Origin of the sequence: Streptomyces sp. NBC_01089 (assembly GCF_045162975.1) — a bacterium.
GTDB lineage: Bacteria > Actinomycetota > Actinomycetes > Streptomycetales > Streptomycetaceae > Streptomyces.
This window is the reverse complement of sequence record NZ_CP108660.1, coordinates 1,663,829-1,894,514: the sequence shown is the minus strand read 5'-3', so window position 1 is coordinate 1,894,514 and position 230,686 is coordinate 1,663,829. Positions and strand designations below refer to the sequence as shown.

At 69.4% G+C, this 230,686-nt stretch carries 195 protein-coding genes and 4 pseudogenes (2 of these 199 cut by a window edge); 110 read left to right on the top strand and 89 right to left on the bottom strand.

The genetic code is table 11. The features are described 5' to 3' along the window. From OG510_RS08360 to OG510_RS08295, 14 genes are all read left to right on the top strand, one after another. On the top strand, positions 1–315 hold the 3' end of the coding sequence (locus tag OG510_RS08360; RefSeq protein WP_406136140.1) for an HpcH/HpaI aldolase/citrate lyase family protein. 552 nt of this gene lie to the left of the window's left edge; the window shows 315 of its 867 coding nt (coding positions 553–867); its start codon lies beyond the left edge, outside the window; the stop codon is at positions 313–315. Between the two features lie 69 nt (positions 316–384). Then, complete coding sequence (locus OG510_RS08355; protein ID WP_406136139.1) at positions 385–1,455, top strand: amidohydrolase family protein; 1,071 nt, start codon at positions 385–387, stop codon at positions 1,453–1,455. Next, a complete protein-coding gene (locus OG510_RS08350) occupies positions 1,452–3,107 on the top strand; it encodes a thiamine pyrophosphate-binding protein (RefSeq protein WP_406136138.1) in 1,656 nt (551 codons plus the stop codon). The genes OG510_RS08355 and OG510_RS08350 overlap by 4 nt, the downstream gene beginning before the upstream one ends. Before the next feature lie 5 nt (positions 3,108–3,112). Beyond that, the gene (locus OG510_RS08345) at positions 3,113–4,030 is read left to right on the top strand and encodes an ABC transporter substrate-binding protein (RefSeq protein WP_406136137.1); all 918 of its coding nucleotides are present in this window, start codon (positions 3,113–3,115) and stop codon (positions 4,028–4,030) included. Continuing rightward, entirely contained in the window at positions 4,030–5,208 is a 1,179-nt protein-coding gene (locus tag OG510_RS08340; protein WP_406136136.1) for a DUF3500 domain-containing protein, read from the top strand. Before OG510_RS08345 ends, OG510_RS08340 begins: the two co-directional genes overlap by 1 nt. Before the next feature lie 70 nt (positions 5,209–5,278). Beyond that, on the top strand, positions 5,279–6,157 hold the full coding sequence (locus tag OG510_RS08335) for a hypothetical protein (RefSeq protein ID WP_406136135.1): 879 nt from the start codon (positions 5,279–5,281) through the stop codon (positions 6,155–6,157). A 52-nt stretch (positions 6,158–6,209) separates the two neighbouring features. Then, a complete protein-coding gene (locus OG510_RS08330; protein WP_406136134.1) occupies positions 6,210–7,193 on the top strand; it encodes an ABC transporter substrate-binding protein in 984 nt (327 codons plus the stop codon). A 43-nt stretch (positions 7,194–7,236) separates the two neighbouring features. Beyond that, on the top strand, positions 7,237–8,097 hold the full coding sequence (locus tag OG510_RS08325; protein ID WP_406136133.1) for an amidohydrolase family protein: 861 nt from the start codon (positions 7,237–7,239) through the stop codon (positions 8,095–8,097). A 67-nt stretch (positions 8,098–8,164) separates the two neighbouring features. Beyond that, positions 8,165–8,857 (top strand): GntR family transcriptional regulator, encoded by a 693-nt coding sequence (locus OG510_RS08320; RefSeq protein ID WP_406136132.1) that lies wholly within the window; start codon positions 8,165–8,167, stop codon positions 8,855–8,857. A 26-nt stretch (positions 8,858–8,883) separates the two neighbouring features. Beyond that, positions 8,884–10,473 (top strand): carboxylesterase/lipase family protein, encoded by a 1,590-nt coding sequence (locus tag OG510_RS08315; RefSeq protein ID WP_406136131.1) that lies wholly within the window; start codon positions 8,884–8,886, stop codon positions 10,471–10,473. Positions 10,474–10,487: 14 nt separating this feature from the next. Beyond that, positions 10,488–11,525: an ABC transporter substrate-binding protein gene (locus OG510_RS08310; protein ID WP_406136130.1), complete on the top strand. Its 1,038-nt coding sequence runs from the start codon at positions 10,488–10,490 to the stop codon at positions 11,523–11,525. Between the two features lie 32 nt (positions 11,526–11,557). Beyond that, a complete protein-coding gene (locus tag OG510_RS08305; RefSeq protein ID WP_406136129.1) occupies positions 11,558–12,424 on the top strand; it encodes an ABC transporter permease in 867 nt (288 codons plus the stop codon). Positions 12,425–12,483: 59 nt separating this feature from the next. Continuing rightward, on the top strand, positions 12,484–13,743 hold the full coding sequence (locus OG510_RS08300; protein WP_406136128.1) for a lactonase family protein: 1,260 nt from the start codon (positions 12,484–12,486) through the stop codon (positions 13,741–13,743). Between the two features lie 385 nt (positions 13,744–14,128). Further along, positions 14,129–16,021 (top strand): hypothetical protein, encoded by a 1,893-nt coding sequence (locus OG510_RS08295; protein ID WP_406136127.1) that lies wholly within the window; start codon positions 14,129–14,131, stop codon positions 16,019–16,021. 277 nt (positions 16,022–16,298) lie between these two features. On the opposite strand, the gene OG510_RS08290 is transcribed toward OG510_RS08295, so the two are convergent. After that, positions 16,299–17,456: a CobW family GTP-binding protein gene (locus OG510_RS08290; RefSeq protein ID WP_406136126.1), complete on the bottom strand. Its 1,158-nt coding sequence runs from the start codon at positions 17,454–17,456 to the stop codon at positions 16,299–16,301. 123 nt (positions 17,457–17,579) lie between these two features. Continuing rightward, positions 17,580–17,744 (bottom strand): 50S ribosomal protein L33, encoded by a 165-nt coding sequence (gene rpmG, locus OG510_RS08285; protein ID WP_406136124.1) that lies wholly within the window; start codon positions 17,742–17,744, stop codon positions 17,580–17,582. Positions 17,745–17,812: 68 nt separating this feature from the next. Here rpmG and rpmB point away from each other — a divergent pair, with 68 nt between their 5' ends. From rpmB to OG510_RS08265, 4 genes are all read left to right on the top strand, one after another. After that, a complete protein-coding gene (gene rpmB / locus OG510_RS08280) occupies positions 17,813–18,049 on the top strand; it encodes a 50S ribosomal protein L28 (protein ID WP_164259622.1) in 237 nt (78 codons plus the stop codon). Beyond that, a complete protein-coding gene (gene rpsN, locus OG510_RS08275) occupies positions 18,049–18,354 on the top strand; it encodes a 30S ribosomal protein S14 (RefSeq protein ID WP_406136123.1) in 306 nt (101 codons plus the stop codon). The genes rpmB and rpsN overlap by 1 nt, the downstream gene beginning before the upstream one ends. A 296-nt stretch (positions 18,355–18,650) precedes the next feature. After that, entirely contained in the window at positions 18,651–20,105 is a 1,455-nt protein-coding gene (locus tag OG510_RS08270) for a sulfatase-like hydrolase/transferase (RefSeq protein WP_406136122.1), read from the top strand. 159 nt (positions 20,106–20,264) lie between these two features. Continuing rightward, complete coding sequence (locus OG510_RS08265) at positions 20,265–21,719, top strand: glyceraldehyde-3-phosphate dehydrogenase (protein ID WP_406136121.1); 1,455 nt, start codon at positions 20,265–20,267, stop codon at positions 21,717–21,719. 123 nt (positions 21,720–21,842) lie between these two features. On the opposite strand, the gene OG510_RS08260 is transcribed toward OG510_RS08265, so the two are convergent. Beyond that, complete coding sequence (locus OG510_RS08260) at positions 21,843–22,487, bottom strand: YceI family protein (RefSeq protein ID WP_406136120.1); 645 nt, start codon at positions 22,485–22,487, stop codon at positions 21,843–21,845. Between the two features lie 90 nt (positions 22,488–22,577). Further along, entirely contained in the window at positions 22,578–22,949 is a 372-nt protein-coding gene (locus OG510_RS08255) for a DoxX family protein (protein WP_406136119.1), read from the bottom strand. Positions 22,950–23,197: 248 nt separating this feature from the next. On the opposite strand from OG510_RS08255, the gene OG510_RS08250 reads away from it, so the two are divergent. Further along, positions 23,198–25,318 (top strand): AAA family ATPase, encoded by a 2,121-nt coding sequence (locus OG510_RS08250; RefSeq protein WP_406136118.1) that lies wholly within the window; start codon positions 23,198–23,200, stop codon positions 25,316–25,318. A gap of 17 nt (positions 25,319–25,335) precedes the next feature. On the opposite strand, the pseudogene OG510_RS08245 reads toward OG510_RS08250, so the two are convergent. The 3 genes and pseudogenes from OG510_RS08245 to OG510_RS08235 form a co-directional block, all read right to left on the bottom strand. Continuing rightward, positions 25,336–25,461 (bottom strand): annotated as a pseudogene (locus OG510_RS08245) (IS481 family transposase); the annotation flags it as partial. Between the two features lie 7 nt (positions 25,462–25,468). Further along, positions 25,469–26,506, bottom strand: coding sequence for an NAD(P)-dependent alcohol dehydrogenase (locus OG510_RS08240; RefSeq protein ID WP_406136117.1), 1,038 nt, complete (start codon positions 26,504–26,506; stop codon positions 25,469–25,471). Positions 26,507–26,564: 58 nt separating this feature from the next. After that, positions 26,565–27,362, bottom strand: coding sequence for an SDR family NAD(P)-dependent oxidoreductase (locus OG510_RS08235; protein ID WP_406136116.1), 798 nt, complete (start codon positions 27,360–27,362; stop codon positions 26,565–26,567). A gap of 110 nt (positions 27,363–27,472) precedes the next feature. Between OG510_RS08235 and OG510_RS08230 the strand changes: the two genes are divergently transcribed. Beyond that, positions 27,473–28,387 carry an AraC family transcriptional regulator N-terminal domain-containing protein gene (locus OG510_RS08230; protein WP_406136115.1) on the top strand — a complete coding sequence of 305 codons (915 nt, stop codon included), beginning with the start codon at positions 27,473–27,475 and terminating at the stop codon, positions 28,385–28,387. Between the two features lie 66 nt (positions 28,388–28,453). On the opposite strand, the gene OG510_RS08225 is transcribed toward OG510_RS08230, so the two are convergent. The 3 genes from OG510_RS08225 to OG510_RS08215 all read right to left on the bottom strand — a co-directional run bounded on the left by OG510_RS08225 (position 28,454) and on the right by OG510_RS08215 (position 33,044). After that, positions 28,454–29,755, bottom strand: coding sequence for a hypothetical protein (locus tag OG510_RS08225; protein WP_406136114.1), 1,302 nt, complete (start codon positions 29,753–29,755; stop codon positions 28,454–28,456). A 671-nt stretch (positions 29,756–30,426) separates the two neighbouring features. Then, positions 30,427–31,668: a M20 family metallopeptidase gene (locus OG510_RS08220; protein WP_406136113.1), complete on the bottom strand. Its 1,242-nt coding sequence runs from the start codon at positions 31,666–31,668 to the stop codon at positions 30,427–30,429. After that, positions 31,665–33,044 (bottom strand): MFS transporter, encoded by a 1,380-nt coding sequence (locus OG510_RS08215; RefSeq protein ID WP_406136112.1) that lies wholly within the window; start codon positions 33,042–33,044, stop codon positions 31,665–31,667. The genes OG510_RS08220 and OG510_RS08215 overlap by 4 nt, the downstream gene beginning before the upstream one ends. 201 nt (positions 33,045–33,245) lie before the next feature. On the opposite strand from OG510_RS08215, the gene OG510_RS08210 reads away from it, so the two are divergent. Continuing rightward, entirely contained in the window at positions 33,246–34,265 is a 1,020-nt protein-coding gene (locus OG510_RS08210) for an Lrp/AsnC family transcriptional regulator (protein ID WP_406136111.1), read from the top strand. Between the two features lie 37 nt (positions 34,266–34,302). On the opposite strand, the gene OG510_RS08205 is transcribed toward OG510_RS08210, so the two are convergent. Together OG510_RS08205 and OG510_RS08200 are read right to left on the bottom strand one after the other, a co-directional pair. Next, entirely contained in the window at positions 34,303–35,499 is a 1,197-nt protein-coding gene (locus tag OG510_RS08205) for a serine hydrolase domain-containing protein (RefSeq protein WP_406136110.1), read from the bottom strand. Between the two features lie 96 nt (positions 35,500–35,595). Then, entirely contained in the window at positions 35,596–36,237 is a 642-nt protein-coding gene (locus OG510_RS08200; protein ID WP_406136109.1) for a TetR/AcrR family transcriptional regulator, read from the bottom strand. 130 nt (positions 36,238–36,367) lie between these two features. On the opposite strand from OG510_RS08200, the gene OG510_RS08195 reads away from it, so the two are divergent. From OG510_RS08195 to OG510_RS08185, 3 genes are all read left to right on the top strand, one after another. Beyond that, positions 36,368–37,924: an acyl-CoA synthetase gene (locus tag OG510_RS08195; protein WP_406136108.1), complete on the top strand. Its 1,557-nt coding sequence runs from the start codon at positions 36,368–36,370 to the stop codon at positions 37,922–37,924. Positions 37,925–37,968: 44 nt separating this feature from the next. Beyond that, positions 37,969–39,138 (top strand): acyl-CoA dehydrogenase family protein, encoded by a 1,170-nt coding sequence (locus tag OG510_RS08190; protein ID WP_406136107.1) that lies wholly within the window; start codon positions 37,969–37,971, stop codon positions 39,136–39,138. An 87-nt stretch (positions 39,139–39,225) separates the two neighbouring features. Further along, positions 39,226–40,638: an MFS transporter gene (locus OG510_RS08185; RefSeq protein ID WP_406136106.1), complete on the top strand. Its 1,413-nt coding sequence runs from the start codon at positions 39,226–39,228 to the stop codon at positions 40,636–40,638. Between the two features lie 70 nt (positions 40,639–40,708). Here OG510_RS08185 and OG510_RS08180 read toward each other — a convergent pair whose 3' ends face one another. Further along, entirely contained in the window at positions 40,709–41,302 is a 594-nt protein-coding gene (locus tag OG510_RS08180; RefSeq protein WP_406136105.1) for a TetR/AcrR family transcriptional regulator, read from the bottom strand. Between the two features lie 104 nt (positions 41,303–41,406). Here OG510_RS08180 and OG510_RS08175 point away from each other — a divergent pair, with 104 nt between their 5' ends. Next, a complete protein-coding gene (locus tag OG510_RS08175; protein ID WP_406136104.1) occupies positions 41,407–42,228 on the top strand; it encodes an NAD(P)H-binding protein in 822 nt (273 codons plus the stop codon). 52 nt (positions 42,229–42,280) lie between these two features. Here OG510_RS08175 and OG510_RS08170 read toward each other — a convergent pair whose 3' ends face one another. The 3 genes from OG510_RS08170 to OG510_RS08160 all read right to left on the bottom strand — a co-directional run bounded on the left by OG510_RS08170 (position 42,281) and on the right by OG510_RS08160 (position 44,260). Beyond that, the gene (locus tag OG510_RS08170) at positions 42,281–42,892 is read right to left on the bottom strand and encodes a helix-turn-helix transcriptional regulator (protein WP_406142333.1); all 612 of its coding nucleotides are present in this window, start codon (positions 42,890–42,892) and stop codon (positions 42,281–42,283) included. A gap of 170 nt (positions 42,893–43,062) precedes the next feature. Continuing rightward, positions 43,063–43,539 carry an RrF2 family transcriptional regulator gene (locus OG510_RS08165; protein WP_406136103.1) on the bottom strand — a complete coding sequence of 159 codons (477 nt, stop codon included), beginning with the start codon at positions 43,537–43,539 and terminating at the stop codon, positions 43,063–43,065. Between the two features lie 82 nt (positions 43,540–43,621). Continuing rightward, positions 43,622–44,260 (bottom strand): RNA polymerase sigma factor, encoded by a 639-nt coding sequence (locus OG510_RS08160; protein ID WP_164259595.1) that lies wholly within the window; start codon positions 44,258–44,260, stop codon positions 43,622–43,624. Between the two features lie 13 nt (positions 44,261–44,273). Here OG510_RS08160 and OG510_RS08155 point away from each other — a divergent pair, with 13 nt between their 5' ends. Next, positions 44,274–46,271: a protein kinase domain-containing protein gene (locus OG510_RS08155; RefSeq protein WP_406136102.1), complete on the top strand. Its 1,998-nt coding sequence runs from the start codon at positions 44,274–44,276 to the stop codon at positions 46,269–46,271. A gap of 65 nt (positions 46,272–46,336) precedes the next feature. Further along, entirely contained in the window at positions 46,337–47,158 is an 822-nt protein-coding gene (locus tag OG510_RS08150; RefSeq protein ID WP_406136100.1) for a DUF4232 domain-containing protein, read from the top strand. Between the two features lie 69 nt (positions 47,159–47,227). Here the strand turns inward: OG510_RS08150 and OG510_RS08145 are convergent, their stop codons facing one another. Both OG510_RS08145 and OG510_RS08140 read right to left on the bottom strand, forming a co-directional pair. Then, positions 47,228–47,803, bottom strand: a complete 576-nt coding sequence (locus OG510_RS08145) for a DUF4232 domain-containing protein (RefSeq protein ID WP_406136099.1) — start codon at positions 47,801–47,803, stop codon at positions 47,228–47,230. Between the two features lie 183 nt (positions 47,804–47,986). After that, positions 47,987–49,153, bottom strand: a complete 1,167-nt coding sequence (locus OG510_RS08140) for an FAD-dependent oxidoreductase (protein WP_406136098.1) — start codon at positions 49,151–49,153, stop codon at positions 47,987–47,989. A gap of 83 nt (positions 49,154–49,236) precedes the next feature. Here OG510_RS08140 and OG510_RS08135 point away from each other — a divergent pair, with 83 nt between their 5' ends. Next, a complete protein-coding gene (locus OG510_RS08135) occupies positions 49,237–49,932 on the top strand; it encodes a TetR/AcrR family transcriptional regulator (RefSeq protein WP_406136097.1) in 696 nt (231 codons plus the stop codon). Positions 49,933–50,025: 93 nt separating this feature from the next. On the opposite strand, the gene OG510_RS08130 is transcribed toward OG510_RS08135, so the two are convergent. Further along, entirely contained in the window at positions 50,026–51,333 is a 1,308-nt protein-coding gene (locus OG510_RS08130) for an MFS transporter (protein ID WP_406136096.1), read from the bottom strand. A 252-nt stretch (positions 51,334–51,585) separates the two neighbouring features. On the opposite strand from OG510_RS08130, the gene proP reads away from it, so the two are divergent. The 3 genes from proP to OG510_RS08115 all read left to right on the top strand — a co-directional run bounded on the left by proP (position 51,586) and on the right by OG510_RS08115 (position 56,649). Further along, positions 51,586–53,187, top strand: coding sequence for a glycine betaine/L-proline transporter ProP (gene proP / locus OG510_RS08125; RefSeq protein WP_406136095.1), 1,602 nt, complete (start codon positions 51,586–51,588; stop codon positions 53,185–53,187). Positions 53,188–53,290: 103 nt separating this feature from the next. Further along, the gene (locus OG510_RS08120) at positions 53,291–53,749 is read left to right on the top strand and encodes a MarR family winged helix-turn-helix transcriptional regulator (RefSeq protein ID WP_406136094.1); all 459 of its coding nucleotides are present in this window, start codon (positions 53,291–53,293) and stop codon (positions 53,747–53,749) included. Continuing rightward, entirely contained in the window at positions 53,746–56,649 is a 2,904-nt protein-coding gene (locus OG510_RS08115) for an FUSC family protein (protein WP_406136092.1), read from the top strand. Before OG510_RS08120 ends, OG510_RS08115 begins: the two co-directional genes overlap by 4 nt. A gap of 93 nt (positions 56,650–56,742) precedes the next feature. Here OG510_RS08115 and OG510_RS08110 read toward each other — a convergent pair whose 3' ends face one another. From OG510_RS08110 to OG510_RS08090, 5 genes are all read right to left on the bottom strand, one after another. Then, the gene (locus OG510_RS08110) at positions 56,743–58,245 is read right to left on the bottom strand and encodes an APC family permease (RefSeq protein WP_406136091.1); all 1,503 of its coding nucleotides are present in this window, start codon (positions 58,243–58,245) and stop codon (positions 56,743–56,745) included. A gap of 215 nt (positions 58,246–58,460) precedes the next feature. Then, positions 58,461–59,810 (bottom strand): aspartate aminotransferase family protein, encoded by a 1,350-nt coding sequence (locus tag OG510_RS08105; protein WP_406136090.1) that lies wholly within the window; start codon positions 59,808–59,810, stop codon positions 58,461–58,463. A gap of 74 nt (positions 59,811–59,884) precedes the next feature. After that, entirely contained in the window at positions 59,885–61,201 is a 1,317-nt protein-coding gene (locus OG510_RS08100; protein WP_406136089.1) for an ArgE/DapE family deacylase, read from the bottom strand. Continuing rightward, positions 61,198–62,670 carry an aldehyde dehydrogenase gene (locus OG510_RS08095; protein WP_406136088.1) on the bottom strand — a complete coding sequence of 491 codons (1,473 nt, stop codon included), beginning with the start codon at positions 62,668–62,670 and terminating at the stop codon, positions 61,198–61,200. The genes OG510_RS08100 and OG510_RS08095 overlap by 4 nt, the downstream gene beginning before the upstream one ends. Continuing rightward, positions 62,667–64,124 (bottom strand): purine-cytosine permease family protein, encoded by a 1,458-nt coding sequence (locus OG510_RS08090; protein WP_406136087.1) that lies wholly within the window; start codon positions 64,122–64,124, stop codon positions 62,667–62,669. The genes OG510_RS08095 and OG510_RS08090 overlap by 4 nt, the downstream gene beginning before the upstream one ends. A 142-nt stretch (positions 64,125–64,266) precedes the next feature. Between OG510_RS08090 and OG510_RS08085 the strand changes: the two genes are divergently transcribed. After that, positions 64,267–64,869, top strand: a complete 603-nt coding sequence (locus OG510_RS08085; RefSeq protein WP_406136086.1) for a TetR/AcrR family transcriptional regulator — start codon at positions 64,267–64,269, stop codon at positions 64,867–64,869. 69 nt (positions 64,870–64,938) lie between these two features. Here OG510_RS08085 and OG510_RS08080 read toward each other — a convergent pair whose 3' ends face one another. From OG510_RS08080 to OG510_RS08020, 13 genes are all read right to left on the bottom strand, one after another. Beyond that, positions 64,939–65,655, bottom strand: a complete 717-nt coding sequence (locus OG510_RS08080) for a DUF6390 family protein (protein WP_406136085.1) — start codon at positions 65,653–65,655, stop codon at positions 64,939–64,941. Further along, positions 65,656–66,723 carry a hydrogenase expression/formation protein HypE gene (hypE, locus tag OG510_RS08075; RefSeq protein ID WP_406142332.1) on the bottom strand — a complete coding sequence of 356 codons (1,068 nt, stop codon included), beginning with the start codon at positions 66,721–66,723 and terminating at the stop codon, positions 65,656–65,658. Between the two features lie 8 nt (positions 66,724–66,731). Next, the gene (gene hypD, locus OG510_RS08070) at positions 66,732–67,835 is read right to left on the bottom strand and encodes a hydrogenase formation protein HypD (protein WP_406136084.1); all 1,104 of its coding nucleotides are present in this window, start codon (positions 67,833–67,835) and stop codon (positions 66,732–66,734) included. Further along, on the bottom strand, positions 67,832–68,134 hold the full coding sequence (locus tag OG510_RS08065) for a HypC/HybG/HupF family hydrogenase formation chaperone (RefSeq protein ID WP_164266094.1): 303 nt from the start codon (positions 68,132–68,134) through the stop codon (positions 67,832–67,834). Before OG510_RS08065 ends, hypD begins: the two co-directional genes overlap by 4 nt. A 66-nt stretch (positions 68,135–68,200) precedes the next feature. Then, positions 68,201–70,855, bottom strand: a complete 2,655-nt coding sequence (gene hypF / locus OG510_RS08060; RefSeq protein WP_406136083.1) for a carbamoyltransferase HypF — start codon at positions 70,853–70,855, stop codon at positions 68,201–68,203. Positions 70,856–70,857: 2 nt separating this feature from the next. Then, entirely contained in the window at positions 70,858–71,382 is a 525-nt protein-coding gene (locus OG510_RS08055; protein WP_406136082.1) for a hydrogenase maturation protease, read from the bottom strand. Positions 71,383–71,434: 52 nt separating this feature from the next. Beyond that, complete coding sequence (locus OG510_RS08050; RefSeq protein ID WP_406136081.1) at positions 71,435–71,554, bottom strand: DUF6893 family small protein; 120 nt, start codon at positions 71,552–71,554, stop codon at positions 71,435–71,437. Continuing rightward, a complete protein-coding gene (locus OG510_RS08045; RefSeq protein ID WP_406136080.1) occupies positions 71,551–72,972 on the bottom strand; it encodes a hypothetical protein in 1,422 nt (473 codons plus the stop codon). Before OG510_RS08045 ends, OG510_RS08050 begins: the two co-directional genes overlap by 4 nt. Next, positions 72,969–73,625 (bottom strand): DUF6084 family protein, encoded by a 657-nt coding sequence (locus OG510_RS08040; RefSeq protein ID WP_406136079.1) that lies wholly within the window; start codon positions 73,623–73,625, stop codon positions 72,969–72,971. The genes OG510_RS08045 and OG510_RS08040 overlap by 4 nt, the downstream gene beginning before the upstream one ends. After that, positions 73,622–74,275 carry a DUF5947 family protein gene (locus tag OG510_RS08035; protein WP_406136078.1) on the bottom strand — a complete coding sequence of 218 codons (654 nt, stop codon included), beginning with the start codon at positions 74,273–74,275 and terminating at the stop codon, positions 73,622–73,624. Before OG510_RS08035 ends, OG510_RS08040 begins: the two co-directional genes overlap by 4 nt. Continuing rightward, entirely contained in the window at positions 74,272–75,222 is a 951-nt protein-coding gene (locus OG510_RS08030) for a NifU family protein (protein WP_406136076.1), read from the bottom strand. The genes OG510_RS08035 and OG510_RS08030 overlap by 4 nt, the downstream gene beginning before the upstream one ends. Further along, positions 75,222–77,015, bottom strand: coding sequence for a nickel-dependent hydrogenase large subunit (locus tag OG510_RS08025; protein ID WP_406136075.1), 1,794 nt, complete (start codon positions 77,013–77,015; stop codon positions 75,222–75,224). The genes OG510_RS08030 and OG510_RS08025 overlap by 1 nt, the downstream gene beginning before the upstream one ends. Positions 77,016–77,049: 34 nt before the next feature. Next, on the bottom strand, positions 77,050–78,105 hold the full coding sequence (locus OG510_RS08020; protein ID WP_164266393.1) for a hydrogenase expression protein HypE: 1,056 nt from the start codon (positions 78,103–78,105) through the stop codon (positions 77,050–77,052). Between the two features lie 352 nt (positions 78,106–78,457). Here OG510_RS08020 and OG510_RS08015 point away from each other — a divergent pair, with 352 nt between their 5' ends. Continuing rightward, complete coding sequence (locus tag OG510_RS08015) at positions 78,458–78,787, top strand: hydrogenase maturation nickel metallochaperone HypA (RefSeq protein WP_406136074.1); 330 nt, start codon at positions 78,458–78,460, stop codon at positions 78,785–78,787. Between the two features lie 3 nt (positions 78,788–78,790). Continuing rightward, positions 78,791–79,654 carry a hydrogenase nickel incorporation protein HypB gene (gene hypB, locus OG510_RS08010; protein WP_406136073.1) on the top strand — a complete coding sequence of 288 codons (864 nt, stop codon included), beginning with the start codon at positions 78,791–78,793 and terminating at the stop codon, positions 79,652–79,654. A 24-nt stretch (positions 79,655–79,678) separates the two neighbouring features. Here hypB and OG510_RS08005 read toward each other — a convergent pair whose 3' ends face one another. Continuing rightward, positions 79,679–80,458, bottom strand: a complete 780-nt coding sequence (locus OG510_RS08005) for an SDR family NAD(P)-dependent oxidoreductase (RefSeq protein ID WP_406142331.1) — start codon at positions 80,456–80,458, stop codon at positions 79,679–79,681. 162 nt (positions 80,459–80,620) lie between these two features. On the opposite strand from OG510_RS08005, the gene OG510_RS08000 reads away from it, so the two are divergent. After that, positions 80,621–81,148: a peptide deformylase gene (locus tag OG510_RS08000; protein ID WP_406136072.1), complete on the top strand. Its 528-nt coding sequence runs from the start codon at positions 80,621–80,623 to the stop codon at positions 81,146–81,148. Then, on the top strand, positions 81,145–81,837 hold the full coding sequence (locus tag OG510_RS07995) for a GntR family transcriptional regulator (RefSeq protein WP_406136071.1): 693 nt from the start codon (positions 81,145–81,147) through the stop codon (positions 81,835–81,837). The genes OG510_RS08000 and OG510_RS07995 overlap by 4 nt, the downstream gene beginning before the upstream one ends. A gap of 45 nt (positions 81,838–81,882) precedes the next feature. Here the strand turns inward: OG510_RS07995 and OG510_RS07990 are convergent, their stop codons facing one another. The 5 genes from OG510_RS07990 to OG510_RS07970 all read right to left on the bottom strand — a co-directional run bounded on the left by OG510_RS07990 (position 81,883) and on the right by OG510_RS07970 (position 84,635). After that, positions 81,883–82,254 carry a VOC family protein gene (locus OG510_RS07990; RefSeq protein WP_406136070.1) on the bottom strand — a complete coding sequence of 124 codons (372 nt, stop codon included), beginning with the start codon at positions 82,252–82,254 and terminating at the stop codon, positions 81,883–81,885. 32 nt (positions 82,255–82,286) lie between these two features. Beyond that, the gene (locus OG510_RS07985) at positions 82,287–82,709 is read right to left on the bottom strand and encodes a hypothetical protein (protein WP_406136069.1); all 423 of its coding nucleotides are present in this window, start codon (positions 82,707–82,709) and stop codon (positions 82,287–82,289) included. A 118-nt stretch (positions 82,710–82,827) separates the two neighbouring features. Then, positions 82,828–83,160: a cupin domain-containing protein gene (locus OG510_RS07980; protein WP_406136068.1), complete on the bottom strand. Its 333-nt coding sequence runs from the start codon at positions 83,158–83,160 to the stop codon at positions 82,828–82,830. 93 nt (positions 83,161–83,253) lie between these two features. Continuing rightward, a complete protein-coding gene (locus tag OG510_RS07975; RefSeq protein ID WP_406136067.1) occupies positions 83,254–83,595 on the bottom strand; it encodes an SCO4225 family membrane protein in 342 nt (113 codons plus the stop codon). Between the two features lie 212 nt (positions 83,596–83,807). Further along, positions 83,808–84,635 (bottom strand): class I SAM-dependent methyltransferase, encoded by an 828-nt coding sequence (locus OG510_RS07970; protein ID WP_406136066.1) that lies wholly within the window; start codon positions 84,633–84,635, stop codon positions 83,808–83,810. Between OG510_RS07970 and OG510_RS07965 the strand changes: the two genes are divergently transcribed. The 14 genes from OG510_RS07965 (at position 84,636) to OG510_RS07900 (ending at position 99,186) form a co-directional block, all read left to right on the top strand. Beyond that, complete coding sequence (locus OG510_RS07965; protein WP_406136064.1) at positions 84,636–84,794, top strand: hypothetical protein; 159 nt, start codon at positions 84,636–84,638, stop codon at positions 84,792–84,794. Then, positions 84,769–85,371, top strand: coding sequence for a TetR/AcrR family transcriptional regulator (locus OG510_RS07960; protein WP_406136063.1), 603 nt, complete (start codon positions 84,769–84,771; stop codon positions 85,369–85,371). Before OG510_RS07965 ends, OG510_RS07960 begins: the two co-directional genes overlap by 26 nt. Positions 85,372–85,481: 110 nt before the next feature. Continuing rightward, the gene (locus OG510_RS07955; protein WP_406136062.1) at positions 85,482–86,360 is read left to right on the top strand and encodes an ABC transporter substrate-binding protein; all 879 of its coding nucleotides are present in this window, start codon (positions 85,482–85,484) and stop codon (positions 86,358–86,360) included. Between the two features lie 114 nt (positions 86,361–86,474). Next, a complete protein-coding gene (locus tag OG510_RS07950; protein WP_164266402.1) occupies positions 86,475–86,870 on the top strand; it encodes a cell division protein SepF in 396 nt (131 codons plus the stop codon). Between the two features lie 56 nt (positions 86,871–86,926). Continuing rightward, positions 86,927–88,051 carry an AAA family ATPase gene (locus OG510_RS07945; RefSeq protein ID WP_406136061.1) on the top strand — a complete coding sequence of 375 codons (1,125 nt, stop codon included), beginning with the start codon at positions 86,927–86,929 and terminating at the stop codon, positions 88,049–88,051. Beyond that, entirely contained in the window at positions 88,048–88,398 is a 351-nt protein-coding gene (locus OG510_RS07940) for a nucleotide pyrophosphohydrolase (protein ID WP_406136060.1), read from the top strand. The genes OG510_RS07945 and OG510_RS07940 overlap by 4 nt, the downstream gene beginning before the upstream one ends. A gap of 122 nt (positions 88,399–88,520) precedes the next feature. After that, positions 88,521–88,982, top strand: coding sequence for a DUF6099 family protein (locus OG510_RS07935; RefSeq protein ID WP_164267788.1), 462 nt, complete (start codon positions 88,521–88,523; stop codon positions 88,980–88,982). A 101-nt stretch (positions 88,983–89,083) separates the two neighbouring features. Next, positions 89,084–90,004: an LLM class F420-dependent oxidoreductase gene (locus tag OG510_RS07930; protein WP_164267789.1), complete on the top strand. Its 921-nt coding sequence runs from the start codon at positions 89,084–89,086 to the stop codon at positions 90,002–90,004. Between the two features lie 42 nt (positions 90,005–90,046). Further along, entirely contained in the window at positions 90,047–90,961 is a 915-nt protein-coding gene (mmuM, locus tag OG510_RS07925; protein WP_406136059.1) for a homocysteine S-methyltransferase, read from the top strand. Between the two features lie 43 nt (positions 90,962–91,004). Further along, positions 91,005–92,486: a 3' terminal RNA ribose 2'-O-methyltransferase Hen1 gene (locus tag OG510_RS07920; protein ID WP_406136057.1), complete on the top strand. Its 1,482-nt coding sequence runs from the start codon at positions 91,005–91,007 to the stop codon at positions 92,484–92,486. After that, positions 92,483–95,101: a polynucleotide kinase-phosphatase gene (locus OG510_RS07915; protein WP_406136056.1), complete on the top strand. Its 2,619-nt coding sequence runs from the start codon at positions 92,483–92,485 to the stop codon at positions 95,099–95,101. The genes OG510_RS07920 and OG510_RS07915 overlap by 4 nt, the downstream gene beginning before the upstream one ends. A 117-nt stretch (positions 95,102–95,218) precedes the next feature. Further along, positions 95,219–96,445, top strand: a complete 1,227-nt coding sequence (locus tag OG510_RS07910; protein WP_406136055.1) for an arginine deiminase — start codon at positions 95,219–95,221, stop codon at positions 96,443–96,445. Positions 96,446–96,564: 119 nt separating this feature from the next. Further along, positions 96,565–97,572, top strand: a complete 1,008-nt coding sequence (gene argF, locus OG510_RS07905; protein ID WP_406136054.1) for an ornithine carbamoyltransferase — start codon at positions 96,565–96,567, stop codon at positions 97,570–97,572. 147 nt (positions 97,573–97,719) lie between these two features. Next, the gene (locus OG510_RS07900; RefSeq protein WP_406136053.1) at positions 97,720–99,186 is read left to right on the top strand and encodes an amino acid permease; all 1,467 of its coding nucleotides are present in this window, start codon (positions 97,720–97,722) and stop codon (positions 99,184–99,186) included. Here OG510_RS07900 and OG510_RS07895 read toward each other — a convergent pair. Next, entirely contained in the window at positions 99,158–99,589 is a 432-nt protein-coding gene (locus OG510_RS07895; protein ID WP_406136052.1) for an ATP-binding protein, read from the bottom strand. The genes OG510_RS07900 and OG510_RS07895 overlap by 29 nt on opposite strands. A 266-nt stretch (positions 99,590–99,855) precedes the next feature. Here OG510_RS07895 and OG510_RS07890 point away from each other — a divergent pair, with 266 nt between their 5' ends. Further along, positions 99,856–100,683 carry an enoyl-CoA hydratase family protein gene (locus OG510_RS07890; RefSeq protein ID WP_406136051.1) on the top strand — a complete coding sequence of 276 codons (828 nt, stop codon included), beginning with the start codon at positions 99,856–99,858 and terminating at the stop codon, positions 100,681–100,683. After that, positions 100,668–102,989 (top strand): bifunctional salicylyl-CoA 5-hydroxylase/oxidoreductase, encoded by a 2,322-nt coding sequence (locus tag OG510_RS07885; RefSeq protein ID WP_406136050.1) that lies wholly within the window; start codon positions 100,668–100,670, stop codon positions 102,987–102,989. Before OG510_RS07890 ends, OG510_RS07885 begins: the two co-directional genes overlap by 16 nt. On the opposite strand, the gene OG510_RS07880 is transcribed toward OG510_RS07885, so the two are convergent. Then, entirely contained in the window at positions 102,976–103,824 is an 849-nt protein-coding gene (locus tag OG510_RS07880; RefSeq protein ID WP_406136049.1) for a GNAT family N-acetyltransferase, read from the bottom strand. The genes OG510_RS07885 and OG510_RS07880 overlap by 14 nt on opposite strands. A gap of 120 nt (positions 103,825–103,944) precedes the next feature. After that, positions 103,945–105,543, bottom strand: a complete 1,599-nt coding sequence (locus tag OG510_RS07875) for an AMP-binding protein (protein ID WP_406136048.1) — start codon at positions 105,541–105,543, stop codon at positions 103,945–103,947. Positions 105,544–105,631: 88 nt separating this feature from the next. Here OG510_RS07875 and OG510_RS07870 point away from each other — a divergent pair, with 88 nt between their 5' ends. From OG510_RS07870 to OG510_RS07855, 4 genes are all read left to right on the top strand, one after another. Beyond that, positions 105,632–106,777: an acyl-CoA dehydrogenase family protein gene (locus OG510_RS07870; RefSeq protein ID WP_406136047.1), complete on the top strand. Its 1,146-nt coding sequence runs from the start codon at positions 105,632–105,634 to the stop codon at positions 106,775–106,777. Positions 106,778–106,833: 56 nt separating this feature from the next. Next, a complete protein-coding gene (locus OG510_RS07865) occupies positions 106,834–107,232 on the top strand; it encodes a RidA family protein (protein WP_406136046.1) in 399 nt (132 codons plus the stop codon). A 1-nt stretch (position 107,233) separates the two neighbouring features. Beyond that, on the top strand, positions 107,234–108,067 hold the full coding sequence (locus tag OG510_RS07860; RefSeq protein WP_406136045.1) for an alpha/beta fold hydrolase: 834 nt from the start codon (positions 107,234–107,236) through the stop codon (positions 108,065–108,067). Between the two features lie 475 nt (positions 108,068–108,542). Further along, positions 108,543–110,468, top strand: coding sequence for an acyl-CoA dehydrogenase (locus tag OG510_RS07855; protein WP_406142330.1), 1,926 nt, complete (start codon positions 108,543–108,545; stop codon positions 110,466–110,468). 8 nt (positions 110,469–110,476) lie between these two features. On the opposite strand, the gene OG510_RS07850 is transcribed toward OG510_RS07855, so the two are convergent. The 6 genes from OG510_RS07850 to OG510_RS07825 form a co-directional block, all read right to left on the bottom strand. After that, complete coding sequence (locus OG510_RS07850; RefSeq protein WP_406136044.1) at positions 110,477–111,841, bottom strand: cytochrome P450; 1,365 nt, start codon at positions 111,839–111,841, stop codon at positions 110,477–110,479. A gap of 12 nt (positions 111,842–111,853) precedes the next feature. Continuing rightward, positions 111,854–112,444, bottom strand: coding sequence for a GTP-binding protein (locus OG510_RS07845; protein WP_406136043.1), 591 nt, complete (start codon positions 112,442–112,444; stop codon positions 111,854–111,856). Next, the gene (locus OG510_RS07840) at positions 112,419–112,799 is read right to left on the bottom strand and encodes a DUF742 domain-containing protein (protein WP_406136041.1); all 381 of its coding nucleotides are present in this window, start codon (positions 112,797–112,799) and stop codon (positions 112,419–112,421) included. The genes OG510_RS07845 and OG510_RS07840 overlap by 26 nt, the downstream gene beginning before the upstream one ends. Then, positions 112,796–113,206, bottom strand: a complete 411-nt coding sequence (locus OG510_RS07835) for a roadblock/LC7 domain-containing protein (RefSeq protein WP_164259454.1) — start codon at positions 113,204–113,206, stop codon at positions 112,796–112,798. Before OG510_RS07835 ends, OG510_RS07840 begins: the two co-directional genes overlap by 4 nt. Then, on the bottom strand, positions 113,203–114,354 hold the full coding sequence (locus OG510_RS07830) for an ATP-binding protein (protein WP_406136040.1): 1,152 nt from the start codon (positions 114,352–114,354) through the stop codon (positions 113,203–113,205). The genes OG510_RS07835 and OG510_RS07830 overlap by 4 nt, the downstream gene beginning before the upstream one ends. Positions 114,355–114,761: 407 nt before the next feature. Further along, positions 114,762–115,943 carry a PP2C family protein-serine/threonine phosphatase gene (locus OG510_RS07825; protein ID WP_406136039.1) on the bottom strand — a complete coding sequence of 394 codons (1,182 nt, stop codon included), beginning with the start codon at positions 115,941–115,943 and terminating at the stop codon, positions 114,762–114,764. Between the two features lie 170 nt (positions 115,944–116,113). Here OG510_RS07825 and OG510_RS07820 point away from each other — a divergent pair, with 170 nt between their 5' ends. Continuing rightward, positions 116,114–117,037, top strand: coding sequence for an amidohydrolase family protein (locus tag OG510_RS07820; protein ID WP_406136037.1), 924 nt, complete (start codon positions 116,114–116,116; stop codon positions 117,035–117,037). 162 nt (positions 117,038–117,199) lie between these two features. Continuing rightward, on the top strand, positions 117,200–117,718 hold the full coding sequence (locus OG510_RS07815; RefSeq protein WP_406136036.1) for a hypothetical protein: 519 nt from the start codon (positions 117,200–117,202) through the stop codon (positions 117,716–117,718). A gap of 46 nt (positions 117,719–117,764) precedes the next feature. Here the strand turns inward: OG510_RS07815 and OG510_RS07810 are convergent, their stop codons facing one another. Further along, on the bottom strand, positions 117,765–118,928 hold the full coding sequence (locus tag OG510_RS07810; protein WP_406136035.1) for a PucR family transcriptional regulator: 1,164 nt from the start codon (positions 118,926–118,928) through the stop codon (positions 117,765–117,767). Positions 118,929–119,027: 99 nt separating this feature from the next. Further along, the gene (locus OG510_RS07805) at positions 119,028–120,191 is read right to left on the bottom strand and encodes an alpha-hydroxy-acid oxidizing protein (RefSeq protein WP_406142329.1); all 1,164 of its coding nucleotides are present in this window, start codon (positions 120,189–120,191) and stop codon (positions 119,028–119,030) included. A 255-nt stretch (positions 120,192–120,446) separates the two neighbouring features. On the opposite strand from OG510_RS07805, the gene OG510_RS07800 reads away from it, so the two are divergent. The 4 genes from OG510_RS07800 (at position 120,447) to OG510_RS07785 (ending at position 122,945) form a co-directional block, all read left to right on the top strand. Beyond that, positions 120,447–121,289, top strand: coding sequence for a class II aldolase/adducin family protein (locus OG510_RS07800; RefSeq protein ID WP_406136034.1), 843 nt, complete (start codon positions 120,447–120,449; stop codon positions 121,287–121,289). A 48-nt stretch (positions 121,290–121,337) separates the two neighbouring features. Then, complete coding sequence (locus tag OG510_RS07795) at positions 121,338–121,778, top strand: Lrp/AsnC ligand binding domain-containing protein (protein WP_406136033.1); 441 nt, start codon at positions 121,338–121,340, stop codon at positions 121,776–121,778. Positions 121,779–122,367: 589 nt separating this feature from the next. Then, positions 122,368–122,718: a trypco2 family protein gene (locus OG510_RS07790; protein ID WP_406136032.1), complete on the top strand. Its 351-nt coding sequence runs from the start codon at positions 122,368–122,370 to the stop codon at positions 122,716–122,718. Then, positions 122,715–122,945 (top strand): hypothetical protein, encoded by a 231-nt coding sequence (locus OG510_RS07785; protein WP_406136031.1) that lies wholly within the window; start codon positions 122,715–122,717, stop codon positions 122,943–122,945. The genes OG510_RS07790 and OG510_RS07785 overlap by 4 nt, the downstream gene beginning before the upstream one ends. A gap of 37 nt (positions 122,946–122,982) precedes the next feature. Here the strand turns inward: OG510_RS07785 and OG510_RS07780 are convergent, their stop codons facing one another. Continuing rightward, positions 122,983–123,855 carry an IS3 family transposase gene (locus OG510_RS07780; protein ID WP_406136011.1) on the bottom strand — a complete coding sequence of 291 codons (873 nt, stop codon included), beginning with the start codon at positions 123,853–123,855 and terminating at the stop codon, positions 122,983–122,985. Further along, a complete protein-coding gene (locus OG510_RS07775; RefSeq protein ID WP_406136012.1) occupies positions 123,852–124,163 on the bottom strand; it encodes a transposase in 312 nt (103 codons plus the stop codon). The genes OG510_RS07780 and OG510_RS07775 overlap by 4 nt, the downstream gene beginning before the upstream one ends. 115 nt (positions 124,164–124,278) lie before the next feature. Between OG510_RS07775 and OG510_RS07770 the strand changes: the two genes are divergently transcribed. The 9 genes from OG510_RS07770 to OG510_RS07730 all read left to right on the top strand — a co-directional run bounded on the left by OG510_RS07770 (position 124,279) and on the right by OG510_RS07730 (position 139,545). After that, positions 124,279–125,790 carry a tetratricopeptide repeat protein gene (locus tag OG510_RS07770; protein ID WP_406136030.1) on the top strand — a complete coding sequence of 504 codons (1,512 nt, stop codon included), beginning with the start codon at positions 124,279–124,281 and terminating at the stop codon, positions 125,788–125,790. A gap of 403 nt (positions 125,791–126,193) precedes the next feature. Further along, positions 126,194–132,478, top strand: a complete 6,285-nt coding sequence (locus OG510_RS07765) for a hypothetical protein (protein ID WP_406136029.1) — start codon at positions 126,194–126,196, stop codon at positions 132,476–132,478. Next, positions 132,450–133,160: a hypothetical protein gene (locus OG510_RS07760; protein ID WP_406136028.1), complete on the top strand. Its 711-nt coding sequence runs from the start codon at positions 132,450–132,452 to the stop codon at positions 133,158–133,160. The genes OG510_RS07765 and OG510_RS07760 overlap by 29 nt, the downstream gene beginning before the upstream one ends. A 77-nt stretch (positions 133,161–133,237) precedes the next feature. After that, entirely contained in the window at positions 133,238–134,404 is a 1,167-nt protein-coding gene (locus tag OG510_RS07755; RefSeq protein WP_406136027.1) for a DUF262 domain-containing protein, read from the top strand. Beyond that, positions 134,401–135,513 carry a DUF3696 domain-containing protein gene (locus tag OG510_RS07750; protein ID WP_406136026.1) on the top strand — a complete coding sequence of 371 codons (1,113 nt, stop codon included), beginning with the start codon at positions 134,401–134,403 and terminating at the stop codon, positions 135,511–135,513. The genes OG510_RS07755 and OG510_RS07750 overlap by 4 nt, the downstream gene beginning before the upstream one ends. Continuing rightward, positions 135,491–136,474, top strand: a complete 984-nt coding sequence (locus OG510_RS07745) for a hypothetical protein (protein WP_406136025.1) — start codon at positions 135,491–135,493, stop codon at positions 136,472–136,474. Before OG510_RS07750 ends, OG510_RS07745 begins: the two co-directional genes overlap by 23 nt. 100 nt (positions 136,475–136,574) lie before the next feature. Next, positions 136,575–136,802, top strand: a complete 228-nt coding sequence (locus OG510_RS07740) for a hypothetical protein (protein WP_406136024.1) — start codon at positions 136,575–136,577, stop codon at positions 136,800–136,802. Positions 136,803–137,932: 1,130 nt separating this feature from the next. Then, complete coding sequence (locus tag OG510_RS07735) at positions 137,933–138,688, top strand: alpha/beta fold hydrolase (RefSeq protein WP_406136023.1); 756 nt, start codon at positions 137,933–137,935, stop codon at positions 138,686–138,688. 5 nt (positions 138,689–138,693) lie between these two features. After that, a complete protein-coding gene (locus OG510_RS07730) occupies positions 138,694–139,545 on the top strand; it encodes a class I SAM-dependent methyltransferase (protein ID WP_406136022.1) in 852 nt (283 codons plus the stop codon). A gap of 771 nt (positions 139,546–140,316) precedes the next feature. On the opposite strand, the gene OG510_RS07725 is transcribed toward OG510_RS07730, so the two are convergent. Beyond that, positions 140,317–141,126: an alpha/beta fold hydrolase gene (locus OG510_RS07725; RefSeq protein ID WP_406136020.1), complete on the bottom strand. Its 810-nt coding sequence runs from the start codon at positions 141,124–141,126 to the stop codon at positions 140,317–140,319. A gap of 79 nt (positions 141,127–141,205) precedes the next feature. On the opposite strand from OG510_RS07725, the gene OG510_RS07720 reads away from it, so the two are divergent. Next, positions 141,206–141,610, top strand: a complete 405-nt coding sequence (locus tag OG510_RS07720) for a MerR family transcriptional regulator (protein ID WP_328379086.1) — start codon at positions 141,206–141,208, stop codon at positions 141,608–141,610. Between the two features lie 1,234 nt (positions 141,611–142,844). Here OG510_RS07720 and OG510_RS07715 read toward each other — a convergent pair. After that, positions 142,845–143,474, bottom strand: coding sequence for a hypothetical protein (locus OG510_RS07715; protein WP_406136019.1), 630 nt, complete (start codon positions 143,472–143,474; stop codon positions 142,845–142,847). Between the two features lie 37 nt (positions 143,475–143,511). Here OG510_RS07715 and OG510_RS07710 point away from each other — a divergent pair, with 37 nt between their 5' ends. Further along, entirely contained in the window at positions 143,512–143,823 is a 312-nt protein-coding gene (locus OG510_RS07710) for a transposase (RefSeq protein ID WP_406136012.1), read from the top strand. Further along, complete coding sequence (locus OG510_RS07705; protein ID WP_406136011.1) at positions 143,820–144,692, top strand: IS3 family transposase; 873 nt, start codon at positions 143,820–143,822, stop codon at positions 144,690–144,692. Before OG510_RS07710 ends, OG510_RS07705 begins: the two co-directional genes overlap by 4 nt. Before the next feature lie 37 nt (positions 144,693–144,729). Here the strand turns inward: OG510_RS07705 and OG510_RS07700 are convergent, their stop codons facing one another. Then, positions 144,730–145,446: a hypothetical protein gene (locus OG510_RS07700; protein WP_406136018.1), complete on the bottom strand. Its 717-nt coding sequence runs from the start codon at positions 145,444–145,446 to the stop codon at positions 144,730–144,732. A gap of 574 nt (positions 145,447–146,020) precedes the next feature. Then, complete coding sequence (locus OG510_RS07695) at positions 146,021–147,262, bottom strand: hypothetical protein (protein WP_405782706.1); 1,242 nt, start codon at positions 147,260–147,262, stop codon at positions 146,021–146,023. A 199-nt stretch (positions 147,263–147,461) separates the two neighbouring features. On the opposite strand from OG510_RS07695, the gene OG510_RS07690 reads away from it, so the two are divergent. The 3 genes and pseudogenes from OG510_RS07690 to OG510_RS07680 all read left to right on the top strand — a co-directional run bounded on the left by OG510_RS07690 (position 147,462) and on the right by OG510_RS07680 (position 148,610). Continuing rightward, the gene (locus tag OG510_RS07690) at positions 147,462–147,797 is read left to right on the top strand and encodes a hypothetical protein (protein WP_405782708.1); all 336 of its coding nucleotides are present in this window, start codon (positions 147,462–147,464) and stop codon (positions 147,795–147,797) included. A 46-nt stretch (positions 147,798–147,843) separates the two neighbouring features. Continuing rightward, complete coding sequence (locus OG510_RS07685; RefSeq protein WP_405782710.1) at positions 147,844–148,158, top strand: hypothetical protein; 315 nt, start codon at positions 147,844–147,846, stop codon at positions 148,156–148,158. Positions 148,159–148,197: 39 nt separating this feature from the next. After that, positions 148,198–148,610, top strand: a pseudogene (locus OG510_RS07680) (hypothetical protein). Positions 148,611–148,792: 182 nt separating this feature from the next. Here the strand turns inward: OG510_RS07680 and OG510_RS07675 are convergent. Beyond that, complete coding sequence (locus tag OG510_RS07675) at positions 148,793–149,458, bottom strand: restriction endonuclease (protein ID WP_406136017.1); 666 nt, start codon at positions 149,456–149,458, stop codon at positions 148,793–148,795. Positions 149,459–149,768: 310 nt separating this feature from the next. Between OG510_RS07675 and OG510_RS07670 the strand changes: the two genes are divergently transcribed. From OG510_RS07670 to OG510_RS07660, 3 genes are all read left to right on the top strand, one after another. After that, positions 149,769–150,083, top strand: a complete 315-nt coding sequence (locus OG510_RS07670) for a hypothetical protein (RefSeq protein WP_199583923.1) — start codon at positions 149,769–149,771, stop codon at positions 150,081–150,083. Between the two features lie 412 nt (positions 150,084–150,495). Beyond that, on the top strand, positions 150,496–151,017 hold the full coding sequence (locus OG510_RS07665; protein WP_329821482.1) for an endonuclease domain-containing protein: 522 nt from the start codon (positions 150,496–150,498) through the stop codon (positions 151,015–151,017). Between the two features lie 222 nt (positions 151,018–151,239). Further along, positions 151,240–151,839 carry a hypothetical protein gene (locus OG510_RS07660; RefSeq protein ID WP_329325011.1) on the top strand — a complete coding sequence of 200 codons (600 nt, stop codon included), beginning with the start codon at positions 151,240–151,242 and terminating at the stop codon, positions 151,837–151,839. A 419-nt stretch (positions 151,840–152,258) separates the two neighbouring features. Here OG510_RS07660 and OG510_RS07655 read toward each other — a convergent pair whose 3' ends face one another. From OG510_RS07655 to OG510_RS07630, 6 genes are all read right to left on the bottom strand, one after another. Continuing rightward, a complete protein-coding gene (locus OG510_RS07655; protein WP_406136016.1) occupies positions 152,259–153,518 on the bottom strand; it encodes a hypothetical protein in 1,260 nt (419 codons plus the stop codon). A gap of 86 nt (positions 153,519–153,604) precedes the next feature. Then, positions 153,605–154,525, bottom strand: a complete 921-nt coding sequence (locus OG510_RS07650; RefSeq protein WP_406136015.1) for a hypothetical protein — start codon at positions 154,523–154,525, stop codon at positions 153,605–153,607. A 477-nt stretch (positions 154,526–155,002) separates the two neighbouring features. Further along, positions 155,003–155,203, bottom strand: a complete 201-nt coding sequence (locus tag OG510_RS07645; RefSeq protein ID WP_405782718.1) for a hypothetical protein — start codon at positions 155,201–155,203, stop codon at positions 155,003–155,005. Between the two features lie 110 nt (positions 155,204–155,313). Then, a complete protein-coding gene (locus OG510_RS07640; protein ID WP_405782719.1) occupies positions 155,314–155,787 on the bottom strand; it encodes a hypothetical protein in 474 nt (157 codons plus the stop codon). Next, positions 155,784–156,506, bottom strand: a complete 723-nt coding sequence (locus OG510_RS07635) for a hypothetical protein (RefSeq protein WP_405782720.1) — start codon at positions 156,504–156,506, stop codon at positions 155,784–155,786. Before OG510_RS07635 ends, OG510_RS07640 begins: the two co-directional genes overlap by 4 nt. Positions 156,507–156,512: 6 nt before the next feature. After that, positions 156,513–157,418, bottom strand: a complete 906-nt coding sequence (locus OG510_RS07630; RefSeq protein WP_405782721.1) for a hypothetical protein — start codon at positions 157,416–157,418, stop codon at positions 156,513–156,515. Positions 157,419–157,615: 197 nt separating this feature from the next. On the opposite strand from OG510_RS07630, the gene OG510_RS07625 reads away from it, so the two are divergent. From OG510_RS07625 to OG510_RS07605, 5 genes and pseudogenes are all read left to right on the top strand, one after another. Continuing rightward, the gene (locus OG510_RS07625) at positions 157,616–159,508 is read left to right on the top strand and encodes a DUF4158 domain-containing protein (protein ID WP_406136013.1); all 1,893 of its coding nucleotides are present in this window, start codon (positions 157,616–157,618) and stop codon (positions 159,506–159,508) included. Positions 159,509–159,562: 54 nt separating this feature from the next. Next, positions 159,563–159,874, top strand: a complete 312-nt coding sequence (locus OG510_RS07620; RefSeq protein ID WP_406136012.1) for a transposase — start codon at positions 159,563–159,565, stop codon at positions 159,872–159,874. Beyond that, a complete protein-coding gene (locus tag OG510_RS07615; RefSeq protein WP_406136011.1) occupies positions 159,871–160,743 on the top strand; it encodes an IS3 family transposase in 873 nt (290 codons plus the stop codon). Before OG510_RS07620 ends, OG510_RS07615 begins: the two co-directional genes overlap by 4 nt. Further along, positions 160,652–161,992 (top strand): Tn3 family transposase, encoded by a 1,341-nt coding sequence (locus tag OG510_RS07610; protein ID WP_406142328.1) that lies wholly within the window; start codon positions 160,652–160,654, stop codon positions 161,990–161,992. Before OG510_RS07615 ends, OG510_RS07610 begins: the two co-directional genes overlap by 92 nt. Before the next feature lie 587 nt (positions 161,993–162,579). After that, positions 162,580–163,209, top strand: a pseudogene (locus OG510_RS07605) (DUF5134 domain-containing protein); the annotation flags it as partial. Between the two features lie 261 nt (positions 163,210–163,470). Here OG510_RS07605 and OG510_RS07600 read toward each other — a convergent pair. After that, positions 163,471–164,733, bottom strand: a complete 1,263-nt coding sequence (locus OG510_RS07600; RefSeq protein WP_406136010.1) for a hypothetical protein — start codon at positions 164,731–164,733, stop codon at positions 163,471–163,473. Positions 164,734–165,566: 833 nt separating this feature from the next. Here OG510_RS07600 and OG510_RS07595 point away from each other — a divergent pair. Beyond that, complete coding sequence (locus OG510_RS07595; protein ID WP_406136009.1) at positions 165,567–165,773, top strand: hypothetical protein; 207 nt, start codon at positions 165,567–165,569, stop codon at positions 165,771–165,773. A 45-nt stretch (positions 165,774–165,818) separates the two neighbouring features. Next, positions 165,819–166,262 (top strand): annotated as a pseudogene (locus tag OG510_RS07590) (site-specific integrase); the annotation flags it as partial. Between the two features lie 110 nt (positions 166,263–166,372). On the opposite strand, the gene OG510_RS07585 reads toward OG510_RS07590, so the two are convergent. Next, complete coding sequence (locus OG510_RS07585) at positions 166,373–168,796, bottom strand: glycoside hydrolase family 3 N-terminal domain-containing protein (RefSeq protein ID WP_406136008.1); 2,424 nt, start codon at positions 168,794–168,796, stop codon at positions 166,373–166,375. Positions 168,797–169,140: 344 nt separating this feature from the next. Between OG510_RS07585 and OG510_RS07580 the strand changes: the two genes are divergently transcribed. Continuing rightward, complete coding sequence (locus OG510_RS07580; RefSeq protein ID WP_365752803.1) at positions 169,141–170,115, top strand: LacI family DNA-binding transcriptional regulator; 975 nt, start codon at positions 169,141–169,143, stop codon at positions 170,113–170,115. A gap of 289 nt (positions 170,116–170,404) precedes the next feature. On the opposite strand, the gene OG510_RS07575 is transcribed toward OG510_RS07580, so the two are convergent. Beyond that, positions 170,405–171,097, bottom strand: a complete 693-nt coding sequence (locus OG510_RS07575) for a TetR/AcrR family transcriptional regulator C-terminal domain-containing protein (RefSeq protein WP_319712945.1) — start codon at positions 171,095–171,097, stop codon at positions 170,405–170,407. 299 nt (positions 171,098–171,396) lie between these two features. On the opposite strand from OG510_RS07575, the gene OG510_RS07570 reads away from it, so the two are divergent. The 6 genes from OG510_RS07570 to OG510_RS07545 all read left to right on the top strand — a co-directional run bounded on the left by OG510_RS07570 (position 171,397) and on the right by OG510_RS07545 (position 180,010). Further along, complete coding sequence (locus tag OG510_RS07570) at positions 171,397–173,907, top strand: glycoside hydrolase family 2 TIM barrel-domain containing protein (protein ID WP_406136006.1); 2,511 nt, start codon at positions 171,397–171,399, stop codon at positions 173,905–173,907. Positions 173,908–174,221: 314 nt separating this feature from the next. Continuing rightward, entirely contained in the window at positions 174,222–175,664 is a 1,443-nt protein-coding gene (locus tag OG510_RS07565) for an MFS transporter (RefSeq protein ID WP_365752807.1), read from the top strand. A gap of 33 nt (positions 175,665–175,697) precedes the next feature. Further along, positions 175,698–177,434, top strand: a complete 1,737-nt coding sequence (locus tag OG510_RS07560; RefSeq protein WP_406136005.1) for a glycoside hydrolase family 3 protein — start codon at positions 175,698–175,700, stop codon at positions 177,432–177,434. Positions 177,435–177,466: 32 nt separating this feature from the next. Beyond that, positions 177,467–178,192 carry a TetR/AcrR family transcriptional regulator C-terminal domain-containing protein gene (locus tag OG510_RS07555; RefSeq protein WP_406136004.1) on the top strand — a complete coding sequence of 242 codons (726 nt, stop codon included), beginning with the start codon at positions 177,467–177,469 and terminating at the stop codon, positions 178,190–178,192. Positions 178,193–178,257: 65 nt separating this feature from the next. Next, positions 178,258–179,106 (top strand): alpha/beta hydrolase, encoded by an 849-nt coding sequence (locus OG510_RS07550; RefSeq protein ID WP_365752813.1) that lies wholly within the window; start codon positions 178,258–178,260, stop codon positions 179,104–179,106. Between the two features lie 238 nt (positions 179,107–179,344). Continuing rightward, positions 179,345–180,010 (top strand): response regulator transcription factor, encoded by a 666-nt coding sequence (locus OG510_RS07545; RefSeq protein WP_319712953.1) that lies wholly within the window; start codon positions 179,345–179,347, stop codon positions 180,008–180,010. Positions 180,011–180,102: 92 nt separating this feature from the next. On the opposite strand, the gene OG510_RS07540 is transcribed toward OG510_RS07545, so the two are convergent. Beyond that, positions 180,103–181,290: a histidine kinase gene (locus OG510_RS07540; RefSeq protein ID WP_319712954.1), complete on the bottom strand. Its 1,188-nt coding sequence runs from the start codon at positions 181,288–181,290 to the stop codon at positions 180,103–180,105. A 607-nt stretch (positions 181,291–181,897) separates the two neighbouring features. On the opposite strand from OG510_RS07540, the gene OG510_RS07535 reads away from it, so the two are divergent. Continuing rightward, the gene (locus tag OG510_RS07535) at positions 181,898–184,111 is read left to right on the top strand and encodes an MMPL family transporter (RefSeq protein WP_406136003.1); all 2,214 of its coding nucleotides are present in this window, start codon (positions 181,898–181,900) and stop codon (positions 184,109–184,111) included. A gap of 310 nt (positions 184,112–184,421) precedes the next feature. After that, on the top strand, positions 184,422–185,102 hold the full coding sequence (locus tag OG510_RS07530) for a response regulator transcription factor (protein ID WP_406136002.1): 681 nt from the start codon (positions 184,422–184,424) through the stop codon (positions 185,100–185,102). A gap of 404 nt (positions 185,103–185,506) precedes the next feature. Here the strand turns inward: OG510_RS07530 and OG510_RS07525 are convergent, their stop codons facing one another. The 5 genes from OG510_RS07525 to OG510_RS07505 all read right to left on the bottom strand — a co-directional run bounded on the left by OG510_RS07525 (position 185,507) and on the right by OG510_RS07505 (position 190,964). After that, entirely contained in the window at positions 185,507–186,406 is a 900-nt protein-coding gene (locus tag OG510_RS07525) for an SDR family NAD(P)-dependent oxidoreductase (RefSeq protein WP_406136000.1), read from the bottom strand. Between the two features lie 95 nt (positions 186,407–186,501). Then, entirely contained in the window at positions 186,502–186,702 is a 201-nt protein-coding gene (locus OG510_RS07520; protein ID WP_406135999.1) for a ferredoxin, read from the bottom strand. 79 nt (positions 186,703–186,781) lie between these two features. Beyond that, a complete protein-coding gene (locus OG510_RS07515; RefSeq protein ID WP_319712960.1) occupies positions 186,782–187,999 on the bottom strand; it encodes a cytochrome P450 in 1,218 nt (405 codons plus the stop codon). Between the two features lie 132 nt (positions 188,000–188,131). Beyond that, the gene (locus OG510_RS07510; protein ID WP_365752826.1) at positions 188,132–189,340 is read right to left on the bottom strand and encodes an FAD-dependent oxidoreductase; all 1,209 of its coding nucleotides are present in this window, start codon (positions 189,338–189,340) and stop codon (positions 188,132–188,134) included. A 127-nt stretch (positions 189,341–189,467) separates the two neighbouring features. After that, on the bottom strand, positions 189,468–190,964 hold the full coding sequence (locus OG510_RS07505) for an MFS transporter (protein ID WP_319712963.1): 1,497 nt from the start codon (positions 190,962–190,964) through the stop codon (positions 189,468–189,470). Between the two features lie 122 nt (positions 190,965–191,086). Between OG510_RS07505 and OG510_RS07500 the strand changes: the two genes are divergently transcribed. Then, positions 191,087–191,545, top strand: a complete 459-nt coding sequence (locus OG510_RS07500) for a MarR family transcriptional regulator (RefSeq protein WP_319714351.1) — start codon at positions 191,087–191,089, stop codon at positions 191,543–191,545. A gap of 659 nt (positions 191,546–192,204) precedes the next feature. Here the strand turns inward: OG510_RS07500 and OG510_RS07495 are convergent. After that, positions 192,205–193,734: a helix-turn-helix domain-containing protein gene (locus tag OG510_RS07495; protein WP_406135998.1), complete on the bottom strand. Its 1,530-nt coding sequence runs from the start codon at positions 193,732–193,734 to the stop codon at positions 192,205–192,207. Positions 193,735–194,212: 478 nt separating this feature from the next. Between OG510_RS07495 and acnA the strand changes: the two genes are divergently transcribed. Continuing rightward, positions 194,213–196,927, top strand: coding sequence for an aconitate hydratase AcnA (gene acnA, locus OG510_RS07490; RefSeq protein WP_164259438.1), 2,715 nt, complete (start codon positions 194,213–194,215; stop codon positions 196,925–196,927). A 100-nt stretch (positions 196,928–197,027) separates the two neighbouring features. Here the strand turns inward: acnA and xylA are convergent, their stop codons facing one another. The 3 genes from xylA to OG510_RS07475 form a co-directional block, all read right to left on the bottom strand. Then, positions 197,028–198,203 carry a xylose isomerase gene (gene xylA / locus OG510_RS07485; protein ID WP_406135997.1) on the bottom strand — a complete coding sequence of 392 codons (1,176 nt, stop codon included), beginning with the start codon at positions 198,201–198,203 and terminating at the stop codon, positions 197,028–197,030. 178 nt (positions 198,204–198,381) lie between these two features. Continuing rightward, positions 198,382–199,371 (bottom strand): aldo/keto reductase, encoded by a 990-nt coding sequence (locus OG510_RS07480; RefSeq protein ID WP_406135996.1) that lies wholly within the window; start codon positions 199,369–199,371, stop codon positions 198,382–198,384. A 187-nt stretch (positions 199,372–199,558) separates the two neighbouring features. Further along, a complete protein-coding gene (locus OG510_RS07475) occupies positions 199,559–203,383 on the bottom strand; it encodes a GH92 family glycosyl hydrolase (protein ID WP_406135995.1) in 3,825 nt (1,274 codons plus the stop codon). Between the two features lie 471 nt (positions 203,384–203,854). Between OG510_RS07475 and ngcE the strand changes: the two genes are divergently transcribed. The 10 genes from ngcE (at position 203,855) to OG510_RS07425 (ending at position 217,055) form a co-directional block, all read left to right on the top strand. Then, positions 203,855–205,297, top strand: coding sequence for an N-acetylglucosamine/diacetylchitobiose ABC transporter substrate-binding protein (gene ngcE, locus OG510_RS07470; protein WP_406135994.1), 1,443 nt, complete (start codon positions 203,855–203,857; stop codon positions 205,295–205,297). A 49-nt stretch (positions 205,298–205,346) separates the two neighbouring features. After that, complete coding sequence (locus OG510_RS07465; RefSeq protein ID WP_164259430.1) at positions 205,347–206,270, top strand: carbohydrate ABC transporter permease; 924 nt, start codon at positions 205,347–205,349, stop codon at positions 206,268–206,270. After that, a complete protein-coding gene (locus tag OG510_RS07460; protein ID WP_406135993.1) occupies positions 206,270–207,187 on the top strand; it encodes a carbohydrate ABC transporter permease in 918 nt (305 codons plus the stop codon). The genes OG510_RS07465 and OG510_RS07460 overlap by 1 nt, the downstream gene beginning before the upstream one ends. 281 nt (positions 207,188–207,468) lie before the next feature. After that, positions 207,469–208,668 (top strand): ROK family transcriptional regulator, encoded by a 1,200-nt coding sequence (locus OG510_RS07455; RefSeq protein ID WP_164259427.1) that lies wholly within the window; start codon positions 207,469–207,471, stop codon positions 208,666–208,668. A gap of 132 nt (positions 208,669–208,800) precedes the next feature. Then, on the top strand, positions 208,801–209,907 hold the full coding sequence (locus OG510_RS07450; RefSeq protein ID WP_164259481.1) for a sugar ABC transporter substrate-binding protein: 1,107 nt from the start codon (positions 208,801–208,803) through the stop codon (positions 209,905–209,907). A gap of 158 nt (positions 209,908–210,065) precedes the next feature. Beyond that, positions 210,066–210,854, top strand: coding sequence for an ATP-binding cassette domain-containing protein (locus tag OG510_RS07445; RefSeq protein WP_164259425.1), 789 nt, complete (start codon positions 210,066–210,068; stop codon positions 210,852–210,854). Then, positions 210,851–212,146, top strand: coding sequence for a sugar ABC transporter permease (locus OG510_RS07440; protein ID WP_406135992.1), 1,296 nt, complete (start codon positions 210,851–210,853; stop codon positions 212,144–212,146). The genes OG510_RS07445 and OG510_RS07440 overlap by 4 nt, the downstream gene beginning before the upstream one ends. Positions 212,147–212,334: 188 nt before the next feature. Further along, a complete protein-coding gene (gene dxs / locus OG510_RS07435) occupies positions 212,335–214,257 on the top strand; it encodes a 1-deoxy-D-xylulose-5-phosphate synthase (RefSeq protein WP_406142327.1) in 1,923 nt (640 codons plus the stop codon). 163 nt (positions 214,258–214,420) lie between these two features. After that, complete coding sequence (locus OG510_RS07430; protein ID WP_406135991.1) at positions 214,421–215,896, top strand: amino acid permease; 1,476 nt, start codon at positions 214,421–214,423, stop codon at positions 215,894–215,896. Between the two features lie 112 nt (positions 215,897–216,008). After that, positions 216,009–217,055 (top strand): hypothetical protein, encoded by a 1,047-nt coding sequence (locus OG510_RS07425; protein ID WP_406135990.1) that lies wholly within the window; start codon positions 216,009–216,011, stop codon positions 217,053–217,055. A gap of 25 nt (positions 217,056–217,080) precedes the next feature. On the opposite strand, the gene OG510_RS07420 is transcribed toward OG510_RS07425, so the two are convergent. The 8 genes from OG510_RS07420 to OG510_RS07385 form a co-directional block, all read right to left on the bottom strand. Next, on the bottom strand, positions 217,081–218,139 hold the full coding sequence (locus OG510_RS07420; protein WP_406135989.1) for an LCP family protein: 1,059 nt from the start codon (positions 218,137–218,139) through the stop codon (positions 217,081–217,083). A 249-nt stretch (positions 218,140–218,388) separates the two neighbouring features. Next, entirely contained in the window at positions 218,389–218,832 is a 444-nt protein-coding gene (locus tag OG510_RS07415) for a hypothetical protein (RefSeq protein ID WP_406135987.1), read from the bottom strand. Positions 218,833–219,095: 263 nt separating this feature from the next. Beyond that, complete coding sequence (locus tag OG510_RS07410) at positions 219,096–219,731, bottom strand: hypothetical protein (protein ID WP_406135986.1); 636 nt, start codon at positions 219,729–219,731, stop codon at positions 219,096–219,098. 82 nt (positions 219,732–219,813) lie between these two features. Further along, a complete protein-coding gene (locus OG510_RS07405) occupies positions 219,814–221,946 on the bottom strand; it encodes a 3-hydroxyacyl-CoA dehydrogenase NAD-binding domain-containing protein (protein WP_406135984.1) in 2,133 nt (710 codons plus the stop codon). Next, positions 221,943–223,172, bottom strand: coding sequence for a thiolase family protein (locus tag OG510_RS07400; protein ID WP_406135983.1), 1,230 nt, complete (start codon positions 223,170–223,172; stop codon positions 221,943–221,945). Before OG510_RS07400 ends, OG510_RS07405 begins: the two co-directional genes overlap by 4 nt. Positions 223,173–223,593: 421 nt before the next feature. Continuing rightward, positions 223,594–224,877, bottom strand: a complete 1,284-nt coding sequence (locus tag OG510_RS07395; RefSeq protein WP_406135982.1) for an HRDC domain-containing protein — start codon at positions 224,875–224,877, stop codon at positions 223,594–223,596. Positions 224,878–224,995: 118 nt separating this feature from the next. Then, positions 224,996–225,652, bottom strand: coding sequence for a response regulator transcription factor (locus OG510_RS07390; protein WP_164259399.1), 657 nt, complete (start codon positions 225,650–225,652; stop codon positions 224,996–224,998). A 498-nt stretch (positions 225,653–226,150) separates the two neighbouring features. After that, positions 226,151–226,801 carry a DUF3000 domain-containing protein gene (locus tag OG510_RS07385; RefSeq protein ID WP_164259398.1) on the bottom strand — a complete coding sequence of 217 codons (651 nt, stop codon included), beginning with the start codon at positions 226,799–226,801 and terminating at the stop codon, positions 226,151–226,153. A gap of 92 nt (positions 226,802–226,893) precedes the next feature. Here OG510_RS07385 and hemE point away from each other — a divergent pair, with 92 nt between their 5' ends. Beyond that, positions 226,894–227,958: a uroporphyrinogen decarboxylase gene (hemE, locus tag OG510_RS07380; RefSeq protein ID WP_406135981.1), complete on the top strand. Its 1,065-nt coding sequence runs from the start codon at positions 226,894–226,896 to the stop codon at positions 227,956–227,958. 105 nt (positions 227,959–228,063) lie between these two features. On the opposite strand, the gene OG510_RS07375 is transcribed toward hemE, so the two are convergent. Continuing rightward, on the bottom strand, positions 228,064–229,443 hold the full coding sequence (locus tag OG510_RS07375; protein ID WP_406135979.1) for an FAD-dependent oxidoreductase: 1,380 nt from the start codon (positions 229,441–229,443) through the stop codon (positions 228,064–228,066). 155 nt (positions 229,444–229,598) lie between these two features. Here OG510_RS07375 and hemG point away from each other — a divergent pair, with 155 nt between their 5' ends. Continuing rightward, positions 229,599–230,686 carry the 5' portion of a protoporphyrinogen oxidase gene (gene hemG, locus OG510_RS07370; RefSeq protein ID WP_406135978.1) on the top strand. 334 nt of this gene lie beyond the right edge of the window, so only the first 1,088 of its 1,422 coding nucleotides appear in the window; it begins with the start codon at positions 229,599–229,601; its stop codon lies off the right edge, out of view.

The following is a 230,686-nucleotide window of genomic DNA, read 5'->3' as shown; positions in this document are numbered from 1 at the left end:
GAGGACCAGCTCGGTATCAAGAACCTGCCGGACATCCTCGACCAGGTGCCGGGCATCGGGCTGATCCTGATCGGCGAGGGCGACATGAGCCAGGAACTGGGCTTCCCCCGCCAGTACGAACACCCCCGCGTCCTGGAGTGCAAGCGGCAGATCCTCGACATCTGCGACGCACGCGGGATCGCCGTGGCCCACCCCCATGTGACCGCCGGCAACGTCAAGCAGGTGCTCGACGACGGCTACCGGTTCCTGATGTCGGCCCCGGTGCGCACCTACCCCGGCCTGAACAAGGCCCGGGAGCTGACCGGCCGTGCCTGACGGGGCCGGGGCCCCGCCGCCACGGCCGTACACCGCGCGACCACCGCACCGCGAGTTTCGGAGCAATTCATGATCATCGACAGCCATGGCCACTTCACCACGGCGCCACCCGCGCTGGGCAAGTGGCGGGACAAGCAGATACGGGCCTTCGAGGAGTCCGGCGCCCGGGTCCCGCCCGGCGAACTGCGCATCAGCGACGACGAGATCCGTACCGCCATCGAGAACGGGCAGCTGAAGCTGCAGACCGAGCGCGGCACCGATCTGACGGTCTTCTCGCCGGGTGCGGGCAAGATGGCCCACCACTACGGCGACGCGCGCACCAGCCTCGACTGGTCGCAGGTCAGCAACGACCTGATCGCCCGGGTGTGCGGTCTCTTCCCCGAGCGGTTCGTGGGCGTGTGCCAGCTCCCGCAGTCCCCCGGTGAGGAGCTGGCCGCGTCCGTACGCAACTCGGTCACCGAACTGGAGCGCTGCGTCGAGGAGTTGGGGTTCGTCGGCTGTCTGCTCAACCCGGACCCGTCGGACGGCTACTACCAGGCGCCGCCGCTGACGGACCGGGTGTACTACCCGCTCTACGAGAAGATGGCCGAGCTGGACGTACCCGCGATGATCCATGTCGCCATGTCGAGGAACCCGGCGATGCAGGGCACCTGCGCCCACTACCTCGCCGGTGACACCGCGGCGTTCATGCAGCTGTGCGAGTCGGACCTGTTCAAGGACTTCCCGACGCTGAAGCTGATCCTGCCGCACGGCGGCGGCGCCGTCCCGTACCACTGGGGCCGCTACCGCGGAATGATGCTGGACCGCGGCCGGCCGCCGCTGGAGGAGTCGGTCCTGCGCAATGTCTTCTTCGACACCTGCGTGTACCACAAGCGCGGCATGGAGTTGCTGCTCGACATCATTCCCGCCGGGAACGTCCTGTTCGCCTCGGAGATGATCGGCGCGGTCCGCAGCGTGGACCCGGAGACCGGGCGGCGGTTCGACGACACCAAGTACACCCTCGACTCCATCGGCAGCCTGAGCGAGACCGACCGGCAGGCGGTCTACGGAGGCAACGCCCTCCGGGTCTTCTCCCGGCTCGACGGCGTCCTGAAGGCGCGGGCGACAGCCGCGGCGAACGTGAAGGAGTCCCAGAAGTGAAGGTCTACGAAGCGCTGGCCGACGCGTTCGTCAAGGAAGGCACCAGCGATGTCTTCGGCATGATGGGTGACGCCAACATGCACTGGATGGCGGCACTCGCCGACCGCGGGGTGCGGTTGTACGAGGTGCGGCACGAGGGTTCCGGCCTCGGCATGGCGGACGGCTGGGCCCGCGGGTCGGGGCAGCCGGGCGTGGTCACCACGACCAGCGGCCCCGGTGTCTCGCAGCTGGCCACCTCGATGCTCTGCGCGAGCCGGGCGGGCACCCCGCTGGTCGCCTTCTGCGGGGAGACGCCCCTGGGGGACGAGGGGGCCACCCAGTACCTCGACCAGCGGCGCTTCGCCGCCGCGGTCGAGTGCGCGTTCATCCAGGTCACCCGGCCCGAGAACGCCCAGGAAGCCGTACGGAACGCCTTCTACCTGGCACGGACCGAGTCCAGGCCGGTCATGATCAGCGCGCCCTTCGACGTCCAGGTCGCCGATCTGGACGACTACGACGAGGACTACGTACCGTCCACCGCCCTGATCGAGAGGCCACGGCCGCTGCCGGACCCGGCGCGGATCGAGGCCGCCTGCGACCTGATCCAGGACGCCGAGCGCGTGGTGATCATCGCGGGGCGCGGTGCGCGCGGGGCGGACTCCGGCGAGGAGATCCTCGCCCTCCAGGAGCGGACCGGCGCCCTGCTGGCCACCACACTCCAGGCGAAGAACTGGCTGTGCGACCGCACCGAGTTCCACGTCGGTCTTTCGGGGCTGTTCGGCGACAAGACGTCGATGGAACTGCTCCAGGAGGCCGACTGCGTGATCGCGGTGGGCGCCAGCCTGAACCACTACACGATCGAGAGCGGCTACCTCTACCCCGAGGCCAAGTACGTCCAGATCGACACCGCCCCGCACCTGGTGATGGGCAACGGCCGGAGGGCGGACTGTTATCTGCAGGCCGACGCGGTCACCGCCCTCACCGAGCTGACGCGGGTGCTGGCGGAGCGGTCCGTCCGGCTGGAGGGCTTCCACACCGACCGGGTCCAGCAGCATCTGAGCGCCCGCGCCCAGCAGCCGGCCGACTACGTCCGCGAGCCGGGACGCGTCGACCCGCGCGAGGCGATCTGGATCCTCGACCACGAACTCCCGGGCGAGATGGGGCTGGTGCTGGGCAGCGGCCACCAGACCGACTTCGGCACCATGCTCTTCCAGCGCTCCCGTGACGTGCTCTCCAACTACGGCATGTTCGGCGCCATCGGCCAGGCCCCGCTGATCGCCATGGGCCAGATGGTCGCGCGGGGCAACAGGCCCGGCTTCGTGGTCGAGGGCGACGCGAGCTTCATCATGCACCTGTCGGAGTTCGAGACGGCGTGCCGGTACGACATCCCCCTGCTGGTCGTCGTGATGAACGACCAGGGCCTCGGCGCCGAGTACCACAAGGCGAAGGCGAAGGGACTCGACCCGGAGCTGGCGACCATCTCCACACCCGAACTGGGCACGGTCGCCCGGGCACTCGGCGGCGGCGGTGCCACCGTCCGCACCCCGCAGGAGCTGCGTGACGCCCTGGCGGAGTACGCACGGGCCCCCAGGCCCACCGTGATCGACGTCCGCATCACCCGTGCGGTGCTCAGTACCCCGTACCGCCGTATCCAGTACGGCGAGGACGTGTGAGCGGCGTGAGCGGGACCCGGCCGGCGACAGCGCTGAACGTACTGCTGGGCAACTACCCGCACACCCGGCCGCTGAAGGACGGGACCATCCCGGTGGACGGCGTGGACTGCCGGTACCCGGAGTCCGCCCCGCTGCCCCCGGCCTTCGCCCGGATGGTCCGCGAACTGGCCTACGACATCTGCGAGATGCCGATGGCCACCTACCTCCAGGCCCGGGACGCCGGCGTCCCGGTGACGCTGCTGCCCGTGGTGCTGGTGGGAGGCACCCACCACCGCTCCCTGACCCGGCTGCCGGACTCCCCGGAGACCACCCCCGGGGATCTCGCCGGCCGGCGCGTGGGCGTCCGCGCGTACGGCCAGACCACCGGGCTGTGGGTGCGGGGCTGGCTGCGGGAGGAGTACGGGGTCAGGTCGTCCGACGTCACCTGGGTGACCACCGAGGACGTCCATGTCGCCCAGTACGTCAACCCTCCGTACGTGGAACGGTCGCAGGCCGGGCGGGTCGTGGACCTGCTGCGCTCCCACGACGTCTCCGCCGCGGTGCTGGGCCCGAAGGCGATCGGCGGACAGGGCGCCGGCCTTGTCCCGCTCGTGGCGGACGCCGAGAACGCCGGCCTGGCATGGGCGCGGCGACACGGAACGATCCCGGCGAACCATCTGCTGGTGGTACGCGACGACGTCCTGCGCACCCGTCCCGACGCCGTGCTCGCCTTCTACCGGGCCCTGCGGAAGGCCATCGCCGACACCGCGGGCGAGCGTGACGACTCACCCGCGGGGCGTGCGGTCGCGGCCGGGTGGAGCACATCGCTGACCGCCTGTGTGGAGATCGCCGGACGGTACGCCCTGGAGCAGAGCCTCATCGGGGAACCGGTGGATGTCGCGGAGATCGAGCGGAAGACGGCCTTCCTCCAGGAGGAGCAGTGATGAGAGAGCCGGTAGGGCTGCGCAAGCGGGGCAACCCGCCCACGCGCGAGCCGGAGATCTGGACACCCGACCTGCTCGACAAGGTCGCCTGGCGGGTGAAGGCGGCCAACGAACCGTTCCGCGGGGTGGCCACGTCGGACGGCATCCGGCCCGGACTGTTCCCGCTGCGCGACACGGGCGCGGACGTCGCCAGGGTGCACCGGGCGGCGGAGGACTACCTGGCCGGTCTGACGGAGCGACAGCTCGCCGACGGCCGCTTCCCGATGGACGACGTGAGCTGGCGCCACTGGAACAACGGCGCCCGGTACTTCCTGCGCCACGGCATATTGCTGGAGGACCTCGACGACGCCGGACGTGAACGTGCCCTCGCCATCATCCGGGAGAGCCTCAGCGCGGACGGGTACCGCCAGACCGTCGACCTGATGCGTCTCAACCTCACCATCGGCGAGCTGAGCGACAACACACACGGGCTCAACGAGTGGCTGTACTGGTTCTCCCTCTACGGCGAGCCGGAGAACGGCGGCCCGTGGGGCTGGCAGCTGGACGGCCACCACGTCAACATCAACTGCGTCTTCGTCGGGGACCAGATGGTCCTCACCCCCTCCTTCCTCGGCGCGGAGCCGGTGATCGCCGGGTCCGGGAAGTACGCGGGGACCGTGGCCTTCCGGGGCGAGGAGGCGCTCGGCCACGAGCTGTTCACCCGGCTCGACGGACGACAGCGGGAGCGAGCCGTCATCGCGGACACGATGCCGCAGGAACTGCTCGTCGGAGCCTTCCGGGACAACTGGGAGCTCGACCACCAGGGGCTGCGGCTCGCCGAGATGTCCTCGGGCCAGCGGGAGACCGCGCTCCAGCTCCTCGGCCTGTACGTGAACCGGGCCGGTGACCAGCACGCTCGGACGCGTATGGCGGAGGTGCTGGCCCACGAGGGGGACACCCGCTTCGGCTGGGCCGGGGACCCGGACGGCACCTTCTACTACCGCCTGCACAGCCCGGTGATCCTCATCGAGTTCGAGCACATGGCCGGGGTGCTCTTCGACAACGACTACCCCTCACGCCGGCACATCCACACCATCGTCCGCACCCCCAACGGCAACGACTTCGGCGTCGACCTGCTGCGTCAGCACCACGAGCGGCACCACGGGCCGCGTACGGCACACCCCGGCCGGAAGCCCTGAGGCTCCGCCGGTTCCTGGGGCTTCCCCAGTCCCTGAGTTCTTGAGGTCCTGCGACACAGAGGAGAGAGAAATGAAGTTGGTGCTCGGCCGGGACGATCTCGCGGCAGCCGCGCTGGCGGCCGCCGGCGAAGCGGGTTCGGACCCTGAGCGGGTCGATGTCAAGCCGGTGCACAGGGCGTCCCGCGGTTTTGTGAACGAGTCGGACGTGGACCTGTGCGAACTGGCCATCGTGACCGTCCTGCAGGCCGTCGCCCACGGCAAGCCCGTGCTTCTGCTGCCCGTGACCACCCTCGGACGCCACCAGCACCAGACCCTGGTGACCCTCGGCAAGCTGTCGGTCGCCGATGTGGAGGGGCACAGCGTCGGAGTCCGCGCCTGGAGCCAGACGACCGGCGTGTGGGTGCGCGGGTTCCTCACCGAGCAGTACGGCGTCGACCTGCGCAAGGTGGCCTGGACCACGTACGAGGGCCACCACGTCAGGGGCGCCGACGACCCGTCCTGGGTGACGCGGGCACCGAAGGGGGCCAAGCTGCCCGCGGACTTCATGGAGGGCCGGGTCGACTTCGGGATCATGGGCAACGAACTGCCGTCCGACGACCGCATCCGCACCGCCGTCGACCACGCCCATGAGGTCGCCGAACAGTGGTCGCAGGCCCAGGGGTTCATCCCCGTCAACCATGTGGTCGGGGTGTCCGAGGCAGCCGCGGCGGAACACCCGGCCGCCGTCCTCGCCGCGTACGACGCGATGCGGGCGGTGCTCACCGCCACGGAGGAGAGCGGGCCGGTGGCCCGGCACCCGGTGGGGTTCGAAGGGCTGCGCGCCGCGTTCACCAAGGCGGCCGCCTACGCCCTGGAGCAGGACGTGATCCCGCGCGCCGTGGACTACGACGAACTCGTCGAGCGGACCTGCGCGGCGCTCGGCGTACCGGCGGCCCGCCTCGGCGGCTGAAGACCGCGGCACGGCCGGCCGGATCAGAATCAGACACAGCAAAGGACAGGGCATGGACAAGCTCACAGTGGTTCTCGGCGAGTTCCCGCACGCGCGGCCACTGCTGGACGGTGACGTCGAGCTGGACGGTTATCTGGTCGAGCCGGTGGAGGTCAAGCCGGTCATCGGCGCCTACCGGCGGATGATCAGGGACCTGGAGTTCGACGTGTGCGAACTGGCACCGGTCTCGTACCTGATGGCACGCCAGGAGGGCATTCCCCTCACCGCGGTCCCGGTGTTCCTCAACCGGCGCTTCCACCACGGCGATGTGCAGTGCGCCAAGGACTCGGGCATCCGTGTGCCGCGCGACCTGGAGGGACGCCGGGTCGGCGTGCGCGCCTACTCGGTGAGCACCGGCGTATGGGTGCGTGGCGTGCTGCGCGACGAGTACGGGGTGGACATCGACAAGATCACCTGGGTGGTGGACGACGACGACCACATCGAGGGCCGCGCCCCGGCCAATGTCGAGCGCGTCACCGACGGCCGCTCGCTGGGCGAGCTGCTGCACGCAGGAGAGATCGACGCCGCGCTGACCGGCAACGCCGGAACGGGGCGGGCGGGCGCGCCCAAGGACGGCTGGACGGCGGCCGCCGAGCCGGAGCCCGGGAGCGACGGCAGCCCCTACCCGCTCTTCCCCGAGGCCGGCACCCTCGCCGCCGACCATTACCTGCGGACCGGCGTCTACCCCCTGCACTCGCTGATCTCCGTCCGCTCCGAGCTGGTGGAGCGCGACCCGGGCCTGCCGGCCAAGCTGTACGCCGCGTTCGCGGAGAGCAAGCGCCGGCACCTCGCGGCCCGGCCCGGGTGGTCGGCGGTGCCCCGGCTGTCCCGTCAGGCGAGCGCCATCGGTGGCGACCCCGTCCCGTACGGCATCAAGGCCAACGAGCCCAGCCTCAACGCGATGGTGCGGTTCGCCAAGGACCAGGGCCTGCTCGACGCGGACTTCCCCGCCGGTCTGCGTTCGCTGTTCGCCGCTGGCGACTACCCGGACGCCTGAGCCGGCCCGTACAGAACACACCCGAGGCAAAGGAGCACCACACGTGGACATCGTCGACGCACACTGCCACATCATCTCCGAAGACCGGACCGGCTACCCCGAGGCCCCGCTCGGGGGCAAGCAGTCGAAGTGGGCCGCGACCCGGCCGGTGACCGCCGAAGGCATGGTCAGCCGCATGGACGAGACCGGCATCGGCCAGGCCGTCCTGGTCCAGGCCACCACGCACTACGGCTACGACAACTCGTACGTACTCGACAGCAGCCGGCACCGGCCGGAGCGCTTCGTCGCGGTCGGCACGGTCGACCCGCTGCGCCCGGAGGCTGCCGCCGAGCTCAGGGCCGCGGTCGGCGAGGGCGGCCTGGCCGGTGTGCGGCTGTTCACCAGCGGCAGTACCGTGCCCACACAGGGGGAGTGGTTCGTCGCCCCGGAGACCTTCCCCTTCTGGGAGCAGGCCGGGGAACTCGGTCTGCCGGTCTGCCTCCAGATGCGGCTCGGGCCGGCCACCGGGCAGCTGGTGGAACTCCTGGAGCGGTTCCCCGGCGTGCAGGTGCTCCTCGATCACATCGGCTACCCCGACATCGAAGCGTCGCCCGCCCGCGCGGGCGCCGAGGTCGCGGCACTCGCGGCCCACCCGGGCCTGCACCTCAAGCTCACCCACCGCAATCTCGAACGGCTGCTGGACGCCGGAGAGCGCGCCGGTGACTTCCTCGACCCGGTCGTCGGGGCGTTCGGGGCGGAGCGGATCGCCTGGGGGTCGAACTGCCCGGCGGCCGAGCAGACCCTGCCGGAACTCCTCGGCCTCGCCCGGAAGGTCCTCGCGGGGCTGCCGGAGCGGGACCGGCAGGAGATCTTCGCGGGAACGGCCCGGCGTCTGTACCCGTCTTTGGGCGGATACGGGAGCTGATGGAACATGCCGTCGGCTAGGGTTCCCGCCTCGGATCTCATCCCTACAGAAGGCAAAGGCGGCCAAGGTGGACAGCGACAGCATCGGTGCGGAGCCGGGGGCGAAGGCGCCGGGCACCCGCTACAGCCAGGCGTACGAGGGTCTTCGCGCACTGCTGCTGTCGGGGAGCATCGAACCCGGCACGCGGTTGACCGAGGCGGACCTGACCAGGATGTTCAACGTCTCGCGCAGTACCATGCGCAGCGCTCTGGTGCGGCTGACGCAGGAGGGCTACGTCACCAGCGAGGTCAATCGCGGGGTACGGACGAGGAGCTTCTCCCCGGAGGAGGCGGCGGACATCCTGGAGGCCCGCGAAACGCTGGAGTCGGCCCTCGCGGGCAAGGCGGCGGAGCGGGCCACCGAGGAGGAGATCGAGGACATGCGCCGAACCCTCCAGGAGATGGAGGAGGCGCGGTCCCGCGGGGACGAGGACTCCTACTCCCGGGGCAACCGCCGTTTCCACCAGCAGATCAAGCACGCCGCGCACCAGACGACACTCGCCCGCGCCTACGACACGCTGCTCTACCCCCTGGTGATGCGCCAGTACCGCAATCTCTCCGCACAGCACCCGCGCACCGGGTCGCTGGAGGAACACCAGGTCATCTTTCTCGCCATCGTCACCCGCAACCCCGACGCCGCCCTCGCGGCGATGCGCCATCACGTCGGCTCCGCCCGCAGGGCGCTGCTGTTGGACAAGTCCCCGGTGACGCCGGTCACCTGACACGGCGCCGGGGCCGGAAGGACCCCATGCGTCACACCGTGGACACGGAAGCAGGGCCCGTCGAGGGCATACCGTGCCGGAACCGTTCCGTCACCGTCTTCCGCGGCATCCCCTACGCGGCCCCGCCCGTCGGCGATCTGAGGTGGCGGCCGCCGCAGCCGCCGCCGCGCTGGGAGGGGGTCCGCAGGGCCGACCGGTTCGGCCCGATGTGCCCCCAGGCGCCGACGGAGGCGGCCGCGACCGGCGTCGACGTGCCGATGAGCGAGGACTGCCTGAGCCTCAACATCTGGACGGGCGCGCCCTCCTCCGCCGAACTCCGCCCGGTCCTGGTGTGGATCTACGGCGGCGGCTTCCGCGAGGGCACGGGGGCACATCCCCGTTACGACGGCGAGAAGCTGGCGGACCAGGGCCTCGTCGTCGTCACCTTCAACTACCGTCTCGGCGCCTTCGGTTTCCTCGCCACACCGGAGCTGAGCGAGGAGTCGGAACACGGCGCGTCCGGGAACTACGGGCTGCTCGACTGCGTCGCCGCCCTGCGCTGGGTGCGCGACAACATCACGCGCTTCGGCGGCGACGCGGGCCGGGTCACCGTCGCCGGCCAGTCGGCGGGCGCCGGCGCGGTCAACTTCCTCGCGCTGTCCCCGCAGGCGAAGGGGCTGTTCCGCCGTGCGATCGCGCAGAGCCATGCCAGATACGCACGCGATCCCGAACTCCGCTATCTGTCCACCTCCTACCGTCTGTCGGCCGACGCCGAGGCCGCGGGGGACCGGTACACCCGGGAACACGGCGCGCGCACCATCGGCGAGCTGCGGTCCCTGCACTGGCGCAAGCTGGTCGACGGGCACCATCCGCTGGACACGGCCGTCGAGACCGGCGGTGCGTCGGGGCCGCCGCTGTTCCGTCCCGTCGTCGACGGGTGGGCGATCCCCGCAGGCTACGACGAGACGTACACCAAGGGCCTGCAGAACGACGTCGACTACCTCACCGGGAACAACCTCGACGAGAGCGGGGCCGTCCCGCAGAGCATGGTTGCGGCCCTGCGCACCGGGCGGCGTACGGTCAGGCCCGGATCGCCTCCGGTGAACGTGACGCTCGACCAGCACATCGCGGCGGCCGGGCGGAAGTTCGGGCCTCTCGCCGAGGAATTCCTGCGGCTCTACCCGGCCCGCACGGACGACGAGGCGGCCCGCGCGAGCAGCAGTGCGGCACGCGACAACTCCCGTATCTCCACCTGGCTGTGGGGCACCGACTGGACACGCCGGGCCACCGGCAGGCTGCACACCTACTTCTGGACCCACCGCACGACGGCCGCCGACGCGGGCCCCCGGCGCGCATCCCACGGCTCCGAGATCGATTACGTCTTCGGCAACCCGGCGGGCGGCACCGGGGCGTGGACCGGGACGGACCACGAGATCGCGCGGACCCTCTCCGCCTACTGGGTCAACTTCGTCGCCACCGGTGACCCCAACGGCGCCGGTCTGCCCCACTGGCCCGCCTTCTCGGCGGACGCCGGCAGCGTCATGGAGATCGGCGCGGCCTTCGGACCCGTCCCGGTCGCGGACCGGGCGCACACCGACTTCTGGATCCGATTCTTCTCCACCCAACAGCCCTGGTGAACAAAGGAGTTCCCATGAAGTACCGCAGGAACCGCCCCTTCATCGCACTGTCCGCCTCCGCGGTGCTCGCCGCCCCGCTGATGACCGCCTGCGGCAACGACGGCTCGCCGTCGGTCGGTTCTGACGGCAAGACCACCGTCTCGGTGGGAGTGAGCGGCAATGTCTTCGACCTGTCCATACGCCTGGCGGAGGAGAACGGCTACTTCGCCAAGCAGAACATCAAGATCAAGTACGTGACGCTGACCGCCGCGACGGGCACATCGGCCCTGCAGTCGGGTTCGGTGCAGTTCCTCAACTCCAGCCCGACCAGCTATCTGGCAGGACTCTCCAAGGGGCTGCCGGAGCTGTCGGTCGCCACCAACGGAGGAGGCAACCCGCTCGGCGTGGTCGTCAGTACCAGGTTCGCGAAGAAACACGGCCTGACCGCGACCAGCCCGGCGGACAAGGTGGCCAAGGCGCTGGCCGGCTCGACGGCGGGCGCCAGCTCCGCCAACACCAAGGCCGAGGCAGGCATCTTCCTCAAGGCGCACGGCGTCGCCCCGGACGGCCTGAAGTGGGTCTCCCTGCCGAGCCCGGCAGCCGACAAGGCCGCCCTCACCAAGGGCGAGGTCGACTGGTTCATCACATCCGAGCCGATACCGCTGCAGGTCCAGCACGAGGGCGACGGCATTGTGGTGGCCGATCCGCTCAAGGTCCCCCAGTGGTCCTACGCGGACGCCGGATACGGCCAGGTCGTGGCCGTGAAGCAGAGCTACGCGAAGTCCGACCCCACCACGGTGAAGGGGTTCGCCACCGCCGTCCAGCAGGCCACCGCCTACCTCAGGACGCACCAAGCCGATGACAAGAACGTCCTGGGCGCGGCGCGCAAGACCCTGCCGGGTGTGCCCGACGACGTACTGAGCGCCGCGGTCAAGCAGGTGGACTGGCCCCGGAGCGCCGCGCAGGACGCCGCCGGATGGCAGAAGACCGTCGCCTTCGTGAAGAACGGCATCGGCGCCGTGCCGGACGCGAGCGTGTCGTCCGGCGACTGGACCAACAAGTACCTGCCGTGACACGTCCGAACTCAACCGGAAGGGAGCAGACCATGGCGATCGTCACCGACAAAGCAGTGACCAAGCCCGAGCCCGACACGTCCGGGCGGCCCGCGAAGAAGAAGTACGCGGGCTGGCAGAGCACGACCAGTGTCATCGCCCTGCGCGTCCTGGTGATCGTGGCCGCCCTCGTCCTGTGGCAGGTGATGAGCGGTCCCGTCGTACCCGAGTACGCGGTCAGCAAGCCCACCGACGTCTACGACGCGCTCATCAAGATGTTCGGTTCGGCCTCCGGGTGGACCGACATCAAGGTCACCGCAACCGAGGTGCTGGCGGGCTTCGGTCTCGGCGTCGTCGCGGGGACGGTGATGGGCCTGGTGCTGGGCTCCTTCCCGCTCCTGGGGCGGGTGCTCGAACCGCTCGTCGCGGCCGTCAACGGCATCCCGAAGATCGCACTCGCCCCGCTTTTCCTGCTGTTCTTCGGTATCGGCCCCTGGTCGAAGATCACCATCGCGATGACCGGTGTCGCCTTCGTGGTCTTCTACAACATCTATCTCGGGCTGCGGCTGCGTGAACGCGAACTCGTCGAAGTCGTCCAGGTGATGGGCGGGCGCAGGCACCACGTCCTGGGCTACGTGACGATTCCGACGCTCGCCGCCCCCTTCTTCGCCGCGCTCAAGACGGGCGGTCCGCTGGCCATCCTCGGTGTGATCGGCGGTGAGTTCATCGCCTCGTCCGAAGGCGTGGGGCACGAGCTGTTCACCGCGGCCCAGAACCTCGACGCGGCCGCCGAGTTCGCCGGTCTCATCGTCCTCGTCGTGCTGACGCTCGCCCTCAACGGTGTGCTGACCGCGCTGGACTCGTACGCCCTGAAACGGCTCGGCCTCGCGGCCCGCCGCCGCCCACAGCCCAAGGGCTGAGCCGCGCCGCCGCAGGACGGGCGCACAGGCCCCCACAACGGGAAAGGACAGTCCCACCGATGAACGAACTCCCGCGCACCTCACCGTCCGCCGGCCGGGGAGTGGGGTCGCCGCCGTCCGGGCGGCCCTCCCGCCGGGCGGTGCTCGCGGCGGCCACGGCGTCGGCCGCGACCGCCCTGCCACTGCTCTCCGCCGCCACCGCCGCCGCGTCCACCGCCCCGGACCGGCACGGTGACTTGCTCTACATCGGCACCTGGGGCCAGAACCAGGTGCATGCCGTCCGGTTCGACCCCGTCCACGGCACCATGGCCTCCCTCGGGGCCGTGGCGGAGGTCAGCTCGAACTGGGTCGCGGCGCACCCGGACCGCCCTGTCCTGTACGTCGCAGGCGGCGAACAGGGCGGGCTCGTCCGTACCTTCCGTATCGACGACGCGTCGGGTGCCCTCAGCCGGACCGGCGAGATCGCGACGGAGGCGGTCCCCGGCGGCAGCGGCGGCCTGTCGTACATCGGGCTGAACGCGGACGCGGACACCCTGCTGGTCGCCGACTTCGCGACCGGCTGCGCGGCGACCGTGCCGGCCGGGCGGGACGGCGGGCTCGGTGCCGTGGCCTCCAGCGTGCAGGACACCGGGTCAGGGCCGAATCCGCGTCAGGACGGGCCGCATACGCACCATGTGGTCATCGACCCGAGCCGCAGGTTCGCGCTGGTCGCGGACTTCGGCGCCGACCGGGTGTTCGTCCGCGACCACGACCGGGCCTCGCACCGGCTGTCCGCCCGAACGCCCGCGGGCCGCGGCTCCTGGGTGACGGCTCCGGGGTCGGGCCCGCGGCGTCTGGTGTTCCACCCGGGCGGGCGGACGGTCTATCTGCTCAATGAACTCACCGCCGACATCCAGATCCTGGGATGGGATGCCAGGACCGGCGTCCTGACGCCCCGCGGGCTCGTGACGACCAACGCGCCGGACCACACCGGCGCCACGAGCGGCGCCGAACTGGCGATCAGCCGGGACGGCCGTCATGTCTACACCTCCAACCGCGGTGACAACACCCTGGTCGTCTTCTCGGCCGACCCCGGCACCGGCCTGCTCACCGAGGCGCAGCGCCTGCCCTGCGGCGGCGTCACCCCGTGGAGCTTCTCGCTGCACCCCGGCGGGCGCTGGCTGTTCGTGGCGAACGAGGCGAGCAGCACGGTCGACCTCTTCCGGGTGGACCCGGGGTCCGGGCGCCTCACGGACACGGGCACCTCCGTGGCCGTCCCCCATCCCGACTGCGTCGCGGTCCGTGCCTCGCGGGGCGCGGCGGGCCCCACCCGCCTCTGACCATGTGACTCCGCCGGACCGAACAACCCTGTTTCACATCGGGAGTTGAGGAGCTACGGCCCTCAACTCCCGTTTGATTGTCGGACAACAAAATACCGGCCCGTGACTGTGTGTCGATGTGCGCACCGTGTTTGTGCGGGATCCCTTGTGGGGGGATTCCCCTGGTGTTACGGTCACGCCGAACTTGTTCGACAATCCATGCGACGGATGCATGTGACCCGCGAACCGAGGCACCTCCTGGGAACCGTGCTGAGCCGCAGCCGGTAGAGCCTCCTCCCCCACACAACTGCCCTTCACCCGGTGCGCGGTGGATCTCCCGGGCGGTGTCCTGGGCGGTCTCCCGGGCGGTCGTACGTCCGTCGCCGACGAAAGGACCCGAACAGCGATGTCACCTGACATGAAGCGTCGAGCGTTCCTCACCGCAGGGGCAGCCGTCGCCGGCGCAGCGCTGCTGCCCAGGCCGTTCGCCGTGGCGGCGGCCGCCGCCGGCAAGAAGGGGGTGATGCTGATGAACCGAATCGGTCCGTCCTCGTCCACCCTGTACCTCGCCGACGCCGACGGCTCCAACGAGCGCGTGCTGCTGCAGAACGCGGGGTTCGACTACCACGCGGCCTTCTCCGCCGACGGCGCTTCGGTGTTCTTCACGTCGGAGCGGACGGGCGACGGCAACTCCTGCCTCTACCGGGCCGGTACGGACGGCTCGGGCGTCAAGTCCCTGGTTTCCGGCCCGGCGATGAACGACTGGGCCGTGCCGTCGCCCGACGGCACCAAGGCGGCCTTCGTCTCCACGAGCGGGGACCACAGGACGCAGATCTGGCTGCTCGACCTCGCCACGGAGAAGCTGACCGACCTGACCGGCACGGCGGCACTCGCCGGTGACCCCGCGAGCCCGGACGGGCACTTCCGGCCCTCCTGGTCGCCGGACGGCCGGTGGATCGCCTTCTCCAGCGACCGCAACACCGCCTGGCGCGGGCACGGCAACGGCACCGGCTGGGAGCACACGCAGGAGCTGAGCATCTACGTGGTACGGCCGGACGGCACCGGCTTCCGCCAGGTCGCGACCCGGGACGGGTACTGCCTCGGCTCGCCGAAGTGGTCGCCGGACGGCTCCCGGATCGTCTTCTACGAGATCACCGTCGAAGGCACCTGGGGCGCCCACCGCCCGGAGGACATCGGGACCGTGGAATCCCAGATCGTCTCGGTCGACGTGGCGACCGGCGCCCGCGTCGAGCACACCTCGGGCCCCAACCTGAAGGTGGCGCCCCAGTACGTGACCGCGACGGAGATCGGTTACCTCGTCAAGGGCGGCGCCGACGAGGGTCTGGCCTATGTCTCCGATACGCGTCCGGCCGTCAAGCGGACGCTGCGCTCTCCGGTCTGGTCGCCGGACGGGACGTCGGTGATCTACGAGAAGCTCGACTACACGACGCGCGCCCTCGACGCGCCGCTCCACAGCTGGGACCCGGACTGGGACTACCGCTTCTGCGACGTCTTCCCCGCGCTGTCCAAGGACGGGCGCCTCGCGATCACGGACAAGCAGGTCGGCACGTCCTCGATCGTCACCATGCGCCCGGACGGTTCGGACCAGAAGGTCGTCTTCGACAGCTCCACGGCGGGCCTCGACCCGGTGATGGTGGCGCAGGGGCTGGCCGGTGCCTTCCGGCCCGCCTGGTCGCACGACGGCAAGTGGATCGTGTTCGGTGTGGGCGGCTGGTTCCAGACCCGTGCGACGAGTGGTGCCGTGCTCGTGCGGGTGCCCAGCGACGGCTCCTCGCACGAGGTGCTCACGGACGGCACGGTCAACTCCGGCTTCCCCAGCTGTTCGCAGGACGGCAAGCGGATCGTCTACCGCGTGTGGGGCCAGGAGATGGGCCTGCGCGTCCTCGACCTCGACACCGGCGCGACGACGGTCCTCACCACCGAGTCCGACAACCTGCCCGACTGGTCCTGGGACGGCAAGCTCATCCTCTTCACCCGCAAGACGAGCCCGACCAACTTCGACGTCTGCACCATCAAGCCCGACGGCAGCGGCCTGAAGATCCTCACGAGCAGCGGTGCCAACGACGGGCACGCCGTCTGGAACTACGACGGCCGCATTCTCTACAGCAGCGGTATGTACGGCTTCCAGGAGGAGGCCGCGCTGTACGACGACACCTTCCAGCCGTACGGCCAGATCTTCAGCATGAACGCGGACGGTTCCGACAAGAAGATGCTGACCGACAGCCAGTGGGAGGACTCGATGCCGCTCTTCCTCACCCAGGACGTCCTGTCCAAGTGACCTGACCGGCACTCGCAGGGGCGGCCGAAGCCGGTGACAGGGGATTCGGCCGCCCTTCGCGTGTCCGCCGGGGCCAGGGGGGAGGGCCGGGCCGGCGGCGGATCAACCTGATCGTGCTCAGCTCTTCAGCACGTTCAGCTCTTCAGTCGGGCCTCCTGTCCGTGGCGGTCAGTGCTTTGAACAGCCCGGCCCTGACGGTGGTGAGGAGCCGGGACGACATCGTGCGTTTGGGTACGGCCATGGGAGTTCCCTGAATGTGGTGGTCCGGACGGTCTGTTCAGTGGACGGGGTCGAGAAGGCCGTCGAAGGCCGCCGGGAAGTCCTTCCAGGCTTCGGCTCCGCCCTCCATCTCGTGGTCGGTCAGCAGGCACGACGCCAGGACGGAGGTCAGCCGGTCCCGGTCGAGGCCGGGTGAGGTGAAGACCAGGTGCTGGCAGCGGTCCCCGTGTTCGGGGTGCCAGTCGAGTGCGGCGGCCGCCCTGCGGACCGCCGGTACCAGGTCCCAGGCCGCGTCCGGCAGCGAGGCCAGCCAGGGCCCCGTTCCCTCCACGCAGAGGGCGCCGCCCGCCGCGTCCCAGGACAGGAGGGTGTCGGGCCGGTCGGCGAGCCAGAAGCGGCCGCGGCTGCGGGTCGCCGCGCAGCAGAGGTCCTCCAGGGCGTCGTACAGGCGCTCCGGGTGGAACGGGCGTCTGCTGTGCCAGACCAGCGTGGCGACTCCTGCCTCGTCCGCGTCCTGGGGGAGCAGGGCGCAGGCCGGGTGCTGCGCCGCGGCGGCGGCGCCCACGTCGAAGCCGGCGAACGCCAGGCGTGCGAGCTGCGGCGAGTCGAGCGCGACGCGGCGCGCCGTCGGGTGCAACTGCCGCAGCAGGGCGAGGTCGGCCGGGTCCGCGTCGTCGTGGTCGACCAGGACGTGCACGGCCGGGTATTCGAGCTGGCGGGCGAAGGTGTCGCCGACGGTCCGCCGGTCCGTCCCGGCTGCCGCCAGGCCCGCCTCCGCGAGGTCGTCCCCGTTGCCGAGGCAGGCGAGCAGCAGGGACGGGTCCACGGCCGCCATCACATTGGTCACCCGCAGGAAGCCCTCGCCGTGAGCGGCCACCAGTTCCGCCATGGCGCGTGGTTCGACGGAGTCCCAGAGTTCGACCACCGCGAGGCGGGTCGTTCCGTCCTCGGCCAGCCGTCGCAGCTCGGGGACCAGGTCCTCCCGCAGGGCGCAGCACGCACAGTCGTTGACCAGCGGCGTCTCGCCGCGTGACCAGGTGTCCGCGGTGTCGCGGACGCTGCGCAGCACGGTTCCGGAGGGGGCCGTGGACAGATCGTGATGGAGGGCGACGCTGCCGGGTACGTCGAACAGCAGCCGGTTCACGGTCCGCCGGCGTGCCTCGGCGTGCAGTCCGGCGACGATGACGACCGGCAGCTCGGCGGGGTGAGGGGCCATCACCGGGCTCCGTGGCGGTGGCGGGAATGCGGGTCGGATTTCACAGCGGTTCGTTCCTTGTCGGGGTGGTGTCGGGGGTGGCGCCGGCGTACGGCACGGGGGGTGCCGGGGAGGGCCGGGGGGTCACCGTTCTTCACGGAACTCGACGTGTCGGCGGACGACCGGGTCGTACTTCCGCAGGGTCAGGCGGTCGGGGTCGTTGCGGCGGTTCTTCCGGGTCACGTAGGTGCAGCCGGTGCCTGCTGTCGAGCGGAGTCTGACGATCGGGCGGATCTCGGTGCGTGCCATACGGGTAGCATACGACAACGATTTTCATTTCCGATAGGGGTTCGCCCCGGGGAAGGACAGACCTCCGTATGTCTGCGCACTGCCAACTGACCGGCGCCCGTCCGGGCTTCGGCAACAACATCTCCCATTCGCACCGCCGCACCCCGCGCCGGTTCGACCCGAACATCCAGCGCAAGCGGTACTGGCTCCCGAGCGAGGGCCGTCATGTCCGGCTCGTCCTCAGTGCCAGGGCGATCAGGACCGTCGACACCATCGGCATCGAGGCCGCCGTGGCACGTATCAGGGCACGAGGGGGGCGTGTCTGATGGCCCGCAAGAGCAAGATCGCGAAGAACGAACAGCGCAAGGAGACCGTCCTGCGCTACGCCGCCCGCCGGGCCGAACTCAAGGAGACCATCCGCAGGCCGGGCACCGGTGACGCCGAACGGGCCGCCGCTCTGGCCGAGTTGCGCCGCCAGCCGAGGGACGCCGGCGCGACCCGGGTCCGCAACCGCGACAGGGTGGACGGCCGACCGCGCGGGCACCTGCGCAAGTTCGGTCTCTCGCGGGTGCGGATGAGGGAGCAGGCGCATGCCGGATTCCTGCCCGGAGTGACCAAGTCCTCCTGGTGAGGTTCCCGGCGGGCGGGTCCGTGGCCGTACGGGCCCGCCCGCCGGGGCTCAGCGCCGTGCCCGTCCTCCGGGGCGGCGCTCCGGGGGGACGCCGTCGTGCGAGCCGGGCCTCCCCGGGTGCCTCTGGGTGATCTTGCAACTGGCCCCGATGACCGGCATCGTGCGTGGTTCGGTCGCGTTACCACCAGCACACCGCCGGGGCGTCCCGGACGGCCGAGGAACACGGCCGGCAAGGCACCCGCAGGGGTGTCCGAAGGCACCGGGCGGCGTGCACCCCGCGCACTCTGGAGGCCACCATGGCAAGCCGTGATCCGCTGCACCCGAATGTTCTCGTGATCCTCAGCGACGACCAGGCCCACTGGGCGCTGGGCTGTGCGGGCAACGAGGAGATCATCACCCCCCGGCTGGACGCGCTCGCCGCCGGAGGCACCCGCCTGGAGAACTTCTTCTGTACCTCCCCGGTCTGCTCGCCCGCCAGGGCCAGCCTGTTCACCGGGCAGATCCCGTCCCGCCACGGCGTGCACGACTGGCTCTCCGGCGGCCATGTGGGAGAAGGCGGTACCGACTTCCTGGCCGGACAGCGCCTGTTCACCGACGACTTCGCCGCGGCCGGATACCGTCTGGCGCTGTCCGGCAAGTGGCATCTCGGCGCGAACGACCGGCCCCGGCAGGGCTTCACCCACTGGTACTCCCACGAAAGCGGCGGCAGCCCGTACCACGACGCCCCCATGTACCGCGACGGTGTACGGGAGCCGGCCGACGGCTACCTCACCGACCTGCTCGCCGACGACGCCCTGGGCTGGATACGGGCCGAGGCCGGCAGCGACTCCCCCTTCTATCTCTCCCTGCACTTCACCGCCCCGCACAAGCCCTGGAAGGGCCAGCACCCGCCGCACATCGAGAGTCTGTACGCGGACTGCGCCTTCGACAGCTGTCCGCAGGAGGCGCCGCATCCCTGGCAGCCGCTGGCCGACGGGGTGCCCGTCGGGGGCGAACCCGATGTGCGGGCGGCCCTCGTCGGCTATTTCGCCTCGGTCACCGCCATGGACACCGGCATCGGCCGGGTGCTCGATACCCTGGCCGAAGAGGGGCTGACCGACAGCACCCTCGTCGTCTTCTCCAGCGACAACGGGTTCAACTGCGGCCACCACGGCATCTGGGGCAAGGGCAACGGCACCTTCCCGCAGAACATGTACGACAGCTCGGTCAAGGTCCCCGCGATCATCTCGCAGCCGGGCCGCATCACCGCGGGCCAGGTGCGCCAGGAACTGCTGTCGGCCTACGACTTCGCGGCCACGCTCATGGAGTGCGCGGGCCTGGACCCCGAGCCGTACGAACAGGGGCCAGGCAGTTCCTTCGCGGGGCTGCTTCTCGGCGACGAGCCGGAGGGGCGGCCCGCACCGTCCAGGCCCGTGGTGGTCTACGACGAGTACGGGCCGGTCCGCATGATCCGGACCACGGACTGGAAGTACGTCCACCGCTATCCGTACGGCCCGCACGAGCTGTACGACCTGGCCGCGGACCCGGGCGAGCGCGTCAACCTGGCCGGTGATCCGGCCCACTCCGGGCGGATCGGGGCTCTGCGGCAGCGGCTGGACACCTGGTTCCTCGAACACGGGGAACCCGAACGGGACGGGAGCCGGCTGCCGGTCACCGGGGCGGGGCAGTCGGCGCCACTGGACGGCGACCCGACAGGAGCGTTCGACGCCCCGGACTGGCCGCTGCGGTATCCGCCGCTCGGCCCGTCCTGACCAGGGCATCCTGACCGGGCCCTGCTGACCGGGACGCCTCGGCCGGCCCGTCCGGCCTGCCCTTGTGCGCTGCGCCCCGCGGGCCGGGCCGGGCCCCGTCGTCACCGTAGAACCGGCCCCGTTACCATATGAGCACTGCCTAGCTCGAAAGATGCACCTGTGACTGTCAATGACGACTCGTTCACCCATTGGAAGACCCGCGAGGAGATCGCGGAGTCGATGATCCCCGTCATCGGGAAGCTGCACAGGGAGCGGGACGTCACGGTCCTCCTCCACAGCCGCTCCCTGGTGAACAAGTCGGTGGTCAGCATCCTCAAGACCCACCGGTTCGCCCGGCAGATAGCCGGCGTGGAACTGTCGGTCACCGAGACACTGCCGTTCCTGCGGGCTCTCACCACGCTCGATCTCGGGCCTTCCCAGATCGACATCGGGCTGCTCGCCGAGGCGTACAAGACCGACGACCGCGGTCTGTCGGCCGAGGAGTTCACCGCCGAGGCCGTCGCCGGCGCCACGGGCGACAACAAGATCGAGCGCCGGGAGCCGCGGGACGTCGTCCTCTACGGCTTCGGCCGCATCGGCCGCCTCGTGGCCCGCCTGCTCATCGAGAAGGCCGGCTCCGGGAACGGGCTGCGGCTGCGCGCCATCGTCGTCCGCAAGGGCTCGGCCGATGACGCCAAGGACATCGTCAAGCGCGCCTCGCTGCTGCGCCGTGACTCCATTCACGGCCAGTTCCAGGGCACGATCACCGTTGACGAGGCGAATAACACGATCATCGCCAACGGCAACGAGATCAAGGTGATCTACTCCGACGCCCCGACCTCGGTGGACTACACCGAGTACGGCATCAAGAACGCCATCCTCATCGACAACACCGGTAAGTGGCGCGACCGCGAGGGGCTCTCGCAGCACCTGCGGCCCGGCATCGCCAAGGTCGTCCTGACCGCGCCGGGCAAGGGCGATGTCCCCAACGTCGTGCACGGTGTGAACCACGACATGATCAAGCCGGACGAGCAGATCCTGTCCTGCGCCTCCTGCACCACCAACGCGATCGTCCCGCCGCTGAAGGCCATGGCGGACGAGTACGGCGTCCTGCGCGGCCACGTGGAGACCATCCACTCGTTCACCAACGACCAGAACCTGCTGGACAACTACCACGTGGGTGACCGCCGCGGCCGCTCGGCGCCGCTCAACATGGTGATCACCGAGACCGGCGCCGCCTCCGCCGTCGCCAAGGCGCTGCCCGACCTCCAGGCCACGATCACCGGCAGCTCGGTCCGTGTCCCGGTGCCGGACGTCTCCATCGCGATCCTCAGTCTGCGGCTCGGGCGTGAGGCCACCCGCGACGAGGTCCTCGACTACCTCCGCAATGTGTCGCTGTCCTCGCCGCTCAAGCGCCAGATCGACTTCACGAGCGCCCCGGACGCCGTCTCCAGCGACTTCATCGGCTCGCGCCATGCGTCGATCGTCGACGCCGGAGCCACCAAGGTCGACGGCGACAACGCGATCCTCTACCTGTGGTACGACAACGAGTTCGGCTACTCGTGCCAGGTCATCCGCGTCGTCCAGTACGTCTCCGGGGTGGAGTACCCGACCTACCCGGCGCCCGCGGTCTGACCCGGCCCCGCGATCCGGCCCGGCCGCGCGATCCGGCCCGGCGGGCGATCCGGCCGCCGGGCCCGGGGCCGGGGAGCCCGCCTGTAGCGGTGGCCGCCTACAGGACCCGGCCCCGGCTCGTCCTCATCCGGCGGGGGTGGTGCGGATAGCGGCGATGTCGAACTGGAGGCGGACCTTCTCGCTCACCATGGCTCCGCCTTCGGCCAGCCTGGCGTTGTAGGTCAGCCCCCAGTCGGAGCGGTTGATGGTGGTGGTGCCGTCGAAGCCGACCCGCTCGTAACCGAACGGGTCGGTGACGTAACCGATGTAGGTGAGTTCCAGGACCACGGGGCGGGTGGTGTCCTTGATGGTGAGGTCACCGATCATGCGGAAGACGTCGTCGCCCGCCATCTGCACGGCGGTGCTGCGGAAGGTCATCCGCGGGTACTCCGCGGCGTTCAGGAAGTCCCGCCCCACCAGGTGGGCGTCGCGCTGCTCCACGCCGGTGTCGACACCGGCGGTGGACAGGACGATCTCGGCCTGGGAGCGGGCGGGGTTGCGGCCGTCGAAGTAGAGACGGCTCTCGTACTCGGTGAAGGCGCCGCGCACGGTCGTCACCATGGCGTGCCGCACGGAGAAGCCGATTCTGCTGTGTGCGGGATCGATGATCCACTCTCCGGTGAGACCCGCCATGGCGGGATCCGGCAGGGCCGGGCCGGCGGGAGCAGCCGGAGCGGCGTACTCCGCCGCCCCGCGTCGGGCTGAGGGGCTGCGGTTGAAAAGGTTCATGGCGCAGGTAGCTAATCCGGATCGGGTGACGCCCGCAAGGCATGGTCAGGAAACCCGCCACCCCCGGAGTGGATCTTCACAGTTTGGAGGTCACGGCCCCGCGGACCACCAGTGGCCGTGGTAGATCCGGCCCAGGGCCAGGACGGCCACCGCGGTGACGAGGAACATGATCCCGCCCACGATGTTGCGGGAGCCCACCCGCAGATGGGCGACGATCGCGCCGATGAAGTACAGCACCAGGCCGGCCGCGGCGAGGGTTCCCAGCAGCGGGACCGCGAGTCCGGCCAGCAGCCCGGCGGTGCCCGCTGCCAGCAGCAGGCCGAGGACCGGTACCCACTTCCGTGGCACCCCCTTCATGTCGGCCTGGGCCTTGGGGTATTCGTGGCCGATCAGATAGGTGACGGCGGCGGCGCCGTTGAAGACCGCGCCCAGGACGGTGACCGTGAGGTAGGCGGCGAACATGATGTCTCCCTTGCGTACGGGATGGCGTTGCCGGGCGCTCCCTCGGGGGATGCCGTTGTGGGGTGCCATCGCCAGGAAGACCGGCCGGCGGGCCCGATGTGTGACATCGGTGCCGTGGCCGCCTCATCGGCCGTTCCCGACGCCCTCCTCTTCAAGCGGAGTTGACGTGGCTTCAAATGTTTCCCGGAGCTCCGTTCGCGGCGTAAAGTCCGGCAAAGTCGGTTCGGTGACCAGGGGAGGGGCCCGACGTGCTGGAGGTTGTGGCGCTGAGCGCGCTGACCGCGTTTCTCAGCGCGGCGGGTAACGGGGCCGCGGGGGAGATGGGCAAGCAGCTCCTCCTGACGACCGGCGCACTGGCGAGGAGAACGCTCGGCAGGGAGGCGTCACTGCCGTCGGGGCCGGACGAGTGGCGGTCACTGGCGGGCCAGGTGCACGCACGGCTGAGCGGCGACCCGCAGCTGGCCGACGAGTGGGCGCGGCTCGTCCGCAGCCTCCCCGAACAGGCCACGGAACTGGCCCGCGCACGTGAACTGCCCTCCGCGACACGGTATTTCACCGACCGCCAGAAGGTGCTCAAGAAGCTGAAGCGGGAGGCGACCCGCCCCGCTGACGGGCGGCCGCGGGTCGCACTGCTCCATGGGCCGCCCGGGATCGGTACCACCGAGGTCGCCCTGCGCCTGGGCTCCGAGCTCGACACCCGGTTCCCCGACGGGCAGTTCTACGTCGACCTGCGGGACGCGTCCGGCGGTCATGGTCCGGATCCGGCCACTGTGCTGCTGCGTCTGCTCCGGCAGATGGGTGTCACGCCGGACCGGATGCCGACGACCGCGCCCGGACGCGAGCAGCTCTACCGGCAGCTCACCGCGGGCCGCAGAGCCCTGGTGGTGGTCGACCACGCGTCGTCCGTCGCCCAGGTCCGCACCCTCGTCCCGGCCACCCCCGATGTCTTCCTGCTGGTGGTGGTGTCCGGCCGGCCCTTCGCGCTGGAGGCCGAACGGATCGCCGTCCCCGCCCTGACCGACCGGTACGCGGTGCAGATGATGCGCAAGGTGGCCGGGCGGCAGGAGATCGCCCGGGCCAGGGCCCGGATGCCCGGGGTGCTGGAACACTGCGCGGGCAACGCCTACGCGCTGAAGGCCGAGGCGATGAGCCTGCTGGCCGAGGAGACCGGTGCGCGGCAGCGGGCCGCCGGGCCGTCGGCCCGCCATCCGGTGCGCGACGCCGCCCGGCGCGCCTGTGACCGCCTCGGGCCGGAGACGGCGCGGCTGGTCAGGCTGACGGCGCTGGGCGGCTGGCCCGCCATCGACGCGTCCCTCGCCGCGGCGGCCGCCGACGTCGGGCCCCAGGAGGCGGCCCGGATGCTCGAAGACGCGGTGGAGGTCCAGCTGCTGGACCTCGTGGCCGACGGCCGCTACCGCTTCCGCCCCGAAGTAGGGCGTTATCTGGCCGAAACGGCGGGCCCCGAGCACGGTGTCGCCGAATGCTCCGCCGCCGTGGAGCGCGCCCTCGACGCCCTGCTCAACCGCGCCCTGCACGCCGCCCATGCCGCTCTGCCGCAGAGCTGGCGCACCGAGCCCGCGCCGGATGCCGGGGAGACGTACCGCGACGAGGCACAGGGCGTGGCGGTGCTGGCCGTGGAGGTGGGCAATCTGGTCCGCGCGGTGTCCGTCGCGGAGGAGCACCAGCACATCACGACGGCGCTGCGGCTGGCCCGCGCCCTGTGGCCACTCCAGCTCAAGGCCGGCTACTGGGACGAGGTGCTGCCCGCGCTGCGTGCGGCCGCCCGGTGCGCCGACGAGCACCAGCCGCGTTCACGGACAGCGGCGGGGATCCACTTCCAGCTCGCCCACTGCCTGGGTGAGCTGAAGCAGGGGGAGGAAGCCGGGCGGTCGGCGCGTGCGGCCGTCGAGTGCGAGCGGGCGGCGGGGCACGTACGGGGCGAGGCGTCGTCCGTCGAGTTGCTGGGCCTGCTGAGCCTGTATCAGCTGCGGTGGGAGGCCGCGTACGAGCGGTTCACCGAGGCCGAGGGCATCTACCGGCGGATCACCCCGGGGCAGGAGGGCGAGCGGGATGTGGCACGCGCCCTCGCACTGGCCGAGCGGCATCAGGGCCGAGCGCTGCGGGGCCTGGGCCGCTTCGCGGAATCACAGCGCCTCCTGGAGTCCGCGGCCCGCTTCTTCGAGCAGCAGGGCGAGAACTACAACCGGGCACGTGCCCTCACCGACCTGGCCGACACCCTCCACGACGCGGGCGAGAACGCCGAGGCGCTGACGAAGGTCAGCGAGGCGGAGGCGCTGCTCACCCCGGCGGCCGCTCCGCATCTGCGGTATCTCGCGGGGCTGCGGCTGCGCTGCGAGGGTGGCCGGTAGGTGTGTATTGAGGTGTGTATTGACCTGGAGCGAGCGTTGTTGACGCGGCTGACGGGTGGCTGGCCATCAAGCGCGGTACGGCAGCGGTGGTAGTCGTAGAGGCGAAGGGAATCCGCCAGGGCGTCGGTGCGTTCAGCGTTGCTCGGGGCACTACTGGGTCATGTCGAGGACGAAGCGGTAGCGCACATCGTTGCGTTCCAGGCGGTCGAGTGCTGTGTTGATCCCGGTTGCGGGGAGCAGTTCGATGTCGGCGGTGATGTGGTGTGAGGCGCTGAAGGCGAGCATGTCCCGGACCATGCGGGTGCCGTTTCCCCCGCTGCCGGTCAGGACCTTTTCGCCGTAGCGGAGGCTGAAGGGATCGATCTGCCAGTCCTGTGACGGGGCGCCGACCGTGACCAGGGTGCCGTCGAGCTTGAGTGCTTGCAGGTACGGGTCCAGGCGATGGGGGACGCCGACGGTGTCCAGGATCAGGTCGAAGCGCCATTTCGCTGCTGCCATGGCCGCCGGGTCGGTGGTCACGATGGCCTCGGCCGCGCCGAGTTCGCGAGCCTCGTCGGCCTTACCCGGCGAGGTGGTCAGGGCGACCACATGGGCGCCCATGGCGTGGGCGTACTTGATGCCCAGGTGGCCGAGGCCGCCGATGCCGACGACGCCGACCGTTGTGCCGGGGCCCGCCGCCCAGCGCCGCAGCGGTGCGTAGACGGTGACGCCGGCGCAGAGCAAAGGTGCGGCCGCCGCCGGGTCCAGGCCGGCGGGCAGGGCGTGGACGAACCTGTCGCGGGCGACGTACTCGCCGGAGAATCCGCCCTGGGTGAGGGTGTGGTCGACGCGGTCCCGGCCGCCGTAGGTGACGGTCGGGAAGTCGAAGCACCAGTTCTCCCGGCCCTGGGTGCAGGCGGGGCAGGTTCCGCAGGAGTCGACCACATTGCCGATGGCGACCTGGTCGCCGGGCCTCAGGCGCGTGACGGCCGGCCCGACCGCGGCGACGGTGCCGGTCATCTCGTGGCCGGTGACCAGCGGGGTGCCCCGCGGGTCTGCGTGGCGTACGGCGTGCAGGTCCGAGCCGCACACACCGCAGTAGTGGATCCGCACGGCGACGTCGTCGTCGCGCAGGTCGCGGCGTGTGAAGGGCCAGGGGGCGAGGGGGCCGCCGGGCTTGTGAACGGCCCAGCCGGTGGTGGAACGCACGGGTGAGAACACCTTCCGTGAAGAAGAGTCGGGAAGCCGCATCCGGCTTCGGCTCCGGTCAGCGCAGGCGGGTGGCTGCGATACCGCCGTCGACATCGAGGGCCGCGCCGTGGACGAACGCCGCCTGGTCGGAGGCGAGGAAGCGGACCGCGTAGGCGATGTCGGCAGGACGTACGGGGGAGCCCGCAGGGGTGCCCTTCGTCAGCTCGGCCATCTGGTCCGCGCCGGCCGAGGTGCCGCGCGTGGCCGTGGCTCCCGGCGCGACGGTGTTCACGCGGACGCCACGAGGGCCGTACTCAGCCGCCCACGCCCGGGTCAGCTGTTCCACCGCCGCCTTGGTCGCCGGATACAGCGCCTTGTAGGGGACGCCCACCCGGGCCATCCACGATCCGATGTTCACAATGACGCCGAACCCACGCTCGGCCATGCGCGGGGCCAGCTCGGCGACCAGGACGTGCGGGGCGCGGATATTGGTCGCCCACAGCGCCTGCATCTCCTCGTCGGTGACCGTCTCGGTACGCCCGCCCGGGTACACGCCCGCGTTGTTGACGAGGATGTCGACGGCTCCACCGAGAGCGTCCTGCGCCTGATCGGCGAAAGCCCGGATGCCGGCCGGCTCGGCGCCGAGGTCCATGGTGAGCGGGTGGGCCCGCCCACCGGCCTTGACGATCGTGTCCACGACGCGCTGCGCTCGCCCGGCATCCCGGCCGCTGACGACGACCTCGGCGCCCGAGGCGGCAAGGACGCGGGCGATGGCCTCGCCGATGCCGCTCGACGACCCGGTGACCAGTGCAGTGCGCCCGGCAAGCGCGGTGTCGGCGGCCAGCGAGGTCAGAAGCTGTTCATTCGTATCCATGCCTCGATCGTCCGCCTTCGTGTCGCCTCGCACCTTGCCTGACACGATCAACCCCTTGCCGGATCGTGTCAGGCGCTGCGGCCGGCAGGGACGGGGTTTTGGATAGGGGTATGGATCCCGCGACTGCCCAGAGCCTCGATCGAGCGGCCGAGATCGTGTCGCGGCATGCCCCGGACCGGGCACGGGCGCAGCGGCTCGGTCTCCGGCTCAGCCACGTCACCGCTGCGACCGGACTCGGATACCAGCACTACACCCCGTCCCTGTCCACGGTTCTGGCGGGAGGCAAACGCACCATCGTCGGCGATGACGACCAGGTCTGGGGCCGGGAGAAGTTCATCATCACCCCGGTCGAGCTCCCGCTCGTCTCCAGCGTCGTCGAAACCGACCCGCGGCGAGGCTTCCTGGCGGCCCGGTGGCAGCTCGACTCGGCCCTCGTCGCGGAAGTCGCCGCCGTGATGCCACGCAAGGCTCACCCTGCGTCGCCGATGGACAGGCTCGGCGTGTGGTCACCCGCCCTGGCCGACGCCTTCACGCGGCTGCTCGCCCTGCTCGACGAGCCCGAACACATCCCCATCCTCGGCCCCATGATCTCCCGGGAGATCGTGCTGCGCCTGCTGCAGACCGACCAAGCGCCCCGCGTCCTCGCCGCACTCGACGACGGTGACCCCATCGTGCCCCGTGCCGTGAGCTTGCTGACCGACCGAATGGCCGAGCCGTGGTCGATGAGGGTGCTCGCCGCCGAGGTCCGCACCAGCCGGCCGACCCTGTACCGACGCTTCAAGGAAGCGACCTCCATGACGCCCCTGCAGTACCTCAAGCGGCTTCGCCTCGGCGAGGCCCGCCACCGCATGGTCGTCCTCGGGGAATCCGCAGCACAGGCGGCCCTCGCCGTCGGCTACCGAAGCGTCCCCCACTTCACCCGCGACTACCGCCACCTCTACGGAGCATCACCTGCAGCGGACGGCAACCACTTGCGGGAGCAGCTGCGTCAAGGAGGGAAGACCTTTCCGGCCCTTCTCCCGTAGATCGGCCGGCCTGGGCCTTCTCGCCTTCGCTCAGGGCCGCGCCCGACCCGGCGGTGTCCGGTCCTGTCAGGCTTCCGCGACGGTCACCGGGTGCACGCCTCCGGCCGTGTGGATCCGGAGCGTGATGCCGCCGGGCGGCACGCTCCGTCCGTCGGCCAGCCAGGCGTGCAGTGACGAGGCGTACGCCGCGGGGTCGGCGTCCGCGTCCGGGCCCGCGGACAGCCGGAACAGGCCGTGCCGACGGCTGCGTACGGTGCAGTCGTCCGGTCCGCCGACGTACGCGGCGACCGCACAGTGCGGATGCCGGCCGAGGACCTCGGCGGTCCACACCCCGGGCCCGCCCAGCCGCGGATCGTCCGCGGATCCGGCGCGCACGATCACGTCGGCCAGTGCCAGGTCGCCCGGGTCCCTGGTGTCCTCGTGCACCGCGAGGTGGACGTCGCCTTCCGCGTCGTAGGGAAGCTCGGTGGACCGCTCGACCACGATGTCCGTGCCGCTGACGCGGGTCAGCACCCGCAGCGGAGCCGTCCGGTGCGGTGGCTCGTACGGAGGCAGGGGCAGCGGTTCGAGGAGGGCCGGGGCGGCGGGCTCGGGAAGGTCCATCAGCGCGTAGAAATGGCGCCGCAGGAGCGCCGCGGACGCGCCGGGAGCCGAGGTGACGAACTCGGCGGGGTCGGCGGCCGGGCGGTGGCCGGACAGCAGTCGTTCGACCTGGGGGCGCAGTGGGCCGTGCGGATCGAGCCGTGGGGCGTCCCGGACGAACGCGGCGAGCGGTGTCTCGGGGTCCAGCCGCTCCTGCCCGGCGGCCGCCAGCAGCACCGGGACACCGAGAGCCGAGGCGTAGTAGGAGACGGCACCGAAGTCGCCGATCACGGCGTCGGCCGCGAGGAGTGCCTGCCGCCAGGCGTGTGCGGGGTCGATGAGGGTCAGCCCACTGCGGCGGGCCCGGTCCAGCCAGGCGCGGACCTGGCCGGGTCCGTGTCCGTACCAGATGTTGGGGTGCAGGACGGCGGCCAGCCGGTAGTCGTCGGCGGGCAACTCGGCGGTGAGCCGCGGGAGAAGACCCGGCAGGACGTCGTGACCGCCGCCGCTGTCATCGCTGTCGCCAGTGCCAGTGCCAGTGCCAGTGTCAGTGTCACTGCCGCCGTTGCCGAAGAAGCCTTCCGGGTTCCATGTGGAGTTCAGTACGACGAGCCGTTGGCCCCGCCGTACGCCCAGGGCCCGCCGGAAACGGTCGCGGTACGGGCGCGCGGCGAGCATGCGGTCGAAGCACGGGTCGCCGGCGAGCACGGAGATGTCCACGGCCTCGGGGCAGACACGGCACAGCCGCTCCAGCTGTTCCGGATGGGAGAGCACGAGGCCGTCCATGAACGGTTTGCCGTCCGCGAGCAGCCACTCGGGCGACAGACCGAACGTCGGCTCCCGGCTCCCGGCTCCCGGCTCCCGGCTCCCGGCTCCCGGCTCCCGGCTCCCGGCTCCCGGCTCCCGGCTCCCGGCTCCCGGCTCCCGGCTCCCGGCTCCCGGCTCCCGGCTCCCGGCTCCCGGCTCCCGGCTCCCGGCTCCGCGAGCTTCTTAGTGTATCCCACTCCATGGGAAATAATGGTCAATTTCCCCTGAATCAAAGCGAGTTGACCGCCGAAACTCGCCGAGACCGCGAGATCGACCGGCGTGGAGAGTGCCTGCTCCCACGGCAGCACGGGGAGAGCCAAGCCGTCGAAGAGCTCGTCGATTCCGCCCTGGAAGGCGGAGGATCCCGTCGAGGTGACGAGCAGCTGGACGCGGAAGTCGTCATGGAACAGTGCCAGTACATCCAGCAGACGCCCGGCGGATGTGGCGTTGTGGACCACCACCAGGACCCGGCGCTGCGCCGTGCGGCTGGTCCAGCGTCCGGACTCCCGCCCGACCGGTACACGTATCGGCAGGGGTTCAGCCCGCACTTGTGCTCCTCCCGGGCGTGTGTGGTCCCATCGGCCGATCACCCTAGCCGTACGCCGGTGCCGCCCGCGCGGCAGGGCACACGCCCCCTGCCGCGGCCCAGGTCACCTGCCGCGCCGCTCCCGTACCCCGTCGAGCAGCCGGCTCCGCTGTTCCGGTGCGGCCGCCAGCGCGGCGCCCGTCAGGGCCAGCGCGGTGGCACCGTCGAGGACCGCGCGGTCGGCGCCGCCGCTCTTGCCGTACGCGGTGAACTCGGGGGTGTGCTGCCTGGCGCCGCCCGTCTCGTAGCCGATGGTCGGGTGGATCGTGGGGACGTACTGCGAGACGTTGCCCATGTCGGTCGACGCCATCGACTCGCCGTGCAGCGGCGTCGCCGTGCGGCCCAGTTCGCCGAGCGCCTCCACATACGCCCGCGTCATGCCGGGGTCCTGGCGCAGGTCATGGAACTCCCGCCCGTGCGCCTCCAGTTCCAGCTCGGCCCCGGTGGCGAGCGCCCCGGCCTCGAAGCAGGCGCGTACCCGCTGGTGCGCGGCGCCGAGCTGTTCCACGGTCAGCGCCCTGACCTCGCAGCGTGCGCCGGTGCGGGCGGGGATGATGTTCACGGCCTGGCCGCCGTCGGTGACGATGCCGTGCACCACCACACCCGGAGGCAGTTGCTGGCGCAGCAGCCCTATGGCGGTGTGTGCGACGGTCATCGCGTCGAGTGCGTTGATCCCTTCCCAGGGGGCCATCGCGGCGTGCGAGGGCTTGCCGCGGTAGGTGACGTCCCAGGCCCCGACGGCCAGTGACGAGGCGCCGACCGTGTCGTCGGGTGCGGCGTGCACCATCATCGCCGCGGCCACGTCGTCGAAGACCCCGGCGTCGAGGAGGAGGACCTTCCCGCCGATGTCCTCCTCGGCCGGTGTGCCGATCAGCTTGACCGTGAGGCCGAGTTCGTCCGCCACGGCGGCGAGGCCGAGGGCGGCGCCGACGGCCGCCGCCCCGTTGACGTTGTGCCCGCAGGCGTGGCCGATGCCGGGCAGGGCGTCGTACTCGGCGCAGAACCCGATGACGAGTTCCCCGGTTCCATGGGTGGCGACGAGCGCCGTGGGGAGGTCCGCGACCCCCCGGGTGACGGTGAAGCCCGCCGTTTCGAGCAGGTCACCGATCCTGGCGGCCGCGCGGTGTTCCTGGAGGGCCGTCTCGGGTTCGTCGTGCAGGGCGTGGCTGAGGCCCACGAGCTGATCGCTCCAGGAGCCGACCGCATCGGCGACGGCCCTGCGGGTCTTCGGGGCGTCCGGGGCGTCCGGGGTCTTCGAGGTGTCCGGGGCCTCTGAGATGTCCGAGGCGTTCGGGGTGTCCGTCATGCGAGCTCTCCGCTCTGTGTCAGGTGCTGATCATGGGTGGCGTCCGTCCCGCGCGAACCGCGGTAGCGCAGCGCCAGGGCCGTACCGGCGACGGCCACCGCCGCGCACGCGCCCCAGCCCCACAGGTAGCCGGACTCGGCGACGTGCGAGGTGCCCGGTGTGACGTGGGCCTCGAAGAACGCGGCGATCACGGCGGCGCCGATGGCCGCGCCGAGGGACAGGGCCAGTTCGTTGAGGCCGACCGCGAGCGCCGTCTCCTGCTCCGCGACGGCCTCGGCCGACAGGGTCCGCGAGATCGACTCGAAGAGCCCGGTGGCGAGCCCCACCACCAGGGCGCAGACGACGTACTGGGGGAGGGTGCGGTGGAAGACGGCCATCCCCAGGAAGCCCAGGGCGATGAGGGCGCCGCCTGACGCGAGTACGGCGCGGTCTCCGAGCCTGCGGGTGAGGCGCGGGGTGAGGGCGGATCCGGCGAATCCGGCGGTCACCATGGCGAGCGAGATCGTGGCGATGGCCTGCGGCCCCAGGTCCATGCCGTAACCGGTCTCCGCCCGCGATGCGCCCAGGAAGAGGGCGTTGGCGCCGAGGAAGCCGATGGTGCCGAAGGAGGCGCAGAAGGTGAAGCCGCTGACCACCGCGAGGCGCGGGTTGCTCAGCATCCGTACGCTGACCAGCGGGTGCGCCGAGCGCCGCTCGACCGCCACCCAGACCGCCAGGACGACGACCGCCCCGACGGCGAGCGCGAGCGTACGCGGCGCCCCCCAGCCCCAGGTGCCGCCCTGCGCGAGCACCAGGACGAGCGCCACCAGGCCCGCGGTGAGCAGCACCGCGGCCCCGTAGTGGAAGCGGCCGCCGCGCGGTGCGTCGCTGGCGGGCAGGGCGATGGCCGCGACCACGGCGAGTACGGCGACCGGGACGGCCGTCCACAGCCCGGCCTCCGCGTGCCGCTCGCTGAGCGAGCCCGCCACCAGGCCGCCGACGCCGATCGACAGGAGCAGGACCCCGACGAGGAGGGAGATCCCGGTGCGGTTCCGCTCGGGCGCCCGGGAGCGCAGGATGCCCACGAGCAGCGGGAAGAAGCCGACGAGCGCGCCCTGCAGGACGACGCCGACGGCCAGCGTCAGGGCGGTCGGCCGCACGGCGATCAGCAGCGAGCCGCCCGCCACCATCGCGACGCACACCCGCAGGAGTCTGCGGTGCCCGTACAGGTCACCGAGGCGGGAGAGCAGCGGTGTCATCACCGCGAAGGCCACCTGGGACAGCAGATAGATGTTGTTCTGTCCCACGGTGCTGATGTGCAGACTGAGGCCGACCTCGGGCAGCAACGGGGTCAGATAGCCCTGGACGATGCCGCCCAGCAGGATCACGACCGCCATCGTCCCGAGCATGCCGGGTCCGGAACTGAGCGCTCCGGGTCCGCGTTCCGTTCCAGATATGCGTGTGTGCACAGCTTCACCTCTGGATCACTGGGGGCCCGGGGAACTTTGGTGGCCGGAACCGAATGTGGTGGCTACTGTGCGGGCGGGGACGCAAACGTCCTCGAATATTCATTGATTCGTCCGTGCGGAGGGCTTGTGATGCGAGAAACGGTCACCGCCAGCGAACTCGACCTCGCCCTGGCGAACGCCCTCCAGCTGCGCCCCAGGGCCTCGTGGTCGGAGCTTGCGCCGCTGCTCGGGGTGACCGCGGGCACGCTGGCGCGGCGCTGGGAGCGGCTGACGGGGGAGGGGCTGGCCTGGGTGTACGCGGCGCCCGGCCGGGAGTTCTCCCGTAACCGCTGCTCGGCCTTCGTCCTGCTGCGCTGCCTTCCCGGGGACCGGACCCGGCTGATGGCGGAGCTGAGCGCGCTCCCGGAGGCCGTGACGATCGAGCTGACCGGGCACGGCTCCGCCGACCTGCTCCTCGATGTGCTCGCCCCGGATCTGACGGCGCTCACCCGGTTCCTCGGCGAGAAGTTGGACCGGATGCCGGGCATCGTCTCGGTGACCTGCCTGTTCACCACGTCGCTCTACGTCGAGGGCAGCCGCTGGCGGCTGCGCTCGCTGGCCCCCGCGCAGCTGACGGCGCTCGGCAGTCCGTCGGCCGCGCGGGGGGAGCCCGCGGGTACGGTCCCGCTCGACGCCGTCGACCGGGCCCTGCTGCGCGAGCTGGTCCGGGACGGCCGGCTCGGGCTGGCCGAACTGGCCGAGCGCACGGCGACCAGCCCGGCCACCGTCCGCCGCAGGCTGCGCCGCCTCACGGATTCGTCGGTCCTGACCTTCCGCTGCGACATCGCCTCCGCGCTGGCCGGGCATCCGGTGCCGGTCTCGCTGCTCGGGCAGGTGCCCGCGCGGGACATCGGCACCACCCACCGCACCCTCGCGGCCCTGCCCGAATGCCGCCTGGTCGCGGCGGTGACCGGGCCGGCGAACATCTTCGTCACGCTCTGGGTGCACGACCTCGGTGACATCCAGCGGCGCGAGACCGCCCTGTGCGCCCGGCTGCCCACCCTCACGGTGACCGACCGCATCGTGGGCCTGCACACGGTCAAACGGATGGGTCATCTCCTCGACGACGAGGGCCGCCGGGTGGGGGTGCAGCCGATCTCGCCCTGGTAGCCGGGATGCCCGGTGCACCCCGGCTACGCGGCCGCTCTCAGCCGTTGAGGTGGGTGCCCACCAGCTGGAACGCCTCGATCAGCGGGACCTGCGGCACCGCCGGTGACATGACCTGGGAGCCGAAGTGCACGACGACGAGGTCGAGTCCGGGGGAGACGAACAGGCGCTGCCCGTGGATGCCGCTGGCCATGAAGGAGCCGTAGGGGTCGTTCGGGATCCACCACAGGTCGTGGTACGAGAGTGTGGCGGGCGTGCTCGCGGGCGCGGTGGGGAAACGGACGCGCCGGGCGTACTCGGGAGCGGGCGCGGTGATGGCGGCGGTCACCGATTCCGGCACCACCTGCCGGCCGCCGGCCGTACCGCCGCAGCGGATCATCTCGCCGAGCCTGGCCACGTCCCGTGCGGTCGCGCTGAAGCCGCCGCAGGCGGACTCGGCGCCCTCGGAGTCCAGGATGTAGTAGGCGTCCTCCTCCGCCCCGATGCGGGACCAGAGGAGTTCGGACAGCAGCGCCGATACGGTCGTCCCGGTGACACGGCGCAGGACGTGGGCGAGCGCCTCCACGTTGCCGTTCTCGTAACGGAATCCGGTGCCCGGGGCGGCGGTCGCCCGTGCGGTGGCGAGGTGTTCGCGGATGGTGGCCGGGCCGGTGTAGCCGTACGGGCGCAGTTGCGGGGCGAGGATGGCGGCGTAGCGCTGGGCCTCCAGGGCCTTGTCGTAGGGGCGGCCCGCGTAACTCATCTGCGTGCCCATGTGGAGCAGGTGGCCGACTTCGGCCTCGCCGAAGGCCGTTGGGGCCAGTTCGGGTACGTACGAGGAGACCCGGGCCGACCGGTCGAGCAGTCCCTGGTGTTCGAGTATCGCCGTCAGCAGGCCGATGTACGACTTCGCCGCCGACGCGTTGAAGTGCGGGACGTGGGACTCGTAGCCGTGCAGATAGGTCTCCTGGACGAGGGTTCCCCGGTGGAGGACGAGGAAGGCGTCCGTCTGCGCCGCGGCGAACACCTCGGGCAGCGGGACCGTGCGGCCGTCGCGGGTGGTGAGCCGGAGGCTGTCGATGCCCGAGTCCCGCTCCGCCAGCGGCAGTTCGCGTGGCCGGTCCTGGCCGCGCCACACGCGGCGGCTTGGCACCGTCTCGCGGCCCGCGGTGCTGTGCCGGCGCACCCACGCCGGATCCGTGAAACCCCGTGCCCAGACGAGGTCCGCCAACGAGGACATCTCCACCGGCTGCGTCATGCGCTCACTCCTGACTATCGGTTGAAGTACCGATAGATACCATACGGACTGTTCAGTAAGTGTGGAGTGTGGGCGGTGTGCGCGGGCGGGGTGTGATCAGGGTGTGGTGTCGACGGCCCCCGGTGCGTCCGAGGGGGCGAGGCCCGAGGCCCACACCCGCCCGTACACGGACAGGTCCCGCAGATGCCCGGTGATCTCGGCCGCGCTGTACCCGGTGTCGTTCTCCACCCACCAGGTCAGCAGACCGAGCAGCTCGCCCGTCCAGGCCCGCGCGATGACGTCGAACGGGATGCGCGGGGTGACGCCGAGCTCCTGGGCGCGCTCGCGGAACAGCCGCTCGACCCGGTCGCAGGTGATCTCGGTGAACTCCCGCAGCGCCCGGCCGTCGCCCTCGCCCCGCAGGATGACCCGGTAGACGGGCTTCTCCTGCTCCGCGTGCTGGAAGATGTAGAGCACGGGAAGGCCGGTGAAGCCCTGGGCCTGGGCCTGTTCGACGGCCGGCAGCAGCCGTTCCCTGTCCGCGGCGAGGTCCCGGACGACGTCCACGAGCAGGTCCTCCTTGTCGCGGTAGTGGGCGTAGAAGGTGGCGCGGGCGACATCGGCCCGCTCGGTGAGCTCCTCCACGGTGATCGCGTGGAATCCCTGCTCCAGGACCAGGCCGACGAGGGCCGAGCGCAGTGCGTGACGGGTGCGGCGGACGCGGCGGTCCTCGGCGGGCTTGGGGGCTGCGGGCTTCATGGCCGGATCATTTCCTCTTCGTGCGAACCGTTGACCTGACACTAACGCTGCATTTACGTTCTCGTACACCAAGATAGTTTCTGAACAACTTGTTCAGGAACTGATCGTTGAGAACTGTGCATGGAGCGCGATGAACCTCGGACGGTACGTACGCAGGACAGCCCGCCACCAGCCCGAAGCCGAAGCCCTGGTCTGCGGGGAGATCCGGCTCGGCTACGCGGCCCTCGACGAGCACAGCGACCGGCTCGCCACCGCGCTGCGCGACCTCGGCCTGCGCAAGGGCGACTGTGTGGCGACCCTCGCGGGAAACCGCGCGGAACTCGTCGTCACGGAGCTGGCCCTCTACAAGGCGGCGCTGGTGCGCGCCCCGGTCAACGCCCGGCTCGGCGAGCGTGAAGTGGCCCATCTGCTGCGCGAGTCGGGCGCGCGCGTCCTGCTCACCGACGCCGCGCACCTGGACGCGGCGCGGCACGCGGTGCCCGGCAGCGGCGTGCGGACGGTGATCGGCTACGACGGCCCGAGCGACCTCGGACCCGGTTACGCCGGGGTGCTCGCCGGCGCGGCCCCCGAACCCGTCGACACCGGCTGCGACGACGGCGACCCTGCCGTACTGCACTTCACCTCAGGCTCGACCGGCAAGCTCAAGGCCGCGATCCAGACGTACGGCAACCGCGCCGCGGTGATGCGCAAGATGGTGATGGGGCCCGACACTCGGGTCGGCCCCGGCGACCGGCAGATCCTGGCCGGGCCCGTGACCCACGCCTCCGGCATGCCACTGCTCGGCATCTTCTTCGCGGGCGGATGCGCGGTCGTACTGCCGAGCTGGGACGCCGAAGGTTTCCTCGCCACCGTCCAGCAGGAGCGCGCGACGCACGCGTTCGTCGTCCCCACCATGGTCAACGCCGTGCTCGCGCTGCCGGACGCCCGCTCCTACGACCTCTCCACGCTGCGCCAGCTGATCTACGGAGCCGCCCCCATGGCGCCGCAACGCATCCGTGAGGCATGGGAGTTGTTCGGCCCTGTGCTGTCCCAGGGGTACGGCTGCGGGGAGACCACGTCGGGTGTGCTGTTCCTGTCGACCGACGACCACCGGCGCGCCATCGAGGGCGAGGACGAGGAACTGCTGCTGTCCTGCGGCCGCCCGCGCGCCGAGGCGGAGGTCGCCGTCGTGGACGAGCACGGGGTGCCGGTGCCGGACGGCGAGATCGGCGAGATAGCCGTACGGGGACCCGACGTCGTCCCCGGGTACTTCAACGAACCCGCCCTCACCGCTGCCTCCTTCCGCGACGGCTGGTTCCTCACCGGCGACCTCGCGCGCCGCCGGGCTGACGGCTACGTCTTCATCGTCGACCGCAAGAAGGACATGATCATCTCCGGCGGTTTCAACATCTACGCCGTCGAGGTCGAGTCCGCTCTGCACCAGCACCCGGAGGTGTACGCGGCTGCCGTCGTCGGTGTCCCCGACGACCGGTGGGGCGAGGCGGTCAAGGCCGTCGTCGTACCGCGCGAGGGCTGCACGCCGACCGAGGCCGGACTCATCGCGTTCTGCGCCGAACGGCTGGCCCGTATGAAGAAGCCCCGCTCGGTCGACTTCGTCGCCGCGCTGCCGCACAACCCCAACGGCAAGGTCGACCGCCGCGCGATCCGCGACCCCTACTGGGCGGGCGCCGAGCGCCGCGTCCACTGAGGTCCGCCGCCGCGCCCCCGACCCCGCCGAACAGGAGCCACACCATGCCCTTCACCCTCGAACCCTCCTACGACGACAACCCGCGCCTGCACACCCTGGTCACCGACCTGCGCCGCTACCTCCACGAGGAGCTCATCCCCTACGAGCGCGAGCGGGGCCTCACCCCGGAGACCAGGCTGGACCGGCCGACCCTCGAACACGTCTGGAAACGCAGCCGCGAACTCGGCTTCTACGGCGTCAGCCTCCCCGCCGAGCTGGGCGGACAGGGCCTGAGCCTGACCGAACTCTGCGCACTCAAGGAGGAGTTGACCGCGTCCGGCGCCGTACTGTCCCACTCGGTCCTCGGCGACATGGGCGGACCGCTGCGCGCCGGCTCCATCGTCAGGTACGCCACCGACCACCAGATGGAGCGCTATCTGCTGCCCGTCATCAGGGGCGAACTCGCCTGCTGCTTCTCCCTCACCGAGCAGGACGCGGGCTCCGACGTACGGCGCATGACCACCACCGCCACACCCGACGGCGACGCGTACGTCCTCACCGGCCGGAAGGTGTTCAGTTCGGCGGCACCCTTCGCCGACTTCGCCGTCGTCGTCGCCCGCATGGCCGGTACGGAGGAGTCGTACAGCGCGTTCCTCGTCGACCTCGACAGCCCCGGCTGCCGGGTCCTGGACGGTGCTGTCCCCATGTCCGGGCAACAGATGGAGGGAGACCTGGACTTCGACGGCTGCCGGGTCCCCGCCGAGAACCTCCTGGGCGAGATCGGCCAGGGACTGCGCATCGGCATCGGCCGCATCACCCTCAACCGCCTCCTGCACTGCCCCTCGCTCATCGGGGCGGCACGGCGCGCCTGGGACCTGTCCGTCGCGTACTCCAGGAGCCGTGTCGCCTTCGGGCAGCCACTCATCGCCCTCCAGGCCATCCAGCACAAGCTCGCCGACATGGCCACCGACATCTACGCCGCCCGCTCCGCGGTCATGGCCACCGCCGCCCGCGCCGACCGGGGGGCGGGCATCGGCGTCGAGGCCAACATGTGCAAGCTGCTCACCGCCGAGTCCTGCTTCCGCGTCGCCGACCAGGCCGTACAGATCCACGGCAAGGCCGGGCTCACCCGCGGCCACGAGGTCGAGCAGATCTTCCGGACGCTGCGCATGTTCCGTGTCGTCACCGGCACCAGCGAGATCCACAAGAACGCGATCGCCAAGTCGCTGATGTGAGCGGCGGCGGCCGGCAGGGGCGCGCCGGGCGGGAGGCCGCCCGCCGCCCCGGCCGCCTGCTCCTCCCCGAACCCGCAGGAGTCACTCGTGGCACCCCGACCTCAGCCCCAGCTCTCCGCCGACGGGCACACCGAAGGCCGCAGCGCGCCACTCCCCGCCCACGACCGCCGCCGCGCCTGGCTCGTCACGGGCCTCATCGTGGCGTTCATGGTCGTCAACTTCGCCGACAAATCCGTCCTGGGCCTGGCCGCCGTACCGGTCATGGACGACCTGCACATCAGCAACGGCACCTACGGGCTCATCTCCAGCTCCTTCTCCCTGCTGTTCAGCCTCTCCGGTCTGGTCGTCGGTTTCTTCTCCTCGCGGCTGTCCAGCCGGCTGCTGCTGTTCGTCATGGGGCTGCTGTGGGCGGTGGCCCAGCTCCCGGTCCTCGTCGTGGCCACGGTCCCCACCCTGGTCGCCGGGCGGCTGCTGCTCGGCGCCGCCGAGGGCCCCGCGGCCTCCATGTCCATGCACGCCCTGTACAAGTGGTTCCCGCCCGAGCGGCGCGGGCTGCCGTCGGCGCTGCAGATCGGCGGTGCGGCGCTGGGCACCCTGATCGCGGCACCGGTGGTCACCTGGCTCATCAGCGCCTTCGGCTGGCGTTCGGCGTTCGCCGCGCTCGGCCTGGCCGGCGCGGTGTGGAGCCTGCTGTGGTGGAAGGGCGGACACGACGGCCCGTACGACGACGCCCGCCGGCCGGGCGTGGGGACCGCCGAGCCGGTTCAGGAGGGTGCCGTGCCGACTCAGGTGGGTGCCGTGCCGGTTCAGGAGGGTGCCGCGCCGCTCACCGCCGTCCGGCTGCCCTACCGCAGACTCCTGCTCACCGGCACGGTGCTGGGGAGCATATCCAGCGCCTTCGGCGCCTCCTGGGCGCTGTCCCTGAGCCAGGCGTGGCTGCCCGCCTATCTCCGGACGCAGCTCGGCATGGCGCCGGGGGCGGCGGCGACCACGGTCAGCGCCGTCGCGGCCTTCAGCCTGGTCCTCCTGCTGACGGTCTCGCCGTTCGTCGACCTGCTCAAGTCCCGTGGGGTGTCCAGCCGTTGGTCGTGCGGGGCGCTGCAGGGCGCGGTCGTGTGCGCCGCGGGCGCGGCCATGGCGGCTTTCCCGTTCGCCGGTGCCCCGGGGCCGCGCTTCCTGCTCATCGCCGTGGCCTTCGGCTGCGCCGGGGTCGCAGTGCCGCTGCACTACATGACTACGGCCGAGGCGGTCCCCACCGCGCAGCGGGGCGCGGTGTTCGGCATCGTCGCCGCGACCGGCACCCTGCCCGGCCTGATCGCTCCTGCGCTCACCGGGCATCTCATCGACGCCGGGGCCACACAACAGGGCGGATACACCGCCGCGTTCCTCGTCACCGCCGGCGTCATGCTCGCCGCCGGGGCGGTGGCCATCACGGTCATCAGGCCGGAACGCGACGCGCGGCGCCTGGGGCTGGGCTCGGGGACGGGAGGCGTCGGATGACTGGTTCCCACGGTTCAGCGGTCATGGGTGATCGGCGAACGCCGCACGCGCCACAGCGCAACAGCGGGGATCAGGCGCGCAACAGGCGCAGCAGGCGTCCCAGTTGCTCGGTGTAGTCGCGCTGGAAGCCCGGTTCCGCCGGGTCGCTGCCGAAGATGCGGCGCACTGTGTCCGGCATCAGGTGCGGCGCCATGACGAGCGCCTGGGACAGCAGCATGACCATGGCGGGGCTGATGGTGTCGCTCAGCTCGCCCTCGGCCTGCCGGCGCTCGATGTCGGCGAGGTCCTCCGTCCCTGGCTCCGGCGTGTCCGGGCGGCCCGTCAGCTCCGACCATGCCTCCAGGCGTACGCCGCGCGGGTCCGCGAAGTTGTTGCGCAGGTAACCGAGGACCAGCTCGTCGTAAGGGAGTTCGGGGTCCTGCAGCTTGGTCTCGCTCTTCAGCCACTGGCGGCCCAGCTCGGCGTAGATCCCGTTCTTGCCGCCGAAGTAGTAGTTGATCAGCTGCTTGTTCACACCCGCACGGTCAGCGATCTCCTGCACGCGGGCTCCGGCGTACCCCTTCTCGGCGAAGACGTCCTTCGCGGCTTCCAGGAGCCGGGTCCGGGAGTCGTCGGATGTGGTGGCTGCGGGGTTGGCGGCCCGGCGACGGGTGGGCGGATTCATGGGAGCAAGGATATTGGCGCCCGCCAAGCCGTCAATCATCTGGTTGGTTGACACATTCATCCAGGTGGTTGAAGCTGGGCTCGGTACTTCGAACGGAGAGAACCTTGATCCTCATCACCGGAGCCACCGGCACCGTCGGTCGCCCCCTTGTGGCGGGTCTCGCCGCCACCGGCCATCCCGTCCGCGCCCTCACCCGCGCCCCTCGCGCCGCCCACTTTCCCGCAGGTGTCGAGTCCTGCGACAGCGCACATCCCGACCTGGACGGTGTCACGGCGGTGTTCGTGAACCCGGCGGCCCTGTGGCGGGGCGAGCAGGCCCTGCTCGACGCTGTCGAAGCGGCGGGGGTGACCCGCGTGGTCACCCTGTCCTCCTCGTCCGTGCTCTCCGGCGACAGCCATCACGCTGTGGCCAACCGCCACCGCGAGCTGGAAGCCGCTGCGGAGTCCGTCGCGCCTGAGTTCGTCCATCTGCGGCCCGACGCCTTCGCCGCCAACGCCCGGCAGTGGATCGGCCAGGTCAAGGCCGGCGACACGGTCGTAGGTCCGTATGCCGGGGCCGTCACCGCACCCGTCCATGAGGACGACATAGCCGCCGTCGCCGTCCGTGCCTTGACGGGAGCGATTCCGTCCGGCGAGACGCCCGTGCTGACCGGGCCCCAGGCGCTGAGCTTCACGGAACAGGTCCGCATCCTCGGTGCGGCTCTCGGGCGCCCCCTGCGCTACGAAGAGATCTCGCACTCAGCTGCCCGTGCTGCCATGCTCTCCAGTCCCTGGATGACCGAGGAGATCGCTGACTCCCTGCTGCGCTACTTCGCTTCGTGTGTGGAGACCCCGACCGCTGTCTCCCCGGATCTGGAGCGCATCCTCGGCCGCCGCGGCCACGCCTTCGAGGACTGGGCGGCGGACCGCATCGCAGAGTTCCGCTGACTGATCGATCGCGAGGGATCGGCTGCGCCGCATGGGACGAGGTCATCCAGCGTCATGGTGCGAGGGCGAAGTCCGTTACGGTGCGCCGCAGTTCAGCGGTGATCTCGCCGAACCTGGGGTCCGCCGGATGCTCGTCGGCCGCCATCCGGAACTGGGCCGGCACACGCGTCGCCTGCTGCTCCCAGTCGGGCATCAGCGTCCGGGCGGGAGCCCACCCGAACAGGATCCAGAGCGTGTTCCGCCGGGCGTCGGGCAGTTGGGCGAAGTCGGTGAACAGACCGGCCTCCGCCCGGTTCCAGCCCAGGATGTCCCAGTGCTGGTCGAGCAGGAACGAGGGGTTGGGGTCGAGGGCGTCCAGTACGGCCTGCAGATGACCGGCCGCCACCGGGCACGCCCCGCCGGTACCGGCCCTGGGCGGAAGTTCCCCCGCGAGCCGGAAGAGGTGCTCCTCCTCCGTGGCGGAGAGCCGCAGGGCGCGGGCCGGCGAGCGGAGCACCTGGCGCGAGACCCTGATGTCATGCCCCTGCTCCAGCCACGTGTACCAGCTGACATTGACTCCGGAGATCACGGCCACTTCCTCGCGCCGCAGCCCCGGTGTCCGTCTGCGGGCCGTGTCCGCGATACCGGCGACCGCGGGCGAGAGCCGCTCCCTGCGCGACCTGATGAAAGCCCCGAGTGAGCTTCACCCGGCGCCGTCGGGGCCGGGAGGTGTGGCAGGTCTCTCACTCACAGCAGCCGCCCCGTTTTCCGATCGGTCGTGGTCCTGTCGGCGCGGCCGTACGCGCCACCCGACGTGTTCCGGTTGCCCGGTCCGCCGGCGAGCCGGGTGGGGTCTCAGCGGGCCGCCGGCCGGAGCGATTCCTCGTTCCGTGTGCGTACGGAACCCGGCAGCCGGTCGACGAGTCCGGCGACGCTGACCGCGCGCAGGGAGGCGCGCCAGGCTTCGTCGGCCTGGTCCATCACGGAGTTGACCATGCAGGTGCGCCGGCACTCCTCGGGGGACGAGGCCCCGGTTCCGCGCTGCCGGATCTCCTGGCACACGAAGGGCGCGGCGGTGCCCTCGATGGCCTCCACCACATCGAGGACGGAGATCGATTCGGCGGCGCGCGCCAGCCGGTAGCCGCCCTTCGGGCCGGAGTTGGCGAACAGCACACCCGCCCGGGTCATCGCCTGGAGGTGCTTGGACAGATACGCCTCGGGCAGACCGAAGTGACCGGCCAGCGCATCACGGCGCAGCAGCCCGCCGGGCGGCACCTGCGCGAGCAGCACGGCACAGTGCAGACCCCACTCCACGCCCTGGGACAGCTTCATGCGGCCAGTCTAGGCAAGGGGATACCAGGAGTTGACCGGGACAGCTGGGCCCGGCCCGAGACGGGCCGGTGGCGGGTCTCGCTCAGACCCCGGAGCCGCCCGGCGCCCCGCCGGTGTCTCCGCCGGTCATCAGCCAGGGCCTGACCTGCTGGCGGGCGCGGTGCAGACGGGACTTCACCGTGCCGACGGGCAGGTTCATCCGGTCGGCGATCTCCGCGTAGTCGAGTTCGCAGATGTCGCGGTAGACGAGCGGCGTCACCAGCTGCGGAGCCTCCCGCTCCAGCCGTTCGAGTGCTTCGAGCAGATCGACGCGCGAGCCCGCGATCACGCTGGTGGTGCGCGGGTCGGGGTGGGTCGTCTCCGCCGTCGTGAGCGGGGTCTCGGCGGCGCGCCGCTTGAGCTCGCGGTACTTCTGCCGCGAGCAGTTGGCGACCACCGTGTAGAGCCAGGTGCTGAACTTGCTGCGGCCCTCGAAACGGTGGATGTTGCGTGCCACCTGTACGAGCACGTCCTGGGCGGCTTCCTCGGCGTCCTCGCGGTACAGGAGGAACCGGGCGCAGCGGCGCAGCACATCGGGACTGATGTCCCGGAGCAGGGCGTCAAGGGCCTCCCGGTCGCCGCCGGACGCTCGGACGGCCAGGGCCTCTGTTCCATCGGCGGGCCGGGTCACGGGAGGGTTTCCGCGCGTCGGGCCGGCTGGACTCGCTGGGGGATCACCCATGCATGATAGCCACATGTCCGTACCAGAAGAGATTGGCCGGTACCGCGTTCTGCGCCGTCTCGGCACGGGGGCGTTCGCCGTGGTGTGGCTGGCCCACGACGAACGGCTGCACGCCGATGTCGCGGTGAAGGTGATGGCCGACAACTGGTCGTACCGTCTGGACATCCGGGAGCGCTTCGTCGCGGAGGCGCGGCTGCTGCGCCGGGCGAACTCGGGCGGCGTCGTCCAGGTCTTCGACATCGGTGATCTCCCCGACGGACGGCCCTACTTCGTCATGGAGTACGCGGACCACGGCACCCTGGACGACCTGTTGACCGCGGGTGAACTGGGTGTGGACGAGGCGCTGCGGCTGACCGCCGAGGCGGCGCGCGGGGCGGCCGCACTGCACGACGCGGACATCGTGCACCGGGACATCAAGCCGTCGAACATCCTGCTCAAGGGCAGGCCGGGCGGCCATGAGCGGGTCCTCATCGCCGATCTCGGACTGGCGAAGAACCTGGCGCAGGCGTCCGGTCTCACCGTGATCGCGGGCAGCAGCGGCTATATGGCGCCCGAGCAGGCGGAGCCGTACGACGGGATCGACGCGCGCGCCGACGTCTACAGCCTCGGCGCCGTCCTGCACCACCTGCTCACCGGTACGGTCCCCGGGCCGCCCGGCAAGGTGCTTCCGGCCGACGAGCTGCGGCCCGGCCTGCCGGCGCCGGTCGTGGCCGCGGTACAGCGGGCCATGGAGCCGGACCGGGAGAACCGCTGGGAGAGCGCGCGGGCGTTCACGGACGAGCTGGAGCGGCTGCGCACGCTGCCCCTGTCCGGGGCGGCGGGCCCGGTCGCGGACGCATCGCCCGTGCCGGGTGGCTCGGGCGCTTCGGGTGCCTCGGGCGGCTCGGTCGGCTCGGTCGGTTCCGGTGCCTCGCCCGCATCCGCGGCGTCGGGCGGGCTGCCCATACCTGACGTCCCGGGCAGTTCTTCTGCCTCTTCGGGCTCTTCTGCCTCTTCGGTCCTGGGCGGATCGCCCGTATCTCCTGCCTCAGGTGCCTCGCCCGTGCCTGACGTCTCCGGCGGCTCGCCGGTACCGGGTGCCCCGGGAGACTCACCGGTGCCGGACTTCCCGGGCAGCACCTCTGCCTCTTCTGTCTCTTCGGCTCCGGCTGCCTCACCTATGCCTGGTGCCCCGGGGGGCTCGCCCGTACCCGGTGCTCCGGACAGCTCGTCCGTATCGCGTGGCCCGGACGGCTCGCCCGTCCCCGGGTTCCCGGGTGACTCCGGCGTACGGCCGTTCTCCCCGGAGCCTGCCGGATACCCGGAGTTCCTCCCGTACCCCGGACCTGACGCGGCCTCGGAGCCCGCCTCCACCGTGTCCCCTGTACCGGCCGCATCCGCCGCACCCAGCGGCAGTGGCACCGCCAGTGCCGCGCCCCGGACCCGGCGCCCCAGGACCCGGCGGACCGTACTGACGGTGCTGACCGCCGTCGTGGTCGCCGCCGCCGCGGGGACGGCGCTGACCCTCTGGGAGCGCAAGCCGCCGAGCACGGAACGGGTCGGCGACGCGACCGGGAAGCTCAGCCTGGAAGTCCCGCATGCCTGGGCCACACAGCTCGCCGACGCCGGCTGGTCACCCCGTGTCCTCGGCCTCGACAGCCCGCACCGGCCGGGTCTGACGGTGGCCGGCTCCGTCGCCGGCTGGTCCGATCTGCGGACCGACGACGACGGGGTGTTCGCCGGTACGGCCGCCCCGGGCACGGCCGACTCCACGGCCCTGACCTCGGAGGTGAAGCAGAGCAAGCACCCCGGCTGCCGGGACGCGGGGACCGCGACGTACACCGACAGCAACTGGCACGGCACCGTCCACACGTGGGACTCCTGCGGAACCGGGGGCAGAAGTCTCAAGGAGATCGCGCTGGTCCCGGTCTCCAAGGGCAAACCCCCGGTGTACGTACAGATCCGGTGCGCCGAGACGTTCGGTACGGACGGCACCGACCGCATTCTGCGGAGCGTGCGGACGGCCGCGTGAACTTTTTGGCCCTTCCGGTCATCGGAGGTAGACAGAGAGACATCGGAGAAGGGACGGTCGGCACCATGCCGAATCCAGGACAGCGGGGCAGGGAAGACCACGTGACCGGTGCCGGCGAGAGGGCCGGTGCCGGCGCGAGGGCCGGTGCCGGCACGAGGACCGGATGGGCGGGCCGCCGGGGCCTGGTCGTCGGGGCCGCCGCGGCGGCGGCCGCGGGAGCGCTGCTGCTCAGCGGCTGCGGCAACGGCGACTCGGGTCCGCAGAAGGTGGCCAGTGTCGGCGGCCCGGTGACGAGCGGTGCCTCGGCCGCCGCGTCCGGCAGCAGCGACAAGCCGAGCCCGCCGCCGTCCCCACCGGGGAACGGGTCGCAGCCGCCCCCCGCCCCGTCAGGGTCGAAGGGCTCAGGCACCAGCGTGTCGTCTCCGGCGGGGAGCAGCACAGGCGGAGGCGGTAAGCCGTCCCCTGCGGGCCCGGCCCGCTGCCACACCTCCGAGCTCAAGCTCACGGTCGGCGACGACCACCCCGGCGCCGGGCAGGAGAACTTCGCGCTGGTCCTCACCAACACATCCGGCCACACCTGCACCGTCAGCGGCTTCCCGGGCCTCGCCTTCGTGGACAACGGCGGCAGCCAGGTCTCGGTGGATCCGGCGCGCACCGGCGCCTCCGGCGGAACGGTGAAGGTGGCACCCGGCGGGAGCGCCTGGGCGCCGCTGTCGTTCAGCAACCCGGAGGTGTCCGGTTCGGGCACCGTGACTCCGCCGACCGTACGGGTCACTCCGCCGGACGAGAAGGTGGCGCTGATCGTGCCGTGGAACGGCGGCGCGGTGCCGTCGGGCAGCAACTCGGGGCCCACCGTCGGGGCGTTCGTGGCCGGTTCGGGCGGCTGAGAGCAGGACACACGGAAGGGGCGGGCCGCATCCGCGGCCCGCCCCTTCCGTGTGTGCCTCGGTGCCTGATCAGCCGCTGACGCTGATGTGCGAGGCGAGCGCGGTGACGTCGAGGTCACCGTTGTCGACCCACTGCGGGAACTTCAGGGTCTTGTGCGTGGTCGACGCGGGCGGCGTGACCACCAGATAGGCGGCGTGCCGGGCGCCGGAGGTGCCGGTGTTGGCGTGCGTCCAGGCGATGACCGCCTCGGCGCTCTGGCCGTTCTTGAGGGTCAGCGTCTGCTTGGCCGGGCCCTTGGCGTACCAGGTGCTGCCCCAGTGCACCGACGACGCGAGCGTGTGGTGGCCGGCGTCCTGGAGGCCGAGGCCCGGGTATCCCCGCAGGTCGCAGGTGTGGCCGCTGGTGTTCTTGAGCTTGAGGACGACGCCCTCGTGGTTCATCCCGCCGGCCAGGCCCTGCCCGAAGGAGGCCGTGAGTCCGGAGGTGGCACAGGTGGGCACGGACGCCGCCTGCGCGGCCCCGGCCCCGGCGAGCCCGAGTCCGGCGACAGCGACGACGGCGAGCCCCGCGCCGCCTATACGGCGGGCCGTACGGGTGCGGACGCCTGTGCGCCCGGCGGTGCTGTTCCGATGCTGCTCAGCCATGTCGATCGATCTCCACTCTCAATGGTGCGCTTCTCGATGGTGGGGCGCGCGTTCTCTCCGCGTTCTCCAGAATGTGGGATGCGGCAGCGGGCCAGAAAGTTCACGGTAAATCCCCCCAGATACGACGCCCGTCCCGGTCGCCGCATGCGGTATCCATGTGGTCGGTGAGCGGGCGGACACGCCCTAGCGTGCGCGGGACACGGCCTGGCCGAAGAAGGCCGCCATCCGCTCGGCCGCGTCGGGTGCGAGACCCATGCTCTCCATCTGCGCCGAATCTGCTCCGATCGTTTCCGCGCGGTCGAACATCTCGGTCTCGTAGGCGGCGACCGCGGCGACAAGGTCATCGCCGCTCTCGGCGATTGCCCCGGCCAGCAGGACGCCGTCCAGCATCGCCTGGTTGGCGCCCTCGCCCACCGGCGGCATCAGATGGGCGGCGTCCCCGAGCAGGGTGACATGCGGACGCGAGGGCCAACGGGTGCCGACCGGCATCGCCTCGATGTTCCGCCCCACAAGCGATCCGGCGTCGCAGGCATCGATCAACTCGGTCAGCCCCGGGTCCCAGTCGGCGAAGAGATCGTGGAGGCGTGCCACCGTCCATGCCCAGTCCGTGTTGCCGAAGCGCTGCCGGCGGAGCCACCCGTCGTCGGCCCGCACGGTCACCGAGACGCGGATCGTGCCGTCGCCTGACCGCTGCGCTCCCAGGTTGAGGTTGTTGCCGAGGGCCATGAGGCTGCCTGGTCCGACGAAGTCCGCTGTCCGGGGCCGACGTTGGTCGGCGTCGGTGATCGTGAGTTGGAGGTAGGCGGCGAGGTGGGCCGGCCGCGCGTCCGTGAGGAGGGGGCGGATGTGGGAGTGCCCGCCGTCCGCGCCGATCAGGAGGTCGCAGTCCACCCGGCTGCCGTCGGCAAAGACCAGCCGGTAGCCGCCGCCAGGCAGTTCCTCGACACCGGTCAGGTGGCGTCCCCAGCTCATGGCGGTGTCCGGCACCCTCGTCATCAGCAGCTTCCGGAGGACCCCGCGGTCGATCTCCGGTCGGGTGCCGCTGCCCGGTTCGGGAGCGTGGTGGCCGAGTGTTCTGCCGGCCGGGTCGAGGATCCGCAGATTCTCCCCCTCGGGCCGGGCTTCGGTACGGAACGCATCGGCCAGTCCCAATTCGTCCAGGGCGCGCTGTCCTGACTCGGGGTGCAGGTCGAGGGTGCCTCCCTGCTCGCGGGCAGCGAGGCCGGTGTCCCGTTCGTACACCGTGGCCGTGATCCCGTACCGATGGAGCATCCCCGCCAGCACCAGTCCGCCGATTCCGCCGCCGACGATGGCGATCCGCGGCTCCCTGTTCCTGTGGGTCGTGTTCATCCCAGCTCCCCAGCCGTAAGTTTCTGTACAGCGTACGGAAACTACCGTACACCGTACGGAATGAGACGGCGTACGGTAGTGCCGTGAATCTGATCTGGGAGCGCCCCGAACCGCGCGGCCGGACGATCGCGCCCACGGACCGGGGCCGGATCGTGGCGGCCGCGGCCGCACTGGCCGACGCCGACGGGCTGTCCGGGCTGTCGATGCGCAAGGTCGCCGCCGAGCTGCGTGTCAGCCCGATGCGGCTGTACGGCTATGTCGCCACCAAGGACGAGTTGCTCGACCTGATGGCCGATTCTGTCTACGGCGAGATCGCGGCCGCCCTCGGCGATCGAGCCGAGTGGGAGGAGGCGCTCCGCACGATCGCCGTCGCCACCCGGGACCGCGCCCTGCGGCACGAATGGTTCGTCGAGCTGATCGGCGGCCGCCCGCACCTGGGCCCGAACGCTCTGACGGTGATGGAGACCACCGCCTCCGCCCTCGCCCACGCCCTGGGGCCCGGCGGTGGCGACCGTCTCATGGCGGCCCTCGGTGTCTTCAACGCCTACCTGATCGGCGCCGTCCGCAACGAGGTCACCGAGCGGCGCCTCAGCCGGGAGACCGGCGCGGACGAGACGCAGTGGCAGGCGTCGGTCGGCCCCTACCTCAGCCGGCAGCTCGCGACCGGGCGTTACCCGACGATGGAACGAGTCCTCGCCGGAATGCCCGAGGGTGACCCCGCCGAGACGTTCGCGTCGGAAGTCGCGATCATCATCCGCGGTGTGACCCGCACCGAGTGATCACGGCGGCCCGGCCGACGGTGAAGAGCAACGGGTGCCCTCCGCTGCTCCATGGGCCGCCCGCATGCGACCGGCCCTGATCAAGGGGGGGGCCTACGCGAAGGCGCGCTCCGCCTCGATCTCCTCCAGTGACTTGCCCGCCGTGTCCGGCATGAAGAAGAACCCGACGGATCCGCTGATCACCAGGAACACCGCCAGCAGCCCGGCCACCGGCCGGATGCCCGTGCTGGCGAGCGCCGGTACGAACAGGCTCCAGACGCCGACGAAGGTCCGCGACAGGCCGAAGGTGAAGCCCTGGGCCGTGCCGCGCAGCATGGTCGGGAACAGCTCCTGGCTGAAGATCTTGTAGAGCGGCTCCCCGGCGAAGGTGCCGCCCACCGCGAAGAGCACGATGTTCAGGATGATCACCGGGATGGTGAACGGCAGGACCAGATAGCTGACATACGCGGTGACCTGCATGGCGCCGCCCGCGCCCCACATCCACTTGCGGGTGAGGTGGCTGCGGTCGACGTAGCTCATGAACACCAGCGCCGCCCCGATGCTCACCACGAACCCGCCGCAGGCCAGGGCGACCCCGGCGGACTGGCTGCCCGCGTGCAGGGTCCTGATCATGTACGGGGTGAAGATGCCGTTCGTCGCGGCGGCCAGACCCCAGAAGAGGTAGATCGTCCCGGTCCAGATCAGCGCGTTCCGATTGGGACCCCGGAAGAGGGCGCGCGCCGTGGGCCTTTTCGCCGCCCCCGAAGCGAAGGCCCTTTTCCAGCGCGCCGATTCGGCGAGGCCGCGCCGGAGCGCCCAGGTCACCAGCGCCACGACGAACAGCTGGAGAAACACCAGCCGGATGCCGAGCAGACCGAACGGCGCGAGAACGAGCGCGAGCAGCAGCACAATGACCGGGCCCAGGCTCCAGGCGATCTGGGTGAATCCGAGCAGCTTTCCGCGGGCCGCTGCGGGTGCGAACTCGCCCACCAGCGCGAGAGAGGTCGGGACGTCCGCACCCACGGCGAGTCCGACGACAAAGGTGCCGAGAAAGAGCATCAGCGGGTTGACCGCGAGTGCGATGCAGAGAATTCCCGCCGCATAGACGAGCAGGTCGTACTTGTAGATGCGTTTGCGGCCCAGCGTGTCCCCGAGCCGGCCGCCGATGAACGCGCCGATCGCACAGCCCAGCGCATTGGGTCCCAGCGCCGCGAGCAGCCCCACCGCATTCGAACTCAAGTGCAGATACGACTGGAACATCACGAGCCCCGCGCCGAGCGCGACGATGGATCCGGCGTCCATATAGGAGGCCATACCGGCCAGCACGGACCATTTCCACTGCTCGGATGTGACTTTCCCTGCCTCCGCGTCCGCCGTTTCCCCCGCTGCCGTACCGAAATCGCCTGTCTCCTGGGGGATCATGCCTTTCTCCGGATCTGCTCGTGGTTCGCGGTGGTCAGCGGCCTGCGATGGGTGTCCCGGCCGCAAGCCGGGCTGTTCGAAGCTGCATTGTCGCGGCAATACCGGGTACGGGGTGGTCCGGCACTCCGTATTACGGACGGTTGTGTGTGAGGGCGCGCCGACACACGGTCCCCTGTGTTTCTCCGATGAAACTGGACAGGGGAGACCGAAGCGATGATGAACGCGGCAATGCCGCTCTGCAGACGGGATGACATGAGCAAGGGACGCCCCCGCCGAGATTCACGGCCGTCCGGCGGATCGAACTCCGCCAACGACCGGCTCCTCCGTATCCTGCTACGGCGCCGCAAACAGTCACTGAGCGCCGATGACGTGACGGTCACCGACAAGCCCGAGGTACGCAGGGCGGTGTCCGCTTCCGCTCTGGGCAACATGATGGAGTGGTTCGACTTCGGTGTGTACGCCTATTTGGCGGGCACTCTGGGGAAGGTCTTCTTCCCTTCCAGCTCGCCCGGCGCGCAGGTCGTGTCCACCTTCGCCACGTTCGCCGCCGCATTCCTCGTACGGCCCCTCGGCGGCCTGGTGTTCGGCCCGCTCGGTGACCGTATCGGCCGTAAACGCGTACTCGCCGCGACCATGATCATGATGGCGATCAGTACATTCGCCGTCGCGTTCCTGCCGAGCTATGACTCGATCGGATTCGCCGCGCCGATCCTGCTGCTCATCTGCCGCCTTGTGCAGGGTTTCTCCACCGGTGGTGAATATGCCGGTGCGACCACCTATATCGCCGAGTACTCACCCGACAAGAGGCGTGGATTCCTGGGCAGTTGGCTGGACTTCGGCACGTTCGTCGGCTATTCGCTCGGTTCCGGCATCGTCACCATCCTGACCGCGGTGCTCGGGGACGACGGAATGGTGCACTGGGGCTGGCGGATCCCGTTCCTGGTGGCCGGGCCGCTCGGGCTGATCGGTCTGTACATGCGGCTGCGGCTCGAGGAGACGCCGGCCTTCAAGCGGCAGGCAGAGGAGAACGCCGCCGAGTACGCGTCCGAGCCGCACGAGGAAGGCGACGAGGACCCGGTGGAGGTGGCCAGGCAGTCCGGCCACGGGCGGCTGAAGGAGATCTTCACCGAGCACTGGGAGGCGGTGCTCATCTGCATGGGGCTCGTCCTGCTCTACAACGTCACCAACTACATGGTGACCTCGTACCTGCCGACCTTCATGACCGAGACGCTCCACCAGGACGCGCTCACCGCCCAGCTGCTGGTGCTCGGCACCATGGTCGTGGTGGTGCTCACCATCACCACGGTGGGCCGCAGCTCCGACCGCTGGGGCCGCAGGCCCGTCTTCATGGCGGGCAGTATCGCGCTCATCGTGCTCTCCGTCCCGGCGTTCCTCCTGATCAGGGAGGGCGGCATCCTGCTGCCCGCGTTCGGCTGCCTCATCCTGGGCCTGCTGCTGGTGTGCTTCGCCGGTACGTCGGCTTCCACGCTGCCCGCGCTCTTCCCGACCCGGCTGCGGTACGGCGCCCTGTCGATCTCGTTCAACGTCTCGGTCTCGCTCTTCGGCGGTACCACGCCGCTGATCGCTTCGGGTCTGGTCGAGGCCACCAAGAACGACATGGTGCCCGCGTACTACCTGATGGTCGCCGGGGTCATCGGATTCGTCGCCACCTACTTCCTGCACGAGACGGCGGGCCGGCCCCTGAGCGGCTCGGGCCCCATGGTGGAGACCCATGCCCAGGCGCGCTCGCTGGTCGCCGCCAGCCGCACCGAGGCCGGGCGGCGGGCGCGCGACGTGTGGATCCATCTGCGGCATCCGTGGGCCCGGCACCACGGCGGCGACAAGCAGGACTGACATCCGCCGGGGCCGCGCCGTTCGCCCGGGGTGAGGGGGCGTCCGGTGCGGCCCCGGCCGAGGGTGTGCACCGGCACCCCTGACGGCAATATATAATTGCGATATGCATCTATCCCCGGCCTCCGACGAACAGCGGATCGAGGACGCCGCCCGAGGACTCCTGCGAGGCATCGGACGGCTCTCCCAGGCCCTGTTCAGGGCCGGGGAATTCGGACTTCCGCGCAGCCACACCGCCGTACTCGACGCCCTGGAGCCCACCCCGCGCCGGGTCACCGAGATCGCCGCCTACACCGGCATCGCCCAGCCGCGGGTGACCGTCGTCCTCCAGGAGCTGGAGGAACGCGGGCTCATCGAGCGCGAACGCTGCGCCAAGGACCGGCGCGTCGTTGAGGCGTCCCTCACATCCGCCGGCGGCGAGCTCCTCGAGCGGGCACGGCAGCGCATGGCCGCGGCCCTCCTCGAAGGGCTGCGCACGAACGTCGACGATCCGGAGCGGGCCGTGGGACTGGCCCGGGATGCGGTATCCACCCTTCTGCACGCCGTCGAACCGGAGGTCAGTTGACCACCCCAGCCACCCCGGCTGCCTCAGGCACCTCAGCCGTCCCAGCCACCGAAACCGCTCACCCGGACCGCGCGGCCGGACAGGACGGGGGCCGGCCGCCCCGTACCGGAGGCTCCGTCGCACCCCGCCGGGTCGGCGGGCCGAGACGCTGGTGGGACGGCGTACTCGCCGCCGACCCCGGGCTCGGCCAGCTGCAGGCCGGATGGCGCTCCCTGGTCGCCATCACCACCGGCCTCGCCGTCGGCTACGGGATGTCCGTCGCCCTGACCCTGCCGGCCATGCTCGGCATGATGGTCGGCGGCATGATGGGCCTGATGAGCGCGTTCGCCATCGCCGAGAACACCCCGCTCCGGCTGACCCGCTCCATCCTGTGGATGCCGTTCCCCTACTCGGCCGTGCTGCCGCTCGCCGCGTGGCTGCACGACGACCGTGCGCTGGAACTCACCCTGATGGTGGTGGCGCTTGCGCTCACCTTCTTCCTCGCGCGGTTCGGGTCGCTGGCCCTGCTCACCGGCATGATGCTCTTCAACTCGTTCATGGTCGGCATGATGGCGAACATCCCGCTGAACCTGTGCGGGAAGCTCTTCGTCGTCGCGCTGGTGTCATCGGCGGCCATCCTCGCCGCCCGGCTCCTGCTCTGCTGCCCGATGCCCCGCGAGGACCTGCTCCGCACCCAGCGCGCGTTCGTCGTCGAGGCGCGCCGGGTCGGTGACGCCGCCACCGCCGCGCTCGACCCCGACGCCGACCACGAGGTCGCGATCAAGCGCATGCGGCGCAGCCTGCGCCGTCTCAACATCACCACCGTCACCATCGACGGCCGCCTCGCCCAGCCCGAGGTCGCCGCCGACCCGCACACCGCCGAGCTGCTCCACCAGTACCTCTTCGACGCCGAACTCGCCCTGCAGGGCATCGGCCAGGCGGTGCAGCGGCTCACCCGGCTGCCCGTGCCGCAGCGCCTGCGCGAGGCGATGGTCGTCGCGCTGGTCGTCGCCCGTGACACCCCGCTCGGCCGGGCCGACGCACTGCACCCGGCGGCCCGGCTCATCCAGCAGCAGGCCGACGACGTACTCGCCGACCGGAGCGCGAGCCCCGACGAGGCGGAGGCCGCGGTGCTGGCCCGGCGGGTCGGTCATCTCCTCGACTCGCTCGCCGACTCCCTCGCACACTGGCTCGACCTCGGCTGGAACGCGCCGAAGGCCCGCGCCAAGGTCCCCTTCCAGCCCACGGTTGCCCTGGAGCAGAACCGCCCGGCCGGGACCGGCGCGGTCGCCCGCAGGATCGCGGCGGCCCAGGAGCTGAAGGGCTGGCGGCGCGTCGTCCCGTACGTACGCGTACCGCTGCACGCGGCGGTGGCCTGCGCCATCGTCTGCCCGATCACCGACGCGATCGACCCCCGGCGCTTCTACTGGGGCCTGGTCGGCGTGATGATCACGCTCTTCGGCACCAACACCACGCCCGAGCGGCTGCGCAAGCTCGCCCACCGCATGGTCGGCACGGCCGTCGGCGCCGTGGTCGGCATCTGGCTGCTCCACGTCATAGGCCCCGGCCACGTCTATCCGACGCTGCTGGTCATCGTGGCGGGCCTGACCCTGGGCGCCTGGGGCATGCAGCGCCAGTACGCCTACTGGGTCGTGGGGCTCGTCGTCGCGCTCGTCCAGCTGTACGGGATGACCACGCCGTACAGCGGCATGGACCATCTGCTCGCCGAGCGTCTCCTCGACAACGGGATCGGCATCCTCGTCGCCACCGCCTGCGCCGCGCTGATCTTCCCGCTCTCCACCCGGAAGGTCGCCCAGGAGGCCGACCGCGGCTATGTCGCGGCGCTCGAGCACCTGGTCACCCAGATCCGTGAGCGCTGGGAGGACCCCGAGGCCCCGGTACGGCTGCGCGGCGCGGCCCGCGGGGTCGACGCGGCCCTGTTCCAGGTCCGCAGTGTGGCCAGGCCGCTGGTCCGGATGCCGATCGGGGTACGGGGTCGCGGCGCCGAGAACCGGCTCGCGCTCCTGGCCACCGCCACCGCGCACGCCCGGGCGCTCGCCGCGGCCGCCGATGTCGACATCGACCTCGGGCCCCGGCTCACCGGGCACGTCGAGCGGATCACCCAGACGCTCCTGGACTCGCTGCGCGAGCTCGACCGGCACTTCTCGACCGGGGAGCCCGAAGGCACCTGGGTGCGGGTGAGCCCGCTCGTCCGTGACCTCGAAGGGGAGCTGCGGGCTCCGGCCGGCCCCCGGGCCGACCGGCTGCACATCGCGCTCAGGGAACTGGCCGCGCTGGACGAGGTGCTGGCCGGATACGCCGAGGGCCGCGGTCTGCGGACCGTCGCCCCCGCGCCCGCCCCCGTCGCGGCCGAGCAGGTCACGACACCCGCCGGCGCCCCACGGACCGCGCCCCCCACCCCGCGGGAACGCCGTACCCAGGAGGTCCTGGCCGCGTGGGCCGCGCACACCCGGCGGTCCGCCGAGCAGAAGCCGGCCGGCGCACCGGATCCCCGCGCAACGGCCGGGGCGGTGCACCCGGCAGGCCCGGGGGCACCGGTGCCCGCGCAGGCCACCGGCCCCGGCACGGCGCCCGCAGCCCGCGCGTCCGACCCCGGGCGGGTCCGGCACACCGGAGGTCTCACCACCGGCGGTCCGGTCACGGTCAGCGGTTCGGTGCGGTGCGACGACCACCCGGTCGACTGCGACGCGTGGATCACGGTGGTCAACGCCCGCGGCAAGCGCCGGGCAGGTGTCCGGGCGGTCGGCGGCCGCTACCGGATCACCGGTCTCGAGCCCGGTACGTACACGCTCATCGCGGCGGGCTCGTCCCACGCTCCGCGCGCCGAGTTCCTGTCGGTGCCCCGCACGGAGGGCGAGATGCACCACGACCTCCGGCTCCACCCGGCGTCCGGGCAGTAGGGAACACATCGAACACAACCGAACACACCGCCGGCCGGACGCCGGGGCCGTGCGGACCGCCCGCACAGCCCGGTCCGGTCGGCGGTGTGTTCTTCACGGCGCCGTGGAGTGCACGCGCGCCGAGGATCCGGCGGCGTCGGTGGCGTCTCCAGGACCCGTCGCACGGTCCCTGACCGCGCCCACGCCCCTGCCGAGCGCGCCGATGGCGAGCAGGAGCAGCACCGTGCCGAGTGTGAACGCCTCGAACGTCGTGCGGCTGACGCCCCAGGTGTGCCGGAAGTCGTAGCCGACCCCGAGGACCGCCTCCAGGGTGCCGGGGAAGAGCGCGACCCAGGAGCCGAGCAGGATCCACACATAGACCAGGGCCGCGCAGACCCGGAAGCCCGCGGTGCCGAAGGGCACGGTGTACGGGCGGGGCGCGTCGCGGTGGCGGTGGCGCAGCGTGACGAGCGCCGGGACGACCACCAGATAGGACAGCAGCAGGGTCGTGATGGCGACGGTGAGGACGACGCCGAACACCGCCGCGCTGTCACCCCGTACGAGATTCGTCGCCGCGATCATGAAGAAGGTGGCGGTGATCCCCGACAGCAGATTCATCCGGACCGGGGTGCCGAGCCCGCGGTGGAACGCACCGAGCGAGCGGCCGAAGAACCCGCCGTCGGCCGCCGCCATGGCCTGCATACGGTCGCTGACGATCATCCAGGCGCTGCCCTGGGTGAGCAGCGCGAAGGCGAACATCACTCCGGCCGCCGTCAGCAGCGGGCCGCTCCACGAGCCGTACACGCCGAAGACCAGGGCCGCCGCCTCCATGAATCCGCCGATGCCGGTGACCTTGTCCGCCGGTGCCACGGACAGGATGGCGATGACCGGCAGCAGATAGCAGCAGGCCGCGACGGAAGCGGAGACCGCGATGGAGACGGGGACGTCGCGCTTGGCGTCGTGCATCTCGTCACCGGCCGCGTTCGGCGCCTCGAACCCCACATAGGCGAAGAGCAGGACGGGGACCAGGGCGAGGAAGCCCGCGGTGGTCGGGGTGAAGTGCGCGTGGTGCAGACCGGCGAAGCCGTGCCGCAGCCCGTAGGCCAGGGCGGTGCCGGTGAACAGGAGCACACAGCCCACCTTGACGACCGCGCCGGCCGTGGTGATCCATTTGCCGCGGCGCAGCGAGACGACAGCGGTCAGGATCGAGGCCCAGATGAAGACGAGCTTGAAGGCGTAGTCGGCGAAGGTGCCGCTGCCCAGGTGCGACACATAGCCGTTCCAGGCGTCGGAAGCGGCGAAGACCAGCGAACCGCCCAGCCACACCGGGTTGGTGACCCAGTAGAAGAGGGTGGTGAACGCGGCCGTCGCCTTGCCGTAGGCGAGCTTGACCCACACATAGGGGCCGCCCTCCTGCGGGAAGGCGGCCCCCGTCTCCGCGAAGAGCAGGGCGTACGGGACGAGGAAGAAGAGCGCGATGACGGCGGTCCAGGTGACGGCCTCACCGCCGCCGGTGGCGATCTGCCCGACCACGTCGAAGGAGATGACGGCGGCGATACCCATCGCCATGATGTCGAAGCGGCGCAGGCTCCGGGAGAGATGGGGCGGCGGGGGCACGGCGCCCGGTGCGGGTGAGGCCGGTGGTGCGGGTGGAACTGGTGGTGGGGACGCTGGGGACACGGGGTCCTCCGGTGCAGACACGGGGTCCTCCTGCTGGCACGCGCCGCGGGAGGCACGTGAAGAACGGTTGCGGTCGGCTGATGTCGTACATGCCCGGTGCCGGGCGGGGCCGGTCGCTCCGGTGGCCCCGCCCGGCTGCCCTGACCGGTGGTTCAGGCCCGGACCTCGCCGGTCGGGAGGGTGCGCTCCAGGACCGAACGCAGCGCCACCGCGGCCTCCTTGGCCTCGGCATCCGTCATGATCAGCGGCGGTGACAGGACCAGGCTGTGGGCGGAGTCACGGACGATGACACCGGTCTCGCGCCGGATGACGTCGTGCGGCATCCGGGCCGGGTCCAGGGGGAGCGGAGTACGGGACGCGCGGTCGGCCACGAGTTCGACGGCGAGCATCATGCCGACCGACCTGATCTCCCCGACGATCGGCAACTCACCCAGCTCGGCCTCCAGTTCGGCGTGCAGCTTGGCCCCCATGGTGACGGCGCGGCCGAGCAGCCCCTCGCGTTCGATGATGTCGAGGTTGGCCAGGGCGACGGCGGCCGCGACCGGGTGCCCGTTGTACGTGTACCCCATCGGGAAGCCGTGGTCGCGCAGCAGCACCTCGGCGACCCGGTCGGCGACGAGCAGCGCGCCGAGCGGAATGTATCCGGAGGTGATGCCCTTGGCGGTGACGATGATGTCGGGGGTGACACCGAAGTGCTGCGCGGCGAACCACTCGCCGACCCGCCCGTAGGCGGTGACGACCTCGTCGAAGACGAGCAGGATCCCGTGCCGGTCGAGGACTTCGCGCACCCGCGGCCAGTAGTCGGCCGGCGGTACGAGCATGCCGCCCACCCCCATGATGGGTTCGCCGATCATGGCGGCGATGTTGCCGGCCCCGATGTCCGCGATCCGTGCCTCGAGTTCGGTGATCAGGAAGTCGGTGGGGTCCTGGCCGCCGTAGAGCTCGGTGCGGTAGGGCCACGGCGGGGTGAGGTGCGAGACGTGCGGCATCATCGGGGCGAACCCCTCGTGGTAGACGGGGAATCCGGTGGCGGATCCGCTGCCGTAGCCGATGCCGTGGTACGCCTTGTCGCGGGCCAGGATCCAGGTGCGGTCGGTGTCGCCGCGCCGGTGGTGGTAGTAGCGGGCCATCTTGATGGCGGCCTCGTTGCCCTCGGAGCCGCCCGAGGTGAAGTAGACGTGGCCCAGGCCCGCGGGGGCGAGCGAGGCCAGTCGGGCGGCGAGCGCGACGGCCTTGTCGTTGGAGAACTCCCAGAAGCTGGTGAAGTACTCCAGCTGCTTCATCTGGTCGAAGGCGACCTGGGCGACCTCCTCACGGCCGTGGCCGATCTGGGCGAGCCAGAGCCCGCCGGTCGCGTCCAGGTACGAGCGTCCCTCCGCGTCGGTGAGGCGGCAGCCGGAGCCGCCGGTCATCACGACACGTTCCTCGGCGGTCCCGGGGAGATAGGGGTGGATGATGTGCGCCCGGTCGGTGGCGGCGAGTTCGGCATGGCTCAGGGGCATGGTCGTGCGTCCTTTCCTTCAGGTGTTCCTGGGTGTGGTGTGGTGTGGCGTGGTGTGCGGGTCGCGGGCGCGGGTCAGGCCGGGCCGGTCAGTTCGACGGCGGCGAGTGCCAGCGCCTTCGCGGTATCGACGAGATCGCTGACCTCGATGTACTCGTCGATGGTGTGGAGGGTGGGGGAGCCGTCCGGGCGGGTCGCGGTGGGCCCAAGACAGACGGCGGGGGTGCGCCCGTAGCGGGTCAGGGTCGCCGCGTCGGTCCAGGAGGGCTCGCCGAGCACCCGGGGGGTGCGGCCCAGCGCGGTGGCGCAGGCGGCGAGCCGGCCGGCCAGCGGGTGCCCGGATCCGACCTCGGCGGGCGGCAGTTCGGTGTCCCAGGCGAACCGGGGCGGATGCGCGGTGAGCCAGTCGTCCGCCGCGCAGGCCGCCCGTACTGTCCGCTCGATGTCGTCGCGCACCCGGCTCGCCCAGCCGCCTTGGTCGGCCTGGACCGGCAGATAGGTGATGTCCAGGGCGACTTCGCAGGACGCCGGGTAGGTCACCCACCACTCGCCGCCCCTGATGGTGGTCGGCACGATCGACGGCGGCGGCAGCAGCGGGTGCCGGTGCGCGGGGTCGGCCGCCCAGCGCTCACGCAGCCGCTGGAGGGCGGCGAGCACCGGAAGGGTCTTCTCGATCGCGTTGACGGCGCCCCCGGCCCGCCAGTCTCCCGGCGGGTGTTCGGCGTGCCCGGGGCGGCCCGCCACGGTGACGGTGCCGCCGAGAATGCCCCGCTGCGCGGTGACGACGTCCAGGTCGGTCGGCTCCGGGACGATCGCCGCGTCCGCGCGTACGCCGTGGTGGACCGAGGCGAGGGTGCCCGCGCCGTTCCACTCCTCGTCGGTCGCGGTGTTGATCAGCAGATCGCCCGGCAGCCGGACACCGAGGGCGGCGAGCGCCTCGGCGGCGACGACCGCCGCGGCTATCCCGCCCTTCATGTCGCAGGTGCCGCGCCCGTACAGTCGCCCGTCGCGGACCTCGGCGCGGAACGGATCACTGCTCCAGGCGGCCTTCGGCTCGGCGGACACCACGTCGATATGGCCGTTGAACAGCAGCGACCTGCCGCCGCCCGTACCGGGGAAACGGGCGATCAGCTGCGGGCGGCCGTCGAAGCCGAGCCCCGGCGGTGTCTGCGGCGACACGGGCAGGCTGCCGGGGGCCGGGGTGAAGACATCGGCGGTGGCACCGGCCGCGCGCAGCCGGTGGGCCAGATACTCCTGCAGATCGGCCTCGTCGCGCGCCGGTTCGGCCGCGCTGCCGCGCACCGTGGTGTCGAAGGCCACCAGGTCGCAGGTGAGGCTGACCAGGTCGTCGGCGCGCCGGTCGATCTCGGCCAGGACGGAGGTGTTCGTCATGCGTATGCGATCCATGTCGTCTTCAGGCCCGTGTACTTGTCGAAGGAGTGCAGGGACAGATCGCGCCCGAAGCCCGACTGCTTGAACCCGCCGAAGGGAGTGGCGGGGCTCAGCGCGTCGACGGTGTTCACCGAGACCGTCCCGGCGTGCAGCGCGTCGGCCACCCGGTGGGCGCGGGAGAGATCACGGGTCCAGAGCGACGCGGCGAGGCCGTACGGGGAGTCGTTGGCGATCCGTACCGCGTCCGCCTCATCGGTGAACGGCAGCACGGTCAGCACCGGCCCGAACAGCTCGTCGCGGGCCAGCGGCGCGTCCGGGGCCAGACCGGTGACCACGGTCGGGTCCAGATAGGCGCCGGGCCGGTCGGGCCGGGTGCCGCCGCAGGCCAGGCGGCCGCCCGAGCCGGTGACCGTGCCGAGGATCCGGGCTGCCTGCTGCTCGTCGACCAGCGGGCCGAGCCGGGTGGCCGGATCGAGCGGATCGCCCGGCACATAGGAGGCGGTGTGCTTGACGACCCGTTCGGTGAAGTCATCGGCGATCGAAGCGTCCACCAGCAGCCGGGTGTTGGCCGAGCAGACCTGGCCCGCGTTGTAGAGGAAGCCCCACGCCGCGCGCTCGGCGGCGGCGTCCAGATCGGCGTCGGCGAAGACCAGACAGGGGCTCTTGCCGCCGGCCTCCAGCCACACCTGCTTCATGTTGGAGTCGGCCGCGTACGAAAGGAACTGCTTGCCGACGGCGGTGGAACCGGTGAAGACCAGGGTGTCCACGTCCGGATGGAGCCCGAGCGCGCGCCCGGCCGCGGGTCCGGGGCCCGGCACCACATTGAGCACCCCGTCCGGCATCCCGGCCTCCGCGGCCAGTTCGGCCAGCCGCAGCGCCGACAGCGGGGACTGCTCGGCGGGCTTGAGGACGACGCTGTTACCGGCGGCCAGCGCGGGCGCCAGCTTCCAGACGGCGATGTCCAGCGGGAAGTTCCACGGCACCACAGCGCCGACGACCCCGAGCGGTGCGCGCCGCACCAGCGCGAGACTGCCCGGCGGGGTGGGGGCGACCTCGTCGTACAGCTTGTCCGCCGCCTCCGCGTACCAGGCGAAGCAGCCTGCGGCGCCCGGCACGTCGGTGCCGTACGACTCGGTGATCGGCTTGCCCATGTCGAGGGTGTCGAGGAGCGCCAGCTCCTGGCCGTTCTCCTCGATGAGTGCGGCCAGACGCAGCAGGACCCGTTTGCGGACGGCGGGGTCGGCGCGGGACCAGCGGCCGTCGTCGAAGGCGGTACGGGCGGCCCGGACCGCCGCGTCGACCTCGGGTGCGCCGCCCAGGGCGACCTGGGCGACCGTACGGCCGGTGGCCGGATCGACCGTGGCGAAGGTGGCTCCGTCGGCGGCCGCGGTCCAGCGGCCGTCGATGAACGCGTGGGTACGGAAGGTGAGTTCTGCGGCGCGCCTGCGCCAGTCGGCGTGGGTGTTCATACGGTCGGGGCTCCGGAGGTCGGTGCGGGTGAGACGGGCGGTGTCGTGCTGTCGGGGGATGAGGTGCCGGGGGCCGGGCGGCGCCTGCGCTCGGCCTTCCGGGCGGCCAGCAGATAGACGGGGACGGTGACCACGAGCCCGGCGATCCAGCCGAGGTCGGTGTCGCCGAGCGCGTGGGCGACGGGCCCGGTGTAGAGGGACTGCGCCATGAAGGGGATCTCGGCGAGGATGCCGAGGACGTAGACCCCCAGCGCGACCGGGTTCCAGCGGCCGTAGATCCCGCCGTCCCGGGCGAAGAACGACGCGACGTCGTAACTGCCGTGCCGGATCAGATAGAAGTCGACGAGGTTGATCGCCGTCCACGGGATCAGGACGTACTGCAGGACGTAGATCAGATCGAGGTAGCTGCTCATGAAGGACCCGGCGAGCACCAGGGCCAGCGCGACGGAGAGCAGGGTCAGGACGGTCCCGATGACGGCGCGGCCGGTGGCGCGGGGCAGCCAGCGGTGGGCGAAGGTCTGCACGGCGGTGACCGCGCACAGCACCGCCCCGTACAGGTTCATGGCGTTGGTGAGCATCGTGACCAGGGCGAAGCTCCACAGGGTGAGCTGCCCGAGCGTGCTGCCGAGCAGCTGGTCCAGAGCCGCGATCGGGTTGTCGCCGCCGGCGAGGCCGATGGCCGCGCCGACCACCATGGGGAGCAGGCTGCCGATGACGCACCCGGCGTAGGTGCACCAGAGGGTCGAGCGGACCCCGGCCCGGCCGGCCGGCATGTAGCGCGAGTAGTCCGAGACGTACGGCGCGTAGGCGATCTGCCAGAGCGCCCCGACGGAGACCACCCCGAGGAACCCGCCGACGCTGAAGCCGCCCCCGGTCAGGAAGCCGTCGGGCAGACCCTCGGTGAACAGCCAGACGGCGCCGGCGAGTTGGACGGCGCCGAACACCCAGCTGGTGAGCGTCCCGATCCGGTGCATCAGCCGGTAGCCCACGACGGCGACGGCCAGACTGACCACCGCGCCGATCAGCACCCCCATGTGCTGGCCGACCGGGGTCACCTCGCTCAGCGACTGGGCGCCGACGACCAGATTGGAGGCGAAGAAGCCCTGATACATGACGATGACGACGAGGACGACGGCGAGCGCGCCCACCGAACCGAACTGGCCGCGGCTCTGGATCATCTGCGGTACGCCGAGCTGCGGGCCCTGCGCCGAGTGCAGCGCCATCAGGAAGCCGCCGCCGAGATGCCCGGCCAGCAGGGCGGCCAGGCTCCACCAGAAGGAGAGGCCGAAAGCGGTGGGCGCCAGAGCGCCGGTGACGACGGTCAGCGGGCCCAGGTTGGCGCTGAACCAGATGGTGAACAGATCGCGGGTGCGGCCGTGCCGTTCGGCGGTGGGGACGACGTCGATGGTGCGGTGCTCCACGACGCCGGGGGCGGGCGACGAGTGGTGTTCCATGCTGCCTCCTCGGCGCGGTTCGGAGCGCGCCCTGCAAGGCCGGGTTCTTTGATGCGAGATTCAAACAATGGTGGAGGGCGCCGTCAATAGCAATGGCACGCTGATGTCAGGTAAATTGAACTGACGGACGGAGAATGACTTCATGGCGCGACCCAAGAACCAGGGAGCCCGACGCGAGGCGCTCATCGACGCGGCCGGCCGGGCGATTTCCGAACGGGGCATCGCCGGCCTGCGGATCAAGGACATCGCGGCCGAGGCGGGTGTCTCCGCGGGGTCGGTCCTCTACTACTACCCGGACCTGGACGATCTCGTCTTCGAGGTCCACCAGGGCGCCGTCGAGCGGTTCCTCGCCGACCGGCACAGCCGTACGGACGGCATCGCCGACCCCGTGGCGCGGCTGCGCGAAGCCATCGCGTCCGGTCTGCCCGCCGACGCCGATGACGCCGCGCACCGGCTGCTGTACGAGCTGCACAGCAGAGCCGACCGCAGCGCCTCGCACGCCGCGCTCATGGGTTCGCTCTTCGCGCGGGAGACCGCGCTGTACGCGACGGTCCTCGAACTCGGCTCGGCCTCGGGCGACTTCACGCTGACCGAGCCCCTCCAGGACACCGCCCGCAATCTGGTGACCCTGGAGGACGGCTACGGCCTGCACATCGTCAGCCGCAACACCGCCGTCGACCGCACGGCGGCGCTGCGGATGATCGCCGGTTACGCGCGCACGGCCACCGGCTGCCCGGGCCTGTGAACCGGCGCGCCGCCGGGCGGAGCGTGGCCCGGCCGCCGCGTCGGGTGGGGCCGGGCCGCGGGAGGGCCCCTATGCCGTCAGGGAGTTGATCTCACCGTGCCGCACGCCCTCGATGGACTCGATCCGCGCGGCCTGCTCGTCGGTGAGCACATCGCAGACCCAGTCCCAGTGCAGCGCCACCCGGTCACCGGGGGAGACCCCGGCGATCAGCGACCTGCCGCCGGTGGACCAGCGGACCCGCTCCCGCCGCGGCGGCCCCGTCACGAGCACCTTCCCGTCCCAGCTCAGCGGGCGGGACTCCACGGTCGCCGACTCACCGTCGACGCCGGTGACCACCCCGGTACGGATCCGGCACCGGTCGAGCACGGACAGCGCGGCCGGGTTGCCGCCGGCGCGCAGCAGTACTGCCCACGGATACACGTCGTACACCTGGAAGCTGTGGTGCGGGACGGCCCGGTGCGCGGCCTCCCGCCAGGTGCCGCCCGGCTGCCCGCGGAACCGGTCGAGCAGCCGCTCCACCAGCGCCGCCGGGTCGGCCAGGTCGAGGAGTTCGTTGCCGATCCAGTACGCCTCGACCACCCGCGCGTCGAGCGGATCGGCGATGCCCGCCGACTCCGCGAGGAATTCGAGATAGCACCAGGCGCCGTCGAACTGCCGGGCCCGCGCCTCCATCCCGGCCACCGCACCGGGACGCAGCAGCGCCGCCGCGTCGTCAGGGCCGCAGTAGCCGAGTTCGTTGGGGGGATAGGCGTAACGCGCGAACAGCAGCGCGCCCTCGGCGCTCACTCAGCAGATCCGCGGCAGCTGTTCGCCGATCGGCAGCCCGACCACCCGGCTGCCGCCGAGCCCGGTCCTCGCCACCACCATCCCGGCGTGGTCGGGGACGCAGGTGCCGATCCGGCGGGCCGAGCGGCCCAGCGGGTGCGCCCGCAGCGCGGCGATGACCTCGTCGGCGCTCTCGGCGGGCACCACCGCGATCAGCTTGCCCTCATTGGCCACCTGGAGCGGGTCGAGCCCCAGCAGACTGCACGCGTCGCGCACCGTGTCCGGGACCGGCAGCTCCCGTTCCACCAGCTCGATCCCGACATCGGCGGCGCGGGCGATCTCGTTCAGCGAGGCCGCGACCCCGCCACGGGTCGGGTCCCGCAGCACATGCAGATCGGCGCCGGTCGCGATCATCCCGGCGACGAGACCGTGCAGCGCGGCCGTGTCGCTCTCGACCGTGGTGCCGAACTCAAGACCGTCCCGGCAGCTCAGCACCGCCACCCCGTGCACCCCGATGTCGCCGCTGATGAGGACGGCGTCCCCGGGGCGCGCCCGGCGCGGGCCGATGTCGACGCCGTCGGGCACCACACCGATCCCCGAGGTGTTGATGAAGACGCCGTCACCACTGGCGCTGTCGACGACCTTGGTGTCCCCGGTGACCAGCTGGACGCCCGCGGACCGCGCCGCAGCTCCCAACGCTTCGGCGATACGGCCGAGTTCATCGAGTGCGGTGCCCTCCTGGAGGATGAAGGCCGTCGAGAGGAACAGCGGGACCGCGCCCGACATCGCGAGGTCGTTCACCGTCCCGTTCACGGCCAGATCGCCGATCGACCCGCCGGGGAAGAACATCGGCTTCACCACATAGGAGTCGGTGGAGAAGGCGAGACGGGAGCCGCCGCCGGCCGACAGCACGGCCGAGTCACCCAGTTCGGCCGCGGCCGCCGAGCCGTAGGCGGGCAGGAACAGATGCTCGATCAGCTCGCCCGACATCGCGCCGCCGCCCCCGTGGCCCATCACCACGGACGGCGTCTCGCGCAGCGGGACCGGACAGACCCAGCTCTCGAAATCCAGCTCGGCGGGGGACTGCATCGCTTCGGTCACTTGGCTTCGACCAGTTCCAGTCGGCGGTATGTGTGGTAGGCGGCGCAGGCACCCTCGGACGACACCATGGTGGCGCCCAGCGGATTGCGCGGGGTGCACTCCTTGCCGAAGGCGGCGCACTCATGCGGCTTGATCAGCCCCTGGAGGACCTCGCCCGAGCGGCAGAGCGCCGACTCGGCGGTGTGGATACCGGTCACGTCGAACCGCTGCTCCGCGTCGAACTCCGCGTAACCGGGAGCGAGTCGCCAGCCGCTGCGGGGAATCATCCCGATGCCGCGCCAGGTCCTGTCGGTCACATCGAAGACGTCCCGCAGCATCTCCATCGCGGGCAGGTTGCCCTCGTCCCGTACGGCCCTGGAGTAGGCGTTCTCCACTTCGTGGCGGCCCTCCTCCAGCTGGACGACCGTGCGCCGGATGCCTTCGAGGATGTCCAGCGGCTCGAAGCCGGTGACGACGATCGGCACCCGGTACTTCTCGGCGAGCGGCGGGTACTCCGCCGTGCCCATCACGCTGCACACATGACCGGCGGCGAGGAAGCCCTGCACCCGGCAGGTGGCGGACTCCATGATCGCCGAGATCGCGGGCGGCACCAGCACGTGCGAGACCAGCAGGGAGAAGTTCCGTACGCCCAGCCGCCTGGCCTGGTACACGGTCATCGCGTTCGCCGGGGCCGTGGTCTCGAAGCCGATCCCGAAGAAGACGACCTCACGGTCCGGGTTCTCCTGGGCCAGCTTCAGCGCGTCGAGCGGCGAGTACACCACCCGGACGTCCCCTCCGGCGCTCTTCACCGAGAACAGGTCCTGGCTGCTGCCCGGCACCCGCAGCATGTCACCGAACGAGCAGAAGATGACCCCCGGCCGGGCCGCGATGGCGAGCGCCCGGTCGATGATCTCCAGCGGGGTGACACAGACCGGACAGCCGGGCCCGTGGATCAGCTCGACGCCCTCGGGCAGCAGCTGGTCGATGCCGTGCCGGATGATCGAGTGGGTCTGGCCGCCGCACACCTCCATCAGGGCCCACGGCCGGGTGGTCGCCGCATGGATCTGGTCGAGCAGCTTCTTCGCCAGCTCGGGGTCGCTGAACTCGTCGAGGTACTTCACCGGACCACTCCTTCGGGGAACTCCTGCTGTGCGGCCCGTGCGGCGAGTTCGAAGCCGTCGCCGAACTCCTCCTCCAGGATGCCGAGCCGGTCGAAATCGGCCAGCGTCCGCCGGGCCGACTCCTCGTCGAGCCGCTGGATGGCGAACCCGACGTGTACGACGACGTACTCACCGGCCGTCACATCGGGGATGTACTGGAGGCACACCTCTTTGCGCACCCCGCCGAAGTCGACGTCGGCCATCAGCGTGCCGTCGACCTCGGCGGTGCTGAGGACGCGCCCCGGAACTGCCAGACACATGGTCCCTCTTCTCTGTGGATCCCGGTGGATCCGGTGGATCTCTGCGGATGTCCCGGCGTACGGGGGTCAGCCCGACGCGGCGATCAGGAGCTGCCCGAGGGCGATACCACCGTCGTTCGGGGGCAGCAGTCTCGGCCGGAGCACGGTGAAGTCCGCTGCTTCCAGGCCGCGTTGGGCGGCCTCCAGGAGCACGGCGTTCTGGAAGACGCCGCCGCCGAGCGCCACCACCCCGAGCCCGGTCCTCTCGCGTGCGAGCCCGGCCAGGGTGACGGTCAGGGCGGCGACACAGGCGTGGAAGCGCGCCGCGATCTGCTCGGCCGGAGCCACCGCCCGTACGTCCGACACCACCGCGCGCACCACAGGTCCCGGATCGGCGACGACGGGCCCGCCGTCCACCGCATCCCGGATCCCGAAGGAGTACGCGTCCGCCGGATCCGGCCCGGCGGCCCTGGCCAGCGCCTCGAGACCGATCGCCGCCTCCGCCTCGTACTCCACCTCGTGGCGGACCCCGGCCAGCGAGGCCACCGCGTCGAAGAGCCGGCCCATGCTCGACGTCGGCACACAGCCGAACCCGGTGGCGAACTGATGGGCCAGCACGTCCCGTTCCCTCGGCGGGCAGGCCCGCACGCACGGCAGCCGCTCGTCCGGCCCGACCCCGGCCGCGTGCAGGTGGGCCAGCGCCATCCGGTAGGGCCGCAGCACACTCGCGTCGCCGCCCGCCAGCGGTACGTACCCCAGGTGCGCGGCCCGCTCGTACGACTTGTAGCCGGCGATCAGCACCTCGCCGCCCCACGCCGCCCCGTCCGTACCGGCGCCCGTGCCGTCGAAGGCGACCCCGATCACGCTGTCGCCCGCTCCGACGCCGTGCTCGCCCATGACCGACGCGATATGGGCGTGGTGGTGCTGCACCCGCCGCACCGGCCGGGACCCGGCGTGGGCCACCGCCCAGGCAGCCGACCGGTATCCGGGGTGCAGATCGGCCACCAGCTGCCCCGGCTCGACGCCGGTGAGCAGCTCGAGCTGCCGCTCGGCCCGGGTCAGTGCGTCGGCCGTGGCCAGGGTGCCCATGTCACCGATGTGCTGGCTCACCCAGGCGTAGCGCCCCTCGGCCAGCGCGCAGGTGTTCTTGAGGTCAGCGCCGGCCGCGAGGAGCGGCGGTACGTCGAAGGGCAGCGCCAGCGGCAGCGGGGCGTAACCGCGGGAGCGGCGCAGCGGAAGCTCGGCGCCCGCCACGAACCGGCTGACCGAGTCGTCGCACGGCACCTCGATGCGGCGGTCGTGCCGCAGCCAGGCGTCGGCCAGCGGCGCGAGCCCGGTGAGGGCCACCGCGTCATCGGTGACGATCGGCTCACCCGAGAGGTTGGCCGAGGTCATCACCAGCGCGTCGGGCCCCGGCCGGTCGTCGCCGATGCCGAACAGCAGGACGTGCAGCGGGGTGTACGGAAGCATCAGCCCCAGATCCGGGCTGTCCGGCGCCACCGAGGCGGCGAGCCCGGCTCCCCGCGGTGTCCCGCGCCCGGGCAGCAGCACGATCGGCCTGCGGACACCGGTCAGCAGCCGCTCCTCGTCAGCGGTGAGCGTCACCAGCTCCGCCGCGACCCCGGTGTCCGCGACCATCACCGCGAAGGGCTTGCCGCCGCGCCGTTTGCGCCGCCGCAGCTCGGCCACCGCCGCCTCGTTGCGGGCGTCGCACGCGAGGTGGTAGCCGCCGAGCCCCTTCACCGCGACGATCCGGCCGTCGGCCAGCAGCTCCCGGGCGCCGCGCAGCGCGTCATCGCCGCTCGCCGATGCCCCGTCCTTGCGGACCAGTTCGAGCGTCGGCCCGCACGCGTGGCAGGCGATCGGCTGGGCGTGGAAGCGCCGGTCACCCGGATCGCCGTACTCCGCCCGGCAGTCGCCGCACATCTCGAAGGCGGCCATGGTGGTGGCCGCCCGGTCGTACGGCACACCGGTGACGATGGTGAACCGGGGGCCGCAGTGGGTGCAGGTGATGAAGGGATGGCGGTAGCGGCGGTTCGCCGGATCGCGCATCTCGGCCAGGCACTCCCGGCACGTCGCGACATCGGGCGAGACCAGGGTGCGGGCCGGGCCCGCGCCGTCGGACTCCCCGATGGTGAACTCCGTGCCGCCCAGGGTCGCCAGGTCCGACTCATGGACGGCCTCGACCACGGCCAGCGGCGGCGCGTCCGTACGCAGCCTCCTGCCGAACTCGGCCACCGCCCCCGCCGCGCCCTCCACTTCGGCGACCACACCGGACCCGGTGTTCACCACCGAACCGCTGAGGGCGAGTTCACGGGCACCGACATAGACGAACGGCCGGAACCCGACCCCCTGGACCACCCCGTGCACCTCGAACCGCCGCCGCACCCGGTCGGCTGGGTCCGGCCTGTCAGCCCTGTCAGCCCCGTCAGCCTGGTCAGCCCCGTCAAGTCTGTCGGCTCTGTCGGCCCTGTCCGCGGGGGCCGTACCGCCGGGTGCGGCCTCCCCGTCGCGACCGCGGCCCATCATCTCCAGGCCGGAGAGCGCCTCCCCGGCCTTCGCCGCGTCGATGATCTCCAGCGCAAACCCCATGTGGAGCAGCACCCAGTCGCCGTCCGCAGGAGGGGAGTCGAGCATCCCGACGTTGACCCGCCGCTGCGCGCCCTCGACATCGACGAGGGCGAGCTGACCCGCGTATCCGTCGACGAGCTCCACCACCCGCCCCGGAATGCCAAGGCACATGTTCAGGACCTCCTGGTCGGGGCGGGCTCGGCGGGCAGCAGCCGGTCCACCAGAATCCGTACGGCGTCCATGGCCGCGGGCACCGCCGCGAGGACCGCGCGGCTGAGCCCGATGCCTTCACCGACGTCGGCGGGGGTGCACCCCACCACGTAGGTGGACGGAAGGGTACCGCCCAGTTGCTCCAGATTCGCCAGGACTGCTACCGGATTCATGCCGTGTGCGTCGAATTCACCCGAACCGAGATCGTCAGGACCCACTTCGAGCACGGTCACCTCGCCGGGCGGCCCCCCGCCGGGGCAGGCGTCGACCAGCACCAGCGCGTCGTACCCGGCCAGCAGGTCGTACGCGAGGTGCATGCCCCGGATGCCGTAGTCCACGACGCGGACGCCGGGCGCCAGGATGTCCGAACCGGCGAGCGCGCGGACCACCTCGGGGCCGAAACCGTCGTCGCTCAGAAAGAGGTTGCCGACCCCGGCGACCAGTACGTGCTCCGTCAGTACGCGTTCTGTCAGTACGCGTTCCGTCACCGGCGCCACACCCCGGCGGCTGCCGGGCCGGGCGCCGGGGCCGACACCGCGCTCACATCGAACGCATTCGCAGATACCGGCGGATGTCCGGGATCGACTGCACCCCCACGGCCACAGCGGCTGCCACCAGAACTGCGCCCGCGGCTGCGGTGATCACACCAAGGGTCTTCACGATGAGCTCTCCTCCCGGTTTTCGAGGGTGGTCCCGGCGGGCAGGGGCTCCAGCTCGTCGGGGGCGAAATAGAAATAGCGGCCGTACCAGTCGTGCATGTCCGCCGCCGGATCGTCGACGAGGACCAGGGCGACATGCGTCCCGCCGTCGACGTCCGAGAGCACCGCGGTCACCCGCGCCACCTGTCCGGCGAAGAAGAGGTCCTGGGCGTCCGCCCGGCGCGCGGGATGCACCCGCACCAGGCTGCCCTGGGACACGCTGACACCGTCGATCACCACCGCGTCGGACGACGGACGCACGCTCGCGTCAGCGGCGGGGTCCCACCAGGGCGCACCGCCGGTGTCGAACGCGGGAGGTTCGGCGTCCCGGAGGTCGGCCCCGGGGACCGGCGGTCCCGGCGCGGTGGCCGCGTACGGGTCGCGCAGCAGCCCGTGCAGCTGCTGGAGATCCGCCGCGGACATCGAGTCGCAGCGTTCGATGATCTCCCTGGCCCTGGGGTCGGTGGCCCGTGCCTCCGCCTTCTCCTCCTCGGTCATGGTCATGACCCGCAGGGTGAGGATCTCGTCGATCTCGGTGGAGTCGAAGAGGGCGCCCGGACTCTGCTCGGCCACCTCCGGGTGGTCGTAGAGGATGATCGGCGCGCCCAGGACGGTGTCCGCCGAGCCCTTGGCGCCGGCCAGGACCGGCCAGCACCTGCGCTGCCGGCAGCGGGCCGCGGCGGCCGCCGCGCGCTCGGGCGGCTCCAGGAGCGAGACGAACTCGCCGCCGTGCGCCCGCAGGATCAGATGCGCCCCGATCAGCGAGCTGCGGATCGCCTCGTCCTTGGAGCCGGGCGTCCCCGGATGCTCGTTCGCCACGGTGAGCGACAGCCGCAGCAGCCCGTCGTCATCGGCGGCGCCCGCCCGGATCCGGACGTCCAGCGGCAGCCTGCGCCGTACGATGCGCCCGGCCGGCGCGCCGTCGGCGCCGGTCAGCTGCTCCACGTCCTCGCCGCCGGGCACGGTGCGCCGTACGTCGGCGGGCTCCGCCAGGGAGAGCTCGGGCAGCACGATCTCCTGCTCCACGGCCTCCTCCCAGCTCAGCAACCGGGCACCGGCCACGGTGAGTTCGGGCACCGGGGTGTGGCTGCCGTCCGCTTCGAGCCGCTGCACCTCGCGCATCTGCACCTGGAGGAAGCGCAGATGAACCGTGACGGCGGCGGGTGAGCCGTCCGGAGCCAGCAGGCACTGCATCGCCATGTCCGGCTCCTCGCCGAAGCAGGCGGGCGCCGCGGACGGCGGCCCGAGTACGCCGAACTGCCAGCGCGACCGGTTCTTCCCGGAGCTGGCCCGGTACGGGTACAGCAGATACCCCTCGTACAGCACCGCGTCGGCGACCGTACGGACCTCGTCGAGGCTCATGGCGTTCACAGGGGTCACGGGACCACCTCTCCGGTCTCGGCCAGCAGCGTGTGGACCGTCTCTTCCCAGCTGATCAGCCCGCGCCGGGCACGGAAGCCGGCGAACTCGGCGATGACGTCGTGATCGAGCCTGATCCACCCGGCGTTCGGGAAGTGGGCGGCGACCATCTCCCGCCACACCGCGACGGGCATCGAGTGGCGGGCCTCGCAGTCCCAGGGGATCTGCCGTACGCCGAAGCCGGCGCTGCCCTTGGTGAAGACGGTGCCGGAGAAGAGCAGCGTGAGCGGGACCGTGCCCTCCCCGAGAGCGTGCAGATACCGCGAGCCCGTCACGTCGAAGTCATAGGTGCAGGGCAGCGCGAGGCCGGTCTCGGTGGCACCGGTGAACCCCTGGACCGTGGTGTTGCACTGCATCCAGAGGAACGGCCGCAGGGTGTCCGCCCACCGGGAACGCTCCCCGAACAGCCCGCGCAGCCCCTCCTCCTCGGCCGCGTCGTAGGAGCGGCGCTGCGGCTCGATACGGACCTGGCACTGCAGGACGATCGCGTGGATCCGCTCGCCGCTGCTCTCCTCGATCCGCAGCCGGGCCGTCAACTGGGGTGCGGCCGCGTACGGTTCGGCCACGATGTCGAGCACCGAGAAGTCCAGTACGGAGAAGTCCGTGCCGCTCACGAGGCCGCCTCTGCGGGTACGGCCCTGCTGCGGTCCCGCACCTGAGCGAAGAAGGCGTCCATCGCCGCGTGCGCCTCACGGCCTCCGTCGAAGCCGCGCCACAGGGTCCTCAGCCGGCCGACCAGCTCGTAACACGCGTCGATCGGCACCAGATGGCAGGAGCCGTCCCCGGTGCCGGGGCGGCGGATCAGCAGCGCCTCGACGTCGGGGCGCAGCACCGCGAGCGAGGGCGCGGCCGCCACGATGGTGTCCCAGGCTTCCAGCGGCAGTTCGGACTCCGTCGCGCCCGCGGGCCCGGGGTAGAAGGCGACCGTGCGCTCCTGCACCGAGTTGCGGAACAGGAACGCCAGACCCACCGGGATCTGGAGCTCGTCCCAGGCCCGTGCGTCCAGCGGCACTCCGTCGAAGCGGAGATACCGCTCGGGCACCGCCCGGTAGCGCAGCCGCGCGTCCTCCTCGGTGAACAGGAGATAGCAGGCACGGCAGCTGCACATCAGCGCCCGGCTCTCCAGGTTCACCACATGCGAGTGTTCGGGCCCGACCGGCTCCGCGCACATCTCGCAGCGCTCCCCGGCCACCGGCCGCGGACGGCTGCGGGTGATCCGCCGCAGCGCGGACACCGGGGTCGCGGTACGTCCCGGGGGGCTCATGCGGAGACCGGCGCCGGCACCGCGACGGAGACCGTCGGGCCGTCCACGAGCAGGGGCAGCGGATCCAGGTGCAGCCCGTCCACGTCCAGACAGGCACCGGCCCGCCGTACGTCGTAGTGCGCACGGCAGCCGGGGCAGCGCAGCACGCCGTCCCCGGACGCGCCGCCCAGCCTGCGGGCCAGCGCCACACCGTCGAGCGACCGGTCGCACCGCGCGCACCAGTCACGGAAGGCGAAGAGACCGGACCCGAGCCGGCACGCCAGAACCGGGATCGCGCCCACGGTGAAGTGCCGTACGCCACCGGGCTCCAGGGTTTCGAGGCCGGGCACGGCCTCCCAGGACGAAGCGCCGTCGCCCGGAGCGGACGCCGCCTCGTGCAGCCGGGAGAACAGCGAGTCCACCGTGACCAGCGGCCCCGGTTCGCCCGCCGCGCCCTCGGCCGGCGCCTCCACCTCGATCCCGGTGATCTCCGGGGCGGCCGCCTCGACCGCGCTGCGCACGGCCAGCTTGAGCGTGGCCGACGACGAGGGGCACCCGTCGCAGCTGCCGAGCAGCCGCAGCGTCACGACGCCGTCCGGCGTGACGCCCAGCAGCTCCACATCGCCGCCGTGCGACCCGAGGTACGGCCGGACGCTCTCCAGCGCCTCCTCGACCCGGGTCTCCACGCCGTACGGGTGCAGCCCGTGCACCAGCAGCAGACTGGCCACCAGGTCGTCGGCCGCGAGAGCCGCCAGCAGCTCGCCGTCCAGTCGGCCCTGCTCGTGCACGAGGTCGAGCAGCCGCTCGAGACCGGCGCCGTAGAAGTCCGTGACCAGCCGGACCAGTTCCTCGCTCCGCTCGCGGGCCACGGCGCCGCCCGCCGCACTCGCGGCGATCAGGGTGTCGATACGGTCACCGGTCGCCCGCCAGTCGGCGGGCCCGGAAGCGCTCTGCTCCGCCTCCGTCATCACTCGCTGCCCGCGGACTGGGTGGGGGAGTGCAGCAGTTCCAGCTTCTTGCCCTCGCCGAGATACATGTGCACGCCGCAGGGCAGACAGGGGTCGAAGCTGCGCACCGTGCGCATGATGTCGATCCCCTTGAAGTGCTCCCGGTCGTTCTCCTCGAAGATCGGCTGGCCCTGCACCGCGTCCTCGTAGGGCCCCGGCGTACCGAAGTTGTCGCGGGGGCTCGCGTTCCAGGGGGTCGGCGGGTACGGGTGGTAGTTGGCGATCTTGCCGTCCCTGATCACCATGTGGTGCGACAGCACACCGCGTACCGCCTCGGTGAAGCCACAGCCGACGCCCTCGTCGGGGACCTCGAACTTCTCCCAGGTCTTCGTGCGGCCCGCCCGGATCTCCACCAGCGCCTTCTCGGCGAAGTGCAGCGCACAGGCGGCCGCGTACGCCTGGAAGTAGGTGCGCGCCCGGTTGCGCTCGATCGTGTTGCTCCACTTCGGGACGTGCCACTCCAGCTCGACCGGGCCCTTGAGCGCGGTCTTGGGGAGGTTGATCTTGACGCTCTTGCCGGTGGACTGGACGTAACCGATGTCGACGAGTCCGGCGAGCGCCGTGGTCCACAGCCGCGCCAGCGGGCCGCCGCCGGTGTCGAGGGCGAGGTAGTCCTTGCCGTCGAACCAGCGCGGCGACATGACCCAGCTGTACTTGTCGTCCAGGTCCCGCTTCTGCGGCTGCGGGTTGGTGTGCTGGTTCCACGGGTGCCTGCGGTCGACCGGGTTGCCCATCGGGTCGTGGGTCACGAACATCTCCTGCTCCTCCCAGTCGCCGTAGTACGACGAGCCGAGGAGGATCCGGATGCCCAGGTTGATCTTCACCAGGTCGGTGGTGACCAGCTTCCCGTCCACGACCACACCGGGGGTGACGTACATCTTCCGTCCCCACTCGGTCATGTCCTGGTACTTGAAGTTGCAGTGCTCCGGATCCTGGAAGGAGCCCCAGCAGCCCAGCAGGATGCGCCGGTTGCCGACCTGCTCGTAGCCGGGCAGCGCCTCGTAGAAGAAGTCGAAGAGGTCGTCGTGCATCGGCACGACCTTCTTCATGAACTCGACGTAGCGCTGGAGGCGGGTGATGTAGTCCGTCATCAGCTGCACGGTCGCCACGGTGCCCACGCCGCCCGGGTAGAGCGTGGAGGGGTGTACGTGCCTGCCCTCCATGAGGCAGAACATCTCCCGGGTCATCCGGCTGACCTGGAGGGCCTCGCGGTAGAACTCACCGGTGAACGGGTTCAGCGAGCGCATGATGTCGCCGATGGTCTTGTACCCGTGGGCCTCGGCGTGCGGTGACGGGGTGCGGTTGGCCTGCTCCAGCACGCCCGGGTTGGTCTCCGCGACCATCTTCTCGCAGTAGTCGACCCCGACCAGGTTCTCCTGGAAGATGTTGTGGTCGAACATGTACTCCGCGGCTTCACCGAGGTTGACGATCCACTCACCGATGTGCGGCGGCTTCACCCCGTACGCCATGTTCTGCGCGTAGCAGGAGCACGTGGCGTGGTTGTCACCGCAGATGCCGCAGATCCGGCTGGTGATGAAGTGCGCGTCGCGCGGGTCCTTGCCCTTCATGAAGACCGAGTAGCCGCGGAAGATGGAGCTGGTGCTGTGGCACTCGGCCACCACCTTCTGCTTGAAGTCGATCTTCGTGTAGATCCCCAGGCTGCCGACGATGCGGGTGATGGGGTCCCACGCCATCTCGACAAGGTCGTCCTTGCCGGGGATCCCGCTGCCACCCCTGCGTTGCGTCGCGGTCATTGCGCCGCCTCATCTTTCTTTCCGTTGCGGTCGGTCACCAGGTGCGGGTGGCACCGGTCGTGAGACTCCTGCCGGGCCTGCGCCACTTCGGCTCCTGGTCCAGCGTGTGTGTGGTCATGTTGCGCAGCCGGCGCATGGTCGCCCCGTACAGCCCGACCGCGTTCGACGAGAGCTTGCCGCCGGGCGGTTCGTCCATGAACGGCATGAACTTGTCCGGGAATCCCGGCATGGTGCAGCCGATGCAGATTCCGCCGACATTCGGGCAGCCGCCGATACCGTTCATCCAGCCGCGCTTGGGAACATTGCACTTGACCGTGGGTCCCCAGCAGCCGAGTTTGACAATGCACTTGGGCGATCCGTATTCGGTGGCGAAATCGCCCTGCTCGTAGTAGCCGGCCCTGTCGCATCCCTCATGAACCGTCTGTCCGAAGAGCCACGCGGGGCGCAGCGCGTCATCCAGCGGAATCATCGGGGCCTGGTCCGTCGCCATGTAGAGCAGATAGGTCAGTGTCTCGGACAGGTTGTCCGGCTGGATCGGGCATCCGGGGACGCACACGATCGGAATTCCCGCCTTGGACTTCCAGTCCCAGCCCAGATAGTCGGGCACCCCCATCGCGCCCGTCGGATTCCCGGACATGGCGTGGATACCGCCGTAGGTCGCGCAGGTCCCGACCGCGACGATCGCGGTGGCCTTCGGCGCCAGCCGGTCGATCCACTCGCTGGTGGTCATCGGCTGTCCGGTGGCGGGATCGTTGCCGAAGCCGCACCAGTACCCCTCGTCATGCAGCTGCTCGTTGGGGATCGACCCCTCCACGACCAGGACGAACGGCTCCAGCTCGCCTCTGTCCGCCTTGAAGAACCACTCCAGGAAGTCATCGGCGCCGCCGGTCGGACCGCACTCGAAGTCGATGAGCGGCCAGTGCACCGCGACCTGGGGCAGGCCGGGCAGGGCGCCGAGCGCGATCTCCTCGATGCTGGGCTGGGTGGCCGCCGTCAGGGCCACGGAGTCGCCGTCACAACTGAGTCCGGCATTGATCCAGAGAACGTGGATCAGCGTTTCTTCTGCCTTTACCGCTGCCTCTGTCGGCATAGCGCTGCCGCCTTCCGGGACCGGCGTGCCGATGCGGATTCCGCGGGGATCGGGGCGCCTGGTTCACGAGTGTGGTGTCGCTCACATTGCTACCATCTAGGCTCGGAGCGCGCGCCCTGTCAACGCGGGAAGAAATCCGTACGGATGCCATTGGGCCGTGCCATTCGGCGGTGTGGACATCGAAATGCGGGCCGTCCGGACACGGTCGGCACGGCTTTCCGGCGGTGAGCGGATCCGGATTGCGCCGGTCGAATGAACCGGAAAGAGAAAAAGGCCGACCGAATCAAGCGTAAGAGGCACGCACCGGTTTCAGGTCCTACGGTCGTGCCACCGACGCGGGAACGAGGCAGCGATGCATGAATTGTCGATCACGCAGAGCGTCGTCGACATGGTCTGCGAGCGCGCCGAGGGCAGACCGGTCCGCACCGTCCGCGTGCGGGTCGGAGTGCTCACGGCTGTCGTGGCGGAGTCGATGCGGTTCTGCTTCGACCTGGTGACGGCGGGCACGGTGGCCGAGGGTGCGCGCCTGGAGATCGACCAGCCGCCGGGAGCGGCTCGCTGCCGCACCTGCGCACAGGACTTCGCCCTGGCCGATCCCGTACTGCTCTGTCCGTGCGGCAGTGCCGACGTGGAGATCACGTCGGGACGTGAACTGCAGATCATCTCGATGAAAGTGGGCTGACCCATGTGCGGTACCTGCGGTTGTGGCGAAGAGGGCGGCGGCACGCGGATTGCCCTGCCCCACGAGGACCACGCACGGGCCACCGGCCGTCCGGGCCACAGTCACGACCACGACCACGACCACGGCCACAGCCACGACCATGGCGACGGTCACGGGCACCCCGAAGGCCACGACCACCACGGGCACGACGGCGCGCCCGACGGCGGGGAGACGGTCACCCTGGAGCAGCGGGTGCTCGCCAAGAACGAGCTGCAGGCGGAGCGCAACCGCGGTTGGCTCGCCGAGCGGCACATCGTGGCGGTCAACCTGATGAGTTCACCCGGCGCGGGCAAGACGACCCTGCTGGAGCGCACCATCAGGGACTTCTCCGGACGGCGTCCGGTCGCGGTGGTCGAGGGCGACCAGGAGACCATGCTCGACGCCGACCGCATCAAGCGCGCGGGATGCGCCGTGGTGCAGGTGAACACCGGCGCCGGCTGCCACCTCGACGCCGGGATGATGGAGGGCGCCCTCGCCACCCTCGCACCGGAGCCCGGGGCGCTGGTCCTGGTCGAGAACGTGGGGAACCTGGTGTGCCCGGCCCTCTTCGACCTGGGGGAGCGCAGCCGGATCGTCATCATCTCGGTCACCGAGGGCACGGACAAGCCGCTCAAGTACCCCTATATGTTCGGCGCCGCCGACCTGGTTCTCATCAACAAGGTCGATCTGCTGCCCTATGTCGACTTCGACGTGGCCCGGTGCGAGGCGTACGCCCGCTCCGTCAACCCCGACGTACGGGTGCTGACGGTATCCGCGACGACGGGCGAGGGCATGGACCAGTGGTACGAGTGGGTGGCGGCGCTGGACGACCAGATGCAGCTGAGCTGACGCTCCCCCTGGCGCGCGTGACCCTCAGTGGACGGAGAACCCGCCGTCCACGAAGACCGACTGACCAGTGACATACGCCGAGGCGCGGCCCGCCAGGAACACCGCCGCGCCCTCGAAGTCCTCGGCGAGGCCGTTACGTCCGATCATGGTGCGCGCGGCCAGGGCGGCCGTCTTCTCCGGGTCGGACGACAGCCGCACATTGAGCGGCGTCATCACGAAACCGGGCACCAGGGTGTTGCAGGTGACGCCGTGCGGCGACCACGCCTCGGCCTGGGAGCGGGCCAGCGACTCCAGCGCCCCCTTGGACACCCCGTAAGCGCCGCTCTGGACGAAGGCCCGGTGCGCCTGCTGGGAGGTGACGTGGATGATCCGGCCGAAGCCGCGCTCGGCCATGCCGGGGCCGAACCGCTGCCCCAGCAGATAGGGCGCCTCCAGATTCACGCCCATCGTGGTGTCCCACGCCTCGTCGTCCAACTCGCCCATCGGCGGGCGGATGTTGACCCCGGCGGAGTTGACGAGGATGTCCGGCTCGCCGAAGGGTTCGACCGCCTCTTCGGCCGCCGCCCGTACGCCCGCGCGGGTGCTGAGGTCGGCGCTGACCCAGGCCGCCCGGCAGCCGTCGGCCAGCAGCTCCCCGACGGTCGCGGCCAGTTCGGCCTCCCTGCGCGCCACGATGACGACGCTCGCACCGGCCCGGGCGAGCGCCCCGGCGATACTGCGGCCGATGCCGGAACTCCCGCCGGTCACGACGGCGACCCGGCCTTCCAGAGAGAACAGGTCGGAGAGATAGGCCCCGGTGGTGATCAACGTGCGGTCCTTCCGTGTGTCGTGGCCGGCCGGGCGAACGCGGCCCGCCGGTCCCGTAAGACCCTGCCATGGCCCCTACACCGGGTCTCTGCCGAGGTACCTGGTTACCGCTGGGCACCGGCCGGTGCCGTATCCACGTACATCGCATACGATAGGCGGGTGACGGTACGAGAAACCTTGCAACTCGGCGACCCGTTCCTGCGGACCCCGGCTGAGCCGCTGGCCACTCCGCTGTCCGGTCGGGCACGTGCGCTCGCCACCGACCTGGACGACACCCTGGCGGACTGGGTGAAGCGCACCGGATACGGCCGCGGGATCGCCGCCCCGCAGATCGGCGCCGGCGTCCGGATGGTGCATCTGCGGCTCGACGAGCCCTGGACGCTCGTCAACCCCCGCATCACGGAGCGTTCGGAGACGACCTGGGAGCCCTGGGACGCCTGTCTCAGCTTCTCCGTCGAGATCTTCTGCCGGGTCCGCCGCCATACCTGGATCACCGTCGACTACCTGTCGCCCGACGGCCAGGAGCACACCCTGCATGCCGACGGAGAGCTCAGCGAACTGCTCCAGCACGAGATCGACCACCTCGACGGCTTCCTCGCCGTCGACCGCATGACCGATCTCTCCACCCTCTGCATGCGTTCGGAGTTCGAGGCGCGGCACCGCGACGAAAGCCCCTACCGCCGATGAGCACCCCCGACCCCGCCGCTCCCATCACCCGCAACGAGCCGCTGAGGGAGGCCGTCTACGCACGGATCGTGACGCTGCTCTCCACCGGCCGCCTCCCGCCCGGTACGGCCGTGACGGAAGCAGCGCTCAGCCGCTCCCTCGGCGTCTCCCGTACACCGGTGCGCGAGGCTCTGCTGCGTCTGGAGGCGGAAGGTGTCGTGCACTCCTCGCTGGCGCGCGGCTTCGTCGTCAGGCCGCTGAGTGACCGTGAGCTCTCCGAGGTGTACCCCATCCTGGCCGCTCTCGAAGCCCTCGCCCTGCGCTCGGTCCGCCGGCCTCTCGGCACCGCGGAGCACGACCGGCTGGCCGGGCTGCTGGACGAACTGGAGGCGAGCGGCGACGCGGTGGCGCGGCGCGCGCTCGACACGGCCTTCCACACCGGGCTGACCAGCTGCTGCGGCAATCAGCACCTCCAGGAGGCGATCGCGAAACTGCGTACCAGCCTTTCCCGTTACGAGATCGCCTATATGCAGCACACGCCCTCGCGCGGCACGGCGGACCGGCAGCACCGGCTGGTGCTCTCGGCGCTGGCGACTGGCGACCACGAGCGCGCGGCTGCGGTCATCGAGGAGCACTGGCACGACGGCAAGCGCTGTATCGCCGCATGGCTCTCGGGAGCGGAAGCGGGCGCGGGTGCAACTGTGCGGTGACCGCCGCGCGTTGACAGCCGTACGGTCACCGCCGGCAGGGTCCCCTCAGCTGATCAGGGTCTGCTTCGGGCGGACCACACAGAACTCGTTGCCCTCCGGATCGGCCAGTACGGTCCACGACTCGTCTCCGGTCTGGCCGACGTCCGCCGGGGTGGCGCCGAGTGCGAGGATGCGGGCGATCTCGGCCTCCCGGTCCTCGGCGGGGGCCGTCAGATCGAGGTGCAGACGGTTCTTGACGGTCTTACGGTCCGTCACCGGCATGAAGCAGATACCCGTCGGTGCGGTCTCCTCCGGTCCGATCACCACCTCACGCTCCCGTTCGGACAGAATCCGCCAGCCGAGTACCGCTGCCCAGAAGCGGGCCAGACCGGGCAGGTCGTGGGCGTCGATGACGATGTGATGCAAGGAAACAGGCATGCCGGCATTCTGCCCGGCACCCCCCGGACGGATCACAGCGTTTTCTCGGGCGGGTCACTCCGGTGCGTGGGGTCCTCGGACATTCCGTCCCCCATGAGCAGCGAGAGCACCAGGACGGCGAAGGCGGCGCCGAGCCCCACGCCCGACCATCCCGCGCGCTGGATCCGGGCGGAGCCGCAGGCCGGCGCGGTGTCGCGGTTGTCCGCCAGCGCGTCGTCGCCCGCCGGGTTCAGGACCGAACCGCAGGTCACCTGAACGGTGTCGTTCTCCTCCGCGTAACGGGACGGGTCGTGGATCTTCGGCGACACCGGCACGAACAGCAGGCCCACCGCTGCCACCGCGACCAGCAGCGCGAGGGTCGCCCCGCCGCGTACGACCGCGGGCAGCCTGCCCAACGACCGTGCGGGCCTGACGCGTTCGGGCTCCGCCGGTATGTCGTCGCGCTCGCCGCTCACTGCTGTACCCCCGTTGTCCTTCGGCCGGAAACCTTCTGGCCGCAGAGGTTAGCCGGGCTGCCGCAGGAGCGGTGGAGCCGGGGCGGGCCGTGGGGGAGCGCCGGACGCGGCAGGGGTGTCAGAGCAGCTTGGCCACGGTCAGCAGCAGGGCCGAGTCCTCCAGGGCCTCCACCCGGTGGCGGCTGTCGGGCACGATGATCAGGTCGCCCTGACGGGCCTCCCAGGACAGGTCGCCCGCCGTGAGCCGCACCCGGCCCTGCAGGACCTGCACCGTGGCCTCGCCGGGATTCTCGTGCTCGGCGAGCTGCGAGCCGCGTGTCATCCCGATGACCGTCTGGCGCAGAACCTTCTCATGACCGCCGTAGACGGTGTCCGCCGTATGACCGCCGCCTGCCGTGGCCGCCAGTTCGATCTGCTGGCGGGCCAGGGCTTCGAGGGAGAGTCTCTGCATGACGTCATTCTCCCGCATCCGTCCGCCCGGGCAACGCGGACGGCGCCGGGCGGGGCGGAGTCCCCGGCGCTGCCGGGGGACAGGCGGGGCGGGTCACCTGGCGGGGGCCGCACCCGGGCCGGTACGGCGGCCACTGCCGTACCCGGCCGTCCGGCGGATGAAGAAGCTGATGACCGAGGAGTTGACCAGGGCCGCCACCACCAGCACGACGTACGTCAGGGACGCCCCGAAGCCGGGCAGCAGCATGAGCAGGCTGGTCGGCGCGGTGAGCAGGATCGGGTACACGCCGGAGAACGAGGCGTCCGGGTGCGAGACCAGTGTGGTGTCCACCCACACCCAGACCAGCAGGGCCGCGATGACTATGAGGTACCCGCGCGAGAACCAGTCACCCGCCACTGTCCGGCCGATACGCCGCACCAGGTTCTTGCCGTTCATCGTCTCTCCACCACCGTCTCGCCTTGTGACCGGGTACGCCGTGCCCGCCCGCTCTGCGGCCGGTATGTCCGCGTGCCGCGGCCTCGTGTCTCTTCTTCTTTCCTGCTTCTTCCTTCTTCCAGACTGCCGGTGCCGGACGGCCGCGGCGTGAGTACCGGTACTCAACCGTCGCCGAGTACGGGGGTGATGCGTACGGGAGTGACCGGACGGGCTCAGGGGGTGTGGGCGCGTACGGCGGTCACGGCCAGGGTGGTGTAGTTCATCGTGAAGCGGCCGCCCAGGGAGTCGATGGCGTCCCCGACCGCGTCCAGGACCTCGGCCAGCTGACCGGGGCGTAGCTGGGTGAGGCCGCCGGTGGTGGGCAGCAGATCCAGCCACTGGTCGCGCGTGTAGGACCGCTCCCAGTCGAATCGCCACTGTTCGGGATCCTTGAACTGTCCGGTCTCCCGGATCGGGTCGGCGAGCTTCGCGTAGGCCGCAAGGTAGAGGTCGAGCGGGCGCCGGGCCGGCTGGGTGGTGAGCGGGGAGTCGGGCGCCGCCCGCCGGAAGGCGGCGGCGAACGGTTCGGCCACCTCGGCCGGTGGCTCGTACGCGTGCCCGAAGATGGCGAGCCGTCCCCCCGGCCGCAGCACCCGTGCCGCCTTCGCTGCGCCGGCGGCCGGATCCACCCAGTGCCACGACTGGGCGGCTATGACCGCGTCGAAGGTCCGGCTGGCCGGCTGCCAGTCTTCGAAGGTCGCCACCTCGACCCGCAGGCCACGGGCTCGCGCGAAGTCGGCCATCCGCGCGTCGGGCTCGACGCCGAGCACGGCGCACCCGGCCGCCTGGAACTGGCGGGCCGCGATGCCGGTGCCACAGCCCACGTCGAGCACGTCGAGCCCGGGGCTCCCGGCGGCGATCCGCGTCACCAGCTCATCGGGGTAGCCGGGCCTGGCCTGGTCGTAGCGTTGCGCGTCCACGCCGAACGACTCGGCCATCCGCCGGGCCTTGTGCGACTCCGCTCGGGGCGGTTCCGGCTGCTCTCGCGGTAGTGTGGGCATGTGCCCACCTTAGTGGGCGCTTGCCCGCTCGACAACGGACGGCGGCGGGTCGACGAAGACGACGAAGACGACGAAGACGACGAAGACGACGAAGACGACGAAGACGACGAAGACGAATGGGGAGGATCCACGAGTGCCGACCGGGGTGCACCTTCGTGACGCGCGGCAGCAACTGTTCGAGGCCGCCGAGCGCGTGCTTCTGCGGGACGGGCCCAACGGGCTGACCAGCAGGGCCGTCACCGACGAGGCCGGATGCGCCAAAGGGGTCCTGCACCGGCACTTCTCCGACTTCGACGCCTTCCTCACCGACCTCGTACTCGACCGCGCCGCGCAACTCGAGACGCAGGCGGGCACACTGCGCGAGGCCGCCGGGGCCGGCACGGTGGCCGGCAATCTCACCACCGCGCTGACCAGCCTGTTCGGGCCGATTCCGGTAGCGATCATCCCTCTCATCACCTTCCGGGACGAGTTGCGCGCACGGCTGCGGCAAGCCAGGCCCGGAGGCGGTATCGCGATCCTGGCCCAGGCCACGACCGCGATTGCGGCCTATCTCGCCGACGAGCGCGAACTGGGCCGTATCGCGGCCGACACCGACATCGACTCACTGACCCTCTCCCTGGTCGGCGGCGGGCACCTCCTGTTCGCTGACCGCGACCCCGGCCCGCCGACCACGGCGGTCGTCAACAAGCTTGTGACCGCGGTCATCGCCGACGCCGTGCAGCGACGACCGGCCTAGACGGATGTGGGGCGCCGCGCGCCGAATGCCGTACACCAGAGCTGGGCAGGTACGGGTGTGCGGAGCCCGGAGGACGGGACGACGCTGACCCGGAGGGGGCGCGCAACGTCATGGAACGATCTGGCTGGCAGTTTTCCGACGACCGTGGGCAGCTGTCGACGGCGGGGCGGACACCGTCGAAAGTGACCGCGTACATCCGGGCCGGGGCCACTCTGTGGGACCACGGCCTGACCCCGCACGCGGTCTTCGGCTCCCTGCACGACGGAGCGGCGATCGACCCGGCCAAGGCGGGGTCACTGCCGCAGGGCACCGTCCGCTACCTGGGCGCGGGCGGCTCGCTCGATCTGGACACGCTGCTCGGCGGCGGCCCGGACCTCGTGGTGGCGGTCAGCTACGGCGGCGGGCAGGTGTACGGACTCGACCCGGACACCGCCAAACACCTGGAGGAGCAAGTCCCCGTCGTCGTCATCGACGTGGGACAGACACACACCCTGCACGGGATCAGGAGCAGGTTCGACGCCCTCGCCCGCTCGCTGGGGGCCCGCGGCGACGGCGAGCAGCAGGAGCTGCTGGACGCCGCACACCACCGGCTGCGCGCGGCCGCGGACATACCGTCAGGACCCGAGGTGCTCGCGCTCTCGCCCGCCGGGCCCGACCAGGTGCATCTGGCGCGCCCCGGAGCCTGGCCCGAACTGCGCGCGCTGACCGAACACGGCGTCAGCATGGTCCGGCCGCCCGACGGCGCCGGCGCGAACTGGGCCACCGTCAGCTGGGCGGAGGCGGCCGCGCTGAACCCCGGCATCGTCCTCGCGGACGTCAGGTCGAACGCCACACCCCTCGACGAACTGCGCGGCAACGACGAGTGGCTGCGCCTCACCGATGCGGCGAGGGTCCTGCCGTGGAACCCGGAAGCCCCGGACAGCGCCCGTTCCCACACCCGGTTCTTCGCCTCGGTGGCCCAGGCGCTGGAGGCCACCGCCGCGGAGTGAGTGCGCTCACACCCGGCGTCGATCAAGGGACTCATCCGTGTCGGAGTTGGGCCGAACGGGTGAAGGGGGTCAGAATTGGCTGATGCAGATAGAAAGCCCAGCCGAGGTGGTCCGGTGAGCAGGTACGACGAGTACGACGTCACCGACGAGCAGTGGGAGGGGCTCGCCCAGGTGGTGCCGCTGCGCGGGCGCAACGAATGGCCCTCGCGAGTGGACCACGAGACGATCCCCAACGAGTACGCGGCCGAGCAGCGCCGTTTCGTGGTTCTGCGGGTGCAGGTGTTCGCCGACGCGCGTGAAGTCGCCGAGTACCTCGTCGGGCAGGTGCCCGTGCTGCTCGATCTGACCGGGGCCGAGACCGAAGTGGCCAAGCGCATCCTGGACTTCAGCAGCGGTGTGGTCTTCGGCCTCGGCAGCGGCATGCACCGGGTCGACAAGAATGTCTTCCTGCTGGCTCCGGCCGGCATGGAGGTGGAGGGAATCGCGGCGGCCGCAGTCCCCCGATCGTAGGAAGGTCATCCAGACGGAACGGTTCGCCACCGTGAGGCGTGCGTACGGTCCGGACCATGGACGCTACCTACGCACGCCCCACCGTCACCGAGCTGCGGCTCTCGGCCTTCAAGTCGCACCGCGGCGCCGCCTTTACGCTCGCCCCGCTGACCCTGTTCACAGGGGCGAGCGGGAGCGGTAAGACGAGCGCGCTCCAGGTGTACGAGGCGCTGGCGCGGCTCGGCGCGGGGGACGAGCTCGGTGAGGTCTTCGACGACCCGGGCAGCTGTGTCCCGGAGCGGGCCTGCGCGGACGCGCAGGGGCGGCGGGGGTTCCGGATCGGCTGCACGGTCGACGGCCCGGCCGGCCCCGTACACCTCGATCTGGCGGTGCAGGCCGAGCCCGAACTGCGTGTGGTGGGTGAACGGCTCACCGCCGACGGCCAGTTGCTGCTGTCAACCGCGCTGCGCGACCCGGCCCGCAGCACGGTGCAGGCCGCCTGGCACACGGCGGGCGCGGTCCCGGTGACCCGGGCGCCGCTGCCCGACGACCGGATGGGGACCGCGCTGCTCCCGCTGCGGGTCGCGGGCAAGACCGACGGGCAGCTGAAGGTGCTGGCCGCCGCCGAGCAGGTGGTGGTGGCGCTGCGCTCCGTCTTCGCCTGCGACCCCCAGCCGCAGCGGATGCGCCGCCCGGTGGCCGCCGGTGCGGGGCTGCTGCGGCGGGGCTGCGACAACCTGGCGTCGGTGCTGTACCGCACCCAGTCCGAGTGCGCCAACCGGCACCGGCAGCTGGTGGCCGCGGCGCGTGCCGGGTGTGCGGGGCCGGTGGCGGGGCTCGCGGCCGAGGAGCTGACGGACGGTCGGGTACGTGCGGTGCTCGGCAGGGGCAGCGGTACGGGCACTCCGGTGGAGCGGCTGGGCGAGGGCGAGCTGCGCTATCTGGCACTCGCGCTGGTGCTGCTGACCGGTCCCGGGGTGCTCGCGGTGGATCCGGCGGGCGAGGTGCCGCCCGCGATGCAGTCGCTGACGGTCCTGGCCGACGGGTTCGACCGCTCGCTCGACGCACGGCAGGCGCGGGAGCTCGCCGCTCTCGCCGCGGGGATCTGCGGGCAGGGCCACATCAGAGTGGTGGGCACCGCGTCGGACGCACGGTGGGCGGATGATCTGCCGGGCGTCTCGGTGGTAGATCTGGGCGTGTGACAGAACTGGATGTAGCGCAATTGCAGCGTCGGCTGGCCGAGTTCGCCGCGGCGCGGGACTGGCAGCCCTACCACACGCCCAAGAACCTGGCGGCTGCGCTGAGCGTGGAGGCGTCCGAACTGGTCGAGATCTTCCAGTGGCTGACGCCCGAGGAGTCGGCCCGGGTGATGGCGGAGCCGGGGTCGGCGCACCGGGTCGCGGACGAGGTCGCCGATGTGCTCGCGTATCTGCTGCAGTTCTGCGAGGTGCTGGGCATCGACGCCCTTGCGGCACTTTCCGACAAAATTGACCGAAATGAGACACGTTTCCCGGCGAAGCGCACCGAGGGTCGTCACTCTCCGGAGTGAGTGAGTTATCAACAATGTTCCTTGCATCCACAGATTTCCGAATTCCCCTGGCTTTATGGTCCAGACGCCTTCACTCTGGGTAATGAAAGGGGAGACGGCAAGTCATACGAACGGGGACAGAGATGGACGGGGTGCGGCTCATCGCAATCAGCCGGGACGCTCTGGCGCGGAGCGTCCCGGAGTTGGACACCATGGTGGAGGCGTGGCAGGCACAGGCGCTCGCCCGTGCCGTGGGCGGACATCTGGCGCTGCACGGTCCGCAGGAGCTGCGGGCCGACGCGCGGGCGCTCGGGGAATCGGGCGGCCGGGGCTGCGGAGCGCTCGAAGTGCCGACGGTGCGCGGCGGGCTGATACGGGCCGCGCAGCTGACCGAAGTGTCCGATGTGCGCGAGGCGTTGACGGTGCTCGGGGTGCTGCTGGGTGAGGTCGGTATAGCCCTGGTCGGTGTCGCCTGCGGTACGGACGAGGAGTCCGTCTACTGGCAGTGCATCGAGGCCATGGACGCGGCCGACGAGTCGGGCGACCGGGTGCGCGGAATGCTGCGGAGGCTGGAGGAGCGGGACGCGGAGAGCTCACGGAGGTAGGGCAGGAGAGGCAGGGCCGGCCGTGCGGGGGATCGGCGGACATCGGCCTGACGGGCACTGCGGGGGGCCTCCGGGGGCGGCCGAAGGTGCAGGATGGAGGCATGGATCTTCGAATCTTCACCGAGCCCCAGCAAGGGGCGAGCTATGACACTCTGCTGACCGTCGCCAAGGCGACCGAGGACCTCGGCTTCGACGCCTTCTACCGCTCGGACCACTATCTGCGGATGGGATCCGGCGACGGCCTGCCCGGCCCCACCGATGCCTGGATCACACTGGCGGGGCTGGCCCGCGAGACCCGGCGGATCCGCCTCGGGACGTTGATGACGGCGGGCACGTTCCGGCTGCCCGGTGTCCTGGCCATCCAGGTGGCGCAGGTCGACCAGATGTCCGGGGGCCGGGTGGAACTGGGCCTGGGAGCAGGCTGGTTCGAGGAGGAGCACCGGGCGTACGGGATCCCGTTCCCCAAGGAGAAGTTCGGCCGGCTGGAGGAGCAGCTGGCGATCATCACCGGGCTCTGGGAGACCAGGACCGGTGAGACCTTCAGCTATGACGGTACGTACTACCAGCTCAGCGACTCGCCCGCGCTGCCCAAGCCCGCCCAGGCGAAGGTGCCCGTGCTGATCGGAGGGCACGGGGCGACCCGTACGCCCCGGCTGGCCGCGCGGTACGCGGACGAGTTCAATATCCCGTTCGCCTCGATCGAGGACAGCGAGCGGCAGTTCGGGCGGGTGCGGGCGGCTGCCGAGGCGGCGGGGCGGACGGACGACTTGGTGTACTCCAACGCCCTGGTCGTCTGTGTCGGCAAGGACGACGCCGAGGTGGCGCGCCGTGCGGAGGCCATCGGGCGTGACACGGCGGACGTGAAGGCGAACGGGCTCGGCGGCTCGCCCGCCGAGGTCGTCGACAAGATCGGCCGCTACGGGGCCATCGGCGCGTCGCGCATCTACCTCCAGGTGCTCGACCTCGACGACCTGGACCACCTGGAGCTGATCTCCTCGCAGGTCCTCTCCCAGCTGAAGTAGCCAGGAGTGAAGCAGACAGGAGTGAAGTAGGCAGGAGTCAGGGTGCGCCCCGTCCGTACGCTCGCCGCCGCGCTGGCGGAGTCCACCGTCGTTCTCGACGGCGGCCTCTCCAACCAGCTGGAGGCGCAGGGCTGTGATCTCTCCGACGCGCTCTGGTCGGCGCGGCTGCTCGCCGACGACCCCGGGCAGATCGTGGCGGCGCACACGGCGTATGTACGGGCGGGCGCCCAGGTGCTCATCACCGCGAGCTACCAGGCCACGTTCGAGGGTTTCGCGCGGCGTGGGACCGGCCGGGCCGAGGCCGCTCGGCTGCTGGCCCGCAGTGTGCGGCTTGCCCGGGAGGCCGCCGGGACGGGGGAGCGCGAGGTCTGGGTCGCCGCCTCCGTCGGCCCGTACGGCGCGATGCTCGCCGACGGCAGCGAGTACCGCGGGCGGTACGGGCTCTCCGTCCGGGAGCTGGAGCGTTTCCACCGGCCGCGGATCGAGACGCTGGCCGCGGCCGAACCCGATGTGCTGGCGCTGGAGACGGTGCCGGACACCGACGAGGCCGAGGCGATGCTGCGGGCGGCCGACGGCTGCGGGACGCCGCTCTGGCTCTCGTACACCGTGGCGGGGGACCGCACCCGGGCCGGGCAGCCGCTGGCCGAGGCGTTCGCGCTCGCGGCCGGCCTGGACCGGGTGATCGCTGTGGGGGTGAACTGCTGCGCGTCCGGGGACGTGGGCCGGGCCGTGGAGACGGCGTCCTCGGTCACCGGCAAGCCGGTGGTCGTCTATCCGAACAGCGGCGAGCGGTGGGACGCCGGACACCGCGGCTGGCACGGCCGGTCCACCTTCGCGGCCTCGCGGGTGCAGGGCTGGGAGCGGGCCGGTGCCCGGCTGGTCGGCGGCTGCTGCCGGGTCGGCCCGGAGGAGATCGCGGACCTCGCCCGGCTCCGGACGCCGCCCCGAAGACCATGAAAACCTCTGGTCGGGCCCGGCCGGGCGGGCGATACTCGGACCCGTGTTCCTGACGATCAGCACCACCGGCACCCCAGAGCGCCCCGCCACCGACCTCGGCTTCCTGCTGCACAAGCATCCCGACAAGGCGCAGGCGTTCTCCACCTCGCACGGCACGGCGCATGTCCTCTATCCGGAGGCCACCGCCGAGCGCTGCACGGCCGCGCTGCTGCTGGAGGTGGACCCGGTGGCGCTGGTGCGGCGGGGCAAGGGCAAGGGGCGCGGCGGCGCACCCGACGCGGCGCTCGCCCAGTACGTCAACGACCGGCCGTACGCCGCGTCCTCGCTGCTGTCCGTCGCCATGACCACCGTCTTCAAGAGCGCCCTGCGCGGTGTGTGCACCGCACGCCCGGAGCGGGCCGAGACCCCGATGCCGCTGCGGATCGAGGTGCCCGCGCTGCCCGCGGGCGGCGGCCCGGGACTGGTGCACAGGCTCTTTGCCCCGCTCGGCTGGGAGCGGGTGAAGGCCGAGCCCATCGCCCTGGACGAGAAGTTCCCCGAGTGGGGCGAATCGCGGTATGTGCGGCTCGTGCTCGAAGGGGAGCTGCGGCTGGCCGACGCGCTGCGGCAGCTCTATGTGCTGCTGCCCGTCCTCGACGACGCCAAGCACTACTGGGTGGCGCCCGACGAGGTCGACAAACTGCTGCGCGCGGGTGAGGGGTGGCTGGCCGAGCATCCCGAGCAGAAGCTGATCACCAGCCGCTATCTGTCGCACCGCTGGGGACTGACCCGCCAGGCGATGGCTGCCCTGGAGCTGACACGGCTCGCGGAGGCCGACGACACCGAGGCCGAGACGATCGACAACGCCGTCGACGAGACCACGGACACCGAGGAGAAGCCGGTACCGCTGGCCGCGCGGCGCCGTGCGGCGATCCTCGACGCGCTGCGCACGGCCGGTGCCGGCCGGGTGCTCGACCTGGGCTGCGGTCAGGGCCAGCTGGTGCAGGAGCTGTTGAAGGACGACCGTTTCACCGAGGTCGTCGGCATGGACGTCTCGATGCGCGCGCTGAACATCGCGGCCCGCAGGCTCCGGCTCGACCAGCTCGGCGAGCGCCGTGCGGCCCGGGTGAAGCTCATCCAGGGCTCCCTCTCGTACACCGACAAACGGCTCAAGCGGTACGACGCCGCGGTGCTCAGCGAGGTCATCGAGCATGTCGACCCCGAGCGGCTGTCCGCCGTCGAGTACGCGGTCTTCGGCGCCGCCAGGCCGCAGACCGTCCTGGTGACCACACCGAACGCCGAGTACAACGTCCGCTGGGAGAGCCTGCCCGCCGGGCAGGTGCGCCACGGTGACCACCGCTTCGAGTGGACCCGTGAGGAGTTCCGCGCCTGGGCCGGGAAGGTGGCCGAACGGCACGGGTACGCCGTGGAGTTCAGGCCCGTGGGACCCGACGACCCCGAGGTCGGCCCGCCGACCCAGCTTGCGGTGTTCACCATGGAACCGAAATCCACCACCACGGCCCCGAAGGAGGCGAAAGCGGCATGAGCAGTACAGAAGAGAGCGGCACCGAGGACGCCACCGCCACCGGGACCACCACCGGGACCGGATCCGGCGGCGCCACCGCCCGCCCGCGCACCCTCCCGGTGACCGACCTCTCCCTCGTGGTGCTTGTCGGCGCCACGGGATCGGGCAAGTCCACCTTCGCGCACCGGCACTTCAAGTCCACCGAGGTCATCTCGTCGGACTTCTGCCGCGGCCTGGTCGCCGACGACGAGAACGACCAGAGCGCCAGCGGCGACGCCTTCGACGTCCTCCACTACATAGCGGGGAAGCGGCTGGCCGCCGGACGGCTGACCGTCGTGGACGCGACCAATGTGCAGTCCGAGAGCCGTAAGCAGCTGGTGCGGCTGGCGCGCGAGCACGACGTGCTGCCCATCGCGATCGTGCTCGACCTGCCCGAGGAGGTGTGCGCCGAGCGCAACGCCGCACGCCCCGACCGGGCCGGTATGCCCCGCCACGTCATCCAGCGGCACCGCCGCGAACTGCGCCGTTCACTGCGCGGCCTGGAGCGCGAGGGCTTCCGCAAGGTGCACATCCTGCGCAGCGCGGCCGAGGCCGAGACGGCCGAAGTCGTCCTGGAGAAGCGGTACAACGACCTCACCCACCTCACCGGCCCCTTCGACATCATCGGCGACATCCACGGCTGCAGCTCCGAGCTGGAAACCCTGCTCACCCGCCTCGGCTACACCGACGGCGCGCACCCCGAAGGGCGTACCGCCGTCTTCGTCGGCGACCTGGTGGACCGCGGGCCGGACAGCCCGGGCGTGCTGCGCCGGGTCATGTCGATGGTCGCCGACGGCAACGCGCTCTGCGTGCCCGGGAACCACGAGAACAAGCTCGGCCGTTACCTCAAGGGCCGCAAGGTCCAGCACAGCCACGGACTCGCCGAGACCGTCGAGCAGCTGGAGAAGGAGGACGCGAGGGACCCGGACTTCCGCGAGCGGGTGCGGGAGTTCATCGACGGGCTGGTCAGCCACTACGTCCTGGACGGCGGCAAGCTCGTCGTCTGCCACGCCGGGCTGCCCGAGAAGTACCACGGCCGCACCTCCGGCCGGGTCCGCTCGCACGCGCTGTACGGCGACACGACGGGCGAGACCGACGAGTTCGGGCTGCCCGTGCGCTACCCCTGGGCCGAGGACTACCGGGGCCGCGCCGCCGTGGTCTACGGACACACCCCCGTACCGAGCACCAGCTGGATCAACAACACCCTCTGCCTGGACACCGGCGCGGTCTTCGGCGGGCGGATGACGGCGCTGCGCTGGCCCGAGCGCGAACTGGTCGACGTCCCCGCCGAGCAGGTCTGGTACGAGCCGGTCCGTCCGCTCACCACCGAGGCGCCGGGCGGCCACGACGGCCGCCCGCTCGACCTCGCCGACGTCAGCGGCCGCCGCGTCGTGGAGACCAGGCACACCGGCCGGGTCGCGGTCCGTGAGGAGAACGCGGCGGCGGCGCTGGAGGTCATGAGCCGTTTCGCGGTCGACCCGCGGCTGCTCGCCTACCTGCCGCCGACGATGTCCCCCACGGGCACCTCGCATCTGGACGGCTATCTGGAGCACCCGGCCGAGGCGTTCGCGCAGTACAGGTCGGACGGCGTCGCGAAGGTCGTGTGCGAGGAGAAGCACATGGGCTCGCGTGCGGTGGCCCTCGTCTGCCGGGACGCCGGAGCCGCGCTCGAGCGCTTCGGGGTGTCGGGGCCGACGGGTTCGCTGCACACCAGGACCGGCCGTCCCTTCTTCGACGACCCCGCCGTCACCGAGGAGATCATCGGACGGCTGCGCACCGCCGTCTCCGAGGCCGGACTCTGGGACGAGCTGGGCACCGGCTGGCTGCTGCTCGACGCGGAGCTGATGCCCTGGTCGCTCAAGGCGACCGGCCTGCTCCGCAAGCAGTACGCGGCGGTGGGCGCCGCCTCACGCGCCGTCTTCCCCGGCGTCGTCGGGGCGCTGGAGGCGGCCGCGGCCCGCGGTGTCGAGGTCGGCGCGCTGCTCGACGGGCAGCGCGCGAGAGCCGATGACGCGGTCGCCTTCACCGAGGCGTACCGGCGGTACTGCTGGACGACGGACGGGCTCGACGGCGTACGGCTGGCACCCTTCCAGCTGCTCGCGGCCGAGGGGCGTTCGCTCGCCGGTGTGCCCCACGACGAGCAGCTGGCCTGGCTGGACCGGCTCGTCGAGCACGACCAGAGCGGGCTCCTGCGGACCACCCGCCGGCTGGTCGTCGACACGGGCGACAAGGAGTCCGTGCGCTCGGGCACCGACTGGTGGCTGGAGATGACCGGACGCGGCGGCGAAGGCATGGTCGTCAAGCCGCTCCAGGCGCTCGTACGGGACGCGAAGGGCCGGCTCGTCCAGCCCGGTATCAAGGTGCGCGGCCGTGAGTACCTGCGGATCATCTACGGCCCCGAGTACACCCGCCCGGACAATCTGGCCAGGCTCAGGCAGCGCTTCCTCGGCCACAAGCGCTCCCTCGCCCTGCGCGAGTACGCCCTGGGCCTGGAGGCGCTGGACCGGCTCGCCGACGGCGAACCGCTCTGGCGGATCCATGAGGCGGTCTTCGCCGTGCTGGCCCTGGAGTCGGAGCCGGTCGACCCGAGGCTCTGAGCGGCGCGGCCCGCCCGGGGCCCGCACGGCGCGGCCCCGGCGAGGCGCGCCGCGCCCGGACACGCCCCGCCCGTCCCTTCAGGGGTGAGCGGGGCGGACCGGGGACAGGATGGGGGGATGGGATTCCATGTCGACTCCGAGACGGGGCCGCTGCGCCGCGTCATCCTGCACAGACCGGGTCTGGAACTGAAGCGGCTGACCCCCAGCAACAAGGACGCGCTGCTCTTCGACGACGTGCTGTGGGTGCGCAGGGCCCGCCAGGAGCACGACGGCTTCGCCCATGTGCTGCGTGAGCGGGGCGTTGAGGTGCATCTCTTCGACGACCTGCTGCGGGAGTCACTGGAGGTGCCCGAGGCCCGCACCCTCGTCCTGGACCGGGTCTTCGACGAGAAGGAGTACGGTCCGCTCGCCACCCACCATCTGCGGACGGTCTTCGACGACCTGACCGTCGGTGACCTGACCGAGGTGCTCGTCGGGGGGATGACGAAGCGGGAGTTCCTGGAGCGCTACCGGGAGCCGGTCTCGGTGCGCTTCCATGTGATGGATCTGGACGACTTCCTGCTGGACCCGCTGCCGAACCATCTGTTCACCCGGGACACATCGGCGTGGATCTACGACGGTGTCTCCATCAACGCGATGCGCTGGCCTGCCAGGCAGCGCGAGACCGTCCACTTCGAGGCGATCTACCGCCACCACCCGCTCTTCACCGGCTCGGGCGCCTTCCACCACTGGTCGCAGGGCCAGGTCGACTACCCGTCCACGATCGAGGGCGGCGACGTCCTGGTCATCGGCAACGGCGCGGTCCTGATCGGGATGAGTGAGCGGACCACCCCACAGGCGGTGGAGATGCTGGCCCGCGGGCTGTTCGCGGCCGGGTCGGCGCGCACCATCGTGGCGCTCGACATGCCCAAGCGGCGGGCGTTCATGCACCTGGACACGGTGATGACGATGGTCGACGGCGACACCTTCACCCAGTACGCGGGGCTCGGGATGCTCCGCTCGTACACCATCGAACCCGGCGCCACCGAGAAGGAGCTGAAGGTCACCGACCATCCGCCGGAGCGGATGCACGACGCGATCGCCGCGGCGCTGGGGCTGGGCGGTATCCGGGTGCTGACCGCGACCCAGGACGTGCACTCGGCGGAGCGCGAGCAGTGGGACGACGGCTGCAACGTCCTGGCGGTCGAGCCGGGGGTGGTCGTGGCGTACGAGCGGAACTTCACCACGAACACGCATCTGCGCAAGGAGGGCATCGAAGTCATCGAGATCCCCGGCAGCGAGCTGGGGCGGGGCAGGGGAGGGCCGCGGTGCATGAGCTGTCCGGTTCATCGGGATGCCGTATAGTGATGCGTTCAATCGCATAGAATTCCAGCACGTATGGATGTCAGCACGTACGGCATCCGGCACCGACCCCCGTCCCCGCTACGCGCGACCCCTCTCCGCGTGACCCAGGAGCAGCCACCATGGCGATAGACCTCGCAGGCCGCCACTTCCTCAAGGAGCTCGACTTCACCGCGGAGGAGTTCCGCGCTCTGATCGAGCTGGCCGCCGAGCTCAAGGCGGCCAAGAAGTCGGGCGCCGAAGTGCAGCGGTTGCGCGGCCGTAATATCGCCCTGATCTTCGAGAAGACCTCCACCAGGACGCGGTGCGCCTTCGAGGTGGCCGCCGCCGACCAGGGCGCGTCCACGACGTACCTCGACCCCGCGGGCTCCCAGATCGGGCACAAGGAGTCGTTCCGGGACACCGCGCGGGTGCTGGGCCGGATGTTCGACGCCATCGAGTACCGCGGCGACAGCCAGCCGCAGGTGGAGGAGCTCGCCGCGCACGCCGGGGTCCCCGTCTACAACGGCCTCACCGACGACTGGCACCCCACCCAGATGCTGGCCGATGTGCTCACCATGACCGAGCACAGCGACAAGCCGCTGGAGCGGATCGTCTTCGCCTACCTCGGCGACGCCCGCTTCAACATGGGTAACTCCTATCTGATCACCGGCGCGCTGCTCGGCCTCGACGTACGGATCGCCGCACCGCGCGCCTACTGGCCCGCCGACGACATCGTCGCGCAGGCGCGGAAGCTGGCCGCGGAGAGCGGCGGGACCGTCACCCTCACCGAGGACATCACCGAGGCCGTACAGGGCTGCGACTTCGTCGTCACCGACGTCTGGGTGTCCATGGGGGAGCCGAAGGAGGTCTGGGCCGACCGCATCGCCGCGCTCTCGCCGTACGCCGTGACGATGGATGTGCTGCGCGCCACCGGCAACCCCGGGGTCAAGTTCCTGCACTGCCTGCCCGCCTTCCACGATCTGGGGACGCGGGTCGGGCGCGAGATCCACGCGCAGTTCGGGCTGAGCGAGCTGGAGGTCACCGACGAGGTCTTCGAGTCGGAGCACTCGGTCGTCTTCGACGAGGCCGAGAACCGAATGCACACGATCAAGGCGGTGCTGGTCGCCACGCTGGCCGGTCAGGGATAGCCATACGCCCAATTGGGTGAATATGCGACAAGGCGGCTACTATGTCGTCCATTGGTGGGGTCCGGGCTCGCACGCCCGGACCCCACTGTGCTGTGTGCCGCTGTGCGCGCCGCCCCGCGCACGTCCGGAAAGAGAACCCCCACCCCCATGCGCTCTCCCCGCCCCGCACGACCCCGGCTGCCCCACCGGCCCGGGCTGCGCGTCAAGTCGCCCGAACTCCTGATCGCCGAATCCGGCGCGGATCTGGAGGGTCACGGCCTCCGCCGCACCATGGGGCTCTTCCAGCTGGTCTGCTTCGGCGTCGGGGCCATCGTCGGGACCGGTATCTTCGTCGGCCTCTCCGACACCGTGGCCAAGTCCGGGCCCGCGGTCATCGTCTCGTTCGTACTCGCCGCGGTCACCTGCGTCTTCACGGCGTTCTCGTTCGCCGAGCTGGGCGGCGCGATCCCGGTGTCGGGCAGCTCGTACTCCTTCGCGTACGCCACACTCGGCGAGCGCACCGCCTTCCTGGTCGGCTGGTGTCTGCTCCTGGAGTACGGCATCTCGGTGAGCGCGGTCGCCGTCGGGTGGAGCCAGTACCTCAACGAGCTGCTGAACAGCCTGGTCGGACACCAGCTGCCCGCCGTGCTCTCCAGCGGTCCGGGCGACGGCGGGGTGATCAATCTGCCGGCCGTCGTGGTGGTCGCGCTCGCCGCCGCGCTGCTGGTGCGCGGTGTCCGCGAGAGCGCCCGGGCCACCGCCGCGATGGCCGTACTGAAGATCGGCATCCTGCTGGTCTTCTGCGCGGTCGCCTTCACCGCGTTCCGGGACGGCCACCTGGTGCCGTTCGCGCCCGGTGGCGTCGGCGGCATCACGTCCGGCGCCTCGATCGCCTTCTTCTCGTACATCGGGTTCGACGCGATCACCACGGCGGGCGAGGAGGTCAGAAACCCGCGGCGCAACATCCCGCTGGCCATCATGATCTGCATCGGCATCGTCACCGTGCTCTACTGCGCGGTCGCCGTCGCGGCCATCGGCGCGTTCGGCGCGCCCGCCGTCGCCGACCGGCCCGCGGCGCTCTCGCTGATCGTCAACCAGGTCACCGGATCGTCGGTCGGTGGCGGTGTCATCGCCTTCGGCGCGGTGGTCGCCATCGCGTCGGTGGTGCTCGCCGTGATGTACGGGCAGACCCGCATCCTGATGTCGATGTCCCGCGACGGGCTGATCCCCGCGGTCTTCGAGAAGGTCTCCCCGAAGACCTCGACGCCGGTCTCCAACACCTGGATCGTGGCGACCGTCGTCGCCGTCCCGGCCGCGTTCGCCTCGCTCGACGTCGTGGTCGACCTGACGACCATCGGGGCGCTGGCCACGATGGTGGCCGTCAATGTCGCGGTGCTCGCGCTGCGCCGCAGCCACCCCGCGCTCCCGCGCACCTTCCGGGTGCCGCTGTTCCCGGTCAGCCCGGTGCTCGGCGTCGGGTTCTGTGTGTACCTGATGTACGGGACCGGCCGGCGCACCTGGCTCGAATTCGCGCTCTTCCTGCTGGTGGGCGCGGCCGTCTACGCCTTCTACGGGCGCCGCCGCTCGCGGCTCGGCGCACGGCAGCTCAGTCCGCAGGACCCGCCGGAAGCGTGAACCAGACGGCCTTGCCGTGCTCGGTCGGGCGGTGGCCGTAGGACGAGCTGAGCGTCCGGATGAGCAGCAGGCCGCGGCCGTGCTCCTGCCAGGGGTCGGGCGGTCCGGTGGGCGGTGTCCGGGTCAGATCACCGGGCGGGACCGGGTCGCGGTCGTGCACCTCGACCTGGCAGCCGGTGTGCAGGACCTCCACGACCAGCTCGATGGGGTCGTCGCCGAGTGTGTGCTCCACGGCGTTGGCGACCAGTTCGGACGTCAGGAGCTCGGCCGTGTCGGTGTCCGCGGCCTCCTCGCCCTCCAGGTCGGCGAGGACCGTACGGATCAGCGCACGCGCCACCGGCACCGCGGCCGCGGTGTGCGGCAGTGCGATGCGCCATGAGGCGGGGCGCGAGGTGTCCGGCACGGCTGGTGTTCCGTTCGGTGTGGAGGGGGTTGTCCTGATTTCAACGATACGGAGCCGGGGGCGTTGCGAGTAGAGGCAGCGGCCCGGAGGAAAAGGGACTTGCGCCACATTCTGACGGGACTTCCGCCGGGGGACCCGCCCAAGGTTTTATCGCGTGCCCGTGACGGTAGTCACGGGGGAGTGATAATTTGAAGGGGCACGCCGCTCTTCCACCGGGTCTCCGGCCGGCCGCCGGACGCGCCCCCGACCGAAGGAGGCCGCACCTCATGAGCCCCTTTTCCGGCTCAGCGGACCGAGTGGAGCACTGGGACCACCTCCGGGTGGTCCGGCAGGACGGCGTCGCGACCGTCACCTTCGCGCGCCCCGGGAAGCTCAACGCCCTCACCTTCGGCGCCTACGCGGACCTGCGCGACCTGCTCGCCGAGCTGTCCCGCGAGCGGTCGGTACGGGCCCTGGTACTCGCCGGGGAGGGCCGCGGATTCTGCTCGGGCGGTGACGTCGAGGAGATCATCGGCGCCACGCTCGCCCTGGACACCGCCCAGCTCCTCGACTTCAACCGGATGACCGGACAGGTCGTACGGGCGCTGCGCGAGTGCCCCTTCCCGGTGATCGCCGCCGTGCACGGGGTCGCCGCGGGCGCCGGCGCCGTCCTCGCGCTGGCCGCCGACTTCCGGGTCGCGGACCCCACCGCCCGCTTCGCGTTCCTCTTCACCCGGGTGGGGCTGTCCGGCGGCGACATGGGCGCCGCCTATCTGCTGCCGCGCGTCGTCGGCCTCGGGCACGCCACCCGGCTGCTGATGCTGGGGGAGCCCGTCCTGGCGCCCGAGGCCGAGCGCATCGGCCTGATCAGCGAGATGACGGACGAGGGCCGGGCCGACGAACGGGCCGCCGCGCTGGCCCGCAGGCTCGCCGAGGGCCCGGCCCTGGCGTACGCGCAGACCAAGGCGCTGCTCACCGCCGAACTGGACATGCCGCTCGCCGCGGCGGTCGAACTCGACGCCACCACACAGGCACTGCTGATGAACGGCGAGGACTACGCCGAGTTCCACGCCGCCTTCACCGAGAAGCGTCCCCCCAAGTGGCAGGGCAGGTAGCCGTGCCGGCCGGCACCGGCGAGCACGCACGCCCCGCCCTGCGGGTCGCGGTCGTCGGCGGCGGACCCGGCGGCCTCTACGCGGCAGCCCTCCTCAAGCGGCTCGACCCGGCCAGATCCGTCACCGTCTGGGAGCGCAACGCCCCCGACGACACCTTCGGCTTCGGCGTCGTCCTCTCCGACGAGACCCTCGGCGGCATCGAGCAGGCGGACCCGGCCGTCCACAGCGCCCTCCAGGCCGAGTTCGTACGCTGGGACGACATCGACATCGTCCACCGCGGCACGACCCTCACCTCGGGCGGCCACGGCTTCGCCGCGCTCGGCAGGCGCCGGCTCCTGGAGATCCTGCACGAGCGCTGCCGCTCCCTCGGCGTACGGATCCGCTTCCGCACCGAGGCACCGCCCCCCGCCGAACTGGCCGCGACCCACGACCTGGTGGTGGCGGCCGACGGAGTGCACAGCGCCACCCGCCGCGCCCACGCCGATGTCTTCGCGCCCCGGATCACCACCCACCGCTGCCGGTACATCTGGCTCTCCGCGCCCTTCGCCTTCGACGCCTTCCGCTTCGAGATCGCCGAGACCGAGCACGGGGTGATGCAGCTGCACGGGTACCCGTACGGGCCCGCGGCCTCCACCGTCATCGTCGAGATGCGCGAGGAGGTCTGGCAGGCCGCGGGACTCGACCGCTGCGACGAACGGGAGTCCACCGAGCGCTGCGCCAAAATCTTCGCAGGCGCCCTCGGCGGCCGGCCGCTCACCGGCAACAACTCCGCCTGGACGGCGTTCCGCACCGTCGTCAACGAACGCTGGTCGCACGGGAACACGGTGCTGATCGGCGACGCGGCCCACACCGCGCATTTCTCCATCGGCTCCGGCACCAAGCTCGCCGTCGAGGACGCCCTCGCCCTGGCGGCGACCATCGAGGAGCAGCCCGACCTGCCGTCGGCCCTGGAGGCGTACGAGAGCGAGCGCCGCCCGGTCGTCGCCTCCACCCAGCGGGCGGCCGGGGCCAGCCTGGAGTGGTTCGAGCAGCTGGACATGTATCTCGGCCAGCCGCCACGGCAGTTCGCCTTCAACCTGCTGACCCGCAGCCGCCGGGTCACCCACGGCAATCTGCGGCTGCGCGACAGCGGCTTCACGGACACGGTGGAACGCGACTTCGGCTGCCAGGACGGCACACCGCCGATGTTCACGCCGCTGCGGCTGCGCGGCCTCGAACTGCGCAACCGTGTCGTCGTCTCACCGATGGACATGTACTCGGCGCACGACGGTGTGCCGGGCGACTTCCACCTCGTCCATCTGGGCGCCCGCGCACTGGGCGGCGCCGGTCTGGTCATGACCGAGATGGTGTGTGTGAGCGCCGACGGCCGGATCACCCCCGGCTGCACCGGTCTCTACACCGGTGAACAGGCGGCGGCCTGGCGGCGCGTGACCTCCTTCGTGCACACGCAGTCGCCCGGCACCGCCATCGGGGTCCAGCTGGGACACTCCGGGCGCAAGGGCTCCACCCGCCTGATGTGGGACGGCATGGACGAGCCTCTCCCGGACGGCAACTGGCCGCTGTCGGCCGCCTCCCCGCTCCCGTACCGTCCCGGCGTCAGCCAGATCCCGACGGAACTGGACGGAGCCGGACTCGCGGCCGTGCGCGAAGAGTTCACGGCAGCTGCCCGCCGCGCCGCGAGTGCCGGCTTCGACCTCCTCGAACTGCACTGCGCGCACGGCTATCTGCTCTCCGGCTTCCTCTCCCCGCTCACCAATCGGCGCACCGACGGGTACGGCGGCTCGCTCGGGGGCCGTCTGCGCTTCCCCCTGGAGGTCTTCGACGCGGTACGGGCGGAGTGGCCCGGCGACCGGCCGATGACGGTCCGTATCTCGGCGGCCGATTGGGCGCCGGGCGGCACGACACCGGACGAGGCGGTCGCGATCGCCCGCGCCTTCGCCGCCCACGGGGCCGACGCGATCGACGTCTCGACCGGGCAGGTCGTCCCCGGCGAGAAACCCGCGTACGGCCGCTCGTACCAGACCCCGTTCGCCGACCGCATCCGCAACGAACTGGGCGTGCCGGTGATCGCGGTGGGCGCGATCTCGTCGTGGGACGACGTCAACTCCCTGCTGCTGGCGGGCCGTACGGACCTCTGCGCGCTGGCCCGCCCCCATCTGTACGACCCGCACTGGACCCTGCACGCGGCGGCGGAACAGGGCTACACGGGCCCGGCCGCACCCTGGCCCCTCCCGTACCGCGCGGGCAGCCGCCCCCCGATGACGGGCCGCACGGATGCCCCGAAGCCCCGGCTCACGCTGATGTGACGGCCGGTCGGGCCGCTCGGGTGACGACGACCCGCTCGGCCAGGGGGCGGTATCCGACGCGCCGGTACACGCCGTTGCTGGTCGGGTTCGCGATGTCGGTGAAGAGCAGTACGCCGGCCGCGCCCGTGTCCAGTGCCGCCCGGCTGATGTGCGCGGTGACCGCTGCCGCGTAGCCGCGACCGCGCAGGCCCGGAGGGGTGTACACCGGGGCGACGCGCACCGTGCCCGCGGCGGGACGGGTCATCCCCGCCATCGACACCGGGACGCCCCCGTGCTCCCAGAGCGCCAGTCCGCCGTACGAGATCCGGTCGTCTACGGCGCTCTCCCCCCGGTCCGCCGACTGCCCGGTGTCGCGCGCGAAGGCACGGTGCCACTCGATCAGCAGCGCGCGGTCGGCGACCGTGGCGGTACGGGCCCGGCCGGCCGGGCAGGGCGACGGCGGGGTCAACTCGGCCAGCCGGTACAGACGTTGCTCCTGTGCGATCGCCCGGTCCGGCCACGACGCGGTGAGCGTGTCGGCCACGGACCGTTCGGCGCTGACGGCGGTCACGCCCCACTCCCCGATGGCGTGCGCGAGCGACGGCACCGCTTCGGCCGGGACCACGCCGACCTGGAGAGGGTGCGGTGGCGTCCGTACGACCCAGCCGTTCACCGTCCCGTCCGCCCGGCGCCACCAGCCGAAGAGGGGCAGACCGTCCCCGTAGAAGCGCGGGCCATGGCGCCTCAGGGCCGCGGTGATGGTCAGGACGAGCGTGTTCTCGGCCGGGTGCAGGGCGGCGGCGGGCTCCGCTGTGGCGAGAAAGCTGTCGAGATCGCGGGTGAAGGTCCATGTCATGGAGCACATGGTTGCGCGGTGGCGGGGCCCGGGGCACGCGAGTTTCCCGGCGACGGGGCGCTGCGCCGCCCCCTTGCTCGGACCGCTCAGCCAGTTCAGCCGCTCACCCCGCGCACCCCCTCACTCCAGCCGGAACCGCTGGAGCTTCCCCGTGCCGGTCCGGGGCAGCGACTCCGCGAACACCACCTCCCGGGGGCACTTGTGCGGTGACAGCTCCGACTTCACGAACTCCCGCAGCGGCTCCGCCTCCCGTGCCGCTCCCTCGCGCAGCACCACATGCGCCACCACCACCTGCCCACGCTCCGCGTCCGGGCGGCCCACCACCGCCGCCTCCAGGACGTCGGGATGGCGCAGCAGCGCGTCCTCGACCTCGGGGCCCGCGATGTTGTAGCCCGAGGAGATGATCATGTCGTCGGCGCGTGCCACGTAAGTGAAGTAGCCGTCCCCGTCGCGCAGATAGGTGTCGCCGGTGATGTTCCAGCCGTCCCGTACGTACTCCGACTGGCGCTCGTCGGCCAGATAGCGGCAGCCCACCGGGCCGCGCACCGCGAGCAGGCCGGGCTCGCCGTCGGGCACCGGGTGGCCGGCGTGGTCCACCACCCTGGCCTGCCAGCCGGGCACCGGGACCCCTGTCGCCCCGGGGCGCGCCGCCCCGTCCGCAGCCGAGACGAAGATGTGCAGCAGCTCCGTGGCGCCGATGCCGTTGATGAGGCGCAGCCCGGTCCGTTCGTGCCAGGCGTGCCAGGTGGCCGCCGGCAGGTTCTCACCTGCCGACACACAGCGGCGCAGGGCCGAGATGTCGTACCCGTCCAGCTCGTCCAGCATGGTGCGGTACGCGGTCGGCGCGGTGAACAGCACCGACACCCGGTGCCGGGCGAGCGCGGGTAGCAGCTGGCGCGGCCCGGACCGTTCGAGCAGCAGCGCCGACGCCCCGGCGCGCAGCGGGAAGATCACCAGACCGCCCAGGCCGAAGGTGAACCCGAGCGGCGGACTTCCGGCGAAGACATCGTCGGGCCCGGGCTTCAGCACGTGCCGCGCGAAGGTGTCAGCGACGGCCAGCACATCGCGGTGGAAGTGCATACAGCCCTTGGGACGTCCGGTGGTGCCCGAGGTGAAGGCGATCAGCGCCACATCGTCGGCCGAGGTCGCGACGGCCGGATACAGCGCCGGTCTGGCCGCGGCCAGCCGCAGTAGGTCCAGCGGCCCCCCGCCGCCGTACGTCGTGATCCGCAGCCCCGGCACCTCCGCCTTGACCAGGTCGTCGGCGGAGCGGATGTCGCACAGCGCGTGGCTGATCCGGGCGAGCGAGCACACCTCGGCCAGTTCGTGCGGGCGCTGGGTGGCCAGCACGGTCACCGCGACACCGCCGGCCTTCATCACCGCGAGCCAGCAGGCGGCCAGATGCGGTGTGGTGGGGCCGCGCAGCAGTACCCGGTTGCCCGGCACGACCCCGAGGTCCGAGGTGAGGACGTGGGCGATACGGCCGACCTGGGCCCGCAGTTCGCCGTACGTCCACAGCTCACCGGAGCCGGTGCGGAAGGCGGGGCGGTCGGCGCCGAAGCGCTCGATGGTCCCGTTCAGCAGTTCCACGCCGCAGTTGAGCCGGTCCGGATACGCCGGTCCCGGCAGGTCGTCGAGGAGGAGCCGGGGCCACTGGTCGGCGGGCGGCAACTGCTCACGGGGAAAAGTGTCGACGTGCGCTGAGGTTTTCAGCTCCATCACAGGATCGCCCCCTTAGGCGGCATCGCACATGGAGCGTATCGTTTGCGTGACGACAGTCAACGGTTCACGATAGAGGGGATCGGGGATGACCGCATTCGCGCTGGACCCGGACCAGCGGAAGTGGTGCGCCGAGCTGCGCACCCTGGCCGCCGAGGAGTTCGGCCCGCTCGCCGCGGCCGGTGAGCCCGGCCGGGTCAACCGCCCCCTGGTCGCCGCACTCGGCGAATCCGGCCTGCTGGAGCGGCTGTTCAGGGCCGGTGCGGTCGACCTCTGTCTGCTGCGCGAGTCTTTGGCGTACGGCTGTACGGAGGCGGAGACCGCGCTGGCCCTCCAGGGTCTCGGCAGTTTCCCCCTCGTCCAGGCCGGCACCGCGCAGCAGCGCGAACGGCTCCTTCCCGAGGTGATCGCGGGCCGGGCCGTCGCCGCGTTCGCGCTGAGCGAGCCCGGCGCGGGGTCGGACGCCGCCGCCCTGGAGCTCGGAGCCGCACCGGACGGCGGCGGATGGCGGCTCACCGGTGAGAAGTGCTGGATCTCCAACGCCCCCGACGCCGACTTCTACACCGTCTTCGCCCGTACGACCGAGGGGGCGGGGGCCCGTGGGATCACCGCGTTCCTGGTGCCGGCCGACCGGCAGGGCCTGACCGGCGCCCGGCTCGACATGCTCTCGCCACACCCCATCGGCACACTGGACTTCGACGCGGTTCCTGTCGGCCCGCAGGACGTCCTGGGCGAGCCTGACCGCGGCTTCCGGGTCGCGATGAACACCCTGAACCTCTTCCGCCCCAGCGTCGGCGCCTTCGCGGTCGGGATGGCACAGGCCGCCCTGGACGCGACCATCGGGCACACCGCACGGCGCACCGCGTTCGGCGGCCCGCTGAAGGACCTGCAGACCGTGGCCCACCAGGTCGCCGAGATGGCCACCCGTACCGAGGCCGCACGTCTGCTGGTCCACGCGGCGGCCGCCGCCTGCGACGCGGGCGACCCCGGCATCGCGAAACGCTCCGCCATGGCCAAACTCTTCGCCACCGAGACCGCCCAGTACGTCGTGGACGCCGCCGTCCAGCTGCACGGCGCCCGCGCCCTCCAGCGCGGCCACCTCCTCGAACACCTCTACCGCGAGGTCCGCGCCCCGCGGATCTACGAGGGCGCGACCGAGGTCCAGCGGACCATCATCGCCAAGGAGCTGTACGGGCCCGTGAAGCCGTACGGAGCCGAGGAGCTGCACGGATGAGTGACGCGTGAGTGACGCATGAGTGCCGACCGAGCCGACGCCAAGGAGCTGTCCGTATGAGCCTCGACCGGGTCAACCCGCCGCAGCTCTCCCCGCCCGCCGGGTTCTCGCACGCCGTCACCGCCACCGGGAACCGGCTGGTCTTCCTGGCCGGGCAGACCGCCCTGGACGGGGCCGGCCGGGTCACCGGGGCCACCCTCCCGGCCCAGTTCGAGGTGGCCCTCACCAATCTGCTCACCGCGCTGCGCGCCGCGGGCGGCGGCCCGGCCGACCTCGCACGCGTCACGGTGTACGCCACCGACGTCGCCGACTACCGCGCCCACGCCGCCGAACTCGGCCGTATCTGGCGCAGACTGGCCGGCCGCGACTACCCGGCGATGGCGGTGATCGGCGCCACGCGGCTCTGGGACGAGCAGGCGCTGGTCGAAATCGACGGAGTGGCCGTACTGTCCTGACATGCCCGAGATCACACTCACCGCAGGCACCGTCGACTACGTGGACACCGGCGGCTCAGGCCCCGTCGTCGTCCTCCTCCATGGGCTCGTGCACGACGCCACCGTCTGGCGCAAGGTGATCGAAGGGCTGCGCCCCGACCACCGCGTGCTCGCGCCCACCCTGCCGTACGGCGCGCACCGCATCCCCATGCGCCGTGATGTACCGCTGACGCCGGATTCGGTGGTGGAGCTCATCGCCGAGTTCCTCGACCGGCTTGAGCTGAGTGACGTCACCCTGGTCGAGAACGACTGCGGCCGCGCCCAGTCCGTCGCCGTCCGGCACCCGGAGCGGCTCGCCCGGCTGGTCCTGACGGCCTGTGAGGCGTTCGACAACTACCCGCCCGGAATCCCGGGCAAGCTGATCACGCTGGCCTGCCGGGTGCCCGGCGGCATCCCCCTGCTGGTCCGTACGCTCGCGATCAGGCCGCTGCGCCGGCTGCCGGTCGGCTTCGGGGCGCTCACCAAGCGGCCGGTCCCCGACGAGATCGTCGACGGCTGGCTGCGCCCGCTCCTCACCGACAGGGCGATCCGCGAGGACTTCCGCCGCTACGGACTCGGCGTACGCAGGACGGAGCTGCTGGAGGCCGCCGAAGGGCTGCGGACGTTCGACAGGCCCGCGCTCGTCGTATGGGCGCCGGAGGACCGGATGATGCCCAGGGCGCACGGCCGGCGGCTGGCCGAACTGCTGCCGCAGGGGCGGCTCGTGGAGATCGAGGACAGCGGCACGCTGATCGCCGAGGACCAGCCGCAACAACTGATCGCGGTACTACGGGAGTTCATCGCCACCAGAGGCTGAATCCGCACACGGCCTGCCGAGGCCGGTCACGGCATTCCACGCAACGATTCGCCGTACTGCCGGTAAGTTATCCGGCTATTTTCTTTACAGGGAATCTTTCTTTTGAGACTCTGAATAAGGATGGCAATGGAAGCTGCCACCCAGGATGGTCCCGTTGCTTTGCGTGGTGAATGAGGTGCTGTTTCGCAGTGCCAGGATGAGAATACCCTGCGGGACCCGCTGGATAAACATCGCCCGCCACTCCGGCGATATCCGGTTAAATTCCTATTTTTGCCCGATCTGTCATCTTACGCACTGGAGTCGGGTGAGCGCCGAGGGTAATAGAGGCTGCTCTCTTCATCAAGCCATTTCCGCAGTGATCTTCCGCTCAAAAAAAAGATCACGTCAGCTCTGGAGAAGGCGCGCCGGCCGGTATTCACTTGTTTCAGCTTTCTATTCACTGGTGTAAAGCGTTCTTGCGGAGTGCCTCGTGACCATGCAGCCTGTCTACGACAAGGATCTCCTTGAAGTCGCGTCGGAACGGAGCTATTCGCCGAAGGAGGGGGGAGCGGCAGGGGCGTCCGCCCGGAGCCGCGGGCTGGCCCGTCTCCTTTTCGACGGCGAGGGCCGGGCGAGGGTGCATGGACCCTGGCGGGACCTCATCGCCACGAAGGCGTTCCGGCACCGTCCCGGGCTCTCTCCCGCGGAGCGTGTCCGGCTCTCGTACTCCCGGCTGCGCCTGGTCAACGACGCGGCCGGCGATGCCGCGGCCCTGGCCTTCGACATCCGGCGGCTCTGCGCGCTGCACGAGTGGACCGGCGTGGTGGACGGCGGGCTCTGCACCCTGGCCAGCATCCACTACAACCTGTTCCTGGGCAGCCTGCTGGACCAGAGCGCCGGCACCGCCGGGCGCGACATCTCCGAGTTCACGTCGATGCGCCGCATAGGGACCTTCCTCTGTACGGAGCTGGACCACGGCAATGACGCTCCGGCGCTGGGGACGACCGCCGAACTCGACCGGGAGACCGGCGGGTTCATCCTGCACACCCCCACGCCCGGCGCCCAGAAGTTCATGCCGAACACCAGCCTGGCCGGCGGTCCGAAGAGCGCGGTCGTCGCGGCGCGGCTGCTGGTCGACGGGGTGGACCAGGGGTGCTTCCTCTTCCTGACGCCGCTGAGCGACGAGGGCGGCCGGGTGCCCGGGGTCCATGTCCGGGAGCTGCCGGACCGTACCGGCACCCCGGTGGACCACTGCCTCACCTCGTTCGACCAAGTGCGTTTACCCCGCGAGGCGTTGCTCGAGGCCGAGCACGGCCGGCTCGACCGGGACGGGACACTGCACAGCAGCCTGGGCAGTGCGCGGAAGCGGTTCCTGCACTCGATCGGGCGCGTCACCATCGGCAAACTGTGCATGAGCGCGGGCACCCTCGGGATGTCGCGCGCCGCACTGACCATCGCTGTACGGCACGCCCATACCCGGCACATCAGCGGGCCGAGGCTCGGGGAGCGGGTGCCGTTGGTGGCGCACCGCAGCCATCACGGCAGGCTGCTGGAGGCGACGGCGACGGCGTACGCCATGACGTTCCTGCACCGGGAGGTCGTCTCCCGGTGGATCGGGCACACCCCGGAGAACCGGGCGGAGACCGAGCGTCTGGTCGCTGTCGCGAAGGGCTGGATCAGCTGGCAGGCCAGGGAGATCGCGATCGAGTCCCGGGAGCGGTGCGGGGCGCAGGGGCTCTTTCCGGTCAACGGGATTTCGGATCTGCCGTTGAACATAGAGGGTGGCATCACCGCGGAAGGCGACAATCTCGTCATCTGGGTGAAGGCGGGGGCCGAAATGATCTTCGGCCATGAGGTGGAGCGGGGCCGTCCGTCCCCTGTGCCGCTGGAGGAGCGGTCGCTGACCGATCTCTCCTTTCTGCGCGCTCTCCTCGTGGAGACCGAGTCGGCCGCGCAGGACCGGGCGAGGACCGCTCTGCGGGGCGGCCCCGCGGGCGATCCGCTCGGACGCTGGAACGCGGCGTCCACGCCCGCTCTGGACATGGTCTCGGTGCACGCCTGCCGCCGGGCCGCCGACGCGTTCATCGATGCCGCGGCCCGGACGGCGGATCCGGCGGCACGGACCCTGCTGGAGAATCTGTGCAGGCTGTTCCTGCTCCGTCAGCTGGTCGGCCACACCGGGGAGTTGCTCGCGGACGGCCTGCTGACCGCGGACCATGTCCGCGCGTTCCACGGTGCGACGACCGACGTGATCGCCGCGCTCGCGCCGCACATGCTGACGCTGGTGGACGCCTTCGACCTGCCCGATGAATTCCTCGCCGCCGTTCCGATCGCCAGTGGCGGACGGATCGGAGACGAGGAAGACACCTGGTCCACCTGGCACCTGCGCACATCAGGCATTCGGGAGCCGGTGGGGCAGTAGTGGCCTGATCACCCCTTCCACCAGGCCAGGAAGCCGCTCCAGAACTTGCCCTTCTGCGCGGCGGCCGGCGCTGCCTCCGCCTGGCCGCCCTGCGGGGTCTGAACGATGCCCGGGTTCAGGCTGGTTCGCGGCCGCGTGCTGCGGACCGGGGTGAACCGGGCGGGCAGCGAGCCGAGTGCGCGGTGGAAGGGGCCGGGCCGGTACACGAGTGCGTCCGGGTCCACCGACATCTCGATGTCAGGCAGTTCGTTGAGCAGCTTCTCGATGGCCTGCACGGCGATGATCATCGCCGGGTCCTTGGCCGGGCAGGCGTGCGGGCCCGCACCCCAGGCAAGGTGGGCACGCCTGCTCACCGTGCCCCGGCCCGCGGAGAGGCTCGGGTCGGAGTTGGCGGCGGCGAAGGAGATGAGCACCGGGTCTCCGGCGTTCAGCCTGATGCCCGACAGTTCGACGTCGTACAGGGGGAAATGCGTGGCGTAGTTGGCTATCGGGCAGCTGTTCCACAGAACGTCGTTGATGGCGTCTTCCACGAGGATGACGCCGCCCTGCGGACCGTCCGCCTGGCTCCCCTGCGAGAGCAGGATCTGCAGGGCGTTGCCGATCAGATTCGACATCGGCTCGAACCCGCCGCCGATGAGCTGGATGAGCTGCGGGATCATCTCCTCGTCGCTCAGCCCGGCCGGGTGCTGCAGCAGATGCGTGAGGATGTCGTCGCCGGGCTGGGCCCGCTTCAGCGTGACCAGCTCCAGCAGCGCCTCCACCAGGACATCGTTCGCACTCTGCGCGTCGGTCCCGTCGAAGATGCCGGAGATGCCGAAGGCGACACGGTCCCCCAGATCGCCCGGGCAGCCGAAGAGGTCGTTGAAGACCAGCAGCGGCACGAGGCGCGCGTAGTCGCCGATCAGATCGACCTTGCCGCGACTGCTGAACTGACTGATCAGATAGGTGGCGGTGCGTTCCACCCATCGGGTCAACTGGTGTGTGTCGAGCTTGGCCAGACTGTCCGTCACTGCCTGACGGAGCCTCAAATGCCGGGCGCCGTCCTCGAACAGCGGACCCGGGCGGTACGCCATCATCGGCAGCACGGGGCTGTCCAGCGGCACCTGTCCTTCGTTCAGCGCGCGCCAGCGGCGCGAGTCGCGGACGAAGGTGTCGGGGCTCTGCAGCACGTGGAGCGCCGCGGCGTAGTCGGTGACGAGTGCGGCGTCCACGCCCGGGGCCAGCTCGACGGGTGCGACGGGACCGAACGTCCGCAGGTAGGCGTAGTGGGCCTTGGGGTCCTTGGCGAATTCCTGCGTGTACAGGGGGGTGCGCGGGCCGGCGCCGTGCGCGGGGCAGCCGGGTGGCGGGGAAGGCTCGGAGGGGGATGACATGGGGTGGAACTCCTAGCTGAGGCGGGATTGGAGGTAGCGCACGAGGACGATCAGGGCATTCGCGGACGAGCGCTGATCGCGCGCGTCGCAGCTCACCAGAGGCGTCTCGGGAAGCAGGTCGAGAGCTTCCCTGATCTCCGTGTCCTCGTGATGCGTCCCGATGTCGAACCGGTTGACCGCGATGGTGTACGGAATTCCGTACTGCTCGACCAGGTCCATCACCGGGAACGACTCCTCGAGACGCTCGGGATCGACCAGTACGAGGGCTCCGAGCGCCCCGCGCGACATGTCTTCCCACACCTGAACGAAGCGCTGCTGACCGGGTGTTCCGAAGAGATAGAGCACCAGATTCTCACTGAGTGTGAGACGGCCGAAGTCCATCGCCACGGTTGTCGTGGTCTTGCCGCGCGTCCCTTTGAGGTCGTCTATGTCCTCGCCGGCCCGCGTCATGACTTCCTCGGTCCGCAGCGGAGGAATCTCCGACATGGTGCCGATGAAAGTGGTCTTGCCGACTGCGAAATGCCCGACCACCAGGATCTTCGCCGCGGTCTGTACTGATTCGCTCAGATAGACGCCGCTATCCGAAACGGGCTTGAAGGCCATTCAGCACCTCCTCGAGTATGCGTCGTTCGACACGCTCGGCCCGCGGAATGGGTTTGCGCGTATAGAGGTATCCCGCATCGGTGAGATCGGCGAGCAGGACGCGGACGATGCCGACGGGCAGCTGGGTGTGTCCCGCGATCTCGGCGACCGCGAGGTAGCCCCCCGAGCAGAGCTCGACCAACCGGCGCTTCTCCGGGTCGAGATGGCCGATCGCGGGGCAGTTCTCGGCCACCGTGACCAGCGTGATCAGCGAGAGCTCGTGGTCGTCCACCAGGCTGCGGCCGTTGGTGATGACGTACGGACGCACTAATTGCGGGGCTTCCGGCTCCTGGTCCGGGTCCTCTGTAGTGGTCATGCGCCGGCGTCGGCAATCTCGCGCGGCGGACTGGTGAGTGCCTTGCCGAGCTGGCCCACGAGCTGCTGCATACGGAAGGTGATCTCCGCCATGTCGACCTCGGGGGAGGCCGAGACGGCGAGGTAGGCGCCCTCTCCGGCGGAGATGAGGAACACCCAGCCGTGCTCGAACTCGACCAGCGTCTGGCGCCACTGGGGCCGGTCGCTGGGCGGTCCGCCGCAGAAGTCGGCCACCGTGCGGCTCAGGGACTGCATCCCGCTCATCGCGGCGGCGATGGTGTCGCCGTGGTCCTTGCCGACATCCTTCGAGCGGGCCATGAGCAGGCCGTCGGCCGAGACGAGGATCGCGTGCCGCGCTTCGGGGACTTCGAGGGCGCTGTCAAGCATCCATGACAGGTCGTAGTTCACTGAGTCTCAGGCCCTTCGCTGCTTGCACTGGTGGAACGGCGTCCTGACTGGGTCCCCCGCTGGAACGCACCCATCACTGAGGCGATCTGCTCGGTGGACCTGGCAGGGGCGGCCCCCGCGTCGGCTTCCGGCACGATCGAGATCGGCCCCCTTCTGCTGCGTTTGGGCAGACCGCCGAAGGTGGTCGCAGGGGCCTGTGTCGCCGCCGAATCCTCTTCGGGCGGCATCGGGGATGACGCGGCCACGGTGGGAATCTCCTTCGCCTGGGGCTGGGGGGCGGGCTCCGGCATGGACGTGAGGAGGTCGTCGGGCAGGAGCACGACCGCGCGCACACCGCCGTAGGGCGATGTGGTGTCCACGGAGACACTGAATCCGTAGCGTGCGGCGAGCACGCCGATCACGGTGAATCCGAACTGCGGAGGGTTGCCGAGGCCGGCGACGCCGGGGGAGCGCTCGCTGGAGAGGAGCTTGGCCGCGCGGCTCTTCTCCTCCTCGTTCATACCGACACCGGCGTCGTCGACGATGATGCAGACGCCCTTCGGCACCGGCCGGATGTTGATCTCGATCATGGTTTCCGGCGCCGAGTAACTGGTGGCGTTGTCGAGCAGTTCCGCGAGTGTCAGCGCGACCGGTTCGACGGCGCGGCTCACGATGGCGAAATGGCTCTGGGTCCGGATCTCCACACGGGTGAAGTGGCGGATACGGCCCTTCGCGCTGCGGACCACGTCGTAGAGAGACGCGTCCGTACGCTGACGGCCGAGCCAGCCGTCGCAGAGCACGGCAATGGACTGGGCGCGCCGTGCGAACTGGGAATTCATGTGGTCGATGTCCAGGAGGTCCTGGAGAATTTGCAGCTCGCCGTATTTTCCCTGGAGTTTGGAAATGGCGAGCTGCTGCTCACTCGCAAGACCCTGCAGGGTCCGCATGGCGGATTTCAGAGCGGACTTGGTGGCTTCTTCGGCCCGCTCCTTGGCCTCTTCCACGGATTCCGCGTAGTGTTCTTCGAGAGTGGCGTAGTGGCTTTTGAGTTCCTGCTTTTCCGTGCGGAGCTTTGAAATCGACTTTCTTCCGCGAACGATCGCGGTAGCGGCGACAGGAGTGCCAGCTATCAAAGCCCAGAGCGCTGGATCCTGGAGGTACTGAGTCATAAGGCTCTCTTCGGGTGGCGGGGCCGCCGGGTTCTGAATGTCTCGGGGGCGCGGTCGAGTGCACTCGTGGCCGCAGACATACGGGATCGGTCGCGCGCGTTCTCCTGCCCGACTGCCTTGAAAGGCCCGGCTGATGGCAAAGTTCCCCCCGGGGTGGCGGAATTCTGGCCCGACGCGCTGCGCGATTAAGCGCCATAGCGGGTTTGGTACCGCCTGGCAAGCGTGATGATCTTAGCACCACGAGATGGGGTGCTGTTCCTGGGGAACCGTTATCTTTCTGGCATCTGACGGAAATTCAGCAAGGTGCTCATATGGGGTCTTGTGGGCGTTGACTATTTGCCGGACGTGCCCGATTGATCATGATTATTAATTCTTCGGGTTGAATGTCCGGCGGTGCTGTGCGGCCTTCAGGGAGCCGGCAGCCGTTCGATGGCGACCATCGCCGCGTCGTCGCCCAGACTGCCGTCCGCGTGCCGCAGCAGGTCGGCGCAGAGGTCCCCCAGCAGGGCGTCCGGCCCTGCGGCACGGAACGTCGCGATCCGTTCGGACAGCGGGTAGAAGCGGCCGGCGGAGTCGCGGGACTCGATGACGCCGTCCGTGAACAGGAGCAGGATGTCACCGACGCCGAAAGGGAATTTCTGGGCGGTGAAGGGCGTCCAGGCTTCGGCTGTATCGGCTGTATCGGCTGCGTTGATTGCATCGGCTGCGTCGGGGGCGTCGGCCAGTAGTGCTCCCAGCCCCAGTGGCGGCGCCGGCTCGCGGACGCCGAGTGTGCGTACCTGGCCGGAGCGCAGCAGCAGGGGCGCCGGATGACCGCAGCTGACCAGGCTGAATTCCGGGCCGGTGTCCGGGATGTCCAGCACGGCCGCGGTCACGAAACTCTCCGTACCACGGTCGGCGTCCCCGTCCGCCTGCGGTCCGTCACGGCCCGCGGCGACCCCGGCCTCCAGCTGGGCCACGGCATGCGGAAGGCTCGGCTCCTGGCGGGTCAGCGCCCTGAAGGCGCCCAGGACTTGGGCGGCCTCACCCATCGCTTCGAGCCCCTTGCCGCGGACGTCCCCGATGATCACGCGGGTGCCGCCGGCCGTGCGGGCGAGCGCGTACAGATCGCCGCCGAGCTGTGCCTCCGCCTCCGCGGCCAGATAGCGCGACGCGATACGCAGCGTCCCGGTCCGCTCGGGCAGCGCGGGCATCACCACACGCTGCACCGCCTGCGCCACCCAGCGGAGGTGGCTCATCTCCCGTGCGTGCCGCACCCGCACATGGGCGAAGAAGGTCACGATCACGGAGATCAGGAACAGCGCGGCGATCTGGTACGTGTGATTGAGGTCGTTGATGCTGGTGCGCACGAAGCCCACCAGTGACTGGGCCAGTACGGCGACCGCGCCGACGATCGCGGTCGTACGGGGGCCGGCGAACGACGCCGTGAGAGCCGGGGCCGCCACGAGGAACGGGCCGAGGTGGATGTCGGGCGGCGCGGTGATGTCGAGCACCGTCACGGCGGCGATCAGGGCGAACGGCACCGCGATGAGCGCCCTGGGGCGCGGCAGGTCCTCGTGGAGCGGGCGCAGTATCCGCAGCGGGCTCATATCTCTGGATACCTCACGGAATCCGAGTCCGCCTGTCCGCTCGTCCGCCTGCCCCGCCCCTCGCCCGCACCCGCCCCCGCTCCTCGCCCGCACCTGCCCCGCTCCTCGCCCGCACTTGCCCCCCTTGCCCGCCCGTCTGTCCGTCGGCCTGCGCCGATAGGGTGGCTGTCATGCCCCGTCCCACTGAGTCCGCCCGCCCGGTGTGCGACCGTTCCGGCCGGGACCAGGAACGGGCCCGGGTCGCCGCGTTCCGTGAGGCGCTGGGACTGGACAGCCTCATCGACGTCCACACCCACTTCATGCCCGACCGGGTGCTGGCCAAGGTATGGGCGTACTTCGACGCCGCCGGTCCGCTCGTCGGCCGCCCCTGGCCGATCGCCTACCGGGACGAGGAGCAGCGCCGCATCGAGGTGCTGCGGGGCTTCGGCGTCCGGGCCTTCACCTCCTTGCTCTATCCGCACAAGCCGGGCATGGCGCGCTGGCTCAACGACTGGGCCGCGGACTTTGCCGCGCGGACCGACGACTGCCTGCACTCGGCGACGTTCTTCGCGGAGCCGACCGCGCACGAGGACGTGCGGCGCGCGCTGAGTCAGGGCGCGCGGGTGTTCAAGTGCCATCTGCAGGTGGGGGCGTTCGACCCGAACGACCCGCTGCTGGACGACGTCTGGGGGCTGCTGGCCGAGACCGGCACACCGGTGGTGACGCACTGCGGTTCGGGTCCCGTGCCCGGCGCGTTCACGGGGCCGGGGCCGATCGGGGCCCTGCTCACCCGGTACCCGCGGCTCCGCCTGGTCGTGGCGCACCTGGGGATGCCTGAGTACGAGGAGTTCCTCGGGCTGGCCGAGCGCTTCGAGCGCGTCATGCTGGACACCACCATGGTGTTCACACCGTTCAGCGAGGCTGCCGCCCCCTTCCCCCGGAACGCGCTGCCCCGGCTGGGTGACCTGGGCGAGCGCGTCCTGCTGGGGACGGATTTCCCCAACATCCCGTACACCTACGCGGACGCGCTCGACGCCCTGGAGGCCACCGGTCTCGGGGCTCCCTGGCTGCGCGCGGTCTGCCACGACAACGCGGCGCGGCTGTTCTCCCTGTAGCCCGGCCGTATCCCGCCTCGGGCCTCGTGCGGGCGGTGGCCGGGCGGTGCCCGGTTGGTGTCCGGGCGGGGCGGGCCACACTGCCCCGGATGCGGGGCAATCACGGCTTTGTGCGGTTGTATCCCTGTACGGAATGACTCTTTCGTCCTGGGAGGAAACGCCTTGCCCGCCAGCCCGACTGTTCCCGTGCCCCCGGCTCGGCGCGCCGAGCCACTGCAACGGCTGCTGTTCGGCGGCATCTACGGAACGATTCTCGCCAGCGCGCTGGCGGCCGCCCTGGACAACGACCACGGCAGCCCGAATCCCGCGTACGACGCGCTCTGGATTCTGCTCACCTCGCTCGCGTCGGCGGGGGCGCACGGGTACGCCCATGCCATCGCGCACCGGACGGCCGACGGGGTGCCGGTGACCACCAGCACCGTACGGTCGGTGCTCACCGAGTGGCCGCTGATCGCCGCGGTGCTGCCGACCGTGGCGGCCCTGCTGGGCGCGCACGAGGGCTGGTGGGGGGAGGACGGGGCGATCGGGGTCGCCCTGCTCATCAACACGGTGGCGCTGTTCGGCTGGGGGTTCTGGGCCGCACGCGTGGCCGGCCGCGGCTGGGGCAAGGCGTCCAGGACCGGCGGGATGGACATGCTGCTCGGACTCTTCATCGTGGTGGCGAACATCCTGATCCACTGAGGTGGCGACGGAGCAGTGCGCCGGAGGCCGGCCGCGTGGCGCCGCGTCAACGGTGCTGGCGCACCGTGTGCAGTGCGAGATGGAGCCGTGCGGCGTTGCGCGGGTCCTTGAGGGGAAGACCGGTCAGGTCCTCGATCCGGCGCAGCCGGTAGCGGACGGTGTTGCGGTGGCAGTAGAGAGACCGTGCCGCGTCCTCCGTCGAGCCCGCGGCGTCGAGCCAGGCCGCGGCCGTTTCGAGCAGGAGGCCCCGTTCCTGCGCGGGCAGGGCGTCGAGGGGACCCAGTATCACGTCGGTGAGGGCCCGCGCGTCCTGTCCGCCGGCCGCGACGAGACTGGCGACCGGGTCCTCGTCGTAGGAGTGCGCCCGGGACGAGGCGACCGGATGGGCGCGAAGCGCGATGCGGGCCTGGCGCAGGGCCTCCGGTGCGTCCTCCAGCCGGGCGAACGTCCTGCTGGAGCCGGCCCGCGTCGCGTCCTCGGTGATGCGGACGCGCAGGACCGCGCCGGTCAGGTCCTCGGCCGCGGGCGCGGACAGCAGGCCCGCCGTGCCACCGGGCGTGATGTGCCACAGCACCCCGGCCCGTGGGCTCAGCGCCGCCTCCCACGCGGACCGATGCCGTGGTGTGTCTCCTCGTACGGCCAGGACGAGATGGGCGCCGTGGCGGGGAAGCCCGAGAGCCTCCGCGCTGTGCAGACGGGCACCCGCGTCCGTTTCGGCGCTGAACAGGGTGGAGAGATGGCGGTGGCGCTCGGCCTCCGCGTACCGCAGGAGTTCGGCGGAGTGGTCGCGGTACGCCGCGCGCAGCTCGTCGGAGTAGGTGTCGAGCAGGTGCCACATGGTGTCGCTCTGGTCGAGCAGCGCGCGCAGCGTCCGTGTGTCATCCGGCGTGGTCAGGGCGGCGAGCGCGCCCCAGGTGTGCCGGAATCCGATGCGGAACCCGTGCAGGACCGCGGCGAGCGGTACGCCCTGGCCCGCGCGGCGCCTGCCGACCTCGCGCACGGTCGGAATGTCGAGATCCGTGCCGAGCGCGAGGTGCCGGAAGAAGTCACGTATCAGGTGCGCGACCGTGTCCGCGACGTCCTGGGCCGGGATGCGGGTGCTGTCGGCGAGATCGCCTTCCGCGTCGACGACCTCCCGGGCGGCGCGGGCCGCGATGGTGTCGACGTCCCGCAGCGCACGACCGCTCAGCTCGGTGATCGCGGTTGTCACGGGGTGTCCTCGGCTCGGTCGGACGGCGGCGGCGCACCGCTTCCGGCCAACCTAGACCCCGTGCCCCGGCCCCTCAACGCCCCGGCGGGGTCTGCCGGATCACATGCCGGGCCCCGGGACGAGCGACTGCGGTGTGAGGTCGGCCAGGGTGGGGTAGCCGTCGACCGCCATGATCAGGTCGGTCTCGGCGAGCAGGGAGCGCAGGACGTGGACGAGGCCGTCCTCGCCGCCGAGCGCCAGCCCGTAGGCGTACGGCCTCCCGACCCCTACAGCCGTGGCGCCGAGGGCGAGTGCCTTGACGATGTCGGCACCGGAGCGGACCCCCGAGTCGAACAGCACCGGCAGTCCGTCCGCCGCCTCCACGACGCCGGGGAGCGCGTCGAGCGCCGCCAGACCGCCGTTGGCCTGCCGGCCGCCGTGGTTCGAGCAGTAGACGGCGTCGACGCCGCCGTCCTTGGCGCGCCGCACGTCCTCCGGGTGGCAGATCCCCTTGAGGATCAGCGGCAGGTCGGTCAACGAGCGCAGCCACGGCAGGTCGTCCCAGGTGAGCGGGTTGCCGAAGACCCGGGCCCAGGTGCGGACGACGTCCTGCGCGTCGCCGCCGGGGACCAGGGCGTTGAAGCGCGGGTCGGAGGTGTAGTTGGCCAGACAGTGTCCGCGCAGCTGGGGGAAGTTGGAGGTGGACAGGTCGCGCGGGCGCCAGCCGGTGATCCACGTGTCCAGGGTCACGACGATGCCCTGGAAACCGGCAGCCTCGGCCCGCTTCACGAGCGATTCGGCCAGGTCGCGGTCGGTGGGGGTGTAGAGCTGGAAGAAGCCGGGTGTGTCCCCGGACTGCGCGGCGACCTCCTCCATCGGGTCCACGGACAGTGTCGACGCCACCATCGGGACGCCGGTGCGCGCGGCCGCCCGCGCGGTGGCCAGGTCCCCGTGCCCGTCCTGCGCGCACAGCCCGATGACACCGACGGGTGCCATGAACAGGGGCGAGGGCAGCGTCATGCCGAACAGCTCCACGGACAGGTCGCGCCGCGTCGCGCCGACCATCATGCGCGGTACCAGGCAGTGGCGTTCGAAGGCCCGCGTGTTGGCCCGCTGTGTGTACTCGTCCCCGGCGCCGCCCGCCACGTAGGACCACAGGGAGGAACTCAGTGCGGAGCGGGCGCGTTCCTCCCATCCCGCGAAGTCCATCGGCAGTGCGGGCGTCACCCCGCTCAGCCCGTCGAGATAGATCTCCAGCTGGTAGTCGCCGTACTGCGGGCTCATCCGTGCCTCTGCTTCCCGTCCGTCGGGGACGCTCGCGAGAAGGAGCGTCCCCGGGTGCGTCACGTTCGTTCCGTACGGCACGTTCGCACCGTGAGGCGACCCCGCGCATCATGCGGGCGGCAGCTTTGTGCACGGTCACAACCCGGCCCTCCCGATCCGCGGCACGGGCACATCGACGTACGGCACGTGCCCGCGCAGGATGAGGCAGCAGGACGCCGCCCGGCCGGGGCGGCGGCAGACTCCGCGAGGTGACGGATGACCGTGCAAGCAGGGGTACGTGAAGGACACCGGCCGCCGGCCGAGCCGCTCGACCGGGCCGACCTCGTGCCGGTTCCCGAGGAGGAGCTGACGTTCCGCAGGCCGCCCGTCTTCGACGACCCGGCCGTCGAGCGGCGGCACCGCAAGGAACGGCTCGCCGGGGCGCTGCGCCTCTTCGGCCGGTTCGGCTTCGAAGAGGGTGTGGCCGGGCACATCACGGCCAGGGACCCGGAGTTCACCGACCATTTCTGGGTCAACCCGTTCGGTATGTCGTTCAAGCACATCCGCGTCAGCGACCTGCTCCTCGTCAACCACGACGGGGACGTGGTCCGTGGGCGGCACCGGGTCAACCGCGCCGCGTTCGCGATCCACGCCGCCGTGCACGCGGCACGCCCCGACGTGATCGGTGCCGCGCACAGCCACTCCGTGTACGGCAAGTCGCTCTCGGCCACCACCCAGACGCTCGAACCGCTGACCCAGGACGCGTGCGCCTTCTACCAGGACCACGGGGTGTACGCGGACTATTCGGGCGTGGCCAACGACCCGGCCGAGGGCCGCAGGATCGCCGCGGCGCTGGGCGGGAACAAGGCCGCCATCCTGCGCAACCACGGGCTGCTGACCGTCGGCGCGTCGGTGGACGCGGCCGCCTGGTGGTTCATCACGATGGAGCGGTCCGCGCAGGCCCAGCTGGCCGCCAAGGCGGCGGGCGACACCGTGGCGATCGCGCACGAGGACGCGAAGCTGACGCACGGGCAGGTCGGTTTCGAGTTGGCGGGCTGGTTCCAGTTCCAGACGCTGTTCGACCAGATCTCCCGGTCCGAGCCGGACCTGTTCGACTGACCCTGCACGTGAAGGGCCCGCTTCTCCTGGGGCGGACCCTTCATCCGGGTGCCGCCCCGGTCAGCCGGCCGTCCAGGTGCTGCCTCCTCGACGGTGAGGGCCCCTCGGGGGCGCCGTGCACGCGTCCCGAGGTGCTCCGCCGGGTCACGCGGTGGCCACACCGGAGAGCGGGTCGGTGGGGGAGCAGACCCCGTCGTTGTGCAGGGTGACCCGGTGTCCGGTGTCCGGTGTCCGGTGTCCGGTGTCCGGTGTCCCACGCGGTCCGCGCGGACGGCCTGTCTGACCCGGCTGCCCTGGGTGGTGTCGGTGCTCGCAGTAGCGGGCGAGTACGGCCTGTTCATCACGGTCGGCGCCGTCGACATGCCGGCGCTGCGGCGAGCTCTCCGGGACGACGTGTCCACTCTGCCCGGGGTGGGGGACGTACGTGTACGGCTGCTGACGGCGCAGTCCGGCGCCGGATCACCGGCCTCTCGGCCGCATCCCTCCTGACCTCGCAGGTGCGCGGGTCAGGAAGGGATGCGGCCGAGCTGTTCCGGACGGCTGTCAGATGTCCCGGAAGAGACCAGTCACTCGGCTGATCTGCAGGAACGATCGACCACCAGTCGCTGACCTGCGGAAATGGCCTTTCGGCTGTTTCACGTTCGTGCCCCTTGATGCAGCTGAAAGTCCCAGAAAAGTCCCAGAGGACTCCCAAGGAGACCAGGCGTCCTTTCCAGGTCATTCAGGCTATGCAGGGTGTGCTGGAGCTCAGCTGTTGAGGGCGGATGACGTGGGCAGGGGCAGGTCCAGGAGACTGTGGATGGTGTAGTTGGCGAGATGCAGTGAGCGCCGGATTGGGCGGTCCCCTGCGGCCGCGGGCACGACGCGGCCGGAGCGACCTGGGCGGAGCCGTCCTCGCGGGTGCCGGGGACGACCCGCAGATCGTGCGGTTTGCAAGGGCTGGCGGGTGTCGGCCGGGTGCTGCGCGACCTCACGGCGTTCCGTCCTGCCTGGAGGCACTGTCCGGATCGCCGTTTCATACCAGGGGCAATGTGATAGTGGTGGCGGTTGACGGTGGACCGAATGGGGGAGCGGAGACATGCGCTATCCGTTGGAGAACGTGGAACTTACGGCGGCCGTACAGGGCTTGCGGGATCAGCTGATGGACGCTGTGCACGCCGCGGACGGCCAGCGCGTCAGGTTCGAGGTCGACGAGATCACTCTGGACTTCTCGGTCGAACTGCGGCGCGACGCGACGGCCAAAGCAGGGTTCAAGGCATGGGTGGTCTCCGGCGACGCCCAGGTGGGGGTGGCGCAGAACTCCGTCCAAAAGGTGTCCGTGAAGCTGAAGCCGAAGGACTCAGCCAACGGCGGGCCGATCGAGATCGGAAATCAGGCCGAAGTCGACATGAGCGACTTCGGGCATCCGTCCGGACTGCGCGGGGGATGAGCATCCGGTCCATCGAACGCATCGCCATCGTTCAGGGAGTGCGGCAGGGCAGCGGCTTTCTACTGGACTCCCGCCTGGTGCTCACTTCGGCGCACCTGTTCGAAGGGGAGGGCGAGGTTGCTCGCGTCGCGGTACCCGGAGGAACAGGGACGCACATCTGCCGCCTCGTGTGGCGTCGCTACGACGAGTCATGCGACGCGGCCCTTCTGGAAGCGAACGAAGACTGAGCTTGCTCCGCTTTGACGGACACCATTGGTGTGGTGGTCAGGCTGCGAGTGCGGTCTCGTACTCGGCGGGGCTGAGGTAGCCGAGGCTGCTGTGCAGTCGGTGCAAGTTGTACCAGCCCTCGATGAAATCGAAAATCGCGGTGCGGGCGGCTGCCCGGCTGGGCCAGGCGGAGGTGCCGAGCAGTTCGCGTTTGATGGTCGAGAAGAACGACTCGGCGAGCGCGTTGTCCCAGCACTGACCGGTGCGGCCGACCGACAGCCGGACCCCGAACTCGACTGCCAGGGAGGCGAATTGCTGACTGGTGTATTGACAGCCGCGATCCGAATGGAAGATCACGGGATGGGCGGGGCGACGCTGCCGGCAGGCGAATGTCAGCGCCTCGGCCACCAGCTCGGTCCGCAGGTGATCGGCGGTTGCCCAGCCGACCACGCGCCGGGAGGCGATGTCGATGACCGTGGCCAGATAGAGCCAGCCCTCCTCGGTCGGAACATATGTGATGTCGCCGCACCAGCGGGCATCGAGCCCGGCGCGGTCGGGCTGGAAGTTCCGGACGATGAGGTCGGGACGGAAAGCGGCCCCGGGGTCGGCGACCGTCGTCGCATGCCGTCGTCTGCGGTGTCGGCCCTGCAGCCCGGCGGCCTGCATGAGTCGTGCGACACGACGGCGGCCGCACCCGGCGCCCTCGCGCTTGAGCACGGCATGCACGCGTGGGGCCCCGTAGGTTCCGCGTGATTTCGCATGAACCTTGGTGATCTGCTCGGTCAGCTCGGCATCCCGCACCGCACGAGGACCGGGCAGGCCGGAGCGACGGGCATAGAAGGCGGTCCGGGAGACCTTCATCAGCTCACACGCCCGTTTGACGCTGTGACCTGCGCGCTTCTCCGCCTCGATGAACGGGTGCACCGTCACCGGGCCTCCTTCGCGAAGAAAGCTGTGGCCCGCTTGAGGACGTCGACGTCCTCGCGCAGCCGGCGGTTCTCCCGCCGCAACGCGGCCAGTTCCTCGCGCTCACTGCTGGTCAGCCCGTTGCGCTCGCCCCCGTCGACCTCGGCCTGCTTCACCCAGTCCCGCACCGCGGTCTCGGTCAGTTCGAAGTCTCTGGCGACCTGCCCGACCGAGCGGTCACCTCGTCGGCACAGCCCGACGATCTCGGCCTTGAACTCCGGCGTGAACGAACGACGAGGGCGGCGAGGTTTCTTCTTCCCCATGCTCTCCATGATGGACATCCTCCCGGGGCTGAACCCCTGATCTCAAATGTCCGTCAAAGCGGATCAAGCCCAGTCCCGGCCGAGTGAGCTCCCGGGACAGGTGTGGGACGAGGCCCTGCGCATCGTGGACGACTCGCGCCGTGTGCTGGTGGCGAGCGTCGCCAAAGTGGCGGGACGGCCGCGGGTGGCAAAGGAGGTGCTCGGCCCGCTCGCGGAACGGGACGTACCCGACGGCCTGATCAATCTCGGGGCGCTGCTGGCCGAGGAGATGGACTATGCCGGTGCCGCCCGCTGCTTCGAGCGCGCTTTCTACCTGGGTGACTCTAGCGGGGCTCACAACATGGGTGCCCTGTCCTACGCGAGGGGGTGTCTGGAAGCGGCACGGGAGTGGTACGAGCGTGCGATCGAGGGCGGGGAACGCGAGTCGATTGGCGCCCTCGGCCTGGTGCACGAAAAGCTGGGGAACCAGGACGAGGCGGCAGCGCTGTGGAAGCGCGGTACCGAGGCCGGCGATCCCGGGAGCGCACTGCATTATTCGGACTGGCTGAGGTCGAAGTGGCAGTCGGACGAAGCCGTCGAGGCCCTGAGAGTCGCTGCGGACGGCGAGATCCCGTTCGCCGCGCTCTCGTACGCCGGCGTCCTCCTGCGGAGGAAGGACCATGAAACGGCGAACGCCTATGTCGCGCGTGCCTACGATGCGGCGGTCAAGCAGGGGAGTCTGGGCGACTCGATCGGCTGCCTGATGGCCGGCGTGACCGCGTACTCCTTCGGCAACGTCCGGCTGGGGGAGGAATGGTGGAGCCGGGCACGGGAGCACGGCCACCCGTCGGACTGGGTGGTCCTGGAAGCCGCGGACGGCTCGGCCGGACTCCCGCACCTAGCCTTCAGCCAGACTTGCCTGGACAGACTCGGGCACGACGAAGCCCGTTCCCTCATGCAGTTGCTCTGGGCCGGTGACTGCCAGGACTGCGGATATCCACTGGGCGACGGGGTTCCGGCACTTCATGTGGACGACCAGCAGTGGGCTGACGCTCGGCTCTTCCACTTCGGACTGTGCCGTTATCCGCACTGGAACGATTCGGCTCTGCTCAGTGTGTCGAAAGAAGCGGGTATCAGCTGGACGGCCTTCACCGCCGGAGTTCCTGTGGGGGAGCGCAACGACCTGGTCGTTCCCGCTTTCGTGATCAATCCCTCTCTCGAGGTGGCGCAGTTGATCCGGAGCGGGGACCGCTGGACGGTCACGTCCGCTTTCGGACTCCGGTCGACCCGCGCTGAAGCGCTCAACCTCCGCCCGCTGTGGTCCGGATTGCCGCCCAGGTCTTCCGATGGGCGCGCTTGGGCACTCACCGGTCCCGGTGAGGTCGCGGTGGCATCGTTCGGCCAGCTCTGGACCGCTCCCGCGACCGAGGAGTTCATTGCACTGGTGGATCAGGACGAAGGAATGCTGCTCATCCTGGCGAGCGCTGTCGGACCGGAGGCCCCGGCCACGATGGAAGTCCTGATGGACACCCTGGAGTCCTGGGACTCGATGACGAGGTGGGTGCCTCTGAAATCCGATACCGCGGGTCGGGCCTCCCGAACCACCGCGAGGCTCCCGATGGTTCGGGAGGCGGCCCTTCGGGCACAGAATCTCTAGATGTCGTGGAAGAGACCATGCGGCCCTGTGGCCCGGCACGCTGGGCGGAATTTGCGTCGCGGACCTGTGCAGGTGGCCTTCCGGCTGTTTCGAGCTCGCGCTCGTTGACGCGGTCGGCAGTCCCAGAAGAGTCCCACAGGGCTCCCAGCGCGGACTGACGTTCTCGGCTCCCGTGGCGATCCTTGAACCGGCAGTGAAGGTCCTGTCCTGCCCGCCGACGATAGTCGTCACTGGTGAGCGGCTCCGTGAACGCAGTTTCCATCCGAGTCGATGATCTGGACGCGGTAACGTTGGCGGACGCGTTGCCCGACTGGGGTTACCGTGCGCAGGCTTGTGCCGTATTCGTCTGTGGCGATGTGAGGAGATCCTTGCTCGATACCGCCGCTCTGAGGTGGGAGTGGGAATGCCTGACACTGATCTTCTGCGTGCCAGCCGGGACGGTGATCAGTTCCATTATCACTGGGCGGCTCGACAGGCGCTGAAGCTGTTGCTCCCCGGTGCGGATTTGACTGCGATTGCTATCGAGGGCGTGTCGCACGACGACACGGAGGGTCGCGACGGTGAGGACGTCATTGACATTGCCGAGTACTACGGCGCGACCGGGCTTCGCGAAGCGAACCGTGTGGTGTATCGGCAACTGAAGCATTCGACGACGCGGGCCACGGAGGAGTGGACCGTGTCGGGTCTTGCCGGGACGGTCAGCGGCTTCGCGGAGAAGTTCAGACGCATCCGGCTGGAGTCGCCAGAGCTTGAGCAGAAGGTGACCTTTGAGTTTCTTTCCAACCGGCCAGTCCGTGACGCCGTACTGAGAGCGATCGGGATCCTGGCAGCAGGTGGTGAGCACGGCGCGTACGCCCACGAGGTCAGATTCCTCAGGCAGTATGCGGGGTTCTCCGGCGACGCGGACGGCGAAGCAACGTTCTTCAATCAGCTACAGGTGGATCCCATGGCTCCCGGTCTACTACGGCTCGAAGGGCTGTTCCGGCTGGATCTGGCCGGATTTCTACCCGGCGCCCCCGATGTGCAGCCCCTTCTGCTGAAAGAGATGATCGCGAGACGCGCGACCTCGCTCGAGATGAATCACGTCGTCGACCGCTCCACTGTGCTCACTGCTCTCGGGGTCCCACCGGAGCGCGTCCTGCCCGCTCCCAACCTCATCGGCCGGCCCGGGCGCGTCATTGTGACCCCGCAGACTCGCGAGATCGTCGACGACATCGTGCGGCTCGCCAAGCGGCCGGTCATTGTCCACGCGGCTGGCGGCGTCGGAAAATCCGTGCTCACCACGCAGATCGAACGGAACTTGCCGGAGGGCTCCGTCACCCTCGTCTACGACTGCTTCGGAAACGGCGATTACCGGCGCGCCAGCTCACCTCGCCATCAGCATCAACAAGGCTTGGTGCAGCTGGCGAACGAGCTTGCTGCGCATGCTCTTTGCGATCCGCTGATTCCGGCCGGTACGGCTCAGCCTGCCGACTATGGGAAGGCGTTCATAGTTAGGGTCTACAGCGCGGCGGAGGCTGTCGCGGCTACCACTCCCGGGGCGCTCCTGGTTCTTGTCGTGGACGCGGCCGACAATGCGGCTCTCATCGCGAGAGACGGTGGTGAGCGCACCTTCGTGGCAGACCTATTGCGAGAGACTCTGCCAGTCAACGTGCGACTCGTCATGCTGTGCCGCACCGAACGCGTCAATCTGCTGGAACCGCCTCCTGGTGTTTACAGAACCGAGCTCGCGGGGTTCGGCGTCACCGAATCCATGCAGCATCTAGAATCGGTGTTCGGCGCGGTCACGGAGGCGCAGGCGGCCGAGTTCCACCGTCGCACCGGCGGCAACCCCCGGATCCAAGCCCTCGTTCTCAGTACGGCATCGGACCTCGACTCCTGTCTTGCCTCCCTTGGGGAGGCGATACATCCCGACGTCTCTCTGTTCGACGAACTCCTGCAGAGCTTGGTGGACCATTGTAAGGACGCCAACCACCACCTGAGCGCGGAGATCGACCGCCTGTGCGAGGCCATGGCCGCACTTCGGCCGAGGATCCCCGTCAGGGTTCTGACGGAGCTGTGCGGGGTGCCAGCCGCGCTCATCCACAGCTTCGCTGCCGATCTCGGACGCTCCCTGCTAGTAGATGGTGACACCCTGCAGTTCCGTGACGAGCCAACCGAGACCTGGTTTCGGACGGAGTATCGTCCGACCGGCGACTGCCTGATCGACTTCATCGACCGCCTGACGCCGCTCGCCGCAGGCGAACCGTATGTGGCGGCTTCCTTGCCTCAACTGCTGTGGGAGGCCGGTCAGGTCGACACCCTGGTCGAGCTGGCGATGACCGACGGGGCCCTCCCCGAGGGCGACGATCTGGAGCAGCGGGAGATTGCTCAGCAGCGGGTTCAGTTTGCCCTGAAGGCCACGCTGCGCGTGGGAAAGGAATGGGAGGCGGCCCGGCTGGCCGTCAAGGCTGGAAGTCTGGCCGCCGGCCACTCCCGACGGCTTCATCTGCTGAGGTGCAATACCGATCTGGCGGGCGCGTTCCTGGACGCCAGCACCGTCGAAGGCATAGTCGCGAATCGCAGCCTTGCTATGGACTGGCCGGGCTCCAACCTTCACTTCGAAGGTGCACTTCTCTCGTTCGCCGCAGGTCAGACCGACTTCGCCCGCAGTCGGTTGCGCAGCGCGGCGGAATGGCTGCAGGCGTGGGTGCGGCAGCCTGACGACGGTCTGCGCCGACACCGCGTCACCGCGACGGACATTGCTGAAGTCGCCTTCGGGCTCCTGAACACCGACGGCGTGGAGGCATGCGTTGGATACCTGGCCCGGTGGCGCCCTAATCGGGTGGGCTTCGACGCTGGAGTGATCATCACCACCCGGCTTGCCGACTCGGGCCGTACCGAGGAACTGGAGGCTCTCGGCCACTCGGTCACGCGCTTGAAGTACCTGCAGTTCGCCGTCGCCTACGCTGCCTGGCAGGCCAACCTCGTCTGCCAGGCGCCGCTTGCGCGGCGCCTGGTGAGAATGCTGAAGCGCCAACGCAGACCTGTCTCCTTTAGCCGGCATCCGGGTCTCGCAGAGGAGAACAAGGCGCTTCCGGCGGTCGGTTGGATCATCGCCATGGGGCTGCGCCACGGTGTGCTGTCGGACGAGGAGGCCGAACGTATCCTGCGTCTCAACCTTCCCGACGACCTGGGCCGCGGCGCTGGAAGCCGCTACGGCAGTAACGTTGACACACTCGCACTCCTTTGCGGGTTCGCGCTGCTATCGAAGGTCCGGAGACAGCCCTTCGACGTGGATGTGCTCGCGGGCGACGACGTCCTGGAAGCGCGACAACATCCCCATACCTACTCGAGCACGCTGAACGACCACAAGCAGAGCGTCGTGCCCCTCGGAGCCTGGGCCAGCCTGTGGATCGACTGCCTGGTAGGAGCCTCCGGCGACACAGAAGTCCCGTTCCGGAATCTCGTGGCGGCCATGCCGGGGAAGCATGACGGACGAGAGTTGCCGTTCTTCCTTTATCGAGGTGTGGCGCGACTCGGCATCCGGATTCTCGCCTTCGGCTCGTCCGATGTGACGCGTCGGCTCCTGCTCGACTGGTACCGGGCTGCGCAGAGCCACATTGCAGACGAAATCCTGATTGACACCGTCCGAGCAGCGGCCCCCGTCGATGAACTGCAGGACATCGCCATTGAACTCGCGGAGTCTGTCGCCGCGTCGCTAGACACTACCCAGGAGAGTGCTGAGTACAAGGCGGAGCAGATGGTCAAACTCGCTCGCGCCGTCCAACGATTCGACACAAGCGAGGCTCACGCCTACTTCACCCGGGCAATCGATCTGACTGACCGCGTGGGCGACGACGTACATGTGCTGTGGCGGTCCTTCCTTGCCGTCGCTCGCCGAGCCTCCGAGGGAAATCACGAGGACGATCGCCGCGCGTATCGGGTTGCCCAGCTCGCTGAGAGCCTTCAGCCCTATCTCGGGGACGGAATGGATCACTCCACGGTCCTGAGTGCCATGGGTCACTTGAACCCGAGGACCGCGACAGTCGTCGCTGCCCGCTGGCGTGACCGTCGCTTGTGTTCCGAAGGCCCGTTCATCCAGGCACTTCTCGACGAGGCGGCGGGCCCGCTGGCTCCGTCCGCGGTCACCGCTCTGGCGATGGTGCCGTTCGGCGAGCACCGTATCGGCGCCCTCCACCTTGTCGAACGGGCCCTGCGCGAGGCTCCCGACGACGGGGAACACATCGCTGGGACGCTGGGAGAGCACTTGCGGGCACGTCGCTTCAGCAGCGCGTCCCTCGAACGCCTTGACCAGACCGCCAGCGAATTGGACATCGACCTCTCCGAAACGTTGTTCGCCGGTCGGTCTCGCCACATCACGTTCCCGGCGTCATCCGGCTACAGCTCTCCTGGGTGGACGCAGGGTGAGGAGGACGATGCGCGAGTGGCGCGTGCGCGACAGTTGGAGGACGCTCTCACCGCGTGTGATCTCTCCACCGACGAGGGCTGGGAGAAGGTCCGCCAGCTGGTGCACGGGTCGGACCACCTGCTACGTATGGAGCAGGTCATCGACCGAGCCGTCAGCGTGCCCCTGCGCGAACTCGGCGACATGCTCGCCGCGTTCCAGTCCCATCCCAACCTCAGCACCTTCGACTACCAACATCTGCTCAAGGGGCTGGCCGAGCGGCCCTTGCTTCCCCAAGCCGCACGCCGGCAGCTGCGTCTTTTTGTGGACACGGTCGCCACGCGGTTCAGCCGGGAGCTGACCACGAAGGGCTACGAGCCGATCGACCTACAGAGCCTCGCGGACCTGGCCGGCACGCCTGATGCGGATCTGCTCGGAACAGCAATCCGGGAACTCGGTTCGCAGCCCGCTGCATTCCTCCCCGAGGAGTGCCACCACCTGGCGGCCCGGCTCGCTCCACGGCTCACCGGAGTACAGGCACAGGTCGTCCTCGACGACTTCGGGACGATGCTGACCGCCCTTGCCCCTGAAGATTCGGGCGACGGTGTGTTCACCGATCTTCCCGCCAGACCGGCAGGGGGCGCGGAATGTCTCGCAGGCTACCTGTGGGCGGTCCTCGGAGACCCCGAACACGACGCAAGGTGGCGGGCCGCGCACAGCGTCCGGCTCCTCGTCGAACTCGGCTGCAAAGAAGAACTCGACGCGCTGCAGAGCTTCGCGCTGGGCACTCTTGACGTGACCTCGTTTCACGACGCCCGTCTGCCCTTCTACAGTCGACACGCCCTCCAATGGCTACTCTTCGCCCTCGCGCGTGCCGCTCAGAACACGGCAACGCACCAGGGACTCGCAGAATTCGAGCCCTTGCTGCGCAAGGTGATCTTCGAGGACGGGCCGCATGTCGTGATGCAGGAAAGCGCGAAAGCGATCTACCTAGCTCTTGCCTCTTCCGGCTCCGGGAGTCTGACAGCCGACGAACTCGACATCGTGCGCGGGGTCAACACCCCGAAGAAGGTTGTCAGCCAGTCATGGGCGGAACGCAGGGCAAGGACACTGAAAGAGACGGACGAAGGATCCCTCGCACAAGAACCGAGCGATTTCCATTTCTTCTGGGACTTCGGCGACCGGTGGTGCAAGCCGCTCGGGGAAGCTTTCGGAATCTCCGAGGAGACGGTCCTGCGACTCGTCGGGCACACCATTACGGACACCTGGCAGCTCTCCTGCCGCGGCACCCACGAGGACGACCCGCGCCACACCCTGAAGCTGTACAGGGAAGGAGGCACCTTCGCCCACCAGACGAACTGGCCGGACGCCGACGATCTGGACTTCTATCTCTCTACCCATGCCCTGTGGACCGTCGCCGGGGAGTTGCTGAAGACACATCCCGTGTACCGGGACAGCGAGGCCGACACGGACCTGTTCACTGACTGGCTCGGTGAATTCCTTCTCGCGCGCGACGACGGCAGATGGCTTGCCGACCGGCGAGATCCCTCGCCGCAGAGCGTCTTCAGTGGACAATACGACTCACCAGACCCGGACTGGATCTGGCAGCTGAACAGCCAGCACTTCAGTGAGCGACTCCTGGCAAGCGACGGATGGGTCACGGTCTGGGAAGACTCCGACGACACGAGTTACCAGGCCGCGCAGGAAGTCCTGATCCACAGCGCCCTGGTCACCCCCGAAAGGGCCAGAGCCCTCGCACTCGCCCTACAGACCGCCCCTTCGTACATGGCGTACCGAATCCCGAACGCCGACGACAGCGACTACCAGTTCGATGCCCAAGGCTTCCAGCTGACCGGTTGGATTGTCGTCGCTGACGGATGTCAAGGGCAGGACAACAGAGATCCGCTGGCCGCTGGGGTCAGGTACCCGCCGTACCGGCCCGCTGAAGAAATTGTCGGTCTGCTCCGGCTGAAACCGGACGCGGATATGCGTGAATGGAATCGTGCCGATGGCGTTGCCCTCCGCAGCGCCGTCTGGGATGACACGGCCGCGACCAGTTCGGACCGAGTGACAGGAACTAAGGGGCACCGGCTGGAAATCCGGAGTGACGCCCTACTGGAGCTCCTGGCCCTGACCGGACGCAGCATGATCGTCGAAGTGATGATCGACCGTACTCACAAAGACCACAGGCAGCCCTACTCAGTGAGGTACGACCAAGACGATGACGAATCCCTCCCCCCACACGAAAGGTCCTACAAGATTTACCTCTTCGATGAATCCGGAGGATGCAGCGAGCTTTGACCGGACCCTCGCACTGGGCAAGGAAATCGCCGCCGGCCTCTCGGCCCACGATGTTCTGGGCCGATGGATGGCCCATCACATCGGCGACTTGATCATCCGCGCGGAGAGCGCCCCTGAGGCGGAGGCCGACGAAATACGGCGTGAGACTGCGACCGCCGTCCTCGCACTCTGGAACCACCGGGCGACACTTCCCATCCCCAGTCCGCCACTCCACGCATTCGAGCCCGTGCTCAGAGCACTGGAACGGCTAAGCGAGCCTCAAGACCCATGGCACTTCTACCGGATGTTCCCACCTGGCAGTGAACCCAGCGACGACGACATGGTCGCAGCACCCCTGCTTCGGATCGCCCTGGACCTTGAGGAGGCTGTCCGCGGCGTCGTACGTGAAATCGTCGTAGTCGCTGCACGGGAAGCTGCCGACAGGGAGGCGAAGTGGCTGAGGCTCTCGGAGCATGTCGAAGAGGACGAACAGCGAGCCGCGCGAGACGCCGTCCTTGAGTTGGCACGGACCCTCGCTACGTACACCGGTGATACTGACGGTCAACCAGCCGCGGGATCTGAGTTTCCGAAGCTGAGGGCCACCCTACTGCGGGCCGAGACGCAGCTCGCAGAAGTCCGGAGAACACTGGAAGACCGTCTGCCCAGGAGGTCGTCGGAGAGCGAGCCTAGCGGGCCTATGTAAACGGCGGGAGATACCCGTTGCTGCCTGAAACGATTAGGGAGGCCCACGGCTGCCGGCCGCCCGGATACGATCGCCTCATGACGACCTCGGACACCCCCCAGCCGCCGAAGATCACGGAGGAGCATTTCCTCGACACGGGCACCGGAGTCGAGGCGGAGACCGAGGCCGAGGACGCGCCACCGGAGATCGACAGGCCGTGGAACCCGGAGCAGATCCGGGTCAACACCAAGCAGTTCTCGCTGCGCAACGCCCTGGACATGATCGAGGACGGATCGCTGGAGCTGGCCCCGGACTTCCAACGCGGCCGGGTGTGGAAACCCAGGCAGAAGTCCCGGCTCATCGAGTCCGTGCTCCTGCAGATCCCGCTTCCGGCCTTCTACTTCGCCGAGGACACCGACGGGCTCATGCGCGTGGTCGACGGCCTCCAGCGCCTGTCGACCATCCACGACTTCGTGCGCGGGGGAGAGGAAGGGGGGTTCGTACTCAAGGGGCTCGAGTACCTGCAGAGCGCGGTGGAGGGAAAACGTTTCGAGGACCTCCCCGCTCCGTGGAAGCGGCGCATCTACAACACCCAAATCGTCACCAACGTCATCGACCCGACGACTCCGCCGGACGTCATGTACGACATCTTCAAGCGCATCAACACGGGGGGCACACCCCTGAACGCGCAGGAGATCCGGCACTGCATGAGCAAGGATCGCAGTCGGACCATCCTACGGGAGATGACCTCCACGGCGGAGTTCAACGCGGCGACCAACAACATGGGGGGCCACATCCGGATGAACGACCGGGAGATGGCCCTGCGGTTCGCCGCTTTCTGGTTGATGGGTACGGAGGGTTATGTGAAGTACGCCGCGATGGACTCCTTCCTCCAGCACACCACTACGGTGCTGGACAGTACGGAAGAGGGGGACGCCACAGTCGGCGCGCTCATGGCCGATTTCCGCAAGGCCATGGTGAACGTCCGCCTGGTATTCGGCGATCAGGCGTTCCGCAAGTGGCCGTTGGAGTCGTCTGGCCGGAACCCGATCAACCGGGCGCTCTTCGAGACATGGTCGATCGCCCTCGCCCGGTATGAGGCCACGGACCTAGAACAGCGCCGCGAAGCGATCGTGGACGCCGCACGCTTTCTGATGACGAAGGACTACCAGTACCTGGAGGCCATCACCTCCTCCACGGGCGACGTCCGCCGGGTGATGCTCCGGTTCGACGTGACCGCGCAGGTCACGGAGGCCGGTAAGTGATCACCTCTCTGCGCGTCCGGTACTTCAAGCGCTTCGCCGACGCCTCCTTCGCCCTGCGCCCCCTCACCGTGCTCACCGGACTCAACGGAACGGGGAAGAGCACCACCGTCCAGAGCCTGCTGCTGGCCCGCCAGCTCGCGGACGCGCCGGCCGGTCGAGTGGTCCAGCTCAACGGCCCCTACGGACTCGCCCTGGGTGAAGCACACGAGGTGCTACACCCGGACGCCCCCGACTCCACCATCGAGATCGAGATCGTGGGCGACGGCGCCGAGGAGCCCGGCCAGCACCGCTTCACGGTTCCCGACGAGCAAGCCCTCTACCTTAGGGTGGTCGAGAATAGTGGGCCCCCGCCTGCGGAACTGTGCGGCAGGGGTAGCGCGTTCACTTACCTGTGCGCCGAGCGCCTCGGCCCCCGCGACCAGCTGGGCGTCTCTGCGGAGCATCCCGACCTCCTCGGAGTCGGTGTGCAGGGGGAGTACACCGCGCAAGTACTCGCCCTGCATGAGACCCGGGTGGTGGGTGAGCCCTTGCTCCACCCGACGACCCGGAGCACCCACAACGTCACCACCCTGCGCACGCAGGTGGAAACCTGGGCCTCCGACATCATCCGCCCCATCAAGATCACCGCACAGTGGCCGCCCGGCATCACGGCGAGCACCATCCGCTTCCAGGAGCCGGGCCTGCTGAGCGAGCCGATCCGCCCAGCCAACATGGGCTTCGGATTCTCCTACGCCCTGCCCGTGATCGTCGCCGGCCTTCTCACCGGTCCGGGGGACTTGCTGATCGTCGAGAACCCGGAGGCGCACCTCCACCCCGGCGGCCAGTCCAAGCTGGGCAGCTTCCTGGCCCGGGTCGCCGGGGCCGGCGCCCAGGTGGTCGTAGAGACGCACAGCGACCACGTCCTCAACGGCGCGCGACTGGCCGTGGCGGAGGAACGTATCCTGCGGCCCGAGGACGCGATCGTGCACTACTTCGGCGAGGAGGAAGCCGGTTCCACGCCCATCGATTTCACCGCAAAGGGCGAACTAACCAAGTGGCCGCGAGGCTTCTTCGACCAGATCGAACAGGACTTGGGGAGGCTTGCACGTGCCAGGCGCAGGGGACGGTGAGCCCTACCGGATTGTCGTGGACGAGTCGTCCTTCGACTTCAGAGGGCTGACGGAGGGGCGGTTGACGGAGCTGCTTGACGACTTCAGCGACACCCTGGAGGAGTTATCCGAACAGCATCCGGTCGCCGTCTCGCCGTGGTGGGTGGAGGCGGAGTGCGCGGACGACCGGAAGCTCTACGATGTCCTGTACGAGGGGGAGACGCCGCGCGCCGGACGTGACGCGCGACTGAGGATGGTCCGTCTCATGGACCGCTGCCCCACCTGGGACACGGACACGGATCTTGCCGGCCTGCCCGACCGGGTCGAAGTGGCGGGCGCCGCCCATGACCTCGCCTGGTCCCTCTGCTACGCCTGGTGGCGGACGCGACAGAGGCACCACGTTGCTTGTCTGGTCTTCCCCGTCCGGGACCGCCGCGGCTGGCTCCCACTCTCCGCGAGCGACGGGACGACCGACGAGCCGGTGGCCGAGGAGGTCTTCCACCTCGTCGAGGCGTCCGCGCTGTCCGAGTTCTGGCGTTCCCTTTTCGAGCGGGAGAACATAGCGGAGCAGGACTTCTTCGACCGCGCCCGCCAGAGCTTCCCGGAACTGGTCTTCGCAGACTCCCTGTCCTTCCGCAAGTTCGACGGCTCCTACGCGGAGATGCGTGACTGGGTCGTGCGGCTCCTGGGTGTGGTGCACGACCACTTCGCCGAGGCCTTGGCCCTGCATTCAGGGCAGCCGCATCAGGTGCAGGCCGAACTGGGTCGCTTCGGCCTAGACCTGTCCCCCGAGAGCCCCAACACCCGCTCCAAGCCCGGAAGCATGAAGCAGCGCGACGTCGACCACGAGGGCGAGACCTACCGCTGCGAGTGGCACGGCAAGAAGGAACGACACCGCAACCGCGTCCACTTCAGTCTCCCCGAACCCCGCCTGGGCGGTCGCATCCTCATCGGCATCTTCGTGGACCATCTGGACACCTGAGCAAGGGGAGGGGAAAGGGGCCCCCGCGCTGCGCATACCCGCACCCCGGAGTCTCGTACTCGACGAGTTCCACACCTACGACGGCGCCCAGCGCACCGACGTGGCAATGCTGCTGAGGCGGCTGGCCCGGGTGGTCGGGGCGTCGGCCGAGGGACGGCTGCTCGGCTCGATCTGCCCGGTGGCGACCTCCGCCACCCTGCGATCCGGCGGCAGAACCGAGGCGCGGGAGTGGGCAGCCGCGCCCAGCCCGAATGGCACCGAAGGAGGACCGGACGGGCCGCGGGCCATGCTGGACGTGGCCTGGCAGGTGGGGTTCGGTCCCGGATGACGCGGTCATGCGACCTCATCCGAGAGGCCGGTTGGAGCGGGTGCGGAGTGCTGCGGGCTGGAAACATGCCTCCATCGTGACCGCGGGGCAGCGGCAAAATTCATGATGCGCGAGCTTGCTTCCGCAGTGAGCGGGAGGGGCTCGTGGATGGTGCGTGAGTGTGACCGTGAGGCAGTGAGTCGACCACCCAGCCCAACTTGTCCTCGTCTATGCGCCGCTCAGGCAGACGCCCTGCCCGTGGCCCATCACGTGTGTCGCTCCGGTTGATCCGTCCCTCAGCCTGGCAGACTCCTGACTCGGCCCAAAAGTCCCTGAGAAGTCCCACGGGCGAAGCCGAATCCCCTCATGGCTCGCATAAGTGCAGGTCAAGAGGGGTGTAACGGCGTTAATTCTGAAGACTTTCAGATGTCGCGGAAGAGACCAGCGAGTGTCGTGACCTGCTGTGATAGGCGTGCGATGGCCGCTGACCTGGGCGAATGACCTTTCGGCTATTTCACGTTCGTGCCGCTTGATGGGGCCGGAAGTCCCAGAAAAGTCCCAGGGGACTCCCAGGGCTGACGGGCGCCTTTCGGCTCTACACGGCGGTACGGGCTCATCGAACGGCCTCGTTTCCTGCGCGGGCGTTGGAGCCCAGTGCCGCCTCAGGCAACGCTTGCCTCGTCGTGACGTGACGGACCGTTTGGGTCCTGTCCTGGTCGGCGTGCGGCGTCAAGCTGTGCGGGTGGCCGAACGAGTACGCCTCCGTGAGATCGATGAAGGCCAGCGGTTGTCCGGGATCGTCCGCCGCGGCACAGGGTCGGTGGTGACCTGGCGCCGGGCCACGCGTTCGGGCAGCAGGTGGCGGTTGCGCAGCGGCTTCCAGCCCAGCTGGTCCATCAGGTCGACCCAGCCCTGGGCCTCGCCGCGGCGGTCGCGAGGCGGACGGGTCCCTCGGCTGTGACTGCCCAGTCGGCCCCGCCACTCGATGCATTAACCCTGGGTATTCAGCGGAATTGGGTGATCTGACGCCCCGCTAGCAGAAAGGTGCCGTTGACCTGCGAGAACGCGAGTGTCTAGATCGTATCCGCTGGAGGGAGCAAGGCGCCTTTCTGGTGGTCGAGAGTACAGGGCGGGACCGTCGGCTGTCCGTGGTGGCTGACGGGAAGAGGCTGGTCGGGCATGCGGGAGCGGTGCTGCTGCGCCGGTGCGCGGACCGCATGGGGCTGACGGGTGCGCTGGCCGGGGTACTGCCGTCCAGCGCAGCAGCTGGCCGGCGGGAACGCGCCGGGGTACTGGTGCACCTGGCGATCGCGATCGCGCTGGGGGCTGCGAACCTGTCGGAGGCTGAGCAACCCCTTGCCGGATGTTCGATGGGCGGCTACGTGGCGATGGCGTTCCTGCGCCGCCACCCCGGCCGCGTCCGCGCCCTCGCACTGCTCGCCAGCAGGGCTACCGCGGACACGCACGAGACGGCGGCCGAGCGACTGCGGTTCGCCGATCTGATGCTCGACGAGACACTCCACGGCCAAGTGGTGCGCCGAACTGCTCCGTTACTCCTCGGTGCCAGTACCCGAGCCCAATGCCCGGACCTGGTCGAGGAGGTCCTGGCCATGGCCGAGGACGCCCCGCCCGAGACAGTGGCCTGGGCGCAGCGCGCCATCGCGGCACGCCCCGACTCTCTGTCCGTCCTGCGGGCCACCGACGTACCTGCCGTCGTCGTCACAGGGGCGGAGGACGAACTCGTCTCCCTCCAGGACGCGGCGCGTACGGCCGACGCCCTGCCGCGCGGGCGGTTGGTCGTCGTGCCGGGGACCGGTCACCTCCAGCCGATGGAAGCGTCCGCCCAGGTCACCAGCCTCCTCACCACGCTGCTCGACGATGCCATGACGGCAGATCGGAACAGGTAGAACTCATGCTGACAAAGGATCATGTGTCGTGGGGGCACACGGCGTCGACGGGTCTCGGCTTCACCCACGACGAGATCGTCGACGCACATTTCGCCGCGTGCGCACCGCACTACCAAGCGGCCCTGGACCAGGCGGGCATCCGCTCCGGCTGGCATGTTCTCGATGCCGGCTGCGGTAGCGGCGCCTTCCTTCCCTGGCTGTCCGACCTGGTCGGTCCCGCTGGTCAGGTATCGGCGATCGATCTCGCTGAGGAGAACGCGGCGCTCGCCGCCGGGCGAATGCGCGAGGCCCGTACCCACTGCACCTTCGATGTCAGGCAGGGCGACATACTCGACCTTCCCTATGAAGACGACACTTTTGACGCAGTCTGGTGCGCCAATACCACGCAGTACCTCGACGACGGTGAACTCGGTTACTCAATAGCGCAGTTCCGCCGCGTTGTGCGACCTGGCGGGATCGTTGCCGTCAAAGACCTGGATGCCTCGCTCATCACCGTGGGCCCGGGTGACCCCTTCTTGTACACGGACTTCTTCCGGCATGCTGCCCGCACCTCCGGCTACGCGCGCCAACTGCTGCGCACCCGCCGGCTGCACCGGGCGTTGGAAGAGGCGGGACTGGTGGCGGTGCGGCAGCGGACGATGCTGATTGAGCACCACGCACCGCTGGACCGGGCGACCCTGGGGTTCTACGCACAAGCCTGCGCCGCTGTCGCCCGGCAGGCGGTCGGCATGGGGCTGGCGGGCAGCTGGGAGCCCTTCCTTGATCCGGCCGACGCGGCCAACCCGCTACGGGCACACGACGGTTACATCAGTGAGGGCAATAGCGTCGCTGTGGGCATCGTCCCAACGGCCTCCTGAGGATCGCCGCCCATGTCGCACCGGATACGGTGAAGAGGAGCAGAGCTGCCACTCGCCCTCGTCAGGCGACGAGCTGGTCGAAGGGGGCGACGCCCTTCCACGAAACCACCGCGGGTCGGCACGAGGCGGGTGGGTACCTCGTGCCGGCCTTCCCGCCAGGTGTCAGCTGCGGGCGGGCCGTTCGAGGACTGTTGTCGATGCGAGAACGGCCCTCATACGCCGGTGCCGCTGCACCGACCCGACGGCAAGCAAACGAGGGTGGGAGAAAGCTGCCCGCGTGATCCGGGCACAAACGAGGCCCGGCACCACAGGGGTCGGGGCCGTCCGTCGAGTTCCGGCGAAGGGCGACGGCTGTCGTACAGCCCAGCGGCCGGGTGTGGCCGGCGCGGCTGCGTACCCGGCGACGATCGACCGAATACTCTGTGCGCCGCCCCGCGCAGGGAACGCTGGCGTCGGGTAGCTCACCGCGGCCGCGGATTGCACGGTGCCGAGAGAGCAGACCGCATGCACGATTACGCAGAAGCACGCGGCCGGCCGGTGGTCCAGCAGGTGAGCGGAGCTGTCGTCAGTCCGAAGGCGGAGTCGTACACGATGACCAGCAGCCCATCCGTGATCGCGCGACTCGCAGCTCGTCGGCGATCGGCGTCAGCAGTCCGACCGACGGGGGCTCCGTGGTGACGACGACGCAGGTCGTGGCGGCGAGAACGAGCAGGCCGGCCCGACGCCGCGGCGACGTCGTGGGCGGACGGCCTGATCCGGAAGGAGCGTTGCTCACGGTGACGTGGCGGGGAGGGCGGCGAGGAAATCGCGGACGTGGCGGAGCCAGGTCGCTCGGTCTGCCGGGTTCAGGAGGTGCGCTGCGCCGGGCAGTTCGATCAGCTGGGCGCCCGGGATGCCTCCCGCCAGGCGGTACGAGCTCTCCGGCAGCACCAGCCGGTCGCCGGTCGGCGCCACCACCAGGGTGGGGGCGGACACCGTCGCGAGGTCGGCCCGGACGTCCACGCGGGACACCAGGTCGAAGTGGTCCAGCATGCCCGGCGGCATTGCGGTCAGGGTCTGGGCGACCGGTTCGTCGAGGGCGGCCGGTTCGAGGTCCGCCAGGTCCGCCGGCGACATGCAGGACAGGAGGGCGAGCCGTGCCACGTCCTCCCACTGGCCGGCCGCCGCAAGGGACTTGATCAGCTGGGCGCCGAGTGCCAGGACGGGGTCGGCGATAGAGAAACCGGCTGTGAGGACGAGGGCCCGGACACGGTCGGGGTGCCGTGTGGCGATCCGGACGGCCACGGCACTGCCGAGGGACTCCCCGAGGACGGCGAATAAGTCCTGGCCGGCCGCGACGGCTGCTGCGACCAGGCGGTCGGCGAGGTCGTCCAGGTCCAGGGGTTCGATGGCTGCGGGGGAGCCACCCGCTCCGGGGTAGTGCGGGCCGACGAGGGTGTGGTCCTGGGCGAGGTCGTCGAGGACGAGGCCGAAGTTTCCCTCGATGCTGCCTCCGGCACCGTGGGCCAGCAGGAGCGCGGGGCCGCGCCCCTGCACGAGGACATCGAGGTGAGGGATGGGAAGCACGTGATCAGTGGTCATACACCGACGTTAAACTCCGACATCAGTGTCAGAGTCAAGTCGTGGTGTGTGCAGGGGAAGCGGGAATGGGGCGAGCGGTATGCGCATGAACGAAATGGTGCAGCGCACCACGGTGCATGAGCGGCTGCTGCGCTACTACGAGCAGCAGGGACTGCTGACGCCTGAGCGGTTGCCCAGCGGTTACCGCGTCTACGCCGAGTCGGACGTCGAGACAGTGCGCCGCATTCGCTGTCTGCTGGCGGCAGGTCTTTCCACCGCGCTGATCGCTCAGGTTCTACCGTGTATCCGGGCGGACGACGAGCGCCTCGTGCCCACCTGCCCGGACCTGCTCGCCCAACTGCGCCGGGAGAGCGAGCGAATCACCCGCGCCATCGAGGATTTACAGGCGTCCCACGCGATCCTCGACACCATCATCGCCGCTGTGCCCCCTGAGGGAGCCTGGAAGCCGAGGTCGTCTCAGCCGGGCGTTGCCGAGGCAAGCTGACAGAAAGCCCCGGATCGAGTGGCTTGCTGTTGCGAGGCGCATGGTGGGGTGCGGGTAGCCCCCGGAGGGGTGACACGGTCCGGCACGTCCCTCGGCGCCCGGACCTCGATTCTGGCGACCAGCGGAGACCTGGACTTCATGGAGATCTCCGGCACCACGGACACCGCAACGGTCCAGCTCACCCTCCGACGGGAGGGCCCCGTGCTCACAACGGCGGATCCGGCCTCTTCCCCTCCTCGGGGCTGGACGGACAGTACGCGCCGGTCGGAAAGCACTTCTGGCACTCCCACCGTCGGCAGCGCCACACACCACATCAGCGGACGCCCCCGGTTCGACCGCCAACTGCGCACCCCGGACGGCGAACCCTCGCGCGTCACCTGGCTCGGACCCGACCTGAAGGGGCCCGCACCCGAGCGTCTGGCACCACCGGGGATGGCCCCCTGGATCACTGAACTCAAGGACGACGCAGACACCCTCACCCACTTCCAGCACACCGACCACGGAAGCGGCGATTGGAAGTTGACCGTGCCCAGCCTCGACGCACCCTTGACCGCCGCGGACTGCCGACTTCCACGACGGTCTCTCCGCCCCGTGCGGCACGTTCGAACGACAAGACGTAGCCGGCCACGGCTACACCGGCGTCTTCGGGTCAATCGCGCAAGCACCTGGGAGTGGCCGCGTCCGAGCTCCGTTCGCCCGCCTGGGGGACGCTCACAGCCGAGCTCGGCTGTGAGCGCGTCCGGCTGCAGTAAGCGTGCCGAGTGGCGGAGGCGTGACTTCCCGCGTGGAGCGAGGAAAGCCGCCCCTTGGCACACCTCAATGGTGGCAACGGCAAGCCTACGGTGACCCGGAATGCAGGGCAGGCCGTGCCGCTCGTTTGACGCTATGGGTCGCGAGATGTTGCCTACCGAGAGGGGAAACCATTTCAGACCTGCGGCTTTCGATGCCTCGTTCCCTGTGACGTGATTTCGATGACCCACCACGTCGAATGTGTCGCGATCCTTGAACCTGCTGAAAAGGGCCGCTTACCTGCCATTTTGGCGAGTGTGCATTATGTGCGCTGTGTGCGTTACGGGCGATATCTTGACGCATGGGTGACGCACGCGGAGCCCTCGTGACGCACGTTTGACGCACGTTCTGATGGGGCGTCAGGCGTGTGTCCTCGCAGATGGCAGGTGTCGGGCGTGAAGTCCTGCGGCCCCGCCTTTGCCGTTTCTTGGTGCGCCTCTGTCGGTTATGGCCTCATTTGCGAATGAGGGGAAGTGCGGTTTGCAAACGCCTTCTGGGCGAGGAGCGTTGCGAGATCGGCGCTGCTGGGTGTTGGCGGCGTGGGCAGTGTCGGCGTCGTGGCGGTGTCGATGAGCTCTTGAAGGTGGGCTTCGGCGAATGTGAGCCACTCCTTGATCTCAGTCCGTTCGTGTCCGGGGGTTAGGGGTGTGGCGCGTTCGCGTACCGCTGTGACGTACTCGGACAGACGCTTGGCTTCGTGCCAGGTTGCTGTCTGTTCTTCGAGGCGCTTGACGCGGTAGGCGTGGGTGTACGCGGCGTGGGCGTTGCGCCGGGCGTTTTCCTGGTACTGCAGTGCCGCTTCCTCGGCTTGCGCCTCTGCTCGGCGGTTGCGTTCGGCGGCTTCGCCGCGGAGGTTAACTTCTTGGATGATTTCGGGGAGTTGGTCTTCCAGCGGCCGGCTGTCGAGGTCGGCCCATTCGGTTCCGCGGTGTGGGGTGCCGCCTCGGAGGATGAATCGCAGTCTGTTGGCGGGGGTGTAGTCGAAGCGGGGGATGCGCATCCATGTGTGCTTTGTGGCGTCGGCGCGTTCTTTGTCGGTGGGGATGTGTTGGGCTTGATCCGCTTTGACGGACATTTGAGATCAGGGGTTCAGCCCCGGGAGGATGTCCATCATGGAGAGCATGGGGAAGAAGAAACCTCGCCGCCCTCGTCGTTCGTTCACGCCGGAGTTCAAGGCCGAGATCGTCGGGCTGTGCCGACGAGGTGACCGCTCGGTCGGGCAGGTCGCCAGAGACTTCGAACTGACCGAGACCGCGGTGCGGGACTGGGTGAAGCAGGCCGAGGTCGACGGGGGCGAGCGCAACGGGCTGACCAGCAGTGAGCGCGAGGAACTGGCCGCGTTGCGGCGGGAGAACCGCCGGCTGCGCGAGGACGTCGACGTCCTCAAGCGGGCCACAGCTTTCTTCGCGAAGGAGGCCCGGTGACGGTGCACCCGTTCATCGAGGCGGAGAAGCGCGCAGGTCACAGCGTCAAACGGGCGTGTGAGCTGATGAAGGTCTCCCGGACCGCCTTCTATGCCCGTCGCTCCGGCCTGCCCGGTCCTCGTGCGGTGCGGGATGCCGAGCTGACCGAGCAGATCACCAAGGTTCATGCGAAATCACGCGGAACCTACGGGGCCCCACGCGTGCATGCCGTGCTCAAGCGCGAGGGCGCCGGGTGCGGCCGCCGTCGTGTCGCACGACTCATGCAGGCCGCCGGGCTGCAGGGCCGACACCGCAGACGACGGCATGCGACGACGGTCGCCGACCCCGGGGCCGCTTTCCGTCCCGACCTCATCGTCCGGAACTTCCAGCCCGACCGCGCCGGGCTCGATGCCCGCTGGTGCGGCGACATCACATATGTTCCGACCGAGGAGGGCTGGCTCTATCTGGCCACGGTCATCGACATCGCCTCCCGGCGCGTGGTCGGCTGGGCAACCGCCGATCACCTGCGGACCGAGCTGGTGGCCGAGGCGCTGACATTCGCCTGCCGGCAGCGTCGCCCCGCCCATCCCGTGATCTTCCATTCGGATCGCGGCTGTCAATACACCAGTCAGCAATTCGCCTCCCTGGCAGTCGAGTTCGGGGTCCGGCTGTCGGTCGGCCGCACCGGTCAGTGCTGGGACAACGCGCTCGCCGAGTCGTTCTTCTCGACCATCAAACGCGAACTGCTCGGCACCTCCGCCTGGCCCAGCCGGGCAGCCGCCCGCACCGCGATTTTCGATTTCATCGAGGGCTGGTACAACTTGCACCGACTGCACAGCAGCCTCGGCTACCTCAGCCCCGCCGAGTACGAGACCGCACTCGCAGCCTGACCACCACACCAATGGTGTCCGTCAAAGCGGAGCAAGCTCAGTGTTTGCTGTGGTCGTGTTCCTGTAGGACGAGGATGTGGACGGATTCGTCTTGCGCGGTGATGGTGAAATGCGGTGGTGCCTGTCGGCGGTGGCGTGGCGGGGGAGTGTCTGGAGTGGGGCCGAGTGCGGTCGTGTGGCCCTTTGATTCGGCGGCGGTAACAAGGGCTTGGATGAGGCGTAGAGCTCGGTTGTGCACGGATTTGGTCAGCCCCATGCCCTGGGGGCGTTTTTGGAGGGCTGCGACCACTGCATGGGGTTTGGTGAGCCTGGCGGGCACGGTGATGGGGGTGAGTTCGGTGAGCCGCCAGGCGGGGATGTCGACGAGCTTGATTTCGTAGCCGCTGTAGGTCTGCTTTCCGCGCAGTTCCTGTGAGTGCGGGATCTTGCCGGACTGGCGTGCGGCGCTGATCCGCGATGCCCAGTTCACTGCGTGTGGGCCGGATTCGTTTGCCTTGACGAGGCGGTTGTTGTTGGCTGTCAGTTCTTCGAGGAGCTGGTCGGTGTAGTTCGTTCGGGTCTTCGGCGTGGTTTGGGGGTGTCGTGTCGCCAGATCCTCCGGCGCCTCAGGTGCTTCGGCGTCGTGGTCCCGTGGGCCGATACCGGTATCGGCGGCGAGATACTGTCGTCCCTTTTCGGTGAGCTCGGCGTTCCAATAACCGCGCCGTTTGGTGACTTTGATCAGTCCTCGGCATTGCAGAGCCTGAGCGCTCACCTTGTACGTACTGTCCGGCCAAAACCCGGAGGGGCACCCTTGACTCACCCAGGAGAGCACGGCGTGCTGCCGCTCGTTCAGGTCCCCGCGCACGCGGCCCTCCCACGGTTGTGTACCTGAGCTGTCCCGCTCACGATGCCCGTTCCTGTTACGGGAATTCAGGCAGTCTGAAGGACAGTGCTTCGTTCAGATGACATCTACGGGTGAGGGCCCGTGAGTTCGGCCAGTGTCGGGTACGGTGTCGGCGGCCGGGGCCGCTCACCCGTGGAATGGGCGGGGCGGGCGGGCCTGTCACGGATCCTTCGGCGGTCCTCAACGCGCCGCTTCGCACACCTAGACAACTCGTTGCCTTTTAGCGGCCCCCGATTGGCAAGTGCGATCATGCTGGTATCCAGCACCGGGAGTGCCCTGGTCTTCCCCAACGAACACCAGGGTTACAGTCTCTGCGTTGCCGCGCGGACCCCGGTGTGGGATCTCAGATTCCGTGTCGGAATCTCACGGTCGCTGTCGGGTGGCAGTAGGCAAGAAAGAGCGCGGTCAGTGGGTTGCTGCTTTTCTACACTGGTGCCCACGTTTACTCGTTGGGGGACTCCGTTGCCAGCGGGATGCTGCACTGCAGACAGCCGTTCGCGTGGTCGTCCCGGCAGACGTAGCCGATGGCACCATCCACGCACCATTCGGCGGCCTCCTCGGACAGCAGGTCGGGCCCGGCCAGGAGCAGTCGACGAAATTCCGGGGTGTCCGCAATGTCGACCGGGCGGTTGGTGAACCACTCGTCGAACCAAGGCTTGTCTCGGTGCACGTGCCAGTGCGCACTCTCCCGGTCGTCGACAGCCGTAGTGAACCGATCGACGATGCGCCCCCAACTCGGTGTTCCGAACCAGCCGTTGTCGGACGCGCAGAAGGATTCGATCAGGGTTCGCAGGCCGAACGTCTTCTCGCGAAAGCAGTACGCTCGGCCCCAAGCGATCGCGTTCTGTGCCATCTCCGCGAGTTCTTCGCGCGGATCAGCCTCGTGCGCCGGGTCGTCAGGATTGTGGCAGGCCAGCCCGAGCTCGAGAACAGACTGCCCGGTCGGTAGAACCCGGGACGGGTTGACGATCGCGAGACCGAGACCGATCCAGTCGACATGGTCGAACGACAGCAGCGAGCGCACGAGTCGGGTGGTTGCCGTGTTGATCCGCATCATTGTGCCGTCGTGGAGCGGACTCTTCCCGGCATGCCAGTTCTCGACGGGTGTGCTGCGCCACACCGCGAGCGTGATGCGGGTGGCAGCGAGCCACAGCAGGGCGTCGTCGTCGAGGTGCCCGAACCGCTTGGCGCACTCCTGGGCGCCGTAGGTGATCAACTCTTCCGGTTTCGGCCACCTGTGGCTGTCGGGCCCTTCAGGCGCGTACTCGTAGTCGTCGGCGTACTCGTCGAGGATCGCGCTCAACTCGGCAGCGCTGTAAGCCTGGCTGTACTCGGAGCTGTCCGGCTCCTCGACGGTGTACATGTCGTGGTCCCAGGAGACGTACACGTCGCGCCAGAGCACTACGTCATCGCACTCGCCGGCGTTGTCCGTCACAACCGGCCTGATGGTGATCGGGGCAGTACGCCCGTCGGTTCGCTCGCCGTCTTTCTCGGCGGCCCATGCGGTGATGACCCCGAGCGGCTTCGGAAGGAGAGGACCGACCTCGGTGATACTGAACGGCTCGTCGTCGTCATCGGTGTCGAACCGGCTGTTGACGAACGCGACCGCCTCGGAGGGCGTGCTGACGATGGACTGGCTACCACTCTCGTTGTCAACCACTCGCCACAACGGGCTGTTCTTCACGATGCTCTCCGATCGCGGTGAGTGCACCCGGGGCGGGTGCGATGCGCCGGGTCGCTCGGCACTGACTCCAATTATGGGCTGATCAACCCATCCGTAGTCCCGAAGACGCTTGTCGGCGACAACGTTCGGTACGTTCGCGTGCAATCTGCTTTTCGCGACCGCGGCAACACAGCAGAGTCTCACAGCGGAGGAGGCGAAGATGGCGCTGAATAAGAAGGTTTCCCGGCGCATAACCGTTGACGGGATCGAGTACCGCTGGCGGATCCGCAGGAAGCCCTCCTACATGCAGGGCCTCTGCTGGACACCGCTCACCTATGCGGTGGAAGCAGCCAGCGGCAGCCAGCCAGGCACGACCTTGATCGTCACCAGCGGCCAGGCCCATCCCAGCAACTGGGTGGGCGTCGAGGCGGAGCCCATTCATCCGGCTCACGTTGTTGTCAGCATTCGAGAGGCACGGGATCGAGGCTGGGATCCAACCCGGGTCGGTTCTCCTTTCCAGCTCGACCGATCCGCAGGATTCATCGCCCAGTCATGAGACAGAGCGGAGTAGGGCGGCGCCTCTGGCCCGGCATCATGGCCTGGTGACCACATGGGTGCGCTGCTACTGGGACGAGGAAGACATCTGGTTCTACTTCGAGGTCGACGCCGAAGGCTGGGTGATCCGGCAGGTCGAACTCGAAGGGCCAGAACTGATCCCGCTCGCAGCTGCTTCCCTCGCCGAGTGGCAGCGGACCCGCGACGCAGGCCGCCTCGGTGATTACGACAGCAGATTCGGGATCACCGCCGAGCTGCCCGTCTCGGAATGGGAAGGCCACGACCCCGAACAACTCACCTTCGAGGAGTTCGAGGACGTCTGGGGCCTTGCCCGTCAGCAGATCGCATCCCGGCCCAGCTGACCTGTCGGCGCCGCACTGGCTTCTTGGCATCATCGCGACATGACCCCGACCCTTCCCCGCACCGTCCGAGCCGTCGACACCGCTCAGCTCCTGGACCTGGCCCAGGAGGCCGCCATGCATGGCTTCAGCCAGCGAGGCTCCCGGTCGACTGGCTACGAGAGCACCTCGCCGCAGAAGCGACGCACTACCTGTTCCCGACACTCGTGCAGCGCCTCACGCACCGTCCCGAGGGGCCGCTGCAGTCGAGGTGCCAGCAACTGCTGACCGTCAGCACCGGCGAGCAGATCTGGGGTCTCCTCGATGTCCTTCCCGACACCTTCGACAAGATCTCGGAGACCTTGGACACGGCGTCCAAGAAGGACATCGTCAACCGCATCGAGCAAGCAGTGAAGGTGCGGAAGTGGATGGAACGGACGGCCGCCGATGCAGGCTCATTAGGCTGGGCAGTCTGAGGAAAAGACATCGATCTGAGACAGCCGCCTGCCGACACGTCCTGAGACTGGAGGGGAGAACGTCCAGGCCATAGCGCCGGCGCCTGACATCGAAAGTGAGAACCTACACCCATGAAGGCCGACGCCGTGTTCCATGGCGTCGGCCTTCTCATGCGTGGGGCGGGTGGGACAAGGGCCGGGATTCAGAGCCGAGTCGCCGGCCCGCGCCGGGACGGTTTGCGCGGTGCAGGCAGCAGCTCCCATAAAGGCCGGCGACCCCTGGCCCACTGCTCCAGCAGGTGCCGGTCGACCAGGTGCAGGCGCTGCTGGCGGGCAAACTGCTGCGCCGGGGCCGAGACCCGGCCGTTGGTCACCAGCACGACGACGTCGCCCTTGTGCACGGGCCGTCCGGTGCCGTTAAGGGTTTGCAGATCCGGTGTGCCGACTGCCGATCCGGTCAGTCCGTTGCGACGGTGCTTGCACTGGATCACCCAGTGGCGGCCTTGCGGGTCGTGCCCTTTCACGTCGGCGCCGAGGTCACCCCGGCCGCCGCAGCGCAGAGCGTCGCGTGACCCGTCGCGTGCCAGCAGATCGCGTATGGCGTGCTCGAAGGCACTTTGGTGCATCGCGTCGATCTGGCCGAGCGAGTAGGTCAGGCCATCTACACGCAGCTGCGCGGAACGGATCTGGTCGATCCTCCGGTAGCACCACGCGGCCAGCGTCGCGGCGGCCACCAGACCGAGGACCACCAGCACCCACCAGTGCGCCCACACCCACTGGCCGACCTTGACCAGGACCAGACCGACCACGACCAGCAGGCCCAGGGCGACCAGCAGCTCCTCATCGCCGCCGCGGCGCCGGCGGCTCACTGCGCCTCCCCCGACCGTTGGCGCCCTCGCGGCAGGTCCCTGCCATCTTCCCGGTGTCCGGGCACAGCTCCCCCTCACTGTCGCAGATCCCCGCTACACCTTTATGAGAGCACCTGGCACTGACAGCCCGACGCACCACGAGATCAACCGGCCGAAAATGGCCCTGCGGCCTTAACCCGCTTGCATTGTGAGCGAGTTGGCTGCGACCGGATTGTCAGTGGGCGCCGCTAACGTCGAATGTTGCGCCGAGGAACACCCGGCCCCGCCCGGGGGTTTGACCACCCCCCTCTCACAGCGAGGACTCCTCACCGTGCCCCGTGTCCGCTCATACGTCCGCAAGGACGGCGTCGTCGTCCGCGCCCACAACCGCAAGGCCCGCCCGCGTACAGCCGCGCCGGTTACCACCCCCCGACGTCGCACTACGGCCCCGCGCCGTCGCCCCGTCCGGCACATCCCCGCCGGCACCCCGACCGCCTACGTCCGTCCCCACTACCGAGCCGACGGGACTCGCGTACGCGGCCACCGCCGGATCATCACGCCCCTGACCGCCGTCGCGGCGGCCGGCGCAGGCACGACATTCTTCATCATCCTGCTGGTGCTGATAGCCCTCTCCGGCCACCACTGATCCCACTCAGGTAGGCCAGCAAACTGGTTCCTGCCATTTCTGACAGGGACCAGTTTGCTTGGCCTTCAGTGTTTGTTGAAGCGAATCGGGTAGGACACCGTCGGCGAGGGCCGCTTCGGTTCTCCCAGGCCGGAAAATGCACCGAGTAGACACCCGTTTGGTGCGGCTGGGGACGCCCGGCACCAGGACCCGTGGTCCCCCCGTTGGGAGCAGAGTACCGACGCCGAGCGCCACCGCGCACGTCGACTAAGAGCGTCATCTGCTGCGCGCGCCCCCGGCGGCCAGCGCGGGTGGGCAGCAACGACTGTGCCGTCCCCATTCGCGTGTGCTCTCACCCGCACGAGCGGCATGCGCTCCTCAGCTCCCCCAGGACTGCTCGGCGCTGTCGGCACCGAGCACTAATGTCGGCGCGGTGACGAGCACATGGTTCGGGGACCCTGGTGATCCCGGCAGCTGCCGGATATGCGACGAGTTCATGTACAAGGGCGAGCGGTACAGCAAGACTTTGTGCCTGGAGTGCGGCCCGGCCGTGGCCCAGGCGCGGCGCTTCCGGCTCTCTTTAGCACGTGTCAATGCGATCCTGCGCATCCAAGACGACTACTGCGCGATATGCGGCGACAGTCCGGGAGACAGTGCGGCCGACGGCCCAATCTGGTGGCAGGTCGATCACGACCACTCGTGCTGCACCGGCTGTCCGAAGTGTGTGCGCGGACTGCTATGCCTGCCTTGCAACGTGAGGCTTGGCCACTACGAGAACCAGTTGCGGCGCGGCCGCCTGGATGGGTGGCGCGTGCAGAACGTCGACGATTATCTCAAGAACCCACCAGCACAAAGCACCGAGGTGCGCAAGCTCCATCCTGACGACGAAGGATGGGCGCGCGTCAGGTACACGGCCTTCACATGGCGAACCCTCACCTGGAAGAGGCAGGACTAAAGCCTCACGCCCTACTCGTAATTGGCAGTGGCGAGAACAGCCGCAGACTGCTCCTCGGGCGAGCGCTCGTGCTGCTCAGAGCCAGGCGAGGCCGCGGGGCACAGACTGGACTTCGCCGTCCTTGTGCTCGCGGCGACGGGCCAGGTCAGCTTCACGGTCGGGTACGGGGCCAGGCACGGTGCACCTCGCTGGCCTGTTGGTGGCCACCGTTACGATCAACATGTGTCCATAGAGGCGATCACTTCCAGCGTCACGGCAGCTGTCGCCCTTGTCGGCGTACCTGCGGTCTACATTCAAGCCCGCGCGGCTCGTCTCTCGGCAGTCGCCGCAGGCCGAGCGCAACTCGAGCACGCGCGGCGGACCAGCCAGCACGCGGCGTGCGTTGAAGTGTTGGCTACCGCGGACGAGTTGAAGCGATCATGCGATGTCAGCGGCAGCGCGGCATCATGGCTGGGCATGATCTACGAAGGTCAAGCGGATGAGGATGAGTCGGTCAGGGCGCGGGCCGCCGCGGGGCGACAGGAAGCTGAGCAGCGACAGGACGAAGCATTTGATCACGCCTTTGAGGCGTATGAGCGTCTACGCAAGGCGGTGGCACGCCTGGAACTGGAAGGGCCAGATCGGCTCATAGCGCCGGCGGCTCGGTTGGCCGACATGGGGGACCTGCTTCAGCTACCTGGTGGGACCCCCACGTTTGACGAGGATGAGCCCGTCTGGGTAACCGAGCACGATCAGCGGCCTTTTACGTGGGTCGTGAGCCAGTTCCAACAAGCTCGCACCGAGTTTGTTCAAGGCACTCGTACCTACTTCAACAGCATCTGACGGCGGAGTTCTAGAACGTGCGTCCGGCCAGGAAGTGCGCCGGCAGGTGATGGTGGACGGTCTCCTCAGCGAGCGCGCAGGGGGTGCCCCTGGAGCGTGGGCCGTGGTGCGAGGTTTTCGCGTACATCGTGTGCCCGCACTCGACGCAGGACAGAGGGGCTGGTGGGCGGGCTCTCCAGATGGCGGCCCAGTCGTGCCCGCAACCGAGATCTGCCAGGTGGGTGAAGACGGTTCCCCACTGTGCGTGCAGTGCCCTGAACGCCATCATCCCTCCTGCTGCCCTCAGTGACTCCGGTGCGTAAGGCGTCGAAGACACTGGTCTCGGTGGAGAGGACGCTCCTCGGCCGGGGACTGGTCCGCCGCGGTGGTCCCGGGAGATTCCCATCGCGGTTCGAGGTGGCCACGTCCTGCGCCGTCATCTAGCGCGCACGCCGTCGACAGTCGGCGCAGGCATGCGCGGACCCTGGGCCGTATCGATGAATTGGTGTGCCGCAGCCGGCACAGGGACCGACCTGCCAGACGCGACAGCCGCAGCGTCGTGATGCTTCGGCGCGCTGTTCGGGGCTGACGTTGAGGCGCTGAGGTTGGCGGGGGATACGGAAGATCCGCTGAGGTACCTCGGGGAAGGTGTGCAAGCCGGATGCGTCAGCATGGTCGCGGCGCGGTCGCCGGTCGTCGAAGACCCGGGTGTCCTCACCGTAGCGACAGGTGGAGTCGAGATCTTCCTCGGTGAACGTCAGAGTCACCTGCGCCGGAGGTTCCGCGTCGGGAAGCGCCTCGTCCTCGCCGATGATGTTGCGCCAGCGGTCCCGGTCGGCTGCCGGGGCCCACAGCCGGGTCGAGGCCCGGGGGTTGTGCTGGGCAGGGATCTTCATGGGCACGTAGTCGCCTTCGGCACTCGCTGCGACGAGGGCGTCGACCCCGGTGTGGGGCTTGGGTGGCAGGCAGAGCGCCGGCAAACTCCAGGCGACGTGTAGCCCACCGCACGAACTGCCGTTGAGCGGGCAGGGTCTCTGAGCGGTTGGCGTGCAGGCCCAGTCCTGTAAATGTCGCACCCCGCCGCGTACGAGCATCGCGCGGTCGGAGGCAATGGCCCGCCAGGGCAGGTCATCCACGCGCACCCAGGGCGCCCGGTCGATCAGGGCCGCCCGGTCATCGTTGGTCACCCATAAGGGCATGATCCCCCGGTCTGCAGCGGCAGTTGAACGCCGTCGAACGGTCGATGCCGTGATCGGCGAGTATTGGGCCTCCCATCCGATATGCCCTGCACTCCCTGATACCAGGACATCATTGCGTATCTTGCCGTCCGTGCTGCGGGCTTCAATCTGCGCGGAAAGGCCGTGACGGTGCGCGGCGCGCGCGATCCGCTCCTTGAGCGCCTTGTGCTTGTCGCTCTCATCGGCTGTCGGTTTGGTGCGCACCGGCAGATGCGCGGCCACCAGGGTCGTGACCCCGTCGACAGTGCGCCGACGAATCGTCATCCACGGAGAACGGTCTTCCTCCTCGGCCCGGCAGATGCCGGTTCCGTGATGCTGCAGACACTGCAGCAACTCACGGTCGCGCTGTTCGATCGGCAGGGTGATCTCGTCGAGCAAGTCGGGACGGTCCGGGTGTCCGAGGTCCGCATGCGTTAACTCGATCTTGATGTGATAGCCGGTGTGCCACACGCCGTTCGCCATAACTCAACAGGTTAGGAACCGCCACTGACACTGCACCAGATCGCGTAATCACTAGGACTTTTCCGGCCGATCATGGTTGTGGGCAGTCAACGCGTCAGTTTGAGGCGTGCCGTCTCTGCGGCATGGGACGCGGCTTCGATCAGCCCAAGTTCCCCAGCGAGCGTTCCCACGAAGGCATCGACCGCCTCGATCGCACGGCCCTCTATGGTGTCGGGCTCTGTGAAGCACGCCGCGAACTCTCCTGCACCCATGGTCGCCATGGCGGGTCGACGGGCCTGGTAGTCAGCCCACTCCGGCCTGAAGACGGCGCGCACCCTGTCGAGCTCGGTCTCGTCGATCTCCTCGTGCCGGAGGAGGCGAATTGCTTGCTCGCGGGCCTTCCACGCAGCGATGCGGTGCTGGACGGGGACAGGACCGAAGGGGCCAGGAAGGGCTCGCTCGATCCTCGGTTTGCCCGGATGGCCGATCCACGGCGAGGTCAGCTCCGTGAGAACCGCCGTCAGCCTGGCGATGTTGATCCGCCCAGTCCGCTCGCCCTCCTCGAGGACGAGCTGGGCGGCGCGCCGTTGCTTGAGGGTGGCTGAGGGGTGGGCAAGTTGCTCGACGATGGCGCGGACGTTCTCGCCGCGCCGAATGGCGGTCGTCTGGCCGGCGGCGCGCGCATGGGTACGCCAGGCTCGCCGAGCCTGAGAGGTGAGCACGATCGAGTCGTCGATCAGCCACAGGTACAACACGACGCGGACCAGGCAGCGTTGCGGTATACGTCCCAACGGAGAGCGCTCCCGGGCCTCAAGAAGTCGGGTGAACAACTCGCGTTGCTCGGGCGGAAAGGCTCGCGGATCGCTGCCGTGCGCGCTGGTCTTGCGCGGCTCGGGACTGGCAAGCAGGCCGTCCTCGATCCAGGAGATCACCATCCTCGGACTTGCTTTCACGCCCAGCGCGAGCGCGTCCGCAACCAGATCGGCTGAGGTTCCCTCGACCCACGTGGTGGTCCGATTCCCGTTCACGGAGCCGAACTTACATCGAGATTCGAACCCCGGAAGCTGCATTGAGCGCACGTCCCCCATGAGGCTAGTGGCCAGCAGAAAATGCGCCCCCGCACTGTGGCTCTGCCAGGAACACGCGGTGCGGGGGCAGTTGACCCATCCCCTGAACGGAGACTGTCATGTCCCACCGTACGCAGCGTCCCGTCCCGAAGCGGCGACGCGCACGCCGCCTACTTATCCAGGGCCTCGGGCAGGCGGCGTTCTACGCCGCTTCTGCCACGTTGGCCGGCGGGCTGGTCCGCGAGCTGCTCCACCTGGCCCACATGTCCGCCGCCTCGTGCTGACCTGAACACCACAGAGATGCCGCGTCCGGGCCTGCCGGGCACGGCATCTCCGTGGCGGCCCGGCTACGAGTAGAGGGCTGCAGCTTCGTGGCGAGGAGACACGGAGCGCGCACTCCACAGCGCAGGGCAGTTCCGGCGTAGCGGGGTCTGGGGGCTACTCGGGGTAGAACCCGGTGATGCGGTAGGGCTGTTGCTGATAGTGGACTCGGAAGCCCATGACCCACTCCTCGGACAGGTCATCTACGACGATCAGCCGCGGGTCGGTGCGTGCGGTGGGACGGTGTAGAGGTATGGCTACGGGTACGGGGCACTCACCGAACGGGGACTTGGCATGGAAGGCCGGGGCGGTAACCATGTGCCCTACGAGCGGACCGGTTGGGTGGTACTCGGCGGGCAACTGGTGCAGGAGACCGTCGAGTTCAATGGTGACGGTGCGATGACGCGGGCGGGGGAGTGGGTACGGGTTCATCGCGCTGCGGCCCGGTCGCCGGTGGAAGTGAGGCCGTAGCGCATCCAGGACCGGAGCGCGGCGGCGGTGTGGATCCGTCCGGTGCCTGTGGCCCGGTGCCCGTTGAAGGCCCAGCCGGTGACCTCCAGGAAGGTGCCGTGACCCGTACGGAGATCGAGCGCGAGATTGAGGATGACGGGCCTCTTGGCCACGGCGAATCCCTGCCAGGCCCGCTCCCAACGCAACAACGTGCCGAACTGCGGGTCGTCCCAGACTGTCAGGCGGTGCGCGCGATGAGCGTCACGGCAGTCCAGGATCCACAGGTCGGCGTGGGCCTCTCGGCCGGCGACTTCAGCGTCTGGCAGCGGGCGGGCCTGCACTTCAGCCCTTTTGCCGCAACGCAGTTGACAGTCGGCGCGGCGGTTGGCAACTGGAATCTCGGTGGCCACACCCCACCCTTTGATCTCTTTGTGCCACGCGGATTCGGTCACAGGGCGCCTGCGTAGCGTAGGAGTTCAGCTTCGTCCTCGTCCAGGCCGAGAGCTTGCGGTCCGACTTCGGTGAGCAGGTCGGCGACGGTGAAGATGCCCGGGAGGTTGTCGATGCCGGCGACCAGGCGGTCGTAGCGTTTGACCAGGGCGAGGATGCGGTTGCCGCGGGCCCGGTGCCTCTTTGCTCCTTGGGTGGACTCTTTGGCCTGCTGGTCGAGCCGGTCGGCCTCCCTGAAGTCGCGTTCGGCAAGAGGGGGCAGGACCTCGATGATGCGGTCGAGGTCGTGCAGTACGAGCTGCCGGGCGGTCTTCTCCGTCAGTTCGCCGCCCTCGCCGAGGACGACCTTCGCGACGACCTGGTCGTCGGTGGCGCCCGCGCGTGGGCCCGGAACGCTGGGATCGTCCGGGGCGGTGGGAGTGGTTCCGCAGCTGGGGCCCTGGAGGGTTGGTTCGGTGTGCGTGGCGCCGGGTGGTCCGGCCAGGGCGGCGAGTCGGATCTCTTTGGTGACCTTGTTGAAGGAGGTGGTGCACATCGTCTTGACCGCGCGGTCGAACACCGCGTGGTAGTCAGCGGACAGCACTTTGATTTTCGATCGGACGGCCTTCTGGAGGCGGGTGAACTGCTCGCTCTCGTTCCCGCCGGCGAGAATGCAGCGGAGGGCTTCACGGTCGAGGACGTCGCGCACGGTGTTGGAGTAGCGGCCAGCTGAACTGGGCATGGGTTTCTACTTTCCCGTCAGGAGTCGGATGGTGCGGGGACGCTGCTGCAAGACCCGGTCGGCCCAGGAAGTGACCGAGTCGCGGATGGACTCGACGGACTCCCACACGTCGGGGTCGTTCACGTCTACGAAGTCCTCGGGGCCGAGTAGCAAGATCTCCCTGGCCTTGTGGACCAGCCCGAAGTAGCGGATGGTCCAGTCCGCGTGTGGGTCGCGTTCCTCACGGCCGACGAGCTCGTCGAGCAGGGCTTCGTCCGCACTGGGGGCCGGGCGCATTTGTGCGCGGACGTAGCGCGCGACGTCTTGGTCCTTGAGGACTTCCCGCACGGCCGGTTCCCGCAGCACGGCCAGCACTGCCGCCGGACTCTTGGTCAGCTCGGCTAGGACGGCCTCGCGGACCTCATCTCGGTCGAGCTGGACCACAATTTCTGCGGGAGGCTCAGTCCCGCCCGCCAGGCCCAGTGCCAGGCGGAACTGTGACGCATCCAGCGAAACGGGCCACCCGGCCCGCTCGGCACTGTCGAGCCGTTCGGTCAGCATTTGGACGCGGCGGGCTCGCTCTTGGGCGTCGGTGACGCAAGCGGTGGTCACGCACTTCCACGGGACATGAACGGCGGAGGCAAGCAGCCGTTCGCGAAGCGCGGTTCCTGCAAGGCGCGTCACCCGCAGGTATGTCTCCAGCGTCTCCGTTGCGTACCCGAGCTGCTGGGCCAGCTGTTCCAGGGCGGCGGCTGCGTCCAACGGCGCACGGTCGGCGATCTCGGCACAGATGTCACCGAGACCGAAGCGGGCCGTGAGCTGTGCCCGGGATGCCCGGAGGTCCGTCTCGGCGCAGGCTCTCGCGCGTCTGAGCTGATCCTCGGTGTAGCCGGGATCGGTGGTCCTGTCCGGCTCGATCCATACGTTCTCCATGGCCGGGGACCGTAGGCGGCCCCTGCTGCCGTGCGCGCGGTCTCTCGCCGGATCGGACCAGGCGAAATGCCTGCGACGACGAATCTTGCAGAACCGTGTACTAAGCGCTGAACCGCTGGCGCAGCCGTTTGACTGGCCGTACCGCATGCCTTGAATCTGCACGTAGTTGTAGTCGGATTTGCAGTGAGGCGTACAAGATGAGCACCAGCACGAGCTTTCCCCTGGGCCGGGATTACCCGTCAATTCCCGAGGGAGATCTGCCGGAGGGCCTGCTAGCTCTCTTTGACCTCACCGAGTCCGAGGTCGAGCTGACCCTGACCAAACGCGGGCCGCAGAACCGCTTGGGCTTCGCCATCCAGCTCACCTGCCTGCGGGCCCTGGGCTGGCTCCCCAAACCGCAGGAGATCGCTTCTCTGCCGCGGCCGGTCGTAGAACATGTGGCGGCACAGCTCGACATCAGCGACGGCATGGCCGTCCTGGCCACGTATGGCACGCACGACGGGCTGACGCGGCGTCATGCACAGGAGATCAGGTCGGCCTGTCGCTGGAAGCCGTACGACAAGGGCGAGACAGCGCTGACAAGCATGCTGGTGTCGCGCGCCACATACACGGAGGAGGGAGTCAGGGCGCTCCTGCGGCGCGCAGTCGCCTGGCTGCGGGAAGAGCGTGTCGAGTTGCCCAGCGAGCGCACCGTCACCGACCTAGTCCGAACGGTACGAGGGGAAGCCGACCTCAAGATGTGGCAGGCGCTCCTGGCCCCGCACGCGGACCGGCTGTCCGAACTCGATGGCCTGACCGCAGTCCCGGACGAGGGGCGAAAGTCACTGCTGGCTGAACTGCAGCGCGGGCCGGGCAAGCCAGCCTGGGCGAACCTCGAGCGTGCCTTCGAGCGGAACAATGCGGTGCAGTTGCTGAGGCTGCCTCCTGTGGACCCCCGGGCCTTCTCCCCGCGACGCCTGGCGCACCTCGCCCGGTTCGCCGCGGACCACGAGGCGCAGAGGACGAAGCGACGCGCGGCGACGGTGGCCGCAGTTGGCCGCCTGACCGAGACCGCCGCAGACGACGCCGTCGACATGCTGGTGCACCTGATCGCCAATGACCTCATCGGCAGGGCGCGACACAAGACCGACAAGGAACGATCGGCGAGCTTCCCCGACCTCGCCTACGCTGCGGCCGTTATGAGGGAGGTCGGCAAGGATCTGCTTGCCGCGCGACACGAACAGGTTGACACCGCCACAGGCGAGATCAACCCTCCCGTGGCGGACACCATGACGCTGAGCGAATTCCTCAACCAGCGTGAGGACCTGGCCGCGTTCGAGGCGGCCGTCACGGTGGCCGGCGAACTGGCGCCGGCGATGGGATCGGACTCGGAAGAGGCGCGTCGCGCCAAAATGATCGAACGGATCGATCTCCTCAAGACATACCTGCCGCACATCGTCCAGGGACTGGCGTACCGGCCTGGCACGCCGGAAGCCAGTCGAGTCCTGGATGCGCTGTGGTCGTTGACCGAACTGATCGACCGCCCCGCCATTAGCCGCGCCGAGGTCGACGAGAGCCTGTTGACCGGGTCGTGGAAAGAGCTGGCACTCCGTGCGCCGCACCTGGCGCCCGACACAGTCGACACCGCCGCCTACGCCTTCTGCGTGGTGGAGCGGTTCTACTCCCGCATCATCCGCCGCGAAATCTTCGTCGAAGGTGCATCGAAGTGGGGCAACCCGGAAGCGGGTTTGCCGTCGGCGGAGGAGTGGGCGGCGCTGCGGGCCTCGGTAGCAAGGAGCCTGGGGCTGCCACTGGGCGCTGCCGATCACCTGAAGCGGCTGGGCCACGAACTCCACACCAAGACCCGTGCGATCGCTGAGCGCCTGCCGAAAGACCGGCAGTTCCAAATCGGCGACGGCGGCCGACTCGTCCTGTCCACCGCGCCTCTTCCGCCAGACCCCCGACTGCGCAAGGTGAGCACGGAACTCACGAGCTGGTTGCCCAAGGGCGACCTTCCCCAACTCATCCTGGAAGTTCTCACGTGGACCCGGGGCGCCGAGGTGTTCACCACACCGCGCGGTGAGACCCCACGCCAACGCGACTGGGCTTGATCCGCTTTGACGGACATTTGAGATCAGGGGTTCAGCCCCGGGAGGATGTCCATCATGGAGAGCATGGGGAAGAAGAAACCTCGCCGCCCTCGTCGTTCGTTCACGCCGGAGTTCAAGGCCGAGATCGTCGGGCTGTGCCGACGAGGTGACCGCTCGGTCGGGCAGGTCGCCAGAGACTTCGAACTGACCGAGACCGCGGTGCGGGACTGGGTGAAGCAGGCCGAGGTCGACGGGGGCGAGCGCAACGGGCTGACCAGCAGTGAGCGCGAGGAACTGGCCGCGTTGCGGCGGGAGAACCGCCGGCTGCGCGAGGACGTCGACGTCCTCAAGCGGGCCACAGCTTTCTTCGCGAAGGAGGCCCGGTGACGGTGCACCCGTTCATCGAGGCGGAGAAGCGCGCAGGTCACAGCGTCAAACGGGCGTGTGAGCTGATGAAGGTCTCCCGGACCGCCTTCTATGCCCGTCGCTCCGGCCTGCCCGGTCCTCGTGCGGTGCGGGATGCCGAGCTGACCGAGCAGATCACCAAGGTTCATGCGAAATCACGCGGAACCTACGGGGCCCCACGCGTGCATGCCGTGCTCAAGCGCGAGGGCGCCGGGTGCGGCCGCCGTCGTGTCGCACGACTCATGCAGGCCGCCGGGCTGCAGGGCCGACACCGCAGACGACGGCATGCGACGACGGTCGCCGACCCCGGGGCCGCTTTCCGTCCCGACCTCATCGTCCGGAACTTCCAGCCCGACCGCGCCGGGCTCGATGCCCGCTGGTGCGGCGACATCACATATGTTCCGACCGAGGAGGGCTGGCTCTATCTGGCCACGGTCATCGACATCGCCTCCCGGCGCGTGGTCGGCTGGGCAACCGCCGATCACCTGCGGACCGAGCTGGTGGCCGAGGCGCTGACATTCGCCTGCCGGCAGCGTCGCCCCGCCCATCCCGTGATCTTCCATTCGGATCGCGGCTGTCAATACACCAGTCAGCAATTCGCCTCCCTGGCAGTCGAGTTCGGGGTCCGGCTGTCGGTCGGCCGCACCGGTCAGTGCTGGGACAACGCGCTCGCCGAGTCGTTCTTCTCGACCATCAAACGCGAACTGCTCGGCACCTCCGCCTGGCCCAGCCGGGCAGCCGCCCGCACCGCGATTTTCGATTTCATCGAGGGCTGGTACAACTTGCACCGACTGCACAGCAGCCTCGGCTACCTCAGCCCCGCCGAGTACGAGACCGCACTCGCAGCCTGACCACCACACCAATGGTGTCCGTCAAAGCGGAGCAAGCTCAGACTTCGATATCACCCTGTCCGCCGCCCTGGTCGCTCTTGGCTGCAACGTCGGCGTCGAGGCCGTCGCCGGCAATGTCCCGGCACTGCACAGAAGGCACATCACCTATGTCATCGATAACTTCCTGCGACCTGATCGCCTGGAAGCACTGAACAACCGCCTGCTGGCACGGCAGTCACAGCTGGCGGTCGCCGCGGCATGGAACGGCGGCCACATGGCATCCGTGGAGGGCCAGCGCATGGTCGCGCCCCCGGGCGCCATCCAGGCCCGCCTGTCTCCCCACGGCGCCGCGTACGTCACCCACCTCACCCTCCTGTCGGGGCAGGCCATGGGCCTCAGGAGCGAGGTCGTCGCCGGATCCGCCCACACCTGCCTGCACGTACTCGACGTCCTCAACGACCGCCGCACCAGCGCCCTCAAGGCGACCAGCACCCGGAGCCAGCACCCCCAGAAGATCGTTGCGGAGGGCGGCCCGCACCAAGAGATCATCTTCGGTCTGCTCGCGCTCTCCGGCTACACCTACGCCCCCACGGCCGCCGACATCACCGACATGACCCTCGCCCGCATGGACACCGCCTCCGGCGAGGACTACGGCCCCCTGCAGCACGCCACTCGCAACAAGATCGACACCGCGCTCATCGCACGGCACTGGGACGAGATGCTCCGTCTCGTCGGGGCGGTCCACCTCGGGCGCGTGCGATCCGCTGACGCGATCCGCATGGTGGTCCGCAACGGCACCCCCACGTCCTTGGGCAAGGCCCTCGCCCACTACGGGAAGATCTTCAAGACCGCACACATCCTGGACCTCATCGACAATCCCGAATACCGCCGTCAGATCGAAACGCAGAGCAGCCGCCACGGCCAGCGTCACGAATTGGCCGCGAAGATCTACCACGGCACCGAAGACCGCATCCACCGGTACCAGACCGGGATGGAGGAACAACTCAGCGCACTCGGGCTGATCGTCAACATGGTCGTACTCTTCAACACCGCCTACATCGACCTGTTCCTCGCGAAGAAGGCCGACCACCTGCGGCCCGTTCCCGACGAAGTCGTCCGGAGCCTGTCTCCCTTCCTCTATCGGCACATCCATATGAAGGGCCGCTACGCCTTCGAGATGCCCGAACTCTCCGACAGCTCCATGCGGGCCGTGGAGGACCTTGACGACGGACCCGACGACACGACAGGCGAGAACACCAACGCCACCTGACCCGCAGCCGCGCCCACCACACTTCACGCAGCCCTGCCACAGCTGCGTGAAGTGCCAAGGAAACGGCGTCAGCTTCCGTGGGTTCTCGGTCACCACAGCGTAGGAAACATGACGGAGGCGGACGAGGGACCCCTCTGACCTGCAGCGAAAGGCGCTATCACACGGTTCAGCAATTTTCGTCGTCGCAGCCTCGGCTGCCCCACCGGTGTCCTCTGGATCGAACAACTCGGGCACGAAGAGCCTTCGCACGGTGCGGGCTGCCGCCGCGGAGGATGAGGCGCAGGTGGTTCGGGCGGGGGGTAGTCGAAGCGGGCGAATCGCGTCTCCCAGTCCCGGAGGTCCGCGCGACTGTATTGCCGTGTACCGCGTGATCCGACTCACGTAATGAGATAGGAACTCTTTGATTCCCGTGTCCGACTACTGAAAGACACCGCGCGACGCAAGCACTCTCTCGGTGACTTGGGAGCGGTGGTCGGCGTGAGCGAAGTCTCCGGAGGCCGGCGCGCCTTCACGTCGGCGTCCGCCGCCAGCCGGGAGCCCCCTTGCCGGCGCCCACGCTGCTCGGGCTCGTGCTGCTGCTCGGCGCGATGTTTGGCGTCTCCTACACGGTGGGGCACGCGGTCGGTCCCGTAGTTCCCGGGATGCACGTGTCGGGCAGCAGTGGCGGAGGCGGCGGGCACGGCGGTGAGCCGGACCCCGGTGACATCGAGATGGATCACGGGAGTGGTCGCTTATGGGCCCTCTTCGTTATGCCCGCCTGCTACGCCCTCTGGCTGGCGGCGACGCCGGGACGCACCGTGGCCGACCGCGTGGGCCACGCCCTGCACGCGGTCATGGGGGCCGCGATGGCCTGGCCGTGGGGGATGGATCTCCCCGCGTGCCCACAGGTGGTCGTCTTCTCGGCGGCAGCGCTGTGGTTCGCGGGTGCCGCGCTTGCCCGCTCCGCGCGAGCGGCGACCGGCACGGCGGCGCTGGTGAGCACCCTGCCCCATGTCGTGATGATGGCTTCCATGGTCTGGATGGCAGCGGCGATGAACGGCTCCGGGATGGCAGGGAGCAGGGGAGGCGCGGCCGAGGATATGCCGGGAATGGACATGTCCGGGAATGGACATGTCCGGGACCGATGCCACCAGCGCCATGACGCTCTCGCAGCCCGGCGACCAGTGGACGGCCGCGCTGTTCGCCTGGTCCTCCTGGGGTTCGAGCTGCGCTGGCTGGCCCAGGCGCTCGACGAGCAGCGGCGTACGGGTTCGGCACCTGCGGGGCATTCGCTCGCGAAAGGTGGGCGCGCGAGGCGATCTCGGGCACGACCCCGCCGAAGCGGGCGTGCTCGTCCATGCTCGACGCCTGACCGGACTTTGCCATGACCCGGTTGTACCTGCACATGATGCGCAGGAGTGTGAAGGTGTAGCAGATCCCGAGGTGGCTTCAACCCGCCATTTTGTGTCCAAGTGCACCGAAGGCGTCGTCCGCGAAGATCAGCGAGTCGGGAAGAGTAGTCGACCGAGATCTTCGCGGATCCGTTCTTTCAACTCGCCGGGATTGCTGGTGTGCTCATGGGCGATCCGGATGGTGTGGACGCCGCAGCGCGTCCAATGCCGGTCGCGATCCTCGTCGTCGGCCTTGCGGGTTCGGCCGTAATGGTGTGGTCCGTCAACCTCGATGATGACGGCTCGGCCGTTTCCCAGAACGGTGAAGTCCGGGCTGCGTACGCCGGCATCCCGCAGCTTGGCGGAGGCCAGCGGCAGGATCGCGATGCCGCTCTGGACGGGGCGCTCTCGTTGGAGATCTTGGAGGACCTGGTAGACGGCGAGTTCGGCTCGACTGCCGAACACCAGGTCGTCCGCAGTCGGGTATCCCTGGTCGCTTCGCCTCTCGCGGCGGCCTTGGTTGGTTGGACCGCTGCCTTGATGCCGCCAGTCCTGCGTGATCTCCGGGAGCGGGCGCACGGCAGCTTCGACCACGAGGGACTGCACGTCCTCGCGCTCCAGCAGCTTGAGGACGGTCTCTAGCCTTTGCCAAATCGCCTCGACCATTGCTGTCGTGAACTCTGGCACGAACGCGCGGTCCACGGCGAGGACAGCCTCGTAAGTGGCATCCGTCCAGTTGTCGTTGGGCATCGGATGGAAATAGCCACCGTCGCGGCGCAGCGTGAGTTTCGCCGAGCGGACGAGGTCCCGAGCCAACCCTTCGCCGTCGTCATCAAGCAGATGGTGCGTCTGTCCGAGGACCAGATCGAGCTTGCTCGCGTCGTCGTCCCTGAGCGGCAATGGGATCGTTGGAGTAACGGCGCTCTCTGGGAACGGCGCATAGATGGGCCGCCCGGACATGGAGCCTCGGGGTCGCAGGGCCCAACCGTCCGCCGCCAGGAGCCGGTTCAGCTCGTCGACACGCCTGGCCGCCTCATCGGCATCGGGGCGTACCTCGGGATGCACCAGCCGCGCGAGGAAGGCCAACAACACCTCGTCCGGGCCATCAAGAAGCCGGAACCGCGGATCCTCGAAGACCCAATCGTCCTCCCAGTCGTAGTTGTTGAACCGGTGCTGGATGATGTCGCCGCGGGCGGTCGGGTGGCGCGAGTCGGTCGATGGGAGGGCATCCAGGTCGTACAAGGTGCCCAGAAGGGCGACTTCGTCCAGGCGTCCCCACCAGTCGCCCTGCGCAGCGCGTAGCAAATCGAAGACATCGCGCCGTGTCACAGCTGTGATCCTTGCTGCGTTGTCCTGGTCGGAGTGCGTCATGACACCAGAATGGCTTGCCAGCGGCGCGTCTGCCGAGCCTTCATGGCGGTTGTGGGGTCGCACGAGAGGCGCCGTGGTTGGCGCCAGGCTTCTGTCTGCTCTTCGAGCCGCATCATGCGATAGGCGTGGGTGCATGCGGCGTGGGGCACGTGCCGGGCGCCCCCGGTCGCCCACTCGACCTTGCAGGGGACGTCGGGCTTGTGTCGGTGCGTGCTGCGGTCCGTGCGCCCGTCAGCATCCGGACCGCGACAATGTTCAGAAGCCGTTGTACGCAAGGTGTGACGAGTGGCTCCTGGCGGCACATGACGTGCGGGTCCCAGGCCCCGGCGGCCGCCGTCATCCCCTACGGCCTCGTGCGTCAAGATATCGCTCGTAGCGCACACAGTGCCCGTAGCGCACAAAGGCTGGTCGTCCCGCTTGTCCCGGCCGAACCGCTGACCTGCGATTTCTTTCACGTGTTTCTGTTCCACATGTTTCGCGATGACTCATCATGTGAAGAACGCTGTGCCGGAAGTCGTCGCTCCTGGCTCAAAGTCCCAGAGAAGTCCCAGAGACTTCGTCACGCCCCACCTAACCTCGCATTTATGCAGGTCAGGAGAGGTGTGACGGAACTACTTCTGCGGCTTTCAGATGTCCCGGGAGAGACCAGCCGCTTAGCTGACCTGCGGGAACGCACGACCATCAGCCTCTGACCTGGGGAAACGGCCTTTCGGTTGTTTCACACTTGTGCCCCTTGATGCGGCCGAAAGTCCCAGGAAAGTCCCAGAGGGCTCCCAAGGAGACCAGGCGTTCTTTCCAGGTCATGCGGGCTGTGCCGCGCGGCGTCTACCGGCGTGGCGGCCGCGGCAGCGGGGCGCAGCAGACAGCGGCGGCGGGAAGACCTGCTGCTCCTCGTCGTGGGCGAGGCCATGGCCATAGCGGCGGTGTCGGCGGTGCTCTCCTGGCGGGTGACGAACTGGTGGGTGCTCGTCGTACTGGGAGCGTGCGCTGCGGTGGGCTGGGCCTGGTGGTTCCACCGGTTCCGGCAGCAACAGGCTTAGGAGCGGGTACAGCAGCAGTACGAGACCCTGGGGTGGGCGGCGGCGAACCTCCTCGGCGTGAACATTGAGGACCTGGACTTCGCCGGGCGCCGCTGCCCGGTCAAGGCGAAGGGCGCCCGGACCAAGGCCCGCCGCCGGGGCCAGGTCCGCGAGGACTACGTGCTGGAGACCGTGTACTGGGACGCTGACACCGTCCGGCTCTTGCCCCGCCTGCTGAAGGGCCGTACCCGCGGGCCGGTGTTCGTCACCCACCCGCCCGGGGCCCGGCATGGTCGTCAGCCCACGCGACGTCTGCCCGGACACCGGGTTCGCCCGGCTGTCGTACGGGCAGGCCCGCGCCCTACTGGATGAGCACACGGCCGTACGCGGCCCCGGAACGGGCTGGGATCTTCACCAGTACCGCCACTCCTCACTGACCCACCTCGGCGTGCAGGGTGCCTCCCTGCTGATGGCGAAGTCGAGGCAAAGAATCCGGAGAACGTCCGGCGTGCTCGCACCGGGAAGCGTTGCACGCTGAGCCTGCCTGATGGCGGACCGTCCTGATGGCCTTTATCGACTGCGTTGACCGCCAGCCGTACGCTGTTGTGTCTGCCCGGTTGTCATGCCTTGCTTGACTCCGGAGAGTCCAGCCGAATGTCCGAGAAGTAGCTCCGCTCCCGGCTCAGCAGCGGCCTGCTCTTTCCGAGGACATCGAACGCACCGGTGAGTCGGTGATCGTCCGATGACATGCCAATGAACAGGTCGGTGCGGCCTGGGTCGACAGAGAACCCGCCGCGCGCGTTGGTGTGGCCGAGCTGGCTCGCCGAGACCGTGAAGGTGATCCTCTGGGCCTCCCCCGGCTGCAGATGCACTCGGGCGAAACCGCCGAGCTGCTGCGCGGGTCGGGTCACTCCGCTGGTGTTCGCTCGCAGGTACAGCTGGACGACTTCGGCGCCGGCTCGCGAGCCGGTGTTCCGCACAGTCAGAGAAATGCTGGCCTCACCGTCGGTGCCGATCGAGTCGGGCGTCACGACCAAGTCGTCCAGCTCGAAAGTGGTGTAGCTGAGCCCGGAACCGAACGGATAAAGAGGGGTGGCGGGGCCATCGATGTAGTGCTGCCCGAACGGCGTGTGGCTGCGGTAGCCACTGGCGGCACGCTGGTGGTGGAACACGGGAAGCTGGCCCTGCGACCGGGGAATCGTGTAAGGAAGCTTCCCGCTCGGGTTGACGTCACCCGAGATGACTCGGGCGAGGGCGGCCAGTCCCCCCACTCCGTTGTACGAGGCGGTGACGAGAGCTTGCGCATCGAGCAGCGGGGCCGGCAGGACTGTGGGGCGACCGACTACGAGCACTGCCGCAGTCGGCTTGCCGAGGGCCATGACCTCCTCGATGAGCCGTCGCTGCACTGCCGGAAGCTCGATGCTGAGCGAGTCGCTCGCTTCGCCCTCTGTGCGCTCGCCGATGAACCAGCCGCTCGCGCCACCGACGGCGAGCACGACGACATCGGCGTCGCGGGCTGCGTCGACAGCTCGTGCGAAGGAATCGGCGTCGAGCTCGGAGAGCAGTCCTGTCCCGGGTTCGCAGACCACCGATGCTCCCAGGGCGGCGAGCTCGTCAGCTAGTCCCTTGACGCCGTACTCACTGCGAACCCACTCTTCCTGAGGGAGGGGTGTCGCTCCGGAGGTGTCGGCGGTGGGCATGTAGTCGCTGACACCGACCATGTTGTTGAACCCGCCCTGGGCCATGAAGATCCCGACGGCGCGCGCGGCCGGGAAGGAGTAGGCGGGGTACTGCGGCGCAGCCGCGTCAGCGTGCGGGCCGACGACCGCCACACGGGTCGCTTTCAGATTCAACGGCAGCAGACCGTCGTTCTTCAGCAAGGTGACGCTGCGCTCGGCCATCTCCTTCGCAAGGTCCGCGCCTTCATTGGCGACCGCGGACACGTCGATGCTTTCCTGGGCGTACGGCTGCTCGAACAGCCCCAGTTCGAACTTGGCGGTGAGCAGACGCAGGGCGGAGGTGTCGAGGAGTTCCTCGGCAACGTTCCCGTTCCTGACCTCCTCCGCGAGGACTGCTCCGTATGACCAGGGGGAGGGCAGTTCGAGGTCCAGGCCGGCTTCGATGCCGAGCCGAGCGGCCTCACCGGCGTCGGCTGCTGCTTTCGCCCGGTCGACGATGTGCTGGAAGGTGATGTAGTCGGAGGAGACGTAACCCTCGAACTCGAGAGTGTCGCGCAGCAACGTGGTGAGCAGCTCGTGAGAGATACCGGCCGGCACTCCGTTCACCTCGGAGTACGTGTTCATCACCGAACGCAGCTTGGCCAGTTGGATGGCTGCCTCGAAGGGGTATGCGAAGACGTCGCGGATCCGGCGCGAACCGGCCTCGACATTGGCGGAGTTCAGACCGCCCTCGGAGGCCCCGTATCCCAAAAAGTGCTTGCCGGTGGCGACGACGCCGGTGGAGAGGTCGTCGCCCTGCAGACCTGAGACGTAGGCGACACCGAACGCGGCGGTCAGGTACGGATCCTCGCCGAACGTCTCGTGGACCCGGCCCCACCGAGGTTCGAGGGAGACGTCGAAGACGGGGCCGAGTGCCTGGCTGAGTCCGAGCCGACGCATCTGTCGCCGGACGAGATCACCCATCTCGCGGCTGAGTTCGGGGCTCCAGGTGGCGGCGACGCCGGACTGGGTCGGGAAGACGATGTGGCCAGGAGCCTGCACACCGGCGATCGCCTCGTTGTGGAACACCGCGGGCACGCCCAGCCGCGTCTTCTCGACGAGGTGCCTCTGAATGAGGTTGATCTCGTCGGCGATCCGCTGCGGGCCGGTGCCGCCGGTGGAGGTCAGCGGCGCCACTTGGCCGATGCCGTTACCCAATACCGCGTCCAGCGCGTCGGCCTTCAGTCCATCGGGTCCGAGGACGGCCTGCGGCATGACGCAGGTCAGCTGCTGCGCCTTCTCCTCGGTGGTCATCTCCCGCAGGAGGAGTTCAGCTCGTACCCGAGGCGCGAGGGAAGGGTTGCGGAAGGTGTTGCCGTCAGACATTTCGGATTCTCTTTTCCAGAGCCGGAGGTGTGTGCGGAACAGGTAGGCGAACCGGGCGATCGCGCGGGGAGGAGAACGGTCGCTGCAGGTGTGGACCCGCCGGACATGGACCGTTGATCACATGGACACGGCAGAGCGGGCCGCGATGGCGAACACTGTCGCGGGCGGAACAAAAAGCCGGTGACGCGCGTCACTGGAACGTACAGTCGTTGGTGACGCGCGTCAACGGCTCCGATTGGCTCTGAGTTGTACCTGGCGACGAAGCCGATCTCGCACGGTGACGCGCGTCAATGCGGTATGCCAATATGGCGTGCGTGACAACGATGGGATCCAGAGGACGTCCAGTGACCAGCAGCGATGTCGCGCGGCACGCCGGGGTCTCGCGGGCAACGGTCAGCCATGTCCTCAACGGCCAGGGTGATCGGTTCCCGGAGGAGACCCGCCGCAAGGTTCTCGCTGCCGCCGCAGCACTCGAATACCTGCCGTCACCGGCCGGCCGTGCGCTCGCCAACGGGCGCGGGGACACCATCGTCTTTCTCTTGCCGGATACGACTTTCCGGAGCGGTCTCCAGGACGCGGTAGACCTGGTTGCCGAGGCCACGGCGGCTTTGGGTGGGAACGTCGTGGTGCGCTTCGCGGGCCGTGACCCCGCCACCACAACCTCACTCATGCGGTTGCGTCCGCTCGCCGTACTGGACTTCTCGGTGCTCAGTACCGATGACCGAATGCGCCTCGAGGCCGCCGGGGCACTGGTTCTTCCGCGAAACCTCGCGTCCGACGCGTACCAGGAATGGAGGAGTTTCGACGACACGGTGGCGGAGCTGCAGGTTGGCGCACTGACTGTTCGCGGCCCTCGCGAGATGTACTACGCCACGCTGAGGGATGACCGCTCCGTCCCCTACGGACTGCCACGGGCCGATTCATTCACCGTTGCCTGCGAGAAGCGTGGCCTGGGACGCCCCGGTTCGGTGGCGATACCGCTGGAGCTCGCCGGCGCAGTCGAGGCACTCGGGGCCATCAAGGGCCGTGCCCCTTTGGCGGTTGCCTGTTACAACGATTATGTCGCGCTTGCTGTGATGGCTGCCGTGCGCGAGCTCGGCCTGTCGGTGCCCGGGGACATCGTGGTCGTCGGCGTCGACGACGTCGAGGTGGGGCAGTTGTGGAGTCCGCGGCTGACAACCGTGCGGATCGATTTGCGGCAGGTGATCGGCCGGATCGTCGCTGAACTTCGTGAGGCGCTGGGTGCGTCGGCTGTCGACGAACCTGGGTTCTCACCGGATGAGGATTGGGCTGCGCTGGTGCCGGGCGAGACGACATAGCGAGTCTGCGCTTGCAGGAGGGGTTGCTCGGCGGAGCTGGCACTGCTTGCGTGTCCTGCTTCACCTTCGGCGCGGGCGCGCGACAGATTCCGCCCGTCACGGCCTGCGTGCTTCGCGGGCCACAGGAAGGTGTTCATGGCCTGTCGCTGTTCGTTGGACCGGGCACCGAGCTCGGGTTGCTGGCGTGTTGTTGCCGCCGTAGGACACCCGTCTACGTCATCTGCGACGTGCTCAGGGTGCCTGCCGATGACCGGGACCGCTCCTCCCGGTGGCCCGACGATCCCCGGCGTCACTCCCTGTCAAGTAGCCGCTGTTCCATCCCTCGGATGAATATGTCGACTTCGAAATCGAACTGGGCCTGGACGTCATCGTGATCGTTGAGCCCGGCCAGGGCGAGGTCGCGAAGGGCCTCGTAACCGCCTTCATCCGCATGAGCGGCGAGCGCTCGTCGGAGTTCCGATGCCTGTGGGTGACCACCGGGCTGCTGGTGCAGCACGATGTCGCGCCCAACACCCATTGCGAAGTTCGTGACGAAGATGAGCCCTCGGCCTGCCGCTGTCGCGTCAAAACCACCCGCCAGCATCCGTTCCAGGACGACCGTCGCCGGCCGGAGAACGCTGAGGTCCTCTCCCTGGATGCGGTAGTAGTGGGCCAGAATTCCTGTGGCCACCATGCTGTCGCGCACCCCGACGGCCCACGCCCGGATGGCGTTTTGCCACGAGCTCTCCGGCGTGATCTCCACGCGCGAGAAATGGGTCTCGAAGGCGTCAGTTGCGACGAGCCTGAGCAGGCCCTCGCGATCGGTGACGTGGTAGTTCAGTGCCTTGCGGTCCACGCCCAGTTCGTCCGCGACGGCCTGCATCGTGACGTTCCGCGGATCAAGGTTCCTGGCAGCCGCGATGATCTGTGGCCGACCGATACGGAGAGGGCCGCCGCGCCGCCGCCCCTTGGAGCCGGGCTTCGGCTGGTCCGGAAGCGTCACGCGATCTCCTTCATTCCGAAACGCAGCGTTGACGTACGCCTGGTCGAAGTCTAGCGTTTCCCGGACGGGAAACAGTTTCCCGCCCGGGAAACGTCGCTCGATCAGCGTGCAGGCCGAAGGACGGATGCCAAGTTGCCAGGGTCCTGTGCCCGGCAACCCCGAGGGGTAGTCGGGCGACCGGTGCTGCGGGGGTCGCCCCTCAGAAACCTCTGCCGAGCCTCTCTCCACCGTCGTGCCGCATCTCGGGAGGGCCGGGATCGTCCCATCGGGCGTCATTCCGGTCGAGGAAAGGAAGCCGCGTGCTCCGCGAATCGTTCAACCAGGACTGGTACGTCGCAAAGGAGGGTGCCGAAGCGCGAGACCGGCCCGTCGGCCCGGTCACCCTGCCGTACGACGCCATGCTCTTCGAGGAGCGTGACCCCGACACCAAGAACGGGGGCAACACCGGCTTCTATCCGGGTGGCATCTACCGGTATTCGAAGACGTTCACCGCCCCTGAAGGCTGGCGTGAGCGCAGCGTCATCCTCGAGTTCGAAGGTGTCTACCAGCGTTCGAAGGTCTACGTGAACGGGAGGCTTGCCGGCGGACGCCCATCGGGATACGCGCTGTTCCACGTCGCGCTGGACGAATTTCTGGAGTTCGGGGCCGACAACACCATCGAGGTGGTCGCGGACAACTCGGACGAGCCGAACAGCCGCTGGTACACGGGGAGTGGCATCTATCGGCCCGTGCACCTGATGGTCGGTGAACGCGTCCATGTCGCCCCGACGGGCGTGCGCATCGCAACGCAAGAGCTCTCGGGATCGACGGCGACAGTCATCATCGAGACGTCCGTGGTGAACGCCTCGGCGGTGGAGCGAAACGTGACAGTCGTCGCGCGGCTCATCGACCCGGAGGGAGTGGCGCTTGCACCTGTTGCCGGCAAGCTCTCCGTTCCCGCCCACACCACGGGAACGCTGCGGCAAGAGGTATCGGTCGTCGATGCGGCGCTCTGGTCTCCTGAGACACCGCAGTTGCACCATGCGGAAGTCAGCATCATGCAGGACGCCGAAGTCATCGACATGGCTCGGGAGGAGTTCGGTATCCGGACGCTGGCCGTCGACGCGCAGAAGGGGCTGCGGATCAACGGCGTATCGGTGAAGCTCCGTGGAGCTGCGATCCACCATGACCACGGCGTGATCGGGGCGCACTCGCTGGACGCGGCGGACGAGCGGCGGATCCGCATCCTGAAGGAAGCAGGATTCAACGCGATCCGAAGTGCCCACAACCCAGCGTCACGGGCACTGCTGCGCGCCTGTGACCGGCACGGCGTTCTCGTCATGGACGAGCTGGCGGACGCGTGGTTCCTCCCGAAGGTCAAGCACGACTACAGCCATCACTTCGAAGAGTGGTGGGAACGCGACCTGGAAGCCCTCGTCGCCAACGCCTACAACCACCCCTCCGTGATCATGTACTCGATCGGAAACGAGATCTCCGAGACGGCCACCCCGCGCGGGATCGCCGCCAACCGCGAAATCGCGAAAAAGGCACGTGAGCTCGACCCCACCCGACTGATCACGAACAGCGTCAACGGCTTTCTCAACCTCATCGCGCCGCAGGACGACGCCAAGATTGCGAAGAAGGCCGCCGCGGCGCAGAACACCGAGGAGAATCCGAACAAGAACCTCATCCGCGTCCTGAACCTTCTCCTTGGCATCCTCGACAGGATGCTTGAGCGCATCGTCCGGCTTCCGGCGGTCGACAGACGCACCCGAGAGATCTTCGCGGAGGTCGATGTGGCGGGCTACAACTACATGGTCGGACGCTACGAACTCGACGGAAGACTGCACCCACAGCGGGTCATCGTCGGCAGTGAGACCCGAGCGGCGCACACTGCGGCCATCTGGAAGAGGATCGAGTCCCTTCCGCACGTGATCGGCGACTTCGCCTGGACGGGATGGGACTACATCGGCGAAGCCGGCATCGCCGTCAAGCAGTACGGCACGACCAAGCGTGCGATCTACCACCCCTACCCGGCCCTCCTCGCCGGGGAGCCCGTCATCGACATCACAGGGTTCCGCCAGACCCAGTCGTACCTTGACGAGATCGGCTGGCATCTCGCCCGAGGCCCCCACATAGCTGTGGAGCCGGTGAACCACTCCGGCGAGAAGGTCATGTCCACCGGCTGGCGGGCGACCAACTCCATCGCAAGCTGGAGCTGGGAAGGGTGCGAGGGGCGAACCGCCACCGTCGAGGTCTACGCCGATGCCGCCCGCGTAGAACTGCAACTGAACGGCCAGACCGTCGGAACCGAACCCTCGGGGGCGGGCGAGGACTACCTCTCCACGTTCACTCTTCCTTACCGGCCAGGTCAGTTGACGGCGATCGCATACGCCGAAGACGGCAGCGAAATCGGCCGCCGAACTCTCAGCAGCGCAGGCACTGGGCTCCGCCTGGCCCTCCGCCCTGAAAGCACCAGCCTCCTCGCCGACGGTGCGGACCTCGCCTACATCCCTATCCTGCTCACCGATGACGCCGGCACGCTGCGGCCGTTGGCCGATCGCAGTGTCACGGTGCAGGTCGAGGGCGCCGGAACGCTGCTCGGACTGGGTAGCGCAGAGCCCATCACGACAGAAGACTTCGCCGGCGACACTCACCGCACGTTCAACGGGCGAGCTCTCGCGGTCGTCCGCGCGGGCCACCGGGCTGGGGAGGTCACCGTGACCGTCACCGCCGACGAATGCGAACCCGTTCAGATTCGACTGGCCGTGCTTCAGCCCGATTCGCTGCCTGTGGCGGAGAGTGTGCACCAGTCTCCGCCCATCCGATGACCGGGCTCCGCCGGTCGCACCCTGGCTGATGGCGGCGAGCCCTCTCCGGGCGCAGCCGCCCCGGAAGCAGCCCCCGGCCCAGCGCTCGCAGGCGCACTCTGCGGGTGGGGAGTGCTGGAGCAAGCAGCTCCGAGCTCACCGTCCAGCTGGCAAAATCGTGCGTTGACCTCGACACATGCCGTCATGGCATCTCCGTGTATCCCTTGACCGTGTCGGATCGCATCCCGCATTATTCCCGCACGGGAATAATTCCCGTGCGGGAAATGGCGCCCTGATCGGCGGCCTGAGATCCTCTCAAGAAGAAGGACCGCACCATGAGCGATCCACGCACCTCGCCGGATCCCACCCCTCTGGTCGCCGCCGGTGAAGCCTCGGCGCCCGGCACCTCGACCAAGTTGGCCGAGGGGAAACCCTTCAAGCGATACCTGCTCTTCTACGCCCTCGGGCTGATGGGCTTCTTCATGACGTGGGGTGCCGTGAACGGCATCCTCCTGCCGAACCACGTGCAGGCCATCGAATTCGACAAGTTCTTCACCGGCGCCGACTCAGGCGTCGACCTTCAGCAGCTCAACGATCTGAAGGCACAGGTGGACGACGGCGCTGTGATCCCCACAGGGGAGCAGGAGCGTCTCCTTGGCGTCCTGGAGAAATTCGAATCCGCACGCGCCCAGGGCCTGTCAGTCATCACCGCGATCGGCCTGTTCGTCAGCATGTTCATACAGCCGATCACCGGGGTGCTGTCGGACAGAATGCGATCCCCCTGGGGACGCCGTGCCCCCTGGATCGCGGCCGGGGCCGTCCTCGGGGGCCTGGCGCTGATCGGGTTGAGGCAGTCGTCGACGATCCTCCTCGTGGCGGTCTGCTGGGGCTTCGGCCAGCTCGTCATCAACGTCGGTCAAGGACCGCTCCTGACGACCGTTGCCGACAGGGTCGACGAGTCGAAGATCGGCACAGCTTCTGCGATCTCCGGGCTGGGCTCGATGTTCGGGGGTGTCGCCGGCGCCCTCGTCGGTGGCGTCCTCTTCACCCAGTTCGGACTGGACGCCTACTACCCGTTCGTCCTGATGCTCCTCTTCTGTGCGCTGGTATTCGTGTACTTCGCGCGGGACAGGTCATCGATGGCCCTCCAGGTCGAGCCGATCAACTGGAGAGGCTTCTTCCAGGCGTTCGTGACTCCGTTGCGCGACTCGGACTTCCGCTGGGTGTGGATCGCCAAGATCGCGATGATGTTCGGCTACGCCGTGTCCCACGCGTTCTCGATCTACATGCTGCAGAGCTATGTGCAACCGTCGCTCAGCCTGACCGAGGCGACCAAGACGGCTCCGCTGCTGCAGCTGGCCGGTCTGCCCTGCATGCTCGTCACGATGGTGCTGGTCGGCCGCTGGTCGGACCGAATGGGGCGCCGCAAGCCCTTCGTCTTCTGGGCCTCGATCCTCATGGCCGCCTCGATGCTGGTGCCGTTGGTGTGGGCCACCGTGCCCGGCCTCTTCGTCCAAGCGGTGATCGGAGGCATCGCCCTGGGCGCTTTCGTCGTCGTTGATCAGGCTCTGTTCATCGACGTCATTCCCGACAAGAAGACCGCTGGACGCGACCTCGGCATGGCCAACCTCGCCGGCAATTTCGGCCAGGCAATCGGCCCCGTGGCTGCCGGACAGGTCGTCGCCATCACCGCCGGCTACAGCATGGTGTGGGTCGTCTCGCTGGTGGTGGTCGTCGTCGCAGCTTTCGCCATTCTCCCCGTCAAGCGCGCCAAGTAGAACAACCGCACGACTACAGGAACGGACACAGCCTTGAGTTCCACCGAGCCCCGCTTCCCCTACCAGGACGCCGCCCTCCCCATCGAACAGCGGGTCGAGGACCTGCTCGACCGTATGACGCTGCAGGACAAGGCCGGACTGATGTTCCACGAGATGGCCTTCGTGTCCGGCCTCGAAGAGCCGGGCATGTTCGGCAAACCGTCACTCCAGTCGTCTCTCGACAAGCGGATGAACCACTTCAGCACCTTGTTCGTCCCCACCGCCCGAGAACTCGCGAACTGGCACAACGCCGTGCAGGAGGCATCACTCGCCCACCCCCTCGGCATCCCGGTCACCATCTCCAGCGACCCGCGGAACTCTTTCACCAACAATCCGTTCACCGCGCTGATGGCCGGGCCGTTCTCACAGTGGCCTGAGCCACTGGGCTTCGCAGCCATCGGTTCGCCGGAGCTGGTGGAGCGCTTCGCCGACACCACCCGCAGGGAATACCTCGCGGTCGGCATCCGGACCGCCCTGCACCCCCAGATCGACCTCGCCACCGAGCCGCGCTGGGCCCGGGCAAGCGGCACGTTCGGAGCGGACGCCGACCTGACGTCGCGCCTCGGCGTCGCCTACGTCCGCGGCCTGCAGGGCGAGCAGGTAGGCCCGCACTCGGTGTCCGCGATGGCCAAGCACTTCCCCGGCGGCGGCCCGCAGAAGGACGGCGAGGACCCGCACTTCCCCTACGGCCGGGAACAGGTCTACCCCGGAGGGCACTTCGACCTGCACCTCGAACCATTCAAGGCCGTCATTGCCGCTGGAGTCTCGCAGATGATGCCCTACTACGGCATGCCCATCGGCACCGAGTACGAGGAGGTCGGCTTCAGCTTCAACAAGGCCATCGTCACCGACCTGCTGCGGGACAAGCTCGGCTACGACGGAATCGTCTGCAGCGACTGGGGCATCCTCAACAACACCTGCTGGGGAGTCGAGCACCTCAGCTACGAGGAGCGCCTCCTGAAATCCGTGGACGCGGGCGTCGACCAGTTCGGCGGCGAGAGCCGTCCCGAGGTACTGGTCGGCCTGGTGAAGGCCGGCAAGGTCAGCGAGGCACGCGTTGACGCCTCCGCGCGTCGCCTGTTGCGCGAAAAGTTCCGGCTCGGCCTGTTCGAGAACCCCTTCGTCGACGCCTCTCTCGCCGACGCCGTCGTAGGCACGGCCGAGGCTCGCGAGGAGGGCTTGGCGGCGCAGGCGGCCGCGCACACCCTGCTCAAGAACGCGGAGCAGGGCGCTGGGCACCTTCCTCTGTCGGGCACCCCACGCCTCTACCTGGAAGGGCTCTCCGCCGAAGCGGTAGGCGACCGGGCCCACGTGGTGACCACTCCCGAGGAAGCCGATGTCGCAGTCCTGCGGCTGGCGGCACCGTGGGAGTCCAGGGGCGAGCCGAACACTCCCGAGTGGTTCTTCCACGCCGGGTCGCTCGCCTTCCCCGCGGAGGAAGTGGAACGCATCAGGGCCGTCAGCGAGGCCGTTCCCACCATCATCGACGTATACCTCGACCGTCCCGCCGTCCTGGCCGACATCGAACCTGTGGCGGCGTCACTGATCGCGAACTTCGGTGCATGCGATGATGCGTTCGTCAGGGTGCTGTTCGGCGAGGCGGAGCCCGAGGGGAACCTTCCGTTCGACATCCCCTCTTCGATGGCCGCTGTGGAAGCCAGCCACTCCGACGCCCCCTTCGACACCGTCAACCCGACGTACCGGTGGGGTTTCGGGCTGCGATATCCCTGACCACGCCGACCGCCAGGAGTAGGAACGTCCGCGTGAGTGATCAACAAACCCCGCCGTCCCCAGACCCCGAGGGACCTCCTGCCGCCCGTCGCGCCCAAGGGGCGGGGCGGCGGGGGCCCGGCCAGCGCGCGGACCTGACCCGTCGCAAGATCCTGGACGCGGCTGCGCAGCTCGATCCGCGGGCAGTCACCTTGCAGGCGGTCGCGAGCGCCTTGGGAGTGGACCGTAAGGCTGTCAGCTACTACGTCTCGGGGCGCGACGAGCTGCTGGCACTCCTGGGTGCCGAGGCACTCGCGACGCAACTGAAGGATCTCGTGGTGCCGGGGGGTGACTGGCGTGAAGCGATCCGAGTGTTCGCTGCAGGATGCCGGGATGCGCTGCTGCAAGAACGGAGCCTGGGCCTCTACGTGAAGCACCTCGCGGGCGGCGCGCTGCTCAAACCGGCTGAGGGCATGGTCAGGGTCCTGCTTGACGCCGGATTCGACGACGAGACTGCCGGACGGACCCTGTCCCTCGTCACCGCTGTCGCCAATGAGGCAGCCCGCGCCCAACTCCTGTCCGATCAGTTCGGGCAACATCCCAGCCAGGCCGAGATTCTGCGCGTCCTTGCCGAGTCGCCGGAGACGGAGCTGACCGAACTGCGCCGGATTCTTCCCGACCTACATGTGATGGAGGCCGGCCGACTTGACTTCGAACTCGACGTCATCATCGCCGGCCTGGACAACTGGCTCGGGCGGCCACACGACAGCGCTCCGTAACGCGGCAGAGCGCGTTCCGCCACTTCTCCGCCCAGCTCAGCTGATGACCGCTGAAAGGCCGAACCATGACCACCGAGACAACTGAAGTCACAGTGAATGACCGAACTGTCACCGCTCGCCACGGGCGGGTTCAGGTGAGGGACTACGTACCTTCAGCCGGAAATTCTGCCGCCCCCTTCGTGTGGGTACACGGAGGGGGATTCGGCGCAGGAAGTCTCGACATGGCGGAGTCGCACGTGGTGGCCATGGCGGTCGCGGCCACTGGACGGCGCGTGACGACTGTCGACTATCACCTTGTGCCGAGGTTCCCCCTGATCGGCCGGTTCCGGATGAAGCCCTCGGAGTACCGCTATCCGGTGCCCGTCGACGATGTCACCGATGTCTTCCTCGACGTGGCCGCTCGGCACCCCGACAGGGGGATCGTCCTGGGTGGTGCGAGCGCCGGTGCGTGTCTCGCGGCCTCGGCCGCGATCCGCCTTCGCGACAGCGGGGCTGCCACGCCGACGGGACTGGTTCTCATCTACGGCTTGTTCCACGCCCGGCTCCCGGCCATGTCGCAGTCTCTTCGGTCTCGCCTTCGGGGTATCGCCCGCCTTGGGGTGGCACCGGAAATGACGCGACGTATGACCCTCAACTACGCCGGCACCGAGGCGGTGTGGAACGACCCCGGGGCGTTCCCCGGCACTGCCGACGTCCATGGCCTGCCCCCCACGCTCATGCTGAACGCGGACCACGACGCTCTCCGCGCCTCGGGGGACGCCTTCGCTGAGCATCTCCGGTCCGCCGATGTACGGCTCGACGCCTTCCTGGTTCCTGGCGCGCGTCACGGATTCCTGGACAAGCCGCACTCGGAGGGCTTCAACGAAGGAATCACCACGATGACCGAGTGGCTCGATCGATTGAAGCAGGAGTGAGACCCCCAACGAAGCCCTGGTCCGCAGGCGAGTGGTCGCCGCACAGCGGCGATGACGGCGAGGCCCTTTGGCGGGACCAGGAAACTGATGTTCAGGGCCGCCCGCCCGCCATCTGCTGGCCCTGAGGGGTCCCGCCGGGGTGGTTCGGTAGGGCGGCCATCACGTTGTCGACAAGGCTGGGCAGATGGGCGTGTGTATATGGCCGCAGCTGCCGTGATAGAGACGTTGAGTGTCCCGAATGAAGATTGATGTCGTGATCGCCGATGATCAAGAGCTGGTGCGCACGGGTTTCCGCATGATCCTCGATGCTCAGCCGGGCATCGAGGTCGTTGGCGAGGCGGTCGACGGTGTGGAGTGCATGGACCTGGCGCGCCGACTGCGTCCGAAGGTGGTGCTGGTCGACATCCGGATGCCGCGGCTGGACGGGCTGGAGGTGACGCGGCAGCTGGCGGGCCCTGGGGTGGTTGACCCGCTGAACGTCGTCGTGATCACAACTTTCGACCAGGACGACTACGTGCGGACTGCCCTGCGCAACGGCGCGTGCGGATTCCTCCTGAAGGACGCGACTCCGGCCTTGCTGGTGGAGGCGGTTCAGGCAGCGGCCCGGGGAGATGCCCTGGTGTCCCCGGCTGTGACTGTGCGGCTGCTGAAGAGACTCGAGCAGGCGGAGCTACGTTCGGAACCGGGCAGCCCTGCGGCATTCGGACTGAGCGCCCGGGAACTGGACATCGTCCGGTTGATCGCTGTCGGTCGTACGAACCAGGAGATCTGCGACGAGCTCTTTCTTTCGCTGTCGACGGTCAAAACCTACCTCGGACGTATCCAGGTCAAGCTGGAGGCCCGCAACCGGGTGGAGATCGCGGCGTGGGCATGGGAACACGGAGAAGCGCGACCCCACCGCTGAGTCCTCGGGCCTTCGTCGGGCTCTGGAAGGGCGTGGCGGTGCAACTGCAAGAGACCCGCACGACGGGCTGAACGGGTTCCGCCCCGAGCGGGTCAGTGCAATGGGAAGCCGGCTTTGACCTCCCATCCGCCCCCGGGCAGCGGGCCGGTTCGGAGAACACCGTCGAGTGCCTCGATCCGTTCGCGCAACCCGATCAGGCCGAAGCCGCCGTGCCCGCCGGCGGGAGACTGTGCCCGCTTGGCCGTAGGGGTGTTCGTAACGGTGACCCACAGCCACGTGTCATCGGCATCGAGACGCACACTGGCCTGGGCTCCGGGCGCGTGTCGTCGGATATTGGTGAGCGCCTCCTGCACGGCGCGGTAGGCGGAGACCTCTACTTCTGGACTCAGGCGGGTTGTCCTTGCGGCAGCGGTCGCCTCCAGCCGAGCGGCGGCGGAGGAATCGTCGTCGGACGCAGGTGCCGAGTAGCTTGCTGTGAGTTCGGACAGTTCCGTCAGCAGGTCGCCCGGGCGCAGCGCTGTGTGGTCGTCCTCGCGCAGTACGCGAACCAGGCGGCGCATGGATTCAAGAGTCTCCGTGCCGGCCTGGGCGATGTTCTGCAGGATCGGTGCGACTTTGTCGGGCGCGGTCGGATAGATGGCCGACGCCGCGTGGGCCTGGACGATGATGCCTGTCATGTGATGAGCGATCAGGTCGTGAAGATCACGGGCGAGGGCCAGGCGCTCAGCCTGGCGGACATCGCTGATGTTGCGCCGGCGGCGGGCTTCAAGGGCTCGGACAGCGCAGCCGAGAGTGACGGTGATGGCGAGCGCGATCGTCAGAATGTAGCCGCCGGCCACGATCGTCGACCAGGATCCGGTGCGGGCGGGAAGTATCAGGACGGCGAAGCTCAGGGCCGCGGCTGAGGTGGCTGCTGTGGTCGTGCGCCGTGTCTGGGCTGTGGTGCGAAGGATCAGAGCGAGCAGTCCGGCGCTCTCGAGCGTTCCCCACGACGGCCCGTCCTGAGGAACTGCGATGCTGACGAAGGAGAGCGTCACCGACATCGCGACGATCAACCAGACGCGTCGCAGAAAGGGCGGCGAGAAGCGGGTCTCGGAGACCGCGAACACGGTGGCGGGGCCAGTGATCAGAACAGGGACCCAGTTGGTGGCTGGATCCCACGGGTCCGGGCTGGTCAGCAGCATCGCGATGTCCGCCAGCCATGTCATGGCGAATGCGAGCAGTCCGAAGACGATGATGAGACGTCTGACGGTCGGCGTAAACGGAAGGTCCCAATCCACACCCTTAGCGTATGGACTGGTGCGCCTTGCCGTGTCGGCCGAATGGCCGACAGACCGATTCCCGGACAGTACTTCTGGCTGACAGAACGGGACGTCCGAGCAGGCCACCATGGATGTTGTCGGCGGCCGGTCCTTCCCCCGAGGCTGGCCGCCGGTCTTTGCACCGGTCACCACTGACGGTGCCCGCTCAGCAGCGAAGGGGACTTAGTTGCCTGCACGGAAGGCAGCGCCGCTGGGTGTCCGTCCTGTCACGCGCGGCGACAGGTTCGGGCGATGTGCACCGCCGCCCGTGGGGACGGGGCCGGTGCACGCTGCGGCCCGTGCTGCCTGTACCTGGGGCGCGGGCCGCGGCACCTCTCTTGACCTTGAAACTGCAAAAACGGAATTTGTCAGCAATGAGTGATGCGCGTAGGAGTCGGCCGCGCCCGGTTCCACACAGGTGGTAGTTGCACTCGATCCGCGCCGCCAAACCTGATCGCCCAGAGCAGACGGCCCATCGGACGGCACCGCGACGAAAGCATCGCCGCCCCACAGGGCCGACTCGTATCTCCTGCGCACCGTGTCTGCGGTGCTTTCCCTCATCCACCCTCTCGGAGTCTCACACCCCATGGCTACTTTCTTGCACAGGATCGGCCAATTCGCCTTCAGGCGGCGTTGGCTGGTCGTGCTCCTGTGGGCAGTAATCCTCGGCGCCCTCGGCGCCGGGGCTGCGAACAGCACGGGCGCCGCGAACTCGAGCATCACACTGCCCGGCACGGAGTCGCAGCGTGCCTTCGACCTGCTCGGTGACAAGTTCCCCGCGGCCAACGCCGACGGTGCCACGGCTCGTGTGGTGATGAGGGCCCCGGACGGCGAGAAGATCAGCAGCGCCGACAACCGGGCAGCGGTCGAAGCCACCCTCAAGGACCTCAAGGACTCCTCGTCGCGCGTCGGCCAGGTCAGTGACCCGTTCGCCGCCAAGACGGTCAGCGCGGACGGCACCACCGCTTACGCCCAGGCCACGTACACCGTTGCCGACGCCGATCTCACCGATGCCGATCACACCGGCATCGACGACGCTCTCGACGCGGGCCGTGACCAGGGGCTGACGGTCGAGGCGTCCGGCAGCGCCCTCGCGCCCCCCGAGGAGGGCCACTCCGCAGAAGCCATCGGCTTCGCCCTCGCGGCTCTCATCCTTGTGATCACCTTTGGCTCCCTGATCGCCGCCGGCCTGCCCCTGCTGACCGCCATCGTCGGCGTCGGCGTGAGCATGACCGCGATCACCGCACTCAGCGCGACCTTCGATCTCAACAGCAACGCGTCAGCCCTGGCAACAATGCTCGGCATCGCCGTCGGTATCGACTACGCCCTGTTCATCGTCTCCCGGTACCGCTCCGAACGAGCCGACGGGTACGACGCCAAGGAAGCAGCGGCGCGCGCCAACGGAACGGCCGGTTCCGCTGTCGTCTTCGCCGGGCTGACGGTCATCATCGCCCTGGCGGGGCTGGCCGTGGTCAACCTGCCCATCCTCACCGCGATGGGACTCTCCGCCGCGGGCGCCGTCATCGTCGCCGTACTCGTCGCCGTGACCCTCGTGCCCGCGCTGCTCGGATTCGCCGGCGAGCGGGTCCTGGGGAGGGCGCGCAAGCAGACCGGCCGCAAGCAGGTGTCGACGAAGGCCACGATCGGCCAGCGCTGGATCGCCTACGTTCTGCGCAAGCCTGCGAAGGTCCTCGTGCTCGCCGTACTGGCCCTCGGTGTCGTTGCCCTGCCCGCGACCCAGCTGAAGCTCGGACTCCCGGACGACGGCTCCAAGGCCGCCTCCTCGACGCAGCGCAAGGCGTACGACATGCTGGCCGAGTCCTTCGGCCCCGGGTTCAACGGCCCGCTGACCGTGACGGTCGACAGCAAGAGCCCCGAGTCCGCCCGCAGCGGAGCCACCGACCTGGGCAAGGCCATCACCCACCTGCCGGACGTCGCAGCCGTCACACCGGCCGTGTTCAACGAGACCGGCGACACCGCGATCATCACAGTCATTCCGAAGAGCGGACCCATCACGGATGCCACCAAGGACCTCGTGGGAGACATCCGCTCACTTGCCGCCGAGACCGAGTCGGCCGGCGGCGTGCGCTCCATGGTCACCGGCACCACCGCGCTCAACATCGACATCTCCGACAAGTTCAGCGCGGCGATCGCTCCCTACCTGGCGCTCGTCGTCGGCCTTGCCTTCCTCGTGCTGACCTTGGTCTTCCGCTCGCTTCTGGTGCCGCTCAAGGCAGCGCTCGGCTTCCTGCTGTCCGTACTGGCCTCCCTCGGCGCCCTCGTCGCGGTCTTCCAGTGGGGCTGGCTCAAGGACCTGGTCGGTCTCGACCAGACCGGCCCGATCATGAGTCTGATGCCGATCCTCATGGTGGGCATCGTGTTCGGGCTGGCCATGGACTACCAGGTGTTCCTCGTGACCCGTATGCGGGAGGCGTACGTGCACGGCGCCGATGCCCGTACAGCGGTGGAGACCGGCTTCAGGCACAGCGCGAAGGTCGTCACAGCCGCAGCACTGATCATGATCTCCGTGTTCGCCGGCTTCGTCGGCAACCACGACGCCATGCTCAAGTCCATGGGCTTCGGCCTGGCGATCGCCGTGGCCCTCGATGCCTTCGTCGTCCGCATGACGATCATTCCCGCCGCCCTCGCCCTCCTGGGCAAGCGAGCCTGGTCCCTGCCGGGCTGGATCGACCGCATCCTGCCCAACGTCGACATCGAAGGGGAGAAGCTCGTGAAGCAAGCCCCCGCAGTGGTCCACCAGGACGGTATCGAGACGCCGCAGTACAGCAACCAGCACTGAACCGAGACCCGGAGGTGCGGCACTCAAGTCGAGTGCCGCACATCCGCGGCTCAGGCGCCGGCTATCGCTGCCGGCCCGCATACCTGATCAGGTTCATGTCTCACAACGCGCTGACACAAAGCCGCCCCACCCTGGCAGCAGCGGCCCGGAAGAGCCGCAGCTCGGCCCCAACGTTAAGCGGTGTGCAGTGCAAACCGGCAACGCATGAGCGCACCTTTCGCCTCGCATCCAAGAACTGAGCCGGTCAGGGCCCACGCGGCACGATCCCCCGGAGCCCACCGGAGCAAGGCACCACGCAGAAGGACAACAGATGCAGGGGGTATTCCTCGCAGGCGGCCCCACCCTTGAACGCAATGCCTACGAGCACATCATCAATCGGTCCAGGACCCTGACGATGCTGGGGCACACTGCCACTCTCGCCGAGGCGCTCAATGAGGTTCTGTGCTCCCGCCCTGACCTGCTGCTCATCGATAAGCGAACCCTGCCGCCTGCCGTCCTCGCTCCGCCGCGAATGGTCCTGCGCCAAGCCGCGACCCTGACCCGGCTCGCGTTCATCGGCACCGTACCGGTAGGGGAGATCGCGTCATATCTGCGCGATGGTGTCACCGGGATCCTGAGCCATGAAATGGATACGCACCAATTCGTGACGGGAGTGGACCTGGTGAGCAGGGGCGGCGTGGTCATCAGCCCGCCAACGACATTCGACGCGGCGCCTCCGCTCTCCCCGCTCCCCATAGTGGATCGGCTATCGGCCCGAGAACGCGAGATTCTCGCGCTTATCCCCACCCAGCCGGACAACGAATCCCTGGCCCAACTCCTCCGCATCAGCCCGCTCACGGTCAAGTCACACGTGAACAGCATTCTGCGGAAGCTCGGGGCAACCAGCAGGGCCCGCCTCGTTGTCATCGCCTACGAGAGCGGACTGGTCACCCCCGGAACCCCCGGGAGACGACACCTCTCCGGTCACAGGGATGCCGGGCTTGATGGATAGGACACAGGCAAGCTCCGCTTCGGCGCGTGACGTTGGACCAGAGCTTGCTTCCTCGCGTCACGCGGTGCGTCAGCGGCGTAGAACGCTCGCTTCGGCGCCCGCGTAGCGACGATGAGCGTACGCCGTCGACATCGCCGCGGCCGGCTCCTGCGCACTCCGGGAGGTGATCTCCTCGTGAGCGAGGACGGCAGTTGGGGGCGACTCGACGTGGTCCCCGCGGGTTTGGAGGCTGGAGTGTCTTGATGTCACGGCGCGGCAGGCACGTTGTCTGCAGCCTGTGCCGACGAGGTGGTGCTGCCGGCCACGCCCCAATGCACTGAGGCAGCCGCCGCACTGGTCCAGTGCGACGGCTGCCTTCCTTCTGACGCCCCGGGTTGAGAGGGTGTGGTGGGCCTTCAGGTCGTTTAGCGCAGGACCTGGCCGGGGACGAGGTCGTCCAACTCGTCGAGGGTGTACGGCGGGTTCTCGTAGGGGTCGCCCTTCGAGATGGTGTTGAGGTCTTCGTAGTCGGACCACACGCTGATCTTCCCGCCACCGGAGTGGAAGACGCGGCCGCTGACGTCGGACGCCGCATCCGTGCAGAGCCAGGTGACGATCGGCGGCACGTGCTCGACCGGGCCGGGGCCCTTCTTCGCCGCAGCGAACATCTCGTCGGAGAGACGGCCTTCCGCGTGGGCCTGCTCAAGCCCCGGAAGGGCCAGCTCGTAGGTGCGGGTGGAGGCTCCCGGCGCCAGAGTGTTCGCGGTCACGCCGGTGCCCTTGAGCTCTGTGGCCAGCCCCTTGATGAAGGAAACGGTGCCGCCCATGGCCGCGGCGAAGACGGGGTTGCCCACGCCGCCACGTGCACCCTCGGAAGCGGTCACGACGATCCGGCCCCAACCGCGTTCGACCATGCCCGGCACGGTCAGGCGCGAGAGCCAGAACTTCTGACCGAGGAACAGGTCCATCAGCTTGTTGTACTGCTCATCGGTGATGTCGATCTGGCCAGGGAGCACAGCGCCCGCGATGGCGAGGACGATGTCGACCGGGCCGAAGGTCTTCTCGGCGAGCGCGACCAGGTTGGCGCATCCCTGGGCTTCGGCCACGGAGTCGTAGTTGGCCACCGCCTGGCCGCCCGCCGCCAGGATCTCGGCGACGGTCGCGTCTGCGGCTTCGGAGCTCCTTCCACCGCCTGCTGCGGTTGTGCCCAGGTCGTTGACTACGACCCGTGCGCCCTCTGCGGCCAGGGCCAGCGCGCATGCCTTCCCGACACCGTTGCCGCCACCGGTCACAATGGCCACTTTGCCACTCAGACGGTCACTCATGTCCTTCTCCTAGCTGTGTTCGGCGCCCTTGGCAGGGAGCTTCGTTCCTGTGCGGTGGCCGGCCCGGTGCTGTTTCCGGGCCGGCCACCGCCGGGCTACCGGGCCGGCGTGAGCTCGATAGCGGCGGCCGGGCAGACCGCGGCAGCTTCACGGACTGCGGTGTACTGATCCTGCGGGGGCGCGGCTTCGAGCAGGACGACGATGCCGTCGTCGTCGCGTTGGTCGAACACCTCTGGGGCGATCAGGACGCACTGGCCGGCGCCGCAGCACTTGTCTTCATCGACGGTGACGTTCATACGGACTCTCCCTTCATCGGGACGGTGGGGGGTTGTGTGGGCCGCTGGGCGGCGGCTGTGCTCGGGGGCTGGGGTGGGATCACCAGCGAACGGGGACAGTGCGCAGCCCGCCGACCAACAGCCCTTCCACTCGCTGCAGTTCCTCTACGGGGACCGCCAGTTCGAGGGTGGGCAGCTTGCGCAGCAGGACTTCCAACACCACCTGGAGTTCGGTGCGGGCCAATGCCTGGCCGAGGCACGAGTGGGGTCCGGCACCGAAGATGAGGTGAGGGTTGGGGCTGCGGTCCAGATCCATCTCCTCGGCGTTGTCGAAGACGTCTTCGTCGCGGTTGGCGGCGGGCATGCTGCAGATCACGGTGGTGCCGCCGGGTACCGTCTGGCCGCCGATCTCGGTGTCTTCGCTGATGTAGCGACGCAGGCCGAAGCCGAGGTTGGTGTCGAAGCGGAGTGCCTCTTCGACGGCGGTGCGCACGAGAGAGGGATCGGCGAGGAGCTGCTCCCACCGGCTGCGGTCGGCCAGGAGCATGCCGACCATCTTGCCGATCATGTTGGCGGTGGTCTCGTGCCCTGCGATCAGGAGGCCCAAGGCGGTTGCCAGCAGCTCCGAGTCGGAGAGTCCCTGGCCATCCGCGGAGTCCCGGATGAGCGTGCTGATCAGGTCGTCGGTCGGGTTCTCGCGCTTGGACTCGATGTGACCGGACATGTACTGGACGAACTCGATCTGGGCCCGATCCGTCTCCTCCTTGGTGAAGCGAGTGAGGCTCAGCAGCGCGTCGGACCAGTGGGAGAAGCGGTCACGGTCCTGTGCGGGCACGCCGAGCATGTCGCAGATGACGTAGACGGGCAGGAGGAAGCCGACGTGCGCCTTGAGGTCGGCGGGCGCGCCGAGGGCGACCATGTCGTCGACGAGCCGTTCGGCCGTAGCCGTCATGCCGGGGCGAAGAGCCGTCATGCGCTTGGCGGTGAACCACTTGCTGACCTGGCGACGCCACTGCTGGTGCGGCTCGCCCTTCGCGGGAAGGGAGAGCGCGTCGGCGCTGCTGGAGGCGACGGCTCCGCCCCCACCATCCGGTGCGAGGCGGGCCGCGCCGTCCTGCGCGGTCGGCCGGGCGAAGCGCGGGTCGGAAAGCAGTGTCTTGATGTCTTCGTGGCGCGTGAGCAGAGTTGCCTCGTCGCCGCTGGGCAGTTGGACCGAGGCCACCGGGCACTGGCTGCGCAGTCGCTGCCAATCAGCGGGGGCGTCCAGGGCACCCGTCTGGGGCAGCGGGTAGTGCACGGTCTCTTGGCTCTGACTCATAAGTAATCTCCCTCGGAAATGTGGGGCTTTCGTCCGGCAGGTACCTCTGTGAGGCGGTACTGGTCCGGGGTCGTGGGCAGTTCTCCCTTCGCTCGGGGACCGGGCCTTGTCACCCGGTATGGCTTGTGGGGTTCACACGGAGCGGGCAGAGTCAGCGCCGGGCGGACCCGTGAGGTGTTGCTGGCGCAGCAGGCGGGCCTGCTTGGGCATGTTCCAGCCGAGGACGGCAGTGGCCCGGCCGCCTTGGCTGTACAGCGCGGCGAACCGGCGCTCCTCGACGTCTCCTTCGACGACGGTCACGTCATCGAGCGGGGAAGGGAGCCCGTGGACCTGGATCTTCGCCGCGTACTGGTCGGTCCAGAAGTAGGGGACCGGCGTGTAGGGGCGGGTTGCTCCCAGGATGTTCGCGGCAACCGTCTGAGCCTGCTCGGTGGCGTTGGTGCGGTTCTCCAGGCGCAGCCGCCGGCCGAGCCGCACGTCGTACCACGACGCGACGTCTCCTACGACCCAGGTTCCGGGGGCAGCGCGGCAGTGTGCATCGCATTCGATGCCGTCGCCGAGCGTCAGGCCGCTACCTGTGAGCCAGCCGGTCGCCGGGCGCGCGCCGACGGCGATCACGACCACGCTCGCGGGAAGGACCTCACCGCTGGACAGCCGGACGCCGGTGACCTGACCGTCCTCACCGGTGAGGCGATCGACCGCGACGCCGAGACGCATGCGCACACCCTGTTCCGTGTGCAGCTGGGTGAGGAGGCCGCCGACCATGTCGCCGACCTGGTCCCCCAGCAGTGTCGTGGCCGGTGCGACGATGGTGACGTCCAGTCCCAGGGTGCGCGCGCTGGCTGCAACCTCGGTGCCGAGCACGCCGGCGCCGACGACCACCAGCCGTTCGGCGCCGAGCAGATCACGACGCAGCCGCAGCGCGTCGTCCATGGACCGCAGGACGTGCGCTCCGGCCAGAGTGTCCTGGCCGGGCAGGGTCCTCGGGTGCAGACCGGTGGCAATCACCACGTGATCGGCGCGCAGCTGACGGCCTGTGCGTGTCGTGACGGTCCGGGCCGCCGAGTCGAAGGAGGCGGCGGCATCGCCCGCGACGAACTCGGCGTCCAAGGCGGCGAGCTGCTCATCGGTGCGCAGATGCGCCCGAGAGGGCTCCCAGTCTCCCTTCAGGACCTGCTTCGACAGCGGCGGCCGGTCGTAGGGCGGGTGCTGTTCCGCGTCCAGTAGCGTCAGAGCGCCCTGGTATTCGTTGCGCCGCAGGGCTTCTGCCGTCGCGAGGCCGGCGGCGGAAGCGCCGACGATCAGCACGCTCCCGGCCGTCGCATGGTCTTTCTCCGGCATACCTGTTCGCCCTTCTCCTCGGGTTCTTCGTTCGTCGTGTGCGGGGTCCTATGGGCTGGCACGTGGTCGCAGGGTCGTCGGCCGAGGCCGGACGAGTGCTACCCCGCGGACACACCGGCGTGGGTGGTCACCCCCGAGGGGCATGCGGCGTCGAGGTTGAGAGCTGGCCAGCTTCCGGCGCGGAGGCCGCGTCGGACGTGCCGGGCTGCGGGGCGTCGGGGGCGGGGAGGGGTGCTGTGGCGCGGGGGATGGCCAAGGTGAGGAGTGCTGCGGCGAGGGCAGCGGCCCCGCCGACGACGGCGGCGACCCGGAAGCCGTTCTCCGTCGGGATCGTGAAGCCCCCGATGTCATTGCTCATCTGGGCCAGGAGGACACCGATGACCGCGCTGGATACGGAGAGTCCGATGGAACGCATCAGTGCGTTGAAGCCGTTGGCCGAGGCGGTCTTGGAAGCGGGGACCGACGCCATGATGATCGCGGGCATCGCTCCGTAGGCGAAGGCCACCCCGATACTGACGACGCAGCTGAAGACGACGATCCCGGCGACAGATCCCATGAGGGGCAGGGCGAGGCCGTAGCCGATCGCCATGATCAGAGATCCGGTCAGCAGCGACGTGCGGGGGCCGAACCGGGCGGACAGCTTCGCGCCGAGCGGGGAGAACGCCATCATCACCAGTCCGGTGGGAACCATCCACAGGCCGGCGGCGAGCATCGACTGGCCCAGACCGTAGCCGAGTTCCTTCGGCAGCTGGAGCAGTTGGGGGGCCACGAGGCTCTGGGCGAACATGGCGAAGCCGATCACGATCGAGGCCAGGTTCGTCAGCAGCACCCGCCGCCGGGCGGTGGCTCGCAGATCGACCAGCGGATCAGTGGTCCGCAGCTCGAACCAGCCCCAGGCCAGAAGGACGATCACGGCGGCAGCGAAGAGACCCAGGGTGGTAGCGCTCGTCCAGCCCCACTCGGCGCCCTTGGAGACGGCGAGCAACAGCGATACGAGACCGACCGTGAGACCGATCGTGCCGGGTATGTCGAACCGGCCCCGCGCGCCCCCTGCGGGCACACCCGGAACGAAGCGCATCACCGCGAACCCGACGAGCAGGCTGATGGCGGCCGAGCCCCAGAACAGTGCGTGCCAGTCGGCGTTCTGAGCGACGCCGGCCGCAAGGGGCAGACCGAAGGCACCGCCGATGCCCAGAGACGAGCTCATGAGAGCCACCGACGATCCCATGCGCTCCGGTGGCACGACATCACGCATGGTGCTGATCCCGAGCGGGATGATTCCCATGCCGATGCCCTGGATCGCACGCCCGATGACCATGGGGACCAGCGAGTCCGACACAGCGCTCGCGAGCGAGCCCACGACGAGCAGGCCGACACAGATCAGCAGCATCCGCCGCTTGCCGTAGAGGTCACCGAGGCGTCCGAACACCGGAGTGGCAACCGCGCCGGTGAGCAGAGGTGCGGTGACAACCCACGATGCGTTCGCGGTGGAAGTGTCCAGCAGCTCCGGGAGCTGTGCGACGAGAGGGATGACCAGCGTCCCCATGAGAGAGGCCACGATGCCGGCCGCAGACAGCGAGGCGACGATCGCTCCCGTGCGAGCCGGGGAGGCAGAAGCATTCATGCGTTGCACCGTACAGAAAAAAAGCATCATGCACAAAAGTTGCATGATGCTCGCCAAAAGCATCGTGCACACTTGTGGCGTAGGGTGAGGATGTGTATATGACAGAGCCGGAGGTGCCCCAGATGGATTCCCAGCAAGCGGGGGAGCAGATCGAGCGGGAGCTCCTGATCCTTACGCGGCACCAGGAAATGTCCTCACCCCGCCGCCTGCACGGCAGTGAGGCCCTGGAGCGCAGCGCCTACGTGCTCCTCAGCCGGATCGAGGTGCAGGGCCCCATGTCGGTCGCCGACCTCGTTGACGCCTTCGGGCTCGCCGCCTCGACGTTCAACCGGCAGACGGCCGCCCTCCTCAGGGACGGACTCGTCGAACGGACCCTCGACCCCAACGGCGGGGTGGCCAGGAAGTTCCGCATCACCCAGAAGGGAACCGGCGCACTCAGGGCCGACCGCGAGAAGGTGGTCGACGGGCTCGCCGAAGTGGTCACCGACTGGACCCCCGAGCGCCTGGATCGCTTCATCGAGGACCTTCAGCAGTTCAACAAGGACATCGAACGGGTTACAGGGCGCCCCTGGCCGCGCTGATGGTGCTCCTTGCTGGCGGTGGCGGGACACGGGACCTCGACCGCGCGCGGGGCCGCCTCGTCATCCGCTGTCTGGATGGGATGGCTTGACCACGAGGTTGGCCGCCGTACCGGCGATGGAGTGGCAACGTTGGGGGTCGTCCGCTGTGGGTGCAGGCGGACCCGAGCTGCCGGAGGATTCCGGATCGGCGGGTGGCCGGTCTTTCAAAGCAGAGTCGGGCGGCGTTTGCCAGTTCCCGGTGCCCGCGCGTCATCGGTCCGGAAGCCTCGGAGGTTCGTGACGAAGCCCAAACCGACACCAGAATCGGTGTACGCGAAGCCGATCGATCCGCCGGAGATCGGGTGTCGGAACCTTTCCGGATCATGGACAACATCGGTAGCGGCGTGCGTCAGATTCGCGCACGTAACGCCCGCAGCGCCCACAACGCACACGGGTAATTCGTCCGGATTCTCGCGCGCATGGCGCTGACCTGCGCCAACTTCCACATGCTTTTGTTCCACATGTTTCGCGATGACTCATCATGTGGAGAGGGCGGGTGTTCGTGAGCCGTCGCTCCTGGTCAAAGTCCCAGAAAAGTCCCAGGGACTCCGTCACACCCCGCCTCGACTCGCATTTGTGCAGGTCAGTAGGGGTGTGACGGTGCCATTTTTTGCAGGCTTTCAGATGTCCCGGAAGATCTCGATCTGCGCGCCCACCGAGTTGAGCCGCTCGGCCAGTTCCTCGTAGCCGCGGTTGATGACATACACATTGCGCAGCACCGACGTGCCCTCGGCGGCCATCATCCCCAGCAGCACCACGACCGCCGGCCGCAGCGCGGGCGGACACATCATCTCGGCCGCGCGCCACCTGGTCGGTCCCTCCACCAACACCCGGTGCGGGTCCAGGAGTTGCAGCCTGCCGCCCAGCCGGTTGAGGTCCGTCAGATAGATCGCGCGGTTGTCGTAGACCCAGTCGTGGATCAGGGTCTGGCCCTGTGCGACCGCCGCGATGGCCGCGAAGAACGGCACGTTGTCGATGTTCAGCCCGGGGAAGGGCATCGGGTGGATCTTGTCGATCGGGGCTTCGAGCTTGGAGGGCCGCACGGTCAGGTCCACCAGCCGGGTCCGGCCGTTGTCGGCCGCGTACTCGGCGCTGCGGTCGTGGTCGAGGCCCATCTCCTCCAGGACCGCCAGCTCGATCTCCATGAACTCGACCGGGACCCGGCGGATCGTCAGCTCCGACTCCGTCACCACGGCCGCGGCCAGCAGGCTCATGGCCTCGACCGGGTCCTCGGAGGGGGAGTAGTCGACGTCCACGTCGATGTCCGGCACCCCGTGCACGGTCAGCGTCGTCGTGCCCACGCCGTCCACCCGTACGCCCAGGGCCTCCAGGAAGAAGCACAGGTCCTGGACCATGTAGTTGGATGACGCGTTGCGGATGACGGTCACACCGTCGCTGCGGGCCGCCGCGAGCAGTGCGTTCTCGGTGACCGTGTCGCCCCGCTCGGTCAGTACGATCGGGCGGTCGGGGGCGGCGCCGCGCTCGACCTGTGCGTGGTAGAGCCCCTCCGTCGCGGTGATGTCGAGCCCGAAGCGGCGCAGCGCGATCATGTGGGGCTCGATGGTGCGGGTGCCCAGGTCGCAGCCGCCCGCGTACGGCAGCTTGAAGTTGTCCAGGCGGTGCAGCAGCGGGCCGAGGAACATGATGATCGAGCGGGTGCGGCGCGCGGCCGACGCGTCGATGGCGGCCATGTCCACGTCGGCGCCAGGGGCGATCTCCAGGTCCTTGCCGTCGTTGATCCAACGGGTGCGCACACCGATGGAGTTGAGCACCTCCAGGAGCCGGTACACCTCCTCGATACGTGCGACTCTGCGCAGCACCGTCCGCCCCTTGTTGAGCAACGAGCCGCAGAGCAGCGCCACACAGGCGTTCTTGCTCGTCTTGACGTCGATCGCGCCGGAGAGCCGGCGGCCGCCGACCACCCGCAGATGCATCGGTCCCGCATAGCCCAGCGAGACGATCTCGCTGTCGAGAGCCTCGCCGATCCTGGCGATCATCTCAAGGCTGATGTTCTGGTTTCCGCGCTCGATGCGGTTCACGGCGCTCTGGCTTGTGGCGAGCGCATCGGCCAGCTGAGTCTGTGTCCAGCCCCGGTGCTGACGGGCGTCACGGATGAGCTTGCCGATGCGTACGAGGTAGTCATCTGCCATGCGCCAGACGCTATCTCACATATGAGATGCCGACTCTTCCGGGTGGGCCATTGGAGTGATGGCGGGCGGGGCGGGCCGTCCCGCGCCCGGTGGGTCGGTGGGTCGGGTGGGTCGGTGAGCGGAGCGGAGTTCCCGGAGTGGGGCGCGCGGTGGAGTTCCCGCCGCGCCGGGGCGGGTAGGGGAGTCCTGAGGAGAGGCGTCGCGGCTGTGGCGTGTGACGGGCAGCACTGAGCGCCGCCCGGGGCGCGCGTCCGGCGGTGGCGGGGCGGTCCCCGCATGACCTCCGCGCGGACGTGTACTAGAGTTATCTCGACATCGAGATATCTGCCGAGGCGCACCGCGGCCGTCACTCGGTAAGGGTTACCTAACTAATCCTCACTGTAGCGGATGGCCGAGCAGCCGTAGGCGGCACCACGCGGCGCCGGCCGCAAACGAGGCGCGGCGCGCTAGAACGCGCACTTTGATGAAGGAGACTGTCGTGTCGGCGAACAGCTTCGACGCCCGCAGCACGCTGCGCGTGGGCGACGAGTCGTACGAGATCTTCAAGCTGGACAAGGTCGAGGGCTCCGCGCGCCTCCCTTACAGCCTGAAGGTCCTGCTGGAGAACCTGCTGCGTACCGAGGACGGCGCGAACATCACCGCCGACCACATCCGGGCGCTCGGCGGCTGGGACTCGCAGGCCCAGCCGAGCCAGGAGATCCAGTTCACGCCGGCTCGCGTGATCATGCAGGACTTCACCGGTGTGCCCTGTGTCGTCGACCTCGCCACCATGCGCGAGGCCGTCAAGGAGCTCGGCGGTGACGCGGCGCAGATCAACCCGCTCGCCCCCGCCGAGCTGGTCATCGACCACTCCGTCATCGCCGACAAGTTCGGTACGTCGGACTCCTTCGCGCAGAACGTCGAGCTGGAGTACGGCCGCAACAAGGAGCGCTACCAGTTCCTCCGCTGGGGCCAGACCGCCTTCGACGAGTTCAAGGTCGTCCCCCCGGGCACCGGCATCGTCCACCAGGTGAACATCGAGCACCTGGCCCGCACCGTCATGGTCCGCAACGGCCAGGCGTACCCCGACACCCTCGTCGGCACCGACTCGCACACCACCATGGTCAACGGCCTGGGTGTGCTGGGCTGGGGCGTCGGCGGTATCGAGGCCGAGGCCGCGATGCTCGGCCAGCCGGTCTCGATGCTCATCCCGCGCGTGGTCGGCTTCAAGCTGACCGGCGAGCTGAACCCCGGCACCACCGCCACCGACCTGGTCCTCACGATCACCGAGATGCTGCGCAAGCACGGCGTCGTCGGCAAGTTCGTCGAGTTCTACGGTGAGGGCGTCGCCGCCACCTCGCTCGCCAACCGCGCCACCATCGGCAACATGTCGCCGGAGTTCGGCTCCACCGCAGCGATCTTCCCGATCGACGCCGAGACGCTGAACTACCTGCGGCTGACCGGCCGTGACGAGAAGCAGGTCGCGCTCGTCGAGGCGTACTCCAAGGAGCAGGGCCTCTGGCTCGACCCGGCCGCCGAGCCCGACTTCTCCGAGAAGCTGGAGCTCGACCTGGCCACGGTCGTCCCCTCCATCGCCGGCCCGAAGCGCCCGCAGGACCGCATCGTCCTCGCCAACGCCAAGGCGCAGTTCGCGCAGGACGTCCGCAACTACGTCTCCACCGACGAGGAGGCGGGCAAGGAGTCCTTCCCGGCCTCCGACGCCCCGGCCACCCACAACGGTGTGCCGAGCCGCCCGACCACGGTCACGGCCCCCGACGGTTCGACGTACGAGATCGACCACGGCGCCGTCACCGTCGCCGCGATCACCTCCTGCACCAACACCTCGAACCCGTACGTCATGGTCGCCGCCGCGCTCGTCGCGAAGAAGGCCGTGGAGAAGGGCCTGACCCGCAAGCCCTGGGTCAAGACCACCCTCGCGCCCGGCTCCAAGGTCGTCACCGACTACTTCGACAAGGCCGGGCTCACCCCGTACCTCGACAAGGTCGGCTTCAACCTCGTCGGCTACGGCTGCACCACCTGCATCGGCAACTCGGGCCCGCTGCCCGATGAGGTCTCGAAGGCCGTCAACGAGCACGACCTGGCCGTGACGTCGGTGCTCTCGGGCAACCGCAACTTCGAGGGGCGCATCAACCCCGACGTCAAGATGAACTACCTGGCGTCGCCGCCGCTGGTCGTCGCGTACGCCATCGCGGGCTCCATGAAGGTGGACATCACCAAGGACTCGCTGGGCACCGACCAGGACGGCAAGCCGGTCTTCCTCGCGGACATCTGGCCCACCGAGGCCGAGGTCAACGACGTCGTGGCGAACACCATCGGCGAGGACATGTTCAACAAGTCCTACCTCGACGTCTTCGCGGGCGACGCCCAGTGGCAGGCCCTGTCGATCCCGACCGGCAACACCTTCGAGTGGGACCCCGAGTCCACCTACGTCCGTAAGCCCCCGTACTTCGAGGGCATGACGATGGAGACCACCCCGGTCGAGGACATCACCGGGGCCCGGGTCCTCGCCAAGCTGGGCGACTCGGTCACCACCGACCACATCTCCCCGGCCAGCGCGATCAAGGCCGACACCCCGGCCGGCAAGTACCTCACGGAGCACGGCGTCGAGCGCCGCGACTTCAACTCCTACGGCTCGCGCCGCGGTAACCACGAGGTCATGATCCGCGGCACCTTCGCCAACATCCGGCTGCGCAACCAGATCGCGCCGGGCACCGAGGGCGGCTACACCCGCGACTTCACCCAGGCGGACGGGCCGGTGTCGTTCATCTACGACGCCTCGCAGAACTACCAGGCCGCCGGCATCCCGCTGACCGTCCTGGCCGGCAAGGAGTACGGCTCCGGGTCGTCCCGCGACTGGGCGGCCAAGGGCACCGCGCTGCTCGGCGTGAAGACCGTCATCGCCGAGTCGTACGAGCGCATCCACCGCTCGAACCTCATCGGCATGGGCGTCCTGCCGCTGCAGTTCCCGGAGGGCAAGACCGCCGAGTCGCTCGGCCTGACCGGCCAGGAGACCTTCTCCTTCACCGGCGTGACCGAGCTGAACAACGGCACCACGCCCCGCACGGTCAAGGTCACCACCGACACCGGTGTGGAGTTCGACGCGGTCGTCCGCATCGACACCCCCGGTGAGGCGGACTACTACCGCAACGGCGGCATCATGCAGTACGTCCTGCGCAACCTGATCCGCAAGTAGGCGGACGGGCCGCGAGGCCGCGAAGGGCCGCACCCCAGCCGTCATGTCCGGCTGGGGTGCGGCCCTTCTCCATGTTCCCGTGCCCGTGGGGCAGCGGCCGTCAGCGGACGCCGAGCAGGTGCTCCATGGCCAGCTGGTCGAGCGCCTCGAACGCCATGGAGCGCTCGCCCGCCTTCCCGGTGTCGAACTCCTCGTACGCGGTGCGGTCGGCCAGCAGGCCCTTGAGGCCGTCCGCCGCGGTGGGCACGGCCAGCTGGTCCAGACGTGATGCGGCCAGCGCCTCCTGGACGGCGGGGTCCGCGCGGAAGGCCAGCGCGCGCTCCTTGAGGATCAGGTAGTTGCGCATGCAGTTCTTCGCCGACTCCCAGACGCCGTCGAAGCCGTCGGTACGGACCGGCTTGAAGTCGAAGTGGCGCGGCCCGGTGTATCCGGAGCTCTCCAGCAGGTCGACCAGCCAGAACGCCTGGCGCAGGTCGCCCGCGCCGAAGCGCAGGTCCTGGTCGTACTTGATGCCGGACTGGCCGTTGAGGTCGATGTGGAAGAGCTTGCCCGCCCAGATCGCCTGGGCGATCGAGTGGGTGGCGTTCAGCCCGGCCATCTGCTCGTGGCCGACCTCCGGGTTCACCCCGTACAGCTCCGGGCGCTCCAGCCGCTCGATGAACGCGAGGGCATGTCCGACGGTGGGCAGAAGGATGTCGCCGCGCGGCTCGTTCGGCTTGGGCTCGATGGCGAAGCGCAGGTCGTACCCCTGCTCCACGACGTAGTCGCCGAGCAGGTCGAACGCCTCCTTCATCCGGTCGAGCGCCACCGGGACGTCCTTGGCCGCGCCCGACTCGGCGCCCTCGCGGCCACCCCAGGCCACATAGGTCCGCGCGCCCAGCTCCACCGCGAGATCGATGTTGCGGATGACCTTCCGCAGTGCGAAGCGCCGCACATCGCGGTCGTTGGACGTGAAGCCGCCGTCCTTGAAGACCGGGTGGGTGAACAGGTTGGTCGTGGCCATCGGGACCTTGAGACCGGTGCGGTCCAGCGCGTCCCTGAAGCGCGCGACGCGTGCCGAGCGCTCGCTGTCGGACGAGCCGAACGGGATCAGGTCGTCGTCATGGAAGGTCACCCCGTACGCGCCCAGTTCCGCCAGGCGCTCCACGGACTCGACGGGGTCCAGGGCGGGGCGGGTCGGGTCACCGAAGGGGTCGTTGCCCTTCCAGCCGACGGTCCACAGACCGAAGGTGAACCTGTCCGCGGGACTGGGGGTGAGGGTGATGCGGTCCGGCATGCTCGGCCTCTTGTCCACGAGGGCCCGGGGGCGGCCGTTCACCGCCGCCCGGGTGTCATTTGTTTGCTGACAGTACTAATACGCCATCGCCGTGGATGTTTCCAGGGTTCGGGCCCCCGGAACGCTGTCTTCCTCTGTTTTGTTGTGTACGTGGCCGAAACCGGCAACCGGTGCCTGCTCAGCGGTTGACGAAGCCCAGGCTGCCCTGGTCGTAGCGGGTGCCGGCGACCGACCCCGCGGGGGCCGCCTCGTCGATCGCCGCCAGCTCGGCGGCCGACAGCTCCAGGGTCGCCGCCGCGACGTTCTCCTCCAGGTACTTCTCCCTGCGGGTCCCCGGAATCGGGACGACATCGGATCCCCGGTGCTGCACCCAGGCCAGCGCGAGCTGCCCGGCCGTCACCCCACGCGCGGCGGCCAGCTCGTTGAGCCGGTCCACGATGGCGAGGTTCCGCTCCAGATTGCCGTCGGTGAAACGGGGCTGGGTGCGGCGCAGATCGGTCTCCGGCAGACCGTCGAGCGAGGTGTACCGGCCGGTCAGGAAACCGCGGCCGAGCGGCGAGAACGGCACCAGGCCGATACCGAGCTCGCGGCAGACCGGCGCGATCTCCTGCTCCAGGTCCCTGGTCCACAGCGACCACTCGCTCTGCAGCGCGGCGATCGGATGCACCGCATGGGCCCGCCGCAGGGTCCTGGCGCTCGCCTCGGAGAGCCCCAGATGACGGACCTTGCCCGCTGTCACCAGCTCCGCCATCGCACCGACCGTCTCCTCGATCGGGACGTCAGGGTCGACCCGGTGCTGGTAGTAGAGATCGATGTGGTCGGTGCCGAGCCTGCGCAGCGACGCCTCGCAGGACTGCCGCACATACGCGGCGTCGCCCCGGATACGGGTCGGCTCGCCCAGCCGGCTGGCGAAGCCGAACTTCGTGGCCACCAAGGCCTGTTCGCGTCGCCCGGCCAGCGCGCGGCCGATCAGCTCCTCGTTGTGGCCCGCGCCGTAGAAATCCGAAGTGTCGAGCAGAGTGACGCCCAGTTCGATGGCGCGGTGGATGGTCGCGATCGACTGGTCGTCGTCCGATGCGCCATAGCCATGACTCATCCCCATGCAGCCGAGGCCCTGGGCGGAGACGGACAGTGCGCCGAGACGGCGGACGGGAAGCGTGGAATCCATGGAGCCGACCGTAGATGTTCGAGCGCACTCCAGGTCAAGCGCGGTCCCCCCGGCGTGGCCGAAAGGGGACGCGGCTCCGGACGGACCGCGGGGCGGGCCCGGAACTTCCCGGCCCCGCCCCTCAGTTCACTCCGGCCGGTTCACTCCGGCCGGCCGCCCGGCCGCCGGTCAGCCGGCCGGCCGCTGGTCAGGACAGCAGCTCCACCTCCGCCAGAGTCGCCGTGCCCGTGCTCACCAGGCGGTACTTCTTGTACGTGCCCGGGTGGTCCACCGAGAAGACCCGCGTCTGCTTGTCGTAGCCGAACGACTCACCGGAGCGCTTGTCCAGCGTGGTCCACTTCGTACCGTCGGCCGAGCCCTCCAGCTTCCACCCGGTCGGGGCCTTGGCCTTGTCCGACGAGGTGAGCGTGTACTGGACGGCCCGCGTCGCCGACTTCACCGGCAGATCGGCCGAGGTGAACGAGGCGTCCGTCTTCGACGTGTTGTCGAAGAGTGCGCCCGGACCGCTGATGGCGTCCTCGCGCGGCGACGGCACCTTGTCGTCCTTGGCGATGGAGACGGGCGCCGCCTTCTTGCCGGTGCCCCACTTCGAGGGCCGGGGGCCCATGGCGAAGTCGAGGGTGCCGCCGTGCTGCAGTACGTCGTTCGGCAGCGCGGTGGAGTTCCACGCCTTGCCGTTCACCTTGAGGCCCTGCACATAGATGTTCTTGCTGCTGTTCTGCGGAGCCTTGACCACCAGGTCCTTGCCGTTGTCCAGGTGCACGGTGGCCTTGGTGAACTGCGGGGAGCCGACGGCGAATTCACCGCTGCCCATCACCAGCGGGTAGAAGCCGAGCGAGGAGAAGATGTACCAGGCCGACTGCTCGCCGTTGTCCTCGTCGCCGTGGTAGCCCTGCCCGATGTCACTGCCGGTGTAGAGCCGGCCGAGCACCTCGCGGATCTTCTCCTGCGCCTTCCAGGGCTGGCCCGCCGCGTCGTACATATAGGTGACGTGGTGCGCCACCTGGTTGCTGTGGCCGTACTGGCCCATCCGTACGTCGCGCGCCTCGGTCATCTCGTGGATGACTCCGCCGTACGACCCCGTGTACTCGGGGCCCGCCGTCTCGGGTGTCGAGAAGTAGGTGTCCAGCTTCTTCGCCAGACCCGCCTGGCCGCCGTAGAGATTGGCCAGACCGCGCGAGTCCTGCGGAGCGGTGAACGCGTACCCCCAGCCGTCGGTCTCGGTGTAGTCGTACCCCCAGACCCTCGGGTCGTACTTGTCGGCCGGGAGCCGCCAGTCGCCTTCCGGGGTCCTGCCCTGGAAGAAGCCGACCTCGGGGTCGAAGAGCTTGACGTAGTTCTGCGCCCGGTTGAGGAAGTACTCCGACTCCTCCTTGTAACGGGCCTCATGCGTCTTCTTGTAGAGCGCCTTGCCCATCTGTGCGATGCCGTAGTCGTTGACGTAGCCCTCCATGGACCACGACATGCCCTCGTTGGTCGCGGTGGAGGCGTAGCCGGTGAACGGGGAGGTGTCCATGCCCTTGCGGCCGACGCCCGAGCTGGGCGGGACGACCGTGGCGTTCTTCAGGGCCGCCTCGTACGCCGCCTTCGCGTCGAACTTCACGCCCTTGACATAGGCGTCCGCGAACGCCACGTCCGAGCTGGTGCCGGTCATCAGGTCCGAGTAGCCGGGGGACGACCAGCGGGAGATCCAGCCGCCGTCCTTGTACTGCTGGACGAAGCCGTCGACCATCTTCCCCGCCTTCTTCGGCGTGAGGAAGGAGTACGCGGGCCAGGTCGTCCGGTAGGTGTCCCAGAAGCCGTTGTTGACGTACACCGAACCGTCCACGACCTTGGCGCCCGTGTGCGTCGGGGTGTTGTCCCCGGCCTTGGCCGAGAAGGGGCTGGCGTACTGCGTCTTCGAACCAACCTTCTCCGAGCCCGAGTTCGGGTACAGATACAGCCGGTACATGGAGGAGTAGAGCGAGGTCAGCTGGTCGTGCGTGGCGCCCTGCACCTCGATCTTGCCGAGGATCTTGTCCCACTGGGAGCGGGCCTTCGCCTCGGTCCCCGCGAAGGTGGACGACGCGGGGAGCTCCTGGGCGAGGTTGGCCTTCGCCTGGTCGACGCCGATGAGCGAGGTGGCCAGGCGCAGGGTGACCGTGTGGTTCTTGCCCGGCTTGAAGCGCATGTAGCCGGTGACGTTGTCGCCACCCCCGCCGGTGAGCTTCGAGCTCGCGGTGACCGGGGTGTCGGCGACGCCGTACACGAACATCCGGGTGGCGCCGGTGGAGCCGCCGCTCTTGACGTCCGAGTAGCCGCTGAAGGTGCCGGTCTTCGGGTCCAGCGTCAGGCCGCCGTCGTTGGAGATGTTGTCGAAGATCATGCTGGCGTTGTCACCGGGGTAGGTGAACCGCATCATCGCCGCGTGGTCGGTCGGCGTCATCTCGGCCTTGAGGCCGTTCTCGAAGGTGACCCCGTAGTAGTCGGGCTTCGCGACCTCGTTCTCGTGCTTGAACGGGAGGGCGCGCTTGGTGCGGGAGGCGTCCGGGGTTCCGGAGGCCACCGACGGCATCACCTGGAAGGTCTGCCGGTCGCCCATCCAGGGGCTCGGCTCATGGCTGGCGCTGAACGCCTGGAGGGTGGGCAGATTGTCGTCGTTGTTGCCGCTCGCGTAGTTGTAGAGCCAGCTGGTGGAGCCCGCGTCGGTGACCGGTGTCCAGAAGTTGAAGCCGTTGGGGACCGCGGTCGCCGGGAAGTTGTTGCCGCGCGAGAAGGAGCCGCTCGAATTGGTGCCCCGCGTGGTGAGGGCGTAGTCCGACAGATGCGCGGACGGCTTCTCGGCCTTCTTGGCCGCGAGCGCGATGTCGTCGATCCAGCCGCGGAACGTCGCCGGGCCCTTGGGGGAGTCGTACGCCACCAGGATCCGGTCGACGGTCTTGCCGGCCGCGACCGACCCGATGTCCGCCGAGACCGCGTTCCACTGGTTGACGTACAGCCGCTTGGCCGCCCCCTGCCCCTGCGGGGTCAGCAGCCCGCCGTTGGAGTCGGTGGCCTTCAGATCGCTCAGATAGGTGCCGTCCGTGAAGGCCAGATCGACCGCCACATTGGTGGACGGATAGTTCAGATCGGTCTTCCCCATCTCCGGGAAGACCTTGTACGACAGCTCGGTGTTCCGGCTGATCCGGGTATTGACGTCGAAGACCTTGTTGTACGAGTAGGCGCGGCCCGTGCCCTTCTGGGTGCCCTCGTACCGCAGCGACCTGGTGCCGGTGAATCCGGCGCCCGTCTTGGCGGTCGGCGACGAGGTGGGCCCGCTGTCCTCCCGCGTGATCATGTCCGACGGCGGGGGAGTGCTCGTGTCGCCGTTCGAGAACTGGACGTCGGCGAGCTGCACCGCGTCGGTGCCCCCGTTGTTGGCGGTGATGTCGAGGCGGTAGTGCGCGTACGCGGTGGCGGCACCCGCGATGTCGTACGACTTCGTCTGCAGCCGCTTGTCGAACTTCTGGCCCTGCTGGGTGTCGAGGGTCTTCCAGTCCTTGCCGTCGGTGGAGCCCTGGAGGGTCCAGTCCTTCGGGTCGCGCTCGTCGTGATCGTTGGCGGACGTCATGGCGTACGTCTTGAGCTTGACCGCCTCGTCAAGATCGAACTCCACCCATGCCGTGGGGTGGAACGCCAGCCATTTGGTGTCCGGGTTGATGTCGACGAGGCTGCCTTTGCCCTCGCCGCTTCCGGCGTTCTCGTCACTGGCGCGCAGGGCGACCACATGATCCGTGACATTGCCGGGTATTCCCGCATTGATCGTGCCATCGATACCGGAGGAGCGTTTATGGCCGTCAGGGCCTACTTCAACGGTATTGCGCCAGTCCGGCTGCGGCTGGTCCGCTTCGAACGAGGAGCTGAACCCCTTGTCCGCTCCCTTGGGTTGGGCGGGTTGGGCGACGGCGGCGCCCTGCCCCGTCACGACGAGCACAAAAGCGGTCGCCACCAGGGCGGCGGCCGGGCCGGCCCTGTGCCGAGGTCTGGTCTGCATGAGGGTCTTTCCTCTCACCTAAGCGCTTTGGACAACGTTGTCAGACTGCTGCGCAAGGTCCAGTAGGAAGGTAAGTGACATCTGAGTCAAGGGTGTTGACGGCGCGCGGGCGGAAGAATGGGTCGCGCTCCCACGCGAGGGTGTCACTCGGTGGGCGGAGTGCACCAGATGTCTGTGAGGTCTCAACTCGGGAAAGACTGACGTTCAAACCTGCATTCGATCTTGCCCAGTCGAAGGGAAGTGGACTATACCTGTCGACGTCCGCCTAGCCGTGTCTTTGGCGGCGGGCCAGGGGGGCGGGATCGGGGGCGGGGGCTTCATGGCACCCCGGCCGCATTCCCAGCTTTCCCTCCTGCAGCCAGTGCAACCCCAGCGTCAACTGACCGCGGTGGCGGGGCCCTTCGCCTGAGGCGAATTATCGACGGGCGACCGGTACACCGCCTGAGTCCTGTAGAAGGCGAGGACTTGAGCATGGGATCCACCTCCGCCCGCACCAATGAGGGCCTCGGCCGTCGTGATCTGATCAAGCGGTCTGCCGCTCTCGGCCTGATCACCGTTCCGACGATGAGTTTCCTCTCCGCCTGCGCGAGCAGCGACGGCGGCGACAAGCAGGTCAAAAAGGGCAAGAAGACGGCCGCCAACCCGCTGGGCATGAACGAGACCGCCCCGCTCGACATGGTCATCTTCGACGGTGGTTTCGGCACCGACTACGCCAAGGCCGCCAACACGCTGTACAAGAAGGCGCACCCGAAGTCCAAGGTGAACTTCTCGTCCACGCAGAAGATCCAGTCCGAGCTGCAGCCGCGCTTCAACGGCGGCACCCCGCCGGACCTGATCGACAACTCGGGCGCCGAGCAGATGGACATGGGTGTCCTCGTCGGCAAGAAGCAGCTCACCGACCTCACGCCGCTGCTGGACGCGCCGTCCATCGACGACCCGAACAAGAAGGTCAGGGACACTCTGCGGCCGGGCATCGTGGAGATGGGCCAGTACGACGGTCAGCCGTGCTGGATCATGAACTACGCGTACACCGTCTACGGCGTCTGGTACTCGCAGACCAACCTGGACAAGCTCGGTGTCGAGTACCCGAAGACCTGGGACGACATGCTCGCCGTCTGCGCGAAGGCGAAGAAGAAGGGCATCGCGGGCTGGACGTACGCGGGCAAGTACCCGTACTACATCCCGTTCTCGCTCTTCCCCTTCATCGGCAAGATCGGCGGCCGCAAGGTCCTCGACGACATCGACGACCTGGCGCCAAACGCCTGGAAGCACCCCGCGGTCAAGGCCGGCTTCGACGCCTACTACGAGCTCTTCAAGAAGGGCTACATCCTCAAGGGCACGCCCGGCATCGACCACATCCAGTCCCAGACGGCCTGGACCGAGGGCAAGGCGCTCTTCATCCCCAACGGCTCCTGGGTGGAGAACGAGGCGGCGAAGACCACGCCCAAGGACTTCCAGATGAAGGTCGGCGCGCCGTCCAGCCTGGACTCGTCGGACAAGATGCCGTACGGCACCATCTGGGCCTCCGGCGGTGAGCCCTTCATCGTGCCGCGGAACGCGAAGAACCCCGAGGCGGGCATGGAGCAGCTGCGCATCATGCTCAGCGAGGAGTCCTCCAAGACGTTCACCACCAAGGTGAAGTCGCTGTCCGCCTTCAACGGCGGCACCGAGGGCCTGCAGCTCTCGACGGCCCTCCAGTCGGGCCTGGACGTGCTGAAGGCCGCGGGCGACAACGTGGTCAACCCGAGGCTCCAGGACTGGTACGTGAAGCTCCAGAAGGAGCAGATCGGCGTCTCCGTCCTCGGCGAGATGATGGCCGGCCGTATGACCCCGGCCGAGGCCGTCAAGAAGTGTCAGCAGTACGCGGACGCGGCGGCCAAGGACTCGTCGATCAAGCACTACAAGCACCAGTGAGCACGCGTCACCAGCGGCGGCACCCGCCGGAAGATCGGGGTCGGTAACCATGCAACAAGGTAAGTACCGGTTCATTGTGGGGTTCTTGATACTCCCACTGGCGTTGTACGCAGTCTTCGTCATATGGCCGTTCATTCAGTCGATCTATTACTCGTTCACCGACTGGACCGGCTTGAGCCCGGACTTCAAAATGGTCGGCTTCGACAACTACAGCCGGATGCTCCACGACTCCACTTTCTGGAAGTCGCTGGAACACAGCGTCCTTTTCGTGCTGTTGCTGCCGCTGGTGACGCTCGGCCTCGCGCTGTTCTTCGCCTTCATGCTGAATGTCGGTGGCCGGCGCCGTAAGGGCGCGGCCATCGCGGGCGTACGCGGTTCGGGGTTCTACAAGATCGCGTACTTCTTCCCGCAGGTGCTGTCGATCGCGATCGTCGCCCTGCTCTTCAGGTTCATCTACAACCCCGACGGGGGCATCCTCAACGGCGCCCTGAGCGCGGTCCATCTCGACAGCATCCAGCCGAACTGGCTCGGCGACCCGAAGCTGGCCCTCTGGTGCATCTTCGCGGTCCTGGTCTGGTCGCAGGTCGGCTTCTTCGTGGTGCTCTTCTCCGCCGGTATGGCGTCCATTCCGAAGGACTTCTACGAGGCGGCGCTGCTGGACGGCGCGAGCCGGGTCACGACGTTCTTCCGGATCACCCTTCCGCTGCTCTGGGACACCGTGCAGTCGGGCTGGGTGTACATGGGCATCCTGTCCCTCGGAGCCGAGGCGTTCGCCGCCGTGAACATCATGAGTGTGGGCCCCGGCGGCCCCGCCCAGTCCACCACCGTGCTGCCGCTGTTCGTCTACCAGACGGCGTTCCGCGACGGAGCGGCCGGATACGCGACAACGATCGGCGTCGCCCTTCTCGTACTCACCATGGTGTTCGCCGCCATCGTGATGCGGCTGGGCCGGCGCGAGCGGCTGGAGTTCTGATGAAGACCACTGACACCCCTCCGGCCGACCTCACCAAGGAGAGCGAGCCCGCGCCGCCGCCGGCCGCGCCCGTGGCGCCCCCGGAGAAGAAGAGCGGCGGCACCCTCAACGTCTTCTCGCACGGCGTGCTCATCATCTGGGCGGTGCTGGTCGTCGTACCGCTGCTGTGGGCGGTGATGTCCTCCTTCAAGAACGACCACGACATCCTCGCCGAGCCGTGGAAGCTGCCGGACCGGCTGCACTTCGAGAACTGGTCCCGCGCCTGGGGCCAGGCGCACATGGGCCAGTACTTCGGGCACACCCTCGTGGTCGTCGGCTGTTCGCTCGTCGGCACGCTGCTGCTCGGCTCCATGGCGGCCTATGTGCTGGCGCGCTTCGACTTCCCGGGGAACCGGTTCATCTACTTCCTGTTCGTCGGGGGGATGAGCTTCCCGATCATCCTGGCGCTTGTGCCGTTGTTCTTCGTCATGAACAACATGAGTCTGCTGAACACGACCCAGGGCCTGGTCCTGGTCTACATCGCCTACTCACTGCCGTTCACCGTCTTCTTCCTCACCTCCTTCTTCCGGACGCTGCCGGGAGAAGTGGCCGAGGCGGCCACGCTCGACGGGGCCTCGCACACCAGGACCTTCTTCCAGGTGATGCTGCCGATGGCGAAGCCGGGCCTGATCAGCGTGGGCATCTTCAACTTCCTCGGCCAGTGGAACCAGTACCTGCTGCCCACGGTGCTGAACACCGACCCGAAGCAGCGGGTGCTGGCCCAGGGCCTGGTCGAACTGGCCACCAGCCAGGGATACAAGGGCGACTACTCCGGCCTCTTCGCCGGTCTGGTGATGGCGATGCTGCCGGTCCTCGCTGCGTACATCATCTTCCAGCGGCAGGTTGTCGCAGGGCTGACCGCGGGAGCGCTGAAGTAGAACTTCCCCTTCCGCTCCGACACCTCTGTTCAGCGCCTCCGTTCAGGACCTCTGTTCAGCATCCGAACCGCCCGACGGCATCCACTGTCGGGCGGTTCGTCCGTTTCACCCCGGCGGCCGCCCGCTCATCCGTGTCTGCCCACGCTCAAGGTCTTGACGGGAGAGAGGGCCAAAGGGTCAGCTGAGAGTTCACATGTTGGAGATAGGGCGGGGCTCAACACACGCGCCCCGCGCGGGGACGGCCGTCGTGCCGTCCGCCAGTGGCAGGAGTGGATGAGTCGATGGAGACTCCGGGATCGCAGACGTCTCTGCACCGGGCCAACCTCGAGCGGGTCGTGCGCGCGGTGCGTATGGCGGGCTCGCTCACCCAGGCGGAGATCGCCCGCAGCACGGGGCTCTCGGCAGCCACGGTCTCCAATATCGTTCGCGAACTGAAAGAGGGCGGCACGGTCGAGGTCACCCCGACCTCCGCGGGCGGCCGGCGGGCCCGCAGCGTCTCGCTGAGCGGCTCCGCGGGCATCGTGATCGGCGTCGATTTCGGGCATACGCATCTGCGCGTCGCGGTGGGGAACCTCGCCCACCAGGTGCTCGCCGAGGAGTCCGAGCCGCTCGATGTGGACGCCTCGTCCGCGGAGGGCTTCGGCCGGGCCGAGGAGCTGGTCAACCGGCTGATCGAGGCCACCGGAATCGGCGCCGACAAGGTCGTCGGGGTGGGGCTCGGGGTGCCGGGGCCCATCGATGTCGAGTCGGGCACCCTCGGCTCCACGTCGATCCTGCCGGGGTGGTCGGGCATCAACCCGAGCGACGAGCTGGCCTCCAGGCTCGGAGTGCCGGTGTACGTCGACAACGACGCCAACCTGGGCGCGCTCGGCGAGCTGGTCTGGGGGAGCGGGCGCGGGGTCAGGGACCTCGCGTACATCAAGGTCGCCAGCGGGGTGGGCGCCGGTCTGGTGATCGACGGGCAGATCTACCGGGGCCCCGGCGGCACCGCGGGCGAGATCGGGCACATCACGCTCGACGAGTCGGGCCCTGTCTGCCGCTGCGGCAACCGCGGGTGCCTGGAGACCTTCACGGCCGCCCGGTACGTCCTGCCCCTCCTGGAGTCCAGCCACGGCACCGGTCTGACCATCGAGCGGGTCGTCCAGCTCGCCCGCGGCGGCGATCCGGGCTGCCGCCGGGTGATCGCGGACGTCGGCCGGCACATCGGCAGCGGTGTGGCCAACCTCTGCAACCTCCTGAACCCCACCCGGGTGGTGCTCGGCGGAGACCTCGCCGAGGCCGGTGAGCTGGTGCTCGGCCCGATCCGGGAGTCGGTCGGCCGGTACGCGATCCCCAGCGCGGCGCGGCAGCTGTCGGTGCTTCCCGGGGCGCTCGGCGGCCGGGCCGAGGTGCTGGGCGCGCTGGCGCTCGTCCTCAGTGAAATGGGCGATTCAAGTCTTTTGGACGCGGCACTGCCTACCGGCGCTCCTGCCTTCACTTAGATAACGAATGACACCGTTGCCATCTCGTTAAGGATTTACTCCTTGACGCTGGCCTGGCAGCCGAGTTGACTCCAGGCACCTCGGCCGCAAAGTCGCGGCCTCGTCAGGGAGGTTTCTGAAGTGAACACGCAGATGCGTCGTGCCGCCGTGGCCGTGGCCGTCACCGCGATGGCTGTCTCTCTCGCCGCCTGTGGCAGCGCCAAGGAGTCCGGCGGGAAGGACAAGGCGTCCTCGAACTCCGCCAAGAAGGGCGATGCCCTCAACATCGGTCTGCTCCTGCCGGAGAACCAGACCGCCCGGTACGAGAAGTTCGACAAGCCCCTGATCGAGAAGAAGGTCAAGGAGCTGACGAACGGCAAGGGCAAGGTCACCTACGTCAACGCCAAGCAGCAGGCCGACACCCAGAGCCAGCAGATGGACACCATGGTCACCAACCAGGTGGACGCCATCATCGTGGACGCCGTCGACGCCAAGTCCATAGCCTCCTCGGTCAAGAAGGCCAAGGAGGCCGGCATCCCGGTCGTCGCCTTCGACCGCCTCGCCGAGGGCCCGATCGACTCGTACGTCTCCTTCGACAACCAGACCGTCGGAAAGACGCAGGGCACCGCCCTGCTGAAGGCGCTGGGCACCAAGGCCAAGTCCGGCAAGATCGTCATGATGAACGGCTCCTCCACCGACCCGAACGCCGCCGACTACAAGAAGGGCGCGCACTCCGTCCTCGACGGCAAGGTGAACATCGGCAAGGAGTACGACACCAAGGAGTGGAAGCCGGAGAACGCCAACTCCAACATGGAGGGCGCGATCACCGCCATCGGCAAGAAGAACGTCATCGGCGTTCTCTCCGCCAACGACGGCATGGCGGGCGGCGTCATCACCGCCCTCAAGTCCGCCGGTGTCAGCCCGATCCCGCCGGTCACCGGACAGGACGCCGAACTCGCCGGTGTGCAGCGCATCGTGGCCGGTACGCAGTACATGAGCGTCTACAAGCCCTACCTCCGGGAGGGCCCGGTCGCGGCCGAGATGGCCGTGGCGCTCGCCAAGGGCCAGAAGCTCGACTCGATCGTCAAGACCAAGGTCGACAGCACCAGCCAGAAGAACATCCCCTCGGTGATCTTCCCGGTGTACTCCCTGACCAAGGCCAACATCAAGGACACCGTCATCAAGGACGGCATCTACACGGTCGGCGACATCTGCACCCCGGCCTACAAGGCCGCGTGCAACAAGATCGGACTGAAGTAATCCCCCTGCCCCGCAAGGGAATTACGCATCACTGAAGCCCGTCCGGCGCCCCGCCCCCCAACCGTCCCGCTGCCGGGGCGGGGCGCCGGATGGTACCCCGCTCAGCCACCGCGCCCTCATGGCAGCGCGGTATCCCCGCCGGTCAGGCGGCGAAGGAGATGGTTCAAGTGTCCGCTACGCCCGTGCTGGCGTTGCGTGGGGTCTCCAAGCGATTCGGTGCCGTCCAGGCGCTCACCGATGTGGAGCTTGAGGCTCACGGCGGTGAAGTGCTCGCCCTCGTCGGCGACAACGGAGCCGGAAAGTCCACGCTGGTCAAGACGATCGCAGGCGTGCACCCCATCGATGACGGCGTCATCGAATGGCAAGGCAAGGCAGTACAGATCAACAAGCCGCACGACGCGCAGAACCTGGGCATCGCCACCGTCTACCAGGACCTCTCGCTCTGCGACAACATCGATGTCGTCGGCAACCTCTACCTCGGCCGTGAGCTGCGCAAGCGCGGTGTCCTCGACGAGGTCGAGATGGAGCGCCGCTCCCGCGAGCTGCTGACCACGCTCTCGATCCGCATCCCCAGCGTGCGTATCCCGATCGCCTCGCTCTCCGGCGGCCAGCGCCAGACCGTGGCCATCGCGCGTTCCATGCTCGGTGAGCCCCAGCTCGTCATCCTCGACGAGCCGACGGCGGCCCTCGGTGTCGAGCAGACCGCGCAGGTGCTCGACCTCGTCGAGCGGCTCCGCGAGCGCGGCCACGCCGTCCTGCTCATCAGCCACAACATGGCCGACGTGAAGGCCGTGGCCGACAAGGTCGCGGTGCTCAGGCTCGGGCGCAACAACGGTGTCTTCGACGTGAAGACCACCTCGCAGGAAGAGATCATCGCCGCCATCACCGGCGCCACGGACAACGCTGTGACCCGTCGTGCGTCGCGCGGTGTGGAGGTTCAGAAGTGAGCATCGACAAGTCCCCTGCCAAGGACGCCGCGCCCGGCGCGGTGGACGCCCCGGCCCCGGCCGCCGAAGCGGTCACCGCTGTCGACCCCCGGCTGGTCGTACGCGAGCAGGGTTTCGCCGGCTACCTGTCCGAGTTCAAGCGCAAGATACGCGCCGGTGAGCTCGGCTCCATCCCGGTGGTCGTCGGCCTGATCGTCATCGCCGCGATCTTCCAGAGCGTGAACTCCCGCTTCCTCACCGCGGGCAACCTGACCGACATCTCCGTCACCATGGTCGGTACGGGCATGATCGCGGTCGGGATCGTCTTCGTCCTGCTGCTCGGTGAGATCGACCTCTCGGTCGGCTCGGTCAGCGGTGTCGCCGGTGCGGCCTTCGCCGTGCTGAACGTCACACACGGGATGAACCAGTGGCTCGCCCTGGTCCTCTCCATCCTCACCGGCACGGTCGCCGGCGCGATCCACGGCTTCTTCTTCGCCCGGATCGGTGTCCCGGCGTTCGCCGTGACCCTGGCAGGTCTGCTGTTCTGGAACGGCTTCATGCTCCAGGTGCTCGGCGACAACGGCACGATCAACCTGCCCGGTGACGGCCCCATCGCCAACATGACCGGCTACTACTTCTCCGACGTCGCGGTGGCCTACGGCTTCGCCCTGCTCGGCGTGGTGGTCTTCTTCCTCACCTCGTTCGTCGACGCCCGGCGCCGTGAGGCCGCGGGTGTGCCCTCCAGGCCGCTCAGCGAGATCCTGCTGCGCACCGCGGTGCTGGCGGTCGTGGGCTTCGCCGTCGCCTTCATCTACAACCAGTACAAGGGTCTGCCGCTCGCCGTCATGATCTTCCTGGTGGTGCTGGTGGGTACGGACTTCCTGCTCCGCCGCACCACGTACGGCCGTAAGGTCTTCGCACTCGGCGGCAGCGTCGAGGCGTCCCGCCGGGCCGGTATCAACGTCACGCTGATCCGGATCTCGGTCTTCGCCATCGCCGGTACGTTCGCAGCCGTCGGCGGTCTCTTCCTCGCCTCCAAGATCGCCACGGCCAACCAGGGCGCCGGCAGTGGTGACCTGCTGATGAACGCCATCGCCGCCGCCGTCATCGGCGGCACCAGCCTCTTCGGCGGCCGCGGCCGTACCTGGAACGCGCTGCTCGGTGTACTCGTGATCGTCTCGATCCAGTACGGCCTGTCGCTGCAGGGCATCGCCTCGCCGATCCAGTACATGATCACCGGTGGTGTGCTGCTCGCCACGGTCGTCATCGACGCCGTGACCCGCAAGACCCAGAAGTCCGCGGGCCGCGCCTGACCACGCGCGGCACGAAACCGCACATCGGACGCCCGGCCGGGGGAACTCCCGTGCCGGGCTCCCGTGCGTCCCGGTACGCCGAACGGGTGACGTACGACGCACCGCCCGATGACGACTGCCCCGGATGGAACATTAGACTCGACAGACCCGGCAAGGCTCGATCACAGTTCGAACGCAAGGAGGCACGGGTGCCGCTGCTGACCCGCATCAGGGGACCGCGCGATCTGGACAGGCTGGGCCCGGAGCAGCTGGAACAGCTGGCCGGGGAGATCCGGACCTTCCTCGTCGACGCCGTGTCCAAGACCGGTGGCCATCTCGGCCCGAATCTGGGTGTCGTCGAGCTGACCATCGCCCTGCACCGCGTTTTCGACTCGCCGAAGGACCGGGTGCTCTTCGACACCGGTCACCAGAGCTATGTGCACAAGCTGCTCACCGGCCGCCAGGACTTCTCGAAGCTCAAGGGCAAGGGCGGCCTGTCCGGCTACCCCTCGCGCGCCGAGTCCGACCACGACGTCATCGAGAACTCGCACGCCTCGACGGTCCTGGGCTGGGCCGACGGCCTCGCCAAGGCCAACGAGATCCGCGAGAAGGACGACCATGTCGTCGCGGTGATCGGCGACGGCGCACTGACCGGCGGTATGGCCTGGGAGGCCCTGAACAACATCGCCGCGGCCAAGGACCGCCCGCTGGTGATCGTCGTCAACGACAACGAGCGCTCCTACGCGCCCACCATCGGTGGGATGGCCAATCACCTGGCCACCCTCCGCACGACCGACGGCTACGAGCGCTTCCTGGCGCGGGGCAAGGACCTCCTGGGCCGCACCCCGGTCGTCGGCAAGCCGCTGTACGAGACGCTGCACGGCGCGAAGAAGGGCCTCAAGGACTTCATCGCACCCCAGGGCATGTTCGAGGACCTCGGCCTGAAGTACGTGGGCCCGATCGACGGCCACGACATCGAGGCCCTGGAGTCCGCGCTGGAGCGCGCCAAGGGCTTCGGCGGACCGGTCATCGTGCACTGCATCACCGAGAAGGGCCGCGGCTACAAGCCCGCCGAGCAGGACGAGGCCGACCACTTCCACGGGATCGGCCCCATCCACCCCGACACCGGCCTGCCCATCGCCGCCGCGGGCTTGGACTGGACGTCGGTCTTCGGCGAGGAGATGGTCAAGCTCGGCCACGAGCGCTCCGACATCGTCGCGATCACCGCGGCCATGCTCCAGCCGCTCGGCCTGGAGAAGTTCGAGAAGGCGTTCCCGGACCGCATCTACGACGTGGGCATCGCCGAGCAGCACGCGGCGGTCTCGGCTGCGGGCCTGGCGACCGGGGGACTGCACCCCGTCTTCGCGGTCTACGCGACCTTCCTCAACCGGGCGTTCGACCAGGTACTGATGGACGTCGCCCTGCACAAGTGCGGTGTCACCTTCGTCCTGGACCGTGCCGGTGTCACCGGCACGGACGGCGCCTCGCACAACGGCATGTGGGACATGTCCATCCTCCAGTGCGTCCCGACGCTGCGCATCGCCGCTCCGCGCGACGCCGAGCAGGTGCGCGCCCAGCTCCGCGAGGCCGTCCAGGTCGAGGACGCGCCGACCGTGGTGCGTTACTCCAAGGGCGTCGTCGGCCCGTCGGTCCCCGCCGTGGGCAGGGTCGGCGGGATGGACGTGCTGCGCGAGGCGGGCACCACGGCGCCCGACGTCCTGCTCGTCTCCGTCGGCGCGCTCGCCCCGATGTGCCTGGAGATCGCCGAACTGCTCAACAAGCAGGGCATCTCCACCACCGTGGTCGACCCGCGCTGGGTCAAGCCCGTCGACGAGGCGCTCGCCCCGCTCGCCGAGCAGCACCGGGTGGTCGTCACCGTCGAGGACAACAGCCGCGCCGGAGGCGTCGGTTCAGCGGTCGCCCAGGCGCTCCGCGACGCCGGGGTCGACGTACCGCTGCGGGACTTCGGTATCCCGCCGCGCTTCCTCGACCACGCCTCGCGCAAGGAGGTCATGGCCGAGATCGGGCTGACGGCGCCGGACATCGCACGTCAGGTCACCGGCCTCGTCGCGAAGATCGACGGCCGGTACGAGAGCCCGTCGGCCGCTTCGGCGGAGCCCGCCCGCGACTGACCCGGACCACCTCCGCGCCCGGCCGCGCGGCACCGGACGAGCCGGTGGGCCTACCTGTACGGGTGGTCCCACCGGCTCATTCGTGTGAAAGGTCCTCACCTGGGGGTACATCGCACTCACGCGCTCGGATCATGGCGAGGACTACAAGCGTGGAGGTACACCCGTGAGCACCAGTCTCTTCCGGACGAAATCCGTGGAGCAGTCGATCCGGGACACGGAGGAACCGGAGCACGCACTCAAGAAATCCCTGTCCGCACTGGATCTGACGGTCTTCGGTATCGGGGTCGTCATCGGTACCGGGATCTTCGTCCTGACCGGTCTGATCGCCAAGCAGACCGCCGGCCCTTCCGTGGCGCTGGCCTTCGTGGTCGCCGGTGTCGTCTGTGCCCTCGCGGCGCTCTGCTACGCCGAGTTCGCTTCGACGGTGCCCGTCGCCGGCTCCGCCTACACCTTCTCGTACGCGTCGCTCGGTGAGGTGCCGGCCTGGATCATCGGCTGGGACCTCGTCCTCGAACTCGCCCTGGGCTGCGCGGTGGTGGCGGTCGGCTGGTCCGGATATGTGCGTTCGCTGATGGACACGGCCGGAATCGGCATGCCGCAGGCGCTCTCCGGGACGCAGAACGGAAAGTTCGGCTTCGACCTGCTGGCCGCCCTGCTGGTCCTGGTGCTGACCGGGATCCTGGTCCTCGGTATGAAGCTGTCCTCGCGCGTGACGACCGTCATCGTGGCCGTGAAGGTCACCGTCGTCCTGCTGGTGATCATCGTGGGCGCGTTCTACATCACCGGATCGAACTACCACCCCTTCATCCCGCACTCCGTGCCCGGCTCGGCCGGCGGCAGCCTCAAGGACCCGCTCGTACAGCTCTTCGGCTTCGCGCCCGGCGCCTTCGGCGTGATGGGGATCTTCACCGCGGCCGCCGTCGTGTTCTTCGCCTTCATCGGCTTCGACATCGTCGCCACCGCCGCGGAGGAGACCCGCAACCCGCAGCGCGATGTGCCGCGCGGCATCCTCGGCTCGCTGGCGGTCTGCACCGTGCTGTACGTGGCGGTGTCCATCGTCGTCACCGGTATGCAGAAGTACACCAAGCTCTCCACGGACGCCCCGCTCGCCGACGCGTTCAAGTCGGTGGGCCACCCCTTCTGGGCGGGTGTGATCAGCTTCGGCGCGGCCGTCGGCCTCACCTCCGTCTGTATGATCCTGCTGCTCGGCCAGAGCCGGGTCTTCTTCGCCATGAGCCGTGACGGGCTGCTGCCCCAGGTCTTCTCACGGGTGCACCCCAAGTTCGGTACGCCCTACCGCTCCACCATCCTGCTCGGCCTGATCGTGGCCCTGGTGGCGGGCTTCACCTCGATCAGCGAACTCGCCGAACTGGTCAACATCGGGACGCTGTTCGCCTTCATCCTGGTCGCCGTCGGCGTCATCATCCTGCGCAAGAAGCGCCCCGACCTGCCGCGCGCCTTCCGGACCCCGCTGGTCCCGCTGGTGCCCGTCGTCTCGGCGCTCGCCTCGCTCTGGCTGATGCTCAACCTGCCGGCCGAGACCTGGATCAGGTTCGGGATCTGGATGGTCATCGGCGGTGTGGTGTACGTCTGGTACGGGCGCAAGCACAGCCGGATGGCCGAGCCGGAGCAGAAGTAGCAGTGCCCGGTGCCCGGGCCGCGGCAGGCTCGGGCACCCACCGCTCTCACCAGCCGGAATGTTATTCTCAGCGGTACCGTTCGACCGGCTGAGGGAAGGCTGGCAGCCAGCCATGTCGTCGCATTCCGCACAGGCCGCAGGTCCGGCCACGAGCTGCTGGCTGCTGCGGGGCAACGACGGCAGCCTCAGTGCCTACGCCCCGGCGGACGGCGGCCTGCTCCGCTGGACCGAACAGCGGCCCGGCGGGCCCGACTGGACGGATCCGCAGTTCATCGAGGCCCCCGGCCTCACCCACGCCACCCTCGCCCAGGGCCAGGACCGCTATGTCCATCTGGTCACCCGGCGCACCACGGCCCGCGGCGTCGAGCTGATGCACGCGACGCAGTACCAGACGGGTCGGCCGTTCGGCCCCTGGCACTCCCTCGGCAACCCGCACAAGGACGAGAGCCGCGCCCGGGCGATCGGGGCCCCGGCGGCCGTGGTCGCCGACGACGGGCGGGTCCATGTCTTCGTACGCAACGCGGGCGGCGGAGTCAGCCTCCGCAGACAGGGCAAGTCCGGCAAGTGGGAGGGGTGGAAGGACCTGAAGGGCAGTCACCTCCTGGAGGCGATGCCCGCCGCGGTCGCCGTCGGCAGCCGGGTCGAGCTGCTCGCCCCGGCCGACAAGCAGCTGTCGCGCTGGTGCCAGGAGGAGCCCGGCGGCGACTTCGCCGAAGCGGAGCCCTTCGCCGCCACGGCCGCCGCCGGATCCGTCACCGGCCTGTCCACCGCGGACGACCGCGCCACGTACTACGGCTGCGCCTCAGGCGGCGCCGGGGTGACCGCGCACCGCACGGGCGCCCCGGCCCTGGAGCTCGGCGGCGCGCCCGACGGGGGACCGGTGGCGGTGTTGCGTACCCCCATAGAGGGCTTCGACTGCACGGTTCTCGCCTACCGCGCGCGCAACGGCCGGCCCGCCATCGCCGCCTGCCCCACCGAGGGCGAGGCCGACGGTCTGTGGTGGACGGAGACCGGCGAGCCGTCCCTGGGCGCGCCCTCGCTCGCCGTGGACGCCGAGGACCGGGTGGTGCTCGCGGCCGTCGCCGTTGACGGCACGCTGCGGGTGGCACGCCAGAAAGCGGAACCGGGTCTCGCGCTCGCGGCGTGGACCCGGGCCTGAACGAGCGGCCGGCGAGCTGTCCCGGTCAACCGCCGTGCGCCGGGGACTTCTTCGCCGCATCGGGGACCTCGGTGTCCGTGCGGATCGCCTTCCACAACTGGGTGGCCTGCGGCTCGGCCGCCACCACACGGTTGGGGTCGGCCTTGTCGTACGCCACCGGGAGCATGATCGTCTCCATGGTGTCCGGGTTGACGCCCTTCATGCTGCGGGCGAACTCCGCCAGCTTGGTGAGCGAGGCCAGATCCGAGTCGGTGGTCAGGGACTTGGTCGCGGAGTTGGCGATCTTGTACGTCTTGGAGGGGCTGCTCAGCATGTCCTGCTTCTGCACCTCGCTCAGCAGGTCGAGCAGGAACTGCTGCTGGAGCCCGATCCGGCCCAGGTCGCTGCCGTCCCCTATGCCATGCCTGGTCCGTACGAACTCCAGGGACTGGGTGCCGTTCAGCTTCTGCGGACCCGCCTTGAGGTTGAGGCCGCTCGCCCCGTCGTGGATGTCCTGCGGGACGTCGACGGTCACCCCGCCTATCGCGTCCACCAGCCCCTTGAAGCCGGCGAAGTCGATCTCCATGTAGTGGTCGATCCGTACATGGGACATCTGCTCCACGGTCTTCACCACACAGGCCGGACCGACCTGCGAGTAGACCGAGTTGAACATCACGCGGTGCGCGGACGGCACGGACGAGCCGTCCGACTTGGCGCACTCGGGACGGGTCACCAGGGTGTCCCGCGGGATGCTGACCGCGGTCGCCCTGCTGCGCCCCTCGGGCACATGGATCACCAGCGCGGTGTCGGAACGGGCCCCGCTGACGTTGCCGCCCGCGATCCTCCCGTTCTCCCCGGCCCGTGAGTCGGACCCCAGGACCAGCAGGTTCTGCCCGGTGGTGGGCAGCTTCTCCGGGCGGTCCTTGCCGAGCGACTTGTTGATGTCGACGCCCTTGATGTTGCCGTTCAGGCTGCTGTACAGCCACCATGCGGTCCCGCCCGCGGCGAGGACCAGCACCAGGAGTACGAGCAGAGCGATGCGGAGCCCGCGACGGCGCTGCCGGGGGGCCTTGCGCGAGCGGGGCGGGGTGGTGGCCTGAGTCATGCCGTGGTTGTCCTCTGATCCCGTGAATCGGCGGTTGTGGCGGGGTGACGACCGCGTCTGGCATGGGGGGACTGGCGATCGGTCGGGTGCGACGGCGCGAAAAAGGGGGGACGTCGTTGCCGCCGGTTTCGATTGGCACCAGAGCATATAGGCAAATGTGTGCGTCTTGTGTGCGTCTATCGTGCTGATGTGCGCCAAGGGGGGCACCGCGGACCCCGCGGCGAAGGGGGCGACAGCGCCATGGTGGCATCAACCGGGCCGCGTGCCGAGGAGTACGGACATCGGGACCCGCAGGCTGCGGCGCTGCTCGTCGGGACCCGGCAGGAGGCGGCCGCGGCGCTGCTCGTCGCGGCCACGCCCGCCGACGCGGCCGTTCTGCTGGCGGGTACCGGCGGTCCCGGTGAGGTCACCGCCGTCTGTCTGGCGAGCGGGGAGCCGTGGGAGCGGCGGGAGTTCGAGAGGGCCGTGTCCGATGCCGTACGGCAGGGCCGGCGGGTCAGCGGCGAACTCCGTGTCCTCGCGCCGCGTGAAGACGGTGTGCAGGCGGTGCTGGCCGAACTCCGGTCCCTGCGGCCCGCGCTGGTCATCACCACGGGCCCCGACGCCCCGTCCGGAGCGCCCGCCGGGGACCGCGGCACCGAGCAGCGCCGTACCGCCGCCGCGTGCGCCGCCCTGCGGGCCGCCGGTATCCACCGGCGCGAGAGCGGGCAGCCGCTCCTGGTCGACTGCCGGGAGCCCGCCCCTGCCGCCGCGTCCGGTACGGCGCTCCGCCCCCGGTACGCGCTGCCGGGCAGCTGGCTGATCAGGGGCAACGACGGCCGTCTCTCCGCCTATCTGCCCACGGCCGGGGCGGTGCTGCGCTGGACCGAGGGGGTGACCGGCGGCTGGTCGGGGCCCGAACGCCTCGACGCGCCGGGCCTGTTGCCCGGTCTGACCGTGGTCCAGGGGCCGGACGGCTATGTACGGCTGGTCGGGCTGCGGCGTACCGCACGTGCCGGTGGCGCCGTCGCCGTGGACGTGGTGTGCGCGACGCAGTACCAGACGGGACGTCCGGCCGGGCCGTGGCACTCGCTGGGCAATCCGCACCGCGCCGAGCCGGAGCGGGGCCGCCATGTCGGCTTCCCCGTGGCCGCGTTCGACGACGACGGGACGCTGCATGTCTTCATCCGCAACGACGAGCACACGGTGAACACCCGGCACGAGAAGCCCGACGGCTCGTGGTCGCCCTGGCGGCATCTGCGCGGTACGAAGACCGCGGACGAACTGGTGGCCCTGCGGGTGCCGGACGGCAGGGTGGAACTCTTCGCCCGGCTGCGGGACGTTCCCGGCACGGCGCGCTGGAGCCGGACGGGGCCCGCCGGGGCCTGGGCCGAGGACACCGGCGCCCAGGTCCATGCCGCTGACGGCACACTGGCGCCCGCGCCGGAGAGCGGCGCCCTGCGCTTCCGGTACGCGGGGACCGGCGAGCTCTGCCAGTGGTCGTGGAACACCGCGGGCCCCGTGACCCTGCACAGCTCCGACGTGACGGGAAGGGCTGTGGGTGCGGCGGGCGTCGACATCGGCGGCTGGGCCTGCACCGTGCTGGCGGCCACCGACTCAACGCCGTGTGCCCGCCCCGGGATCGCCGGGACGGGCACACGCGCGAGGGGCTCCGGTGGTCCGGAGCGGCCAGGGTCAGGCAGGGACGCTCGCGACACCGCGGGCGAGGAACGGCTTGCCGTTCACCCGCGTCGACACGCCCTCACGGTCCAGGTACGGCGTGATGCCGCCCAGGTGGAAGGGCCAGCCGGCGCCGGTGATCAGGCAGAGGTCGATGTCCTGGGCCTCGGCCACGACACCCTCCTCCAGCATCAGACCGATCTCCTGCGCCACCGCGTCCAGGACACGGTCGCGGGTCTGCTCCTCGGAGAGCACCGACGTGCCCTGCTGGAGGAGCGCGGCGACCTCCGGGTCCAGCTCGGGCTTGCCCGACTCGTAGACGTAGAAGCCGCGCTTGCCCGCCTTGACGACGGCGGCCAGGTTCTCCGAGACGGTGAAGCGCTCGGGGAAGGCGCGGTGCAGGGTCTCCGAGACGTGCAGACCGATGGCGGGGCCGACCAGTTCGAGCAGGACCAGCGGCGACATCGGAAGGCCGAGCGGCTCGACGGCCTTCTCGGCGACCTCGACCGGGGTGCCCTCGTCGATGACGTTCTGGATCTCGCCCATGAAGCGGGTGAGGATGCGGTTGACGACGAACGCCGGGGCGTCCTTCACCAGCACCGCGGTCTTCTTCAGCTTCCGCGCGACACCGAACGCCGTGGCCAGCGAGGCGTCGTCGGTCTGCTCGCCGCGGACGATCTCCAGGAGCGGCAGGATCGCGACCGGGTTGAAGAAGTGGAAGCCGACGACCCGCTCGGGGTGCTTCAGCTTCGACGCCATCTCGGAGACCGAGAGCGACGAGGTGTTGGTGGCGAGGACCGCGTGCGCCGGGGCGACCGCCTCGACCTCCGCGAACACCTGCTGCTTGACGCCGATCTCCTCGAAGACCGCCTCGATGATGAAGTCGGCGTCCGCGAAGCCCTCGGCCTTGTCGAGCACACCGCTCACCAGGGCCTTGAGGCGGTTGGCCTTGTCCTGGTTGATACGGGACTTCAGCAGCAGCTTGTCGATCTCGGCGTGCACATAGCCCACACCCTTGTCGACACGCTCCTGGTCGATGTCGGTCAGCACCACCGGCACTTCGAGACGGCGCAGGAAGAGCAGCGCCAGCTGCGAGGCCATCAGACCGGCGCCGACGACCCCGACCTTGGTGACCGGGCGCGCCAGGTTCTTGTCCGGGGCGCCTGCCGGGCGCTTGGCCCGCTTCTGGACCAGGTTGAACGCGTAGATGCCGCTGCGCAGTTCACCGCCCATGATCAGGTCGGCGAGCGCTTGGTCCTCGGAGTCGAAGCCCTTGTTCAGGTCGCCGTCCTTGGCGGCGGCGATGATGTCAAGGGCGCGGTAGGCGGCCGGGGCCGCGCCGTGCACCTTGGAGTCGGCGATGGCCCTGCCGCGCTCGACCGCCTGGTCCCAGGCGTCGCCGCGGTCGATCTCCGGGCGTACGACTTCGATCTCGCCGCGCAGGACCGCGGAGGTCCAGATCAGCGACTGCTCCAGGAAGTCCGCGCCCTCGAAGATCGCGTCGGCGATCCCCAGCTCGTGGACCTGCTTGCCCTTCAACTGCCGGTTCTGGTTCAGCGAGTTCTCGATGATGACCGAGACCGCGCGGTCCGCGCCGATCAGATTGGGCAGCAGCGCGCAGCCGCCCCAGCCGGGCACCAGGCCGAGGAAGACCTCGGGGAGCGAGAACGCGGGCAGCGACTTGGTCACCGTGCGGTAGGCGCAGTGCAGACCGACCTCGACGCCACCGCCCATCGCCGCGCCGTTGTAGTACGCGAAGGTGGGGACGGCCAGCGTGGACAGCCGCTTGAAGACATCGTGGCCGCCCTTGCCGATGGCGAGCGCGTCCGAGTGGTTCTTCAGCAGCTCGACACCCTTGAGGTCGGCGCCGACCGCGAAGATGAACGGCTTGCCCGTGATGCCGATACCGACGATCGTGCCCTCGGCGGCCTCCTTCTCGACCTGGTCGATGGCGGCGTCGAGGTTGGCCAGCGACTGCGGGCCGAAGGTGGTCGGCTTGGTGTGGTCCAGGCCGTTGTCGAGCGTGATGAGCGCGAACCTGCCCGCGCCGCCCGGCAGATCGAGGTGGCGTACATGCGCCTGGGTGACGACCTCGCCGGGGAACAGCTCGGCCGCGCCCTTCAGGAGGTCGGAGGTGGTGGTGCTCACTTGGTGCCTCCGGCGGTGGTGTCGAAGTGGGGGTTCTCCCAGATGACCGATGCGCCCATACCGAAGCCGACACACATGGTGGTCAGGCCGTAGCGGACCTCGGGCTGCTCCTCGAACTGCCGGGCCAGCTGCGTCATCAGCCGCACACCGGACGAGGCGAGGGGGTGACCGAAGGCGATGGCGCCGCCGTACTGGTTGACCCGCGCGTCGTCGTCGGCGATGCCGTAGTGCTCCAGGAAGGCGAGCACCTGGACGGCGAACGCCTCATTGATCTCGAAGAGGCCGATGTCGTCGATGGAGAGGCCGGCCTTGGCGAGGGCCTTCTCGGTCGACGGGATCGGGCCGTACCCCATGACCTCGGGCTCGACACCCGCGTACGCGTACGACACCAGGCGCATCTTGACCGGCAGCCCGAGCTCGCGCGCGGTCTCCTCGGACGCGAGCAGCGAGGCGGTGGCGCCGTCGTTGAGCCCCGCGGCGTTGCCGGCGGTGACCCGGCCGTGCGCGCGGAACGGCGTCTTGAGACCGGCGAGCGACTCCAGGCTGGTGCCAGGACGCATCGGTTCGTCGGCGGTGGCCAGGCCCCAGCCGGTCTCGCCGGCCTCGGGGTTGGTACGGCGCACCGACACGGGCACCAGGTCCTGCTGGATCTTGCCGTTGGCGTACGCCTTGGCGGCCTTCTCCTGCGAGCGCACCGCGTACTCGTCGGTGCGCTGCTTGGTGATCGTCGGGTAGCGGTCGTGCAGGTTCTCCGCGGTCATGCCCATGAAGAGGGCGGACTCGTCGACCAGCTTCTCGGAGACGAACCGCGGGTTCGGGTCGACGCCCTCGCCCATCGGGTGGCGCCCCATGTGCTCGACGCCGCCCGCGAGGACGATGTCGTACGCGCCGAAGGCGATCGACCCTGCGGTCGCGGTCACCGCGGTCATGGCGCCCGCGCACATGCGGTCGACGGAGAAGCCGGGCACGGACTGCGGCAGCCCGGCCAGGATGCCCGCGGTGCGCCCGAGGGTCAGCCCCTGGTCGCCGATCTGCGTGGTGGCCGCGATGGCCACCTCGTCGATCTTCGCGGGGTCGAGATCCGGGTTGCGGCGCAGCAGCTCCCGGATCGCCTTCACGACGAGATCGTCGGCGCGGGTCTCGTGGTAGATGCCCTTCGGGCCCGCCTTGCCGAACGGGGTGCGGACGCCGTCGACGAAGACGACGTCCCGGATGGTACGAGGCACGATGGCTCTCCTCCAGGGTGCGGGATGGCACTGCTGCTGCGGGCACGCCGGGGCGCGCTGCACAAGGCCATGCTACCCACGGGTAACCATGCTGCCCAGTCCTTGGGGCGGGAGCGTCGAAGGTCACACGCCGGACGGACCAGTGGAGGAGCCGCCTGACGTCGCCGATGGCCAGGTCCAGCACCTGGGCATTCCGGAATTCGGCCAGAAATAGCGGTTGTCCGGCCTTCTTCGCGCCGGAGAGATCGGATAGTCCGCTCTACTTGTCCGGAGTTGGGCAGCCGAAGCCCCGCGGGCACGAGTCGTGTCCGCAGATGTCCGAGCCTTCGGCGTGCGCGTGGTCCACCGGCTGCCGGACGTACCGGACGCAGGGGTGGTGAGGTGTCCGGGTCCGCGGCGGCGTCGCCGCAGACCCGGGGTGTCAGCTCTGGGCCGGCGGGTCCTGGACCGCGGCGGTCAGCAGCGGAGCGACCTGCTCGATCTGCCAGTTCCGTGCGCCGAGCCCGGCCAGAACGGCCGAGACCTTCTCCACCGTCCGCTCGCGCGGCGGCTCCCAGCACACCCGGCGCACCGTGTCCGGGGTCATCAGATTCTCCTGCGGCATGTTCAGTTCATCGGCGAGGGCCGACACGGCCGCACGCGCCGCGGAGAGCCGGGCCGCGGCCGCCGGGTCCTTGTCGGCCCAGGCGCGCGGCGGCGGCGGTCCCGCCACCTGCTGGCCCGGCTGCGGAAGCGCGGCGTCCGGGAGCGCCTTGGCCCGGTCGACGGCCGCCTGCCACTGTTCCAGCTGGCGCTTGCCCATACGGTGGCCGAAACCGGGCAGCGCGGTGAGCTCCTGGAGATTCACCGGGAGGCCGAGGGCCGCCTCGACGATGGCACCGTCGCCGAGGACCTTCCCGGGGGAGACGTCGCGCCGCTGCGCCACCGCGTCGCGGGTGGTCCACAGCTCCCGTACGACCGCCATCTGACGGCGCCTGCGGACCTTGTGCATCCCGGACGTACGGCGCCAGGGGTCCTTGCGCGGCGGGGCGGGCGGCGCCGACGCGATGGCGTCGAACTCCTCCATCGCCCAGCCCAGCTTCCCCTGCCGGTCCAGCTCCTCCTCCAGGGCGTCCCGGAGGTCGACCAGCAGCTCCACGTCGAGCGCGGCATAGCGCAGCCAGGGCTCGGGCAGCGGCCGGGTCGACCAGTCGACCGCCGAGTGGCCCTTCTCCAGCGTGAAGCCGAGCACGCTCTCGACCATCGCGCCGAGGCCGACCCGCGGGAAGCCCGCCAGCCGCCCGGCCAGCTCGGTGTCGAAGATCCGGCTGGGAATCATGCCTATTTCCCGCAGGCACGGGAGGTCCTGCGTGGCGGCGTGCAGCACCCACTCGGCGTCGGCGATGGCGGCGCCGAGGGTGGAGAGGTCGGGGCAGCCGACCGGGTCGACGAGCGCGCTGCCCGCGCCCTCGCGGCGCAGCTGCACCAGATAGGCGCGCTGGCCGTACCGGTAGCCGGACGCGCGCTCGGCGTCGACGGCGACAGGCCCGGTCCCCGCGGCGAACGCCGCGACGACATCGGCCAGTGCCTCATCGGTGGCAACCACCGGCGGAATGCCCTCGCGGGGCTCCAGCAAGGGGATCGGCGCCTGTTCGACGTCGGCCGGGGGAGCGCCCCCGGTGGTTCGCAGTGCTGTCTCTGCTGCGGTCTCTTGAGCGTCGGTCACCCGTCAAGGGTATCGGTGAACGCACAGCACCCGCCGACGTAACGCTGCGTCGACGGGTGCCGAGGGGGCTGAAACCAGTCAGTGCCGTGTCATGGGCCGCCCTGCCGGGTGGACCGGGTCAGTGGATGATTCCGGTACGGAGTGCCACCGCGACCATCCCGGCCCTGTCACCCGTGCCGAGCTTGCGCGCGATGCGGGCGAGGTGGCTCTTGACGGTGAGGGCCGAGAGCCCCATGGAGACGCCGATGGCCTTGTTGGACTGGCCTTCGGCGACCAGGCGCAGCACCTCGACCTCACGGCCGGAGAGCTCGCGGTAGCCGCCCGGGTGGCTCGGGGTACCCGGGGGGCGGCGCTGCATCCGGGCGGCGCCGATGGGGGCGGCACCGGGCCGGGTGGGATGGCCGATGTTGTTCCGGGTGCCGGTGACGACATAGCCCTTGACGCCGCCCGCGAGGGCGTTGCGCACGGCGCCGATGTCGTCGGCGGCGGACAGTGCCAGACCGTTGGGCCAGCCTGCGGCCCGGGTCTCGGACAGCAGGGTCAGCCCGGAACCGTCGGGCAGGTGGACGTCGGCCACGCAGATGTCACGTGGTTTGCCGACGCGGGGACGGGCCTCCGCGATGGACGATGCCTCGATGACGTCACGTACTCCAAGGGCCCACAGATGGCGGGTGACGGTGGAGCGGACGCGTGGGTCGGCCACGACGACCATGGCCGTCGGCTTGTTCGGGCGGTAGGCGACCAGGCTTGCGGGCTGCTCAAGGAGAACGGACACCAGGCCTCCTGGGAAGGTGCGGAACGAGTGCCGGCCGGGGGAAGAGCCGGGGGCGAACCGTGCTTGAAGGGTCACAGACTTCTTCGGCAGCAAACCCGCCCGCCTTTAGAGAATGATCACGAATTAGTGAGTAACAATTCGGGCAAATCGGATGCCTGACCGATCATTCGAAAGATGCCCGCGTCCGCGAAGTCGCTGTTCGTGCGGGGGTTGCGTCGATCGGCGCGTCACGCGGCGCGCGGACGGGGGCCTCGGGTAGTGCGCGGGCGTACGCGGGGGAGCGGCCACCGGAGCGACGGTGCCTGCGCCACCACGTGTGCCGGTGTGTGCCGGTGGGCGTACCCGTGGTGGGTGTCGGCGCGCGCGTCAGTGTGCGGGGCACGGTGTGGGTGTGAGTGCGGGCGCGTGCTCGGGCCGATGCGTGGGTGCCAGTGCGGGCGCGTGACCGGGTGCGGGCCGATGCGTGGGTGAGGGTGCGGGCGCGTGACTGCGTACGGGTCAGTGCGTGCGCGGGCCGCGCCGCTGCGGCAGCGAGACCACCCCGGCGTCCGGCGGCCCGACCGGCGGCAGCCCGGCGATCTGGCACAGCAGATCGCACCAGGCGGCCAGATGCGCCCCGGCGTCCGGCACTCCGCCCAGACCCTCGCGCGGCGTCCAGGACGCCCGGATCTCGATCTGGGTGGCCGGCTTGCGCTCCGCGAGACCGCCGAAATAGTGCGACCCGGCGCGGGTGACGGTGCCGCTGGCCTCCCCGTACGACAGTCCTCGCCCCTGCAGCGCCCCCGTCAGCCACGACCAGCAGACCTCGGGCAGCAGCGGGTCGGCGGCCATCTCGGGTTCCAGCTCCGCCCGGACGAGGGTCACCAGCCGGAAGGAGCCCTGCCAGGCGTCGTGCCCGGCCGGGTCGTGCAGCAGGACGAGCCTGCCGTCGGCCAGGTCGTTGTCGTTCTCGACGACCGCGGCCTCCAGCGCGTACGCGTACGGCGCGAGCTTGCGCGGCGGCTTGGTCGGGTCGATCTCCATCTCCGGACGCAGGCGCGCCGACTGCAGGGCGTCGACCGCCTGCCTGAAGGCGGGCGGGACGGTGTCCGTCTCCGTGCTGTTCATTTCGTCAGCGCCATCTGAAAATCGTCCTTGAGCCGCAGCCATGCCGGGAAGACTAGGCGGAACGAGGCAGTTGCGGGGGGAAGGACACCCTGCCGGGGGCAACCGCTTCCCCCGCTCATGCGAAACTTCTCGGCGTGAGTGCCAACGACCGCCCCTTGGGCGCCCAGAACCCCCCGGCCGACTCGGTCTTCCTCAAGGCGTGCAGGCGTGAGCCGGTGCCCTACACCCCTGTCTGGTTCATGCGGCAGGCCGGGCGCTCACTCCCCGAGTATCTGAAGGTGCGGGAGGGGACCGCCATGCTCGACTCGTGCGCGCGGCCCGACATGGTCACCGAGATCACCCTCCAGCCGGTCCGCCGCCACAAGGTGGACGCCGCGGTCTACTTCAGCGACATCGTCGTACCGCTCAAGGCCATCGGGATCGACCTCGACATCAAGCCCGGGGTGGGCCCGGTGATCGCCCGGCCGATCCGCACCCGCGCCGACCTCGCGCAGCTGCGCGACCTGGAGCCCGCCGACGTCTGGTACGTCACCGAGGCGATGGGCATGCTCACGGCCGAGCTGGGCGGGACACCGCTCATCGGCTTCGCCGGTGCGCCCTTCACGCTCGCCAGCTACCTCGTGGAGGGCGGCCCGTCCCGCAACCACGAGAACACCAAGGCGATGATGTACGGCGACCCGGAGCTCTGGGCCGACCTGCTCGACCGGCTCGCCGACATCACCTCCGCCTTCCTCCGTGTCCAGATCGAGGCGGGCGCGAGCGCCGTCCAGCTCTTCGACTCCTGGGTGGGGGCGCTCGCCCCGGCCGACTACCGGCACTCGGTGCTGCCCGCTTCGGCGAAGGTCTTCGACGCGGTGGCTCCGTACGGTGTGCCGCGCATCCACTTCGGTGTCGGCACCGGTGAGCTGCTCGGGCTGATGGGCGAGGCCGGCGCGGATGTCGTCGGCGTCGACTGGCGGGTGCCGCTGGACGAGGCGGCCCGCCGGGTCGGCCCCGGCAAGGCGCTCCAGGGCAACCTCGACCCGGCTGTCCTCTTCTCCACCCCGCAGGCCGTCGCGGCCAAGGCGGACGAGGTGCTGGCCGCGGCCGAGGGGCTCGAAGGCCACGTCTTCAACCTCGGCCACGGCGTCCTGCCGACGACCGACCCCGACGCGCTGACCCGGCTGGTGGAGCACGTCCACACCCGCACGGCCCGCTGAAGCTCCGTACGCTCCCGGCGCGCCGGGCGGTACATACCGTCCGCGTACCGGGAGCGTGACCGCCGGGGCCCGTACGGGCCTGCCTCGGAGCATGACCGCCGGGCCCTACGCGCCCGCCCCGCGCACCTTGGTGACCGCCTTCCGTGCCGCGACCAGCACCGGGTCCCAGACCGGTGAGAACGGCGGCGCGTACCCCAGGTCCAGCGCGACCATCTGCTCCACCGTCATCCCCGCGGTCAGTGCGACGGCCGCGATGTCCACTCGCTTCGCCGCGCCCTGCCGTCCCACGATCTGGGTGCCGAGCAGCCGTCCGGTCCGCAGCTCGGCGAGCATCTTCACCGTCATCAGGGCCGCGCCCGGGTAGTAACCGGCGCTGTTCGTCGACTCGATGGTCGCCGTGACATACCGCAGCCCGGCCGCGTCCGCGTCCCTCTCGCGCAGCCCGGTCCTGGCGATCTCCAGATCGCAGACCTTGCTCACCGCGGTGCCGACGACACCGGGGAAGGTGCCGTAGTCACCGCCGGCGTTGGCGCCGATGATCTGGCCGTGCTTGTTCGCGTGCGTGCCGAGCGCGATGTGCCGGGTGCGGCCGGAGACCAGGTCGAGCACCTCGACGCAGTCGCCGCCCGCCCAGATGTTCTCGTGGCCGCGCACCCGCATCGACAGATCCGTCAGCAGCCCGCCGTACTCGCCCAGCGGCAGCCCGGTGGCGGCCGCCAGGTCGGTCTGCGGCTCCACACCGATCCCCAGGACCACGATGTCCGCCGGGTATTCGGTGTCCCCGGTGGCGACCGCGCGGGCCCGGCCCCGCTCGTCGGTACGGATCGCGGTGACCTCGGCGCCGGTCACCGTGGTGATGCCCATGCCGTCCATCGCGTCGTGGACCAGCTTCCCCATGTCCGGGTCGAGCGTGGACATCGGCTGGGCGGCACGGGTCAGGACCGTCACCTCGTACCCGCGGTGCAGGAGCGCCTCCGCCATCTCGACGCCGATGTACCCGGCCCCGACGATGACGGCGCGGCTGCCGGACGCCGCCCGCAGCGCGTCGATCAGGGCCTGGCCGTCGCCCAGCGTCTGCACGCCGTGCACGCCGGGCGCGTCGATACCGGGCAGCGGAGGACGCACCGGGCGCGCTCCCGTCGCGATGACGAGCTTGTCGTACGGGGTCCAGCCGGCCGCACCCGATGCCAGGTCGCGGGCGTGCACCCGCTGCCCGCCGACGTCGATCTCCGTCACCTCGGTCCGCATCCGCAGATCGATCGAGCGCGCACGGTGGTCCTCGGGGGTGCGCGCCACGAGGTCGTCGCGCTCACCGACCTCGCCGCCCACCCAGTAGGGGATGCCGCACGCGGAGAACGAGGTGAAGCGGCCGCGCTCGAAAGCGGTGATCTCCAGCTCCTCCGGGCCCTTGAGCCTGCGGGCCCTGGACGCGGCGGACATGCCCGCCGCGTCCCCGCCGATGACCACCAGTCGCTCCGCTGCCATTGCGCTTCCCTCCGGACTGTCGCCGCTCCGGGGCGGGGCTTCCCGCTCCGGACTCCTCCTGGACGGTACGTGCGCGGGAGGCGGAACATCGCCCCACACCACTGATTCCGAACCGTCACGTCCGGCCCCCGGAACGGGTTTGAGAGAGTGGGGGCATGAATGCGGACACGCGTGCGGCCCATGTCGTCGTCATCGGAGGCGGGATCTCGGGTCTCGCGGCAGCACACCGGCTGGCCGGCACCGGGGCCCGGGTGACGGTCCTGGAGGGCGCCGGCCGGGTCGGCGGCAAGCTGCACACGGGCGAGATCGAGGGCGTACGGGTCGACCTCGGCGCCGAGTCGATGCTCGCCCGGCGCCCCGAAGCCGTGGCCCTCGCACGTGAGGCCGGTCTGGCCGACGCGCTCCAGCCGCCCGCCACCAGCGGCGCCGCCCTCTGGAACAGGGGCACGCTGACCCCCATGCCCACCGGCCATGTCATGGGCGTACCGGCAGGCCCTGACGGGCTCGGCGGGGTGCTCTCCGACGAGGGGCTGCGCCGGATCGGCCTGGACGCCGAACTGCCGCCCGCCGAGATCGGCGAGGACATCGCACTGGGCGAGTACGTGGCGGGCCGGATGGGCCGCGAGGTCGTCGACCGGCTCGTCGAGCCGCTGCTCGGCGGGGTCTACGCGGGGGACGTCTACCGCACATCGATGCGCGCCGCGGTTCCCGCCCTCTACGAGGCCGCCCGCGACAACCCCACGCTGGGTGCAGCGGTCCGCTCGCTCCAGGAGCGCGCCACCCCCGCGTCCGGTCCGGTCTTCATGGGGCTCGACGGCGGCATCGGCAGCCTGCCGCCCGCCGTGGCCGACGCGGTCCGCGCCCGGGGCGGCGAAGTCCTGCTGCACCGGCCGGTGCTGGAACTGCGGCGCACCCCGGACGGCTGGCTGATCCGCACCGGCGGGGCGGACGGCGGCCGCCGTATCGAGGCCGACGCGGTGGTGCTCGCCGTACCGGCCTGGGCGGCCTCCGCGCTGCTGGCCGACGAGGCGCCCGCCGCGTCCGCCGAGCTGGCCGTCGTCGAGTACGCGTCGATGTCGCTCGTCACGCTGGCCTTCCGCCGCACCGAGCTGACCCTCCCCGAGTCCACCGGCTTCCTGGTACCGCCGGTGGACGGCCACGCCATCAAGGCGTCCACCTTCTCCAGCCGCAAGTGGGCCTGGTCCGACGCCGATCCGGACCTCGTCGTGCTGCGGACCTCGCT

What these genes read in the sequence shown, in the direction of transcription:
- OG510_RS08355 (WP_406136139.1), top strand. Translation starts at nt 385, where the DNA reads ATGATCATCGACAGCCATGGCCACTTCACCACGGCGCCACCCGCGCTG.
- OG510_RS08340 (WP_406136136.1), top strand. Translation starts at nt 4,030, where the DNA reads ATGAGAGAGCCGGTAGGGCTGCGCAAGCGGGGCAACCCGCCCACGCGC.
- OG510_RS08335 (WP_406136135.1), top strand. Translation starts at nt 5,279, where the DNA reads ATGAAGTTGGTGCTCGGCCGGGACGATCTCGCGGCAGCCGCGCTGGCG.
- OG510_RS08330 (WP_406136134.1), top strand. Translation starts at nt 6,210, where the DNA reads ATGGACAAGCTCACAGTGGTTCTCGGCGAGTTCCCGCACGCGCGGCCA.
- OG510_RS08315 (WP_406136131.1), top strand. Translation starts at nt 8,884, where the DNA reads ATGCGTCACACCGTGGACACGGAAGCAGGGCCCGTCGAGGGCATACCG.
- OG510_RS08310 (WP_406136130.1), top strand. Translation starts at nt 10,488, where the DNA reads ATGAAGTACCGCAGGAACCGCCCCTTCATCGCACTGTCCGCCTCCGCG.
- OG510_RS08305 (WP_406136129.1), top strand. Translation starts at nt 11,558, where the DNA reads ATGGCGATCGTCACCGACAAAGCAGTGACCAAGCCCGAGCCCGACACG.
- OG510_RS08300 (WP_406136128.1), top strand. Translation starts at nt 12,484, where the DNA reads ATGAACGAACTCCCGCGCACCTCACCGTCCGCCGGCCGGGGAGTGGGG.
- OG510_RS08295 (WP_406136127.1), top strand. Translation starts at nt 14,129, where the DNA reads ATGTCACCTGACATGAAGCGTCGAGCGTTCCTCACCGCAGGGGCAGCC.
- OG510_RS08290 (WP_406136126.1), bottom strand. Translation starts at nt 17,456, where the DNA reads ATGGCCCCTCACCCCGCCGAGCTGCCGGTCGTCATCGTCGCCGGACTG.
- rpmG (WP_406136124.1), bottom strand. Translation starts at nt 17,744, where the DNA reads ATGGCACGCACCGAGATCCGCCCGATCGTCAGACTCCGCTCGACAGCA.
- rpmB (WP_164259622.1), top strand. Translation starts at nt 17,813, where the DNA reads ATGTCTGCGCACTGCCAACTGACCGGCGCCCGTCCGGGCTTCGGCAAC.
- rpsN (WP_406136123.1), top strand. Translation starts at nt 18,049, where the DNA reads ATGGCCCGCAAGAGCAAGATCGCGAAGAACGAACAGCGCAAGGAGACC.
- OG510_RS08270 (WP_406136122.1), top strand. Translation starts at nt 18,651, where the DNA reads ATGGCAAGCCGTGATCCGCTGCACCCGAATGTTCTCGTGATCCTCAGC.
- OG510_RS08260 (WP_406136120.1), bottom strand. Translation starts at nt 22,487, where the DNA reads ATGAACCTTTTCAACCGCAGCCCCTCAGCCCGACGCGGGGCGGCGGAG.
- OG510_RS08255 (WP_406136119.1), bottom strand. Translation starts at nt 22,949, where the DNA reads ATGTTCGCCGCCTACCTCACGGTCACCGTCCTGGGCGCGGTCTTCAAC.
- OG510_RS08235 (WP_406136116.1), bottom strand. Translation starts at nt 27,362, where the DNA reads ATGGATACGAATGAACAGCTTCTGACCTCGCTGGCCGCCGACACCGCG.
- OG510_RS08230 (WP_406136115.1), top strand. Translation starts at nt 27,473, where the DNA reads ATGGATCCCGCGACTGCCCAGAGCCTCGATCGAGCGGCCGAGATCGTG.
- OG510_RS08225 (WP_406136114.1), bottom strand. Translation starts at nt 29,755, where the DNA reads ATGGACGGCCTCGTGCTCTCCCATCCGGAACAGCTGGAGCGGCTGTGC.
- OG510_RS08220 (WP_406136113.1), bottom strand. Translation starts at nt 31,668, where the DNA reads ATGACGGACACCCCGAACGCCTCGGACATCTCAGAGGCCCCGGACACC.
- OG510_RS08215 (WP_406136112.1), bottom strand. Translation starts at nt 33,044, where the DNA reads ATGGCGGTCGTGATCCTGCTGGGCGGCATCGTCCAGGGCTATCTGACC.
- OG510_RS08210 (WP_406136111.1), top strand. Translation starts at nt 33,246, where the DNA reads ATGCGAGAAACGGTCACCGCCAGCGAACTCGACCTCGCCCTGGCGAAC.
- OG510_RS08205 (WP_406136110.1), bottom strand. Translation starts at nt 35,499, where the DNA reads ATGACGCAGCCGGTGGAGATGTCCTCGTTGGCGGACCTCGTCTGGGCA.
- OG510_RS08200 (WP_406136109.1), bottom strand. Translation starts at nt 36,237, where the DNA reads ATGAAGCCCGCAGCCCCCAAGCCCGCCGAGGACCGCCGCGTCCGCCGC.
- OG510_RS08195 (WP_406136108.1), top strand. Translation starts at nt 36,368, where the DNA reads ATGAACCTCGGACGGTACGTACGCAGGACAGCCCGCCACCAGCCCGAA.
- OG510_RS08190 (WP_406136107.1), top strand. Translation starts at nt 37,969, where the DNA reads ATGCCCTTCACCCTCGAACCCTCCTACGACGACAACCCGCGCCTGCAC.
- OG510_RS08180 (WP_406136105.1), bottom strand. Translation starts at nt 41,302, where the DNA reads ATGAATCCGCCCACCCGTCGCCGGGCCGCCAACCCCGCAGCCACCACA.
- OG510_RS08165 (WP_406136103.1), bottom strand. Translation starts at nt 43,539, where the DNA reads ATGAAGCTGTCCCAGGGCGTGGAGTGGGGTCTGCACTGTGCCGTGCTG.
- OG510_RS08160 (WP_164259595.1), bottom strand. Translation starts at nt 44,260, where the DNA reads ATGGGTGATCCCCCAGCGAGTCCAGCCGGCCCGACGCGCGGAAACCCT.
- OG510_RS08155 (WP_406136102.1), top strand. Translation starts at nt 44,274, where the DNA reads ATGTCCGTACCAGAAGAGATTGGCCGGTACCGCGTTCTGCGCCGTCTC.
- OG510_RS08150 (WP_406136100.1), top strand. Translation starts at nt 46,337, where the DNA reads ATGCCGAATCCAGGACAGCGGGGCAGGGAAGACCACGTGACCGGTGCC.
- OG510_RS08145 (WP_406136099.1), bottom strand. Translation starts at nt 47,803, where the DNA reads ATGGCTGAGCAGCATCGGAACAGCACCGCCGGGCGCACAGGCGTCCGC.
- OG510_RS08140 (WP_406136098.1), bottom strand. Translation starts at nt 49,153, where the DNA reads ATGAACACGACCCACAGGAACAGGGAGCCGCGGATCGCCATCGTCGGC.
- OG510_RS08130 (WP_406136096.1), bottom strand. Translation starts at nt 51,333, where the DNA reads ATGATCCCCCAGGAGACAGGCGATTTCGGTACGGCAGCGGGGGAAACG.
- proP (WP_406136095.1), top strand. Translation starts at nt 51,586, where the DNA reads ATGAGCAAGGGACGCCCCCGCCGAGATTCACGGCCGTCCGGCGGATCG.
- OG510_RS08120 (WP_406136094.1), top strand. Translation starts at nt 53,291, where the DNA reads ATGCATCTATCCCCGGCCTCCGACGAACAGCGGATCGAGGACGCCGCC.
- OG510_RS08105 (WP_406136090.1), bottom strand. Translation starts at nt 59,810, where the DNA reads ATGCCCCTGAGCCATGCCGAACTCGCCGCCACCGACCGGGCGCACATC.
- OG510_RS08100 (WP_406136089.1), bottom strand. Translation starts at nt 61,201, where the DNA reads ATGACGAACACCTCCGTCCTGGCCGAGATCGACCGGCGCGCCGACGAC.
- OG510_RS08095 (WP_406136088.1), bottom strand. Translation starts at nt 62,670, where the DNA reads ATGAACACCCACGCCGACTGGCGCAGGCGCGCCGCAGAACTCACCTTC.
- OG510_RS08090 (WP_406136087.1), bottom strand. Translation starts at nt 64,124, where the DNA reads ATGGAACACCACTCGTCGCCCGCCCCCGGCGTCGTGGAGCACCGCACC.
- OG510_RS08085 (WP_406136086.1), top strand. Translation starts at nt 64,267, where the DNA reads ATGGCGCGACCCAAGAACCAGGGAGCCCGACGCGAGGCGCTCATCGAC.
- hypE (WP_406142332.1), bottom strand. Translation starts at nt 66,723, where the DNA reads ATGCAGTCCCCCGCCGAGCTGGATTTCGAGAGCTGGGTCTGTCCGGTC.
- OG510_RS08065 (WP_164266094.1), bottom strand. Translation starts at nt 68,134, where the DNA reads ATGTGTCTGGCAGTTCCGGGGCGCGTCCTCAGCACCGCCGAGGTCGAC.
- hypF (WP_406136083.1), bottom strand. Translation starts at nt 70,855, where the DNA reads ATGTGCCTTGGCATTCCGGGGCGGGTGGTGGAGCTCGTCGACGGATAC.
- OG510_RS08035 (WP_406136078.1), bottom strand. Translation starts at nt 74,275, where the DNA reads ATGAGCCCCCCGGGACGTACCGCGACCCCGGTGTCCGCGCTGCGGCGG.
- OG510_RS08030 (WP_406136076.1), bottom strand. Translation starts at nt 75,222, where the DNA reads ATGACGGAGGCGGAGCAGAGCGCTTCCGGGCCCGCCGACTGGCGGGCG.
- OG510_RS08025 (WP_406136075.1), bottom strand. Translation starts at nt 77,015, where the DNA reads ATGACCGCGACGCAACGCAGGGGTGGCAGCGGGATCCCCGGCAAGGAC.
- OG510_RS08020 (WP_164266393.1), bottom strand. Translation starts at nt 78,105, where the DNA reads ATGCCGACAGAGGCAGCGGTAAAGGCAGAAGAAACGCTGATCCACGTT.
- OG510_RS08015 (WP_406136074.1), top strand. Translation starts at nt 78,458, where the DNA reads ATGCATGAATTGTCGATCACGCAGAGCGTCGTCGACATGGTCTGCGAG.
- hypB (WP_406136073.1), top strand. Translation starts at nt 78,791, where the DNA reads ATGTGCGGTACCTGCGGTTGTGGCGAAGAGGGCGGCGGCACGCGGATT.
- OG510_RS07995 (WP_406136071.1), top strand. Translation starts at nt 81,145, where the DNA reads ATGAGCACCCCCGACCCCGCCGCTCCCATCACCCGCAACGAGCCGCTG.
- OG510_RS07990 (WP_406136070.1), bottom strand. Translation starts at nt 82,254, where the DNA reads ATGCCTGTTTCCTTGCATCACATCGTCATCGACGCCCACGACCTGCCC.
- OG510_RS07980 (WP_406136068.1), bottom strand. Translation starts at nt 83,160, where the DNA reads ATGCAGAGACTCTCCCTCGAAGCCCTGGCCCGCCAGCAGATCGAACTG.
- OG510_RS07975 (WP_406136067.1), bottom strand. Translation starts at nt 83,595, where the DNA reads ATGAACGGCAAGAACCTGGTGCGGCGTATCGGCCGGACAGTGGCGGGT.
- OG510_RS07970 (WP_406136066.1), bottom strand. Translation starts at nt 84,635, where the DNA reads ATGCCCACACTACCGCGAGAGCAGCCGGAACCGCCCCGAGCGGAGTCG.
- OG510_RS07955 (WP_406136062.1), top strand. Translation starts at nt 85,482, where the DNA reads ATGGAACGATCTGGCTGGCAGTTTTCCGACGACCGTGGGCAGCTGTCG.
- OG510_RS07945 (WP_406136061.1), top strand. Translation starts at nt 86,927, where the DNA reads ATGGACGCTACCTACGCACGCCCCACCGTCACCGAGCTGCGGCTCTCG.
- OG510_RS07935 (WP_164267788.1), top strand. Translation starts at nt 88,521, where the DNA reads ATGGACGGGGTGCGGCTCATCGCAATCAGCCGGGACGCTCTGGCGCGG.
- OG510_RS07930 (WP_164267789.1), top strand. Translation starts at nt 89,084, where the DNA reads ATGGATCTTCGAATCTTCACCGAGCCCCAGCAAGGGGCGAGCTATGAC.
- OG510_RS07915 (WP_406136056.1), top strand. Translation starts at nt 92,483, where the DNA reads ATGAGCAGTACAGAAGAGAGCGGCACCGAGGACGCCACCGCCACCGGG.
- OG510_RS07910 (WP_406136055.1), top strand. Translation starts at nt 95,219, where the DNA reads ATGGGATTCCATGTCGACTCCGAGACGGGGCCGCTGCGCCGCGTCATC.
- argF (WP_406136054.1), top strand. Translation starts at nt 96,565, where the DNA reads ATGGCGATAGACCTCGCAGGCCGCCACTTCCTCAAGGAGCTCGACTTC.
- OG510_RS07900 (WP_406136053.1), top strand. Translation starts at nt 97,720, where the DNA reads ATGCGCTCTCCCCGCCCCGCACGACCCCGGCTGCCCCACCGGCCCGGG.
- OG510_RS07890 (WP_406136051.1), top strand. Translation starts at nt 99,856, where the DNA reads ATGAGCCCCTTTTCCGGCTCAGCGGACCGAGTGGAGCACTGGGACCAC.
- OG510_RS07880 (WP_406136049.1), bottom strand. Translation starts at nt 103,824, where the DNA reads ATGACATGGACCTTCACCCGCGATCTCGACAGCTTTCTCGCCACAGCG.
- OG510_RS07875 (WP_406136048.1), bottom strand. Translation starts at nt 105,543, where the DNA reads ATGGAGCTGAAAACCTCAGCGCACGTCGACACTTTTCCCCGTGAGCAG.
- OG510_RS07870 (WP_406136047.1), top strand. Translation starts at nt 105,632, where the DNA reads ATGACCGCATTCGCGCTGGACCCGGACCAGCGGAAGTGGTGCGCCGAG.
- OG510_RS07865 (WP_406136046.1), top strand. Translation starts at nt 106,834, where the DNA reads ATGAGCCTCGACCGGGTCAACCCGCCGCAGCTCTCCCCGCCCGCCGGG.
- OG510_RS07860 (WP_406136045.1), top strand. Translation starts at nt 107,234, where the DNA reads ATGCCCGAGATCACACTCACCGCAGGCACCGTCGACTACGTGGACACC.
- OG510_RS07855 (WP_406142330.1), top strand. Translation starts at nt 108,543, where the DNA reads ATGCAGCCTGTCTACGACAAGGATCTCCTTGAAGTCGCGTCGGAACGG.
- OG510_RS07850 (WP_406136044.1), bottom strand. Translation starts at nt 111,841, where the DNA reads ATGTCATCCCCCTCCGAGCCTTCCCCGCCACCCGGCTGCCCCGCGCAC.
- OG510_RS07845 (WP_406136043.1), bottom strand. Translation starts at nt 112,444, where the DNA reads ATGGCCTTCAAGCCCGTTTCGGATAGCGGCGTCTATCTGAGCGAATCA.
- OG510_RS07840 (WP_406136041.1), bottom strand. Translation starts at nt 112,799, where the DNA reads ATGACCACTACAGAGGACCCGGACCAGGAGCCGGAAGCCCCGCAATTA.
- OG510_RS07830 (WP_406136040.1), bottom strand. Translation starts at nt 114,354, where the DNA reads ATGACTCAGTACCTCCAGGATCCAGCGCTCTGGGCTTTGATAGCTGGC.
- OG510_RS07825 (WP_406136039.1), bottom strand. Translation starts at nt 115,943, where the DNA reads ATGAGCCCGCTGCGGATACTGCGCCCGCTCCACGAGGACCTGCCGCGC.
- OG510_RS07820 (WP_406136037.1), top strand. Translation starts at nt 116,114, where the DNA reads ATGCCCCGTCCCACTGAGTCCGCCCGCCCGGTGTGCGACCGTTCCGGC.
- OG510_RS07805 (WP_406142329.1), bottom strand. Translation starts at nt 120,191, where the DNA reads ATGAGCCCGCAGTACGGCGACTACCAGCTGGAGATCTATCTCGACGGG.
- OG510_RS07800 (WP_406136034.1), top strand. Translation starts at nt 120,447, where the DNA reads ATGACCGTGCAAGCAGGGGTACGTGAAGGACACCGGCCGCCGGCCGAG.
- OG510_RS07790 (WP_406136032.1), top strand. Translation starts at nt 122,368, where the DNA reads ATGCGCTATCCGTTGGAGAACGTGGAACTTACGGCGGCCGTACAGGGC.
- OG510_RS07785 (WP_406136031.1), top strand. Translation starts at nt 122,715, where the DNA reads ATGAGCATCCGGTCCATCGAACGCATCGCCATCGTTCAGGGAGTGCGG.
- OG510_RS07775 (WP_406136012.1), bottom strand. Translation starts at nt 124,163, where the DNA reads ATGGAGAGCATGGGGAAGAAGAAACCTCGCCGCCCTCGTCGTTCGTTC.
- OG510_RS07765 (WP_406136029.1), top strand. Translation starts at nt 126,194, where the DNA reads ATGCCTGACACTGATCTTCTGCGTGCCAGCCGGGACGGTGATCAGTTC.
- OG510_RS07760 (WP_406136028.1), top strand. Translation starts at nt 132,450, where the DNA reads ATGAATCCGGAGGATGCAGCGAGCTTTGACCGGACCCTCGCACTGGGC.
- OG510_RS07755 (WP_406136027.1), top strand. Translation starts at nt 133,238, where the DNA reads ATGACGACCTCGGACACCCCCCAGCCGCCGAAGATCACGGAGGAGCAT.
- OG510_RS07730 (WP_406136022.1), top strand. Translation starts at nt 138,694, where the DNA reads ATGCTGACAAAGGATCATGTGTCGTGGGGGCACACGGCGTCGACGGGT.
- OG510_RS07725 (WP_406136020.1), bottom strand. Translation starts at nt 141,126, where the DNA reads ATGACCACTGATCACGTGCTTCCCATCCCTCACCTCGATGTCCTCGTG.
- OG510_RS07720 (WP_328379086.1), top strand. Translation starts at nt 141,206, where the DNA reads ATGCGCATGAACGAAATGGTGCAGCGCACCACGGTGCATGAGCGGCTG.
- OG510_RS07715 (WP_406136019.1), bottom strand. Translation starts at nt 143,474, where the DNA reads ATGTCCGTCAAAGCGGATCAAGCCCAACACATCCCCACCGACAAAGAA.
- OG510_RS07710 (WP_406136012.1), top strand. Translation starts at nt 143,512, where the DNA reads ATGGAGAGCATGGGGAAGAAGAAACCTCGCCGCCCTCGTCGTTCGTTC.
- OG510_RS07690 (WP_405782708.1), top strand. Translation starts at nt 147,462, where the DNA reads ATGGCGCTGAATAAGAAGGTTTCCCGGCGCATAACCGTTGACGGGATC.
- OG510_RS07655 (WP_406136016.1), bottom strand. Translation starts at nt 153,518, where the DNA reads ATGGCGAACGGCGTGTGGCACACCGGCTATCACATCAAGATCGAGTTA.
- OG510_RS07645 (WP_405782718.1), bottom strand. Translation starts at nt 155,203, where the DNA reads ATGGTTACCGCCCCGGCCTTCCATGCCAAGTCCCCGTTCGGTGAGTGC.
- OG510_RS07635 (WP_405782720.1), bottom strand. Translation starts at nt 156,506, where the DNA reads ATGCCCAGTTCAGCTGGCCGCTACTCCAACACCGTGCGCGACGTCCTC.
- OG510_RS07630 (WP_405782721.1), bottom strand. Translation starts at nt 157,418, where the DNA reads ATGGAGAACGTATGGATCGAGCCGGACAGGACCACCGATCCCGGCTAC.
- OG510_RS07625 (WP_406136013.1), top strand. Translation starts at nt 157,616, where the DNA reads ATGAGCACCAGCACGAGCTTTCCCCTGGGCCGGGATTACCCGTCAATT.
- OG510_RS07620 (WP_406136012.1), top strand. Translation starts at nt 159,563, where the DNA reads ATGGAGAGCATGGGGAAGAAGAAACCTCGCCGCCCTCGTCGTTCGTTC.
- OG510_RS07600 (WP_406136010.1), bottom strand. Translation starts at nt 164,733, where the DNA reads ATGACGCACTCCGACCAGGACAACGCAGCAAGGATCACAGCTGTGACA.
- OG510_RS07585 (WP_406136008.1), bottom strand. Translation starts at nt 168,796, where the DNA reads ATGTCTGACGGCAACACCTTCCGCAACCCTTCCCTCGCGCCTCGGGTA.
- OG510_RS07565 (WP_365752807.1), top strand. Translation starts at nt 174,222, where the DNA reads ATGAGCGATCCACGCACCTCGCCGGATCCCACCCCTCTGGTCGCCGCC.
- OG510_RS07550 (WP_365752813.1), top strand. Translation starts at nt 178,258, where the DNA reads ATGACCACCGAGACAACTGAAGTCACAGTGAATGACCGAACTGTCACC.
- OG510_RS07545 (WP_319712953.1), top strand. Translation starts at nt 179,345, where the DNA reads ATGAAGATTGATGTCGTGATCGCCGATGATCAAGAGCTGGTGCGCACG.
- OG510_RS07535 (WP_406136003.1), top strand. Translation starts at nt 181,898, where the DNA reads ATGGCTACTTTCTTGCACAGGATCGGCCAATTCGCCTTCAGGCGGCGT.
- OG510_RS07530 (WP_406136002.1), top strand. Translation starts at nt 184,422, where the DNA reads ATGCAGGGGGTATTCCTCGCAGGCGGCCCCACCCTTGAACGCAATGCC.
- OG510_RS07525 (WP_406136000.1), bottom strand. Translation starts at nt 186,406, where the DNA reads ATGAGTGACCGTCTGAGTGGCAAAGTGGCCATTGTGACCGGTGGCGGC.
- OG510_RS07520 (WP_406135999.1), bottom strand. Translation starts at nt 186,702, where the DNA reads ATGAACGTCACCGTCGATGAAGACAAGTGCTGCGGCGCCGGCCAGTGC.
- OG510_RS07515 (WP_319712960.1), bottom strand. Translation starts at nt 187,999, where the DNA reads ATGAGTCAGAGCCAAGAGACCGTGCACTACCCGCTGCCCCAGACGGGT.
- OG510_RS07510 (WP_365752826.1), bottom strand. Translation starts at nt 189,340, where the DNA reads ATGCCGGAGAAAGACCATGCGACGGCCGGGAGCGTGCTGATCGTCGGC.
- OG510_RS07505 (WP_319712963.1), bottom strand. Translation starts at nt 190,964, where the DNA reads ATGAATGCTTCTGCCTCCCCGGCTCGCACGGGAGCGATCGTCGCCTCG.
- OG510_RS07500 (WP_319714351.1), top strand. Translation starts at nt 191,087, where the DNA reads ATGGATTCCCAGCAAGCGGGGGAGCAGATCGAGCGGGAGCTCCTGATC.
- OG510_RS07495 (WP_406135998.1), bottom strand. Translation starts at nt 193,734, where the DNA reads ATGGCAGATGACTACCTCGTACGCATCGGCAAGCTCATCCGTGACGCC.
- xylA (WP_406135997.1), bottom strand. Translation starts at nt 198,203, where the DNA reads ATGCCGGACCGCATCACCCTCACCCCCAGTCCCGCGGACAGGTTCACC.
- OG510_RS07480 (WP_406135996.1), bottom strand. Translation starts at nt 199,371, where the DNA reads ATGGATTCCACGCTTCCCGTCCGCCGTCTCGGCGCACTGTCCGTCTCC.
- OG510_RS07475 (WP_406135995.1), bottom strand. Translation starts at nt 203,383, where the DNA reads ATGCAGACCAGACCTCGGCACAGGGCCGGCCCGGCCGCCGCCCTGGTG.
- ngcE (WP_406135994.1), top strand. Translation starts at nt 203,855, where the DNA reads ATGGGATCCACCTCCGCCCGCACCAATGAGGGCCTCGGCCGTCGTGAT.
- OG510_RS07465 (WP_164259430.1), top strand. Translation starts at nt 205,347, where the DNA reads ATGCAACAAGGTAAGTACCGGTTCATTGTGGGGTTCTTGATACTCCCA.
- OG510_RS07460 (WP_406135993.1), top strand. Translation starts at nt 206,270, where the DNA reads ATGAAGACCACTGACACCCCTCCGGCCGACCTCACCAAGGAGAGCGAG.
- OG510_RS07455 (WP_164259427.1), top strand. Translation starts at nt 207,469, where the DNA reads ATGGAGACTCCGGGATCGCAGACGTCTCTGCACCGGGCCAACCTCGAG.
- OG510_RS07450 (WP_164259481.1), top strand. Translation starts at nt 208,801, where the DNA reads ATGCGTCGTGCCGCCGTGGCCGTGGCCGTCACCGCGATGGCTGTCTCT.
- OG510_RS07445 (WP_164259425.1), top strand. Translation starts at nt 210,066, where the DNA reads ATGGTTCAAGTGTCCGCTACGCCCGTGCTGGCGTTGCGTGGGGTCTCC.
- OG510_RS07425 (WP_406135990.1), top strand. Translation starts at nt 216,009, where the DNA reads ATGTCGTCGCATTCCGCACAGGCCGCAGGTCCGGCCACGAGCTGCTGG.
- OG510_RS07420 (WP_406135989.1), bottom strand. Translation starts at nt 218,139, where the DNA reads ATGACTCAGGCCACCACCCCGCCCCGCTCGCGCAAGGCCCCCCGGCAG.
- OG510_RS07385 (WP_164259398.1), bottom strand. Translation starts at nt 226,801, where the DNA reads ATGGCTGCGGCTCAAGGACGATTTTCAGATGGCGCTGACGAAATGAAC.
- OG510_RS07375 (WP_406135979.1), bottom strand. Translation starts at nt 229,443, where the DNA reads ATGGCAGCGGAGCGACTGGTGGTCATCGGCGGGGACGCGGCGGGCATG.